Source organism: Dysgonomonas sp. GY617 (assembly GCF_015233815.1).
In the GTDB taxonomy this organism is placed as follows: domain Bacteria; phylum Bacteroidota; class Bacteroidia; order Bacteroidales; family Dysgonomonadaceae; genus Dysgonomonas_A.
The window spans coordinates 316,081-496,184 of record NZ_JADCLR010000001.1; the positions used below are offsets into that span (position 1 = coordinate 316,081).

Here is a 180,104-nt window from a genome sequence, read left to right on the forward strand (position 1 = left end):
CAGAAAGGATATGGAACCGAAATTGTTGATCCGAGACGCATCGTTTACTGCATATCAACAGTACAGCAGATAATAGATGCCGAATTAGAATTTTGGTTTACCAATGGGCATGCTTTCAGTAGATTAAGCAATTTCTATGATAGTACTAGGATTCGCAAGATTAGAGGGTTATTGGATTGGGATGCGATAACAGACAACGGCTGGGGGGGAAGTGAAAACACCGACTTGAGGAGGAGAAAGGAAGCCGAATTTTTGGTCGGTGCAGATATTCCCGCTACTTGTATTACCGAATATGTAGTTTATAGTCCTAGTATTAAGGACAAACTATTTGTATCGGGAATTGACGACAACAAGATACGAGTGGAGCCAGGATATTATTTTTGATATATGATTAAATATGTATACGGAAACATGTTTGAGAGTAAATCTCAAGCGATAGTTAACACTGTCAACACTGTGGGGGTAATGGGGAAAGGGATTGCCTTACAGTTTAAGAAGTACTTTCCGAATAATTTCAAAATTTACAAAAACGCATGTGATAACAAGACTTTAACAATTGGTACACTTTTGGTTTGTGAAGAAGAACATCTTCAAATTGGGCGAAAAATAATCATCAATTTTCCAACGAAAGATCATTGGAGAAATCCTTCCGAGTATAATTATATCCGTTTGGGGCTTATTGAATTGACTAAACTAATAAAGGAACGCAGACTAGAGTCGATAAGTGTTCCTCCCTTAGGTGCAGGCAATGGTGGTTTGCAGTGGAGTAAAGTAAAGGATCTGATAGAAGAATATTTGTCGGATGTAGATTGCGAGGTAGTTGTATATCAACCCAATGAAGAGGTAAAACAAGTTCTTGATAAGGAACGTGCTAAATTGACTCCTGCGAGGGCAATGATGTTAGACGTACTTTTTGATATGGTGAAGGAGGGAGAATTTATCTCTGAATTTGCGGCAGAAAAGATTGTCTATTTCTTGCAACGCTTTGGTGCTTTTGATCAATTTCAACTCGATTTTTGCAACGATTATTATGGTCCGTATTCAGGAAAAGTAAAGCATGTATTTAAGTACCTCAATGGTAGTTATATTGGCGAATATAATTCGTTAATGGACACTCCGTTTCAAGAGTTAAATTTGCACATGTCTACCGAGAAAAACGTGACAGAGTATTTGAACTTAGCAGACAATAAGGTATATAAAGATATAAGTAAGAGAACAAAAGAGTTTTTATCAGGATTCTATTCATCTTTTGCTCTGGAACTTTTATCTACAATAGATTACATAAGACAAACTGAGAAAATTTACACACAAGAGGGTATAATTACCTCTTTAGCAACTAACAAAGCCGAAAAGCGTACTGTTTTTGACAATCCTGAATATATTACACTAACAAATACTCATCTGGATAGCTTCTTTGCATTACCCCAGAATTAATTATACTCTCTAAGGTGTTGATACTCTTTTAGATTGAATGTGTGTTATTTTTGAAAAAATAGCCTACGGATATTGTGATGTTTTGGTCTTTCCAAGAAGGATTACCTCCGTCATATAAACCACTCATAAGATTCAATAGACCAGCCTCATAGTTTATATTCAAAAGGTATTGATTGTATTCTACACCAACACCTCCTATGACTCCGAAGTCAAATTTGTGAAGTCCCGCATCCCTAAAGCCTTTGCTTATAGATTCGGGACGTATTAGTTCTTTGGGGGTTGAGCTATTATGTGTTGTGATGTCTCTTGTCCGATAGATGTTTTCTGATAAGTGTATCACCCATCAAGAGTGCCAAAACTACAAATGGTAGTAATACCGTTAGCGGATTGAGATCCATCTTCGAAAAATGAGGCATACTGAAATCTACCTCCATCGAAGGTAATTGCATCGCAGTATCTCCCATCGTAAAATAAAATACGATAATTGGCAGAGCTACTATGGCGGCTATTCCTCCGGCTATTGAAATGGCTGTATATATTTTGCTTCTAAGTGCATTCTTAGTCTTGGCTTCAGAAGCTACTTGATGTATTTGTTGCATCAAACGGTCTTCGAAACTAGTAGAAGGGTTGCTCAATTCCATATCTTGAAATAAGCTCCTTAGGCGATCTGTTTCTTGCTTTTTCATTTTGATATGAGTTTATTTATTTCTGAATTCATAAATTTTCGTATACGGTGTAACTTTACTTTTACATTGGCTTGGCTCAGGTTGCTTATCGTGCTTATATCTTGTACACTATGGTTGTTAAGATAAAAGAGGGTAATCAATAAAGCATCCTCTGGGTTGAGGCGTTTTAATACCTCGTCTAGATATTGAAGCCTTTCTTCGGTATGCAACTCATCCAGATTATCGGATAGCTCAGCATCGGGAAGTTTTTCTGCCATATCATCAAAAGATATAAATTCTCGTTTGGTTTTCCTCACCTCCGTAATCGCTGTATTGTAGGCTATACGGTAGAGCCACGTTGAAAACTCTGAATCTCCTCTGAATTTACTGAGTGATTGATATATTTTGATAAAGATCTCCTGAGTGATGTCTTCCGCATCCTGTGTATTGGTGACAATTTTGCTGACAATGGTAAATACCATTCTCTGATATCGGCGTACAATATGAACAAAGGCATTTGTATCACCATCCTTGATTAAACGGACATAATATATGTCATCAAAACTTGTCATGCTTGTATGACGTATCAGTGTCACATAGGTTACAAATGTAATCAGAAAATTTTCAGAAAAAATAATTCTACTATTTTTGTAACCTTTCATTATATGCTGCGTCAAAATAAGCAAACAAGAAAATGTTTAACGAATTTAAAAGTATAAGATATGCAACAAGTATTAGTTCCCATTTGTATTATCGGTATTATTACCTTAGGTATATACCGTTTGTTTGAGTTGTTTGTTCGCCGCAACGAAAGAATGGCTATTATCGAAAAGCTGCAAAGCAATGTCGATCCGTCGGTCTTTGCCAATAAGTTTAGCTTACCCATATTAGGCGGACAGCCACAAGTAAAACTGTCTTCCTCTTGGCCTCTTAGAGCCAGTCTGTTATTGGTGGGTGTAGGCTTGGGTTTACTGGTAGCTTTCTTTCTCGAATTGGCTTTGACAAATTCTTTAAGTCCCGAATTTGCAAGCTATGATTATGCCGTAAGAGATAATATCAAAGATTCGGTTGCAATCATTTATTTGGCAAGTGTTTCTCTTTTCGGTGGATTGGGCTTGCTGATAGCTTATTTGGTAGAACAAAAGAAAGAAAAGCTGCATAAGGATTGATATGTGGTTTTCTGTTTTAGAGGTCTTAGACCTATATTCACTGTTACAGGGAGTGTCTCTTTTTAGGGATGCTCCTTTTTTTTGATATGTAATTGCTTAGTGGTTCTATACTACTCTATTTAGTAAGAAAAAGCTGTGACTTTGCCCTTTTTTATCTATCAAATAAAAGATAGAGCATGGCATATTATTCTAATAAAGAGATCGCTTCGGTAGTTGAGCCCAATTCGATAACTCTGGCTAATAATCCGAACTTTGTAGTGTTCAGCAGTAAAGGAAATAAGGACAGAGATCAAAAAATGAGGGCTGTGATCGAAATTAAAGAAACGGCTTTTGGAGCAGACTTTGATGGCTCGCAGACTGCTATTGATAAATTGGAAATTTTAGCGCAAGAATTATTATATCTGGAGATAACGGGAAGTAATGCTTCGATCGATACCTATTCTTTTCAAGGAACTTATGATCGTATTAAAGTAGATAGTAAAACTTTTTATGTTGCACGAGAGGGCGAGATGTTGGATGGAAACGTTTTATCTAAAGATGAGGCATTAGCTATTACAGCATCAAACCTCAAAGAGTGCTTCATGCAAAATCCGTTTTTAAAGAATAATTTTGAGATTACTATATTCGATCTTGAAGTTAATGAGAATGTTGTAAAACCTGGGCATCAGATAGAAATCTTATCTAAAGGAACAGGCAGCCTTTATGACTTTTCTATAGAGCATGGAAAAAGGCACGTTTCAGGCAAGGTTCCAGATCATATAATAAGAGTAGATATTACGGGTTTTACTGATGAGATGATAGAGCTTGATATTGTAAGTTACTTTTATACCCTCCCTATAACAGGAACTATTGTTTCCCCAACTTTGAAAGGTGCTTTTTTTGATGAAAAGGTTGATCAAAAAAAGGTTATAGTGGTATATAGACCGCAAGAAACAGGTTTGTCTTGGGATGAATGCAACAAAAAGACGCTAGCAAGCCTAGCTGTTTTTCTTTCAAATTATTTTCCATTTTTTCAGATCTTCAATGTTGTTCTAAATACTAAAAAGGGGTATATAGAGTTGTCTTATGGAGAATTTGCTGAGGCATTTTTTCCTTATGAAATATCATTTAGCTCAGATTTTGGTTTGTTCAGTAAACTTCCCGAAGATGAGCACTCTTTTATAACATCTTCAGTAAGTGTTTCTTCGTCTTCTGATACTATCGATTATGGAACTGGAGAGTACCAGATTGAATTGGATGTATATACTGATCATGAGGTTCTACCTGGCAGTAAAGATTCTTTAAACTATATGGGAAAATACTTAACTACGCTTTCAAAGTCTTATTTCGGAAAACCATTATGGTTCGACTTAAGTACATTGTTGAGTAAGAAGGTAAACTATTCGCCTACTTTTCTTTCCGAATTGGAACTCGAGCCTGAAGATGAAGAGTTTCAACTTTGGAGCAATGCTGAAACGATGACCAATTATCGGTTTATAGCCAAACGTACTGACGGAAAAATTAATCAGCCATTTTATTACTCCTCTCCTTTGTATATCCTCAATGGGTATGATTATACTCTGAATCCTTCGACATTGGGAGTGGATGATGCCGGTAACTCTTACACCATCGATTTTTCACAAGACTTCTATATGAGGGAGTTTACGAAAATAAAACCGTTGACAAATAGGTTCATTCGTACACATATTAAAGGGCAGAAGCAATATTTCAATTTCATACATAATTATCAGCGAACTACTTTGAGGGTTGGAGGAGCAGACAATTTGGTTCCGTCCTTAGGATTACGTTATAAACTGTATACTCAAATGGGTGGATTTATAGGGGAATATACATCTAAAGGTCAAGAAGAAAGTAATTTTAGCCAAGTGAATACGGGCTTGCTTCAACTCGATCAGTTTTTGCCCATATATAACGGTAAGACAGTGGGGCGTATAGATGTTTATTTATGCAGATGGCACAAAAGTACATTTTTAGGCTTAAACGAATCCGAAGTGATTATATCAACGCCGCTTTCGTTCCGTATTCTACCGGAGGATATCAATGAGGTCAACGACTTTGCTTTTCTCAATCGATTGGGAGGATGGGATACAATGAATTTCGGTGGAGGCTTCTCTTCCGAATTTAAAACCGCAGGATCAACTATCTATAAAACATTACAGCCCGATCCTAATCTTCGAACCGAAATAGAATCGGTAGCTATGAAAAGTGTGCAAGAACAGAAAGTGGTACAAACTTCACCCATTACGAGCGATATTGTAGATTGGCTGCGCGAAATGAGTGCTTCACGTGCTGTATACGAGCTTAAAACGAAACGCTACATAATAGTAGATGATATGACTCTCAAATACAATACAACTGACGATTTGTATCAGGTAGAAATGAAATATCACTATACAGACACATATAATACTCAGATAAAGTAAGGTTGTTGCCAAAAGAAAAACAAATACATTATGACTAATATAGAACTTTACATAGATAAGAAACTTTGCGATATACAAAGTCCCGACAAGTTGGGTGTGCGCCTCAATAGAGTACTTATCAATCCTGCCGAAATTACTACGAAAGATGCACAATACAGTTATTCGATCAGCATTCCTGCTACATCATCTAATGATGCCATCTTTGGATATGCTAATGTAGAAGAGGTTAAGAACAAATTTAATCACAATTATACAGCACAGCTTTATGTTGATAGTATTCGGATATTCGGTGGTCGATTTAAACTCAGTGAAATAGATTCTGATGGAAATTATAAGGGAAATCTGGTAGTTCCTGCCAAGAAAACCATAAAGGAAATTTTTGGAGAAAAGAAAATGAGCGAGATAGAAGGTGTTTGGGAATTGGATGTTAGCGATCCCTCCAATCCCGATAACCCATTAAGTATGGTTGAAATGCTGAATAAGTATAACACTGATAAGGATATTCCCGATTGTATTTTTCCTCTTCCGTTGTATGGCTTATTACCCAAAGTGGAGTCGGATGATAAAGGTACGGTTTCAGGAAAAACGATCTGGGATAAATACGTGCGCTTAGGTATTGAAGATTTTCCTCCATCTATCAATTGTCTTGAAACAATCAAGAGGATATTCAAAAATAATACAAATGATTCTTCTAATATAGGAGGTCGTGCTTTTGAAGATGATCGTCTGAAGAATCTATATATGTCGTATCAAAACCCGACAACTTATCAGCAGGAATGGAATTGGGGGCACTTGGGGAAAATGAAAATAAGTGGGGAATGGACGAATATAAAAAATGACAATAAGGAAGTCTTACGTTCTAGTCTTGAAACTGAATTTTTTGAGACACAAGGTGATTATGAACATGTTGCTGTAAATTTATTCAATGCTAAGAATTCGGTAATAAAAATAGAAAAAGATACGGGGAATAATATTTCACAATCAGAGATTAAGAAGGAAGATAACTCGATTATTAAAAATACTCATATCGTAATTCCTGTAAGTGGTTTGTATAAAATTGTTTTTTCAGCTACAATGAAAGTAGTTGCCTCAGCAGATAGTCAGCATAAGGGAAGTTCAAATAGAGATTTAGGGCTTCGATTTGCATATGAAAATTCGCATAATGCTAATAATAAATTAAATTCATCCAGGTATGAACTAAAATTACTTCGTAATAGAGGAAAAGGTGCTTTTGAAATAGATAAATCGGTGATTGACGGATTGTTTTATAAAGATAATCAAAATCAGATAATGAATAAAACAGGTCAAAAGGATAAAGACTATAATTTTCCTCTTTTTGAAACTTCTCCTAAATATTTTCCTCAAGCCAAACCTGATTCAATTCTATTTGTAGACCCATGCCAAAACCCTAATATTATATCAGGTTTTCGTTGGGGTAAAGCTGATTTTGAGGAGTCAGTTAATCCCGTTGACAAGAATAATTCATATTGTAGTCTCTTGTCAGCGAAGGGAGGATTAAGTTGGGACAAAACAATTGATACACTGACTTATAATGCTATTAAATCGCCGGGGTATTGGAGGTATGGTATTTTGAAGACAGAAGAAGATGAGTCTGAAGAAGAGATAGGAGAGGAAACAATCAAAGAATTTGGGTATGAAATCAGTAACAAATTTAAGATTGAGTTAGATTCGCCTGATAATTATATAAAGAAACAAGATGACTCCAATGGAGATGGTATTATACATTCGGTTATATGGCTTGAGAAAGGCGAACGTATAGCACTTGTTGATGTGACAGATGTAGGTGTATGGCGGCAGGGACCTAGTCATAAAGCAAAAGGAGCTTATATAAAGCATGAAGTGTCGTTTGTTCTTGAGATAGAGCCTTATAAAGCAAATAAAGAATGGGTAACTGTCAATTCTGATGGCATGGGTACATTTTCGATGAAATGGGACGAGTCTTCAGACTTTAAAACAGATATAATAAATCTGGTCAAATTTCTGCCATCAGAACAAAAGATCGATGAGTGGTTAAGTGGTTAGATAATTTTTGTAAAGCCTTTAATTTGGAATTGACGCAGCCCAAAGATGGTAAGTTTGAACTGAATGTAAAACAAACCCGATCGACTGCATCTGCAGCCTCTGTGATTGATTTGGATGGAAAAGCAAGCATTGCACAAAGAACCAATCAACCATTGGGATTGCCTTCTGAATTTCAACTCGGTTTTAAAATAAATAAGGACGAAGAAGGCTACGTTAAATCGGAGGGTAATAAAGATGGAGGAGGAAGTTTTATCACTGGGAATATCGATGGACAAGTGGTTACTCAAACGTCAAACTTTTCCTATAATTGGTTTAAAGATATAACGCGTGTGATTGAAACAAAGGTAAAGAATGCCGAAGGAAATATTGTAACCCGCACTAGTACTGTACCTTTAAAGCTTCCCGTAATCAGCCACAAGGAGATTTGGGCAACAGATGATGGTAAGGATGATAAGGAAATGATGAAGAAACTTTATACTAATTATTCACAACGTTTTTGGTATAAGAACGATACTCCTGATAATGTAGGTATAGTATGGGAGAATACCGATAAGAAAATAGAATTGATGCTGCCCCAGTTAGAGAATACATTAAATAAACAAGATGTTCTGAATCTCGATTATTATGATAATCCCAATTCTATATTAAATACTTACTTTAGTATTATTGCTACCGATGATAGTAACTATACATATGTGGAGTGTTACCTCAATCCCGATGAGTATGAGCAGATGGATGGCACTAAATTAGTAAAACTGAACGGAGACCTATATTACGTAGCTGCTGTTGAAGGCTACGATCCTACGGGTCGAAACAAAACAAAGCTAAAGCTGATCAGAAAAGTATAAGGTTTTAGGATTTTTTATTTGCCTGGTGTCCTGTGCCGATCTGAATTGCTTATTACTTACTAAGTCCTTCAATTAATAATTATGAATACTACAAAAGTGTCTCTTTGGAGGCGCTTTTGTATATCATAAAGTAAATGTCTTATTAATAGGTTTTTAATTTATGAGTAGTGTGTCAATTATCGTTATCGTCATTATCGCATGCTGTAAATAGTGTTGCAATTATTGTAAAGAGGAGTATTCTCTTCATAAGTTTAAGGTTTTAGGTAGTTTAAAAAACAAATGCAACATTTTTTTAAGATGTTAACAGAATGAGATTGAGCTTCTTTTAACATTTTTAGCTATATAATTTACTCGGTTATTATCAGGATGTGTTGCTTTTTCACATATTTTACATAGCTTTGCCGTATCAATTTTTACAAAAATATTGAATTCTTATGAAAAAACTATTATTAGCAGTAGCATTTGTAGCCAGTACATTAGGTGCATTTGCTCAAAGTGAAAAAGGCGAGAAATCTCTTATCGGAAATATCGGTTATCAAAGTAATGCAGAGCGTTTCATGTTGGGTGTTCAAGGTAGATATGTTATCGCCGAAAACATTCGTTTAGCTCCGGACGTTATGTTCTTTTTTCCAAAAGACAAAGTTACAGGACTTGATATTAACGTGAACGTACATTATGTATTTAATGTAGATGAGAAATTATCAGTTTATCCATTAGCGGGTATTGCTATGCAAAACAATCGTTATTCAGGAAATGCAGGTTCAGGAGGCTCTAATGGCTTTACTGATTGGGGTTTCAACTTAGGAGCTGGTGCAGGATATGAATTAGGCGGTAATCGTTTTGCTAACTTAGAGATCAAATATACTTTCGGTGATGCTGATTGTATGGTTGTTGCTCTTGGTTATGGATTCAAATTCTAATCGAAGAAAAAAACTTCAGGTTTTAGAAATAAAAAAATAGCTACTGCAATGCAGTGGCTATTTTTTTGTCTACTTGATAAATAAAAATTATGAGAAATAGACAAAATAAAAACCCTCTAGGATTACTAAAGGGTTTGTCTTTTTGCTTCGCTTTTGAATGACTAAGCAGCGGTTGCTATATTATTTAGCAGCAGCAACTGGAGCAGCTTCAGAGAATTTTTTGCCTAGTTCAGCAAATTTAGCAGCTTGCTCAGGAGTCATAGATGCAAGACCTTTTTGAAGTTCTTGACCTAAAGCAGCTACTTCAGCAGAAACTTTAGCATATTCTTCAGTAGCAGCAGCATCACCTTTTTGTACTTTTTCAGCTAAAGGAAGAGCTTGGTTTACTAATGCTTCGAATTGACCTAGAGCTGTAGTATCAGCAACAACTTCTTCGATAGCAGGAGTTTCTACTTTAATTGAATCAGCGTCAGTACCTTGAGCACCTTCAGTTTTAGTGTTACAAGCAGCAAACGATAGAGTAGCTGCAGCAACAAAAGCGATCATAACAATCTTTTTCATTTTTTTTTCTTTTGTTTTTTGACAAAAATCCGTGAATAATTACCTTTTCGACTGCAAATGTAATATAAAAAACTAAGAAAGATCAACTATTTTGTGAAAAAAATATAACAAATAAATTACCCACTCTGTTTTGTGGGGTAATTTGTTTATAATCAATTAATTTGTTTGTTTTTCAATAGGCTATTTGCAATAAATAATATATATAAGTATATTTGTTTGGCTACATATGCCTAATCTTGGACCTCTAATTTTAAATATTTTTATAAATTAAATGAAAAACAAAATTTTACTCCCTTTTTTATTCTCGTTGTCAGTGCTTTTGCCAGCATCAGCACAAACGTTTGTGCATGGAAAGTCTGAAACTTACACATATCCGCAAGATTCTAAGGTTTTAGAGAAACTCGATAAATGGCAGGATCAGAAGTTTGGTATGCTTATTCATTTTGGTCTTTATTCCGAATTGGGTATTGTAGAGTCGTGGACATTATGTAACGAGGAGTGGATCAATCGCGATTCGACAGTAACTTACGATGAGTACAAACGTCGCTATTGGGCAACTATAGATAAGTTTAATCCAACTAAGTTAGACCCTGCTTCATGGGCGAAGTATGGAAAGCTTGCAGGAATGAAATATGCTATATTTACAACCAAGCATCACGATGGTTTCAATATGTTTGATACGAAGTATAGCGATTTCTCTATTGCTAAAGGTCCTTTTAGAAATGATGAGCGACGTAATGTTGCCAAAGAAGTTTTCGGTGCATTTCGGAACGAGAGCTTTATGATAGGTACATATTATTCTAAACCCGATTGGCATTCACAATATTATTGGTGGGACAGATATTCTACGCCCGATCGTAACCCGAGTTACGACTTAGATGCAAATAAATGGCGTTGGAATAAATTCAAAGAATATACCTACAATCAGATTCAGGAATTGATGAACGGCGATTATGGTAGTATGGATATTTTGTGGCTTGATGGTGGATGGGTTCGTCCATCGAAAAAAGGAGATAAAGGTCTCGAAGGCGATTTTTATAAAGGATCGCAAGATATAGATATGCCTAAGATTGCAGCAATGGCTCGCAGTTATCAGCCCGGGTTGTTGGTGGTTGATAGAACTGTGGCTGGAGAGTACGAAAATTATCAAACACCCGAGAATGGTATTCCTAAAGAGCAATTGAGCAATCCTTGGGAAAGTTGTATCACTTTGGGTGGTGCATGGTGCTTTGTGAAAAATGACAGATACAAGAGTGCTTACAAGGTTATAGCTATTTTGAGTGAGATTGTGGCTAAAGGTGGTAATCTTTTATTAGGAGTAGGACCTGCTCCCGATGGAACTTTGCCCGAAGGTGCTGCTACAAGTTTGAGTAAAATAGGGGAGTGGACTTCTAAAAATGGAGAGGCAATATATAATACGCGAATCACTCCTATATATAATGACGGTACAACATGGTTTACCCAAAGTAAAGATGGTAAAACGATATATGCTATACATTGTTTGGAAGAGGGTAAGGCTTTACCCAAGACAATTGTTTGGAAGGGAAACGAACCGGCAAAGGGTAGCAAGGTTGTATTTGTACAGACCGGAAAACCTGTGAACTGGAAAAAGACTGCTAAAGGTATTGAAGTATCAGTTCCAAGCGGTTTGCCTGCCGATCAGCCGGCATTAGCATTTGCCGTTACTCCTATATAATAGGTATACATAGATGTTGTAAAATAATAATTCTATTTATTTTTGATAAGAGACTGTATATGTTCTAAATACATTGATTGATAATAGTCTGCTTAGGGTTTAGGACTTGTGCTAAAAGATATATATCGTTATTTTTGTTGTATATCCTCTCGAAACTAATAATCACTATATAATAAGTATAATATACTCTATTGATGAAAAACAAAGTATTATCGCTCTTCTTACTGTCGGCACTGACGGTATCAACGGCATCTGCCCAGACGTATGCTCATGGCAGATCGGAGACTTATACGGCTCCTACTGACGAAAAAGTCCTTGAGAAATTGGACAAGTGGCAAGATCAAAAATTTGGTATGCTTATTCATTACGGTTTGTATTCTCAGATGGGAATTGTAGAATCGTGGTCGATATGTGCTGAGGAAGAAGATTGGATTCCTCGTGATAGTACCATTACTTATGATGCTTACAAACGCAAGTACTGGAATACTATAAATGAGTTTAAACCAGATAAACTCGATCCGGCTTCGTGGGCAAAATATGGTAAACAAGCAGGGATGAAGTATGCCGTGTTTACAACTAAGCATCACGATGGGTTCAATATGTTTGATACTAAACAGACCGATTTTTCGATAGCCAATGGTGCTTTCAAGAACGATCCTCGTCGCAATGTAGCAAAAGAAGTATTCAATGCATTTCGTAACGAGGGTTATATGATTGGTGCATATTATTCTAAGCCCGACTGGCATTGCCAATATTATTGGTGGGACAGATATGCTACACCAACCAGAAACGTTAATTACAATATAGAGAATAATAAATGGCGTTGGAATAAGTTTAAAGAGTTCTCGTATAACCAGATTCAGGAATTGATGAATGGCGATTACGGAAATATTGATATTCTTTGGCTCGATGGAGGTTGGGTACGTCCCGCTCGTCCATCGGATGCCGAACGTCAAGGACGTGCATACAAAGGATCGCAGGATATAGATATGCCTAAGATTGCGGCTATGGCTCGCAGTTATCAACCCGGTTTGTTGGTTGTAGATCGTACTGTTCCCGGAGAATTTGAGAATTATCAGACTCCCGAACGTGGTATTCCAGATATGCAGCTCAATAACCCATGGGAAAGTTGTATTACTTTAGGTTGGGATTGGGGTTATACTCCTACCGATCAGTATAAAACACCTGCAAAGGTTATTCATACATTGGTAGAGATTGTTGCCAAAGGCGGAAACCTTTTGCTGGGAATAGGACCCAAACCTGATGGTACGCTTCCTGATGAGGTTTCTCAACGTTTGGTGAAGATAGGTGCTTGGACTACTAAGAATGGCGAAGCTATTTATAATACACGCATAACTCCCAATTATCGTGACGAGTCTACTTGGTTTACGCAAAGTAAAGATGGTAAGACAATATATGCCATTGCTTGCTTAGAAGAAGGCAAACCTCTACCTAAAACAATTGTATGGAGTGCAAATGAGCCTGTAAAGGGATCTAAAGTAATATTTTTAGAAACAGGTAAACCTGTGAGCTGGAAAAAAACAGCTAAGGGTATAGAAGTGTCGGTTCCTAAGGGATTACCTGCCGATCAAGCCGCATTGGCATTTGCTTTTGCTCCATCTGTGAAGTAATCGTTAAAATAAATATTATCTATAAGTTAAATGAGCCTCCGTGTGGAGGCTCATTTTTTTATAATGATTTTCTCTCCTTTTAGAGTTAAATTGTGTAAAATTTGATCAGTTTTGTGAATAATTTATGGAATCTTTCTCTATTTTTACTCTATCTACTAAATAATAAAATGAAAATCAAACACCCTAACTAACTTATTCATAGATATTATTTAACCGTTTACATATTTAATCAAGGAAAATCATGCGTAAAGTATTATTTGTAGCACTCTTTTGTTTATTTGGTTTGAGTGCTTTTTGTCAGGAGAAACATCAGCAAAGTTTAACAGATCTCTTATCGTTGATGAAAGGAAATGCCTATATAGCTGTTGAGGGCTATTATGTGGATAACTCATCATTCATGGTCACTCACTCTTCCGATCCTATGATCGAGATAAATAAAAGATATCCGGTTTATGAATATAGGTATCAAATAAACTTGTATACTGATAGCCGTGACTATATGACCGAAGTTCCTATTCTTGCGAAACAGGAAATGCAAGGCGAAGGACGCCGTAGAATATTATTTCTGAATAAGAAACAAACCACCAAAAGACAGCTCGTTATAAATCAGGATACCATGTTTGGTCTCACAGTTGCGGGCAATCAGGCAAAGTATTATCGATCGTTGTCATGTAGCGTTAGTGATTCCATACCGCTGTCTGCTGTGCGCGAATACCTTTTTTATCAAGGTGCGATGCCACGCTAATAGATAATAACAATGGTGTTTGATGAAGAGCACCCAATTAATATAGATAGTATCATAGTAGGTGTATTGAAGTAAATAGATTGTGTTATGCAGAAAATGCAAGATGGATTTCCCGTCTTGCATTTTTTCTGTATCTGTAGTATTACCGAGTTTTAAGAATTGGCTCTTGCTTTTTCTTCAAACTCACTTAATTCATCCGATAGTTTGCCTGCAATATCACCTGCAGCTTGGCTCAATTTCTTTTTGCCAGTTCTTACCTCTTGTCTTGCACGTACACCCATGCGTAGAGCTTTTCCTCTACCATATCTGACACCATGTCTAACTTTTTCTTTAGCTTCGTCAGTAGCTTTTTCAAACTCGTCGTACAATTCTTTTCTTTTCTCGTCGTCTATTAGTTTAGCTGCAACATATACAGCGCCTGCACCTATAACTAATCCTAATAAAAAATTCCTCATAGTTTTTATTCTTTTATCGTGTTAATACTAATCGGTTTACTAAATTCAAATATACTCATTTCTTATATAAACAACGCATTTGCCGCAATTGTTTACAAAGAATTTTAACAATAGACCGTAAAAAATAAAAGCCTTAAAGGATAATTCCTCGAAGGCTTTTATTCTATCTTGAAGTGTTAGAGAACTTTATTTCAATTTGTTTTCTAATTTAGATGCTTCTTTTTTTACATCTTTCTTAGCATCTTTTACAGCTTCTTTTGTTTTGTCAGCACCGTCTTTAACTGCTTCTTTAGTTTTGTCAACAGCTTTTCCGGTTTCATCTTTAGCTTTGTCTATGATGTTGCCAGCTTTATCTTTAGCTTGCTCAGTGCCTTCTTCTATTTTTTCACCCGCTTTGTTTATCGATGCATCAGTTGCATCTCTCAAACTGTCAGCTTTCGTTTGGATAGTATTTCCTGCCGATTCTAGTGAGTTTTCAACATCAGCGCCTGCTTTGTCAGCATCTTTTTTAGCTCCGTCACAAGCAACGAATGATAATGTTGTTGCCAATGCAATTGCTAATACATAAATCTTTTTCATTTTCTTCAATTCTTTTATTTAAAATATACGATAACTTATTGTTTAAGTTATAAACACAACTCGAAAATAAAAGTTCAGGAAAAAGTTCACTTTTTAGAGAAATAGCTGAGAATAAGAGTTAAATGTGAGAAAAGTGGGCAGTTATGGGGTTATTACCCCATTTTGGAGGTTTAGTGTTTTTACTTATTCTTCCTTAAAATTAGATGGATAGAAGCTTACTACAAACATACCTTCCGAGTAGGATACTATTTCGTTGTAAGTAATGGGTAGAATTTGTTGTCCTTGTTTGTTTATTACTCCCCAATAATTATCTTGTTGAACTGCTACGTATTCCGAATCGGATAGTTGCATGATTGACTTATATGTAAACTCTACTTGAGTTTGTCCCTTTGTATCTATAATACCCCATTTGAGATTTTTGCTTGCAGCGAAAAGAGCATTGTCGATCCTTTTTATTTGTTCGTAGATAAGTGGAATTACTATTTTGCCATCTATACCAATTACCCCGTATTTGTTGTTCTTAGAGACAATGGCGTATCCATTTTCGAAATCTTGAGCCAGATCGAAATTAAAAGAAATAACTGCTTGCCCTTGTCTGTTCAAGAAGCCATATTTTTGATTGAGAAAGGCTACCATTCGGTTTTCCTTCAGTTCGCCTAAGCCATCGTATATACATGGTACGATAATATCTCCTCTGTCGTTTACTATTCCGTATCTATTCAATCCGTATAAGAAGGTAGTATCCTGCTTTACTTTTGCATAACCATCTTTAAAATCGAAGATGCGACTGTATAGGCAAGGTACTCTCAGACGACCTTGTATGTCTATAACTCCTACTTTGCGATCTTCCGATATTCTGGAAAAGCCTCCGTTGAAGAATTGATTTTGTTCTATCGTAAGTGATGGGTTTATTACGTTTCCCTCTATGTCTACTATTTTATAGGTGACGTATGGTGTGGGCGATTTGAGGTTGAGGTATATGGATGCCTGATCGGTTGCTTTTTTCTCCCAGATGCCAAGGTAGCCATCGTTCATATCGCGCACTCTGTGACCTGGAAAGGAGTATATTTCGTTGTTGTGTCGGTCAATAATCTTTTGCTCGCTCTTATCCATACGAGTGGTTATGATATAGCCTTTTCCGCCAGAATAGGGCAAGCCTATGGATTTGGTGAAGGGGACGGTTACTTTTCCGGTAGAGTCTATAACGCCAAAGAGGTAATTGTCGTATACCAAAAAAGTTCCTTTGTAATAATTGGTTACCGATATTTGCTTGATGGGTATAATGGTGTCATTGGCTGTATTTATAACTCCAAAGCGATTTCCTTTCGATACTATTGCCATTTCATCCTCAAAGTCTTTAATCTCATCATACAGACAGGGTACAACTTCTTTACCCGTAGTATTGATGATTCCTACTTTGTCTTTCTTGGTTACTTTGGCGAGTCCGTTTTTGAAAACGTCTATCTTTTCGTAGCCCAGAGGAACTATAACTTCGCCTTTTTTATTTACCACGGCATATTTATAATTGCTTTGAGCGTTAACGCAAGCAACTATAAGGAGTAAATAAAAGAGAGTCAAAGTTTTCTTCATTATACGATATTAGCCCCATTAAGTTTTTTGTGGCGGTATTTCTGATATAACCAATCAGAGAACCATCCGCTGAGCAGTCCGAATAATATTCCGCATACAATATCAATAGGATAATGTTTGCCTATATAGATACGGCTATATGCAACGGTCATTGCCCACGCAAAAATAACGATTCCGTAATACTTATTCTTGAAATATAGGGTCGAAAATAATGCCAGACATATCGAATTGGATGAATGAGCCGAAAAGAAGCTGTAATGATTATCGGGATCGCCCAATTGATGAATGATATCTTGGAGATCTAACTCGTGTGATGGGCGCGGACGCATAATCAGTACCTTAATTATATTGTTGGTAATGCTGTTAATGGCAATTCCCATAAGCATAAACACGGCTGCACGTTGTCCCATTATACGGTCTCGGTATACCATGAATACAATAATAGATATACACACGAGTGCCCATACTGTGTATGTGCTTATTAGATACATAATGGGGTCGAGCCATGGTGTATGTTTACTGTTGAGGTAGAGAAAGAGTTCTCTGTCCCATGCGGGGAATGTTATTTGCAGCATATATCGGGCGAAACTTATTTAAGGTCTGAGACCTTCTTGTTACTTGGTCAAGTCTAACAATAAGAGATTGTTATAGCGGTGAGAAGCAACACTGTTTATATTATTTAATGGCTTAACTCAGAAACGGATTTGATACTTTAGTTGAGTCTTATTTTTGATTGCTCGGAATTAGAACGTCCGTCGGGCGATTTAAATCCGATGTATATCTTGGTAAAACCCATTCCTCTGAGTATAGGTGTAAGTACCTTTATTGTATTCTCGCGACTTTCTTTTTCTATCCCCATGCTTTGTGCTTGCTGATAGATTTGATCTTCGGCTTTTTTGTAGGCGTCTTCTACCAGTTCCGATGTTTCCCACAAACCATACTCCACATTGTATATGCGCGATCGCGAATGGTCTATTTTGTAATGGCATATTTCGGGCATAGGTAACATGAGGCTAACCGAGTCGCCTTTCGTTACAATGTCGTTTTCGTTTATCAGAGTGAGGTCTACACAACCTATCACTTCACCTACAATTTTTAGTGTTGCTCTCGAATTGGGAAGCCATTTGCGAACCTTTTCGTATTCCATCATATCTTGAATGTTGTATTTTACAACTTCCAGTTTACCCATTTCCTCTATTTGCTGCACTACAATTGCATGAGATACAATGGTACGTTCTTCTGCTTTCGTCTCCGATTTAAGAAGATATATAATGAGGGCAATAAGTCCTAATAATATAATAAGTAGTATTAAAGGAATCTGTTTTTTGTTCATAAACAACGTTTAGTTCATATAAGTTATGTGAGATATCTATATTGCTATGTTTCGATTCGCAGGGAGAGACCTATCTGTCTGTCCTCTATGGATGAGCGTATAGGTTCACACTACACCAAATCTATAAAATATCTTAGACCTAAATCGGCTCAAAGATACAAAAAAACGAATCGAGGTTTATCTCCCCAACTATTTCTAGTGAAAATTAATGATTATTCAGTATCTGCCAATCATTTATAGAAACTTTATGGGAAGTATAACAAAAGAGCCTCGTTCAATTTGAACGAGGCTCTTTTGTATTTTGTATATTTTAAATACAAGGTAATATACTAAAGGTATTTATTCCTTTTATTTGTTTAAGCGAGTGTGTTGTTAAAGCTTTGTCGGTTTAATCGTTTGAAGCTTCATGTTTCACAATACTTAAATGAAATGAATGGCTATTTTCTTTTTATTTGCTTGTTTCTTTTTCAAGGCATATACTACAAGTGCAGCCGAACTTGCCGCAACTGCTACCGTAACCAGTAATAGAGCTGTTTTTTTATCCATAATTCGTAATTATTGAAACATCATTGTTGTAAAGATACAAAAAAAGGAATATATATTCTTTGTGTTGAATTGTTTCCTCCCTTTTTTTCTGAATTTATTATAAACAGGGTGTACTTCCTCCGTCTATCGGTAGGTTAATGCCTGTTATATAAGATGCTTCTTTGGATGCCAGAAAGAGAACTCCTGCTGCTACTTCTTCCGGCTTGCCTATGCGTTTCATCGGAATTTGTGCCTCGCGTATAGCTCTCACTTCGGCTTCGCTTTTGCCCGTTTTTTTTGCATCGGCGCTTATAATGGATGCAATACGTCCCGTGTCGGTACTGCCGGGTAGTATATTGTTTACGGTGATGCCGTCGGGTGCAAGCTCTCCTGCCATTGTTTTGCTCCACGATGCCATTGCTCCCCGTATGGTGTTGGATACTCCCAATGACGGTATGGGTGTTTTGATGGAGGTAGATATTATATTTATAATACGTCCCCATTTCTGAGCTTTCATATGAGGCACTATTATCTGAGCAAAAAGCTGTGCAGTTATTATATGCTGATTGAATGTTGCTAATAGCTTTTCGGGTTTCTCATCGAGAAGTGGGGCAGGTGAGGGACCTCCTGAGTTATTGATGAGTATATCGAAATTGCCGTTCTTCTCTATATATTCTGTAATGGTATGTGCCGAAGCAGTTGGGTCTGAAAGATCGGCTACAATATAACTATGTTCCTGAGACGAGTTTTGTTTGGCTAGCTGATTGTAAGCCTGCTCCAACGATTGTTTGTTGCGGGCTAATAATGTTACCGAAGCCCCGGCTTCTGCCAATAGCTTGGCGGATGCAAAGCCTATACCCTCAGAACCTCCGCAAACTAATGCTCTTTTACCTGTCAAATCTATATTCATAATTTGTCTAAAATTAAGTTCATTACGGTCTACTACCTTTTTTTCTGCTTAAAACGGATGATAGAATTACTAAAGATACAGAATAAAATAATACGCCTCTGTATTTTTTTTTAGCTTACTTAGTGAATCTTCCAATAGTATTATTTTAAATGAAATGACCTATATATTGTGTATTTTATACTGTTATTGGTGGTTGGCTTCGCTGCGGATTTAGTATTTTTGTGATTATTCTCTCTATGAAAACAAAAGAATTAGAATCAGTAAAACTAGATACAAGCCACATGGGACTTGTGCTGGAGGGCGGTGCATTGAGAGGTGTTTTTACCTGTGGTGTGCTCGATTGGATGATGGATAATAACATTCGTTTTCCTTATGTAGTAGGTGTGTCGGCAGGTGCATGTAACGGAGCATCGTATGTTTCGGGGCAGCGTGGCAGAGCACGATATAGTAATATCGAATTGTTGGATAAATTTCAATATATAGGTTTCAAGCATTATCTGAAAAAGGGGAACTTGTTGGACTTCGATCTCTTATTTGACGATTTTCCGAACCGAATACTGCCTTTCGATTTCGATGCGTATGCTTCTGCAGGAATCTGTTTCGAGATGATTGTCAGCAGTTGTCTTACGGGCGAGGCTGAGTATCTTGAAGAATATTCGGATCACGACCGACTTTTACAAATTTTGAGAGCATCGAGCAGTATGCCTCTTTTCTCTCCTGTATGCTATGTAGATGGCACTCCCATGTTGGATGGAGGTGTGTGCGATTCGATACCGGTAGATAGATGTTTGGCGAAAGGCTATGATAAGATGTTGGTTATATTGACTCGCAATGCGGGTTATCGTAAAAAGACGGATGGTTTGAAACTACCGTCATTTTTTTATAAAAAATATCCAGAAATGCGTCATGCCATTAATCGCCGAAATGAGATATACAACCACCAATTAGCACGTGTAGAGCAACTAGAAAGAGAGGGTAAGGCTATTGTAGTACGACCCATTGAACCTATGACTATCAACAGGATAGAGAAGGACACAAATGTATTGAATCATTTTTATGATCACGGATACGATTGTGCTAAGTTGCTTTTAGAGCAATATATGTAAAATTTTATGTGTGGGTTATGACATTATAAACCTCATATATAGAGCGAATAATGCTATAAGAACTACCAGCTTAGCCCCCAGTAAGGTTACAACTATGCCTGCAAGTTTCAGGTTTTTGTGCTCTTTGCCATAGCCTATTACGGTTACAACTATACCTGCCAGAGTGATAAGTACGCATGGGATGGTATAAATAAGTAAAATATAATAGATTGAGTTAAATGGGTCTTCCATAATGATGTGTGCTATTGTATGATTATTATTTATCTAATATTTTTTCGAATTTCTTCTGAATGTGGCTATATCCTTGGCGTTCGTAAAAGCGATGAGCGTCGGCACGATGTTCCATGCTAAATACCTCTATGCGGTCGCAACCTTTTTCGAGAGCTATTTTACACGCTGCTTCTTCCAGTTGTTTACCTACACCCTTGCTGCGTACATTCTGATCTACAACAAAGTATCCAATTTCGCAGAAATTATGTTCAAAAGTCAATTGTACAGAAATATGAAGGGTAAGAAAGCCAATAACTTTACCATTGTCCTCATATACACATATTTCGTCGTTCTTACTATCAAGCAAAAGTGTGAGTTTGGCTCTGATAAATTCGTTAGTCAGCGGATAGCCCAATTGTCGGAGCATTTCTCTAATGGCTTCACTGTCTTCTATGTTGGCTCTTCTTATCGGCATAACGGCTTTTCTTATAACTGAGAGTCTGTTTAATGTTTTGCAGGCTGTTTAATCAGCTTCGTCAACTAATATGTTCAGATTACCGAACTTATCGAGAGGACAAAAATAACAAAAATCCAATACTAAGTACTGGATTTTTTGTAAGAACCTTTTCAGGATGTATTTTATTATTTCGATAGATAATTACTTACAACGATCTACCTTTATATACGTTCGAGTCATCTTTACTGTAAACATAACCGGTGAAGGTTATTACTCTGCTATTAAAATTAGGAGTTACACGTGCCGAGCATTGGTTGGTACCTGCAGTTAAGCTAAAGGTAACCATGGCAGAAAGCCCTGTACCCATTACATTCATACTATAAGTAACATTCCCTTTTTTATCGGTTTTCATTTTCACGTTAGAAACTGCTCCCTCCACAGTTATACCTCCCATTCCGTTAGGACCTGCATAGGGCGAGTTAAATGCCAGTTGAATGGTTGCTCTGTCGCCATCCATAGAGATAAAGTTGGTATGAGGAGATACATAAGCATTCTGTCCGTATTTGAAAGTTATACGATCGGCTTCGAGTACAAATTGACGATCGGTTATGGCTTGTACTGCCATGTCGTACCGCATTTGTTGTTCGGCGTCTTTAACAGCTGCTGCTACGGGATCTTTTGTTGTTGAACATCCTGAAAGAAACAATGTAATTGAGGTTAATAAAAATAATATTGTTCTCATAATTGTATAATTTAGATTGTAATTTTATCATTGTGTTATCATCCACTTAAAACAAATAAGAGGATAAAAAGTTTATATATTTTCACTAAAAAAAGTGTGAATATTTCAATTAACATAAGTATGTGTTTAAAGGGTGACTGAATAGGTCGATTTACTTAAAAACAAGGTATTCTTTTGTCTGTTTTGTTTTGATAATTCAAAAGAATTTTATTACTTTGCTTATATCGAAAAGAGAGGAATCATTATTTATAGATCGTATAACTTTATTGAAAACTTAGCTGTTTTCGAGGGTTCGTTGATAAATATTTGCGAGTGAATGAGGTATAGTCTTTGAGTCTTTTTCTGCTATCAACAATATTAGAAATTTAACAAATGATATGCTTTTTTTCTGAACAAATCTCTTTGCAGAACGTTTTATAGGTAACAAATATAAACAAATTAAAATAGTAGAATTATGAGTACTGCAACAGCAAAACAAAAAGCAGCAAAAGGACTTAAAGGTTCTGTTGCTGAAGTAGGTGCATTTTTAGGTAAAATTGTTTCTTTCAACAATAGTCTTAAATTATATCACTGGCATGTAACTGGTGTTGGTAGTTATGCTAAACATATTGCATTAGACCAAGCATTAGAAGGTCTTTACGAAGCTACTGACCGTTTAGTTGAAACTACATATGCTATGGCTGGCGATATCAATATTGTTATTCCAGAAACAAAAATCCCAACTGATATTGTAAACCACGCATGTGGATTTTATGATGTAGTTGAAGAAGCTCGCGAATACTTCTCAGAAGCATTTACACAAGCTATCATTGATGATTATCATGAAGCGCTTCAACAAATGCTTTACAGATTGAAAAGATTACAATAAGAAGAGACTTTAATTAGTTTCGATTATTTAGTTATAAACAGTTGGCTGCCTTTTAGGAGGTGGTCAATTGTTTTTTTTATGCCTGTTGATGAAGTATTTCTTTGCCGTAGATTCGTTTAGTAATGATTGTTTCTGTTTTTGAACGTTTCAACAAAGAAAGATTGAACGTTTCAACAAAATCGTATTCTGTATTCGGTTGTAATTTTGTCATTGAAATAATTGATAATAATATTAAAACAATAAAGCAATGAAACTTATAAACGAAATTTACATCAATGGCGAGTTTGTAAAACCAAACGGAACTGAAACATTCGATTTGATAAACCCATCTAACCAAGAACTATTGGGAAAGGTAACATTGGGCGATGCTACCGATACTCAACGAGCTATTGCAGCGGCTAAAGAGGCTTTTAAAACATTCTCTAAAACATCTAAAGAGGATAGAATTGCGTATCTCGAGAAAATGTATGCGGCTGTATTGAAGCGTAAACAAGAACTTATTGATATTATGGTATTGGAATATGGAGGTGCACTTCAATTTTCTACATTAGCTTTTGAATTTGCTATCTCGTCTATTACGAGCAATATCGAAATCTTGAAAAACTTCGAATTCAATAAAAAGGCAGGCAGCGCCAACGTTATGCTCAATCCCGTAGGCGTTGTAGGTATTATTACTCCTTGGAACTCCAATAATGGTTTTATCTGCACCAAACTATCCACCGCTATTGCAGCAGGATGTACTGCGGTTATCAAACCCAGCGAAATGAGCGCTATGCAAACTCAGTTGATAACCGAGTGTCTGCACGAAGTAGGCTTGCCCAAAGGAGTATTTAATATTGTGAATGGTTTCGGAAATGTAGTGGGAGCCGAAATAACCAAGAGTTCCGATATTGCTAAGATTTCTTTTACGGGTTCTACCATAGTGGGCAAAACCATAGCACGCGATGGAGCCGAAACTATCAAAAGAATCACTTTAGAATTAGGTGGAAAATCTGCTAATATAATTATGGAAGATGCCGATTTGTCGGTTGCCATTCCTCAATCGTTAGGTCTGGCGTACATGAATAGTGGGCAGGCTTGTATAGCAGCTACACGTCTTTTAGTACCCGAGTCTAAGCTGGATGAGGTAAAGGATGTTATCAAAAGTTCTATGGCTCATATCAAAGTGGGTAATCCCTCGGATGCAAGTTCTAATATTGGTCCTATGGTAAGCAAAAAGCAATACGATAGAGTGCAGAACTATATTAAAATAGGAATAGAGGAAGGTGCTGAAGTTCTGGTTGGTGGAGTAGGTCATCCCGAAGGTCTCGAAAGTGGGAATTTTGTGAAACCGACCGTATTTGTAAATGTAAACAACCAGATGCGTATAGCTCGTGAAGAAATATTCGGTCCTGTACTTTCTGTAATTGCCTATAAAACTCTGGACGATGCTATCGAGATAGCCAATGATACTACTTACGGTTTGGCGGCTTATGTACAAGGTACAGATGAGGCGAAAGCATACGAGGTGGCAACTAAGTTGGAAGCCGGAACGGTGGCTGTAAATGGTTTTAAACACGAAGCGTTGGCTCCTTTTGGTGGAGTAAAGCAATCGGGTATCGGACGCGAGTTTGGTGAATATGGTTTAGAAGAATATTTAGAAGTAAAAACTATTCTGAGCTGATTTTAGTTTATATTTGATACTTAATTTTTCTCAATTCAAAATACATTTCTTTATGGACGCATGTAGCCAAAGTAATCCTAAAATTCTTCAAACCTGCTACTTCTCAAGGAGTAGAGAGGGCGAACAGTTTATCCCCGAGCATGTACTTAGTTTTCAGATATCAGGTACCTTAACGGTAGATGACGGTAAGAAAACCTATGTTTTGGAAGAAGGCGATTTGCGTCTGTATCGTAGAAATAAACTTGCCAAGTTTGTAAAAGAACCACCTGTGGATGGCGAGTTTAGGATAATTTCGATATATCTTGATCAGGAAACATTGAGAAAGCTAAGTAAGGAGTTGAATATTAAAGCCACAAAGCCTGCTGATATTTCAGATTCGATAATAACGCTGAGCGATCATTTGCTCTACAAAAGTTATATCGATTCGCTGGGTGTTTATTTGCAATTGCCCGAAGAGGAGCAAAAGGCAATAATGGAAACAAAAGTAAAAGAGGCGGTTCAGTTATTGTTGAAAATAAATCCCGAACTGAAAGATATTCTATTTGATTTTGACGATCCCGGTAAGATTGATATTGAAGCCTTTATGTTGAAGAATTTTCATTTCAATGTACAGTTGAGCCGTTTTGCTTATCTGACGGGTAGAAGCCTCAGTACTTTTAAACGCGATTTCGAAAAGATATTCCACACAACACCAAGTCGATGGCTTATTCAGCAAAGATTGCGTGAAGCCTATTATCTGATTAAAGAAAAAGGAAGGCAACCTTCGGATGTTTATCTGGATGTGGGTTTCGAAGACTTGTCGCATTTTTCCTATGCCTTTAAACAACTCTTTGGACACAATCCCTCGCAGGTAGCCAAGATGGGCGATATTTGATAAATAGCAAAGATTGTAATAATAAGTTAGATACAGTTGGCCTCTTCTTCGGAAGAGGTCAACTTTTTTTTGACATGAAGTATCTGTTTTAGAGTGTTTTTGTAATGTTAAGATTTGTTTAAAAGCAAGTTGCGGTTTATCCATTTTTCGGTGTGAGTTGTTCTATTAAAACATAGCATAAACTTATTAAGGTTACAGACCTTTTTGTTATTGTTTCTAAATGTAATATTATTAGTTAGTTACGATTTAAACAAACTCTAAATATTTCGTATTACTTAAATGTATTGATTATGAAAAATATTGTATTGATAGGAGCTAGCGGTTTTGTAGGATCAGCCCTTTTAAAGGAAGCTTTGGATAGAGGATATGCTGTAAAAGCAATTGTACGTCACCCTGAAAAAGTAAAGGTTGAAAACAAACATCTTCAACTAATTAAGGCAGATGTAACCGATGTGAAAAAGCTGGCAGAGGTTGTCAAAGGAGCTGATGCAGTTATAAGTGCATACAATCCGGGGTGGAGCAATCCTAATATTTACGACGATACGCTTAAAGGATACCGATCGATTATAGATGCCGTAAAGAGTGCCGGAGTATCACGTTTGCAAATTGTAGGTGGGGCAGGCAGTTTGTTCGTTGCACCGGGCAAAACGGTATTGCAATCGGGTATTATTCCCGATGCTATTAAACCGGGAGTAGAATCGTTGGCTAAGGTGTTGACTGATTATTTATTACCCGAGAAACAGTTGGATTGGGTGTTCTTCTCTCCCGCAGGTACAATAGAACCGGGTGAAAGGACGACTAAATATCGCCTCGGAAAGAACGATCTGATTGTAGATGAAAAAGGTAACAGTAAAATATCGGTAGAAGATTATGCTAAAGCCATGTTAGACGAATTGGATGCTCCAAAGCATCATCGCGAACGCTTTACAATAGGATATTAAGATCGTTTATTTTGCTATAGATTAGCTTATTATGGATAATTTAAAGTGTGTATCGGACAGTAATGTTGGTATGCACTTTTTGGTTTTTAATTTTAACTGAAAAGTTTGTTAGTCGAAAATATTCCTTATATTTGCCTCTGTATAATAGCTCTTTACATCAGAAATGAGAATAAATTTAACAAACATATTTTCGCTTAAGAATCTAAATTTTAACTGTTTAGGTTTGGATATGTCTGTCAAAAAATTAGAGAGAGAGAGAGAGAGAGAGAGAGAGAGAGAGAGAGAGAGAGAGAGAGTTAACTAATACCTATCTACATTTACAAAATCCATTCTTTATTGTTTTTTCAGAGGGAAGTCTTTTTCTTCTGAATTTTTTGCGTCTTTTAGACTCGTGGAGCCCGTACTCGAATAATTTCCCCAATAAATATATTTATAGTTTTGTCGATAATGTTTATCGTGTAACAGATTTGTTTTTTTGTTGTCGTTCAAAATCGGCACGAATTGTAAGCTTATCTATGGCACAACTATGTCAGGCAATGGTATGTAGCGATTACATGTCATTGCCTTTTCTCACTTCGATAAATGAAAATAAACTAACTAAAACAGATAAAAAGAAAATAGTAATGAGAAAAATGTTCTTGTTTATATCTTGTTTGCTATTGGTAGGCTTGCTAAATGCTCAAGTAGGCATAAACACCAAAGTGCCGTTGGGAGTGTTTCACCTCGATGGAAAAGGCAATACAAGTGCATCTCCTACTGATGCTGAATTGCGGGACGATGTGATTATGATTGCAAGTAATAACGGTGGTATAAATGTTTCTATTGGTGGAATGCCTAAGTTGGGTGCATCGCTGTCTTTAGATTCTCCCAACAAAGCCTTTTTGCCCAATAGGGTTCCTTTGACAGGGTTGTACGATCAAACGACAGTTGCTAATCCCCGTAAAAGTATGATTGTTTACAATACTGCGGAAGCGGGAACTGTGCCTGCCAACGTTACTCCGGGATATTATATGTATGATGGTGCATCGTGGGTAAGGCTTTCTACTACAGCCTATTCTCGCTTTGTAAAAACATTGGGTCTTAAAGCTAATGTTGCTACCAAAGCGTCATCGGTAATTAATTACGCAACATCTTCGGTGTTAGATTTTGGAGACCTTACCATTTACGAATCGGGTTCGTATGCTTATACATTCCAGCTGAGTGGAACTACAGATACGCATACTCAGTTTTTGATGGGGGCAACCTACCATCTTTATATTATGCGTAAGCGGTTTAATGATGCTGCGTATACAGTAGCCGACTATGCCGAAATAACTTTGCCTGTATATGCTACCGGCGAAAATGTAACTACTTCGATAACATTGGGGTGTATAGCCAAAGTGGGCGATAATATTCAGATTAGGGTAGGGCATGGAGGAACTATACCACGTGTATGGACTTTAGCTAAGGATATGACTACTCTTATGTATTGGAAATTATAGCTGTTGTAAATTTTTTATTGTATTGAGAAGTATAATAGATATAAGCTGTTGTAAATCGGTAGTATACCGTTAAATACTTTTATTTCACTAAGTATGATCAAAAAATGAATAAACTAATAACACGAAAACTAACAACGTATTTTATCTGCACTCTTATGGGCTGTGCATTTTTGCCTGCTCAGGTCGGAATAAATTCTAAAACCCCCTTATCTATATTTTATATTGACGGGCAAGGCAATAACCCATCAACGGATACACCTTCGGCACTTCAACAGCTTGATGACTTTGTTGTTAAATCGGATGACAAGGGCGGTGTAAATGTGGATATAGGTACAATACCCTCGGCTTTGAATAACACTCAACTCGAATTGGGTGCTCCTAACAGAGCATTTGTGTATAACAGAGTTGCTTTGACTTCGGTTTTAGATAAAACAACGGTACTTAATCCTACAGAAGGAATGATGGTTCTTAATACGGCTACCGCTGGAGCTTATCCCGATAATGTGGTTCCGGGGCTATATTATTTTAATGGACAGGCTTGGTTTCGTATCGAAACGAAAGATTATAATGGTATGACTCTTAGTATGCGCGATTTAGAGGAAAATCTGGAGTCTACTTTGATAACCTCTGATCCTGCTTTACCACCTGTGGGAGCATTACCTCTCAATTTTGGAAATGATATTGTGATTGATAGAACAGGCGGCTTTGCATTTTCGTTACGTCTCTATGGGCGTGTATTGTATTTGGCGGCTTCTTCAGAAATGGAAAAAACAGATTTTTATATTTATTTGATCCGTAAAGATGGCATTACTTCTGCCGAAACGGTAGAAAGCTACGTTCGGATAAATGTTCCCACCTATCCCTCCGGTGTTGGTATTGGTGCTGCGGGTTCTAATGCTATGACGTATACCGTAACGCTGGGCTGTAGTGCTAATGTGGGAGATAAAATAATATTTAAATTAGGTTATAGGGCTAACCTCCAATGGGTGTTATACTCTGCACCGCTAAAGGCTGCGAAAACCTCATTAATATATTGGAAAATATAATTGTATAGTAAATGAATAGAGATGAATAAATTGAGATTAATTATATGTTTTTTAGCGTTTTGTGTGTTAGAAATAAATGCTCAGATTGGTATTAATACGGAGAATCCACAATCTCTTTTTCATATTGATGCTTCGGGTAATAACTCGATAACAGGCGTTCCAAGTCTTGTGCAAAACCAGGACGACTTTTTGGTAAGGCTCGATAATGAAGGACAAGCAAATGTGGGCATAGGTGTATTACCTGCCTCTGATACGCGTACTCAATTAGAGTTGGGTGCTAATGATAAGGCTTTTATGACAAACAATGTTGCGCTGAGTGGTACAAATGATCTGGCTACGGTGCCCAATCCGATAGATGGAATGTTTGTATATAATACAGTTTCAGGTGGAAGTATGAATAATCGGGTTGTTCCCGGTTTGTATTATTTTGAAGGAGGAGAATGGCATTTAATATTAATTTCGTCGTTGGGCGAAAGCCTCACTCTTAAAGATTTACAGAGCGATGTTACAACACGACTCAATCTGAACTCTTCGACTCAGGTAGGTGCCGAAGATATGGATTTTGGCAGTATTAATATATATGAATCGGGTTCGTATGCTTTTTCTTTCAGATTGTATGGTTCTACAAGTAACGATAGTCCCGAAGCAGTTAGAGGTATATTTTATATTTGGTTGTATGTGAATGATGTACTAATTGACTTTGCGGAAATGAATACTCCGGCATTTATTAATAAACAGCCCATATCTTATTCTGTAACATTAGGAGCCTCTGTCAATGTTGGAGATGCTATTACGTTTAAACTCTCTAAATATGGTGTGGATACTGGCCCTATTGATTATAGTAAAAGGAGTTGGACGCTGAAGGCGGCTCCTGGTCAGAATATAGCTAAGACTACGATGATTTACTGGAAACTTTAATCTTCTCTTACTGTAAAATCTCTAATTGTTTGGAATTATATTTCGTACAATTCGAGAGGTAAACCATCGGGGTCGGAAAAGAATGTAAACCGTTTGCCCGTAATTTCGTCAGTGCGGATAGGTTCGGTTTCTATGCTAAAGCTGTTGAGGTGATCAATGGCTTTTTCTATATTATCGACACTGAATGCGAGATGCCTCAAACCTTGTGCTTCGGGATAGGACGGACGTTTGGGGGCATCGGGAAATGAGAATAATTCGATTTGCGAATTGTTGTCTATCCTCAAATCTAGTTTGTATGATTGGCGGTCGGCACGATACGTTTCGTGAATGATTTCGAATCCCAGAATACGTGTGTAAAAGTCCTTAGACTGTGGGTAGTCTGAGCAGATAATGGCTACGTGATGTATATGCGAAAATTTCATTTCTCTTTTTCTATTTTAAATTAGTCCCGACGATTTCAGAAACATCAACAGTCCTGAAGAATACGGTCATGTACAATTACAAATGTCATCCATAAGACAACTAGAATTGATAGCAAATTTAGAATTGTGAGGGCTATGTAGTAATTCTTCTGAAAACCAAGAGGTTTACTTGTGATCTTTTTAGCATAAAACTTAGAAGCAATTGGTATCAGAGCAATTAATGATAATATGATAACTCCGGGATAAACTCCCGTCATTGTAATGCCTATAATGCCGAGTACTGCTACCGTAAGGCTTAGTACCATTGCTATTGAAGTAACAATGCCGAATACTTTCTTTCCCATTTTATAAGATGCTGTTTACTGTTTTTATAACGACAACTGTTTGTTTTGAGTCGGGCAAATGAGGTATTATCCCATTCACCATTTTTTCGATGCTAATATAAGAAAGTGTTTTATTAATTAGATGTTTGTCTATTATAAAACTTATTGCTCTTCTGTATTTTTATACCGTTTTATATGAATACGGATAACTTTACGATAAAGATAAGTATAAGTAAAGATATGGTTGTTTATTTAATTTGTTCTTTTCGTGCCCGACAAAAAGCGTTACCTTTGTGCCTTGTTATTCAAAGTTTCAAATCTCAAAGAGAGAGCTATTCTTTTTAAATTATATATTGATTATGAGTTCTACAATTACATTCTATATTGCCCGACATGGTAAAACATTACTAAATACGCTCGATCGTGTACAAGGATGGTGCGATTCGCCTCTTACGCCCGAAGGAATAGAGGTGGCTCAGTTCTTGGGTGCAGGCTTGCGCGATATTCGTTTGGATGCCGTTTATTCGAGCGATTTGCGCCGTACCCGTCAAACTGCAGAGGTAGTATTGGGTCAACAAGGACAAACCGATTTACCTATAAATGAAGTTTACGGATTTCGTGAAGCATGCTTCGGTAGTTTCGAGTCCGATTTTAATACAAAGATGTGGGGTAATGTTGCCCTTTTTCTACAATATGTGAAGATGGAAGATATGTATCGTGATGTATTTCACGGAAAAATATCTAACAAAGAGGCTCTTGATGTGATAAGCAAACTAGATCATATGGGACTTGCCGAAACTTTCGAACAAGTAGAAACACGTTCTCAGTCGGCTTTGCGCGAAGTTGCTGCTAAAGAAACTGCTGATGGTAAAGATAAAAATGTGCTTGTAATAGCTCATGGTATGAGTATTATTTGTATGTTGCAGAGTTTAGGAGGCAAAGAATTACTGAAAGGGCATCTCGAAAATGCTGCTGTATGTAAAGTTACTTATCGTGACGGAAAATTCGACGTACAATCGATGGGTGATATGAGTTATGTACATGCAGGCAGAAGCCTGGAAGTGAAAAAATAAAATATATATAGCGTATGAAAAAATCAATACATGCACTTACTTACATCTGTTGCATAGCTGTTTTGGCATTAGCATCATGTAAAGGTAAACCCGTTCAGGGCGATGGTAACGTAATAAGTCACGAAGTGCCGATCGAAATTTACAGCGAAATAAAAGTAGAGGGAGCCATCGATATCGTATATAATGCAAAACCCGATGAGGCGGCATATTTACGTATCGAAGCCGATGATAATATTATTCCGCTTATAGATGTGAAGGTAAAAGGTCGCTCGCTTACCGTAAAGGCTAAAGAAAGCATTAACCCAAGCCGATTTGTGATATATACCAATTCGCCCAGCTTGAAATATGTGGAGAGCAAGGGAGCATCTAATATTACTCTTCAAGGAGCAGTTGCAGGCGATGAGCTTAAAATCGAAATGAAAGGTACGGGCAATTTTAAAGCAGATAATCTGGTTTATGATAAAGCCGAATTTCAATTGAGAGGTGCAGGCAACATGGATATGTCGGGACAGGTTCATAAAGCAAAGATCGATATTTCGGGAAGTGGAGATGTCAAAGCATCAGATTTGGCGGTTAACGAAATGGAATCGATAATAAGAGGCAGTGGCAATATCGAAATCAATGTTTTAGACAAATTGAGTGCCGAAATAAAAGGAAAAGGTACAATTGCTTACAAAGGAAATCCTCAAATAACCAAGAACAATATAAAAGGTGCAGGTGTGTTGAAAGTGCTTCAATAAACCGATCCGGAAATATTACATATACTATAAAAGAGCGTCTTAGGATGCTCTTTTGTTGTTTGTATAGGTATTCTTTATTAAAAATTATATCTTTGTTAAAACCTTGAATATTTTTTATTTAAAATCGAATACTATGAAAAAGTCTTTATTAATTTTTTCCGTACTAGCATGTATCTTGTTTTCCACAACGTATTGCACTGCTCCCAAAAAGGAGGGCTGGCAATTGGTGTGGGAAGAAAATTTTGATGGAACTACGCTCGATACTTCGCGTTGGAGCCGTATACCGAGAGGTACAGCCGATTGGCAGAACTATATGAGTTTTTCCGACTCGTGTTATGAAATGAAGGATGGTAATTTGGTCTTGAAAGGTATCGTGAATAACGATCTTCAATCGGATACAGTACCTTTTTTAACGGGTGGTGTCTGGACAAAGGACAAAGTAAGTTTCAAAAACGGTCGTATAGAGATTAGAGCCAAGCTGGGCGAAGCCACAGGAGCATGGCCTGCTATATGGATGCTGTCTCAGAATGAAGGATGGCCTATGGGTGGCGAAATAGATATAATGGAACATCTCAATTTTGACAGTATTGTTTATCAAACAGTACATACTCATTATACGTATGATCTCGAAATAAAAGACAATCCTGTAAATGGAGGCACAAACTTACTGAACAGAAACGACTACAATATATATGCGCTTGAAATAAATGCCGATAGTCTGGTGTTTTTTGTGAACGATAGCCGCACTTTTGCCTATCCTCGTATTGAGACAGACAAAGAAGGTCAATATCCGTTTGATGATGATTTCTTCTTGCTGATTGATATGCAGCTTGGCGGAAGTTGGGTAGGGGGTGTAGACCCTAAAGATTTGCCCGTTGATATGAAAATAGATTGGGTGCGTTTCTATCAGAAGCAATAAGCAAGGTCTTAGACCTTTTTAGGTTTGGCTTATCGGATATCTTTTCTAAAGTTTCTATATTTGTATGTATAACAACTAACTTGTATTGAATGGGCTTATTAGAGTTCTTGGGAGATATATTAGGCGACTTGCTGACTCCATCGAGAGATGGAAGTGGCGATAAAAAAGGCAACGATGGTTGTTTTTGGTACGGACTGGTTATCTTCTTCATTTTTATAGGCGTATTTGTTTGGTTGAATATTAATTGATAACTCTCGATGATAAAGCATCATCGACGAACGAATATAGAATGAAACATATTGATACTATCGCATTTGATGCGGATGATACCCTTTGGGTAAATCAAACTTATTTTGACGAAACGGAGTATCGTTTTCGTGAACTTCTGGAAGAGCATTTGCCGTATGAGCAAATTTCGGAAGAACTGCTTAAGATAGAGATAAATAACATGCCAATCTATGGCTTTGGAGTAAAAGCCTTTACCCTATCGATGGTAGAGGCTGCTCTCAAAATATCGGATTACAAAATCAAGCCGGAGGTTATTCAGCAAATATTAGATTTAGGTAAAGAAATATTGTTGAAGCCAATAGAACTACTCGATGGTGTGGATGAGGTTATGAAGATGCTTAGTGGAAGGTACAGACTGGTAGTAGTTACTAAGGGCGATCTGCTGGATCAGGAGCGAAAACTTAGTGCTTCGGGCTTAGAACATTATTTTCATCATATTGAAATAATGAGCGATAAGCAACGGAAAGATTACCGCAAACTATTCAAGAATCTGGATTGTAAACCCGAAAACTTCCTGATGATAGGTAACTCCCTGAAATCGGATATTGTACCCGTTTTAGAATTAGACGGATATGCTGCTTATGTACCTTTTCACAGTACATGGGCACACGAAAAATTGGAGGATAAGGTGATACATCCCAACTTGGTGCGAATAGATAAGATAACCGAAATATTACCATACTTGATACGATGAAACAGAAACTGGATATAGAAAATTGGGTTAGAAAAGGCCATTACTTATTTTTCAAGAACTTTGATGAGCCGTTTTACGGTGTTTGTGTTAATATAGATTGTACAAAGGCGTACCGAAAGGCAAAGGAGCTTAAAACTTCTTTCTTCCTTTACTATCTGCACAAATCTACATGCGCCGTCAATAGCGTAGAAGCTCTTCGCTATCGTATAGAGGGAAACGATGTCTATCTGTATGATAAGGTTGATCCTGAGGCTACGATCGATCGGCCTAACGGTACATTCGGATTCAGCCACATGGAATTTCACGAAGATTACAACCTTTTTGTTGCTGAGGCTTCTAAGGTGGTAGATGAGGTGCGAAATAGCACTTCTATGGATTTTTGTGCAGCAGTGAATGCCATTCATTATTCGGCTGTACCTTGGATTAACTTTACATCGCTATCGCATGCCCGTAATTTTTCGAGAGAAGATAGTTGTCCTAAAATATCATTTGGCAAAATGACGGAGGTTGATGGTAAACTATCTATGCCAGTGTCTATTCATGTGCATCACGCATTGGTGGATGGCGCTCATATCGGACAATATATTGATGAATTTCAGAAACTGATGAACGATTAGTGCCTTTGATATGTTTATTCGTAGTGGTTACGATAATCTTTAGAAATCTTTTGATTAAATAAGCTATAGTAACTATTCTACTGAATTGAGATGAACAAAATATATCACATAATTTATTAATTAGTAGCATGAGCGACTTTAAAGAGCAATATTGGAAATACTCGTTGTTGATTATCATCATCATCTTGGGTGGAATAGTATTTAAGGAAACTCTGCCTTTTTTAAGCGGAGTTTTGGGGGCTTGTACTGTATATGTGCTTGTACGCAGGCAAATGTCGTATCTGTCGGAAACAAAAAAAATGCGTAGAAGTATTGCGGCAACCATTATTTTGGTCGAGGTATCCTTGATCTTTCTGGTGCCTGCTTTTTTTGTTATATGGCTTCTTGTAAACCGATTGCAATCAGTTAATCTAGAGCCTAGTGTACTCATCAAAACCATTCAGCACCTGATAGATCTTATTCAGCAAAAAACAGGTTACGATCTACTGAGTGGTGAGAATCTGACTATGATTACTTCTAATATTACAGGTATTGTACAGATGTTAGTAGGTCAGGTAAGTTCTTTCCTTATCAATTCGTTTGTACTTCTGTTTGTGTTGTATTTTATGCTGTTGGGCGGTAAGCGTATGGAATCGTACGTATATGATATATTGCCTTTCAGGAATAAGAATAAAAAGGACGTGATAAAATCAGCCAAAGTAATGGTTACTTCCAATGCTATTGGAATTCCACTTTTGGCTTTGATACAAGGTTTTATAGCGATGATCGGTTACTTGATTTTTGGAACACCCGATCCCGTTATTTTCGGTTTTCTTACTTGTTTCGCTACCATACTACCACTTATAGGTACTGCTTTAATATGGTTTCCATTGGCAGCCTACCTCGCTTTGACGGGAGATTGGGCGGGTGGAATTGGTCTTGCTATTTATGCACTGGTTGTAATCTCGAATGTAGATAATCTGGTACGTTTTCTTTTACAGAAGAAACTTGCCGATACGCATCCTATGGTGACCATTTTCGGGGTGATACTCGGATTATCTCTGTTTGGCTTCTGGGGTGTGATATTCGGACCCTTGTTGCTATCGTTATTCCTTCTGTGCTTCGATATGTTTAAACGAGATTATATTGATGACCCGAAATAAGGTTAGGGTTGATTCTCGAATTTCTTTAGAACCGATTTCAGCATACTTCGTACGATGATGCAATGAAACGGATATATAATTGAGAAATACGCCCTTCCTAATAAATTATGGAACTTAACCAGAGTAGATACAGTAACATCTTTATCTCTCTCGTTAAGTTCTTTTACTTTAATAGACAGATACATAACCAAATGCTTATCGTTGGCACATAATATGGTTTCTTCGTCCGATTTGTCGGCTATGCTCATAAATTTGTGAGTACCTCCTGTTCGTATGCTCTTCTCCAGTTCGTGTCGGCTGCCCTTGTTCCCTCCTTGTATGCCAAAAGGTTTCACCAATAGATCGCGCAGATCGAAAAGATTGTCTACCCATTTGGGAGGAACTGTCCAAAATGCCACCATAATATCGTCGGCAGATACTTTTTTCTGGCTGCTAAAGTTACATTGAAGACATTCGGTGTAATTGGCTGGCAGGTATTTATAGATAAGATCAGCCTGCTGTATGTGCGATTTCCTTATTTTCATGCTCCTTATTTACTTTTCCTTTAAAGGTATAAAATAGTTAGATGTAAGGCTCTGTTCATGGTCTGAATAATTTTATTTCTCGAAAATTAAACAAGCTCTTATGAATATAAAAAGCCCGAACTTAAAGACACTGGTTCTTGTTCGGACTGTTCTGTGCTTTGTTATCAACACCAAAATACTATTTGCGTTGTTTATAGCGGATTTATGTATGTGGCTTTTTTCTCTTCCTCTTTCTTTAATTCCTCCCTTTCGGCTATGGCAGCGTATATATTGTTTTCGATTATACAATATATTATATATTCGTGGCGATAAGCCGAAATACTAATATCTATTGTTTTCTCTCCGATTTTCCATCTGGCAACAGTTGTGAATCCGTCAGGTCTCAAATCTGTAATGCGGGGAAATGGACGTTCATATACCGGTTTTCCGTATTTTTCGGTAAATGCCTCACTCAGTCTCTCCGTTTTTTCTTTCAATGATCCGTTTAAGTTGCCTGCTGGTGAGGGAAATGTTTTAAGTTGTACTCTATAAAGAGAATCGTTGGCCAGATAACCTTCAAATTGAAATTCATCTCCATTAACTTTAACTGTAACAATGTAGATTGGGTTAAAATAATGTTCTCCGGTTAGTTCACTTTCTATACCTACTTTTGAGTTTTTGACTTCCTCCCATGTCATTCCGAACTTTAGATCACCAAAAGCAATTAAGCTCAGGCTATCGGTTCTTATCTTTTCGAGCCTCAGACTATCGGCTATAAACTTCTCTCTTTCTGCTTTTTCCTGAGGAGATTGGTAGTTACATGAAAAAAGAAAAACAAACAATAAGGCAAGCCCTGCCGTTAATTTGTACATAGTGTTTTTATTAGTGATTAAATTTTTCCAAAAATAGTAATAAATCAAATAATAATCAATTTTTAGTTTTTGTAAAGAATGAAAATGGGTACTATGTTAATGCAATGAACATAAATTAAGAGATGGGTGTTTAACCTACATAAGAACCATAATACTAATATAAATATAAAAGCGACCAATAGATATGGGAAAGTTTGAGATAGTAAAGAGAAAGAACGGAGAGTTCCAGTTTAATCTTAAGGCTGGTAACGGACAAGTGGTTTTAACGAGCGAAGGATATACAACAAAAGCAAATTGCCAGAATGGTATTGACTCTGTAAAGAAAAATGCAACAGAGGATGCTCATTATGATAGAAAAGAGGCTGCCAATAAAAAATATTATTTTAATCTGAAAGCAACAAACGGACAGATTATTGGCTCCAGTCAAATGTACGAAAGTGAGGCAGGTAGAGAAAAAGGAATAGAATCGGTAAAAAAGAATGTTCCCGAAGCAACAATAGCCGATCTTTCTATTGAGATTTAAATACCGACCTAACTAATATATCTAAATTGGGAGAGGGGTAGTCTTGTATAAAGATTGCCTTTTCTTTTTTTTATGCCTTTTGACAATTATCTGTTGTTGAGTGCTGTTTGATAAGCCTCGTAATAGGGTGTCGAAATAAATGGACCTTTAGGAAAAGATGCATCCTGCAACTCTTGCATGGCATACATATCGTCACCAATCATCCACGGATAAAAGCCGATGTAATTTTTCAGAAGAAATAGCAATTGATTATCGGTTTGTTGTTCAACACCGTTTAAGAAGATTTTATTTACATACTTTCCACCAACGCATAGCTGATCTTGCGTTCCATTCTCATAATTGATTATTGCCACCAGTCGGGCATCGATGGGCGATGGCTGAGGTGCAGCGTGTAGCGAATCTATTCTGCTCTTTAGCTTACTTATTCTTATAGAGTCGTTTATGGTGGCATCTAATACCCCTTTACGATCTTTATCGAACTGTGGTATATTTAATTGGATATCATTGGGATTAACGGCTGATTCTGCTTCTACGATGTAATTGTAATACAGAACGGAGATACTACTTATATTGCCTTTAGGTTCTGCCATTTCGGTTTCTGGCTCAACTGTGTTGCTTTTTTTCTGTTTGTTGTTACAACTTGTTACAGCCAATAGAAATAGAGTGATAAATATAAGGTAATGAGTTTTCATTTTATGAAAGATTGAGTTATTTGATAATGTTTTTAGGCAGTATATTTAATATTTTAGGATGGCTGTTGAATCGTTTGACGAAAGTCAATTGTAGAGTTCCCGAGGTGAGCATTGTGCTTGCCTCTTCCGACATTTGTACCGATATCCTGTTTGCCAGAACCGATACTCCAATAGACCAGTCGTGTGCATGGTATCCCGCAGATGCTCTCGGAAATAAATTGGGATATACTTCTAGTTTTTGTTTTCCGAAGCGATCTATTCTTTCAGCACCCACATTTACACCCACCGTCATAGAGCCTGCAACAAAATAGTGCTTCTTGATGACCCACGTATAGCCATAGCCGCCACTAACGCCAACTTGAAAATTGTCGAACTGTTTTTGGTTATTAGGCAAAACAGCAGTCAAAGTACTGTCGGAGCGGATTCGGCTCTGGAAGACACTACCTCCTAAAAGGAAACCTCCTGCCGATTTTATTTGTTTTTCGCTGAGGTTATAAGCTGCTTTGTATGAGAATTTTTTGTTGTTGAATACATACATCCCATGTGCACCGTATTGAGTTATTTGTACATCGGAAGCTCTGATATAATTTTCTTCATCGTCTTCATATACTTTATTATAACCCCGATAGTTTTGCAGAAAGAGATCAATTACAAATTTTCGGGCATAGTAATGGTATTGAAAATCGAACGATTTAGTTCTGCCTTTACTCTTATCTCTCAAAAACTGAAAGCCGTAAGATCCGCTCATACTTAAGTTTTTCCAGGTAAAGCCCAGTCCTATATTCACGGGAGTATTGGGTACCAAAGAAAAATTGCGCATCGATTTGGCCTCGTATTCCTGCGATAGGCTAAGAAACTTACTTGAAACAGATGTTTGTATAGAGAATTTCTGCTCGAAAGGAACAATGTACAGGCTATCTATCTGTGCAATAGATGCGCTTTGATACAAACCAATCAAAAGTAAGAAACTAATGAATCGGGCAGAAAAATTACTAATTAGAGTTTTCATTGGGGAAATAGTATTCCTCATTACATTACCTGCATATTGAATGAGCGCCAAAGATAAACATTTTTAGTGTAGAGGTAATAAATATTAATAAATGAAGAATAAAGAGTTTTATTTAAAACAAAACCTTGATTTTAAACGTTTGATAAATAAAAGATCACAGTATCGCCTCTGTGTAAAATGAATGGGCTGATACTTTTATTGACTAAAAAATACTATTATGGAGAAAGAAAATTATGAGTTGATAGACAATAGCCCCGAAAATAGGTATGAGTTTCGAATCGGTGACGAGATTGCGAAAATAGAATACATAAAATCGAAGAATGGCGAGATATACCTCACTCATACCGAAGTACCCGTTGTTCTCGAAGGAAGGGGAATCGGTTCGCAATTGATCGAAAAAGTACTTCAAAATATAGAATTACAAGAACTTCGCTTAGTGCCCTTATGTCCGTTTGTGGCTGGCTACATTCAAAAACACCCCGATTGGAGACGTATTGTGATGAGGGGAATCAATATTTAAGAATATAATTTTTTTGTAGGCGTAAACTTCTCATCCACATTGGACAGACGGAAAGGTCTGCCCTTATGATATTAAATAGAATCAAATACGTTTGTTTACTTTAAATAAGAACGATATGATGGATATTAATAAAAAAATAGAATATTCGAATGGCGAATTGACCATTATCTGGCAACCTTCTCTTTGTCAGCATGCAGGTATCTGTGTAAAAATGCTGCCAATGGTATATAATCCGCAAGAAAGACCTTGGTTAAAGATAGAGAATGCCACTACAGAACAATTGATGGCTCAGGTAGATGCATGTCCATCGGGAGCTTTATCTTATAGAATCGAAAAGTAACTAAGGGTTTTAGCCTTTTTTATTCATATAAATCAGTGGTTGTTACTAATCACTGATTTTTTTGTGAAAACTAAATTTTTTGAATAGAAAGAGATATACTGTTTGAGCTTTAAATGCCTTGAAAATTAATATTTTAAAGTTGTTTCTTCAAATGTATGATATTTAATATATTACATGTTGATTGGTCTGAACCGCTTTTAGTATTATATTTATGAAAGTAAAGTGGTTTCTTTTAGAATAAACATCGAATATTAATTTTATATATAATACTTATTAGAAAATGGCGTACACAAAAAAAATGCTGGCTGTATTACTTATAAGCGTTTGTGCTTATGGTAGTTTGTCGGCCCAAGAATCTGATTTCGATCTGGCATCTCAAAGATCAGAATCGCAGGATGTATTGAAAGTTCCCGGTCAAAAACTAGATCACAAAGGAATAATAATAAATCCTACTCCCCAAAGTATTAAGATAAATGAAGCTGGTAAGCTCGATATCACTCAAGGAGTTGACTTAAACGATAAGCAGGGTAAGTTTTCAAAAGACCTGGCGTTTCTTCTGCTTGTTAAAAAAGGAGCTAAACTTACCATCGATTATGGTACAAATTTAGCTACTAAACTAGGTGTGAAAAATGTATCAGGAGCATACATCCTGACTATCGACAAAGCCGGAATATCTATTACAGGATACGACGAGAGAGGTGCTTTTTATGGTTTACAGACACTTAGGGAATTAGTAAAAAGTCCGATAGCAAAATCGGGTAAATTACCTTATTTGGTAATTAACGATTATCCCGATCTTAAATATAGAGGTGTTGTTGAAGGATTTTACGGAACACCATGGTCGCATGAGGTTCGTATGTCTTTGATTGACTTTTATGGTAGATTCAAGATGAATAGTTATCTGTATGGACCTAAGGACGATCCTTATCACAGTTCACCAAATTGGCGACTTCCTTATCCAGAGTCAGAAGCAAAAAATATACATGAGCTGGTAGAGGCTTGTAATCGCAATAGAGTTGACTTTGTTTGGGCAATTCACCCCGGAGTAGACATCAAGTGGAATGAAGAGGACTATGTTAACCTAGTCAACAAATTCGAGATGATGTATGATCTTGGAGTACGCTCATTTGCAATTTTCTTTGACGATATTTCGGGAGAGGGAACCAATCCAATCAAACAAACTGAGCTTTTGAACAGACTAAATACCGATTTTGTAAAAGTAAAAGGTGATGTGTCGTCTTTAATCGTTTGTCCTACTGACTATTCTAAACTGTGGGCAAATCCTTCGCCACAAGGAAGCCTTGCCATATACGGCGATACACTTGACCCATCGGTAGAGGTATTTTGGACTGGTGATGCTGTGTGTACGGATTTAACTAGAGAGACTATGGATTGGGTTAATTCTCGTATTAAGAGACCTGCATTATATTGGTGGAACTATCCGGTGACCGACTATGTACGCCACATTATTATGCAAGGACCTGTATATGGATTAGATACTAGTTTGACTCAAGCTGATGTGAGTGGTCTTGTAAGTAACCCAATGGAACATGGCGAGGCTTCGAAACTGGCTCTTTATGGTGTTGCAGATTATACATGGAATATGAGTGCTTATAATCCTATTGATAACTGGGAGAGAGCCTTTGAGGTACTTACACCTGAGGTAAAAGATGCTTATAGAACGTTTGCAATACATTCGAGTGATACCGAAACGGGTTATCGCAGAGATGAATCGTGGGAAACCGAGACTTTTAGAATTGGAAATTATACAGATCAACAATTCAACAATCTATATAAAGAATTTGAGAAAGTAGAGAAAGTGCCTTCTGAACTTCATGCAAATTGTAAGAACAAAGCTTTGGTGAAAGAACTTAGCCCATGGCTTGAAGAATTTGGTAAACTGGGAACTAGAGGTAAAAAAACTCTTGATATTACTCAGTTTTACAAATCGGCAAATAACCCAGATTTTTGGGCGGCTTATGTAAATAATCTGATGAGTGCAGAAGATAGAAAAGCATATGAGGCTCATAAATCGGGAACAATGAAACTTCAGCCGTTCTATGAAAATGCGATGGATGACATGTTGTACGGATTCTTTACCAAACTAACGGGCGAAGTGCCTGCATCATACAGAGGTATAGCATCATACAGTAATATGAAAACGACTCTTAGCAAGCTTATGTTTGATAATGACTCGATAACTCATTATACATCGGGTACAGGACAATCGACTGGTGATTGGATTGGGGCAGACCTAGGTCGTATAAGAGATGTGTCGGAAGTATCTATCTTACAAGGTAGAAATTCGGTTGACGATGTTGACTACTTTGACCATGCAATACTTGAGTATTCGGTAGATGGAAAAGAGTGGAAGCCTATGATCGACAATATGAAGAATCAGTATATTATTAATTGGACTGGTGAGCCGGTACAAGCTAAATACATAAGATTAAGAAAACTAGAATCGTCTAAAAAGAACTGGGCGGCTATTCGTTCGTTTGAAGTGAATCCTGTGAGAGCCGAACATTTAGGCTTTAAGGTTGAAACTGACAATTTAAATGCTGCTCTTTATGCTTTTGACAGTAATCCGAGTACTTCGTTTTTAAACAAAGGTATTCTGGCTTTTGAAGTCCCCAAGAATGTTACAGGATATACTATGTTGCTAAAACTATCGGGCAACGATGCAGATTTGGTAAAGCTGAGACAAATTGCAAAAAATGGAACTTTGATATCTGAAACTACTATCAACACTCCTTTCTTCATTGTGAACCTAGAAAAGGGTGTAGCGAAGGTAGAGATTGAAGGTAATGTCGAAATATTCGAGATTATTCCAAATAAAAAATAAAGTATGATTTGTAGGTGAAGTTTTCACCTCTTACACTATTTCATTCACCCTATAATAAAAAGACCAATCAGATTTTGACTGATTGGTCTTTTTATTGTTTAATATTTTCTTTTTGTTAAAAAATGAATATAATATAATCTTTTGTATTGTTTTTCGTTATTAATCTGACTTTGTGTTTAAGGTGAATTTTAAGTAACATCATTTATTGTATGTGTGGAATTGTAGGTTACATTGGTTTTAGGGAAGCGTACCCTATTTTGATAAAAGGATTACATCGCCTCGAGTATAGAGGCTATGATAGTGCAGGAGTCGCTATAATGAATAGCAATAACGATCTGTCTATCTATAAGGCTAAGGGTAGGGTGCAGGATTTGGAAGAGTTTGCAAAGGATAAAGACCTCTCGGGAACTATCGGTATAGCTCATACCCGTTGGGCAACGCATGGCGAACCGAGTAATGCAAATGCTCACCCTCATTATTCTCAAACCGAATCTCTGGCTTTGATTCACAATGGTATCATTGAGAATTATGCAGTGCTAAAGGCTGAACTGAAAGCTAAGGGATATACATTCCAAAGTAACACCGATACGGAGGTATTGGTACAATTGATTGAATACATAAAGAAACTGAACGATTGCGATTTGTTTACAGCCGTTCAATTGGCATTAAATCAGGTAATAGGTGCTTATGCTATTGCTGTGATTGAGAAGGGAAATCCCGATCAGATTATTGCAGCCCGCAAAAGTAGCCCTTTGGTGGTAGGTGTTGGCGAAGGAGAGTTTTTTCTGGCTTCCGATGCTTCGCCCATTATTGAATTTACGAATAAAGTAATTTATTTGGATGACGAAGAGATTGTAGTTATAAAACGTGACGAAGAGCCAAAGGTGGTGACTATATCGAACGTTCAGAAAACGCATAAGATAGCAGAGCTGGAAATGAATCTGAGCCAACTGGAAAGAGGCGGTTACGATCATTTCATGTTGAAAGAAATTTTTGAGCAACCCGAAACCTTGAGAAGCTGCATGAGTGGGCGTATCAATGTAGAGGGAACTAATGTTACCCTTTCGGGGATAATAGACCATATTGATAAATTTAAGAAAGCAAGACGTATTCTTATCATTGCTTGTGGTACTTCGTGGCACGCAGGTTTGATTGGCGAATATCTTATTGAGGAGTTTTGCCGCATACCGGTAGAGGTTGAATATGCTTCGGAGTTCAGATACCGCAATCCGGTGATTGAGCCTGATGATATTGTTATAGCCATTTCTCAATCGGGGGAAACTGCCGATTCTTTGGCTGCTATCGAACTGGCTCGCAGGGCAGGTGCTTTTGTATATGGAGTGTGTAATGTGGTGGGTGCTTCCATCCCTCGTAATACCGACTCGGGTTCGTACACGCATTGTGGTCCCGAAATTGGGGTGGCTTCAACCAAAGCATTCACGGCTCAGGTGATGGTGCTTACGATGATGGCTCTCACTATCGGCAAAGAAAAGGGAACGGTTACAGACGAACGCTATCTTCACTTGTTGAAAGAGCTGCAAAACATACCCGATAAGATTACTTCTATTCTGGCTCTGAATGATAAAATAAAAGAGCTTTCGTTGATATTTACATATGCTCACAATTTTATTTACTTAGGACGCGGATATAGCTATCCAATAGCTTTGGAAGGGGCTCTTAAGCTGAAAGAGATTTCTTACATTCATGCAGAGGGATATCCTGCTGCCGAAATGAAACATGGTCCAATTGCTCTTATTGATAACGAAATGCCTATTGTAGCCATTGCCACAAACAATGCTATATACGAAAAGGTAGTGAGTAATATTCAGGAAATAAAAGCTCGTAAGGGCAAAGTTATAGCTATCATAAACGAGGGCGATCAATCGATAAAAGCATTGGCAGATTATTCGATCGAAATACCTTCGACCGATGAGTGTCTCGATCCCTTGTTGTCGTGTATTCCTTTGCAATTGCTAGCTTATCATATTGCTGTGAATAAAAACAGAGATGTGGATATGCCTCGTAACTTGGCAAAATCGGTTACGGTAGAGTAATTCATCACATAGTATATAAATGGGGGCGAACTTTATGAGTTTGTCCTCATTTTTTTTGTTGAGAACTGATAATAGAAAAACTATTATTCTAAAGAAAAAACAACTAGTTTTGAGACTGAATAATAAAATACAATTTTCAAAAACATTATCGATATGAGAAAGATAATCCTAGATTTGGCAGTAACCCTTGATGGCTTTATAGAAGGTGCAAACGGAGAGGTTGATTGGTGTATAATGGACGATGATATGGATTTCGATGGTTTTCTTCGGAGTGTTGATGCTATATTTTATGGTAGGGTGAGTTATGATATGTGGGGTAATTTTCAACCCGATTCAAACTCTACCCAGGTAGAAATAGATATATGGTCGAGAGTTCACTCCAAAAAGAAATATGTTTTTTCGAGCAACCCAAGACAAGATAATAATGCTACTTTCATAACTTCTGATTTTGCGAAAAGAGTAGCTCAAATTAAACACGAGCCAGGTAAAGATATATGGCTGTATGGTGGTGCAAAATTGACTGAAACCTTTATGGAACTTGGTTTGATTGATATATACAGAGTCTCTATCCATCCGATACTATTAGGGACAGGTAAACCTTTATTCGAAAATCTGAAAGAGAGGGTAAATCTCGAATTGATGGAAGTAAACAGATTCAAGTCGGGCGTTGTACAACTTATCTATAAGCACAATAAATGAATGGCGAATAGCCGGTATTTAGAGTCCTATAATAGGCAAATTGTAAACATGTTGTTGTAAGTTTATTTCTCTTCCTTCTTTTTCATTTCCCGTATCATCTTATAACGGATGAAGCTGAGGAATAAGCCGACTATAATAATTATCGACCAAAGAAATATAGGCTCTTCAATCCATATTTTATCTCGTTGGTGAGAGTGTTCCTTATCTTCTATCTTTTGAAAATTAGATGTCTTTACGATTTGTAAATCTTCGGGAATCTCTTCTTGAAAGTATTTGATATCGTAATCCGAACTGGGCGAGATGTCCTTATTCCCGATAATAATGGTATAGCATTGTCCCTCTTCGAGGTAAGCACATAAGTAGCGATTCAGGGCATACGCTTTTATAGAATCTATGGTAAGCGGAGGGTTACCTTTATTATCGATAACAATAGTTGCATCGGGCGATATGCGAGCACTATTCAATACAACGGTATTCGCGCCTTTAGACGATAGATCGAATCTTAGTGTATAGTCTTTGCCCTTTATTTCCGACTTGCGATAATATTCAGCCTTACTGTTTATAAAGAAGATGAGCTTGTTGAGGCGATAGTTGTATGGCAGATCGGTAAAACGGATGTATGTCTTTTTATCGGTGCTGTCTTTTCTTGTAAATTTACCCAGATCTATTTCTGTTTGTTGAGCATAGATGTTCGAATTCTTGAATCGTCCCACTTTCAATACTTTGAGTGGGCTGGGTTGATTATTAGAGAGCGTAATCTCATAGTATTTGTAATTGCCCTGAGGAAAATCTACTATCAGTATTTCGTTGTTTCCTTCTTTAAATCCCGAATAGGTAATATTCTCTTGTTTCTTAACAATGTACCAATTCTTAAGGTCGTTGCTACCTCTTAGTCGTGCATACTTATCAACCTCGGCACTTTCTAAAAAGATAGAGAATCTGCTTAGATTTTCACCGTTTTCATTCTTTACAATAATTGTATTGATACTGTCTTTCTCGGTGTTGCTTTCAAGCTCATAACTTACAAATTCGTTGATTGCCCTCACAGGTGTTTGTGCCCTCACAAAGTAAGGCACTTCGTTACCTATGGTATCATTTATTCTTATATCCGAAAAGTCGATATCATTCGATACGGCAATAATTCGCTTATCGAGTTGAATATTATAATAGCCACTTTGCTTTATGGTATCAATATCTGCAACAAACCAAGTTTGTGCCGTTATACACAAACTGATGAGAGATAATACAATTGATAATAAATATTTCATCGTTTATTATTAAAGGTTTTAGGTCTCAGACCTTTTTATAATTTAATCAGGCAGAACAACTACGCTTCGTTATTGTCCTTGAATTTTCTTTGTAATAGTTATTTATAAAACTTGCTGATCGTTTTCGGGTGTGTCTTCTTTTACCAGAGTTTTGATTTTTTGTTGGAGAAACGACACTAAGAGAATAATAACTCCTAACATGATGAACGACACTATGCGTCCCGCTTGCGACATATGCCATACATCGTATGCATAGAATTTAACGATAATAAGGGCGAAGAAGATGAGAGATATTTTACGAAGAATAACCTCTTTGCCTTTCAGTCCCCATATCATAAGTGTCATAGCAATAAGTGCCCATAGAACGGGGAACACAAATGTGCGTACATCGTACAATACATCGCTGTAATTATCGATATTGCTGAATATCATAACGCTTATATTTTCGGTTTCGATACCCAATAAAAGTGTCGATATAATAGTCATTCCCCAATAGAACGGTTTCAATTTAGAGGGAGCTGCCGTTTTAATGTTTCTCACAAGAGTAATTATAACCAGAATAACGGGTATAAGTGCTACAAAGTGCAGTAAGAAGTATGCTCTGGGGTAGGTTGGTAACCAGAATGTATAATCTCTAAGTTCTGTTACATAATACCAATATACCAATGAATATACTACTGTAAATAACGAAAGGAGTGCAAAGATGAATCCTCGTTTTGCAATTTCTTTTCTGTACACAAAGCTAAGTATCGATACATATACCGCAGTATAGGCAGTCATTATCATATAGCGTAAGCTTGTATTGTAATCTAGTTCGAGACGATATTCAACGTGGTAATTGATCTCTAGGAAAGGAACCAGATAAGTAAATGCTATAAGTATAAGCCCGATAGCACGTGTACATTCTTTGATGCTGAATAACTGTACACTGCCGATTCTTATAATGGAGTCGCTATCCTCTTTGCGCAATAGTAATTTACTGGCGAAGAAACCTGCTATAACAACCAGCCCCGTAATACATATAGAGTTGAGAACGATAGGCATTGCTGCTTCGGTAGGCACATAGTTGTGCGCAATATCGAGCAGGTAGGAGAATATTACAAGTCCTGCAACAATAAGGAATCCTATGCGGAATATCTGTATTTGCGATTTTTGCCACAGCCATAGCAGAACAGCCATTTCTACTGCCCAGAACATGGTGATGACGTAGCCATTCATTTGGATGGGTATTGCCAGATTAACAAAGGTCATTACCACCCCTATGATCAAATAGATAAGATTGCGGTCGATCTCGCTTTTGCGGAATAGGGCAATCATAATTACGGCGTTTATAGCTGCAATAACAATGGTGATAAGTCCATTGATATCGTATGTGTAATCGGAGAATATGGTTAAGCAAGCTAGAAAGAACGACAGGTTATTAGTCAGGATAAGTATTGCCTGATAGATCGTTATTTTGTGTTCGCCTCTAAAATGGTCTAGCAATGCTAGTATGTAGAACTGAACAAAAAATAATGTTGCAAATAGGGTTGCTCCTTTAAATTGATTGTCGAACGATGATATCATCCACGACCAGAAGAATATAAGAGTAAGCACATAGGATATGATACCAATTACATGCCATTTTTTGCGGAAGGCAAGAATAAGCATTCCCGTATTCAGAATAAGTATATATGAGAACAGAACGATGTAGTTGCCGCTGCCCGTACTTATCATAAGAGGTGAGGTAAACCCACCTAGTAGCGAGAATATGGCTAGCTCTTTGCGATCGTAATACAATGATAGGATTACCGAGAATATGGTGATGGCAATGAGTAAAGCAAAGGCAATGGGTTGCGAAAATAGTTCGTATTCTCTGAAAGCGAGGGTCACCGTTATGTAGAGTACCGAGATACCGCCACCGACGAGTATGGATGAAAATACCTGATATTTTTCTTTCAGTTTGTGAGCAATACCTATTATGATACCTCCCGTTAGTAGACCTATGCCTACACGTCCGATTTCGTTGATCCACTCTTGATCGATGGCATATTTAACGAAGAAAGCAATACCTAGTACCAGTGTTACGATACCTATTTTTGCTAATAGATTTTCGCTGAATATTTTCTCGATAAAGCCTTTTTCATGTTCCTCGTTTTTAGCTTTGTTCTGAGGATTTTCGGCTATTGTTGGTTGTTGGAATACTTCCGAGAACGATGTTTGCGGTGTATGTCTTGTATTGTTGAAGGCTGCATAAACAGGCGTTTCGCTTACAGATAGCTCTTCTTCCGCTGCTGTTTCTTCTATTGAATTTTCTATTGTCTCGGGTGTTTCAATAACCACTTCCTCTATAAGAGAGGTGGTAGGAGTAACGGGTTTCTCTTCTTCCTGAGGAGGAGTGTTTTCGACCGTTTCTTCTGTTGGTTTAATTGAATCTACAAATTGTGTAACCTGTGCCTTGTCAGCAAGGTTTTGTATTGCATCCCGAATTTCTTGGATGTCTTCCTTCGTTGCGGTTTTGTAGAATAAATCCTTAAGCTTTTTATTGGTATCCAGTAAATTGCTGCTTAGGTAGTTCATGTTATTGCCTTGTGTGTTGATCTTAGTCATTATCACAAACAATAATACGGCTATTATAACAAGGATTACTAATATAAGTCCTTCCATATTTTTGTATTTTAGCGTTAGTTGTTTAGCTTGTTTTTAAGTGCTGATATAGTCTCCTTTAATATCGGGTGATAAATGTCGGGAGCTATTTCAGCCAAAGGGGCAAGAACGAAACTGCGTTCGTGCATATGCGGATGTGGTATTACCAGATGAGGATACTCTAGAATTTGGGTGTCGAACAAAAGTAAATCTATATCAATCGTGCGATCGCTGTAAGTGTGATTAATAGATTTAGACTTACGCCCCAATTCCCGTTCAATAACCTGTGTACATTCCAGCACTTCCAGTGGTTGAAGTGTAGTTGATACACAACAAGCTGCATTCAGAAATGTATTTTCTGAATCGAAGCCTACGGGCTGCGTTTCATATAATGACGATAGGGCTATTATTTTGCCTATGCGAAGTTCTATTTGTTCGATTGCCGCCTGTATATTCTGTATCTTGTCGCCTAAGTTAGTGCCCAAAGCCAGATATACATCGTGCAAATTGTTGTTATCGAGCATTTTGTTGTATTTTATTCCATGCCTTATATACTAAGGTCTGCGATGCAAATATATATATAAATTACTACGTGAGGGTAGAATTGGCTATTTTAGCGATTAGAGTTTTTAAGGATTGGGTTAATTAAGGTTAATCTAAGCCTGCTCCATTAATCCTTTTGATGGTTTCTGCATCTGACTAAATATACGGAACACTGACCGACTGATTGTACCATTTAAAGAACTAGATTATGAAAAAGATTATACTATCAATAGGCTTTCTAATAGCAATGGCTGGTTTCTCAGGAACTGAAGCTGCCAACATAAACGTAAATGTAAATATAGGAGTTCAGCCTGCATGGGGACCCGTAGGATATAACTATGCAGCATTCTATTATTTCCCCGATATTAATGTGTATTACAATGTAAACCAAGGGCTGTTTATGTTTCCACGTCGAGGACGTTGGGTATCGGCTCGTTACCTTCCTGTTATGTATCGCAATTACGATTTGTACGGGCTTTATAAGGTGGTGATTGCCGATAATGATCCTTGGCGTTTTAATACTCGTCATATACACGATTACAGACATTTTAGAGGTAATAGAAATCAAATAGTTATTCGTAATAGTCACGACAATCGTTATAGAGACAGTCGCAGAAACGAAGTAAGATGGTACTACGATAACAGAGGACGAGGCAATAAGGACAAAGGACGTGACAGGGACTATAATAACGAACGCGACAAAGGGCGTGACAACAATGGACGATACACAGCGAGTCAACGTGAGAATGACCGAAATGGACGCAAAAGCGATTCGGATCGCAACAAGAATGGTCATAGACGATCGGATAACAAATCGGACAATAACAAACGTTCGGAACGTTCAAGTAGTAGAACAGATACCAAGTATGTTGAAGTTTCGCGTTCCGAAAAATCTGAAAGATCAAGCGAAAGAGCTTCCGTTGATAGAAGCAATGGACGTTCGTCAGCTGCACAAAGAAGATAGTGAAAAAACGAGTGTCTTTATAATAAAGAGTAAGCACTCATCAGGAATTTCAAAAAGATAAGGTTTAGTTTTGAATGGTTTTTTTAAGTGTAATACAGGTATCTAAATGCAACTATAGATGCCTGTATTCTTATTTATAGGCAGGTATGTAGATATTTATGGGTGCGAGTAATAACATAATTTCACCAATGCAATACCTGTCTAAGCCTTTAAAAGAACTATCTTGCAGTTTGAATGTAGACTAAAATCTCACATCTTTTTATTGCTAAAGTATAGGGCAAAACTTATCTGTTCACCCAAGTAGAGAGGGCAGAACAAGTTACCTCATACGAGCAAGAATATATCTAAAATACTATCATTTACGCGAAGAAGTATGAAAACAGAGAAACAGAAAATGTTGGCAGGCGAACCTTATTTTGCGGGTGATGCCGAATTGACTAAAGAGAGATACAAAGCACGGAAGCTTATTTTTACATATAACAATACCTCACCCGATGAAGAATTGTTGAGGGAAGAGATTTTATCTCAACTCTTTGGCAGGGTAGGAGAGTCTATCTTTATAGAGCCCACTTTCAGATGCGATTATGGATATAATATTCATGTGGGAGAAAATTTCTATGCAAATTTCGATTGCGTATTTCTCGATGTTTGTACAATCACCATTGGCGACAATTGCTTAATTGCTCCCGGTGTGCATATCTATACGGCTACTCATCCACTTGATACAGCCGAACGTATTGCTGCCCTAGAAATGGGAAAACCAGTATCAATAGGTAATAATGTATGGCTTGGTGGCAGATCAGTTATTAATCCGGGAGTTACCATTGGCGACAATGTTGTAGTTGCCTCAGGAGCGGTAGTCACAAAAGATGTACCTTCGAATGTATTGGTAGTGGGAAATCCTGCAAGGATTATAAAAGAGATATTGTAACAGTCTTATTGATTGGTTATGAATAGATTGTAATTTTATAAAGAGTGAAAATTGCTCCTTACTCTTTATGAGATTATAGAAACTCGCTTTCTTAAAAGTCTGATTTCTCGTCTTCTTCTTTTTGAATCCTTATTTTTTCACAGGTATAAGTGAGAGCTATGGTAGGATCTTCCTTTTCAAAATTTAAGCTTAAAAGAATAAAATTCTCCTCCTTAGTAACCCAGAAAAGAGCATTCTCTTCTTTAAGTGACATTGCTGAGCCATACTTTTCGGCTATACCTTTCGCTATTTCAGTAGCTACCGATGCCGCTTTCTCAGCAGGTACTGTTGTTTCGAAGAATCCCGAATATAATTGGTTTTTGTAAAATGTGAGAAGTCCCGAATCGAAATTGATACCGCCAAAAGAAATACCATTTAAATAAAAAGTATTTTCATCTTTTTCTATGCTGGTCGCTTTTATTTGGGCAGTCTCCACTTGTGCTTGCGTCATTCCATACTCTAGCCCCCAAAAACCTTCAGAAGATTGTGCATGTAAATGCATAAGACCAAAGAATAATACAAAAATAAGGGTGCAAAATCTAGACATAAATTAGTTAGTATTAAATTATTAATGTTGCAAAAATAGCAAAATGATTTGATTAAGGATTAGTCGTTGTGACTGATGTATTTAATGAGGGTTTTACTAGATACATTTCGCATAGAGCAGTGTAAGCATGCTTTCTTTTCTCTGGCTACTAAGAAATGCTCCCTTAAGATTTTTGATTTGCAATTATTTAAAATGGGACAACTTTCGTTTCGGTGATAAATATTAGGTATCAAACTACAAACATAAACCTTTGCTTCGCTGGTTTCATATATAGGTGGCTTTTGCTCCAATTGCACAGGACATTCTATTGACCAGATATTTATTTTTGCGTTTCTTGCATTTTCTTCCAATTTGCTGAGGTGTGCAGAGTTGTTATCGATACTTTTCCACGCAAGCCCTTCAATTAAAAGTGCTTCATTTATATTTACTCCATTTACATAGATAATGCCAAAAGTCTGTATGTCGGCATCAGTAGATATTATTTTGACTATTGCTTCAGACCCTTCGCACTTTCTTCGCGTAAATTCAAAAGCTTGTTCTCCATAAGGCATATCTATTCGAGGAGCTACAATACCATCCAGTATTATAGTTCTCTCTATGTTCTCTCTATCTTGAAAGATGACAACATCCGCATCAATAACCTCTACAATCCTTCCCTTTAAGTTTTGTGAATTAGCGGGTAAGGCTATTGTCAGTAATAGTAGCATTAGATATTTCATATAGGTTAAATATATTTTTACCAAAAGTAAACTATTTCTGCTTGATAAATAATTTTAGTGTTAATTGTTTGGGTGTAAATAAGCGATTATGTTGTTTATGCAACTGTTTTTTGTGAACTTTAAAGCTTCCAGTTTTGTCTTTTTATGATCAATATTTGGAATCTTATTTCAGCTTTTTCATTAGATATTTTTAATGGTTTTTCATTTATTTATTGCTTGATATTTTATTTGTTTTGTATATCAGTTGTTTATGATTTTAGGTTATTGTCGTTTCTACACTATTTAGTTAAAAAAGTGTTAGAATTAAAATATGTTAGAATTTTATTTTTTAGTTTGTCAACTTAACACTAACTTAGTTCTCGAATTTATAAAAATGTTAATTTTTTAATTCTAAGACCTATTTCTGCTTTGTATTGATATCATGAAAGTAGTTTCTGCTTTTTTACAATTCGGCATTGATAGATTATACAGTATTTAAAACATACTCTGTAATATCCAAAATTTATTATATAAGCTAATATGAAAATTTTAAAAAGTGCTTTCATTTTGAGTTTGTTTGCTCTGCCAATGTTTGGGCAAAACAAAGCACCAATCTATCTGGACGAAACAAAGCCGGTAGAACAACGAATAGAAGATGCTCTTTCGAGAATGACTTTGGAAGAGAAAGTAAAGATGTGTCATGCACAATCTAAATTCAGTTCACCGGGCGTACCTCGCTTGGGTATACCTGAATTGTGGCATGCTGATGGACCTCACGGTGTACGTGCTGAGGTGTTTTGGGACGAGTGGGATAATGCAGGTTGGACAAACGACTCATGTATTGCTTTTCCGGCATTGACAGCTCTGGCAGCTACTTGGAACCCGGAAATGGGCGCACTTTATGGTAAAGTAATAGGCGAAGAGGCTCGTTACAGAAAGAAAGATGTATTGTTGGGACCGGGTGTAAATATTTACAGAACACCACTTAATGGTCGTAACTTCGAGTACATGGGCGAAGATCCTTTCTTAACATCGCGTATGGCAGTTCCTTATATCAAAGGAGTACAATCTAACGGTGTTGCTGCTTGTGTGAAACACTTTGCATTAAACAATCAAGAGATAGCTCGTGGACATATCAACGTGAATGTAAGCGACAGAGCTTTGCACGAAATTTATCTGCCTGCATTTAAAGCAGCCGTTCAAGAAGCTGGTGTATGGTCTTTGATGGGAGCTTATAACCAATACAAAGGTCAACATTGTTGTCATAACGAATATCTGTTGAATGATATTCTAAAACGTGACTGGAAATTTGACGGTGCTGTAATTGCCGACTGGGGTGGTACTCATAATACTATTGAAGCTGCTAAAAACGGTTTGGATATAGAGATGGGAACTTGGACAGATGGTATGAGATGGAACAAAACAAATGCTTATGATGAGTATTATTTGGCTGTTCCTTTCCTTAATATGTTGAAATCAGGTGAGTTGAGCGAAGATTTGGTAAACGAAAAAGTACGCCGTATACTTCGTCTTATGTTCAGAACAAATATGAATCAACACAGACCTTGGGGTTCGTTTGGTACAGAAGAGCATATGCTTGCTGGACAAAAAATAGCTGAAGAAGGTATCGTATTGCTTCAAAACAATAGCAATGTATTACCTATCGACCTAAGCAAAACAAAGAAAATTGCTGTAATTGGCGAAAATGCTATCAAAGTAATGACAGTAGGAGGAGGAAGTTCTTCTCTTAAAGTTAGATATGAAATATCTCCATTGCAAGGTCTTAAAGATCGTGTAGGATCGGAGTCTGAAGTTGTTTATGCTCGTGGTTATGTAGGTGGAAAATCTACTCAACAAGATGGTCTAAGCACAGGACAAGATCTTACTGAAACACGCTCGGCTGCCGAACTGTTAGCTGAAGCTGTTAAAGTAGCAAAAGAAGCTGATTTCGTGGTATTCATCGGAGGTTTAAATAAAGATGACGGACAAGATTGCGAAGGTAACGACCGTGCTGATCTTGGATTACCTTACGATCAGGATAAATTGATCGGAGAATTGGTTAAAGCAAACAAAAACTTAGCAGTAGTATTAATCTCTGGTAATGCAGTTGCAATGCCTTGGGTAAATCAAGTACCAGCTATCGTTCAAGGATGGTATAATGGTAGTGCTGCCGGAAGAGCTTTGGCTTCGGTATTAGTTGGTGATGTGAATCCATCAGGAAAATTACCATTTACATTCCCAGTAGCATTGAAAGATAACAGCGCTCACGCTTTAGGAGAATATCCTGGCGATAATGTAAACGTAACATACAACGAAGGTATTTTTGTTGGATACCGTTGGGCTGATAAAGAAAAAATCAAACCATTGTTCAGCTTTGGACACGGATTGAGCTACACTAAATATCAATACGGAAAAGTATCTGTAGATAATAAAACAATGTCGGCAGATGGTACTGTAACAGTAACCGTTCCAGTGAAAAACGTAGGTAGCCGTAAAGGTGAAGAGGTTGTACAATTGTACATCAGCGATTTGAAATCGTCATTACCACGTCCAGTAAAAGAATTGAAAGGATTTAGCAAAATAGCTCTTAATCCAGGTGAAGAAAAAACTGTAAGCTTTGTAATTGATGCTGAGAAATTGAAATTCTATGACGATACACGTCAAGAATGGGTTGCTGAGCCAGGTACATTCGAAGCTATAATTGGAGCTTCTTCTACTGATATTCGCGGAAAAGCTGCATTCGATTTAAAATAAGGTTTAGAACCTTATCGAAGATATGTTTTAAAGAGATAATGAGTTTATTGTTATACTTGATAAAACAATAAAGGTCTTAGACCTTCAAATATTCATGGTGGGTTTAGGGTTGTGAACGTGAGTTTACAACCCTAAATATTTTTAGAGACTTTCGTTGTATTGTAAACAGACTAAAAAAAGTCTGTTCCTACTCTTGCGAGTAAGAACAGACAGGTGCAAATCATTATATAAGTAACAACAAATATTAATCTGTGTCTTTTAGGTCATAAGTTCTGAATCGTACTTGTGCTTATTAAAGCGATTAATTAAAGTATTTATTATTTCGTGAATAAAGCTTTTATAGCAAGCTCAATTCACTCTCTATATTCTTTCGGGCTTGCTTTTCGTACTTGTTATAGAAATGTTCAGTCTTGAAAATTCTATCCATAGCAAGAAAATGCTTTAGAATCTTTTTACGTCCCGCCTTGTATTCTGTATCAGTATAGATGAAAAACTCCTTACGTAGATTCTCCGAATATTCTGTATATACTTGAGTCGGTTTGCCCAATATCGCTAAATCAGCATCTATAAATAATTGAGTCGTTATATCATCTCCCGGATTATGTCCCTTTGTCGCTAAAATTTGAAGTACACATTGGGTTGTTTGATCTTTAGGAAAGCCTATTTCGTGCAACCGAAATTGAGCTTTGTCTGCACTCTGCGCCTCATTGTCGCTACGCAAAGCATTATACACAATATCGTGGTAAAAAACCGAGAACATAGCTGTATCCCAATGCGGAATACTGTCTTTTACATCCGATAATTCTCTTATTATAGCCTCTAAGTGATTAAGATTGTGGTAATAACGTCCGGCATCACAATAGTTGATAACTATCTCGTTCCATAGATGTTTGCTTATCGAATCGTCTGCCGTGTATTTTTTTACTAATTCGGTGAATATTGTTTTTAGCATAATGCAAGCCGATTTGGTCTTTTAAGTACAGTTAATATAAATCAGGGATGTAACCCCCTCATTCAGCGATTAAGTAACCCCTCGCTATAAAGCAATAAACAGGTCTGCGACCTTCCAAACATAAATATAGTAAAAAAATGTATATGAAGACTCCTTTAGATCCGATAATAATTAAGATATTTAAGGTTCCAGATCATTTGATGGCTTTGATTAGCGTAATCACTTGAGATAGTTTAGATGCTAAAAGATATCATCTAAGAGTAAACACTACTAATATTTAAAACTAAAAAAGAAATTATATGAACCCCAATGCAGGTAGGCATTTAGTTGCTTTATTATTGATGATCATTTTATTATTCATAGGTTTTGTATCTTGGTTTGTAATTGCACTTACTACCTCTTCAGCCTTGTTAGGTATATCTACACTTATCTTTTTTATTCTATTGATAATAGGTGTTATTCTCTGGAGTCTTAAGCGAGTGAAGATTAAATATCTTCTATTTGCTTTATTGGGAATATCTCTATCTTATGCTGCTGTTTTTGTGGGTTATGAAGTTCACCGAAGTTACATTGCTAATATTCCAACTATTAACGATGGCGAAGTAGATTTGAGAGAGTATCAACCTTTCAGGGAGGGAACAAAAGTTGTTCTTTTGAATGAAGAATCACTTCTAACTTTAACCACTCAAGATAGTCTACCCCGTATAGATGGGGCTACTGCCCTTTATCCGCTATACTCAGCATTTGTACGCGCTACTTATCCCCAAAAAGAATACAATCTCTATAATAGTGAAGTAAATGGAGGTACAACTCCCGAAGCATTCCGCAGGCTCATAGAGGGCGAGGTCGATATTATATTTTGTGCAGCACCTTCTAAGAAGCAAATAGAAGAAGCTAAAGAAATGGGTAAAACATTTAATTTAACTCCTATTGGTAGAGAAGCTTTTGTGTTTTTTGTAAACAAAGAAAATCCAGTACGAGATATAACTTCCGATCAGATAAGGCAAATTTATTCAGGTAAAATAACTAATTGGTGTGATGCTGGTGGAAAGAACGAGGCTGTAAAAGCTTTCCAGCGTCCCGAAGGTAGCGGAAGCCAATCGATGCTTGAACGTATAATGGGAGATACTCCATTAATGAAACCTCTGCAAAATGATAGGGTAGGAGGCATGGGGGGAATAATCGATAGAACTGCCCAATACAAGAATTTCAGCAATGCTATTGGTTATACCTTCTTGTTTTTTGCGACAGGGATGGTGAAGAATGAGCAAATAGCACTTCTGAAAGTAGACGGTGTTTATCCCGATCGTAATACAATTGCAAATAATACCTATCCTTTTGTAGGAGATTTTTATGCCATAACTACCGATACTAAAAATGAAAATGTAGCGAGATTTATCGAATGGATACTTTCTCCACAAGGACAATATCTGGTTGAAAAAACAGGATATACACCGATAAATAATAAATAAATAAAAAGGCTCAAGTGTTACACTTGAGCCTTTTTATTTATATCGAAACGATTTATTGATCAATTTCCTTGTAAAGCCTCATCCATTGCTGCGGCAGCTTTGCGACCGTCACCCATGGCTAGGATAACTGTTGCTCCACCACGTACAATATCGCCACCTGCATAAACGTCCGAAAGATGAGTTTGCATAGTGTCTTGATTGATAACTACTGTTCCCCATTTGGTAACTTCCAAACCTGAGAACGAAGATGGGATAAGTGGGTTAGGAGAAACTCCAACGCTCACAATAACCTCATCAACCTCAACCCATTCTGTTGCATCTTTGATAGGCACAGGTTTGCGACGTCCCGATGGGTCAGGCTCTCCCAGTTCCATCTTTTGAAGAAGCATGCGTTGTACACGTCCCTTATCGTCACCTTCGTAACAAATAGGGTTGTGAAGCGTAAGGAATTCTATACCTTCTTCTTTGGCATGTTTCACTTCTTCGAGACGAGCAGGCATTTCTTCATCCGAACGGCGATATACTACCATAGCACGTTCAGCACCCAATCGGCGAGCGGTACGTACTGCATCCATAGCTGTATTGCCAGCACCGATGATAGCTACCTTTTTACCCATTTGCACGGGGGTATCGCTTTCGGGATTCGAAGCATCCATTAAGTTTACACGTGTAAGAAATTCGTTGGCAGACATTACTCCGATGAGATTCTCTCCGGGGATGTCCATAAAGTTGGGTAATCCTGCACCACTAGCTACAAATATACCTTTGAAGCCATCCTTGCGAAGGTCTTCGTGACTGATGGTTTTTCCAACAATGCAGTTCTTGATGAACTTAACACCTATTTTGCGTAATAAGTCTATTTCTACATCAACTATTTCGTTGGGTAGACGAAACTCTGGGATACCATATTTCAATACACCGCCTATTTCGTGTAATGCTTCAAATACAGTTGTATCGTATCCTCTTTTCGCCATGTCTCCGGCAAAGGATAGGCCTGCGGGACCCGATCCTACTACGGCTATTTTAGTACCGTTGCATACAGGCATTTCGGGTGTAGATACTATTCCGTTCAAGCGTTCGTAGTCAGCAGCAAATCTTTCGAGATAACCGATTCCTACTGCTTCTTTTCCCATTTTCTGAACATAGATACATTGTGCCTCGCATTGTTTTTCCTGAGGGCAAACACGTCCGCATACGGCAGGTAATGCACTTGTTTCTTTTAGAGTTTTGGCAGCTTCTACAAATTCGCCTCTCTCTATATTCTTTATGAATGTGGGTATATTTATTTCAACAGGGCATCCTGTAACACAAGTAGGATTGGCACAATCGAGGCAGCGTCCTGCTTCAAATATGGCTTGCTCTTGCGAAAGACCCTGATTTACTTCTTCTTTTAGTTTGTGGCTGCGGTATTCTGCATCCAGTTCGGGCATGTGAACACGAGGACGGTCGGCACGTTCTTTTGCTTTTACGCTTTTGCGTAACTCGCTGCGCCATGGCTCTCCCCATTTTTGTTTGATATATTCTTGACGTGTCATCTTCGTTTTGATCGTTTTTTGGTTAGCAAAAGTCTTATACCTTTTATTCTTTTGGGTAGGGATAGTCTGCCCCTACAAGTATGGTTGTTTAATTATATGCTTTTAGTCTCATCAACATTTCGTCGAAGTCAACTTTATGAGCATCAAATTCGGGACCGTCGACACATACAAAACGTGTTTTGCCATCTACCGAAATACGACATGCACCGCACATTCCTGTTCCGTCTACCATAATTGTATTTAATGATGCCATAGTAGGTACATTGTATTTTTGGGTAAGTAACGATACAAACTTCATCATTATCGCAGGTCCTATGGTTACACACATATCTACCTTTTCGCGATTGATAACAGATTCTACGCCATTGGTAACCAATCCTTTTTGTCCGTATGAACCGTCGTCAGTCATAACTATCACCTCATCCGAATATTCGGCTACTTGTTCTTCGAGAATTACGAGGTCTTTGGTACGGGCAGCTAGAACCGATATTACACGATTTCCCGCCTTTTTCATGGCTTCGATAATAGGTAACATGGGTGCGATACCGACTCCTCCTCCGGCACAGATAACTGTTCCGAAATTTTCGATATGGGTAGCTCTGCCCAATGGACCTACAAGATCGGTGATGTAATCGCCCTCCTGTAGATTACAGATTTTTTCACTTGATGCTCCTACATTCTGAATGACGAGCGAAATAGTTCCTTTTTCAGTATCAGATTTAGCAATAGTTAGTGGAATACGTTCGCCTTTTTCGCCAACTTTTACCATTACAAAGTGTCCAGCTTTGCGGCTGCGTGCGATAAGTGGAGCTTCTACTACAAACTCTACTACTTGGGGTGAGAAGTATTCTTTACGTACGATTCTATTCATAAGTTATTAGTTTGAATGCAAATATACTAAAATGATAGATATGTATATAGATTTTATCTAATATTGATAGATGAATTGTTTAACTTTTACTAAAAGTCATTGTTATACCGCCTTTAGTGATATTATTTAACACTATAAAAAGGCTTTTTAATGATTTGAAATTAACCTATCAAGCTATAAATAGGGCTAAAATAGCAAACAAAGCTAGTGTTATCATAATTAATATAATATCTATCAAAAGTATAATTGTAGCTTTTGTATGGGCAACCAGCCATTTTTCTTCATAGAAGCGGAGATGTGCTTTAAAGAAATAGAATATTGTATAGCAAAGTATAGCACTTGATATTATTGTAGATACACTCGTATGTAGATTGAGCCAGTCTAAAGCAGTCTCTATGATATTAAGTATTGTAATAATCAGAAGTAAAAAGGAGAAATAGTGTAGAGTGAAAATACCACTGTCGAAGTACAGAAACTTCTTTTTATTATGAAATAGCCACAACCAAAATGCAAAGAGGGGCATATATATAAATAATACTTTAGGCAAATTGTGCAGAATAAATTCGTTGATTCTATTTTGTTTATCTGGGTTTTTACTTTCGTTAGCTTTTAGTGCAAGTTTTACAGTATAATATTCTGTAAGGGGTATCTTGTTTATTTTTACGATAGAATCTAATTGAGTATTGTTATAGACGGGATAATTAGCTATTCTGCCAGTACCTCTTTCTGTGCTGGATATTGTGAATCCCGAATGATCCAAATCTATATCAAAGTCCATATCTACAGTCAAGTGCTGCTTGTTGTCGGGGTTTTCGGGTAGGATATTGGGTATAAAGAATGCGATGAAGCTGATGAATATATATAGCTTTATAGGGTCAACATACGATTTGCGTTTTCCTGCCATATATTCTTTAGATAGGGTGGCTGGCGAAAAGAGTAAAAGTTTGGTGGTAGACCAAAGAGAGCTGTCGTAATGAAACAAGTCTGAGGCAAAATGCTTGAGCAGATAGATAAACGAATGTCTAACTTCGGTATTCTCTTGTCCACAATGCGAACAGAACTGTTCTCCTACAAATCTACCGCAATTCTGGCAGGTTTTATCTTCTCTTATTTTATGTTTACTCATTGGCTGTTGGAGTAGTTAAAGATATTTAGTAAATATAAACAGGTTCTATTTTATATTCGAGATCAAAGATATATAAATGAGATGAATTTAGTTCTAAAAAGGGCTTTCTACGATCAGAAAGATTTTTAGAGGGAAGTATTTTTGATATAATAGTATAAAAAGCCTCTATTATGTTCTTAAGCTTCAATAAAAAGCTGTTATGCTCACCTTATTTTCTTACTTTTGCCGATTATCTATTTTTAAATACCACGAGAGCACATGTTTGAACGTTTATTCAAGAAAAAAGACATTAATGCAATTCTGCGGGAGGCAGAGGGTAAAAACGATGGATTGAGACGAAATCTATCAGCAGCAAATCTGGTAACATTGGGTATCGGAGCCATTGTAGGCACCGGTATATTTGTTATAACAGGAACGGCTGCCGCCAATTATGCAGGACCTGCTTTAACCATATCATTTCTGATCTCGGCACTTTGCTGTGTATTGGCAGGCTTATGCTATGCCGAATTTGCAGCTATGATACCCGTTGCAGGAAGTGTTTACTCGTATAGTTATAGTACTATGGGCGAGTTTTTAGCATGGTTTATCGGTTGGATTCTTATTCTTGAATATTTGTTTGCCTGTTCGAGTGTTGCCGTAGGATGGTCGGGTTATATGATGAGCCTCTGCGAAGGGTGGGGTATACATGTACCGTGGCATCTGGCATATGCTACCTTTGATCATACTTCCGAAGGATGGATAATGACGGGTAGCCTTTTTAATTTCCCTGCTGTATTTATAGTTGCCATCATAACCTCTTTGTTACTTGGTGGAATCAAACAATCGGCTCTTATCAATAATGTAATCGTAGTAATTAAAGTAGGTGTAATCCTTTTATTCATTGGGTTTGGTCTATCTCATATCGATCTTGGTAACTGGAGTCCTTATATTCCAGAGAATACGGGCGAATTTGGAAGCTTCGGCTGGAGTGGTATTCTCCGTGGGGCTGGCGTGGTTTTTTATGCTTATCTCGGCTTTGATGCCTTGTCTACGGCTGCTCAGGAAGCTAAGAATCCTCAAAAAGATATGCCTAAAGGAATACTTATTTCGTTACTCGTATGTGCAGTTCTGTATATCGGGGTAACGGCTGTTTTAACAGGTATTGTTAATTATAAAGAATTAGATGTTGCTGCTCCTATTGCTTTGGCTATCGACCGTACGGGTGAAAGTTTGGCGTGGTTGAGCCCGTTTGTAAAATTGGGTGCTATTGCGGGTTTAAGCTCCGTTATATTGGTTATGATGTTAGGGCAGTCTCGTATTTATTATGCTATATCGAAAGACGGGTTATTGCCTAAGTTCTTTTCGAAAGTTAACCTTAAACATGGCACACCTCAAAATGCAACTATATTTGCGAGTATTGTTACGGGGCTGTTTGCGGGTTTGTTTCCGTTGAATGTTCTGAGCGAATTGGTATCAATAGGTACTCTAATGGCATTTATGGTGGTGTGTATTTCTATTGTTGTATTGAGAAAAACTCAACCTGACCTGAAACGACCTTTCAGAACTCCATTTGTTCCCTTTGTACCCCTTTTGGGTGCTGCTATTTGTTTGATGCAGATGATTGCTCTACCTTTCAGTACATGGGTCAGGCTAATTATATGGACTTTGGTGGGTTTTGTAATCTACTTTGGTTACGGTATCAAACATAGCAAACTGAACAAGAAATAACTTTAAGAAACTAATATAAACTAAACAATTTTATCTACACTTATTATGAGTAAAAGTATATCGGGTCGTGTTGACGTGGTCGATTCTCTGCGTGGCTTTGCCATCTTTGGTATTTTATTGGTGCATTGCCTGGAGCATTATAATTTCTTTGTTTTTCCATCAGTTGATAATAACTTATTAAAGTTGTCGGATACTATTTTGGCGAGTTCGGTATCTTTTATTTATTCGGGCAAAGCATACGCCATATTTGCCTTGTTATTTGGCTTTAGCTTCTTTATACAAGACGATAACCAGACGAAGAGAGGAAACGATTTTCGCTCCCGTTTTTTATGGCGTTTAGTATTACTGGCCATGTGTGGCTTTATCAACTGTATGTTTTATACGGGCGATGTGTTGGTGTTGTTTTCTATTGTCGGCTTATTGCTGGCTGCTACTGCCCGCCTCTCTAATAAAATAGTATTTGGTATAGCTGTTGTTTTATTGTTGCAGCCTATGGAATGGATTGGTATTATTTGTGCGAATATAGATCCTGAATTTACGTTGAGTAAGAAGATGTTCGACGTGTATTATGAGCAAACCGAGCCTGTACTTACCGATGGAAACTTATTGGAAACAATGGTTATGGGTATAAAATCGGGATTCTTATTTAGCTTCCTGTGGTGGTTTGAAGAAGGGCGTATCTTTCAGGTTGGAGCATTATTCCTGTTCGGAATGCTTATCGGGCGTTGTCGCTTATTCTTAAATGAGCCTAAAAATATAAAGTTCTGGCGATATGCACTTATCATAGGTATTGTGTGTTATTTTCCATTGAAGGGCTTATCTGAAATATTACCCAAATTTATAGAGAGTAAAGCTATCATTCATCTATTGGGGGTGATTTTGAGTTGTTATACAAACTTCGCTTTCCTATGTTTTCTGGTTGGTCTGTTTGTTTTGTCCTATTATAAAACGAGTGTACACAAGTTGCAGGCTAAATTTGCTCCTTACGGATGGATGAGTCTTTCTATGTATATCAGTCAATCTATATTGGGAGGCTTTGTATTTTACAGTTGGGGGTTGGGAGCTTCGCATCTTTTATCGCCAACCGCTTCTATTGGTGTTGGGTTAGTCATTTTTGCCATTCAATATACATTCGCTTGCTGGTGGCTAAAATCTCACAAACAAGGGCCATTGGAATATGTTTGGAAGAAACTCACATGGATTGGTGCTAAACGCAGCTAAAATAAAACCTATAATAACCTTTTACTAATACTATGATGAATACTGAAACTTCGGGACGTGTCGATCTGGTTGATTCCCTCAGAGGGTTTGCCATTTTAGGCATTTTGCTTATGCATAGCATCGAGCATTTTAATTTGTATTTATATCCTACTATCGAAAACGAATGGTTGGTTTTGTCGGACACTATATTAAATAGCTCGTTGAGGTTTGCCCTTTCGGGTAAAGTTTATACAATATTTTCGTTGTTGTTTGGTTTCAGCTTTTTTATTCAAGATAACAATCAGTTGAAAAAGGGATACGATTTTCGTCCTCGCTTTCTGTGGCGTCTTGTGTTATTGGCCATATGGGGTTTTATCAATGTGATGTTTTATACGGGCGATGTGTTAGTGTTGTTTGCCTTTGTAGGACTTCTGTTATTGGCTACTGCTAGGCTATCTAATAAGGTGGTGTTGTGCATTGCTGTGGTATTGTTATTACAACCTGTTGAATGGGTAAAGATCATATATACACTCCTGAATCCCGATTTTGTATGGGGCGATTCTATCAGTTGGCAATATTATTTAGAGACTGCACCTGTACTAAAGGATGGTAATTTGTGGGAGACCATGAAGATGGGGTTAACGTCGGGCATCGGCTTTGGTTTCGGTTGGTGGATTGAGGATGGACGTGTATTTCAGATAGCAGGACTTTTTCTTATAGGTATGCTAATGGGGCGTCGTGGTATATTTTTAGATACATCTCAGAATATCAGGTTTTGGAAACGGACTTTGGTTATAGGTGTGCTTTGTTATTTTCCTTTGGCAGGACTTCATACTATTTTGATGGGCTTCATCGAGAATAAAAATATACATCACTTTGCAGATATAATATTGACTTGCTACTCGTGTTTTGCCTTTTTTACTTTCCTTACCTCTTTGTTTGTACTGGCTTATTATAGAACCAATTTTCATAATTTGTTGACTAAATTGGCTCCTTATGGTAAGATGAGTTTAACCATTTATCTCAGTCAGTCTATATTAGGCGGCTTTGCCTTTCACAATTGGGGCTTAGGTTTGTATACGCTATCTACCACAGCTGCGGTAGGGATTGGGTTGCTTATTTTTGCCATTCAATACACGTTTGCTTGTTGGTGGTTAAAATCGCATAAGCAAGGACCTCTTGAGTACGTGTGGGGTAAACTAATGTGGATTGGATCGAAACGTTAAAATGGACGTGAAAATCTGCATAAAATGCCTTTATGTGTCTTTTTTTGTCTCTATTTAATGAAAAAAGAGCGAAAGAAGTTAAAAAAGTATTACTAACTGTAAATAAAAAAGTATCTTTGGTGGCTAAATTTATGACAACTAACATCTTTAACAAAAGCTCAAATCATTTAAAATGGTAAGTAAATCAAAATTCTTTTTGATCGGCATTCTTATTGCCGTTTCTTTCTCTTCGTGCTATACTACTAAGATTACAGTAGGTGATCTTTCTCCAAGACAACCAATGGTTAAAATCAATTCGGAATGGAATCACCATATACTATGGGGACTTGTACCACTAGGAAATGCTAGTATGAGAGGTGATGATTATGTGGGTGATAGAACTAGGTATATGATTAAAACAAACCAATCTTTTGTGAATGGGCTTGTTAGCTCGTTAACTTTTGGAATTTATACTCCTACAACAACATCTTATTACATACCTATTGACGAATATGGCTACGATTATCGTGATCAAAGACCATCACAAAACCGTAGTTCTTACGAACGAGTAAGAAATGAAGAGCCTGTAAGAGGTAGTGAACAAGGACGTTATCTTGTAGAAGAGCCTGCTCCTGTACAAAGAGTTAACAGACAACAAGATACTCGTAATGACGAATATGCTCCTGCTCAACCTGTACAAAGAAATTCTCAATACAGCAAACCAGCAACAGCTCCACGTGAGTATCCAACGGAAGCTCCTGTGAGACAAGTTCAACCACAAGTACAAAAACAATACGAAGCTGCTGCTCCGGTAACTCCTGCAAGAGAAGTAAAACAAGCTCAGTCGGATTCGTACAAAGCAACTGTTTATTATAAAAATGGTGCAAGAATGGATGGTATAGTAACTCATCCTGCTGGTGATGAAAATAAAATAGAGCTTAAATTACCTAGCGGATTAGTAATCGAAAGCAAGGTAAGTGAAGTAGAAAAAATAGTGAAGAGATAATACTTCACTTCATCCATATAAAAAAGTGTCCGAATATTTCTATTCGGGCACTTTTTATTTTTATGATTAAGCTTCTGTTTGTCAGAAATATAATCTGTATTTTTTTTCTTTTTTTTGATTGAAAAATAAGAGTCAGAAAGATAATTTCGTATGTTTACAATGTATAGAAAGCAGGACGAGGTGCTTGTTTTAAGATTCATAAAATTGATTTAAGAATGGCTATTGTAACAATTGAACCTTGGGACGAACTTAAGCATGTGATAAGGCAATTTTGGTATACTAGTTTACAAAGTCCGAGTCATAGTTCTGATACGTTCAGAATTTTGTCAGACGGAGCACCGGGTATTATTTTTCAACATTGCAACGGTCGCTCATCTGTTTTGAGTGCAGGCGGCTTTCCCTTACCCATATCGTTTGTTTATGGGCAGAGTACAAGTCCATGTATAAATCAGATTGCGGACGATTCTTTTATTTTTGGAGTCAATTTTCAGCCTACTGCTTTTAAAAGTCTGTTTTCGATAGATACATCAGAGCTTACCGATTCTATTCTTGATGCGGAATATTTTTTTCCTCGACAATTCGAAGATCAATTACTCAATACTCCTGATCCAAAAGATGTTATTCAGTTATTTAGCGAACGTCTGTTTCAACAAATTGTGAAATATAAGCAGGATAAGGTTATTGACACAAGCATTAGTTTGATAATGCAAAAGACAACGGAAATTGACTCAGAGGTTTTATCTTCTTATTTTAATATTTCGAGAAGACAATTTCAGCGGAGATTCAAAGAGTATGCAGGAGTGAGTCCTGAGAATTATATACGAATTATTAAATTCCAGAAATCTATTCATTTACTGCAAAATAAGCAGTACGATAAGTTGAGTGATATTGGTTACAGGCTTAATTATGCCGATCAATCTCATTTCAGCAGGGAGTTTAAACTCTTTTCGGGCTATAGCCCGAAAGAGTTTTTGAAGTCGATTACTACATCACAACCATTTCTTCAAAAGAGCAACTGTTCATTGATGCCCTTGCGTATAGTGAAGGACTGATTGCAAATGTCGTCACAGTTCTATTTTAAATACTTCTATTAGTTTTACTTTGTTCCGTAAATAATATTAATTTAATATGGTAAAAATACATCACCTAAACTGTGTCGAAATTCAGTCACCTGTGGGTAGAGCTATTGGACATTGCTTGCTGTTGGAAACCGAAAACAGACTTATTCTTATTGATGCAGGTGTTGGACTTATAGACACGCAACAACCCAATGAAAGAATTGGAAATGAGTTAATAGATATGGTAGGTTTTCGCTTCAATGAAGAGTGGACTGCTATAAGGCAAATTGAAGGTCTGGGACTAAATCCGAAAAGTGTAACAGATTGTATTGTTTCTCATTTGGATAATGATCATATTGGAGGACTGGCTGATTTTCCCAATGCTACAATCCATGTCGGAATTGAAGAGTACGATAATTATCAATCGGGTAATCCAAGGTATTTGAAAACTCCTTTATCTCACAATCCACAAATTGAAACATATAAACAATCAGATGACAACTGGTCTGGTTTCGAAGCCAGACGAATTGATCTGCGATTGGATATGGATATCTTTCTTATTCCGCTATTCGGACATACTTATGGACATTGTGGTGTTGCAATAAAGTACATGAATAAATGGTTGTTCTATGTAGGTGACGCCTATTATCTTAGGGTTGAGTTGGAAGATACTGTTCATCCTGTAAACGAATTAGCAAAAATGAGAGCCGATGACAATGAGCTACGAATCGAAACTCTAAATAGAATAAGAAAGTTGGTAACCGAACATCCCGAAATTGATGTGTTTGGTTATCATGATATTGAAGAGTATAATAAATTTAAGGGATACGGAAATAGAGAGGTTTAATTTCCGACTCTCTATTTTGTATCCTCTATAACTTCTTTAGGACTAATAGTATAGTGTAAGTATTCTTTTGTTTATGCAGCTTGGTTATCCTTGTTCTTTTTAGCAATAAAACGAGTGATTGCGGAGTAGTTGGTAATAAGAAAAGCCCCCAAACAAAGTTCAATAATGTTGGTATATAACCTAGTGTTATCGGATTCTTCGAAAACGGGAAAAATAGACTGCCCTTCTGATACCGAACCATAAATTTTTTGACCGATTTCGACAAGAAATGGAGCAAAACTGTGAAGTATAAACATACCTCCAATGATAAGAACAACAACGTTGATTAGTTTCTCTGATTTTAATTGATCTAACTTTATTTGGTCATCATCAAAACCTTTGTCGAGTTTAAAGAAATTGATAATACTATCCGGATAAAAAACAAGCCAAGACGAAAAGGCAAAGGTAAGAGTAAGTACGAGTGCCATATATAGAATCATTTCCCAGCTATCAAGCTCACGAAACATTAAAATCTGTCCAATAAAAAGAGGCAGAGAATTGAGGAGTACTAGGATTCCCATCAATTTGAGAAGCAGTCTTATAAGGTCTTTTTTAGTCATAGTAGTTAGTTGCTTTTATGTGTGTTTGCTGTATTGAGAATCTTTACCCTACCTTCGAAAATCGCTTATCGGTGTTCATCATCAATTTGTCTAATGATGCCGCAATATTACGGACGAAGGGTGTAGCATCGGGCAAAATCTTTATATAATCCGAATTAAACTCTATGATGCCATCTTCAGCAAAAGTTTTCAGATTATCTTCGTTATAATTGAGAGCATTCTTTATTTCTTCAACCGATACATTTAGAAGTGAAGCTAGGTCTGCCCAAACTATTTCGTAATTACACATCAATGAAGTGATTACTTCGCGGGTTATTTGCTCATCATTATTAAGTCTGTAACCTTTCAGTACAGGAAGTTCTCCTTTGTTTACCTGCTCTATGTATTTCTTCAAGTCTTTTGTATTCTGGCTGTATGCAGCGGTCAATTGGCTGATACCCGTTACACCAAAGGCGTATACCTGCCCTGTGGTACGGCGTGTGCAATATCCTTGGAAGTTACGATGCAAGGCTTTTGTTTTTTGAGCGATATATAGTTCGTCATTCGGTTGTACGAAGTGATCGAGACCTACTGTTTTGTATCCCGCGTCGTTCAACAAATGTTTGGCTGTTTCGTATATTTTGTTCTTGTCCTGAGGTGTAGGCAAACCAAGTTTTTCGAGATTCATCATTGCAGGATTTACCCAAGGCACATGAGCATACGAAAAGGTAACCAATCTATCGGGTTGTATTTCTATTGCTTGTTTAATGGTGTCGGCAAAAGAGTCGGCAGTTTGCAAAGGCAATCCATAGATGAAGTCCATATTAACAGCAACACCTTTTGATTTTAGCAAACGTACAATGTCGGCAACAGGCATTTTAGAAGGTTTGCGGTTCGAAGCCTTCAGTACATCTTCATTAAAATCTTGTATGCCAATGCTGATACGGTTGAAGCCTGCATCAATCAAATCGTTCCAATATGCCTCATCTAAATATCCGGGATGGCATTCTATGGCTATTTCGGGACGGTCTATGGTCTCGAATCCTTCGAGTAGCATCTTGTTTATTTCTTTCAACATGGCTACGGGCTGAGATGTTGGACTACCTCCACCGTAATGTATCTGTGATATTTTACGGTTATGATCGAGTAGAGGCAATACCATTTCTATCTCGCGTTTCAAAGCATCCATATAGGCGGCAACTACGGTTTTGTTTTCCAAAAGCATAGCGTTGCATCCGCAATAGTGACACATTTTATAGCAAAACGGTATATGAATGTAAAACGATATATGTTCGGGTTGTTGCGTGTTCGATGCCTCTATTGCCTCTCGGTAATCGGTAACGGCAAAACTGTCGTTAAAGAAATTAGCAGGCGGATAGCTTGTATATCGGGGTACAGCAACGCTGTATTTATCTAATAATTCTTGTTTCATTTTTCTTTTCGTTTTTGAATGTTGCCAGAATGTACAACAATGAGACTACGGCTATACAACTTTCGAATAAAAACAGATTTGCATAACCATACATACCTGCAATTTTACCTGCTCCTGCTGCCATGAGCATTCCACTGAGGTGGGTAATAACGGTTTGCAGGGTGAAGTCTGTACCTTCATATCCTTCGCGTACGCAATACATAGCTGTGGTGTAAACTACAATTGTAGCCATACCATAACTACCCCATAGCATGGTGATTCCGAGGTGAAGAGTTGCTGTATTTACAGTGAACTGTGTAACCAGCAGATAGAAATATATAGTGGTTACCAATATGCAGATGGCGAATACGATACGTGGTATAAAGCATCCTATTTTGCGGACGATGAATCCTCCTGTAAGTGAGCCGACACAACCGATGGACGTTCCGATAACGCCCGACATTACGCCTATTTGTTTCATACTATACCCATAATCAACCAATAAAGGTTTTAGCATGGCAAGTGTTCCAATCAATCCTGCATAGTATAGAAACAAAAATAGTACTTGTTTCCAGATGCCTTTTTGTTTGAAAAAACCAAGTAGGTCATCAGGGTGGGGCGGAGCATATTTCTTTCTTTCGTGAGGTTCTTCTACTTGTGTCTTTTTGAAAAACATGAGGGGAATAAGTGCTACTACTACAAATATTGCCAAATAGGGTAGTAGTTGATTCCATCCCAGTTTGTGATAAAGTAAAAGTAGTACGCCTCCACCAATCATTGCTCCTGCAAAACTACCTACCGATTGCATACTGTTTACCATACCTTTGTCCTTTTTACTGAACGAAAGTACTGCGAGAGCATCGGTTGCAATGTCCTGAGTGGCAGATGCTATAAAGGCAAAAATAATCAGAATAATGATGGTGTATATATTGGTCTCGAGATCGAGAAAGGAGATCGCCAGAATAATGACTGCATAAACCAGTTCTGATGAGAATATCCATCGTTTATAGTCCGTAAGAGTGTGACAACTTCTATCAATGGCTGGTGACCACAGAAATTTAAGAACCCAAGGTAACTTCAGAAACTGAAGCATCCCGATAGTTTCGAGCGAATAATCTTGCTGTCGCATCAATACCGGCAGAATGGTAGAAAAGAAGCTCATTGGTATGCTCTGAGCTATGTATAGGCTCAAAAACGTGAAGAGCTTACCCCCATTTTGCAGGTTCTTATTTATATTCATTTCAAAAGGTCAATTCTAGTGATCATTTCTAAGATTCACAAAAATACAAAATACAATCGGGCTTGCCAATCACTACATGTGGTGAAATGCTGCATTATATGAATTTGTGGGGACTAATTTAGAATTGTTCGCAGAAAAAAGGGGCAGCGTTGGTTTAATAATGGCTAATGAGTAAGTATTCAGCGCCTCCGATGTACAAACAGGGTAGAAGACTAAATACCCCCTCATCTGTCTACAACGAATGAGGGGGTAATATAAAGAGTTATTTTGCGGAAGTAAAAAACTATTTTGTATTAAATTAATTACTTCGAAAAGGTCTGAAGTCCTTAGAATTTCAGTCGAAAATCTACACCGCAAGTAAATGGTTTTCCTGCCTGTGCAAATGATTCTTTTGCTAGTGAATTATAGAAGTAATAGGAAACATACTCTTTACCTCCAATGTTTTTAGACCAGAAGTCGAAAGATACTTTGTTTTTCACAAACGATGCTCGCGCATTAAATATTCCGTAAAAAGGCTGCGAAGCCTTATTGTCTTCATTCCAATAGATTTTACCCAAAGCTGTATATTGTCCGTTAAGAATTACTTTATCTAACAGATCGCTTTTTAATCTGATAGTATAGTTGGCAGCTGTAGAAAAAGTATGTCGGGGAACCATAGGCAGAAAGTTGCCCGAATAGTCGATGTTTTCTTTCGTATTATATATGTATTCCTTGAATGAGGCATGTGTATATCCGTAAGTTATCTGGAAATTCAGATTTTCAAGAGGGTTTATCTGAGTAGTAACCTCTAGTCCTTTACTTGCCGATTTTCCTGCATTACGTAATATGTAACCTGTTCCGGTAGCTTGGTTTTGCGAAACTTGCTGATCTCTCCAATCAATATAAAAGAGGCTGATTTCTGCGTCGAGTAACTTATCAAAGTAGCTACCCTTTGTGCCTATTTCGTAATTCCAGCTCGTTTCCGATTTGTATGTACGATCTGTTTCACTTACGGCGGTTGTATTGAATCCACCTGTTTTGAAACCTTTTGAGACTGAAAAATACACTATTTGATTGTTGCGGAAACTATATTGCAATGCCGCTTTGGGTGTCCATTGCGAATAGCTGTCCTTATCTCTTTTGTTGGTTGTTTCTACGACGGTATTATCCGGTTTGCGACTTTTAGCAATAGTATGCATTCTGGTTTCTTCCCAGTCGTATCTAAGTCCCAGTGTAAGCGATAATCCCTCTGTAAACAGATTGTTAATGATGGATTGGTGATACAGCGCTGCTCCTTTGGTGGGGTTGCTTGCATTTTGCAGGGTATGTGTATTTGTCGATCTGTTATCTACATCATTGTCTGTATTGTAGCTTTGATGAAAACCGAATGTTCCGAACTGCCATTGGTAATTGCTTTTCGTAGTCGATTTGATATTGATTTCTTGCGAATACATACGCTGTCTTTGATAGAAGTCTACAAAATACAAGTCTTTCTCTGTAAAGTCTTGATCTATGCGTTGCTTTCCGTCATAAAATTGAAATGAAGACATCGACCCTAATTTGAATTTTTCGGTAGCATACTCTACATTCAATCCGTTAGTAGACATATTACGTAGGTACGACGATGGTTCGTTGTAATTAACCTGCCCTACTGTATTGTTTTCTGCATTATATATACCGTATGGATATCCTCCCTGATCGGAATACTCGTAAGCTGAAACCAAGTGCATCGATAATTTAGGGGCAAGCTTCCAGCTGAGTCGCATACGACCGTTTGCTGCATCCATCGGATCGGCTTTATCTCCCGTATATTTATTTGTAAAGAATCCTCCTGTGTGAAATACGTTTCCAGAGAGTGAGTATCCGAAGGTATTGTTTATATTACCGTAGTGAGAAGCTCCCAAGTCGTAACTGTTATAGTTTCCTGCACCCAGATGTATGTTTGTTTCTTTGTATTTATAGGGCGATTTGGTGTAAACGTTTATAATACCCCCCATCGTATTTCGTCCGTAGATAGTTCCTTGCGGTCCGCGTAGAACTTCTACACGCTCAATATCAGTCATATCTATATCGAATGTCGATCGGTCGAAGTAGGGTACTCCATCTACATACAATCCTACCGAAGGTGCATTGATACGCGATCCTATACCTCTAATGTATGCGGGCGAAGTCATCTTCGAACCATAATCGGGTATAAATAGATTGGGTACAAAGGCATTGATTTCTTTTATATTGGTGATATTTCGTTCTTTGATAATCTGATCCGACAGCAGGGTTGCCGATATGGGCAATTGCGATAGATTGGTATTACTTTTGAAGGCTTCGATTACAACTTCTTCGCCTGTATAAGACATTACTATGGAATCTTTCGGTATTAAAATTTCTTCGGCGCTTAGATTACTGGTATTGCAGATATAAATTAGCAGCAACATAAGAATGCTGTATTTTTTCATTAATTATAATATTTTGAGTTAAAGGAACCGTTTTTTAGTTGTATGCAAAAGTATTAAAGACTTTGAGGCTAACCAATCACTAAATGTAGTGAAAATGATTTTAAGGTGTAAAACTCTCTTATTTTCTCGGAATATATGAGAGTTTTATTTGATTTTGGTAATAATTGATAGTAATAAAGTGGTTGCAGACGGCTTAAATAGCGAGGTTGTGAAAAAAACACAAAAAACACGATCTATTTATGCAACTTTCTATATTTTTTCCATCTAGTATATAGGAGAGAGAAAAAGTCTTTATTGCCGAGGACCTATTATTAAGATATTAAGATTATATACAAACTTATGAAAACACGTTATTTCTTAGGATTGCTCTTAGCTGCTTTTGTTGTAAGTGCTTCTTCTTGCTTAGAGGGAGAACGTTCGATCGGTAAAATGAACGATTCCATAAAATTATCTACACGTAAAGCCGATTTTTCGGCATCTAACGATTCTATTATTATCACCACAAAAGGTACTTGGTGGTGGGTGAATGATATTTCGGTAAACGGAAATTATCTGGTATTCAATCCGGTTGAGACTGAAAAAGAAAATTTTGCAATCAATGGAGATTGGTTTTCTATTGAAAGATGCGATAATCAAAAACTGATTGTGCGAGTTTCTGAAAACAGATCGAGCAAAGACCGAAATATAAAAATCACATTAGAAGCAGGCGATTACTTTGATTATATTGATGTAAATCAATTGGGCAGATATTAAACCGTTTTAAAACTCTTCTGCCGAATTAAGAGATACCAATACCTTATCTATACGTGCGCCGTCCATATCTACTATTTCGAAAGTAAAATCATTCCATTCTATTATTTCTCCCGTTTGTGGAATATGTTGCAGTAAATCGAGAATAAGTCCACTTATCGTATTATAATCGTTTTGAGTATATAGATACTCTTTTTCGAAAAAGGTGAGAAAGTTATAAAACGGACATTGCCCGTCTACTAACCAGCCTCCGTCTTTTCGCTCAACAATATCGGGTTCTTCATGTATATCGGGAATGTTACCTACGAGTGCTTCCAGAATATCGGTCAATGTAACAATGCCTTGTATACTGCCAAATTCGTCGCAGATCAGCGCATATTGTACATGGTTGGTTTTCATCTGTTCCAGAGCAGTATATACACCTATATTTTCGGGAAAGTAATGGCAGGGTCTTGTAACACTCTCAATGTTAAAGTCTTCTTTCTCTATTTTACCAAACAGATCTTTTAAATATACGACGCCTATAATATTATCGAGGTCTTTGTGTGCAACGGGATATACATCGAACGGTTTTTCCTGTAAAAATTTATATATCTCAGCGGTAGACATTTTGGTATCTATCCATACTATATCGCTGTGGTGAGTCATAATCGATTCGAGATCGCGATCGCCTAACGAAAAAACACGTTCTACAATATCCTGCTCTACTTTGTCTACCACTCCGTCTTTGGTTCCTTCTTGTATGATAGATCTTATTTCCTCTTCGGTAACTTTATTTCCTCTCACATTCAGATTCATAGCTCTTACTACTAGTGAGGTGCTTTTTGATAATAACCAAACAAAAGGCGTTGCTGCTACCGATAGTAGATACATCGGGCGGGCTACGGCTTGTGCAATGCGCTCGGATATGCTTAAGCCTATTCTTTTAGGAACTAACTCCCCGAAGATTAGAGTGAGATAGGTTACGAATAATACAATGAAAATTTGTGAAATATGTGGAATATATGGTCCTGATATGCCCCATTTGTTGAGTAGCATAACCATGTCTTTAGCCAGCACATCGCCCGAATAAATACCTGTAACTATACCAACAAGTGTGATACCTATTTGTACGGTCGATAAAAATTTGTCGGGTTCGTTGGCAAGTTTCAATGCGGCGGCAGCTTTTGGGTTACCTAGTTTAGCATCGCTGTTGAGTTTCGACTTTCGTGCTGAAATTATGGCTATTTCGGACATCGAAAATAACCCGTTTATAAGTATTAGAACAACAATAATAAGAATATCCATTTTTATGACTTAATTATATAGGCTATCATATCCCCTTTGAGTATAACGTCTGAGGAATGATAGTGTTGTAAAAATAGTCTTTTTATCTTGATTTTTTGAAGTGCTATTTGTCCTAATTTGCCGATTCTTGATCATTTAGGTTTAAAAAGCAGGTAGGAAAATCTATAATAAGTCTCAATTTTGGGTCTGTTAAAATAAAAAATAAATAAAATAAAAGAGATATTCAGCACTTCTGATGATGAGTGAAACGAAAAGATTCGTTTAGTGGTGAGATATGTAAGTGTATCTTGATGTTAAACAGAGGTATACGGTCTTGTTTGTCTTGATTTTTTAGTCCAAAATAATTGAGGAGGAATTAAACCAGCTTATCAATAATATCTTAGTCTTTTTAACGAAAAAGGAGTTTTTGCATCCTATAATCAAAATTATTCTTTATATTTGCCTCTGTAAAATAACTCTTTACATAAGTAATGGCTATAAATTTAACACACATATCTCTTTGTAATAATTTAAATTTTAACGGTTTAGGTTTGGCTATGTGCGTTGAAATATTAGAGAGAGAGAGAGAGAGAGAGAGAGAGAGAGAGAGAGAGAGAGAGAGAGAGATAATACCTCTCCCCGCTTAAATAATTATTTATTCTTCAAATTTCCAGACAGAATTTTCTGTCTTTTTTTATCATTGCGTCTTTTTTACGCTTGTTTTTTAGCTTTACAATATTTCCCCAATAAATATATTGATAGTTGTCTCGGTAAACGCTTTCGTGTAACTGATTTGTTTTTTTGTTGTCGTTCAAAATCGACACGAGCTATCCGTTTGCCTATGGCACAGCTATATCTGGCTGTGGCGTGTAGTGATTACATGCCGCTGCCTTTTTTTTATTTAAAATCCTATAAACACATTTCAAAATAATTATGATAATGAGAAAATGTTTTCTATTAATTATTGGTTTATTATCTATCGGGATCTGTCGATCTCAGGTAGGAATAAATACGAAGAATCCTCAAGGTATTTTCCATATCGATGCAAAAGCTAATACTATAGGTACTAGTAATATCTCGGATGATATTCTTGTCGATTCGCAAGGTAATCTGGGAATTGGTACTCTTTCTCCGAAAACAAAAGTGGACGTTGTTGGTAGTTTAAGCATTACAAATTCGAATGAAAATGATAAGTATATTCTGACCTCCAATAATATTGGGGTTGGTACATGGCAAGACAATCCGGTAACGAAGGTCAATCGCATGTCGATATGTAAAGCGTCAGGAGTATTTGAAACCGTGGGTACAGCTTTGCTGCCATGTGAGGCTCCGTTTACGTTTTCGGTAAATGAATTAAATCTGACCGCAACAGATGATGGCAGAATAAAAATAGATTCGGGACTTTATCTGGTGATTGTTGACTTTGATCTTTTGGGTTTGGATGAATACGGACAAGTAATGCTTCATAAGGCGGATGACAGCTATTTTTTATCAAACATATACCGAGGGAAAATGGTTGGTCAATCGGTCTCCTTTCTGGCGGAAACTGCCGAAGAGATAAGAGTGCAAGTGGTAGCTAAAAGATATACTGCCGAAATAACCTATTTTGACTATCCGCCATTCTCTAACGTGAATTATGAGATAGAAATTAAAATCATACAACTACAATAATATTATGCCTCAAATTATGATAAAGAATGCATATTTATCTGTTCTGTTTATTCTCTTTTCGGGAGTAGTCAGTGCTCAGATAGGAATTAACACAGAATCTCCCTTAAGCTCAAGCTTACTACATATTGATGCTAAGAGAAATACCTCAGGAAGCAGTAATACAACGGATGATGTTGTGGTGTCTTCGCAGGGATATTTGGGGGTTGGAACCACTAACCCTGCATCTAACTTATCGATCAATGGAACCTTCAGAATGAATGATGGTACTCAGAGAGACGGCTATGTATTGGTTAGTAATGCTGATGGCATAGCATCTTGGCAAAGAGTGATTGTCAATAGATATGTAGTTTGGAGATTATCGGGGTCACAAGATTTTGAGGATTATGGGGTCAGTAAACCGATCTACGATCCTTTGCAAGCTACCTCAGCTTTGTTGAGAAACGAGATTGTGGGTTGCTCCGAAAGTGCAGGTGTACTCACTTTGCCCGCAGGGAGATACTTGTTTTCGGCTAATGGCGATCAGGCAATGACCGAATATGGAACGGTTGATATACTAATGGATGGTATTATTACACACTCGCTGATGGCTGTAAATTCATTGGGCGGCGGGTCGTTTATCTTTATGTTAGAAGCACCTACTAAGTTGCAACTCAATTTTACTCATATTGATGTTGACACTCCTTCGTACACTAATCTTCCATTTAAAACTGGTTATAGTTATGTAACAACTATTATTCAGCTCGAAAACATTTAAAAATATTTTGTATGGTATTTCCTTTAAATTTACGAATATATATATATTCTTTTCTTATTCTTTTACCTGTTTGCTGTTATGCGCAGGTGGGAGTAAATACAATCAGCCCTCTCGGTGTTTTCCACATAGATGCTCAGGGTAATACGAGTGGTGGCACAAACTTTTCGGATGATATTATCATTGATTCTAACGGTAATGTGGGGTTGGGTACTTTAACTCCTCAGGCTAGTTTTGATATTACAGGCAAGCTGAGGTTTTCCGATAATTCGACTACTGATTTTACCGATTATATTCTGGCTTCGGACCAAAACGGAAAGGCTTCGTGGAAAAACTACTTAATAGCTCTCAGATATAAAACAATAGAATGGAGGCTCGATAATGCTGCTTGGGGAGAGATAAATGCATCCTCTAATGTCTTTACCTTATCGGGTACCCCCACTCTAAAAACCGAGCTTGGGGCTTCTACAACAGCAACGAGTCTTACTGTGCCTAAGGGCAGATATCTTATCTTTATGGCAGGCGACATAGAGAATGTAAGCGAGTATGCCGAAGTGAGACTTCTTAGAAATGGCAACCCGATTATGAGTCCAACTTATATAAGGGCATTGTCGGCAAGTGCAACCTATGTAGAGTTTACCGCACCAGAAACCTTGAGTATAGAGTTTGAAGTGTTTAATATAAATAGAGATGAAAATACGGCAATACCTTTTCTTGATACATTACCTTTTGCTAAACCTAATCATGTTTGGGCAGAACTTGTTTTGTTAGGTCTTGATGTGGGTGGATGAGGATAGTTGTTTAATAAATAGCCAGTTAAAAGGGTGAATTTTTTCTGAATCTTACCCTTTTAACCGTCCTTTATTAATGTCGTTATAGTGTCTCCTTAAAATAATGTGTAAGAGTGTATCGTGTTGTTTATTGTATGTTATTCTTTGTATCATAAAATATTATTCTTTATATTTGCCTCTGTTAAATAACTCTTTACAAGAATAATGACAATAAAATTAACAAACATATCTATTTGTAATAATCTAAATTTTAACTATTTAGGTTTGGATATGTGTGTTGAAATATTAGAGAGAGAGAGAGAGAGAGAGAGAGAGAGAGAGAGAGAGAGAGAGAGAGAGAGAGCTAAGTAATGCCTCCACATATTTAAGAAGCTACTTATTCTTCAAATTTTCAGGTAGAGTTTTCTGTCTTTTCTTATCATTGCGTCTTGTTTACGCACTTATTTTCGTTTTACAATATTTCCCCAATAAATATATTGATAGTTGTCTCGGTAAACGCTTTCGTGTAACCGATTTGTTTTTTTGTTGTCGTTCAAAATCGACACGAGCTATCCGTTTATCTATGACACAACTATGTTTGGCTGTGGTGTGTAGTGATTACATGCCGCTGCCTTTTTTTTATTTACGAACCTATAAACACATCACAAAATAATTATGACAATGAGAAAATGTTTTCTATTAATTATCAGTTTATTATCTATCGGGTTCAGTAGGGCTCAGGTAGGAATAAATACCTTATATCCCCAAGGCATATTTCACCTCGATGCTAAAGGAGATACGGGTAGTACTGGCACAAATTTTTCGGACGATGTAGTAGTTACTGCCAAAGGAAATGTGGGTATTGGTACTTTGTCTCCTTCTACGAAGCTGCAAGTAAACACCTCCGATGGTAAGCCATTTATACGTATACAAGATCCCTCGGAAGAGGTGAGCGATGGTAAGTATCTGGTATCGGACGAGAATGGTGCAGGCTCGTGGGTTACTAAAGCTCAGTTATCGGGTAAGGTGTATCGGATGACGAGTCCGTCTCAGAAGGTAATAACATACAAAGCGGGCGAAGAATCGGCAGTTCTTTTCAATAAAATAAAAGAGGACGATGGTAGCCTCATCGAGAATACCGATGGCGGTTATATAAAAATAAATGCCGATGGTAATTATATATTCACTCTTCGTTGGTTTGGATCGGTTGGTAGCCCTCTCATATCAGTACCCAATCTGAATGGTGTATTTTTTGAAGAGCTTCTGACCGAAGTAAAAATCAAGAAAGTAGTTGCAGGCGTTATTCAACTCGAAGATTCGGATCATGCTTTAGTAGCAGTAAACAGATCGAGAAGTTATGCAATAACGAGTCGTTATGCTTTTGCCGTTTCTCTTTTTGTTCCAGATGTAAAGAAAGGGGAGATTTATGCTCTTGTAGTAAAGCCTAGCCAAAGATTGGGTAAAGATTGGGATATTGCTATGGGGCTGAATGCTACTCAGGGACAGTTCGATAATATTATTTACTTCCCTAGTTTAACCATATACAACATCTAAGGTTATAGCCTTGGTAAGTCTTTAAGGGGAATGGTAATAAACATAAATTGTTATGCCCCAAAGACATGTAATTGAATACTTTTATTTATTTAATGCTGAATGAAGATGAACAGATATTTATATCTCTTACTTTTATTTGTTTCGATAGAGTCTATTGCTCAAATAGGTATAAACACTTCCGATGTGATGGGAGTATTTCACCTCGATGGAAAAAAAGATAATACTGTGGGAGCAATAACTCCCGCACAAGAATCTAACGATATTTTTGTTGACAATGAGGGAAACATGGGAGTGGGTACTTTAACTCCTACTGCTAGACTTCATTTAAAGTCGGACGAGCTTTATGGCGCTTTCAAGCTTAGCGATGGTACTCAAGGTTTGCAACGTGTATTACTGGGCGATGCTGATGGTAATGCCTATTGGGGTCTGATAAAAGGGCAGGGAGGGTCTATCGTAAAGATGGAATCCAAGCCAATAAATTTTCGCTACAATGTAACGGGTGTAATGCCTCTGAATGTGACGGATAATATGATAAAGATTCCCAATGAAGGGTCTTTTGCCTTTATGTTGAGATGGGTTCCCCGTTTGATGAAAGATGGGATAACTTCATGGGATGATCCTACCATGCTTTATTCTCGCTCGGTAATTATACAGTATAATCTGATGCTAAGACGAGCAGGACAGTTAGATACTGTATTGTATTCAATAGAGTCGCGCCCCTTTATGCAGATTTTGAATTATCAGTCGTTGTTTGAGATATTTGTAGCACAAAATTTAAAGAAAGAGGACAGCATTTACCTTACCGTAAAGTTAGCTAGTACGGGTGATATTGATACCAATGTATTTTTATATGTCAATCCCAATGATGTGTCGAGTGTTGAGAGTCAGATGGCAACAGAATCGGGAGCTCTAATCTTTTATAAATTATAATCTCATGAAAAAAACAGTATATTTTATAGCCCTTGCGGGTAGTCTGCTGTGTACAATATCTATATCATCGCAAATAGGCATAAAGACCGATTATCCCCGATCGTTATTTCATATTGATGCCGCTGGCGATAATGCTCAAAATTCGAGTGCTACGCTTACAGAAGCTCAGATATCTAATGATGTTGTAATGTCTTCCGACGGTAAACTTGGCATAGGTGTGTTGAATCCGCAAACAAAACTGGATATTGTAAATAACAAAGCAGTAACAGGAGTAGATAGTGGATTGAGGCTTACTCCCGGTTATGGAAGTCCCTCTATTCTGGCGTTGCAGCCCGATGGTGTAACCAATAAGTGGGAAGCAAACCCATCGTTGGGGCAGATAGGTTATTTTACGGCAACCGTAGGTCAGTCTTTTTCGTACGGAATACCTCAACGCGTGAAGTTGTCGCCTCAAAGTGGCAGCATAATCTTAACGAACGAAACAGAGATAAGAGTGCCTACCGAAGGACGGTATTTATTTACTCTAACCATAACAGGGTTGTCTGATGTTAGATTTCCTGCTCTTTCGGGAATGTCTCTTTTCAGTTTATATGTTTATCTGTCAAGGAATGATACTTTGGGCGACGATCTTATAAATAATGAATATTATCCAGCCATAGGAAATGATCTGATGGATGTAATCGAATTTTATCAGGCCGTTAATCCTCCCGATTTTAGAGCCGTTACTCCAGCTTACATGTCGTTTACAACCTCCTTGTATGCAGGTTATTGTAAGCCTAGTGATTTTTTCACTATCCGATTTTCTCCTACTATTGGTTTCTCTCAGAATCCGATAACGGATGTGTTCAAAATCAATCCCGATTGTAAGATTCTAATAACCATTTATAATATCTAAATAGTATCGTCTATATCTCTGAATTTTATCTATACAGTATAATAACAAGTACGGATAAAATTCAGATTTTTATGATTACACTTTCTTTTGACGACACACAAATCAGTATTCCTCAATCGTGGAGCGACATTCGTTTAGGTGACTATGAGCGTTGGTTTCAGGTAGAGCCTAAAGATCGCTTGGAGCAAATACAATTGATAGCCAATGTATGTGGTATAGATGTAGAGTTGTTGTTGAATAACCCTACTCAGATATTTGATACAATTGTAGATATTGTAAAATTTGTATTTGAAGAGTATCATGGCGAACCTACAAATAAGGTTGATGTTGATGGGGTTGCTTACGGCGTATCATTTACCGAAGAGCTTACACTAGCCGAGTGGGTTGATATAGAGGCAGTATTTGAGTCGGATTCGCAATCGCGCTTGTCGGATATACTATCTATACTCTGCCGACCAGTGGGCGAAAGTTATGATAGTAAAGTTTCGGAAGGTCGTAAAGAATTGTTTTCTAATTTAACGATGAATGAAGCATTGCCGTTGCTCGCTTTTTTTTTGCGACAAAAAGAGAGATTTCAGAGCGTTTCGAACCTTTATTCAGAGGTAAAGCAACAGGCAAACCAATATCTCCTTCTTACTCGCAGTTTTGTAGAAAATGGGGATGGTACAAAATCGTTGCCGATTTGGCAGAGGATAAGATTCTACTTTTTGATGAAATCCTTAAAAAAACAGTTGTCGAAATTTTCGGATTCCTCCTTTATCGAGTAGATAAGGGGCAGGCTGAAGACGAACAAGAAAAGTTTCAGGCACAAATAAGAAGATAGTTGTTGCAATTGTCTACAAGCTAAAAGCATCAGGTTTTTAAAATCGGGTGCTTTTACTGTATTGTACCTAATCGGACAAAATTATAAGCAAAAAGAGCAAGAGTAAAATAAGGGTCTGCATCTATGTTTGTACTTTAAATAAAGTTAATCTTTTACCGAGTACAATAAATATGAAGAAAGTTATAAGTATTACTTTTATGATGTATCAAATTTGTCTCTTCAGATTTGGTGGTTCTATTTATTTTGCTAACACACACACACACACACACACACACACACACACACACACACACACCTCGCGTGTCAAGGTACTAAAAAGATACCATTTAGCCAAATATTTATATGGGAAAGTAGTAGATTCTTTGTCTTGCAAAGATCTCTATTTTATGTCGTTTTTTTCCTCTTTTGTCGGAGGGGAGAAACCCCTTTTTGTTTACCCGAAAATGAAATATATCAACTAAAAAAAATGAAAATATTTGAAGATCCATTCCCAATATGTAAGTAGGTCGGGGGCTATGATAACCGATCGGAGTCGTAAAAAGGTTTTAGACCTTATTTAATAAAATAACACTTTAAATCTATATCTAAAATGAAACATTCATCACACACAAAGCATTTGCGAAAAATATTCTCTCAAAGAGTATTCTTCTTGCTGTTATTGGGGTTTGTGTCTTTGGCTTCGGCTCAAGCTCAGATAACAATAAGCGGAACTGTTACAGATACTCAGAACGAACCTATGATAGGTATTAGCGTCATAGTGAAAAATTCGACCAAAGGTACTGTTACCGATCTCGATGGAAAGTACACAATATCGGTTCCCGATAGTAAATCGGTGTTGGTATTTTCTTTTATCAGCTACAAAACACAAGAAATTACGGTTGGTTCTCAGAAGGTAATAAACGTACGGCTCGAAGATGCTTCAGCGGCGCTCGACGAAGTGGTAGTTGTGGGTTATGGTACTCAGCGTAAAAGCGATTTGACGGGAGGCGTAAGTACAATATCATCCGATAAGATAGATAAAATACCCGCAGTAAGTTTAGGGCAGCGTTTGCAAGGGCAGATTGCAGGTCTTAATGTGACTACCTCCAATAATAAACCGGGTGAGGATGCTACTTTCAGAGTAAGGGGCGAGAAGTCGCTTTCGGGAGGTAATAACCCGTTGATAATTCTGGATGGTATTCCTTTCAATGGAAATATTACTGAAATAGATCAAAATAGTGTCGATAATATATCGGTCTTGAGAGATGCTTCATCTGCTGCTATTTATGGTTCGCGTGCAGCCAATGGAGTTATACTTATCACCACTAAGAAAGGTAAAGTAGGTAAACCCGTTGTTCGCTACAATGGCTATATAGGATTTCAACAAGCAGAATGGTTACCCGACTTAAGAAATGGTAGCGAATATATTCAGCTATTGAAGGACTTTCGTAAAGATACCGGCGATAAAGAATGGAATAATCCAAAAGCTTGGTTACAATCGTCGTTAGTCGATAATTTTGAAAATGGAAGAGAAACCGATTGGAAGAAAGAACTGTTCAGAACAGCCATTCAACAAGAGCATCAGATAAGTTTATCGGGAGCTACCGATGCAACCAATTACTTTGTATCGCTATCGTTATCAGATCAGGATGGTATTGTAAAATATACAGGATATAAAAAATATGCGGTAACATCTAACATTACCCAGAAAATAGGAAGCTGGCTTACTGTTGGAGCCAACATACAGTTGTTGGAAAGAAACAGAGGTGGTAAAGCTCCCAATTTTGCCTATGGTTTCAGAATGTCTCCTTATGGAAATGTAAGAGACGAAAATGGCAGATATGTACGTTATCCGATGAGTCCCGAAACGATGTATTACAGCCCCTTTGCCGATCAGGATGCAATATTGGACGACGTTTCTCGTGCAGCATATACCAATGCTTTTGCAGATATAAAACTACCTGTAAAAGGACTTTCGTACCGAGCTAATTTTGGATACTCATATCGCCATCGTGAGCAGGGCAGTTACTACGGTTCTACTACTATGACGGGCGAACCTGTTGGCGGATCGGCTTCTATAACCAATACAAGTTATGGTGACTGGACTTGGGAAAACATTATTCGTTATGATAACAATTGGGGAAAACATCACCTTGATTTAACGGGATTATATAGTGCTCAGAAAACCAATACAAGTAATCAAGACTCATCGGGCGAAGGCTTCCTATCGGATGCCAATGGTTACCACAATATTGGAATGGCACAAGGCAAGAAAAACATATCTTCTACTAAAGAAGAAACTGCTCTTCTATCGTGGATGGGACGTGCAAACTACTCTTACGACAGACGTTATTTATTGACGCTTACAGCTCGTCGAGATGGATATTCGGCCTTTGGAGATAACAACAAATGGGCACTTTTTCCATCGGTTGCAGGGGCTTGGGTGATAAGTGAAGAATCGTTCTTTCAGAATTGGGATTTAAAGCAATTGGAGTTCCTTAAATTCAGAATGTCGTATGGGTCTAATGGTAATCAGGCAGTAAGTGCTTATCAAACAAAAACAAAGCTGGCTCAACGTGACTATATATATGGTAATGATGCCGAATTTGCAGGAGGTTTGGTGGCAAACTTTACGAAAGGAAACCCCAATTTGAAATGGGAAACATCTTATTCGTTCAATGCAGGAGTCGATTTCAATCTCTTCGACAATCGTTTGAGTGGATCGTTTGACTATTACGATACCAGAACTAAAGATTTGTTGATGAATAGATCGGTACCCGTTATGAATGGATATACTACCATGATGGATAATGTGGGTAAGACTAAAAATACAGGTTTCGACTTAACTCTTAATTCTGTGAATATAAAAAGCGAAGGTTTTCAATGGAATTCAACCTTTGTGCTATCGGGCAACTGGAGCAAAATTGTAGCCTTGAAAGAAGATGGAAAAGACGATATTAGTAATAAATGGTTTATTGGTCAACCCATCCGTGTTTATTATGACTACAAAGTAACAGGCATCTGGCAGGAAGATGAGAGAGAAGAGGCAGCAAAATACAAAGCTATACCCGGTGATGCTAAACTGTACGATAAGGATGGTAACGGACAGATTACTGCCGACGACCGCGTGATTATCGGTTCTAAACTTCCCGTCTGGACGGCAGGTCTTACAAATACATTTATATACAAAAATTGGTCGCTGTCGGTATTCCTTAACGGAGTATTTGATGTAACTAAAGAAAATGAAACCGTAAAATTCGAACGTCAGTTATTCAACAAGAATGTAAACTATATCAATAATATAAATTATTGGACTCCCGAAAACCGATCGAACGAATATACTCGATTGGGCTATAACGAAACCAAGCACACTTTCTATACAAGTGCCTCATTTATTAGAATTCAGGATGTAAATCTGGCTTATCAATTCCCAAAAGAAGCGATTAAAAAGATTGGTCTTGAGGCTCTAACAACTTATGTGAATGGTCGTAACTTGTTTACTTTCTCGGATGCGAAAAAATTCACAACCAACATAGAGCAAGATAAATACAGTTTAGATGCTTCGGGCTATCCTACACAGAGGGTATTTATTATAGGACTGAATGTGACTTTTTAAGACCTAACACCTTTTCTTGCAGGGGCAACGCTAAGTGTTTGTCCGAAAATGGCGACATAGAAGTCAGCCCCTGCAAATAAAAACAAAACAATGAATATTTAAATAGCAGTTTATCATGAAAAAATATATATCAAGTATTCTATTAGCTCTTGTTTTGTGCAGTGCATGCAGCGAAAGTTTTTTGGACGAAACTCCACAGAATTTCGAGAGTGCCGAGCAAACATACAAGACGACCAAAGGCTTTAATGCTGCATTGAATGGATTGCAGGCTTATTCGAGACTCGAATTTGAGACATGGAACGATAACATTGTATCGCAAGGAGCTTGTGCTTACGAGGTGTTGCAGGGTGGGTTAGACATTTGTTATATAAACAATGTGGACGGTACGTTGCAACCATTCCAAAAATATACTTTCGATGCCACCAACAGTTACATATCCAATAGATGGAAGTGGGCGTATGGCTTGATTACCAATGCCAATATGATGATAAATTATGCAGAGAAAGGCGATGTAGTTTGGAGTAAAGACACCGATAAACAATTCTTTCAAGCTAATGCCCGTTTTTTCAGAGCCTATGCCTATCGTTATTTAACCTATCTGTATGGCGATGTGCCTTGGGTAGATAAAGTGGAAGAGGAATATAGAGTAGACTTTCCAAGAACACCCAAAGCTGAGGTATTGGCAAAGATGATTGAAGATTTAGAATTTGCGGCACAATATCTGCCCGAAAATCCGAATAATGTAAAAGACGGAGAGTTAACCAAATGGGCTGCACTGCATATGTTGAGTGAGATAAGTATTTTTGCAGGCGATTATAAAAAAGCAGAAACTACGGCTTTAGAAGTAATCAATTCATCTTACTTTCAATTAATGAATACACGTTTCGGTAAAAACTCATCGCAGCCGGGCGATCCTTTTGCAGATATGTTTCTCGAAAAGAATCAGAATCGTAAAGCTGGCAACATGGAATCTATATGGGTAGTTCAGGCAGAATACAACGTGCAAGGCGGAAGCACTACTTACAATGATTGGACTCGCCGTGCATGGGTAGGAGCTTATTACAGCATCCCCGGATTTATAATATCTCAGGAGTATGGTGGTAGAGGTTTAGGACAAATACGTCCAATTCAACATTGGTTGGATAGTTATGAGGCGAAAGATATGAGAAATTCAATATACAATATTCGCCGCGAGTATGTATATAACGATCCGAAGAATACAGCATTGTTTGGAAAGAAACATACTATTACCGAGGATAATATGGATAGGGGATATGTTTTCCCTACAACTACCAAGTTTGATTATATGCCCGAAAATGACGAGACTTATAATGGAAACCAAAAAGATAAAATGAGATTCCGTTTAGCCGAAACATATCTCTTGTTGGCTGAGGCGTATATTAAAGACAATCAGATAGCCAAAGCTACCGATGCCATAAACAAGGTGAGAGCCAGAGCAGGAGCTACGTTGGCAACACAAGCAGATGTAAACATAGATTATCTGTTGGATGAAAGAGTAAGAGAATTACTGGGCGAAGAAATGCGACGTTTCACATTGGTACGTACCGGAAAACTGATCGAAAGAACTAAGAAATATAACTCGAAATCGGCTTCTACCATAAAAGACCAGCATGTGTTGTGGCCAATACCACAAGGGGTGATCGACTCAAATTCGGGATTGAAATGGGAAAATAATCCGGGGTATAATTAATCAGTGAATATTATTTGATAACTATGCGTGAAAAAGTAGATATTAGGAGAAAATTAATTACTATATTTATTACTTCAAACAAGCTTTAGTTATTACAAGCAAGAATTAGATTAGATCGCTGATCTTAAAAATAGAAAAAATAAGGAGAAGTTTCAGATTTGAATATTCTCCTTATTTTTATCAAACCTTAAATATTCACTATAAGCAATAAAGTCATGTACGGAAAATTTCAAGCATTTTTGCAAAACGAATTAAGCTCGATCGAGGAACAAGGATTATTTAAAAACGAAAGAATTATTACATCTGCTCAAAGTGCGCAGATAAAAGTACAAACAGGGCAAGAGGTTCTGAATTTTTGTGCAAACAATTATCTGGGTTTATCCGATAATCAGGAGTTGATTGATGCAGCCAAAGAGGCGTTAGATAAACGCGGATTTGGGATGTCGTCGGTTCGCTTTATCTGTGGAACTCAAGATATACACAAAGAACTGGAGCAGAAAATATCTAACTTTTTTGGAACCGAAGATTCTATTCTTTACGCAGCTTGTTTTGATGCCAATGGTGGTGTGTTTGAACCTCTGTTAGGCGAAGAGGATGCCATTATCTCCGATGCACTTAATCATGCATCCATTATCGATGGTGTACGTCTTTGCAAAGCAAAAAGATACCGATATGCCAATGCCAATATGACTGAATTGGAAGAGTGTCTTAAACAATCGCAAGCACAACGTTTCCGCATAATAGTTACCGATGGCGTTTTCTCTATGGATGGTAACGTAGCCCCAATGGATAAGATTATGGAGCTAGCCAACAAATACGAAGCTTTGGTAATGATAGACGAAAGCCACTCGGCAGGAGTAGTCGGCAAAACCGGACGTGGAGTAACCGAACTATATAATTGCAAAGGCAAAGCCGATATTATAACCGGTACTTTAGGCAAAGCATTTGGTGGAGCTATTGGTGGTTTTACAACGGGTAAGAAAGAAATAATAAGTATGTTGCGTCAAGGCTCACGCCCTTATTTGTTTTCTAACTCTATCCCTCCAATGATTGCAGGTGCAGGTATACGTATGTTCGAAATGATGGACGAAAGTAACGATCGTCAGGACAAACTTCATGCAAATGTCGACTATTTTGTTTCTAAAATGCAAGCCGCAGGCTTCGATATAAAACCTACACAATCTGCTATTTGCGCAGTAATGTTATACGATGCTAAACTTTCGCAACAAGTAGCTGCTAAGCTTTTGGATGAGGGTATCTATGTTACAGGCTTTTACTATCCCGTAGTACCTAAAGGCGAAGCACGTATACGTGTTCAATTATCGGCAGCACACGAAAGAGAGCATCTCGAAAAGTGTATTGCTGCATTTACTAAAGTGGGTAAAGAACTAGGCGTTATTTAAGTTTTAATACCTTTTTTAGACTTTGGTCAGTGCAGGATTAACTGTTGCTTATTACTGAGTGATACAGAATGAATACTCGACATTACTTTAATAAACTATGAAAAAAATACTTTTTACGGGTTGCGGAGGACAAATTGGTTCTGAGCTGACTCTTGCATTTCGCAAAATATACGGAAACGACAATGTGATTGCTTCCGACTTGTCTACTAAGGTTTGCCCCGATTTGTTAAATAGCGGTCCCTTTGTACAATTAGACGTGTTGGATACAAAAGCTTTGTCCGAAACAATAGATAAATACGAGGTAGATAGCATTGTTCACTTGGCAGCTATACTGTCTGCCGTGGGTGAGAAAAATCCTCAATTGGCTTGGAATGTTAATATCAATGGTACGGTAAATGTGTTTGAAGTGGCACGCGAAAAGAAAATAGAACGGGTACTTGTTCCCAGTTCCATTGCTGCTTTTGGACCCGATACGCCGCGTGTTATGACTCCTCAGAAAACTATCTTGCATCCTACTACCATGTATGGGGTAACCAAAGTTGCTCTCGAACTGCTGGGCAATTATTATAACCTCAAATACGATATGGATATCAGAGGGTTGAGGTATCCGGGCGTAATAAGCCATAAGACACAGCCGGGTGGCGGTACTACCGATTATGCGGTGGCTATTTATTTTGATGCAGTGAAAAAAGGCTCATACGAATGTTTCCTGACAGAGGATACTATGTTGCCAATGATTTATATGCCCGATTGTTTGAAGGCGACTATTGAGTTGTTTCAGGCAGATAAATCGCGTTTGCAGAATGCAACGGGATACAATCTGGCAGCATTCAGTGTAACACCTAAAGAGATGATGGAATCTATACAAAAAGTGATTCCCGATTTTAAAATATCTTATGTACCCGATTATCGTCAGGAGATAGCCGATTCGTGGCCCGATAGTATTGATGATAAGGAGGCTCGAGAGGAATGGGATTGGAAACCCGATTACGATCTGGATGCTATGACTCAGGATATTATAAAAGAAATAAGATTGAAATAAGGGCTAAAAACCTACATGTAGAAGAAAGTACACTTAAATAATAAGGTGTACTTTTCTTTTTTTTAGATTATCTCTTTTATAAGAAATTATGTTAGTATATCTTTGTTCAGATAGAATCAGTGTTGTTTGTTAATTAATCGAAGAAAAGTGAATCTTTTTTTCAGTAGTTTGTGCTTTATCCTTACTTTTTATTCGAAATTTATGAAGAATAATATTTTAAAAGCAATATTTTTTCTAGTGTTATTATTTGTCATGAATAATACATTATTGGGACAGGTTACTATCGGTTCAGACAAGCTTGCCGCATCGGGAGCTTTGTTGCAACTGAAAGAATTTGACACTACTGATGCCCAGTCGGATGGACTTAGTAATACGACAAAGGGGTTGGGAATGCCTCGTGTTGAACTCAAAGCTCTTGATGGAGATTTGGGACTGAGCATGGGTGTGCAAGGAGGATCGTTAGATAAAACCACCCATATAGGTTTGACAGTATATCATGTGGGCGACCTTTGTTCGCCTATCGCTGCGGGTATTTATGTGTGGAGTGGCGACAATTGGCAATATTTAGGAGGAACGGTTCCAAGAAGAGATAGAGCTTCGTTTAATGAAGCAAGCGGAATCCTTACCGATTTTGAAGGAAATCAGTACACCACTAAAGTGTTTGGTACTAAACGTTGGATGACTCAAAACTTGCGCGCCATTCGAAAACCTGATGGTACTTGCATTGACCCTGTAGATGGTGTGCGTTTCAATCCTGCAAAAAATGCAACAGTAATGCCATTGGCTCAGATTAAAGTGTTGGGAGTTATGCCCTCGGGAAATGTAACTTATACCGAGAATGGTATAGTGAAAACTATGACTAATGAGGCTTTTGTTTCTATATTTGGTTTGTTCTATACTTGGAATCAGGCAATGGTAGCTTGCCCCAAAGGGTGGCACGTAGCCTCGGTACAAGATTGGGCAGATTTAACAACAACTTTGGGAGTAACAGATCTTGGTGCCAAATTACGGGGAAATGTAGGAGCTACTTATAAAACAACTGATAGTGGAGTAGGTTACAAATGGGGTTCGGCTGATCTGGCTGTTACCATTTCTGGTTTTAATATTCTTCCTGCTGGATGGGTACGTGAGGATGGACTCAATGCGGTTGCTTTTTCTACTTCTGCTTATTTGTGGACGTCTGCTCCTGCTGGAGGATATCGGTATTTAAGTTTTAGTGGTTCTACGTTATCGTCCTTTGGTAGTGGTAATTTAAATTTCCGTTTTTCGGTACGTTGTGTACAGGATTGATATTGTGTTTTTTTTGTATTAATATATACTGACAAGCAATTAAGTTGTTTGCTGTCAGAGTTTTTTTTCGATAGTTAGCCTAATCTTATTATTATTTGAAGCACATGAGAAAGTATCTATTATTTTCGATATTCTTCTTACATACATTATTTATGATGTGCCCCCTTTCGGCAGGAGGTAAAAACAATTATCGATTCAGGACTTTTTCTCCTGAAGGCGGCTTTTATTATGATGGTGTAAAATCGATACAACAAGATAAAGATGGTTTTATATGGGTAGTTATGGACAACGATCTGTATCGTTTCGATGGCTATCAATATAAGCGCTATTATACCTACTTCAAAGATTTAGACATTTCTAATCGCTGGCTTTTTAATATGATAGCTGCCGATGCTTCGGGCAGATTACTTGTTGCTACCAATAACGGATTGTACCAGTATGACAACTCTTCGGATTCTTTTACGCTATTGCTGGATAAGAATGTGACGAATGTGAGTGTAGACTCTCATAATAATATCTGGGCAAGCCTATCAGGATTGATAACCGTATATGATGATGAGTCTAAAGATTGGAAGACAATAGAATATAATGGTAAACCGCTGGCAGAAATAAGTGCTTACGATGGCGATGATTCATCGTGGTTTTTGGCTTCGGCGAGAGGTAAGATTTATGAATACAATTATGCAAGTAAGAAGATTGAGACCTTGTTTTCGTTCCCGTCCTCATACATACAAACTATCCGTAAGAAAGGCGATAAGATATGGGCGCTGGTTGCCGATCAGGGACTTCTTTGCTTGGATATTCCTACAAGAAGTATAGAAAAACATTTCGATTTCTTTTATCAGCAGGATAATGAACACATTCTGTCGAAGATGTTTCATATAGATAAGAACGACCAGATATGGATAGGTACTCAGAGGGGCTTGTATATACTTGATCCTGAAACCCGAAATTATGAACTTTACTTACATTCTAAATCGGAGCCTTTTAGCTTGCCCGATAATTCGATCTGGACAATTGCAGAAGACAATCAGAGAAATATCTGGATAGGTACTTATTCGGGAGGCTTGTCTTATGTAAATCTCGATGAAAAAGTAAGTTTCAAAAGTTACCTCGTGGGTTTAGGTCAGCTAAATCATAATCTGGTAAGTGGTTTTGCCGAAGACTCTCAATATCTGTGGATAGCTACTGAGGGTGGTGGAGTAAACCGTATGGATAAGCAAACCGAAAAGTTTACTTACTATACGAAAAGCTTGGGCGAGAATAATCTCTCGTATGACAATGTGAAATCGCTGGTGATGGATTCTGATAATAATCTCTGGATTTCGATGTTTCGGGGAGGATTAGATCGTTATGATGTAGAAAGTAAGCGATTTTTTAATTTTAAGAGAGAAAAGGAAAATAAGAAAAGCCTCTTGTCGAACGACCTTCGCAAAATAGTATCCGAACCCGATTCGGGTTTGTGGATTGCCTATCAGTTGAGAAAGTTGGTTGTATCGTTCTATTCGTTCAGTGAGAAAATATTCACCCATTATTATTTCGATGAGTCTGATAGTAACGACTATATCTACGACATGTGTAAAGATTCGGTCGGAAACCTGTGGATAATCACTCATAAGAAAATATATAGGATGGATGTGGCAACTCGTGAGGTAACAATAGTACCCTTCCACGATTCGTTTTACCCCAATGCTCAAACTATCTCAGCCGATAATAACAATAATATTTGGATAGGTACAATAGGAAACGGACTTATAAAATACGATACGCAGACTTCGGTATTTAGTGTCTATGATAATATTCTGAAATTTAATGTATCCTCTATTTACAGTATTTGTGCCGATAACGATAATAACATGTGGATGGGTACCGACAATGGTTTGTTTAGGTACAGCCCCGAGGATGATAAGTTTCTGAGATTTGATAAAAAAGATGGGGTACAAGGGCAGGTGTATTATCCTTTATCATCATTCAGAAGTAAAGATGGCAGTTTGTATTTTGGAGGGTCGAATGGGTTCACTAAAGTGAATCCGAAGGAAATATCATCCAATAAATTTGAACCCAGAGTTATTATTACCGATTTTCTGGTCAACAATATATCTGTAAAGCCAAATCTGGGTGGAGATTCTAGCGAAGGGGACTTTGCTTCGTTTCCCGATGAAATAGTACTCGACTATACTCAGGTTAACTTTGGCTTTAAGTTTTCGTCCGATAATTATCTGATACCCGAAAAAAACCGTTTCAGGTTTCGCCTCAAAGGGTACGACGATCGCTGGATTGAGGTAGATGCTTCGAGTCGCAGTGCCTTCTATTCGAAAGTACCTCCCGGCAATTATACTTTTGAGGTGATGACTGCCAATAATGATGGTGTTTGGAACGAAACTCCCATTGTTATTAAAGTAAAACGATTGTCGGCTCCATGGTTGAGCTGGTGGGCATATGTTTTATACTTTCTGATTTTGGCAGGTATAGCATATGTTGTCTTGAGTTATTATAATCAGCAGAAGAAACTCCGACTGCAAATATATCTTGATGAGGTTGAAAAGAATCAAAAAGAGGAGATTCATCAATCGCAACTTCGTTTCTTTACTAATATTTCGCACGATTTCAGAACGCCGCTTTCTCTCATTCTTGCCGCTTTGGATAAATTGCGTATGGAGGGTTTGAAAGAATATTACTATCATTTGCTGAATAATAACGCACAAAGGTTATTGAATCTGGTAAATGAATTAATGGACTTCAGAACCGTAGAGAACGGGAAGATGAAACTGCATATTCAATCTGTAAACCTTACTGCATTTATCAAAGAGTTGGCTTTTGATTTTGAGGATTATGCCCGACAACGCAATATTAAATTTGATCTTTTTATCGATCCTCAGATTGTGCCAACCGTATATGCGGATAGGCAGGTGATGGAGAAAATAATTATGAATTTGCTCAATAATGCCTTCAAATATACCAAAGATGGGGGTTGTGTACGTCTCGAAGTATATTCAACTCCTGCCAATTTCAAATCAGTATATAAAGACAGCTTTACTATTAGCAATAGTAACGGAGAGGCTAAAAACTTATATACTATTGTAGTTCGCGATTCGGGGATAGGTATTTCTAAAGATTCCATTCAAAGTGTTTTCGAACGGTTTTATAAAGTAAAGACTGTCAATTTCGATTCGCATCTGGGCACAGGCATTGGTTTGGCTTTGGTGAAAAGTTTGGTTCTGCTTCATAAAGGGACGATCAGTATTTATAGTGAACGGGAAAAGGGTACAGATATGGTTGTTAGCTTTCCGTTTGATACCGATAGCTACGAAGAGTGTGAGTTTATAACAAATGAAGTGTATGTTGATGATATACCAGCATCTCTATATATAGAAGCGGATGGAGAGCCAAACTCCGATCAGAATATAGCGAATGAGGAGGATATTCTTCTTCGCGATAAAAAGAGAATACTGGTTGTTGAGGATAATGATGATCTGCGTAAACTTATTGCCGAATCGCTGCTCCCTTACTATGATGTGGTGCAGGCCGCTGACGGGTTAATAGCTTTTAAACTGCTCGATAACATGGAGATAGATATGGTAGTGAGCGATATAATGATGCCTCACATGGATGGTATAACCTTGTGTAAGAAAGTAAAAGAGGATGTAAATATATCTCATATCCCTTTTGTTTTGCTGACAGCCAAAACTGGCTTGGAGAGTAAAATGGAGGGGGCAGACTCAGGTGCAGATATTTATTTCGAAAAGCCTGTCGATTTTAATTTATTGAGGCTTACAATACAGAACATACTTAAGCGTCAGCAGCAACTCAAAGAATATTATGCAAAGAATTATTTTGTGGACAGTACCGAACTGTCAACCAATCAGCAGGATAATAAATTCTTAAAGAAATTTATCGAAATACTCGATCAACATATCGATCAGCCCGAAATGGATGTCAATTATATAGCTTCGGAACTCTCTATGAGCCGTAGCAAGCTTTATACTAAAGTAAAGAGCATGACCGACAAATCGATAGTTGAGTTCATCTTAAGTTACCGTCTTCGCAAAGCAGCCCGCCTTATTGTGGAAGAGGATGTAACGATGCGTGATATTATGGAGCGGATAGGTATAGAAAGCCAATCATATTTTACGCGTGCATTTAAAAAAGAATTTGGCGATACTCCTACTGCTTTCGCAGCCAAACAGAAAAAAGGCAAAAGTGAGTAAATAAAGGCTTCTGAGGGTGCTATAAACCAAATAAAGCAAAAGAAAAACGAGATAGGACAAATCGAAATACGAAAGAAGGGATACTTTTGCTATTGAGTTTTAGCTGTCAATTTATGGATAAGATAAGTTGACAGATGATAATCATTATACCTATTATTTCAGAAATTTACTATGAAAATAAACACTTTTGTCTGTTTTATAATAACCTACTTATTTATTAGCCTTAATTCTGATTGTGAAGCACAGTCAATTACCGAAATTCCGGATAAGCAGACTTTACAAACTACACTTGATAAAGTTGCCGATTGGCAAGTAAATCATTTCACTTATTCCAAAGTAGGTAGCGCCGGTTACCTGCACGATTTTGGGATAGATGCATGGACTAATGCCACGCTCTATCTGGGGTTGGCAGAATGGGCAGCAATGTTGGATGATGGCAAAAAGTATTATACATGGCTTACTCAAATAGGTGATGAGAATGATTGGCAGATACCATCTAATTTTAAAGATATGCCTAAGTACAAACTATATCATGCCGATGAGCTTTGTATAGGTCAGTTCTATTTGAATATGTATAGCGTATTCAAAAAAAAGGAAATGATGGAAGCAACCATAAACAGAGTTAACTGGATTATGAGTAATCCTCCCAATTCTATTTTAACCAATGGCAGTAAGCAGGCGTGGACGTGGTGCGATGCCTTGTTTATGGCGCCGCCCGTATATGCACAATTGGCACAACTGACGGGTAATGACGATTACTTGTTGTTTATGGATAAGCAATTTAAACTCACCTACAATTATTTATACGATAAAGAAAATAAACTGTTTTTCAGGGATGACCGATTCTTCGATCAGAGAGAAAACAATGGTAAGAAGGTGTTCTGGGGAAGAGGTAACGGATGGGTTGCTGCCGGATTGGTGAATATTTTAAAAACTTTGCCTACGGACTCTAAACTAAGACCTTTTTATGAAAATCTGTTTTCTGAATTGGTAGGCTCATTGGTTGCTTTGCAATCCGATAATGGATTTTGGCACGCAAGCTTGCTTGATCCGAAAGAATACCCATCGCCTGAAACCAGTGCTACGGCTCTCATAGCCTATGCTTTGGCATATGGCATCAATGCTGATTTGTTGAATAGAAGCGACTACCTTCCTTCGTTAGAAAAAGCATGGAGTGCTTTAAGCTCGGCGGTTTCAGAAGATGGAAAACTGGGTTGGGTACAACCTATAGGCGCTGATCCTAAGCAGGTAACCGAAGATATGACTGCGGTGTATGGAGTAGGAGCTTTTCTTTTGGCAGGAACAGAAGTTTATAAGCTTGCTCAATAATAATAAGAGATTTTTTAATCTCTTTAATGGTACGTAGATAAACAAAACGATATATACTATGAAACGATTAACCAGTTTACTATTAATCCTATCCATTGTGATGGCTACTTGGGGAAGAGACGTAAAGTCTTTTAACGATGAGTGGTCATTCAAGAAAGGACCTTTCCCGACAGATCCTATACTCTTTCAGTCGGGTTTCGATCAACGATGGCAAGATGTAACCATTCCTCATACGTGGAATGCTACGGATATGCAGAACGATAAAAATAACTATTATGCGGGCGAAGCCTATTATAAGAAAACGTATCGTCCCGATGCTTCATTGAAGGACAAACGTCTTTTCCTTAATTTCGAAGGAGTCTCCACAGTGATGGAGTTATATGTTAATGGCGTGTTTGCAGGCAATCACAAAGGAGGCTACTCGGCTTTCACTATCGAAATATCAAAACTATTGAAGTTTGGTGAAGATAACGAACTATTGGTGAAGGTAGATAATACCTCTCGCCCCGACGTTATACCTATTAACAGTACCTTATTTGCTGTCTATGGAGGTATATATCGCCCTGTGCATCTTATTGTAACCGAGAAGGTAAATATAACTGTAACCGATTATGCATCGCCCGGTATTTATATCACACAAAAAAATGTGACTAGCAAATCGGCAGATGTAGATGTAGAAATAAAGGTAGAGAACAAGAATATTGATGCTAAAGATATCGTCTTGAAGACTACTATCTATGATATGGAGGGTAATCTGAAACTGAAAAAAGAAGCCACTGTAAATGTATTGCCTCAGGGCAGACAGTTCTTTACACAGAACTTCACTGTCATAAAACCTCGTTTGTGGCAAGGACTCGAAGACCCTTATCTGTATAAAGTAGTCACTCAGTTGGTTGCCAACGGATCGGTTATAGACGAAGTAGTGCAGCCTTTGGGATTGAGACATTTTGAGCTGAAAGCTGCTGATGGAATGTATCTCAATGGTAAAAAAGTACCCATGTATGGCGTTTGCCGCCATCAGGATTGGTGGCAGCTGGGCAGTGCATTAACTAACGAGCAGCACGATGCCGACTTGGCTATTATAAAAGAAGTAGGAGCAACTACCATTCGTTTGGCTCATTATCAGCAATCCGAATACTTCTATTCAAAATGCGATAGTATAGGTTTTATGATTTGGGCAGAAATTCCTTTTGTTAATAGAGTTTCTACCAAAGAGGCTGATAATGCCAAACAGCAACTGACCGAGCTCATCCGCCAGAATTACAATCACCCATCAATCTATACTTGGGGGTTGCACAACGAAGTATATACACCTATCAATTACACAGCCTCGTTAACAGCCGAACTTGATGATCTGGCAAAATCGGAAGATCCTTACAGATATACCGTATCGGTAAACGGATACGGAGATCCGGGGCATGGTGTGAATATGAATGCTGATATACAAGGTATCAACCGATATTTTGGGTGGTACGAAAAGAAAATTCAAGACATAGAACCTTGGATAGAGGGAATGGAGAAAAACTATCCCAACTATAAAGTAATGCTGGCCGAATATGGTACAGAAGCAAACATCTATCATCAGCAAGAGGTGGTGGGCGATGTGGGCGACTGCTGCGGATTCGACAAACGTTACAACGAAACATTTGCTACCCGCTTTCATGAGATTCAGTGGGGATATATTGCCAAGCATCCTTATTTGTTGGCTTCCTATCTGTGGAACACGTTCGACTTTGCTACGCCTGCCAGTTCGCAAGGTGGGGTTGAGGCTCGCAATATGAAGGGACTGGTAACCTTTGACCGCAATCTTAAGAAAGACCCTTTTTATTGGTATAAAGCCAATTGGAGCAAAGAGCCCGTTTTGTATATTACTCAACGAAGAGTAACCGAAAGAGAAAACAAGATAACACCCGTTACAGTTTATTCTAATATTGGTATCCCTCAACTGTTTGTAAACGGTGTTGAAGTTAAAAACTACAAGAAGGGAACTACCGATGTACATTATATTTTTGAGAATGTAGAACTCAAAGAAGGGGTGAATAATATAGATGTAAAAGCCTCAAACAAAGGGCAAACTTTCGAAGATAAGATACTATGGAATTATGCTCAAGGCGGAAATAAATCTTTGAATAAAGATAAGCCTCGGGAGAATAAAAATGAACATATAGGGTTGTAAAATATTCATTAGACAATAGTTAACAAGAAAACATTCAAAAAGTTGATTAGTAGCTATTAACTGATAAGTGTTAACAATGAAAGTATTCCTTTTTTTAAGTTAGAAATTATGAAAAAAATAGTATTTTTGGTTATTCTTTTATTGAATATTGCATTTGCACAGAGTTTTGCACAAACTAAAAGGTCGTCAATACCGCTACAACACGGGACTCATCGTTTAGGAAAGCGAACAGATGCAGAAATGCAGAAGTGGAGAGAATATGGCTTAGGTCAGTTTATCCACTGGGGAGTTTATGCTATGGCAGGCGGTCATTGGGATGGCAAGTATTATCCGGGAGCAGCCGAATGGATTCGTTCGTGGAAAGAAATGCCTAAAGATGCCTACGATAACCTTTACAAAGAGTTTAATCCAACCAGCTTCGATGCAAAAGGATGGGCTAAACAAGCTAAGGATATGGGTGCAAAGTACATGATTATTACAACTAAACATCATGATGGATTTTGTATCTGGCCAAGCAAATATACCGACTATACAATAAAAAATACCCCATATAAAAAAGATCTTCTGAGGGAGATTGTAGATGCTTACGATAAAGAAGGTATTGATGTATATCTGTACTTTTCGATTATCGACTGGCATGAAAAAGGATATAGGAGTGCAATACCCGAAACAACTGAGGAGAAGGCTGCTTACGAAGAATTTAAGCAGTTTACACGCAATCAGTTAATCGAATTATTAACCGACTATCCAACAGCAAAAGGACTTTGGTTTGATGGAACATGGGATAAGGCTTGGATAGATCAAGTAGAATTTGCCGACAATCTTGAAAAAGAAATGAGAGCAATGCGTCCCGGACTGATAATAGGAAGCCGTTTCAGAGCGGATGAAAACGGAAAGAGGCACTTCGACTCGAATGGTGATTTGATGGGAGATTATGAGCAGGGTTGGGAACGCGATCTGCCCAATTCTATTGCCGATGTAAATGGTAACGATTGGGATTGTGTGATGACTATACCCGAAAACCAATGGGGCTATCATTCGGAATGGAGAGGATATATAAAGACTTCGTTCGATCTGATTGATATGCTTGTACGATCGGTTTCGATGGATGGTAACTTTGTCTTGAATTTCGGACCCGATGGAAAAGGAAACATAAGACCCGAAGAAACCAAGCTTGCCAAAGAAATAGGGGAGTGGATGAAAGTAAACAGCGAAGCCGTTTATGGATGCTCATATACCGATTTGAAAAAGCAGGGTTGGGGATATTTCACCAAGAAGGATAATAAAATATATCTGACTGTTTTTAATAGACCCATTAATAATATGCTGAATATAGAAATACCAAAAGGCGGGTTAAAACCTATAAAAGCGTATTTTCTATCCGATAAAAAGGCGGTAGATATTATAAACGGAGGTCGTAACAAACAAAACAACAGTTTGTATAATATAGCTATACCTGCCAATTTTGTAGCAGGACAACCTTTTGTTATTGTATTGGAGGTTGAGCAAAATAGCAACGATAAAGATACCTATCAGCAGGCATTAACCTGATTGGATACGTATTTAAGTCTCTGCGATTACAATAGGTGTGAAACATAAAACTTAATTAACTATTATAATATTCAAATGATTATGAAAAACAAACTTTTCGCATTATTGCTGATAACGTGTTTTTTATTGGGTTCGACCACTGTTTCGGCTCAAATGATAAAAACCCCTGCACCCCCTCGTCCGGCTGGACAGAAAGACGTATTAAGTTTAGCAACAGCACCTATTCCTAATGTTCGAGTTGCTTTTATCGGACTAGGTATGCGTGGTCCCGGAGCTGTAAATCGTATGACACATATTCCCGGAGTTGAAGTGGTTGCTCTATGCGATGTATTGGAAAAGAATACAAAGTCGGCAAATGAAATTTTGACAAAACAAGGAAAACCTAAAGCTCTTGAGTTTTATGGTGATACTTCGGTATGGCGTAAAGTAACAGCTTTGCCTAATGTAGATCTTATTTATATTGCAACAGATTGGTTGAGCCACGCTAGGATTGGTGTACAAGCCATGAAAGATGGCAAACACGTAGCTATTGAAGTACCTTCGGCTATGACTATGGATGAGATATGGGCACTGATAAATACTTCGGAGCAAACTCGTAAACATTGTATGCAGTTAGAAAACTGTGTGTATGACTTCTTTGAACTTACATCTTTAAATATGGCTCAACAAGGCTTGTTTGGTGAAGTAATTCATGGTGAAGGAGCTTATATTCATGGTCTTCAACCATATTGGGATCAATACTGGAATAACTGGCGTATGGATTTCAACGAGAAACATCGTGGAGATGTATATCCAACTCACGGCATTGGTCCTGTTTGTCAAGTGATGAACATTCACCGTGGCGATAAAATGAACTTCTTGGTATCGGTAGACACTAAAGCTATTGGTAACCCTGCATTTATTAAAGAAAAAACAGGTAGAGAAGTGAAAGATTTCCGCAATGGTGATCATACGATGACTATGATTCGTACTGAAAACGGAAAATCAATCCAAATTCAACACAACGTAACATCGCCTCGTCCTTACAGCCGTATGTATCAATTGACTGGTACTAAAGGTTTCGCTAATAAATATCCGGTAGAAGGTTTTGCTTTGGATCAAAGCGAAATAAGTCTAGAAGTTGCAGCTAATCACGAAAACTTAAATGCTCATAGCTTTGTACCTGATGCAGTGAAAAAAGCATTGATGGAGAAATACAAACATCCTATTGCTAAAGGTATCGAAGAGCAAGCGAAAAAAGTTGGTGGACATGGTGGTATGGACTTTATCATGGATTACCGTTTGATCTATTGCCTTCAAAAAGGTCTTCCATTAGATATGGATGTGTATGACTTGGCAGAGTGGTGTTCTCTTATACCTTTAACCGAAATTTCTTTGGATAATGGTTCAGTACCCGTTGAAATTCCTGATTTCACTCGTGGTGGATGGAACAAAATCAAAGGTTTGAAATTTGCTGAATAAGGATAAAACAATCTGTTATTCTAACAATAATACAAAAAGAGACGCTAAGTAATTAGCGTCTCTTTTTTGTCTTCCTTTATAAAATGCTTTATTTTATTTCGGTGTATTGTATTATCAACATAGGATAAGGATTATTTTTGATTGATACCTCACCGTTTTTTATAAGTATATTATAATCGCCGTTTTTCCATGTTAGTCCATCTACATTCTCGGATAAACGAGCGTAGCGGTCAGAATTTTTTTCTAATGTTACTGCCTGTGGAGGATTAAGGGAATTTACTTCCTTTAAAAACATCTCATAGTCGTATGATAACACTTTATCAGTGTCATAGCAATTCCATAATGCGATAAGCTTATTACTCTTGAATACAAAAGCTCTAAGCGGATTCTCTTCGGTAGCCCAATTATAAGCAAAGTCATTCGATATCTTAACAGTCGGATTAATTTGCTCTATTGTAGCTCCAAATTTGTATCTGAATAAAGTTCTGGGTACAGTTACCACACATTCATTGCTTACTCCATCTATTGTAACGGTGATAGTAGCCGTACCTACCGATAGAGCTTTAATATCTCCGTTGTTTACGGTTGCTACTTTTTCGTTAGACGATTTCCAAACTGCTTCGGTATTGGTAGTATTCTTCGGCGTGATTTCGTAAGAAAGAGTGTAATGTGCGTCTATTATAATTTCCACCTCTTTTTTGCTCATCTTGATAGATGTAGCTTTGATGGGCAGCACTTTTATCTTTAGCTCCGAATTAAGTTGTAATTCTGCAGATTTAACAGTGATTGTTGTTTCTCCTTCATTTAAAGCCGTTAGTTTTCCTTTACTGTCTACCTCAGCTACATTGGGGGCAGATGACTCCCATGTATAGGCGGGCGCAGTAATATTACTTGGTGTATGAGATACTATTAATTGGTATTCATCTCCTATATAAATGTCTTTATTAGGTTGTTCTAGCTTTAAAGCACTTACTACAGGATATATAGGATCGTCACTGCTACAGCCTATTAAAAAGAAAGGGATAATTAGTAGATAAATCAGTTTCTTCATCGTTTTTTAGGTTATAATTATTTTTGTGGAAATTTTTATCAATACTTTTTTCTAGAGAAAGAAAATTTTCTCTTGGCTACTTGGCTATGTTTTAGAAAAATAAAAGGAGTTATAATCTTATTTATAATCCTCAGGAGATATATCTAGTGTGCATAGATATTCCTTATTCTGATCATAGAATATATATTGATACGAGATATTTGCATCAGGAAATTGATCTGTGAAAATATTATTCTTGATATTTTCAATTCTTGTTACCTTCTCTTGAGCCTTATAAGCAATACTGTCGAAAGAGGATGGTTTCATAAAATTGATTCTTTCCAGATTGTAGACTACTGTTTTTGGAAAAGAAACTTTCATATCCGTAAAATTTTCTCTTTCGTCTATTTGCGGAAGTTGTGGAGTATATGCTTCAACTATTTCTTTAATTCCGTTATATACATATTCATCCGATTGCCTATCGGGTTTGCTGTTATACATTTCAGGAGTAACGGTTATAATCGCAATCTCGTTACCTCTCTTATCGAAATAAGCATATTGAATAATCGTATTTAGATCTGTAAGAGTTTTATAAGTACTTGGGTTTTGTTCTATATCAGAGATTAGTTGTTTTTGCTGAAACAGTGCAAACATAGGTATTTCTTCCTTTGGAAATGATTGTTCGCTAGCTAGGGTATAGTTGTAGCGTAATGTTTTGTTTGGTAGAGCCTGACAACTATCGAAAGTGGTTACTTCATCGAGTTCGATAGGAGCCCCCTTGTTTTCTTCTGTTGCTATTTGCTTAAGGATGAAGTTTACTTTATCTCCGCTACACTGTACGAAAAATAAGCTTACCGCTATTACTATAAGTGGCAAGTGAATCCGATTTAAGGTTGCTTTCATAAAATGATCTAGTATTTAGTCAATAAAAAATATTTGACTATGTATCTTATAATTAATTAGTTAGTTGTTGTGGTGTTTTCTCTTCTAAAATAGTAAATAGCTCTGATGCTTTATTTATAATCGTCAGGCGATATATCTATCGAACAGAGATACTTATTATGTTTATCAAGATATATATTTCGGATAGAAACGCCTTGCTCTGCAAAATGCTTCATATCGGGATTATCTTTTAATGATTGTACTGCTGCCGGTACAGCTGTTGTTTTAAAATAAATACTGTCGAAGCGAGCTACATCTTCATTCAGTAGTTTACACGTATATTCGAGAGTTTTATTGTATGTACTGCAATCGATCATGCTTATACCACTTTCTTCGGTGAAAAGAGGCAATTGCTTCTTGGTCTTCTTCACTATATCCTGCAATACTTTTTGTAGATTGTCGGATGTAATGGTTGTAGGGTCGAATATTCCGGGTTTTTTAGCAGGTTTGGAGTAATCGTGTGGAGTAATTGTAATCTTACCTAATAAGTTTTTATTTTCGTCAACACAATCGTATATAAATGTGGCATGATTCTCTTTGAGAAGTGCCATTTGTGGATTGCATTGTATATTATAGAGAAGTATATCTCTCATTTGAGTTCTGAATTCTAGAGCATCTATTTTAGTAGCATCTATAAACAGAAACGTAAAATCGAATCGGAAGGTATTGTTTGGCAACGATTCGCAGCCATCGAGGCGAGTGGTCTGATCTATTTGAATAGGACAGTGCTCATTTATATCATTTACAGTTTTTTCTAGCTCTTCTTGCATAATTTTTTTACATTCGACGGATCACTTATCTTAAAGACCAAATTGTGATAATCGCCTTAAAATAGGTTTTTTATATCATTAAATTCTAACGAATTGTTTTCTCCAAAACGGAAAGAGCAATACTAAAACATCATACCTGTTGCTGTATGATTGTTCTTGCTATTTTAGCCTTGCTTTTATAATGCGAATATAGATTAAAGTTAGCAATAAATAAAAAAAAACACCCTGATTCATCAGCGTGTTTTTAGTTTAACTTTTCCTATATATTATGTAGTTGGAATTTTCTGTGTTGAGATCTTCTCTTGTTGTTTGACTCTGCCTCCTTTTATCCATGTGCGACGATAATATGCTTCGTCTAAGCTACTTATTATGACGCCATTAGAGGTTGATGCGTGGATGAAACGACGGTCGCCTAAAAATACGCCTACGTGATTAACTCTTTTTCCTTTTCTGGATGATGTTCCGAAAAATACTAAATCGCCAGGTTTAAGATCATCCTTATTTAAATCTTTTACGTCTTGTGCAGATATATCTCTACTGCTACGTTGAAGTTTTATTCCGAATACGTTTTTGTAAATGGTAGTAGTCAATCCAGAGCAGTCCATTCCTTTAGGGCTTGTTCCACCTCTGCGGTAGGGAGTTTTTAGCCATGCAACGGCTTCGCTATAAAGGGATAAGATTGTGCTGTCGTTTGGAAGGGGAAGACCAATTTTCTTTTCTATTGTACTAACTTTAGGGGCTGGCTCTTGTTGTGTCTCGTTTTTCTTATCCTTGGCGGATAGTGTAACGCAGATCAGCATGAAGCTTAATCCGGCGAGTATTGTTTTTATAGAGAAGTTTTTAAACTGCATTCGGTAATTGTTAATTTTTTAGGACAGAAACAAAAGTAAAGAATATGATCTTTTTGTGCAACCCCTAAATAGTTATTTTCTCTTAAATTGTGTCTTATTATATGTCTATTTCCTAATTGCGAGCATTTTGATGTTAAACTAACATCATTGACTATCAATACTCTTAGCTAATGGAGGCTAATGCTTTCATTAAAATATAGGGGTGTGAATTTTATTTTAGCGTTTTTGTTTATAAATATCTATTTTTGTGCCCTATATGAGAAATATTCAAATATAAGACCCGAATATTTCTCACTTATGACTTTAACTAACGATTTACTGATAATGCGTAGACTGCGTATCTGTTTTATATTTATCCTTTTGCTGGCTCTTTGTTTAGATGGGTATGCAGCTCCTAAAAAACGTAGAGCGGCTCCGGCGAAACCCGTTTTTGAATGGGTAAGAGACAATTCGAAGCTATTTACTATTCAGCAAGCAGCAGACTTAAATAAGGTGATAGGGAATCTTAAAGATTCGCTCAAAACTTTGCCGCCAATCTATGTAGTTACTCAAAATGACTATTCTATAAAATCTCCCTTTTTCCGAGCATTCAGATCGTCGGTCACCAATGATAAATGGTATATCTCTGAATCTAAAGATTATGAGGATGGTTTTGTGATTTTAATACGGCCTCGAAGCAAGGTGTTTACAACTCCACAATTGAATATTTTATGTAATAGAAATTCGGCTTTTATGGTACCCTTTATTACTTCTCAAAAGATAGATCGTTTACAAAATGAGTATAATAAATACTTGAGTGATGCCCCAAATTCGGCACAATCGGCCGTTATTGAGAAGTTGGTGTATTCGCTTTGTTCCCGTTTTTTTGATGGATGTGTAAGAGATTACAGAAATGTACTTTCGCCCCAAGATGAAGCAGAAATAAATCTTATGATTCAGAATTTCCAAGACAGCACAACTGTTAAAGTTGCTGTGATAACTACTCCGAATGGTGAGGGTGAAGATTCGGTATTCGGACGTGCTTTGCTACAACAAAAAAACAGCGAGAAGGACAAACAGAAGCAAATGGCGATTGAATATAAGAATTTGGATGCTGATATTGTTTTTGTCTTTTATCCAAAAGGTGTATGGGTATTTAGCAATGTTGATAAAGAAAAATTGTCGGATAAGGCATTGCAGAATCTGATTAATAAGTATGCTTTACCCCGAAATAGGGCAGGGCAATATAAACAAGCGATGCAAGAATCGTTGTCTGCACTTTCTGCCCACTTCAATGGCGATGCACCTTTGGATGGAATGTCGATGTGGGAGAAAATAGGAGCTATGTTATTAGGGGTAGGTATTCCTACTGCTTTTGGTTGGTTTATTTTCAAAGATAGTTTAAAAAAGAAAAATAAGACGGCAAATCATAAACCTGTGTCTGAAAAGAAACCGACACCCTCTGCTCGACAAAATAAGCCTGCTGTAACTCAAGCAGCAACGTCTAAACCTGAAAAGAAGGAGGAAAAGAAAGAAGATAAGATACACGTTAAACCTTCCGTTCCTCCAATAACTGATGTGGTAATGAAGGAAGTGCCTCGTCTGGTATTAACTAAGCCTACGGAAATTGGTACAGATAGAGGGTGGACGCTCGATAATACAGGAAGCTTACCCGTTACTATGACTCGGATAGATGAAGTCTTCAAACCTATTTCTCCCCGAAATGAGCATGAGAAAATGATGCTCGAAATGATTGATTATATGCGTTCTCTCAGAGAATATAGAAACGAAGAGATAGCCCATTCGCTGGGTAGCGAAGGAGCATCTCTTTATCTGGATGAATTATATGGGGTTGTTGATCCTGCTGCGGTGCGTATTGTTTTTAATCGCGGACTCGATTTGCTGATAAAGAATTATGCAGAACGCGATCCGAGAGTTAGTAAATACATAAAATAGAATCAATAGGGTAGTAGCTCGATTTTATTGTTGCTTCTGTCCCGACTTTTCTATTTTAGCAATCCATTTCTTACGTATCTCTTCATTCGAATTTTTGACGACACCTATATAAGTAACCTTCACTTTACGTATTCCACAGAATTGAAGCGTGCATTTTTTGAGCTGATTTACACTTGGGGCATTATATACTAATCCGTAATACCATCCGGGCTGATCGAGTGTGGTGATTATGTGCGCTGTTTTACCTTTCAATAGTTTCTCCCATTTCCAAGAATTGGGAATCGGTCTAAAAGTAAATCCGGGAAGAAAAACCCTATCAATAAATCCTTTTACAATAGCAGGCAAACCTCCCCACCACACGGGATGCACCCAGACTAAATGATCTGCCCATTTGATGGCTTCGAAAGCTTTTTGCAGATCGGGTTCAAGTTCTATCCTTTTCTGATATCCGTATTGTAGATTGGGCGAGAAGTTGAGATCTGCTATTCTTATCTTTTTGACTTCTGCACCGCTATTTTTTGCACCCAGTTCGTATGCATTTGCCAATGCAAAATTGAGGCTCTCGTTGTCGGGATGACCGTCTATAATAAGTATCTTTTTCATCTTTGTTTATCTTTTCTCTATTGTAATATCTTTGTTTTCTTTCAATAATTCATAAAGTTCTCCAGCTTTATATATTTGATGTCCGAAATAGATACCATTGTCTGCTGTGAATAGTTTTTCGGTATGTAAAGCTATAGAAAAGGCTGTTAATTCTGCTTGCCCTTTGGTACATAAAATGCTGATCGTTTGCTTTTTTTGACGTTTATCTGTGATGATTACATCGAAGGCTGTTTTGTCGCCACTGCCACTTGATTGAAATAGCTTCTTTCGAGATTCTAAGGATAGTAGCTTAAATATATTCAACGCCTGAGCTGTTCTTAATAGAAATGATACGAGCTTGGAGTTGTATGTTATCTTGGCTGAAACGGAAGGAATCTTCTCCGTTTTATTAAGAATCAACAGATCGGGTATATTGAAATTATAGACCTTATATCTTCCTAATTGAAAGGGGAACTGATAGCCTTCGCTATTCTCGAAATGCTTTACTGATAAGGGCAAATTGTCTTTGTAGACAGAGAATGTTTTACATACATCTTCTGCCATAAAATCGGCAGCACTCTTACCCGCTTTGTCATTCAAGGAATAGTAAATCATGATTTGAACCTGTTCGATATTACTGAAATCAGGTTCGAGAGCAGATATTAAGCCGGAAACAATTCCTCCCATCCATCCCGATGCAAAGACAATCCTGCTATTGATTGGTTTATTTTTGAGACTCTTCAAGGTGTTTTGTATATCGGGTGTAGGTTTCGTTACATCCAGATAATCTATATGTTTGTTTATACAGTATTGAAGCACATTGTTGTCCGTATCTATGGTCGATAATATAACCAGGTCTATCGAATGTGCCGATATATTGCTAAGGCTACTTATATCCGTAACATCAATGTAAACATGGTGGGGTAGTTTATCACATTCCTTGTTCCTGCTACCAATAAATAATTGGAGGGAAGGGTTTCTATCTTTTAATATACGGTTTACTAATGAGCCTATATGCCCCGTTCCGCCTATGATTAGAATATTCTTTTGCATCTATTTTTTTTATGCAAAAATAGGATGAATATGACTTTCCTATTTAGGACAAATGTCTATAAAAGAGATTTTCGTATACGGGTGAGGTGTCGGGTAGATATGCCCAGATAGGACGCAATGTAGTGTAAAGGAATGTGTTTTACATACTCTGAATTGTTCTTCTCGAGTAGCATATAACGCTTTGTAGCATCGTCATTTTGAAATGAAATGATACGTTCTTCAAGTTTCAGGTATTGCATTTCGGTAAGTATTCGCCCGAATTCCTGCCATTCGGCACTTGTCTGATAAAGATAGTCCAGATCAGTTTTTTGCAGCACTTCTATTTCTGTATCAAGAATAGCTTGGATGTTTTCGTTAGTGGGAACTTGCGTTATAAAACTTGAGAATGCAGACATAAGTTCTCCTTCAAAAGTAATGCAATTTATAAGTTCTTCACCTTCTCCGTCTATAAAATAAGAGCGTAATACGCCCGATCTTATAAATGCTATTTCTTTGCAAATATTACCCGATTGAATAAGAAATTCTCCTTTCTTTATTTTTCTCTGAGAAAGAAAAGGGTCTATTCTATCTAATTCTTCTGGCGATAGTATATTGAGTGAGGCGAAATGTTTTTTCATTTTCTTATGTCATTATATAGAGTAGTATCTTAGCAATCGAACTGATTGTTTGCTTCGTCTATTGCTCTAACTATTTCGTTATCTATTGCGGGAGAAGAGAGGAAGAGTGTAACTCTTCTTTCTTCATAGTCGCGAGATGTGTCGAAAACGAAATCGGGTTTGCCGTCTTCATCCAGATCACCGATAAATAAAATCTGTACAAAGGTATCGTTAAAGGTGGGTATAGACAGTAGTAATTGCTCTCTTCCGTTGGTCGATAAATAGAGTTTGTAATTGATTACAGATTCATTGCTATAACCTATTGAAAAACCAGGAGATAAATATACCTTGTCTTGCTGGGGAATGATGCCTTCGCCTCTAAGGGTGTACTTTTGATTGTTGAGTGTAAAGTCTATTTTCTCTCCCGGTTGAAGAGCATTTACTTCGGGCATGATAGTTTTGGGTTGCTTCTCTTTTTGGGTAAGCCCCTTAACCATTAGTATATTATTGGCCGACGATACATAGGTGATAGAATCCTGTAAACAGTCGTTATAATCTTTGCCAATTGAAATGTCTGATTTTGTAAGAGAAAAGCTATTTGTCTCTTCATCTTTAGAAAAATCGTACCAATCTTCTGAGAGCATGTGTTCGAAGTCCGAAGGTTCGTAGCCACTGTATGCCCAATTGATGAATATACTTACGTCTTGGTTATCAAATTCTTCAGGAAAGAGTGGATCAAGCTCTATGTATACAGTGTCGTTTGTTGCAGGAGTTAGTGCATAGCAAGCTTTTGTATTTGCTACACTTATCAACAGGGTTGCAAACAGTACTATTATATATTTCATCTCTTGTACAAATGATGTTAGTTATTGTTTCTTGATGGTGTGAAAACACACAGTTATTTATTTGGCTAACCCTAAGATAAGACTAGCTTTTTCAAAAGTAATAATAAAGCACGAGAGTTTTAAGTTTGTTATTCAGCCAAAGCCGAATCTTTATAAACGCCCCTTGTGTCTGTACTTATTACAATATCATGATCCTCAAACATATCATCATTACTACATATAATAGTTGTAGTCTTGTCTTGATTAAATGCTATCTCGGTGAGGGTTATCCGTTCCTTAAACTCCTCTAAGGTTAAAGGTGTAGGTTCTGCATCACTCTCATCCTCGGGTTCTTCCAGCCAATAATCGTTTTTCAGTTCGAGCATCGAAGGGTACATACTTCTGATAGCTTTCTCGTAAAATTTCTCAGCCATCAGTTTTTCAGCATGATCTATAATGGGTGACAGGCTTTCTCCTACGGTTACAAAGATTGTAATTCTAACGGGAGTATCATCAATTTTTATAACAGTACCATACTCTTCCTCCTCAAGCTCCAATGTGCCGAATGCCTTGCTATCAATCGATTCTATGCTCGGTATCACATATTGTTGACACGAAAGGGTGTTGAATGCTTCCTCTATCTCGTCTTCTGTAGCTATACCGTAGATAGGTTTCAGCTTCTTTTCGATTTCTGTTATAGTGGTTGTGATTGTCTTTTCGTCCGACAGAATGTCTAGCGTCTGGTGGTCAAGTAGCCTGATTTTGGGGTTTCGCAGGTTGTTAGGTATGCAGTAACTATTGGTAGAGCCTCCTTTAGGGCTCAGTTGTACAATGGTAATACCCCATTGTTGATCGTCGGAAGATTCATTGCTTCCGTTTTTGTTTGGCTCCGAATTGAGGATACACCTCTCGTTGTCCTGATTTTCTACTCTAAACTGTCGTCGTATAATCATTGTACCGTATTCTTTATCTACGGTGCATCCTGATGTATAACTGGCAGTCATGTGATTTAATTCTCTAATATCACCCTCTTGTGCTTTCTTTAGCATGCCAAGAAGATCTTTAATCTCCCATCCAGTCATAGCCCTATTGAGTAAATAAAATATGTAATGAACTATTTAGAGATATAACAAATTTTAGTTGTTATAGTTCCCAAAGTATAATAAAGATCATAGACCTTACTTAATTCTAACATAAGTTTTCCTAAGGTACTGAAAATATTGAATAAAAAGCAATTACGGTTCTCTTTTTCTATGCCGATTATGAAATTTTAAGGGATGTATATAATCCTAGAATAGCTAAATAACCTAAAAAAGAGTTTGTTAGTTGTGGCGATAGAGAACCTTCAATATCTGGTCAATTTTTGAGGAAGTGCATAATATTAACCACAGTGTAACATATGATACAAACCAATGGATATAGTTTCTCTAGTTTTGTGTCATTAAATGATCAACCACTAAAATATATATGACCATGAGTAATATGTTTTGTTTTCAATGCCAAGAGACATCCAAAGGAACAGGATGCGAAATAATGGGTGTTTGTGGAAAAACTCCCGAAGTGTCGGATATTCAAGACCTACTGCTAGCCGTAGCACGTGGTGTTGCTGTATATAATGATGCTTTGAGAAGCGAGAATAATGCTTCGCTCGAAGCCGATAAGTTTGTTGTAGATGCTATGTTTATAAGCATTACCAACGCTAACTTCGATTTCGAAGCGATTAAGAATAAAGTGAAAGAAGGTTTGGCTTTGAAGAAGAGGCTGGCTGCTCAGTTAGTAAATACTCCTGCCAATCTTCCTGACGAATGTCTTTGGGATGGCGACGAGTCTGAGTTTATGACTAAAGCCAAAGAAGTAGGCGTATTGCGTACCAAAGATGAGGACATTCGTTCGTTGAAAGAATTGGTGCATTACGGTTTGAAAGGTATGGCTGCTTATGCTGAGCATGCTTACAATCTTGATAAAGTAGATGCTGAGCTGTCGAGTTTTATGCAACGTGCTTTAGTACAGTTGACTCGCGAAGATATTTCGGTAAACGAGTTAATTGCTCTAACTCTCGAAACCGGTAAATACGGTGTGCAGGCTATGGCATTGCTAGATGCTGCCAATACAGGTAAGTATGGTAACCCCGAAATTACAGAAGTAAATATCGGAGTAAGCACCAATCCCGGTATATTGATCAGCGGACACGACCTTCGTGATATTGAGGATCTTTTGATTCAGACCGAAGGAACTGGCATAGATGTATATACTCACAGCGAAATGTTACCTGCTCACTACTATCCCGAACTGAAAAAATACAAACACTTGGTAGGAAACTACGGCGGTGCATGGTGGCAACAAAAAGAAGATTTCGATTCGTTCAATGGTCCTATTCTCTTTACAACGAACTGTATAGTACCCCCTTCTAAATCGGCATCATATCGCGGTCGTATCTTTACAACGGGAGCAGCGGGTCTTGACGGTGCGAAACATATTGCGGAACGTAAAGACGGACAACCAAAAGATTTCTCTGAAATTATAGCAATGGCTAAAATTTCTCAAGCCCCACGCGAAATTGAAACAGGATCTATTGTTGGAGGTTTTGCTCACAACCAAGTAATTGCTTTGGCAGATAAAGTAGTAGAGGCAGTTAAAAGCGGAGCTATACGTAAATTCTTTGTAATGGCTGGATGCGATGGTCGTATGAAAAGCCGTAACTATTATACCGAATTTGCAGAAGCGTTACCTAAAGATACAGTTATACTTACCGCAGGATGCGCAAAATACAGATATAATAAACTTCCATTGGGCGATATAGGTGGTATACCTCGTGTATTGGATGCCGGACAATGTAACGACAGTTATTCGTTAGCCGTTATAGCTCTGAAATTGAAAGAGGTATTCGGACTAGAGGATATTAACGATCTGCCTATTGTTTACAATATTGCTTGGTACGAGCAAAAAGCTGTGATTGTTTTACTTGCTTTGTTGCACTTAGGTGTGAAAAATATTCACTTAGGACCAACTTTACCCGGATTTTTATCTCCGAATGTAGCTAAAGTGCTTATTGAGAATTTTGGAATAGGTGGAATCACCAACGTAGAAGACGATATGCAAGCATTTCTTGCTAGCTAAGTATTCTTTTTGATTCGGAAGATCAACTGTAATTATCTTAAAAAGCCCTTCATTATACATTATGAAGGGCTTTTTCTATGTGTTAGAAGCTATCTTTCTCTTTAAAAATGTCTCTCTTGATACGGAGTTCCTGTTCCATTTTCGCAATACTCTTTTAAACTGAGAAGAAACATCGCCCAGTTGTAGTTACACCAACGATAATATTCGGTAATCTTTCGCCAGTTTTCGTGACGTAAAACAACCGAAGTAACTCCGTTTTTCTCCGAAAGGTCAAAAGATATGCTTGTGCCTATCCATTCGGGATCAGAAGATGTGCATTCCCATACGATCTTTTTATTTTCGACCAATTCAACTATTTTCATTTTAGTGGCATCTTCGTCGTCAAAATAAAATTCATTCACAAAATTAAGCTTAGGTTTTACAACTAGCTTAGTTGTCCATATTCTGCCCAATCCATTTTGTGTTACAAGTGCCTCATACACTCCTGAGATGGGAGATTTTATGTAGTTAATATGCTCTATTTTTTCCATATATAATAATAGTTTTAAACACGACTAAGATAGTATGTTTAATTCTGAATAACAATCTTTTTATTAGGTAGGGTGTTTTAATGAGATGTGGAGAGAAGACTGTCTTGTAGTTAGATCTTATAGGTGCTTTTGTATAAAACAAAAAAAGATCGGAAAGAAATTCCGACCTTTTTTTCCTTTATACAGATTTTAGTGTTGTTTAGCTACCATAAGTTGTTGTTCAATTTCTGTTGTTTGTAGATAGCCTCGATGCTTATCACTAAGCAATTCTTCATAAATACTGCTCGTTAATGTGCGTTGTTGTATATAAGACGCATTGCTATGCTGTTCGTTGCATTATATTATGCCCTTTTTTGGATTTTTTCTTGTTTATTCTTGTTAACTATCAGTATATAAAGTTTTTATTATTGTGTTATTTTGAAAAAATAATATGCTAAAATAATTCAATTATTTATATTATCGACTATCAATCTTTAATAAAAATGCAATACCAACAAATATTTTCCGTTATATAACATGAGAGAGGTAAACTATTGTATTTATTGTTGTAGTTTAAGAGTATGAGTATAATTATAAAAAGGATATTTTATTTTTTTGTGCTGTTATTAGCTTTTACTTCTTGTAATGACGAAGTTGCAGAGGATAAGGTTATTAATCCTGTATTAGGTGTTTGGAATAATTATTATGAGGACACAGATAGTCTGGTAATGACACGTGTATTTACCGTCGATTTTTACTCCTATTTTACCTATGCAGAGGGAAAGGTTCAGAATGAAATGAATAAACAGCATTATGCTATTGATGCAACAAAACTTATGCTGGATCAATACACACAAACTTATAAAATAGAATTAGATACTCTCTGGATTACTAGTAGAAAGGGAGATCAAACGACTAAATACATACGAGCTGATAAGTAAACTTCATATGCAGGCTATTCTCTTATATATGTGCTGTTTATCAACTATCTAATCATATCCACAATTGTTCTTCGAGAACCAACCAAAGTAATCAAGCCAATCTGAGACCTTGTGATCTTAAAATGATACGAGTTGTACCAATTTGTTTTTGTTCAGTATCTTAACGTGTTTCTTATTGATCTCTATCAAACCATCGTCTTGCATATTAGCCAACTCGCGAGCCAAAGAGGGGCGAGATACACCAAAGTATTCAGATAAAGCCAATTGAGTTCTGTCGAGTTCGGCTTCCATTTTGTCGGGTTTAGTCAGATCGAGAAAATACATTGCTAGTTTCTGACGAATGGTTCGGAACGACATCAGATGCAGTTTTTTTGATAACATTGAGGCATACATTGCTGAAATGTTGAGGAAGTTGAGTAATACCTGTTCATTCTGTTGCAACATTTTCAGTACCGATGTTTTGGGTATAACCAAAGCCGATACCTTTTCTTTTGCAGTTACTTGTACCGGAAATCGGTTGTTCTTCCCGAATAAAAACAATATAGCCAAAGGGTTAGGCGCATATATATCTTCTACCTTTACCACCTTTGCCGAAGCATCAGCCATTTCGGCTTTTACATATCCATCTATCAAAATGATGAGTCTGTTACAGGGTTCGTCTTGCATAGCGAGAATCTCTCCTTTCTCGAAAGACTGTATATCGTAATGTATATCTGATAATAAGACCTTTATATCATCTGCTGTAAGGCCGATAAATATCGGCGAAAGAGTCATTTTTTCGAATACCATATTGCACGGTTTACTTTATATTGTCACGTTTATAAGTAAGGTATACACCCTACATGTATATGTTGCAAATTACACAAAATCTTGTTAAAGCCTGCTATATACTGTCTTAAAAGTATATATTCTCTTTGTTTTAGATCAAAATGAAATTTAATATTGAATTTAACTAATAAAATGATTGGAATAATTTCCATTTAAAAACTATTTGTTTGCTTTTGTCTTATAAATGTGTCTATATGAGTTTGTGTTTGATCTTTTTTATGTAGTTGTGATTGTTTTTAGGTTATGATTATTATGTTGGTTGTTATTAGCTAATCGAAAATTGTTAGAAGTAGTCTTTTCGTTTGATTTAGTTTATTGGTGTGGGTAATAAAATAAAAGAATTTAAGATTTTCTAAATCAGAATTGAATTGGTTTTACAATTTGACAGATAAGTGGAGAAAGGAGTTGTCGGGATGACAATTCCTTTCGTTTTTCTATTTCTACCGTATTTCTATCCTATTTACGACTATTTATCAGTTTATTCTATTTTATGTATATTTGTTACTCAAACGCTAATATTAAATAACAGTAAGTCTACGTACATACTCTTCAGATCTAAATGACGGTTGTGCTAAATACTTGCCAAGATAACAGATAGGTCTGAGACCTTGACTAATACAAATACATATAAAATTATGAGAAAACTTTTAGTTGCCTTCTCTATAGCATGTCTGGCTTTGTCGGGGTGTGGTGTGGAGAAAAAAGATCAACCAGATCTCACGCAGTATGTGAAACCTAATATTGGTACGGCACATAGTCGTTGGTTTTTCTATACACCGGCATCGCTGCCTTTTGGTATGGCAAAATTGGCACCATCAACCGATGGGCATTATGGTAATAAATGGGGATGGGAAGCTGTTGGTTATGACGAACGTCATACATCAATAGAGGGATTTGCCAATTTCCATGAATTCCAGATCGGTGGAGTAGTATTTGCACCTTCGGTAGGTAAATTACAGACTCAACCGGGTATTCTTGAGAACCCCGATGGAGGTTACCGTTCGCGTTTCGATCGTAAGGACGAGTTTGCAACCTCAGGATATTACTCCGTTTTACTGAAAGACTACAATGTAAAGGCTGAACTTACGGCAACCCAAAGAGTTGGTTTTCATAAATATACATTTCCTGAATCGAAAGAATCTAATGTTATTTTTGACATTGGTCACCGTCAGGGAGAGAGTGGGGCAGTAGTAGATGCTCAGGTAAAGTTAACTGATGATGGACGTATTGAGGGTTATGTGACTACAAAACCCGAGTATGTGAAGAAATATCAGGAAGATGCAGTTGTTACCATGTATTTTTCAGCCATTCCCGATAAAGCTCCTGCTAGTTACGGAACGTTTATCGACAGTACTTATACTGCCGATCAGAAAGAGGTTAAAGGAATTGGTGCTGGAATGTATCTTACATACGAAACCGAAGCAAACGAAGCCATTACCATAAAAGTAGGTTTATCTTATACTTCTATTGACAATGCCCGTTTGAATCTTGAAGCTGAGGCAAAAGACCTTACTTTCGATCAGGCAAAAGAAAAAGCATTGGGTACTTGGAACGATTACTTAGGGCGTATTGTAGTGGAAACTACTAACGAAGAAGATAAAATAAAATTCTATACAGGTCTGTATCATGCCCTTCTAGGTCGTGGATTGGCTAATGACGTAAATGGTGCTTATCCTAAAAATGACGGATCGGTAGGGCAGATTGAATTAAATGCTGATGGGAAACCAAAACACAATCATTATAATACCGATGCTATTTGGGGCGGATATTGGAATCTGACTCAACTATGGGCATTGGCTTATCCTGAGTATTATGCTGATTGGGTGCAAAGCCAATTATTGGTATACAAAGATGCTGGATGGTTGGGCGATGGTATTGCCACAAGCAAATATGTATCGGGTGTAGGTACTAACTTTACAGGTCTTGCAATTGCTGCTGCTTATAACATAGGCATCCGCGATTTTGATGCAGAACTAGCTTATCAGGCTGCACGTAAAAACGAACTCGAATACGAAGGTCGTATTGCAGGAGCTGGTAAGATGGACGTTGGTGCATTCGTAAAACGTGGCTATGCACCTTATATGGTGAGTAAACCAGGACAAGAGGAGCTTACAACAGAGGGTTCGCCATTCGGAACATCTCATACACTCGAATATTCGTTCAGTGCCTATGCAGTGGCTCAGTTTGCGAAAGCTATGGGTAAAACGGACGACTACGAGCAGTTGATGAAATTGTCGAAAGGTTGGAAAGAAGTATATGATCCATCCGTAAAATTCATGAGACCTAAGAATGAGAAAGGCGAGTTTATCAAAGACTTCGACCCAACCGCCCCTTGGGTTGGTTTTCAGGAAGGCAATGCATGGCAATATACATTCTATGTACCTCACGATGCTGAGGAATTGGTAGAAACTTTGGGTAAAGACGAGTTCAACAATCGATTGGATAGTATATTCACCATCTCTCAGAAAGATATATTTGGAGGAGGTACTAATATCGATGCATTTGCAGGCTTAAAAGGTTTGTATAATCATGGTAATCAGCCTAACTTACACATTTCGTGGTTGTTTAATTTTGCTGGACGTCCCGACCTTACTCAAAAATGGGTTCGCGCTATTTGTGACGAATTTTATGGTGTAGAAGGTATTCACGGATATGGATACGGACAGGATGAAGACCAAGGACAATTGGGTGCATGGTACGTAATGTCTTCTATCGGCTTGTTCGATGTAAAAGGTCTTACTTCGCCCGATCCTGCATTCCAGATCGGAAGCCCGTTATTTGATAAGGTAACTATAAAACTGCCTGAGAATATTCGCAAAGGAGAGTTTGTAATTGAAACTATAAATAATTCGAAGCAAAATACCTATATCCAAAGTGCTACACTTAATGGCAAAGAAGATAATAGTTTAAGACTGCCTTATGCTACATTGGTAAAAGGTGGATTGTTAAAACTGCAAATGGGAGCAGAACCTAAAAAATAAATACTCCTACAGCAAATTTTGCAAGATATATAAGAGCCTCACAATCCATTCGATTGTGAGGCTCTTTTGTTCGAGAGCTACAAGTGACACACCTCTATCGGATAAGATTGTAAATCTCTCAGCTAGTATTGTAGATTGCGATATTAGAACAAATCGCATGATTAGGAATGATATTCTAAACAATGAACAACTTAATTTAAACAAATAACAGATATAGAGCTTTATATTCCTTACAATAGAATATATTGATATACTATTTACTCTCCTCAATAAACAAAGGGAGTGTAACTTAGAGCTGTTGTTGGTGAAAAAAGCGTTTGTAGAAAACAATTGTACGCTTTAAATCGTTATTTTCGTGTAAAATATACCTATATGAGATTAGATACAAATAACATTCGCGAACGCATCAAAGATACGATGATGGAAACTCTAAAAATGGAGTTTATCGAAACAGACGAACCGACTTTGGAAATGACTATGCCTGTCGGTAAATTTAATAGTCAGACAATGGGAGTATTACATGGTGGAGCTACTATTGCTTTAGCTGAAACAGCAGCCGGAGTGGCTTCGAACTTGATGTGCACTGAAGATGAATCGTGCTACGGAATCCAAATAAGTGCCAATCATATATCTTCAGCTCAACAAGGTGAAACGGTAAAAGCTATTGCAAAACCTATACATATTGGACGGTCTACACACGTTTGGGTAGTAGATATAATTTCTTTGACAAATAATCGATTGATCTCTACGGTATCAGTCACCAACTTTGTTGCTAAAAACAAAAAGTAAGGTCGTAGACTTTTTAACTTGGCTATGATAGCTTATGGATCAATAAGCTGATAATCCTTACATAAAAAATAAGAGAATCAACTGAGTCGAGATAATCCGAAAGAACATAGTAACGGGATATACAGTTGCGTATGCTACGGCAGGTTCATCGCCCTCAACAGTTGTATTTGCATAATTCAGAGCCATTGGGTTTGCCATGCTTCCGCAAAGCATCCCGATGGTTTTTGCATAATCGAACTTCAAAGCTTTTACGGCTATTGTTCCTACAATAAGTACGGGAATTACGGTTAGACCAAAGCCTATTGCTATCCAAAGTAAACCTTCGCCATTCATAAGAGTATCGAAGAATTGTCCACCCGAATCTAAGCCCAAACAAGCCAGATATACAACTATACCCAATTGGCGGAGCATTAAGTTGGCACTCTGTGTTGTGTATGTAGTAATGCGAAAACGAGGGCCGAAAGCTCCCATCAATATTCCTACAATAATAGGACCGCCTGCAATACCCAATTTTATAGGAACACTAATTCCCGGTATAGGAAAAGGTATGGCTCCAAGTAATAAGCCAAGTGTAATACCTATAAAGATGGCTATAAGATTAGGATTTTTAAGCCTTTCAAGTTCATTACCCAATAGTTTGGCAACATTGTCAACAGCTGCTTTTTCGCCTACAATAGTTAGTTTGTCACCTATTTGCAGAGCCAAGTCAGGCGATGCTAGTAGGTCAATACCTGCACGATCGATACGAGTAATGTTTATTCCATATAGATTACGTAGGCGGAGAGCTCCAAGCTTCACACCATTTACTTTGCTGCGTGTTACTATAATTCTGCGAGATACTAAATGGCTGTTGTCTATGTGATTCCAGTCGATATCCTCTTTGTTCCAGTCTACCTCTTCTTGTTCTCCGAATAGAACCTCAACCAATTCTACATCCGATTTTATGGAGATAATCAGCACATGATCGTTAAGTTCTAGAGTTGAATCAGAAGCCGGAATGGTTACTTTACCATCTCTCCAAATACGTGATATGATGAATTTACGAGGCGATAACTTCATGATATCCTTTATGGTACGTCCTATAATTGCAGGATTAGTTACCATAAATTCGCCTACATATGTGCTTTTGTCTTTTTTCTCTTTGTTGTTAGAGGTCGCATCTTGCGGTACAAGACATTTACGCATAAATGCAATAGCTAGAATAACGCCTACTACACCTAATGGATAAGCAACGGCACATGCCAAAGCCATATCTGCCAATTCTTTGGAGGAGTTTGGGGAAATTTGTCTCAAGGTTTGTTGTGCAGCTCCCAATGCAGGAGTGTTGGTGACTGCTCCCGATAGAATACCCATCATATTGGGCATAGATATATCGGTGGTGAAATAAATAAGAAAGGTGAGTGCTATACCCAGAAGTACAACTGCCATGGATAGCATATTGAGGCGAAGCCCTCCTTTTTTGAGGGAAGGGAAGAATCCCGGTCCTACCTGTATTCCTAAAGAATATACAAATATAATAAGCCCAAAGTTTTGAGCGAAATATAGCATGTCGCGATTCACATCGAGTCCGAAGTGACCTATGATTATACCCGTAAAGAAGACGAAGGTAATACCCAATGAAATATTGAATATTTTGAGTTTTCCGAGTTGTAGTCCGATAGCCGAAATTACGGAAATCAAGATTACCGTCTGTATCATCGACGGCTTAAAAATGGCATCTAATAACCAATCCATGTCTATATCTAAGTACTATAAATATTTATTGTTATATTCTTTATCTATAAGCATTCTGAGTTTATAGAATTCATATAACAAACAAAGAGGTCTTAGACCTCTAATGTTCGGAGGACAAAGGTATTACTATTATCCGGATTTTAGCAATATGTAAATGAATCTTTTGTTTGGAGAGGTTTTTTTATGAAAATATTATTTATTAAGGTTTTATTGAGGATTAATAGTGTTAAATTGAAAATGTGCAATTATTTTCTTTAATAATCGTGGGTATTACAATGGTAATGCACATGACAGCTATCCAGCAACAATCTTTCAGTTTGGGTTATCATATGCTATATTCTAATAATAAAGAGTTACTATATATAAAAAGGCTTCCAATCTGATTGGAAGCCTTTTTATATATATGTTTTTTTAGAATAAACTTATCTTCTGCCACCACTCGATGATCTACCCGAAGCCGCTGCACTAGAGCCACTACTTGACGATCGAGAACTACTAGAACTTGAGCTACTGCTTGTAGACTCTACTTTAGGTGTAGAGGTGGTAGTTGTAGATCGCGAAGAATCGCTGGTACGAGTTGAGCTGGAGCTTGACGATGTACGACCGCTACTAGAGCTAGAGGTACTGCTTGCAGGTCTTGTGTAACTGGTTGTTGATGAACTTGAGCTTCCACTTGATACTTTACGGCTACCACTCGTATTGTATGACGATTCGGTTCTTGCAGGTGTAGATGTTGTTGATGTACTACTTGGTCTTGAATAGCTGGCTGATGAACTTGAGCTACCTGTGTTATAGGCTTTGCGGCTACCTGACGATGAACTTGTAGTTTTTGCAGGATCTGAAGGACGTACTGAAACTGCACTGGTTCTGGACGAAGTATTATTCGTAGAACTTCTGTCAGGACGGCTACTGGTACTGCTAGTCTCAGTTCTCTTCTCTGTCGATCTACCATTGGATGATGACGATGAGCCACTACTTGGGCGAGTACTTGTTCCTCTATCTCCCTGTGCAGCTGCAGATGATCCGGGACGACTGCTTCCTGACGTGTTAGGACGGCTTTCGCTAGGTCTGTTACCACTTTCAGGCCTGGTAGATGTGCCACTTCCTGGTCTGCTCGATTCGCCGCTGTTACCCGGTCTGGTAGGTCTATCGTTATTGCCAGGTCTGTTATTCGGTCTCTCGTTATTTCCTGGTCTACTTGGTTTACCGCTATGAGGAGGTCTGCTAGGACGATGTCCAGGTCTGTTTCCGTTTCCACCATCAACAATAATTATAGGACCACCCATAGGAGGTAATATAGCGGGAGGACCCATTGCGGGAACAAATGGAATGTCATCGTATAGAAATTCGTACCCTGTTAAGTAATCGTTCCAAAATTCGAGAGCGTATACTTCATTCTGAAAATTACGGTATTGAAGTACTTCCTGCACTCCGTCGTGTGTATAGTTTACAGCAAGTACTCTTTCGGGATAACCCAATAGATAGGCAACATCCTCTTTGCCCATTCCTACAGTAAGGTCGTTCATCCGATCCACATATTGAGTCGTTCCACAAGCTGTGAGTATTACAGCTAAAGAAAGTATAAATAATATCTTTTTCATATGTGTTACGCGTTAGTTAGAAATTTTTTTCATCTATACCCATTAGAGTGTAAGTTGAACAAAAGGTTTAAAGCGATTAGCAAATTATCACAAAGATATTATTATTCTTATAGATTTTTGGGCATCTGGTGAGAATAAGGTGATATAAATTACAAAAAAAGGTATGGCTCCGGCATTAATTCATGACTAATAGACAAAACTCGGTTTGTATATTACCACTCGTTATGTGCCATTCCGCTTTTCATGGCATAATTGTATTTGTCTTTATCGAATGTAAAGAGTGTAGCTGATTTGCAACCCCATTTTTTAGAAACTTCATCTAGTTTTACGACATAACCCGTAGCTAACATTTTTCGCTGAAAGTTTCTTCTGTCTAATTTTCTATCCAATATAGTTTCGTATATGATTCGTAAATCGGACATGGTAAATTTTTCAGGTAAAAGCTCGTATCCGATCGGAACGGTGGTTATCTGAGAGCGTATCGATTTAATAGCTTTTTCTATTATCTTGTTATGATCGCCGTATAGTTGTGGAATTTCATCTATCTGAAACCACTCTACTTTCTCGTTTTCGTTTGAATAGATTTTAAGCTTAGAGTAGTCGACCAGTGCATAATAGCCAATGCTTACAAACCTGTCGAGCAACCAATGAGGCGTGCTTATGCCAACATTCTCCAAGATATTTTTGTTCTCTTCTGGATTTACTCTTAGGGTATCGCCGAAGAGATAAAATTGTTTCAGATAAATTTCGCTAAGTCCCGTTCTCTCAGAGAGAAGGCGATGGGCTGCACAATTTACATTTTCATCTAATAATACAAATCCACCGGGGAGCATCCAGGTTGAATTAGCCTTGAACTTGTTAAGTAGAATTTTTAGGATTCCGTTATGAAATCCAAATATGGTGCAATCAATAGAGATACTAGGCAAAAAAGGATTTGTTTTTTCTTCCAGACGATATCTGTGATCAAGCGAGTTTTCTGTTCCCATGGTGGTATTCTTATAGATTTAAGTGATCAAATTTAAAGAGTACTTTTTGATTTTCTCTCTGTTTTGAAATATTTAACGATAAATGCAGAGGAATAGATTTGCATAATTATTGTTTTTTTAGATGTATGATGTTTGAGCATAGTGTATTATGTGCTATATTATTTTTTTTGTTAAAAGTGTTTTTAAGACAAGAAGAAGGTGTAAGATGGTTTGTTAAAATCATGCCTATACCTTCGCTTCTCCTTCTATTCTCTATTTTTATTATTTAGAACTTGACATAATGCCCGAATCGTTGTCTGAGTTATTAAGTCTTTTGTCTCCACCTTTGAACTGTCGTCCGAAGTTAACATTAAAAGATGCTTTTATATAAATCAGTTGAGTGAGGTTCTCTGTATATACCTTCGATTGGGTAGGTATCATAGCAGACCAATTCTGATCGTTTCTTTTGTATGTGCCTCCAAAGGGGTTGAATGACCCGAGGATGATGGAGTAGTTTGGTTTATTGTAGCCAAAACTGATAGAGTGTATACGTTCTCCCGACTCGAGTGTTTCGCCATAAAAATAGTCCCAAGGGGTATATATCATAAAGTTGGCAACCCAGTTTTTATAATTACCGTCTATCGACAAACGCATATATTTGTTGGTATAGGTATGTGTGTAATTGCTGCCTTCGCTTATATAGCGGTTTATACCGGGTGTGAATGCTATTGTAAGTCGGTCTTTTATAGGGCGGAAGCGTAGCGTAAGTTCGCCACCCAATTGGTGATGTGCTTTTTGATTTTCGTAGGTACGTATAAATTTACCTTCTTCAAAAAGTATGGTTTCTGCCACCGGATTGCGTTGATAGTTGTATTGAAGAAATAGATCTACCCCAAACATTCCTTTATCATATCCTGCTGTAATGTTGTTGCTATAACCTTGAGACATTCTCAGGTTAGGGTTTCCTCGGCGTATTTGTAGCGAATCTATTATTTGCTCTACGGCATTGAGGTCGCCCAGCGATGGGGTATTTCCCCAGATATTTACTTTGTAACGGACAAATGTTTTGTCGCTAATGTTGTAGGTTACACGTGCCGATGGGCGGAAAGAGTATCTCTCTTCTACGTCTTCGCCTTGGCTGTAATAAGAACGTATTCCTCCTAAGCTTGCTACATAGTTGAATTTACCTTTTTGAAATTGGTATTCAGCATATACATAAGTTTCAGCAAGATTCATGGCTACCTCGGCTATTGTATTGCCTGTATATTCGTTTCGTGTAAATACCTGAGCATGTTTTAAACCCGTTGTAAACTTGCCTTTCTCTGTTTTTTTCTCGTAGATACCTTCTGTTATCAGCGAATATTTATCGCCCGATATGTGCGATTGAATGTCTGTAATAGGTTTTTCGTCTCTCCACTCTTCATAGATACGGTTGTTTTTGGAGTTGATGTAAGTTCCTACCACATTCACTATTATAAGCTGGTCTTTCTTAAGATTTCGTTGATAGTAAACGTCTAATGATGGAATATTAGTTTTCTCGGACGAAAGATCGGAGATAGAAAGCGGTACGCTATTATCTGATGTTGTTATACTACTGTTTCTGTTGGTATATAAGTTGGGTGAATTGTTGTATGAATTTCTGAAAGTTACATTCAGAAAGTATTTGTCAGCTTCCATCAAACTATAATTCAGAGCAAGGTTCAGATTGTTATACTTAAAAAGAGTAGGTTCGCCAATCTCGTTTCTATGTAATGTTCTGTCAGGGAAATTAAAGGTTTCGCTATTTGTGCGTGTCCATTCCAATTTACGATATCCCCAATAAGCATTCATCCCGAATTCCGATTTTCGATGGTTTACTTTTACTGATAGATTGTCTTCTGCAAAACCTGTGGAGCCGATGATATTCATCAAATCGCCATGTATGTTTCCTCCCGACTCTCGGCGGCGTACAATATAATCTAATACGGCTGATGCACTGCCATAACGAGCACCGGGATCGTCGTGATATTCTATACGGATAATATCCGAAGGAGTGATGGCTCTTATCTCTTCGTTGGTAGTCAGTGCACCGTTGATACGTAGCTGTACCTCGCCTCTGCCCGAAGTGGTAATTGCATTATCTATGGGGTTTATGTTGATACGTGGTAGTTGCAACTGTTGCAGCAGATCGAGTCCGTTAGTAGATGTTTTTATCTGGCTTTCGGATGGGAATATCAATTTTCGGTCGGCCTTGTCTATTACCGATTGTGCGGTTACAGTTACAGTATTCAGCGCTACGGATGAGGGCTCTAGTGTAATGTTTCCCAGATTGCTGTCTGTTGCAGGATTCTCTACAGGAACATAAGATGTCTCATATCCCATGTAAGATATTGATACCAAATAGTTGCCCGTAGGATTAACTATATTGAACAATCCGTTTGCATCGGAATTGACTCCTTTTACAAATGTAGAATCGCTTTGGAGCAATGTTACGTTTGCATATTCAATTGGCTGAGCGTTGGTCTTATCAACCACCTTCCCCGATATTTTTATTTGCTGTGCCGACAATGTGCTTGCAATTGTCAGGTAAATTATGATTAAGGGCAATATTCGTTTCATGTTTTTTAATTTTATATGTCTATATGACGAATCAATTGCCTTTTTGGTTACGATGTTTATCATATATTTTTTACCATAATACTAAGTATTAGCCCTTGTTTGTAGATAAATGGTTTATTATTATTTGTTTATCAATTTTAATAAAATGTCATTTGTTTTCTTTTTTATAATCAAATTAGTCAAAACGGCGAGTTATACTTGTTTGGCGGGCTTAACTATAAGTAAGTATGATATATGTCTTTTAGTATTCTTTAAACTTATTGAGATAATTATTGTTCTTCTTATATACATCAATATCTTGTATATGCTGAACTTGTTGTTTTATATGTCTGTGGCTATCATTCTTTTATCAGGAGGTGCGGTTGAGGTAGTCGGTTTACCTAAATTCTGGCTTTTGCAAAACCTGAATGATGCTTTAATTGATATTGGTGTAAGTGCTCAAATCTCAAATGCTATCGTTTTTGTTGTTACCATCTTAGTCCTTGCAGGTATTGGGTGGTTATTGTTTTTAATAATAGGGCGTCTTTCGTTTCTGTTTGTAAAAGATCAAACGCTTAATTCTAAATCAGGTATCTTCAAAATTTTGATGAAGTATAGCTTCTTTAAGCGTCTCTTTGTGCTCATTGCTATTATTGTTGTTGTATTCAGTTCGAGGGTTTTGTTTTCGGGCTTTTCGGCTGATTGGATTCAATTTATTTTGGCATTGTCACGCTCGGTAATGATTATTTGGATATTGCTTGTCTTATATTCGCTTTTAGATGCTTGGAATACTTTCTTCGAACTGCATCCTAAAACTCAGCAAAAATCGCTGAAAGGCTATATTCAGGTGATGAAAATTATATTTGGTGTAATAGCCGTTGTATTTATTATAGCAACCCTTGTCGGCAAAGAGCCTTCTAATCTGCTTGTTGGATTTGGTGCTACGGCAGCTTTTATTTCACTGATTTTTAAAGATACAATTCTGGGCTTTGTGGCTTCCATTCAACTCTCGTTTCAAGATATGGTACGTCCGGGCGATTGGATAGAGATGCCTTCTAAGAATGCCGACGGACTTATTGTTGATATAAATCTTAGTTCGGTAAAGGTGCAAAACTGGGACAATTCGGTGACCATGATTCCTATATATGCTATGGTAAGCGATTCGTTTACCAATTGGCGCCGTATGGAACTGGGGCCGGGGCGCCTCTTTGTCCGCACCTTTAATTTGGATACCAAATCGGTCAAATTTGCAGACGAGTCTCTTTTAGAGTTTTTGTCTAAACATCCTGTTACTAGTGCCAATTATGCCGAATGTCTTACCTTGGCTCATATCAGTTCGCCGGGGGCAATGCTTACCAATCTGGCATTGTTCAGGGCTCAGCTTGAGCTGTTTCTGCGTAAACATCCACAAATTAATGACCAACTTATGCTTTTTGTCCGATATATGAATACCATTTCAGGCGAGGGTATCGGTATCGAAATCTATGCTTTCTCGCGAGAGAAAGGTGCTGCTGGTTATGACGTTATCCATCGTTCGGTGATGGAATATGTTATATCTGCGGCTTCTCTTTTTGAGCTTACATTGTTTCAGTCTCCTTCGGGCGACGATTTCCATCGCATAGCAAAATCAAGAGGCGAAAAGCTTAGTTCGTAAACTCCGTTCTGTACTTTCGCTGTTATTTGAAGCGTCCTAATAAGGTAAGTATAACTTTAAATATCGCTATTGTCTATTTTCTTTTCTGCCGACTTGTATTGTCTTCCAAAATTTATATTGTAGGAGAGCTTAATATAAGGCATCTTACTGATGTCTGAACTGGTTACCTGTGACGATGATGGCACTATTGCGGAGAATGTTTGCGATGCCGATTTCCACTCTTTGGTGAACGGATTTATGACTCCTGCTGATACCGAAAACCGATCGGTTTTATAACCCAAGCTAACATTCTGCCATGCTTCATTCAAATAAAGTGTTTCGCCTTCGAAATAGTGGAAACTATTGGATAGAAAAGCATTGAAAATCCATTTTTTATAATTGGCAGTCACATCCGAGTTATAATAATATCGGGTATGGGTATGTAAATAAGTATTTCCCTTGCTGATATATCGGGCTACACCGGGTGTGAAACTAAGGGTCAGGTGGTCTTTGATGGGTTGTACCTGTATTCTCAATTCACCCATCATACTATGATAGGCTTTCTGATTGTTACTTTGATTGATAAATTTACCATCCTCAAAAAATATATCATTTGCAATATTAGCATCTATATAACGGTATCTCATCCACAGATTGAAATCGAACATTCCTTTCTTATATCCACCCCACAGTGTATTCTGGAAAGTTATAGATGGTTTTAGGTATGGGTTACCACGTCTTAGTTGTAACGAATCTATTTCCTGCTCTACATTATTGAGATCGCCTTCGGAGGGTACTCTATTATAAACTATTCCGTTGTATTTGATATACGTACCCTCGTTTATGGTATAGGTCATGCGAAGCATTGGACGGAAGAGATATTTCTCTGTTTTATTGCCTTGCGAACTATAATACATACGTGTTGCACCGACTCCGAGTGAGGTGTTGAATTTTCCCTTTTTTAATTGATACTCTGCATATAGATATGTTTCGGCTTGATTCATATCTACCTGAGCTTCGGTACTTCCCGAATAGGTGCTTTCTGTATAAGTTTGGGTCTGTTTCAATCCCGTAGATAGTTTACTGCCTGTTCCGAATGTTTTTTCATAAATACCCTCTGCAACCAATGCATATCTGTCGCTTTTGGTAAGATTATTTATATCTGTATAAAATACATCGTTGCGGCTTTCTTGAAACGTATATTCGTTTTTGCTGTAAGTATATTTACCTATAACGTTCACTATTATTAGCTGCTGATTTTTGAGATCTCTTTGATAATAGAGATCAAGCAAAGGAGCATTAGTCTTGTAGGCAGAGTGTATATAGACATCTACAGGTTCGGAGTTTCCCGAAATGTAAGTGCTTTTTTCATCATCAAAGCCATTGGGCGTATCTCTGTAAAATTGACGTAAAGAGACATTGAAGAAGTATTTTCCAGATTCTTGCAAGCTGTAATTGAGGTTGTTATTTATTCCTATTGTCTTGAAGGGGATGGTTCCTCCTATGCGACTGCGGTGAATTTCTTTGTCGGGAAAGATAAACGATTGCTCGCTGTTTCGGGTAAAATCCAGTTCTCTATTCCATTCATTGGTGTTGAATGAGAATTCCGATTTCTTGTGATTCACTTTGGCGTTGAATGAATTATTGCCAAATCCTACGAAAGGATTGTTCATCACTTCGGCATTTAGACTTCCTCCCGAACTTTTTCGTCGGGTAATAAAGTCGAGAACGGCTGCAACATCGCCATATCGTAATCCTGGATTATCGTGGAACTCTACTCTGATAATATCTTGTGGCATAAGTGCCAGAATTTCAGAATAGGACACTATTACTCCATTGATCCGTAATTGTATTTCGCTTCCGTCCGATGTTTTGATTACGTTATTAACCTGATCTATTATTACACGAGGTAGCATCAAGTTTTGTAGTAAACTTATTCCGCTGATTGACGCTTTTAACTGTGCCGTGCTAGGTAGTATAACGTCTCTATCTATTTTATGAATAATAGGACTGGCTGTAACTGTAATGTCGTTCAATGCAATAGATGTAGGATGCAATGCTATATCACTTACGGTTATATCTTTTTCGGGTTTGGTGAGGTCTATTATTTGTGTTTCGTAACCCAAGAAGGATACCGATAGCAGAAGATTCTCTTTTGTGACTTCAGGGATGGAAAAGCGACCATCATCGTTAGAATTTACTCCTTTGATGAAAGTCGAGTCTTGTTTTAGTAACGAAACTGTTGCAAAACCGATGGGAGTTGATTCTACGGCATCTATAATCTTCCCCGATATTTTTATCTGTTGAGCTGACAATGTGCTTGTTATTGTCGCAAGGATAATCAAAATTGATAATGTGTAACGCATAATTTAGGCTTATTGTTTAATAGAATGACTCTAGTAGCCTGCTATTTGTTACACATATGCAAAGATTTTTTTGAGAATAAAGAGAGATTATTCTATTTCTCTGGCTTTAGGTTATGTTCTTTGCTAGAATATTTAAGGTATTTATACAGTATAAAAAGAGATGGAGAATTTTAATTCTCCATCTTCTTTATTTTCCTACATAATAGTCGAAACCACTTTTTTGACTCAGTTTATTTAAAGCTACATAGCGTTGAGCATCAATAGAATGGTTGAACCGATCGATCGGTATATTGCTCGGATTCCCGAATTCATCAGTAGTCCAGCGATAATTTCGATATTCATTGATGAGGTTTGAGCTATTTTGAGTCAAATGCTTTGGATATCTATTCAATACAGCAAGTCCTGTTAAAATACTATCTCTACCTTTGTTAGCAGGCTCTACATTCCACCCGCAATTACGTATTTCACGAATAGATTTCGGTTCGGCACTATCAGCCACAATGGCTATTTGTTGTGTAATGTTACATTCTTCGAGGTGTTTGGCTATCATTAGATTATCGTATCCTCTTGAATAGAGTAATTCTTCTATCCACAATTCGCCTTCCGACAGCCTTATGTCGACTATTGCCGTGGGATCGTTGGTGAAGCCAAAGTCTATGCCCAGCCATCTCTGTTTGTAAGACGAGGGTAGAGAAGGGGTAATATCCCAATTTTGGAGGATGAGTCCAACCTTAGAGCCCGTTAGTCCCAAGCCATATACTTGCCACCATTCTACATCGTTTTTACTCGATTCTATTTCTTTTACCTGCGCTTCCGAAAGATATTCGTTATTTAGATAGGTCGAGTGAATCAGTGTAGCTTCGGGTCGGGGAAGAACTTTTTCATCTACCCAAAATTCATAGCAAGGATTATAATCGAGAAATATGGTTTCTGTAGTACGGATAGCTAATTGGCGATATGTTTCGTAAGGAATATTAATACACTCGTTTATATAAAGAATGTCACGGGCAGGACCATGCACTTTTCCGGGTTGGTCGGCTGAGAAAAATTCTATATATGAATTATTTACCTGATATATTTTGTCCGTAGCATTCCACGATTTTAGATCCCACTTTCCTTCTTGGCGAAGCATATTCTCAAAATCTCTTATACAGCCTTTCTTGAGGTGCGGCATCGATTCGGATACTATGGATATCAGTCGTGGAGTTTTTGATAATTCGGCAACAATATAAAGTAGTTGTAGTATACTCCATGTTTTGGACGAACGTGTCGATCCTTTGTTGACTATTACTCGTCGTCCTTCGTTATAGGCTTCGAGGTTACGGCTAAATACGGAAGTTACTTTCACAGTGGCTTTTGTATATAGATAAAAAAAAGACGAACAGTGTTGTTCGTCTTTTTTTCTATTAATAATTTCTATATAGATCAACTCTTTATCGAGTTTATAGCTAATTGTTCTTTTTGACATGAATGATGGATACCTTTGGTGCAGAGATATTGCAGGTAGATTTGTTTTCTTATAACTTATGGTTCTCGTGGTATTTATCGAGCTTTTACCTTATGTTAAGGACTGAACTATGAAAAGAAGCAATATTTTCCGTATTTTTACCGTTTGATATAATAAGACGAAATGAAATTTTCATTTGTTTGATATCAAAGAATATTATTACTCTTTAGCCAACTAACAATTCTTCTAAAAAGATGAAGCGAAAGAAAAAGAAGATTTATTTTATAATAAATCCTGTATCAGGAACGAAATCGAAAAAAGGATTGCCTGAAAAAACCATGATGCTCGATCCTCATGATTTTGATGTGCATATGTTTATGACGGGTTATGAGGGGCATGCTTCGCAAATAGCAAAAGATGCTGTGGAGAATAATATTGATTATGTTATAGCTGTTGGAGGTGATGGTACTATAAACGAGGTTGCTCGGATGTTGGTAGATACAGATGTTATTTTCGGTATAATACCAAGCGGATCGGGTAATGGATTGGCTCGTGAATTGCATATCCCAATGGATCACGAACAGGCTATTGAGATAATCAGGCAGAATAATGTAAAGAAAATAGATTATGGTATTGCAAACGATAATATATTCTTTTGTACCTGTGGTGTTGGTTTCGATGCAGAGGTTAGCGAAAAGGTGTTGAATCAATCGAGTCGTGGCAAATTGATGTATGCCAAGAGTATGATTGATGTTTTCTATAACTTCAAACCCCAAAAATATAAAGTTACTACGGCTGATGCTACTTTTAATGAGGAAGCATTTCTTGTTACATGTGCCAATGCTTCTCAATATGGTAATGATAGTTTTATAGCTCCTCATGCCGATATTCAGGATGGTATGATGAATATTGCTATTCTTAAACCTCTATCGGTGCTTAATGTTCCTCAGACAGCTATTCAGTTGATGTCGAAAAATATTGAAAATAATTCGAAACTTGTTGAGATTATTACGCCCGAGGTGTTAATAGAAAGGGAGAAAGAAGGTGTAATGCATCTTGATGGAACTGCTATACAAACGGGTAAGGAAATATCTGTTAGAATTGTTAATAGAGGATTAAATGTGTTGGTTCCTAATGAGATACCAAAAACAGGATTTGATGCTCAATCTTTCTTTACAAATATAACTCGTTGGATATAATGCAGCAATCGTTCAGTTTTTAAACTGATTATTATACAGGTGTTTATACTTTTTCTTTTTATTGTCTATAATATTCTAGAGTAGAATACGAGGCTTTAAATGTTTAACAGGCTATAAGATTATTGCTTTTTAATTAGTTAAAAGAATGTTATTGATTTCTAATTGATTCATTAACAAATAGAATCTCATTTATTTTTATTATTTTTGCACTTTGTAATACTTCTATGCTGATTTTAACGATTGGCTTTGATTGATTACCCTTTATTTTTATAAATTTCTGTGTAAAATATAAATAAAAAATAGAATGATTTCAGATAAGAAAGTAGTAGTTGTACTTCCTGCATACAATGCTGCCAAGACTTTACCCCAAACTTATAGTGAGATACCTTTTAATATTGTAGATGAGGTTATCCTTGTAGACGATAATAGTACTGATGATACGGTTGCTGTTGCAAAAAGTATAGGTGTTGCTCATGTTGTGAAACATGATAAGAATAAAGGATACGGAGGTAATCAAAAGACGTGTTACAATAAAGCGCTCGAGTTGGGTGCTGATATTGTGGTAATGCTTCATCCTGACTATCAATATACTCCTAAACTTATAGAGTCGATGTGTTACTTGATAGCCAATGATGTTTATCCCGTTGTTATAGGTTCTCGTATATTGGGTAAAGGAGCTTTAAGAGGAGGTATGCCTTTGTATAAATATGTTGCAAACCGCTTTCTTACTTTCTTTCAAAACTTGCTGATGAGTCAAAAATTATCAGAATATCATACTGGATACAGAACTTATAGTGGTGAGGTATTGAAAAGCATCAACTATAACATAAATTCGGATGACTTTATTTTTGATAATCAGTTTATTGCACAGATTTTCAATAAAGGATATGAGATTGCCGAAATAACTTGTCCTACAAAATACTTCGAAGAGGCATCTTCTATTAACTTTGTCAGAAGTTCTAAATACGGACTAGGTGTGCTAAAAGTTTCTCTTTTGTACTTTTTGCATCGTAATACTTTTTACAAATATCGAATTTTAGATAAATCCTAAGGACTAATATCTTGATTAAGTTATGACTGTGCATACAACTTCGCGAATGAGCAAACAGCGAATATTTCTGATTTTAAGTTTTCTGGTCCTGTTTCTAGGATTTTACAGTAATTTCTGGCAGGCAGCTCGAAGCGAGGCTTTTGGTTGGTTTGATGAATACTCCGAGTGTTTAGCTATTGGTAGAATAGCCCGATCTGAGACCGAAGGTGTGTTTTCGGATGGAGGCTTACCCGGTGTTAATTATGATGCGGCAGTAGTCCCTCCTAACGCTGATATATGGTTTGAGGTTTATTTGGAACAAAGACCCGATTATTTAACCGATAATATTCCTGCTAGTTATGACGTTTATAAAAGTCAAACAGGTGGACAGTTGATCTTCTTCAGTATAGTACAAAAGATATTACCTTTTGATAATAGTGTCAAATTTCAAATTTTACATTGTATAAATGCAATATTATCAGCATTGTGCTTTACCCTATTTTTAGGATGGGTTTTTCGTAATTTTGGTACTATTTCTGCTATTATCGCTTTATTATTAGTTGCTATGTCTAGTTGGATAACTCTTTTCGGACATAGTCTGTGGTGGAGTTTATGGGCAGCTTACATTCCATTTGTAACAATGTTACTTGTGCTAGAATATAGTAATAAAGTAAAAAGGGTGAGCTCAAAGAAGATATTACTATATCTGTTCTTATCGGTGTTTGCGAAGTGTGTTTTCAATGGTTATGAATTTATTTCTACTGCGCTTGTATCTGCGGTGTGTCCTATTATATTTTATTCGTTTTTGGAAGGACAAAAGCTAAAACCTTTCTTGTTGTTTTTTGCAAAAGCAAGTATTACTGCTGTTGTGGCTGTTGCTTTGCAAATAATGATGCTTATTGTGCAAATAAGGTCTGTAACAGGTAGTTTTAGTGTAGCTATTAATTATATAATAACATCATATACGAGGAGATCTTTTAGTGCAGATGATGCTTTTGCTCATTATCCGTATTCCCTTATTTTTAAACGGTATCTAAAAGGCAATGCATTTAATTCGGATTTCTTATCTCAGTATTCTATTGTTATTTACTTTGCATATTTAATTCTAGCTGTAGTGGTATTGGGAGGTGTTGTATATTATTTAAGCAGAGGTTTAGATGAGGCTCGAAAGCGTCTTAATATAACTTTATTGGTTACGGCTGCTGTATCTTCTGTCGCACCATTGTCTTGGTTTATAGTGTTTAAACAACATTCGGCTAATCATTTTCATCTCGACTATATTGTTTGGTATATGCCCTTTCTTTTACTTGGTTTTATTATTATTGGAGAAGGAATATCGTTGATGCTTAATAAGCTTGGTTTATATAACAGAGGGCTTATTAAGTAAAAGCTGGAAATTAAATTTAGTATCTCATACGCAAACTTACAGTGGTTATAATGTAGATGAATGATGAAAAGTCTGAAATTGTAACTGTATATATTACTCGGAAATAATAGTTAATCTTAGGCATATGCGCTATTTTCTTTTTACGATTCTGATCGTTTTGAGTTTTTCTTTAAAGGCTCAAGATACTACTGATTCATCGATGCTTATCAAAATAAATGATATGCTCAATTTCTACGATTTTGAGGAAATGAGGAGTTTTATATTGAAGAATGGCGATCGCAAAACATACTGTCCTAATTATACCGATAATCCTCATTATAAAATGAGCAGCGATAATCTGGAAATATACATGAATCCCTCCAGTGGAGCAGAAGTACAGCCTAAAGACTTAGATTATACTATAATGTACATTGTCTCTAATGCTAATGAAACCCCATTTAACTACTATCTGTATCTGACGAATAAACGTGATGTGTACTTATATGACTACAATAAATATCTGTCAGAAGAATCGGTTCGCAAACATATTCTAGGAGAACTTACCTCTATTTTGATGAAAATGAAAAATGAAATGAAACTTCTTAATTGATTTCTAATCTTATTTTAAATATTCTTTTCGATGTTATGTAACATATGTTAAGAGCATTTTGTCTCGTTTTAGATGCCTGTTGATGATTCCTATCTCTGTTGATCTCACTGTGTTAGACGATGTTTATATAGCATAAGTAAAACTGAATACTTTCGGTTTTTGTTCTTATTTTGTAGTTATACAGGTAGTTGTATTACTCTCATTAGTTTGTTCTTTTAAATTAATATACTATTTTTGTTACTATCTATATGGTATAGATGTAATTTATATGCCATATAAACTAGCAATGATCAATTGTTAACTATGAAGAAGATTTTACAAATACTGCCTATACAATTTATCTTGCCCTTATTTATTATAGGAGGTATTCTGGCTGGACTGGGGGCATATACCATCTATATGTCGCGAGCTCACTCGTATCTTTCTGATAAACCCGAAGCTTGTATTAATTGCCATATTATGACACCCTATTATGCCTCCTGGCAACATAGTGTACATGCTCAGTGGGCTACTTGTAACGATTGCCATGTACCTCATGATAATGTATTGGAAAAATATGCTTTTAAAGCTAAAGATGGATTGTATCATGCTGCCGTATTTACTTTAAGGAAAGAGCCTATTGCTATTCGCCCTCGTGAAGAAAGTTACAAGGTGATTATGGATAACTGTATTAGATGCCACACCGATCTGAATACTGCTATGGTGAAAACCGGCTTGAAGTGTTACAACGATGTATTAGATGGTAATGCAAAAGCTTGTTGGGATTGTCATCGTGATGTGGTTCACGGAACTATAAGCAGTATTGTTTCGGCACCTAATGCTTTGGTTCCCTTACCAAAATCTCCCGTTCCGGAGTGGTTGAAAAAACAAATGCAGAAAAATAACTAAAAAACTATATAAAGCCATGCTACGAAAATTATCAGAAGCCATAAGAAAGAAACCTATAATCGGATGGGGTTTATTCCTTGCCGTGATGGTTGGTGTTTTCTTGTTAGGACTATTGGCAGCATCTATAACGGAACGTCGTGCCGAGATTGCAACTTTATTCAATAATAAGAAAGTAGATATACAAGGAATAGAAGCTCGCAATGAAATATGGGGTGAAAATTACCCTCGTGAATATGAGACTTGGAAAAAGACTCAGAACATGGATTTTAAAAGCAAGCATTTGGGTAATATGCCCGAGGATATATTGGAAAGTCGTCCAGAGATGGTTGTACTTTGGGCAGGATATGCTTTTTCGCAAGATTACTCTGCACCACGAGGTCATATGCATGCCATTGAAGATATAACCAATACTTTGCGTACGGGATGTCCTGAGAATCCGGGTGACGGACCTCAGCCTGCTACCTGCTGGACTTGTAAGAGTCCCGATGTACCTCGTATGATGAATGAAATGGGAATTGAAAATTTCTATAAAGCAAAGTGGGGCGATTTAGGGGCTGAGATTGTAAATCCAATAGGTTGTGCCGATTGTCATGATCCAGTTACTATGAACTTGACGATTACACGTCCTTCACTTATTCAAGCTTTTGAGCGTCAAGGTAAGGATGTGAAAAATGCAACTATGCAGGAGATGCGTTCGTTAGTATGTGCCCAGTGTCATGTTGAATACTATTTCAAAGGAGATGGTAAAGAGCTTACTTTTCCTTGGGATGAAGGTATGACAGTAGAAAAGATGGAAGAGTATTATGATAAAGCCGAATTTTCGGATTGGACTCATGCTTTAAGTAGAGCACCTATGTTGAAGGCTCAACATCCTGACTATGAAACTTTCTTGATGGGACCACACGCTCAACGTGGATTGTCTTGTGCTGATTGCCATATGCCATACAAGGCTGAGGGCGGTATTAAATATTCGGACCATCAGATAATGAGTCCATTAAAGAATATTGCAGGAACTTGTCAGACTTGTCATAAAGACAGCGAAGAACAACTTCGTAACTATGTTTACGAATATCAAGATAAAGCATTAGAGACACGTGATCGTATTGAGACCGAATTGGCTAAAACCCATATTATGGCTAAGGCTGCTTGGGATAAAGGTGCAACTGATGCACAAATGAAAAAATCATTAGATTTAATACGTCAAGCACAATGGCGTTGGGATTTCTCAGTAGCATCTCATGGGGCATCTTTCCATGCACCTGTTGAAACTCAACGAATTTTAGCACATAGCTTAGACAGAACTATGCAGGCTCAAATAGAACTTCAAAAAGTATTGTTTGCACAAGGAGTAGTAGATGTACCAATGCCCGATATATCGAGTAAAGATAAAGCACAAGCTTATATTGGTCTTGATATGAAAACCTTGAAAGATAATAAAAAGAAATGGATAGAAACAGTTGTTCCTAAGTGGATTGAAAAAGCAAAGGAAAATAAACGTTTGATTGCTGAACGATAATTACTATTGATAATAAAACGATATAGTATAAAAGTCTGGTTTTATTCTGAAAAAAGGAGAAAATCAGGCTTTTATTTTGTGTTTGAAGCTTTGTGCTTTAGCAATTAAAGTAAAACGAGAATTGTATAAATATAAGAAGTTTGATAAATAATGGCAGATAATAAGAAACAGATATGGCAATTTCCGTGGAGGTATAGCGAGAGTATTCTCGTTGTATTTGGACTTATGGTTGCGGGATTTGCTTTACAATTGACAATCGGTAAATTTGATTTTTCGCTACTTGCCGATCCCGTAAACGTAAAACTGGGAGGTGCAATTATTGTCTTCCTTGTATTATTTTCCTTTGTGAGGAATACACAGTTTTATCAGTGGTTTTCGGGAGTACCATTTTCCGTTTCACTTATTAGTGCTCTATTGATATTAGGTATTGCGATGGGCTTGATACCACAGATGGTAAAGTTAGACCCTCATGCACATGATTTTTGGACGCTGTTGGGATTAAGACAAGTAACCTCATGTTGGGCATTTGTGCTCATCTATTTTGTAACCTTACTTTCGCTAGGGTCGCTAATTATCCGTAGACTAATCAAATTCAATTGGCGCGATTATGCTTTCTATCTCAATCATATAGGCTTGTGGATACTTTTGTTTGCTTCGGGATTGGGGGCAGCAGATATCAAACGGTACGTGATGCACGTAATGGAGGGCGAAACCGAATGGCGTGTGTATAGCGATAATGACGATGTGCTTGATTTGCCTATTGCCATTCAGTTGAATGATTTTGTGATGGAAGAGTATCCTCCGAAACTGACTATAATAGATAGGGAGTCGGGCGAAGCACAGCCGATAGATAAGCCAGACTATTATCAGATTGACGAGAAAAACCCGATAGGGAAAATCGGAATTTGGGATGTAGCTGTTGAAGAATATATACATGAAGCAGTGCGTAACAGCGATAGTACTTATACGGCTGTTCCTATGCCAGGCTCTACGCCTGCTGCTTTAATAACGGCAAAAAACCGAGAAACAGGAGATGTAAAAAAAGGCTGGGTTTGTGGCGGTAGTCTGGCTCAGTTGTATATGATGCTTCCTTTGACAGATGAGTATGCAATGGTAATGACTCAGACTGAGCCTAAGCGGTTTATGTCCGATATTGATGTATTCACAGAAGAGGGAGAATCAACCCATGCTCAATTGGAAGTGAATAAGCCTTTGAAAATAGGTAATTGGATGATCTACCAATATAGCTACGATAGTACTGCGGGCAAGGCTTCATCTTATAGTAGTTTTGAGTTAGTTTATGATCCGTGGTTATACCCTGTATATTTTGGTATAATACTGTTTGCTTTAGGATCAATCTGTCTGATGTGGTCGGGTAATAAAAAGAAAGGAGTGAAGAATGACGTGGAGTGAATATCTTTGGTTTGCCATACCGGCTATTATTTGTTGGTTGTCGGCCGCAGGAATAGTATATATTTCCAATAAAAAAAATCTGGCTAATGCCTTGATGATATTAGGCACAATTATTTTCGGAGCGTTTATCGTTGGTTTATGGATAGGGCAGGAGCGTCCACCGTTGCGAACCATTGGCGAAACCCGTTTATGGTATTCTTTCTTTTTGGCGACCATCGGTTTTGTTACCTATCGACATTGGAAGTACGATTGGATGCTTTCGTTTTCGGCTGTTGTAGCTACCGTATTTGCTTGTGTGAATATTTTTAAACCCGAAATACATTCAACAAACCTTATGCCTGCTTTACAGAGTTATTGGTTTGTACCTCACGTAACGGTTTATATCCTTTCGTATGCCATGTTTGGAGCTGCGGTAATTGCCGCTTTCATTCAACTATCGCGATTGAATAAGGGCAAAGAAGATGCTCAGCTGTATGCCTTTATCGACAATATTGTATACGTAGGTTTTGGTTTCCTTATACTTGGTATGTTGATGGGCGCTGTGTGGGCAAAAGAGGCTTGGGGGCATTATTGGTCGTGGGATCCTAAGGAAACTTGGGCATTTATAACGGCTGCCGCTTATCTGGTATTCATTCATATGCGTTTACAACAATATCACAAGCGTTTTGTATTGTGGATGATTCCTATTGCTTTTGTTCTTTTGATGATTACATGGATTGGTGTAAACTACCTGCCTGCTGCACAAGGCAGTATTCATGTATATTCTAATTGAAGATTCCAGATCTAGCTATTACTTTAGTTCGTAAAGCAAAAATCACTGCTTATTTACTAAAGTTTTGAAAAGATATTTTATACTATTGAAAAAGATAAGTCAGGCTTTATGCTTGACTTATTCTTTTTAGTATTCTCTTGTAAATGAGATGAAATAGTGATCCTTTTGCTGTGTCTTACACGCATCACCCCCTGTGAAATATCACCCCTTCAATGTATGTTTTGATAGTGTGAGTAGATCTACTTTTTCTCTGATCTAGAGCCATTTTTTATGCTTTTTTGCTCTTTTTTTATATAAAATGATTTTCGAATAAACAATCTTATGCTATTACAGTTATAATAGGCAGAAGTTGTTGTTTGATTATTTATTAGGTTATATGGGTATAAGCTTTTACAGTATAAGTAAGGAGCAAAAAGATGTGATTAAGGGGATTGCTATGGTTTTCATTGTTCTTCATAACTTTCTTCATTGGACAAATGCAGTTGGAGAGAATGAGATGAATTTTGACTCTAATCGGATTTATAATCTTTTTGAATTCATCGGAGGCGATGTTACACGATTGTTTAATGGCTTATTTTCCTATTTTGGTTTCTATTTTCTAGAATTATTTATTTTTATTAGTGGCTATGGATTGGCAAAATACAACATCAATAGTACTACTCCTATGTACAAGAAGTATATTATTCCTCGGGTCATAAAACTTTATGCTTTATTGATATTCGGAATCATAGTATACTTTTTCCTTTTTTACAGAGCTTTTGATATGGAATGGTTTACTGCTTTCGTCACGTCTTCTCTACTGATGTATAACAATTTTTCGTTTTACCGCATCTTTATGTTTATCGGTCCGTGGTGGTATTTCAGCCTTATACTTCAATTATATATTTTATTCCCTCTTCTTTACAAAGCCTTAGATCGCTACAAAGAAAAGGGATTCTTTGTTTTAATAGCACTGAGTTATGTATTGATATTTCTTCTTACGCCCATTGCTAATAAGTGGGATGTTCCTATCTATGGTAACTTCTTAGGGCATTTACCCGAATTTTTATTGGGAATGGGATGTGTAATGTTTGAGCGGCTAAAGTTCACATGGAAAGTGATGATTCCGGCTATGGTAGTTTTTATTTTGTCGAATTTCCTAGAATTCTTCTTTCCTTTCAGCTTTTTATCGGCTACCATTCTGATGCTTTGGTTCTTTCATGCAATAATAAATATGCCGTCTAATCGGATAATGCGTGCTTTTAAATTGCTAGGTGTAATCAGTATGTTTATGTTTCTTATCAATGGTCCTTTACGATTATACACGATGCCTTATTTGGCGAGGGGAGAACCTCTACAAGTTTTATTGGGTTCATTTATTCACTTGACAATCGTAATAATGGTTTCGTATATGCTGTCTTTGTTATATTATAAAACAGTAGAGCCATTAACTCTCAAACTTATAAGTAAATTATAGAGTGTAGGGTTATTTTTCTTCGTATTCCTTTAGTAGTGTTATAAAGTTGGGATCACTATTAATAAGTATCAGACCTTTTTATTGACTGATAAGGTGTTTTATCAGATATTTTGCTGATAATATCAATTGCATTTCTGATATTTTATCAATAGAACTGATAGGTTTTAAAGACGGGGTTTTGTTGTTTTGTGATAGAACAAAACACATCTATTATGACTTTACAAACAGATAAGAATACAAAGCATAACCGCCCGATTGACGATGCTTTTGAAAAAGTGCGGCAGTGGATGACTGATAAAGAGATCGAAAATTTTTCAGTAGATGAAAACCATTTTGGAGTTCTTTTAGGTATGATTCTGGATAGGCACAAAGCTATTCGTAAGCATATTGAATTTTTAAGAGAAAAGGCGAATGCAGAATGGTCGGAATACCTTTTGTGTATGGATGAAAGTATACAAGTTTCCCATTTTTTTTATCAGTCGGCTCTTTGTCAATTTAATGATGATTATACGGCGTATGTGCAAACCCTGAACACGCTGGTTCAAAACCTGAGAGAGTAAGCATCTGTTTTCTTATAGAAAAGAGAAAAGTCAGGACTTTATGCCTGACTTTCTTGATTGTATGTATTTTTAGATCGTTATTTTTTTTCCTTTAATACCTCATGTAATAATGATGAGATTGTTTCTTCTTTTTCTTTTAGCATTCGTTCGTATAAAGCATTCTTTTCATTATATAGCTCTACAATCTTATCAATAGGATTGAAAGTTGGTTGCCAGTTGATTGCAGAAGAATAATTGTCGAATGTATTAGCGACAATATTAATAGAAGCACCATCGTTGAGTTCTGTAATTGCTTCTACGGGAACACCCAGAACTTTAGCGATTTTTTCTAAAACCTCCTGTTCTAGTTTATCCTTTTTTTCGTAACCCGAAAGTGTAGCTTGCGAGACACCTATTTGATCTGCCAAAACATCTTGTTTGATGTTTCTCCATTCTCTCCAGTGTTTTACATTTGCTCCGTGATTATTACCCTTTAATGTGGTTGCTTCCATCTATATATTGTGTATAAGTAAATGATAATTTGAATGCTATATCTTATTGCAAAAATAGGAAAATTAATTTAGTAATGCTCTTCGTAAATAATATTAATGATCCATTACTTCGATTGGTTTTCTTTTTCTTCGTATTCCTTTATTAATGCTATAAAGTCGGGGTCGTTTCGGAGAGAGTCCCACTCTGAGTGCTTATTGAAATTCCTTATTGTCTCTTTATAATCTCTTTCAAGACTAGTTTCTAGATATTTAAGAGCCTTAGTCTTATTTAAGAGCAATGCATGTAAATTAGCTAATCGATAGCTATATGTCCAATAACTGTATAATTTGTCGGCAATGAGAGTCTTTTCTATTGCTTTTTTTATATTCTGCTCGAAGCTCCATTCAAAATATAAATTAGCTAAAGTTGCATTTAATAGTTTGTCATTTATTTCTTCAACCTCTTTTCTTATTTCTTCTATTCTACCAGCATTTTGATCAAAGCTACTTTCCGTTCTGTATTTTATTATTTCTTTTATAAGCAAATCTATGTTGACTTCTTTTGTTGTGTAACTTCTGCGTGAAGCCCCTTCTTCGTAGAGTCTGATTGCATCTTTAATATGCCGTTTTGTGATTTCTAGCTGTCCTTTTGCGTTTTTATGTTCATCGCTTATTTCTACAATCGAATTTATTGTATTCTGTAAAGACGTAAAAGGCTTATAAAGAATGTCTGGAGTTTGTAATCCAACTTCACTATGTAGCCTTAGCATAAATAAATCGGCATCGTAGCCCTTTATCAGGTATGAATTGTTATTCGGCAAATCGAGTAATCTCTCTTGAACCCGTTGAGAGGGTTCATTGTCTTTGTAACCAATCCAATATAAATCGTTGGTAAAAGAGCCTAAATCTGCTATTTCATCTAATATCTTATCTTCGCCACTGTAACCAATAACTATCCATGTACGACGTTCTGCTATTCTGTTAAGAAAAGGAGAGCATATTTTCGATATCTTTTTTAGTTCGTTATCGGTATTCAGCATCCACAAACCACGATGTGTACCGTGCAGATATGTAACCGACTGTGTTTCTATATGAGAAGTAGGAAGTTCTTTAAGTATCGACAAATCGTATATTGGGGGAAACAAGTTGTACATTGCCATTGCCCGTAATATAAGATTATCAAAATTTACAGTCAGCACATAATCAACGTATCCCTCTTTGATGAGGTGAGCCAGATAAATATAACCAACATTTATTTTAGCTTTTTCTATATAATTATTCAGAAGGTCGTTACGCTCAGTAGTGTTGAGGCAAGACATTAGTTTTGCATAAGTGCGATCTTCTTTTTTGAGCCTCTTTATGGCTGGCTTATTCTTAAATTTAGAGAGTATATCATTACTTATATCCTCTGCAAGAGGTATATTGCCTGCAGCAGACATACCAGCACCCAGAAATATTATAGGTTTATTTTTACTGTTTTTGGCATCTTTCAGTAAATATGCAATATCTTCTATATGTCCTTCTGTCATTGTGCGTTTTACGGTATAAAGTTGATTGGTTACCCAAAGTTAAGAAACAATATTTATATTTTTTTATTTCAGCTAATGATATTGTAAGAGACTATATTTGTTGTACTTGCCTGAGCAGTGAGAAGTTGCAGCTATTATTCGGAAAGAGGAGCAAATGTAAAGTCATTTTCCATTAGAAAAGCAGATTTTTCGTCATCGCTCATTCTGTCAACAAAAACACGCATCGTATATGCTCCATAAGTTAGGTTGGAGGAGGTGTCGGTGTACATCCAATCGCTGATCAGATTTTTATCAATCGTAATGGTATCGCCAAATTGAACTTGGGTATCGTATAGAGGTTCATTAGATACTATGCCGAAGAAATTGTTGCCATCGTAAGTAAGTTCGCTTACCCACATGTGTTCTTTGCTGCCGTCTTTAGTGGGAAATCCTTCTTTGACCACAAAATTTGTATATCTATTGGTTTTTTGATTTTCGATAAATGCTTTTTCGAATTGATTGAAAGTTTCTTTTGCTTTATCCATCGCTATGTTAATCTCTTTGTCATCTTCTTTGATGTACGAGATATTTTCGTCCTCAGTGCTTTTACTTTTGTTACTACAACTGATAAGACCCAATGTGATGATGCTTGCGAGAATAAGAAAACCTTTTTTCATGATTTTGAAATTGTTGAAATGATGTTAATAAAGTGCTGTTTGCATGTTAATAACTAGGAAAAACCTGTTAATAACTAAAGACGAAAATACTAAATATTGTTGATAACTGCACCTCCTATTGTTAGGAAGTTGTGCGTAAGGCTCTCTTATCTGTTGATAATGAGCAAAAAAAAGAACCGGATATAAAACCCGGCTCTTTTCAAATTGAAAGAATATTACTATTAATTGAGTAAAAAATAGTCTGTGTTTAGTAACTGATTCTATCGGGCATCATAGCCATTTGCATATCGAACGATTGAATATGTTGTTTAAGTATATTTTTCTCGAAATTGGTTTCGCTCATAAAGAATTTTAATGCCTGCATTTTTGAGTTACTGAAAGAGTCTTCTAACATTTGAGCGAAAAGGGTTTTCTTCTCGGGATATTTTGAGATGCTGTAATCGGTAACTTTAGCTTGTTCGGCAGCAATTTTTATAGCGTCTTCTATTCCTCCGATTTTATCAACAAGACCTAATTTGATGGCTTGCGATCCTGTCCATACACGTCCTTGACCAATAGAGTCTATTTCGGCTTTGGTCTTTGAGCGTCCATCGGCACAACGGGTGATAAATAGGTCGTAACCCGACTCTATGTATTTTTGAAGTATTTGTTTTTCGTCGTCATTGAAGCTTCTCGAGAAACCTGCAAAAAGAAATGGTATGCCAAATGTAGTACCTCCAAATGAGCTGTGTTTGTTGGTATTTATTTCGTCGAAAGAAAATCCGATCTTTTTAGATAGTTCTTCACCTTCGGGAATCAATCCAAAAATACCGATCGATCCGGTCAATGTAGAGGGCTGAGCTACAATTGTATTGGCTGCACAAGAGATGTAATATCCACCCGAAGCTGCATAATCTCCCATCGATACAATAACGGGTTTCTTAGCTTTCAGTTCCACTACTGCATTCCATATCTGCTCCGATGCATAGGCGCTTCCTCCGGGAGAGTTTACGCGAAATACTACGGCTTTTACCTCATCGTTATCTCCTAATTTTTGTAGTTCCTTTACATATTCCTGAGCAGTAATGGTAGAACCTGAACTGAATATATTGCTTTCGCCGCTGTCTACAATTGCACCTTCGGCATACAGTACTGCTATTTTGGTTTTTGTATCTCCTTCTTTTTTGAATTTCACACCTTCCATGTTATCAATACTAGCCAGATTTAGCTTTTTGTCGGCTTCTATATCTACCAAGGTTTTCAGATAAGCTTCTACACCTGGTTTGTACATCAAAGTATCTACTAAGTTGTATTGAACAATAGAGTCGGCAGGCATAAAAGTAAGACATCTGTCGGCATAGGTATTCAGTGCATCCACTGATATGGCACGGCTTTCGGAGATTCCTGCTAATAGATGCGACCAAATATCATTCAAATAAGATGTGCGTTGTAGGCGGTTGGCTTCACTCATTTTGTCTTGAATGAAAGGTTCTACTGCCGATTTGAATGTTCCTACTTTGAATACCTGATAGTTGATACCCAATTTATCGTTCATATTCTTTGTGAAGATAAGGTTAGAGCTTATTCCTCTGAAATCGAACGATCCTTTAGGATTCATGATCACTTTATCTGCTACAGAAGCTATATAATAGGTGTTCTGTAAATAACTGTCGGCATAAGCTACAATAAACTTACCCGTTGTTTTGAAGTCGATCAATGCGTCTCTTATCGGGTCTATATTGCCCAATCCTCCATTTAATGATCCGGCTTTAATATATATCCCTTTGATTTCGTCGTTTTCTTTTGCTTTTTTTATAGCATCAAGTATGCCTTCGAGACCTAGAGTAGCGGGGGTTCCCATTATCTTATTGAGAGGGCTCGATTCGCTTCTTTCGCCTAGATTTCCTTTTAAATCGAGGGTAAGTATTGTTTTGTCTTTGAGGTTATAAGTTTCGGTACTTCCCATGGCAGCAATGACTCCTGCAAAGATCATTATAGAGAAGACCGTCAGTATGACCGATCCGATGATGACTCCTAAAGTAGAGGCTAGTAAAGTTTTGAAAAAGCTTTTCATATTGGTTCTTTTATTTAGTGTTTTTTTTGAAGTTTTAATTCTATCTGTTTTAATCAGGCTTATTAAACCTTTTTTGATTAATGTAAATTATATTATTAGATACTTTGATCTGGTATTAAAATATCTGGCTTTCAAGAAATCTTCCCATGGCAGCAATAACTTTTATGGAGATCGTGATAGACAATACTATAAGGATAGTGGTCTTGATAATGACTCCTAGAGTAAAGGCTGGTAATGTTCTGAAAAAGCTTTTCATATTTGTCTTTGTTTATAAGTATTCTTTAGCCGTTAGTTTTATTTATAAATGCTAAGGTTTTGCACCTTTTGAAATAGTATTATCTAGAATAGATCGTCATCTACAAATTCTAGTATATCGCCCGGTTGACAATCGAGCTCTTTGCAAATAGCTTCGAGTGTACTGAATCGTATGGCTTTTGCTTTTCCCGTTTTCAGAATCGATAGATTGGCAGGCGTAATATCAATCCTTTCCGAAAGCTCGTTGAGGGAGATCTTTCGTTTAGCCATCATTACATCTAAATTTACTATAATCGACATCTTATGTTCTTTATAAGGTCTTAGACCTGTTTTTCTTCTTTAAATAATTTCGACTCTGTATTGCAATATTTCATTACTATAATACTGTTGTCTAGCCTAAGCGGTAAAATACATCGGCTCTAAATTGTGAGATCTTGCTCTTCTTTTAATTGCACTGATACTTTTAATATCTCGGCAAGTAAGAGTGTAACTAAACCTAGAAATAAGAAACTGAAATCGGAAAAATCGAAAATAATACGATACTTTTCGAGAGTTACAATTTGTTTAGCTATTATAAAATCAGACAGATATACTACTGTATTTATAAGATAATATATGATGAGGAGATATCCTACTCGTTGTATCTTTCGTATAGTTTTATGTTCGAGCATCTTTCCTCTTGTGGCAGATTTTACAATGCTGAAGAACAGAAAAGGCAGATAAATAAGTCCTATAAGAACTATTATTGCTAAAACAACAACAACGCCTCTGGATATCTTCATATAAGAAGGAAGGGGAGTATCCGAACTATCGAGTGCTATTCTGCAATCGCTCACCTCCGCTTTAACTTCTTGTCCCGTTAATGTATTTATCATTTTGTCAGGGTATGTATACACTCCCTCTATCGGTTTCACTTTTACGTGGAGTCTTTGGATGTTTGTAGACGAATTCTGGGCTTGCTTCTTTCCATGTCTGTAACCTGCCATCATACCATCTCCGAAATCAAATATGCAATAGATTACAACACCTATATATATTGCTGAGAGTAATAAGCAAAGTATCTTAATTCGTTTATTCATTCTTTCTTGAATTGTAAATAATTATTGCAAAAGAATGTATATTATTCGATATTCACAAATTATTTATCGTTTTTCGATAAATAATTGTTGTTTACTTATTCTTTAAGAGAACAATTGATAGTGGTTATGAGTTATATATAAAGACTATTCTATTTTAAGTTTGAATATTAATTTAAAGAAACCTTATATGAAATCTATTTACAAATTAAGTATCCTTACATTATTATCGTTGATGGGACTTATGGCTTCGGCTCAGGAGTATCCCGTTAAATTTGGAGTGAAAGTCGGAGCCAATCTGATAAACATGGCTGGTGATATTACCGATACTGACACAAAGTTTGCCATACAAGGTGGTGTTACGTTTGATTATGCTATTAATCCGGCTTTTTCATTGATCAGTGGGGTTGAACTTTCTACCAAAGGAGCTAAATACCACGGAACTACGTTTAACGATCATTTTGGTGATAGCTATTATACAGATGTGTTTGTAAACCTTAACCTGATGTATTTGCAAGTACCTGTTTATGCAGCTTACAAAATGAATGTTGGCTCTGATACTAAATTTGTTTTTCAAGCCGGACCTTATGTTGCTTATGGTCTTGGAGGAAAAGCCACTTTTAAAGATGGTGTAGATAAGCAAGAGGTAAATTCTTTCAGTACAGGGTTTATCAAAAACTTTGACTTTGGTTTTGGCGTGGGTGCAGGAGTCGAGTTTGGTCACATTGTAACTAAACTAGGTTATGAGTTTGGAGTTATAAATGTGGTTGATTCTGAAATAGGTAAATTGCAGAACCGCAATGCATATCTGACTCTAGGTTATCAGTTTTGATATTTGAACTTAAACAAAGTTGAACTTTTATGGTTTTAATCACAAAATAAAAATTATATGAAAACTATTTACAAATTAAGTATTGTAGCATTAATCTCATTCATGGGATTGGGTGCATCGGCTCAACAGCTTCCTGTAAGATTTGGAGTAGAAGCAGGTCTCAATCTTTCTAACTCTTCATGGGATGCAGGCTCATTAGATAAGAAAGCAAGAGTTGGCTTTCAGGTAGGTATAACTGCCGACTATGCAATTACCGATGAGTGGTATTTACAATCGGGCTTATCTTTCACTACCAAAGGTGCAAAAGTAGAGGGCGAGTCTAACATCGGTGGTGATGTTATAACACGTGGCAAATTGACTGTAAACCAAATGTATCTTCAATTGCCTGTTTATGCAGCCTACAAAATAGAGGTAATGCCGGGTACAAGAATTGTATTTAATGCTGGTCCATACTTAGCGTATGGTGTAGGTGGAAAGACCAAGCTAAGCGGAAGCACCTTTATTGTAAGTGCTGAAGAGGATATAAATACATTTGGTGGCGAAGGTATCTTGAACCGATTTGATTTTGGTTTAGGAGCCGGAGTAGGTGTTGAGTTTGGACATATAGTAGCAAACATAAGATATGAACTAGGATTAGTTAATATTGGTCAGGATAATTTAGATTACAAAAACCGTAATGCTGCTTTAACAGTGGGTTATAAATTTTAATTTTCAATGTATATCATAGAGCAGCAACGATACATTATCGTTGCTGCTTTAATTAATCGATAAACAATTTGTATCGATTAAGAGTTCTATAGTTTATCTGACACAAGTCTTTTTACTAATCTACTAAACATATTTGATATGAAAAATTTCTACAAATTAAGTATTGTCGCCTTGGTCTCTTTAATGGGATTAAGTGTATCGGCACAAGAACTTCCTAAATTGGGTATAGAAGCAGGTGTAAATATATCTAACTCTTCGATGGATGTAGGACCTTTAGATAAAAAAGCTAGAGTGGGATTTCAAATAGGTATAACTGCCGATTATGCAATTACCGATGCTTGGCATTTGCAATCGGGATTATCTTATACAACTAAGGGTGGCAAAGTCGAAGGTTCGCTTATGCAAGATGCAGCCTCTCATAAATATACAGTGAATCAGTCGTATATTCAATTACCCATCTATGCAGCCTATAAAATAGAAGTAGTACCGGGTACTAAAATTGTATTTAATGTCGGTCCTTATCTGGCTTACGGAGTAGGAGGTTCTGTAAAAGCGGGTAACGGTTATCTGAATATTGATAACGATGAGGGAAATATCGATACCTTTGGAAAGGACGGTGTACTCAACCGATTCGATTTTGGTTTAGGAGCAGGAGTAGGAGCCGAGTTTGGTAACATTATAGCGACCATTCGATACGAACTGGGTTTGGTAAATATTGGTCAGGACAATTTAGATTATAAGAATCGCAATGCTGCTCTTACCTTAGGATATAGATTCTAAAAGTGAGCTGTAATAATATCCAATTCATGAGCCGCAACGATTACATATCGTTGCGGCTTTTTTTGAGAATAACAGAACAATTAGCATCTATTATGAGTTATATATCCAAAGATTAACTTTTATATATTTTAATAAAGAACTTTATATGAAAACTATTTACAAACTGAGTATTGTAGCATTGATGTTAGTTATGGGATTTGGTGCATCAGCTCAGCACGTTCTCCCTGTGAGATTCACCTTAGAAGGAGGTCTCAATATATCTAACTCATCGTGGGATGCGAGCTATTTAGATAAAAAAGCCAGACTGGGTTTTCAGATAGGGATGATGGTAGAATATCCTGTAACAGATGCTTTTTATGTACAATCGGGTTTGTCATATACTCGTAAAGGAGCTAAGGTCGAAGGTTACCGCAAAGAGGCTAATGGTGGAGATCTTAATCGCGAAATAACAATGAATCAGATGTACTTGCAAATACCTCTTTATGCAGCTTATAAAATAGAGGTAGTACCGGGTACTAAAATAGTATTTAATGCAGGGCCTTATATTGCACAAGGTATAGCAGGAACGAGTAAAGTGCCGGGTAAGATTACTTTCTGGAACGATAATTATCTTGCTACCGGAGAGTTTAGCACTTTTGGAGGTCACGATTCGTTAAAGAGATTTGACTTTGGTTTGGGCGGTGGAGCAGGTGTAGAGTTTGCCAGCGTAGTTGTTACCCTAAGATACGAATTAGGTTTGACAGATATTGGCAAGGAGGAACTAAGCTACAAAAACCGTAATGCAGCTATTACTTTGGGATATAAATTCTAAGGCAGTAACAGTTGGTAGGTCTGAGACCTTAAAAAAGATATTGAAAACCGTAACGACGAGAGTTGTTACGGTTTTGTTATTTTACCTAATAAAACTCAAATAATAGAGAAAGAGAGATACCGAATAGTTTTTATATTATATTTGAAATCAAGTTCTGGTCATAATCTTTGGAATAAAAACTATGAAAAATTACTGCCTTTATTTTTTACTCATATCCTTTATGTTGTCAGGGTGTAGGTCGAAGCAATTGCCTATCACTGATTTTGTGCCGATAACATCACCTGCGGTATTCGAAGGTACTTATTCCAATATAGGAGATACATTATCCTCCTTGTTTAATATTGGAGGTTATAAAGGATGGAAGATGCGAGATTCAATCCAATTTATTACTATCCAATTCAATGGAAAAGATACTCTGAAACTCTCTTATCTTACCAATGAAGGTTTACAGGAAAAGTCCTATAAAGGAAAATTGAAAGACAACTTCTTTGAGATTCATTTAGATAAGAAATTTGTAATAATTCCTCCCGTCTATTTATCAGATAAGATGGATCGCTTACGAATAGGTAGTGCTGATAGTCGTGATTTATTGATTCACAAATGGTATCATTTTACAGGTGTTTTTCTTTTAGGTCCAGCTTCGGGCGATGATGGAGGTGATGAATATGCCAAAGGATTCACCAAATTTGATATTGAAAAATCGGAAGAACTAACCCCTTTTCAACAAGATGGTAAATGGGGTTATGTGGATCGGAAACACGATCTTTTAATACCGCCGGAATTTGAGTATGCAGAATTTTTAAAAGAGGGTGTTGCTCGTGTGAAAAAAGATGGCAAGTGGGGTATTATAAAACAAGATGCTACTATGTCTGTCCCCTTTATATATGATAAAATATCGGCATGGGATGAGGTCCTATCAGCCAGAAATGTGCATCGGGATGGAAAAGAAGGATATATAAATAGTGATGGAGAAGAATTTATTCCCGTAATATATGATGAGATTATACGATTTACTCATAACTATGAGGATGGGATAATGGAAACGATCCTTAACGGGAAATATGGTTTTGCATCGCCTAAGGGTGTTATTTGTCCACCTATTTTTGAAGAAGTTTCCTATTTCACACCACATCCTTTTATGAATCAGACAACCGATTTTCCCGTATCAGTAGTTACTTATAAGGGACAGCCTTATCTGTTGGATATGGAAGGGTATGTTTATAAATACACTTACAATGATAATAGATTGAAACTGAAAGGTGCTGAGTTTGTTTTTGATAAAGAATCGAAGTTAAGTTCGTTTAAATTACAATAATAATAAAAGGCTATCCGAATCGGATAGCCTTTTATGTATGAAGTTATTTGTCTCTTAAACTTTACTTGGCGAGCAAATAAGAATAGAGGGCAATTTATCAATCCATTCCTTTTTTAATTGAAGGAGCTTGTCAAAATTCTCAGAGCTGATAATTATTAGATCCTGTTTGTGAAGAAATACTTCGTCTACATACTCTACACTTACCGATCTGATATGGTTGGGTGCGGTATGCTCTATCAAGCGAATACGTTCTTTGATAGAATGGTTTTTGGTTTTGTCCGACTGATCTAATATCGAAATTTGAGAATCTGCGTTATGTATTAGCTTTTGAGCATAAAAAATCAGAAACTCATCATTGTCATTGAATATCGGTATAAATATATTATCGAATTTCTGTAAGTCTTTATCAATCAAGATGCCAACTGGTATTTTAGTCTTAGCTAATATCAAACGGGTATTGTTATCGATGAGAGAGTTTTCGATTAGTTTCTCTTTTCCCGTCATTGTATTTATCAATTTTTCGGGATTGATTATCTGAGTCGTAAAACCGAGTACTCTGCCTAATACCGTTCCGTCGAATATAGACTCTTCGAGATTCATTAATAGTAAATCATAATCGCCCTTGTTGGCTACATCTACTACATCATCACCAAAATCGTTCGAAATTTTAAAGAGGGAGATTATCTTTCTGTTTAAAGACTGTGCCTCGGCAATAACAGGCGCAAAGCTTTCCTTTTCGTAGATATCGGTATCCATTTGATGCAATCCACTGCCTGCTGCCAAATGAATGGCTGTAATGGACGTATTATCGTCTACTTTTTTTGACAGACTATTTGCCAGTTTCACCAATGCTGTGCCTTTTTGTGGGTTGCGGAAAAATAGCAGCAGCTTGTATCTCGCTAAGTCGTACATCTTATCGTTTACCACCTCCTTGTCGGTCTTGAAGATTCGGTGAATCAGATTAAGTGATGGACCTGTCATAAAGGTAGTAACAAGAGCCATAATAACCATCATCGCGAATATCTCGGCATTCAGTACACCCAGATCGTAGCCTATGTTCAGTACAACCAACTCCATCAATCCTCTGGTATTCATTAATGTACCTATGATGAGGCTATCGCGCCAATTCTGACTGACGAATCGTGCAGCTAATGCACTTCCTACGAATTTACCGAATACTGCTACGAAAATAATCAAGGCAGTAATTCTCCAAAGTGCAGGATCGTTCAGAAGCCCGATTTCGGTTCTCAAACCACTAATCACAAAAAATAGAGGAAGTAAAAGAACCAAAGCTATGTCTTCGATCTTTTCGATAAACATACTTCTGAATCGCATATTCGATGGCATAATAGTACCTGCCATAAAAGCACCGAAAAGGGCATGTATGCCTATAACCTCCGTTGTAAACGATGAGAGCAGCAATACCAGAAACAGTAGTGCTACGAGCGATTTACTCAGGCTTTTTTCAGACTGATAGCGTTCGCCTATTTTCTTTAAAAAAGGTCGAACCAATTTTATCATAAAGATTACATAGGCAATTGCCAGAACAATGGTGTATAGCGAACTTACCATCGAACCCGCTTTTACGATGGCAATAACTACGGCTAGTATGCACCATGCCGTAATATCATCGGCAGCGGCGCAGGTGATAACAATGGCTCCGAGTTTGGTTTTATGAATACCTCTTTCCTGAATGATACGTGCTAAAACGGGAAAGGCTGTTATACTCATCGAAATACCGATAAAGAGAGCATAGGATGCAAACTCTACATGTTCGGGCGAATGAGTTTCGTAAATAAAGTACGCCAAGCCTACACCGAGGGCAAAGGGTACTATAATACTTGCGTGACTTATGACGACGGCTTCGTGTGCCTTGTTTCGCAGAACTTTGAGGTTGAGTTCCATACCTACAACAAACATAAAGAGAATCAGTCCTATTTGACTCAATATTTGAAGATTACCGAGCGATTCGGCAGGGAACAGAAAGCTCGATACATCGGGGAAATACAGTCCAAGAAGCGATGGGCCTAAGACTATCCCTGCGAGAATTTCGCCAATAACCATGGGTTGCCCCATTTTCTGGAATATCCATCCAAAAACGCGAGCTACAACTATAATGGTTATGATCTGTAAAAGCAGTAATCCGATAGAATGGTGGAGGTTGCCGGTGAGCGAGTTTATAAATTCTTGAAAAGCACTGTTTTCTGATGTTTTTGATATGATACCTCTGCCATCTTCCAATCCTTTCCCTTTGCAAATGATCCAATACATAAGTGTAGAGAATCCTCCGATGGTAATGATATAGAAGAGGCTATTCGTTATTTTTTTCATATAAGAACTAAATTTTATAGGTAGAATTTGTTATTTCAATGTAAAACTATACATATAAACAACTGAAATTTAGATATGGCAACAAAAACGTGTAAATATGTAATAAGTGGGGAAAATATTGAAACGAAACTCACTCTTTCACTCTATAAAATGGTTTAAAGTCAACAAATTTATCTATTTGTTTTCTTCATAAAGTCGGCTCTATACGTGTCTGTAATGAAAAAACGAACAGGGCTATCTCCTTGAAAAATGGTAGAGATAATTTCGTCATGCGAAAAATATTGAATCACTTTTAATGCTATAATTTCTTTTTTATTGATACGGCAAAACAAATTTTGAGGCAGTACCTCCAATAATTTATCGAATGAGATGTTTTTCAACGTAAGCGTCTTCTTATCTATCAGATGCACTACTTTGTCTCTGCTGTCTGTTTCGGCTATAGTAATATGGCTTATCTGATCGAAGTAAAGTAGTATTTTGCCTTTCTCGCTATTCAGTTGAACGAAGTTCTTCTTTTCTGCCGCTTTTTCTACTCTTCTGATTGCTTTGTCTATGGCTTGCTTCAATCTATCGCGTTGAATGGGTTTGCGTACATAATCCACAGCATTGAGGTCGAACGCTTCTGCTGCATATTCTTTGTATGCTGTTACAAAAATAATAGCTTTATCTTTCAGAATGTTGGCAATCTGCAAACCATTTATTTCACCCATTTCTATATCGAGAATGCAAGCGTCAAACTCTAGAGAACTGCTTTCTTCCAAAAATAGCTTCGGGTCGTTAAATGCTTTGACTATTTCGACTTCGGGAAACTGTTCGCACAACATTTTCAGGTATGCCAAGCCCGGAAGTTCATCGTCTAGAATTAAGCACCTTAGTTTTGTATTCATCTAAATTAATTTTAAAATGCGCAATAAAAGCATCATCGTCAATAATGCGTTCCAATTCATAACAATCCTTGTAAAGTAAATCGAGGCGTTGTTCGAAAGTTACATTTCCGATTCCGCTTTTTTCCTTTTTTAAACTTGCCTTAGGCGATATTTTATTGGACACCGTTAAGCTGAATATATTGTCTTTAAAACCAAATACAATGGCTATATAAGCATCCTTGCTTTGGAGGTCGGCATGCTTAAAAGCGTTCTCTATTAAGTCGATAGTGATTAATGGTGCTAATACTTTTTGAGAGTATAGCGAAGATGTTTCGTCTATCTTGGTTTTCACCGTCAACTCAAATAAAGGGCTTAGTTTTATTTTATTTATTTCGATGAGGTCTTTTGCAAATTCTATTTCTTCTCTAGGAGTAACATATTTGTTTTTGCTTTCGTAGAGAATATAATCGAGTATGTTTGCGAGCTTATCCAACGCAAAATAGGTCTGATAGGCATGCGATTGTACGGAGTTCAATATATTCTTGAAGAGATGAGGGTTTAAAACCGTTTCTATACTCTCCAAGTGAATGTTATCCCTTCGGTTTGCCAGCATGTGGAAACGTCCTTCAAGCTCTTTTTTTCTCTTCTCGGAACTTCTTAAACGTAAGCCCAGATATGCTATTAGAGCAACTAAGGCTATAATAAGAATCGAGAAAAAGAGGGTAGGGTCTATTGTCATGTATTGTTCTTCGTTTTGGATATGGATTTTTATTCCATCAATTATTTAAATACAAAGAAAACAAAGAAGTTTCTATTAAGACCAATATTGAGAGGTTTAAAATAGTTTGTCGGGTTATTTTAAGGTCTCCGAGCTATTTCTCAGATTGATGGCATAGTAAATAAGATGCTCTACTTAGACTACCTATCGTACTAAAAGAGCATTAATAGTGCTTGTTTTTAGCTGTTTTGAGTACTCGTAATCAATTTTTGTGAGAGCAGCGAACAGCACGGACGGACAATGAAAAGCGGAATTGAACGTTTAGATAAAACATAAACTGTTTGACAAGGAAACAAAAAGTAGGAAGAATGAAAAAAGCATTCGTAATAATAAATATTCTAATGAAAGTAAGGCAGTAAAATAATTAGTTTGAATGAACGATTATGACAACAGAGAATAAAATAAAGTATTTTGAAAATCGAGAAGATTGGAGAGAGTGGCTGACAGACAACTTTGAAACCAAAGACGAAATTTGGTTTGTATTTCCTTATAAGTCGTCAGCCAAAAAAAGTGTTACATACAACGATGCTGTTGAAGAAGCCCTTTGTTTCGAGTGGATTGACAGTACGACAAAATCGTTTGATGAAGAACATAAAATTCAGCGTTTCACACCTAGAAAGCCTAAAAGCACATATTCGCAAGCCAACAAAGAAAGACTTAAATGGTTATTGGAGAATAAAATGATACACCCTAAGTTTGAGGATAAAATACGAAATGTTTTGTCTGTCCCTTTTATTTTTCCAAATGATATAATGGACAGATTGAAAGAAGATAAAATAGGATGGAAAAACTATCAACATTTTTCCGATGCATATAAACGTATCCGAATTGCATACATTGAAGCTGCAAGGAAACGACCCGAAGAATTTGAAAAGCGATTAAATAACTTTATCAATAAAATGAAAGAGAATAAAATAATAACAGGGTTTGGTGGGATTGAAAAATATTATTGATTCCAATAAAATACTACCATTATACAACCTAAAATAAAAAAGCAGTCTAAAAAGTATTTCTCTTTTTAGACTGCTTTTAAAGTTAGTAAAGTTATACCTTTTCTATATCGAAGCCTACTTGTTCTACTGCATCTATAATTTGTTGAGCAGTTGCCCCCGATGAGTTCACTGTCAGAATTTTATCCGAGTTATCGGTGTCAACGTTCCAACTATCTATACCGTTTACTTTTTCTAATAAAGGTTTTACTTTTGCCACGCAATTGTTGCAATTGATGGTTGTTTTAAATTTTAATTCTTGTGACATAATGTTCTATTTTTAATTGTAACTACTTATTGTATTTATATTTACGAAAGCTTTAAAGTAGGTCTCAGACCTTATAATGATTTGTATTTAAGTATAATACTATTGCTTACCACGCTTACACTACTCAATGCCATTGCTGCTCCTGCAATCATAGGGTTAAGTAAAAAGCCTGTGAATGGATAAAGCACACCTGCGGCAATAGGAATGGCTATAAGATTGTATATAAATGCCCAGAACAGATTTTCGCGAATAGTACGGTTGGTTTGTTTCGACAATTTGATAGCCTGAGGTATTTTAGTCAGATCATTCGATATAATTGTCATTTTAGCCGTATCTATTGCTATATCGCTACCTTGTCCCATGGCTATACCTACGTTTGCCTGAGCCAGTGCAGCACTGTCGTTTATACCATCGCCTACCATGGCAACAATTTTGCCTTCAGCCTGCATTTGTTTGATAAAGTTGGTCTTGTCGGCAGGTAATAGCCCTGCTTGGTAATGACCTATGTTGGCTTGGCGAGCAATAGATCGGGCTGTTTGCTCGTTGTCTCCCGTAAGCATATATACTTCTATACCTGCTTTTTGAAGCTGATTTATGGCTTCGATAGATGTTTGCTTTATCTTGTCGGCAATGGCTATTGTACTTAAAACCTCATGCTCGTTGCTGAACAGGATAACGGTATTGGCTTCGTTGAGGCGTTTTTCTATCCACTCTTTGGTCGCAGCATCCAGAGAAACATTAGCATTGCTTATCAGTTTTAAATTACCGATATAGAATTTACTACCTTCGTGTGTACCCATAATACCTTGTCCTGTGATGCTTTCTATTTGTATATTGTTGATATACTGAGCATCTTTACTGAAATAGGCACTTACTGCATCTGCCAGAGGGTGTTCCGACGATTTTTCAATACTAAACAATACGTTCTTTAATGCTTCCGTAGGTTCTACATTCCACTTTATATCTACTATCTGTGGTTTACCTTCGGTTATAGTACCCGTTTTGTCGAGTATTACTGTATCTACTTTCTGAATAGTTTCGAGGCTTTCGGCATCTTTTATCAGAATACCGTTTTCGGCTCCTTTACCTATTCCCACCATAATGGCGGTAGGGGTTGCCAAGCCCAATGCACACGGACAGGCTATAACCAATACGGTAACAAACGAGAGTAGGGCATGTGTAAAGGCATTGTCGCCTCCTGCAACCATCCAAACTACAAAACAAAGTATGGCTATACCGATAACGATGGGTACAAATATCCCCGCAATCTTATCGACCAGTTTTTGCATAGGTGCTTTACTTCCTTGTGCTTCTTGCACCATCTGTATGATTTGAGCAAGCAGGGTGCTTCCGCCAACCTTTTCGGCTCTAAACTGAAAGCTTCCTTTTTGGTTAATCGTTCCTGCAAATACTTTATCGTCTGCTTTCTTTTCGGAGGCAATCGGTTCGCCAGTTATCATACTTTCGTCTACAAACGATGTACCTTGTATCACTTTACCGTCTACGGCTATCTTTTCGCCCGGTTTTACCAAAACAATATCACCTATTTGTACTTGTGCAATGGGTATTTCCGATTGATTTCCGTCAGCACCTATTATAACTACTGTTTTGGGTTGTAAGCCTATCAGTTTTTTGATGGATGATGAGGTGTTACCTTTTGCCTTTTCTTCAAGAAGTTTACCTAACATAACAAAGGCTATAACTACGGCTGCCGCTTCGAAATATACATCGGGATGCAATCCTCGTGCATGCCAAAATTGAGGAAACAGGGTATTAAACACACTGTATATATAGGCTGTTCCTGCACTGAGCGATACCAGGGTATCCATGTTGAACGATCGGTTTTTGGCTTGCTTATATGCTCTTATGAAGAAATCTTTACCAAAGTATAATACTACTGGGGTAGATAATAGCCACATTACCCAGTTGCTATATTCCATGTGCATCAAAGCAGGTGTCATACCTATGATAACAAGTGGTATACAAAGGGCTATGGCTCCTGTTACTTTCTTTTTGAGAGCTTTGTAATTCTCTTCGTGTAGGTTTTCGAGCTTTTCGCTGCTTGCTTCCCCTTCCTCTATCTCAAGGTCGTAACCTGCACCTTGCAAAGCAGCTTTTAGCTTCGAGGTGTCGGTTTTCTTCGGGTCGAATTCTATTTGAGCTGTTTCCGTAGCAAAGTTAACCGAGGCAGATGTTACACCTTCCTGACGTGTGAGTATCTTTTGTGCACTTGTAGCACATGCTCCGCACGACATTTTGAGTACGGGCAGGGTTTTCTTTATTGTATCGGTTTCCATCATATTTTATATTTTTTTATTACTGTAAAAGCTATTCTTTAACTAAGAAATCAGGAGTAAATAATATCCCTGTAAAGTCTCATCTTAAATAGATTGCGATTTTACTACAACAAAGTAACGCACTATATGGTTGATATCTGTTACATAATTCTGGATATGATTTATACGCAGAGATTATATATCTTTACCGAACATTCTTAATATCATGATAAAAGAAATACAGCTTATATTCGGTTTTTACCCCAGAAGGATACTCAGAAGTCTCAAATCAATACCTTGGTATCGACAAACCAAACGCCAATTTGTTAGTCAGTGGAAAGAAGATAATCAAAGCTTTGGAGCCATATCGAGCTATCCCTGCTTAAGGGATAGAGACGAAGAGGGAGGTGTGGCATCGGGGCATTATTTTCATCAGGATCTGTTGGTTGCTCAGGAAGTATTCAAAGCCAATCCCATAAAGCACGTCGATGTCGGGTCGAGAATCAATGGGCTGATTGCTCATATTGCGAGTTTCAGACCTGTAACTATTGTCGATATAAGATCGGTTACTCCATCAATTGATAATGTAGAGTTTGTACAGGCCGATTGTATGTCGCCCGATTTTCCTTGGATTGATTATTGCGACTCGGTATCTTCGCTTCATGCCATAGAGCATTTCGGATTGGGTAGATATGGTGATCCTATTGATGTGAATGGACATATAAAGGGACTAAACAACATATCGAGGATGCTGAAATCGGGAGGTACATTGTATTTTTCGGTACCCATAGGACCGCAGCGTATAGAGTTTAATGCTCACCGAATATTCAGTATAAAATATTTATTAGACTACTTTGCTAAGGAGTTCAATTTAGAGTCTTTTTCGTATGTTGATGATAAGGGCGATTTGCATAAATTTATCACCTTAACGGATGATCTAATTAATCGCAACTGCGATTGTAAATATGGTTGTGGTATCTTTATTTTAAGTAAAAAATAACAGTTTTTTAATCCGTTTTCTAAAATATACAGCATCACTTGACGTGTCTTTTTGATACAATAAGTGATGTTTTTGTTTGAAATAGTGTTTCGAATATTGAAAATGTATTTGTTTTTGTTTCGAATTTGGATAAAATGATTGAAAATGCATTTTTTTAGAATATTTTTTTTATTCTCTAAATTACACATAACCAGTACTTAAGGTTTTAATGTAATTTTACTTAACATTTCTTTAATATTGAGTCTGCAACGCACGGTATTTTTTTGAATCTCTTTATAGAAACATCCCGGGATTTTGGCACAGGCGTGTGTCGAAAAGTTTTCATGCAATTGTATAAAATAAGAGTTTTTTGTTTATTAAATCAATCAATCATGAAATTAAAAAAAGTAGTAAATATTTTTCTTTTTGCATTAGTTTTCGGTATCGGTTTTGCGTCATGTAGTAGTGATGACGATGATAATCCAAAGCCAGACATTAATCCTGTTGCAGGAACTTGGAAGTTTACAGAGCTAACTGCTGATGTAGAGGCTGTTGATTCTTTATTAACCGATTCTGTGACCAATTATATTGATAGTATGAAGGTTGCCGTAAAGCGTACCTATGTATTTAAAATGGATGGCACTTATGAAAACAACCCAGGCGATGAGGGTGAAGTAATTAAAGGAAAATACAAAGTAGATGGTGATAAAATCATCTTTGACGATAAAACAGATTCGGCAATAGCGTACACCTTCAAAAGTGATACTCTAAAAGCTTCGGAAGATGTGAAAGCCAAAGTTGCTGAGGCTTTGAAAATAGATCCAGATTCAATAGCTAAGGCTATTAAAGTGGAAATGTTTTCTCGTATTTCCAGGTAATCAAAAAGTAAAAAAGAAGCTGTCCAGATATAAAAATGGACAGCTCTTCTTTTAGTTTATTCAACCTTGTGGTCTAATAATATATGCCCTATTTGATAGAGGTTATTTGCTTTAAATTTATATCAGGTCGTTTGTTTGTTGCAGGTCTTTTAAAAGGCGTATTGTATTCGGTATTTTGATCGAAGAATCCGCAGTTTTGTAGATAGAACCTCTTGTTTACTTCACCTCCTGCATAATCGAGTCTCATTTTAGCCTTTGCAGTAGCATCGTAGGTAAATGTGGCATTGGTTATTTCTATCCACTTACCTTTATTAGTCACAATCCATTGATTTCCGAATTCCACTTTACGGGTAATATATCCTTGGTTTGGGATGAAGTTTTCAAGAAAAGAATAAGCATGAGTGTACCATGTGTTGGTATTTGGACGAAGGAAACTGGCAATTAACCGCCATTCACTTTCGTTACTTGCATAAAAATAGGCAGTATATACTGTATTCCCTTTCCCGTCGGGATAGATACGAGTTAAGAATTTGTAGGTAGTAGCCGCTTTCCACATATATTTGAGATAGCTTTGTCCACCTGAACCCTCGTTTCCGAATTCACCGATGTGCACATCTTTACCTCTTTGCAATGTTTTGATCTGTTGATCGTCGGGTATCTCTTTAGGATCTTGTGTATCAAAAGGACTCCATACTGAGAATAAAACACGACGTTCGGTCTCCGAATTCACCTGTATTCCAAAATAACCTTGTCCGAAACCGTTTGCCATATAGTACGAACCTATTATATCTTCGCCTTGTGGAACGGTAACTTCATTGTAAAAATATTCTACTGATTCTTCTTCTGGAAAAGGATACTTTAAATGTACTGATGGACCTCTGCGTCCGAAGTGGTACGAGAAATCGTGAACATAATTGGGTTCAACTTCAAGAGCTGTACCATCAACTACTAAAGCGGAAAGATCGGCAAAGAACTCTCCGCTTTTGCTCGTTCCTTGTATATCTATCCTGAAATATCCAATCTTGTCTACCTCTATGTTGTTAGCAACGGGTACAATTGTCCATTCTTTACTCGATAAAGTTATGGGATAATTTTTACCGCCCGCTGTTACTTGTATTTTAGTATCGGGTGTAAAAGCTTTAGCTCTTATTGATAGGTTTATTTTACCTTTCTGATTAATTCTGAACCATGATGAAATAACAGTTCCATTGTCTTTCCATTGCGATACTCCTGCATCGTTTATCTTAGCACCTTCGGTATTATGGGTAATGTAAGCATTGGCTCCCAGTGGAATGTTAATGGGTGCGGAGATGGAGTAGATTGTAGAGAATAAAAATAATGTAGCTGCTAAGCATACATTTTTGAGATAGATCATTCTTTGATTTGTGTTCATTATAGTCTTAGTTTTTAGAATTGAAAACCAAAGATACAGGTTTTATAAATAAAGGAGAATAGAATAAGTATCTTCATTATTGAAGTTGTAAATAGACTCGTATTTTTACTTTTTTTTGTAAATGTTTGAAGAGTTAAAATTATTATTCGTTAATTTGTATCCGTAAATTTTTAGGTACCAATTAATTAAAAGAAGTTATGTTGTTAAAAGTAAAAGGGCTGCTCTCAGTCTTTGCGATGGTGTGTCTATTCTCGTCTTGTGGACTGGGTGATAATGAGAAGTTTTATCTGACCAATCCTACTGATAAATCTATTGATGTTGAAATAGCTGATCAAAAATATACAGTTGAACCAAACGGAATTGTAGAGTTGAATTTATCGGAAGGAACTCATACAATGGTATTACCCGATAAGGAGACTGTGAAGTTTAAAGTGTTTACGAATTCTAAAGGAGGAATAATCAATCCTACAAAAAGTCCGCATGTTATTTTCACAATGATATATGTGGTAGATGATAAGGCTGCAAGTAGCTTTATGCCTCCAACAAATAAGGTGCTTATTGATGGCATAGAATATGAAGGTCCTATTCGTATCACCGATGCTATGTTTATTGATAATAATGTCTATAGATGTACATATTCTGTTGGTGAGGCTTTTCCTGAGGTATTAACTACGGGCGATCAGAATTCGAAAGGAAATATGAAAAGTAAGTTTTTTACTAAGAATGAGTTTGTTGATTTTTTCAACAATGCTCTTGGAGATGCAAATTATCATGAAGCCAATAAAATAGCAGGAGGTGAAACTACAATCACCGAGAAACAATCGCTTGTTTTTCCGGTAGCTAATTTTGAGAACAAAGAGCTACAAGAAAATGCTAATAAGTTAATAGCTACTGTAAAAGGATATATGGATGCTGAGACTGGAAGTGAACAAGAAAAATTTCAAAAGCAGTATCACGATAATATGATGGCATTGGTCAATTCTCATAAAGATTATACTAACGCTGTTGAAAGTCAAAAGTACAACGACTTTGTGGCTCAAATAGGGTCATTTGTTGGATTGGGAATTGTTGAATTATAATCAGTTCACTTTCTTAAATAAGAATCTTTTACAAAAGAGATATTGAATAAAAAAGCAAAAGCTGCTCGATAAAGGGCAGCTTTTGCTTTTTTGATATTTAAGAATGGTTAGCTTATTAAATCGCCATTACTGCTGAATTTGAATATTGCATTTGCAACTTCAACAGAATACTCTCCATTGGTCTCTTTGGTGATTTTTTTTGTTTGTTCAATTATCTGTTTATTAGTCAAAACAGTCTTTATACCTGCGGGCAATGTATCGAATACAGATATAGGCATAAGCTTATTCTCTACTTGTAGAGTTTGCCAAGTTCCGTCTATAAAAGCGTCCATCTCAATATAATAGCCAGACACATCTATTTTGCATTTGTATGTACGTGGGCTGCTATATTGATTTCTGCTGAAAGACATGCTTAAAGATGGACTATTAGAAGCAAAATGTGTGTATATAAATTCTTGAATTGCATCTGCTCTAAATGTCTGTGCAGGTTCTGCATCCACAATTACATAGTGAGAACTCTGAGGATTATCTATTTTGAATTGATAAGTTTCCATATCTCTTCTAACCTCAGTTATTGAAGTGTTAGGATAGTCTTTTGCCCATTTCTCTATTATATGTTGAGGGAATGTTGCCCATATATCTTCTGAGATAATGAAATGCTCGTTTGAAATTACGTTCCAATCAGCATTTTTATCAAATTCAATTTTAGCGGAAAATTGTGGTGCTATACTTGTTCTAATACTAGCCTTTTGTAGTAACGAAACTTTATATACTTCGCCATTGCGTTCGGTAGCATGTATTATATATTCAGCATACATGTTACTATAATACCTTTCTATAAAATCTTTTATCTTTTGAGGTACAGACTCAAGATTTTCGGTCAGATCGCTAGCTACAATTATAGTCTTAGAATCTGAATATAGAAACAAGGGAGTATTGTCAGCTAATACAACTTTCCTTCTAAATGAGCTATTGTTATAAATTCCTTTAATTTCCAGATTGGCATATTTGGCTTTTAAAGCAGCTATCTCTTCCTGATCTAGAATCTCTATCAGTGATTCAGGTAATTTGTTCTCACTTTCGATTCCTCTCCAATAACCTTCTGTGTTGAATACAATAGTCAGATCATTAGAGAAAGTTACTTTGTATTTGTCAGGGTCAAGACCTTGGGGTTTCATATCTTCTACCTTTACTGTTTGGTAATCTGGTAAATGAGTGTTTATGAATGATCTGGCTACATCGGGTAATTCATTTACGCTGATTGTATTGCTTTCATCGTCCGAAGAACAAGCCGTAAAGCCTAAAATCAGGACTACAACTAAAAGATATAATAGTTTAGATGTTTTCATAGGTTCTAAAAATGTTAATGTTTTCTTAGTAAGGAGTTCTAAAGATAAATAATTCTTTGTGAAGAATTGCTCTGTTGATTCTTTATTGCTTTATTTATCGCCAACCAAAGCACCTGATATGCACCAGTAACTACGGCTTGTGCCTTCGGGATCTCCCACGGGAATAGCTATTTTTAATTGGTGGCTACCTGCTTTTATATCTCCTATATGCACAAAGACGGGATAACTCACTATACCAGGACACCATCCCGAACGGCTAAGATCGGAAGATGAAAGTCCGTTCGAAAAGTTACCCGATGCAGGATTCAATTCGCGGTAGCTTCCACAGTCCTCGCGCCAAGGAGTATAGGCTATGATGCGATTGTTGTCAAGGAATATTTCGTTCAGCTTGGGATTGAATTCATCACCGCCTCCCCAGCCTCCATGCCCCGTTGATATATATCGGATATAAGCATTCTTTAGATCAGTATCCGTTTTAAAGTTCACAGTCAACGAATCGTTGCGGAACATTCCTTCGGGATATGCTTGACCTGCCATTTCCATGATGTTTACAGTGGTAAATAGTGGATATATTTCCTTAGCTTCCTTCTTCTCGTTTGGATAGTATTTGATCTTCAACGATACATTGTGTCCGTTTTCTGCATAGTTTCCTATCCATGCACCCACCCATACTTCGCCTTTCAAAGCTTTAGCATAATCGGTTACCTCTTGTTTAAATACAACCGAATCGGGCCAGTTATAACTAGCTACTTGTATATGATTAAAACCTTTTACACCAAATGAAGTGTAAAAACGCATCAATTCTAATGGAGGCAGGTAATCATTGGTAACTGTCATGCCCTCATATTTGTCGCCATGCTTATCTGTATATTTAGGTAATGCCTCTTTACCTTGCATCAATCCATCTAAGAAAGATTGTTTGCGATCTGTTGGAACTATAAATACTGACCCCGTACGGTCATAGGCATCGCCTTCGGAGTGTTGAGATAGTTCGGTAAAAATTGAATATTCCGAGTTTTCAGTTGGAAGAGTCACTTTTTTCAGAATGATAGAACCATTTGCAAATTGCAATACTTCGGTGCTGTTCAAGTCTGTTGGTTTTTGTATATCTCTGAAATAGATACTTTGGCGGTTGAATACATCAACTGCTATTACTTTGCTTTGCTGTATCTTATAATTGTATGCAGGTGCTGATAGCTGCGATCCTGTAAGAACGGGCTGCAAAGAGGTTGCTTCTTTCAGAAGTTCTACTTTTACGGCTTTCTCTTCGCGTTGTCCGTTGCGTACTATTTTCAAAACTACGCCTTCAGGTATTGCTGTGGTGGGTTGCATCGACCCCATAACTCCTAACTCGGTAGTGTACCATATTTCGAGTCTGTTCGAATTGATGCTTGCAGTCACTTTTTTACAATTATAGCCTGTAATCTTTTCAGTTTCGGGCTGAGGAGTAAGACCATCATTCAGAACAAAAGTACGAGTCGTGTAAATGGTTTCTCCACCGTTTAATTGTGCCACCTTTGTTTCTTGATTATTGGTATAGTCCAAATAAATGTTCTGAATGGCATCATCTTTTTCTTGACGGGTCGAACTATAACTTATGCGAGCTATATTGTCGGATATCTCCATCACAGTAGTTGATGTAGAATCGGGTTTATTGTTGAAACTTGTTTGATAGGTTATTCGTACGGTTTTAAAATCTTTCTTGCTTTTGGCTTCTGTTTGAAAAACGAGGCTTAAAAGGAGTAAGATTACAAGGCTTTTTTTCATGGATTCAGATTTATATTATACATGGTTCTTTCTTAAATACAAAAGTAGGAAAAATAGACTTTGATACTAAATATTTATTATCTGTTTCTCATTTGTCCTTTATACTTATTGTTTTGTATTGAAATAATTATAACTTTGCCCCTGTAAAATAACTCTTTAGCAAAGAAATGATATTTAAATTAACAAACATATCTATTGATAGTAATCTAAATTTTAACTGTTTAGGTTTGGTTATGTGTGTTGAAATATTAGAGAGAGAGAGAGAGAGAGAGAGAGAGAGAGAGAGAGAGAGAGAGAGAGAGAGAGAATAGCTCTTCGCACTTAAGTTACCACTTATTCCTAAAAGTTACAAGCGAGGTTGTTTCTCTTCGCTTTTTATTACGTCTTTTGAACGTTAGTTTTTCCCTATTACAATATTTCCCCAATAAATATATTAGTGGTTGTTTCGGTAAACGCTTTCGTTTAGCCGGTCTGTTTTTTTGTTGTCGTTCAAAATCGGCACGAATCATCCGTTTACCTATGTCACAACTATGTCTGGCAGCAGTGTGTAGCGATTACATGTTGCTGCTTTTTATTGAACTAACTAACCTGAATATAAATTAAAATTACAAGTAAGATATGAAAAAGTTTGTGTTATTAACAATTTTAAGTCTCTTAGCTGTCTGCCAGATGAAGGCACAAGTAGGGATTAATACAGTCAGCCCGCATCAATCGGCTGCACTTGATATCGAAAGTACGAGCAAAGGGATGCTGATTCCCCGAATGACAACTGTGCAGAAAACAGCCATTGCAAATCCTGCTCCTGGATTGATTATATATGATACCACTCTAAGGTGTATTTCGCAGAATGCGGGTACGGCTACCGATCCGGCATGGGTATGCCTTTCACAAAAAGATGCTCAGAATGGTTTCTTTTATATGCCTACCATAGCTGTGGATGCTTCGAAGGTAGTTACGGGGAAAACTATTGACCTGTATGATGAGTATAAGAAACAGTTTACTGCACCTACAAAAAATCCCTCGGCTCCTGTTAATATTCCGTATTTTACCACTAGAACCGATCTTTATTACTACATCACCAATTATGATGCTGATGTGTTGGATAATATATCGATAAGCAATCAAGGAGTTATGACCTATGATATTAAAGAGGAATCGGATTATGATTCGTTTATGACTGTGGTCTTTGTGCTTAAGTAAACTTTACTCAAATTAAAAATGAAAAAAATAACCTATATATTTTTGTTTGTGCTGTTTTGTCAATTAAGTGTCTATGGGCAAATGGAAACAAGCTGGTGGCACTTCGGTTTTAATAGTGGACTTAATTTTAATTCGTTGAGTGATGCCAAAGCCAATGATGGTACAACTGTAACCAATATGCCCACACCTATAATTGGTCCATTGAATACTTCGGAGGGGTGCTTTACTGTATCAACCTACGATGGTCAATTGCTGTTTTCTTCAGATGGATCGACTGTATATGATAAAAACGGAAATGTTATGGCAAATGGCACAGGCTTGTTGGGAGGAAGTTCTGCTACCCAATCGGGTATTGCAATTCCTAAGCCGGGAAGTTTGACCGAATATTATGTTGTTACAGTTCCACCCGATTATAATAATTTCCCCAATGGTATACGGTATTCGGTGGTTGATCTGTCTAAGAATGGAGGGTTGGGCGAAGTTGTATTAGCTTCTAAAAATTCTCTTATTAAAGCAGGTGCCGTGTATGAAAATATTGCAGCAGTACCCAATGCCAATGGAAAAGATTATTGGTTATTGCATAGGTCATCGGGCGAATTTTATGTATGGGCAATCACTGTAGCGGGCATATCGACAACTCCCCATCAGAAACTTGCAAGCACTCTTATTCCGAGTGTTGCTAACTCGCATGTTGGCGAACTTATACTATCGGATGATCATACCAAACTAGCCGCTGCTACGTATATAGCAAGAGCGGTTGTTACTGCAAAATTTGATTCGTCAACAGGTCTTATTTCCGATCTAAGATCGAATACTTTACCTGCAAGTACTTATCCTGAACCTTATGGAGTTACTTTTTCTCCCAATAGCGACTATCTCTATGTTACAACCGGATACAATGATAATGGATTATTGTACGTTGGTAAATGGGATGCACTGAGAGTAGGTGGGGCTTTTACTTACCTTACTGATAAAATAAGTAATCTAAAGAAAGGTGTAGATAATAGGTTGTATGGTATACATTCATATAGAAGAACGGCTCCTCTTACTGGATTTGCGAGGACACGAAATTTAAGCGTAGTACTTAATCCGGATCAAGGAGGTACAAATATTAAATTCTTTCCAGACTTCCTGATAAATGATGCTTATTTGGGACTGCCAACATTTGCCGCGGGCTTTATTCGTATTATACCCAAAGAGCGACCTTTTGCTTGTACAGCTAATGATCGTACTTACATTGTTGAGGTTGATCTGACGGGAGGGAACGCTCCTGCAAGACTTGAATGGGACTTTGGTGATGGTACTCCCATTGTTAGCCAAGCGGTGATTACTACGCAAAACAAACAGCCTCAGAATCATAAATACAATAAATCGGGAATTTATACTATTACTGTAACTCCTTATAAGGGTGATGGTACGATGCTGGATATTGTTCTAATGCAGGCAAACATTGTAGATTGTACGCTAAAGAGTAATCGTATGACCCGATCAGACTTGTTGAACTCTAAACAGATGATGAAATGAATAAGATATTATCAATAATAGCCGCATGTTTGATGCTTTACACATCAGAAGCATCGGCTCAGATAGCTGTGAATACCGATGCTCCCGACACTTCGGCAGCGTTGGATATAACGGCTAGTAACAATGACAAGGGGTTGCTTATCCCTCAAATGACTACCGCCCAGAAGCTGGCAATAGCCAATCCCGCTCCGGGTTTGTTGGTGTATGATATCGATTATAACTGCATATCGCAATACAAAGACACCCCTTCTAATCCGGGAGTATTTGGGTGGACTTGCCAGACGCTTTACAACCGACACTTTTTGTATATGCCATCTATTAATATACCAACATCTGATGGAACGGGTAATCTATTGACAGGTACTCAGGTTATCGATTTGTATATGATATACAAAACGGGATTCGATACACCTCGCATTAAAAGTGCGGGAGCCCCTGCTTCAATACCTTATTTCAATAAAGAGCAATTACATTATTATGTAACCTATTGCGACCCGTGTATTACGGTCAGAGGCATTAGTGATGCGGGAGTTTTGAGCTATACTGTAAACTCACTTCCCGATTACGATGCTTTTACTAATATCGTGTTTCTAGTAAGATAAATATAGAAGTCTGCATCTGTAGCGGTGTAGGCTTCTATATATTTATATATATTGTTTGGTAATCAGTAATTTTCTGTTGAAAAAATGACAATTTCTGAGGTTTTTATTAATTGATTTTGTATCTTGTAAGAACTTAACCTCTTAAAAATTACCAATATGAAAAAACTAAGTTTATTATTTTGTGTGTTGTTTGCATGTGTATTCTTCAATTTTAATGTACAAGCCGAAGAACCTGCACGAACTGTTGATTTGGGTACACAAGTAACTTTTCAAACCGTATTTTATGTAGATTTTATTAATTCTACATGCATTGGCTATCCTGCTCAATTTGAAAAAGTAACTCCGACTAATACGGGGCGTATTTACTTCAAATTTGCGAGTAGTGAATATATTCATCCCGGGCAGCCTTTTTATTATACAATGGGCGAGAAAATGAATAACAGTACCAGTCCAGCAAGAAGTGTTGCTATAAAAGGAACATTTAAAAAATAGGTCTACAAATATCATATATGAAAGTCCTATACTTAGATGTATAGGGCTTTTTTGTGCTTCTATATAGTCTTTTTTACTTCAAAAAAGGCGGTGTGAGAAAAAAACGTATGTTTTTCTTGTTTATCTTTAATACTATCCGTATCTTTCTAATCGATTAATCCTTAATTGTATATGTTATGAAAAAGTATTTGTTATTCTTTTTTGTTACGGTTACTTTTAGCGCATTTGCTCAGGGGAGAAAAGATATCAAACCCGATCGTGTTATCGATGTAGGAGCAATGGCGGCTAATGATAAGTTTCAGATAGCACTCGATTGCTCTACCGAAAAGCTAAGCAGTTGGGATGGGTTTACTAAGTTAGTTAACGAGGATTGCGGAACTCTTCAATTTGGTTTATCTCCCAATAATTCGGTAACTATTGGAAGTTCGTTCTATTTTGAAATCTTTTATAATGACACTTCCACTTCGCAAGCACATTCTATTGGTGTGAAAGGGACTTATAGATAGCTAATACGCGGTTTCAAGTCTCTTTATATCTGATCTAAACCTCGTCTCAAATCGATACCCTGCTGTTTGAATTGAGTAGGAGTCAATCCTGTTACTTTTTTGAATTGTGCCGATAGATGAGCCACACTACTATACCCCAACTCGTCGGCTATTTCGCTCAGTGTCTGTTGGTCGTAAGTGAGCAGTTCTTTTACCCGTTCTATCTTTTGTAGGATCACAAAATGTTCTATTGTAATACCTTCTGTAGTAGAGAATAACTTGCTGAGGTACGAATAATCGCGATGCAACTCGGATGTAAGTAATTCTGAGAGATTTATATTTTGCTCATTATTGTAATGAACCAATTTTATAGCACTGGCTTTTATCTGCTCTATGAGTTGTTGTTGACTATTGTCTAATAATTCGAAACCTAAATTGCTCAACTCTTTGCGCAGAATATTTAGCTGATCTTTATCTATTTCGTTTGCCAACACAACTTCTCCTAACCTCACATCAAGCGATGTTATATTTAGCTGATTAAGGATGTTCTGCACAGCCATAATACAACGTGGGCAAACCATGTTTTTTATATATAGTTTCATTGCTTTACTTTGAATAAATAGATTTTATACGCAATAGATTTTTATTACCCTAATCTATGAGTTTTTATTATATATGCAAAGATCGCTAAGTTTAAGCACAAAGCATAATCCGAATGCTGAATATGAAGTATATAGTTACCGTTATTTATAATATACTATATAATCATAGCCATTGCTTTTACTAAAGTAATAAAAAGATTCGGGATAGTAGATATCCTATTATTAAAACAAATTTACCGAATTGTTGATAACTAGGGGTAGAGCTGTTAAACAGTTTAGCCCAATTTCCGTTTTATAAAATAGAGACAATGGATTTCCGTTTGAGGGATTCCGATAATTCAGAACAAAGGATAAATGTATCCTTGTCAGAAAAGAGTTCTTTGATAGAATTAGGATTATTTTTCTTAACTTTAAAGTACATGTAATATAAAATAGAGGGCTCGGCTCTCAATCTCTAGGAATATAAATATTTACCAAAACACGTCTTATTATGGCTAAGAGCAAAAAGAAAAATTTCGTGTTAGACACAAATGTTATTCTACACGATTTCAGATGTTTGGATAATTTCGAGGAAAATGATATTTACATTCCTATTGTTGTGTTGGAAGAATTGGATAAGTTTAAAAAGGGCAACGATCAAATTAATTACAATGCCCGCGAATTTCTCCGAAATCTGGATAGCATAACCGATGATGATCTCTTTACCAAAGGAGCAAAATTGGGTACGGGAATGGGTAAAATTTATATCGAAACAAGTATTAAATCGCAGGATCGTATTCATGAGGTGTTTCCCGAAAAAATACCCGATCATCGTATACTTTCGGTATTGTTAGACATTTCCGAACGAGATACCAAAGTAAAAACGATATTAGTTACCAAAGATATAAATCTGCGGATGAAAGCCCGTTCGATAGGGTTGTTTGCCGAAGATTATATAAACGATAAAGTTGCAGATGCATTTCTGTTCGAAGAAGAAGCTAAAACCTTTTCGGGTATCAGTTCTGCACTCATCGACAAATTATATGCAGAAGCAGACGGTGTGAGTTTAGATGAATTTGATTTGGAATCGCCCGTCAATCCAAATGAATGTTTTGTAATGAAAAACGGTAAGAAGAGTGCTTTAGCCCGTTACAACCCATTCACCAAGAAGATAAAAAAAGTAGAGAAGCAAACCTGTTTTGGTATACAGCCACGTAATGCGGAGCAGGCTTTTGCGTTCGAGATATTAAATGATCCCGATATCAGACTGGTTGCTTTGACGGGAAAAGCCGGTACGGGTAAAACTCTTTTGGCGCTGGCTTCGGCTTTGAAGCAAAACGAGAATTATAACCAAATATTATTGGCTCGACCTATTGTTGCGCTAAGTAATAAAGATCTGGGATTTTTGCCCGGTGACGAAAAGCAAAAGATTGCACCTTATATGCAGCCCTTGTTTGATAACTTGACGGTAATTAAAAGTAATCTGTCTTTTAATGGATCAGAAACCCGAAAGATAGAGGAGTTGCAAACAAGTAAAAAACTCGAAGTAGAGGCTTTAGCATATATTAGAGGTAGAAGCTTGCCAGAAACATATTGTATAGTGGATGAGGCTCAGAATTTGACACCTCACGAAATAAAAACAATTATAACCCGAGCCGGAGAGGGTACAAAAATGGTATTTACGGGAGACTTGCAGCAAATAGACTCGCCTTATCTCGATAGTCAGTCAAACGGATTGGCATATATGATCGATAAAATGAAGTCGCAGGATCTTTTCGCACATGTCAACTTAGTGAAGGGCGAGCGTAGCCGCTTGGCAGAACTTGCCAGTCAATTATTATAATCGCAGAGGGCGTATCCACTGATACGCCCTTTGTTTGTTCAATGTGTAGGTATATAATTCAATTATACCTTTTGTTTTATTATTGTATGTAATATGCCCTTACTCGTTTTTTAGGGGCGAAATTCTTCTTTTTTATTTCGAAATATCGCTACTTAATTAGACAATGTGAAAAAAGAAGCCTACTTTTATATATTATATCGAGGAAAAGGTTTATTTTTGCGACTGCAATTTTCGAATAATTAAAAACATACAATAAAAATGGCAAGTAGAAAGGAAAGAGAACTTCAAGAAGAAAAGGACTGGAACAAGATCGATGAGGCTGTAATTGCATCAGAGAGTTTCATTATGAGATATCGTAATCAGCTGATGATTGGCGTCGGAGCTGTTGTGGTACTTGTTGGAGTCTATTTTGCTTACCAAAGCTTTTATCTAGAACCTAAGAATGAAGAAGCGCAAACAGCAATGTTTCGTGGCGAACAATATTTTCAGGCAGGTATGGATTCTCTTGCTTTGTTTGGAGACGGTAATGCTTATATTGGTTTCGAGCAAATTATCAATGAATATGGTTCTACTAAAAGTGGCGATTTAGCTAAAGCATATGCAGGACTTTCTTATGCTCGTATGGGTAAATTTGAAGAAGCTCTTAAATATCTGAAAGATTTTAAAGGTGGAGACGAAATGATTACTCCTGCTGTACATGGTGCTATTGGAGATTGTTTAGTAAACACAGGTAAATTGGAAGATGCAGTTTCGTATTTCGAAAAAGCTGCAAAATCTGCTGATGATGTTTTGTTAAGCCCAATCTTTTATAAGAAAGCAGCTATCGTAAATCGCGAACTGAAGAATTATGATAAAGTAATCGCTTTGTTTACTACTATCAAAAACAATTATATGGCATCGCCCGAAGCTTCGGAGGCTGACAAATATATTATGGAAGCGACCTTGTTGAAAGGAGCGAACTGATCAACTTAGATTATATATATTACTTATAAAGTTTCGCCATTTGTGCGAAACTTTATTTTTTTGAATAATGTAGTTATCTTTGTGGCTCAAACGCGAGGGGGGAGATTCTCCTTATATTAATTTAAGTAACAAATGGGTCTGAGACCTTAAAACAAATAAATAATAAAATTATGGCAACAGCGTATCATAATTTGTCGTCGTACAATCCGGCAACAGTTCCAAGTGGAGAGGATATGAAAATAGGTATAATAGTTTCGGAGTGGAACGAAGATATTACATATGCACTTCGTGACGGAGCTTGCGAAACTCTAGTAAAGCATGGTGTAAAGCCCGAAAATATTTTGGTTGATTACGTACCAGGTAGTTTTGAGTTGATCTACGGGGCTCAGGTATTTGCCGATGTACACGAAGTAGATGCTGTTATAGTATTGGGTTGTGTGGTACGTGGCGATACTCCTCACTTTGATTATGTATGTAGCGGAGTGACTCAGGAAATTGCACGTATGAATGTAATGCATTCTATACCGTTTATTTTCGGACTTTTGACTACTGACGATATGCAACAGGCTATTGACAGAGCGGGTGGCAGACATGGTAACAAAGGTGACGAATGTGCTGTTACTGCACTTAAGATGATCGATTTTTCGAGAAGAAATCAATAAATAACTATTTTTTATAGTTGAAATAAGAAGGGCTCTTGTCCTTCTTATTTTGTTTTATATCGAAATTTCCAGTCCTATTTTAGGCTAAGAATGATAATATATTCTGCGTGTTAACCTATTTTATATAATAAAAGGTTTTGTTTAAAGTCTTTTTGTTTAGATCTTTAAGTTTGTTTTTTTTGATATAGTTTGTTTAAGTAGCTTTTAAAGTCTAAAACTTTGTTGCTTTTTCTAAAAACTTATTTATTTTTGTGGCGGATTAGATTAAAGATCAAGCACTAAATGACAATATTAAGAAGATTTTTTGATTATAGTATTTCTTAATTTGAAATGTGATATTTTACTTCTGTGTTTTTGATAACCTCTCTATTTTAGATACTACTTACTAACTTTCTTTTGAAATCTAAAACGATAGGTATTTTCTTTCTGTATACTTTACCAATTTGAATATAAGTATATTAAAATATTCTGTGAATAGATATTTTGTAGCTTTTTGAAGTAACACCTTTTGTGTTATGACTGCTTTTAGGCACTATATGTTTACGTAACTAAAGAGTCGTTGGTATTGGGCAATTGTTAACAATAGCCTCTGGGGATTATATGCTATTACTCTTTTACTTTTTGTGATGCACACTAACTTTATTTTTTTTATTTATTAAACAAAAAAGACAATGAAGAATCTTTTCTTATTACTTATCTTTTCAGTGTTAATGAGCCCTCTGGCGGCGCAAGTCGGGATCAACACTGAAAACCCTAACATATTGACCGAGCTCGATGTGCGCAACCTTTTGGCCAACGGCACCGACACCATTCCCAAAGGCATAATGATCCCTCGCATGAGCGAACTTCAGCGAGACCAGATCGACGTCTCCAATATCACCACCGCCAACAGTCTCATGATCTATAACATAGACGAAGACTGTTACAACTATTACTCCAAAACCAACCAAGAATGGCAAAGCCTCTGCGGTAAGATGGGCAAAGCCCACTTCGACATGATCTGCGACTCCGTCAAAGTCATGGGACAATACGGCGATGGCGTAGCCCTCACCCCCTCCAACTATTTGCGAGTAACCCTCAATATCACCCGTATCGGCTCCTACAGCATCTCCGCCACCTCCGATCCCGACAACGGCTATT

The 180,104-nt window shown here is 37.1% G+C and carries 161 protein-coding genes (1 of these 161 running past the window's edge); 93 read left to right on the forward strand and 68 right to left on the reverse strand.

What is annotated here, in order from left to right:
* A protein-coding gene (locus tag IR022_RS01220; protein WP_050710213.1) for a DUF4433 domain-containing protein crosses the window boundary here: on the forward strand, window positions 1-384 show its 3' portion. The gene continues 243 nt to the left of window position 1, outside the view; 384 of the gene's 627 nt are visible here — the last part of the coding sequence; its start codon lies beyond the left edge, outside the window; it ends in the stop codon at window positions 382-384.
* A 3-nt stretch (window positions 385-387) separates the two neighbouring features.
* Complete coding sequence (locus IR022_RS01225; protein WP_050710212.1) at window positions 388-1,434, forward strand: macro domain-containing protein; 1,047 nt, start codon at window positions 388-390, stop codon at window positions 1,432-1,434.
* A gap of 28 nt (window positions 1,435-1,462) precedes the next feature.
* Here the strand turns inward: IR022_RS01225 and IR022_RS01230 are convergent, their stop codons facing one another.
* Genes IR022_RS01230 through IR022_RS01240 form a run of 3 tightly spaced genes read right to left on the reverse strand, consistent with a single transcriptional unit; the run spans window position 1,463 to window position 2,761 of the window.
* Window positions 1,463-1,774, reverse strand: coding sequence for a hypothetical protein (locus IR022_RS01230; protein ID WP_194202316.1), 312 nt, complete (start codon window positions 1,772-1,774; stop codon window positions 1,463-1,465).
* Window positions 1,722-2,120 carry a hypothetical protein gene (locus IR022_RS01235; protein ID WP_194202317.1) on the reverse strand — a complete coding sequence of 133 codons (399 nt, stop codon included), beginning with the start codon at window positions 2,118-2,120 and terminating at the stop codon, window positions 1,722-1,724. The genes IR022_RS01230 and IR022_RS01235 overlap by 53 nt, the downstream gene beginning before the upstream one ends.
* The gene (locus IR022_RS01240; protein WP_242047089.1) at window positions 2,117-2,761 is read right to left on the reverse strand and encodes an RNA polymerase sigma factor; all 645 of its coding nucleotides are present in this window, start codon (window positions 2,759-2,761) and stop codon (window positions 2,117-2,119) included. The genes IR022_RS01235 and IR022_RS01240 overlap by 4 nt, the downstream gene beginning before the upstream one ends.
* A 60-nt stretch (window positions 2,762-2,821) precedes the next feature.
* Here IR022_RS01240 and IR022_RS01245 point away from each other — a divergent pair, with 60 nt between their 5' ends.
* From IR022_RS01245 to IR022_RS01265, 5 genes are all read left to right on the forward strand, one after another.
* Complete coding sequence (locus IR022_RS01245) at window positions 2,822-3,268, forward strand: DUF6249 domain-containing protein (RefSeq protein ID WP_050710210.1); 447 nt, start codon at window positions 2,822-2,824, stop codon at window positions 3,266-3,268.
* Between the two features lie 176 nt (window positions 3,269-3,444).
* The gene (locus IR022_RS01250; RefSeq protein WP_194202318.1) at window positions 3,445-5,691 is read left to right on the forward strand and encodes a hypothetical protein; all 2,247 of its coding nucleotides are present in this window, start codon (window positions 3,445-3,447) and stop codon (window positions 5,689-5,691) included.
* A 30-nt stretch (window positions 5,692-5,721) separates the two neighbouring features.
* Window positions 5,722-7,734, forward strand: coding sequence for a hypothetical protein (locus tag IR022_RS01255; protein ID WP_194202319.1), 2,013 nt, complete (start codon window positions 5,722-5,724; stop codon window positions 7,732-7,734).
* A 23-nt stretch (window positions 7,735-7,757) separates the two neighbouring features.
* The gene (locus IR022_RS01260; protein ID WP_194202320.1) at window positions 7,758-8,582 is read left to right on the forward strand and encodes a hypothetical protein; all 825 of its coding nucleotides are present in this window, start codon (window positions 7,758-7,760) and stop codon (window positions 8,580-8,582) included.
* A 434-nt stretch (window positions 8,583-9,016) separates the two neighbouring features.
* On the forward strand, window positions 9,017-9,502 hold the full coding sequence (locus IR022_RS01265) for an outer membrane beta-barrel protein (protein WP_050710207.1): 486 nt from the start codon (window positions 9,017-9,019) through the stop codon (window positions 9,500-9,502).
* Between the two features lie 180 nt (window positions 9,503-9,682).
* Here the strand turns inward: IR022_RS01265 and IR022_RS01270 are convergent, their stop codons facing one another.
* A complete protein-coding gene (locus IR022_RS01270; RefSeq protein WP_050710206.1) occupies window positions 9,683-10,063 on the reverse strand; it encodes a hypothetical protein in 381 nt (126 codons plus the stop codon).
* Between the two features lie 271 nt (window positions 10,064-10,334).
* Between IR022_RS01270 and IR022_RS01275 the strand changes: the two genes are divergently transcribed.
* The 3 genes from IR022_RS01275 (at window position 10,335) to IR022_RS01285 (ending at window position 14,135) form a co-directional block, all read left to right on the forward strand.
* Window positions 10,335-11,759, forward strand: a complete 1,425-nt coding sequence (locus tag IR022_RS01275) for an alpha-L-fucosidase (RefSeq protein ID WP_194202321.1) — start codon at window positions 10,335-10,337, stop codon at window positions 11,757-11,759.
* A gap of 194 nt (window positions 11,760-11,953) precedes the next feature.
* Entirely contained in the window at window positions 11,954-13,390 is a 1,437-nt protein-coding gene (locus IR022_RS01280; RefSeq protein ID WP_194202322.1) for an alpha-L-fucosidase, read from the forward strand.
* 241 nt (window positions 13,391-13,631) lie between these two features.
* Window positions 13,632-14,135 carry a hypothetical protein gene (locus IR022_RS01285; protein ID WP_194202323.1) on the forward strand — a complete coding sequence of 168 codons (504 nt, stop codon included), beginning with the start codon at window positions 13,632-13,634 and terminating at the stop codon, window positions 14,133-14,135.
* Between the two features lie 152 nt (window positions 14,136-14,287).
* Here IR022_RS01285 and IR022_RS01290 read toward each other — a convergent pair whose 3' ends face one another.
* The 7 genes from IR022_RS01290 to IR022_RS01315 all read right to left on the reverse strand — a co-directional run bounded on the left by IR022_RS01290 (window position 14,288) and on the right by IR022_RS01315 (window position 19,527).
* A complete protein-coding gene (locus IR022_RS01290) occupies window positions 14,288-14,590 on the reverse strand; it encodes a hypothetical protein (protein WP_050710202.1) in 303 nt (100 codons plus the stop codon).
* 186 nt (window positions 14,591-14,776) lie between these two features.
* Window positions 14,777-15,169, reverse strand: a complete 393-nt coding sequence (locus IR022_RS01295) for a hypothetical protein (RefSeq protein WP_050710201.1) — start codon at window positions 15,167-15,169, stop codon at window positions 14,777-14,779.
* 183 nt (window positions 15,170-15,352) lie between these two features.
* A complete protein-coding gene (locus IR022_RS01300) occupies window positions 15,353-16,759 on the reverse strand; it encodes a WG repeat-containing protein (RefSeq protein ID WP_194202324.1) in 1,407 nt (468 codons plus the stop codon).
* Window positions 16,759-17,334, reverse strand: coding sequence for a phosphatase PAP2 family protein (locus IR022_RS01305; RefSeq protein WP_082204154.1), 576 nt, complete (start codon window positions 17,332-17,334; stop codon window positions 16,759-16,761). The genes IR022_RS01300 and IR022_RS01305 overlap by 1 nt, the downstream gene beginning before the upstream one ends.
* A 137-nt stretch (window positions 17,335-17,471) precedes the next feature.
* Window positions 17,472-18,092, reverse strand: a complete 621-nt coding sequence (locus IR022_RS01310; protein ID WP_194202325.1) for a DUF4230 domain-containing protein — start codon at window positions 18,090-18,092, stop codon at window positions 17,472-17,474.
* Between the two features lie 420 nt (window positions 18,093-18,512).
* Window positions 18,513-18,638 carry a hypothetical protein gene (locus IR022_RS20150; protein ID WP_255349831.1) on the reverse strand — a complete coding sequence of 42 codons (126 nt, stop codon included), beginning with the start codon at window positions 18,636-18,638 and terminating at the stop codon, window positions 18,513-18,515.
* Between the two features lie 97 nt (window positions 18,639-18,735).
* The gene (locus IR022_RS01315; protein ID WP_194202326.1) at window positions 18,736-19,527 is read right to left on the reverse strand and encodes an SDR family oxidoreductase; all 792 of its coding nucleotides are present in this window, start codon (window positions 19,525-19,527) and stop codon (window positions 18,736-18,738) included.
* Between the two features lie 236 nt (window positions 19,528-19,763).
* Here IR022_RS01315 and IR022_RS01320 point away from each other — a divergent pair, with 236 nt between their 5' ends.
* Window positions 19,764-20,633 (forward strand): patatin family protein, encoded by an 870-nt coding sequence (locus IR022_RS01320; protein ID WP_050710190.1) that lies wholly within the window; start codon window positions 19,764-19,766, stop codon window positions 20,631-20,633.
* A gap of 15 nt (window positions 20,634-20,648) precedes the next feature.
* Here the strand turns inward: IR022_RS01320 and IR022_RS01325 are convergent, their stop codons facing one another.
* The 3 genes from IR022_RS01325 to IR022_RS01335 all read right to left on the reverse strand — a co-directional run bounded on the left by IR022_RS01325 (window position 20,649) and on the right by IR022_RS01335 (window position 22,042).
* A complete protein-coding gene (locus IR022_RS01325; RefSeq protein ID WP_050710189.1) occupies window positions 20,649-20,864 on the reverse strand; it encodes a hypothetical protein in 216 nt (71 codons plus the stop codon).
* A 25-nt stretch (window positions 20,865-20,889) separates the two neighbouring features.
* Window positions 20,890-21,318: a GNAT family N-acetyltransferase gene (locus tag IR022_RS01330; protein WP_194202327.1), complete on the reverse strand. Its 429-nt coding sequence runs from the start codon at window positions 21,316-21,318 to the stop codon at window positions 20,890-20,892.
* Between the two features lie 187 nt (window positions 21,319-21,505).
* Window positions 21,506-22,042, reverse strand: a complete 537-nt coding sequence (locus IR022_RS01335) for a DUF4251 domain-containing protein (RefSeq protein ID WP_050710187.1) — start codon at window positions 22,040-22,042, stop codon at window positions 21,506-21,508.
* Window positions 22,043-22,496: 454 nt separating this feature from the next.
* On the opposite strand from IR022_RS01335, the gene IR022_RS01340 reads away from it, so the two are divergent.
* Window positions 22,497-22,910, forward strand: coding sequence for a DUF5856 family protein (locus IR022_RS01340; RefSeq protein ID WP_050710186.1), 414 nt, complete (start codon window positions 22,497-22,499; stop codon window positions 22,908-22,910).
* Between the two features lie 76 nt (window positions 22,911-22,986).
* Here IR022_RS01340 and IR022_RS20155 read toward each other — a convergent pair whose 3' ends face one another.
* The gene (locus IR022_RS20155) at window positions 22,987-23,121 is read right to left on the reverse strand and encodes a hypothetical protein (protein WP_255349830.1); all 135 of its coding nucleotides are present in this window, start codon (window positions 23,119-23,121) and stop codon (window positions 22,987-22,989) included.
* A 36-nt stretch (window positions 23,122-23,157) separates the two neighbouring features.
* Between IR022_RS20155 and IR022_RS01345 the strand changes: the two genes are divergently transcribed.
* From IR022_RS01345 to IR022_RS01370, 6 genes are all read left to right on the forward strand, one after another.
* Window positions 23,158-24,573: an aldehyde dehydrogenase family protein gene (locus IR022_RS01345; RefSeq protein ID WP_194202328.1), complete on the forward strand. Its 1,416-nt coding sequence runs from the start codon at window positions 23,158-23,160 to the stop codon at window positions 24,571-24,573.
* Window positions 24,574-24,625: 52 nt separating this feature from the next.
* Complete coding sequence (locus IR022_RS01350; protein WP_194202329.1) at window positions 24,626-25,447, forward strand: AraC family transcriptional regulator; 822 nt, start codon at window positions 24,626-24,628, stop codon at window positions 25,445-25,447.
* A gap of 290 nt (window positions 25,448-25,737) precedes the next feature.
* Window positions 25,738-26,388 carry an NAD(P)-dependent oxidoreductase gene (locus tag IR022_RS01355; RefSeq protein ID WP_194202330.1) on the forward strand — a complete coding sequence of 217 codons (651 nt, stop codon included), beginning with the start codon at window positions 25,738-25,740 and terminating at the stop codon, window positions 26,386-26,388.
* A 515-nt stretch (window positions 26,389-26,903) separates the two neighbouring features.
* Window positions 26,904-27,869, forward strand: a complete 966-nt coding sequence (locus IR022_RS01360) for a hypothetical protein (RefSeq protein ID WP_194202331.1) — start codon at window positions 26,904-26,906, stop codon at window positions 27,867-27,869.
* Between the two features lie 104 nt (window positions 27,870-27,973).
* Window positions 27,974-28,915 (forward strand): hypothetical protein, encoded by a 942-nt coding sequence (locus tag IR022_RS01365; RefSeq protein WP_194202332.1) that lies wholly within the window; start codon window positions 27,974-27,976, stop codon window positions 28,913-28,915.
* Window positions 28,916-28,978: 63 nt separating this feature from the next.
* A complete protein-coding gene (locus IR022_RS01370; protein WP_194202333.1) occupies window positions 28,979-29,833 on the forward strand; it encodes a hypothetical protein in 855 nt (284 codons plus the stop codon).
* A gap of 35 nt (window positions 29,834-29,868) precedes the next feature.
* On the opposite strand, the gene IR022_RS01375 is transcribed toward IR022_RS01370, so the two are convergent.
* Together IR022_RS01375 and IR022_RS01380 are read right to left on the reverse strand one after the other, a co-directional pair.
* The gene (locus tag IR022_RS01375) at window positions 29,869-30,255 is read right to left on the reverse strand and encodes a VOC family protein (protein WP_194202334.1); all 387 of its coding nucleotides are present in this window, start codon (window positions 30,253-30,255) and stop codon (window positions 29,869-29,871) included.
* Between the two features lie 44 nt (window positions 30,256-30,299).
* The gene (locus IR022_RS01380; protein WP_050711362.1) at window positions 30,300-30,599 is read right to left on the reverse strand and encodes a hypothetical protein; all 300 of its coding nucleotides are present in this window, start codon (window positions 30,597-30,599) and stop codon (window positions 30,300-30,302) included.
* A 338-nt stretch (window positions 30,600-30,937) separates the two neighbouring features.
* On the opposite strand from IR022_RS01380, the gene IR022_RS01385 reads away from it, so the two are divergent.
* The 7 genes from IR022_RS01385 (at window position 30,938) to IR022_RS01415 (ending at window position 36,051) form a co-directional block, all read left to right on the forward strand.
* On the forward strand, window positions 30,938-31,651 hold the full coding sequence (locus IR022_RS01385) for a histidine phosphatase family protein (protein WP_194202335.1): 714 nt from the start codon (window positions 30,938-30,940) through the stop codon (window positions 31,649-31,651).
* 14 nt (window positions 31,652-31,665) lie between these two features.
* Complete coding sequence (locus tag IR022_RS01390; protein ID WP_050711360.1) at window positions 31,666-32,391, forward strand: head GIN domain-containing protein; 726 nt, start codon at window positions 31,666-31,668, stop codon at window positions 32,389-32,391.
* 133 nt (window positions 32,392-32,524) lie between these two features.
* Entirely contained in the window at window positions 32,525-33,310 is a 786-nt protein-coding gene (locus tag IR022_RS01395) for a glycoside hydrolase family 16 protein (RefSeq protein WP_194202336.1), read from the forward strand.
* 89 nt (window positions 33,311-33,399) lie between these two features.
* Window positions 33,400-33,558 carry a hypothetical protein gene (locus IR022_RS01400; protein ID WP_157258368.1) on the forward strand — a complete coding sequence of 53 codons (159 nt, stop codon included), beginning with the start codon at window positions 33,400-33,402 and terminating at the stop codon, window positions 33,556-33,558.
* 41 nt (window positions 33,559-33,599) lie between these two features.
* On the forward strand, window positions 33,600-34,292 hold the full coding sequence (locus IR022_RS01405; protein WP_050711358.1) for an HAD family hydrolase: 693 nt from the start codon (window positions 33,600-33,602) through the stop codon (window positions 34,290-34,292).
* Window positions 34,289-34,909: a chloramphenicol acetyltransferase gene (locus IR022_RS01410; protein ID WP_050711357.1), complete on the forward strand. Its 621-nt coding sequence runs from the start codon at window positions 34,289-34,291 to the stop codon at window positions 34,907-34,909. Before IR022_RS01405 ends, IR022_RS01410 begins: the two co-directional genes overlap by 4 nt.
* A gap of 128 nt (window positions 34,910-35,037) precedes the next feature.
* Window positions 35,038-36,051: an AI-2E family transporter gene (locus tag IR022_RS01415; RefSeq protein WP_194202337.1), complete on the forward strand. Its 1,014-nt coding sequence runs from the start codon at window positions 35,038-35,040 to the stop codon at window positions 36,049-36,051.
* Window positions 36,052-36,053: 2 nt separating this feature from the next.
* Here IR022_RS01415 and IR022_RS01420 read toward each other — a convergent pair whose 3' ends face one another.
* Both IR022_RS01420 and IR022_RS01425 read right to left on the reverse strand, forming a co-directional pair.
* Entirely contained in the window at window positions 36,054-36,575 is a 522-nt protein-coding gene (locus IR022_RS01420) for a DUF2867 domain-containing protein (RefSeq protein ID WP_194202338.1), read from the reverse strand.
* Window positions 36,576-36,766: 191 nt separating this feature from the next.
* Entirely contained in the window at window positions 36,767-37,426 is a 660-nt protein-coding gene (locus IR022_RS01425; protein WP_194202339.1) for a hypothetical protein, read from the reverse strand.
* Between the two features lie 184 nt (window positions 37,427-37,610).
* Here IR022_RS01425 and IR022_RS01430 point away from each other — a divergent pair, with 184 nt between their 5' ends.
* Window positions 37,611-37,949, forward strand: coding sequence for a YegP family protein (locus IR022_RS01430; RefSeq protein ID WP_194202340.1), 339 nt, complete (start codon window positions 37,611-37,613; stop codon window positions 37,947-37,949).
* Between the two features lie 86 nt (window positions 37,950-38,035).
* Here IR022_RS01430 and IR022_RS01435 read toward each other — a convergent pair whose 3' ends face one another.
* The gene (locus IR022_RS01435; RefSeq protein WP_194202341.1) at window positions 38,036-38,641 is read right to left on the reverse strand and encodes a hypothetical protein; all 606 of its coding nucleotides are present in this window, start codon (window positions 38,639-38,641) and stop codon (window positions 38,036-38,038) included.
* 16 nt (window positions 38,642-38,657) lie between these two features.
* Window positions 38,658-39,701, reverse strand: coding sequence for a DUF4421 domain-containing protein (locus IR022_RS01440; RefSeq protein WP_194202342.1), 1,044 nt, complete (start codon window positions 39,699-39,701; stop codon window positions 38,658-38,660).
* A gap of 166 nt (window positions 39,702-39,867) precedes the next feature.
* Between IR022_RS01440 and IR022_RS01445 the strand changes: the two genes are divergently transcribed.
* From IR022_RS01445 to IR022_RS01465, 5 genes are all read left to right on the forward strand, one after another.
* Window positions 39,868-40,170, forward strand: coding sequence for a GNAT family N-acetyltransferase (locus IR022_RS01445; RefSeq protein WP_050711351.1), 303 nt, complete (start codon window positions 39,868-39,870; stop codon window positions 40,168-40,170).
* Between the two features lie 124 nt (window positions 40,171-40,294).
* The gene (locus IR022_RS01450) at window positions 40,295-40,510 is read left to right on the forward strand and encodes a (4Fe-4S)-binding protein (protein ID WP_194202643.1); all 216 of its coding nucleotides are present in this window, start codon (window positions 40,295-40,297) and stop codon (window positions 40,508-40,510) included.
* A 280-nt stretch (window positions 40,511-40,790) separates the two neighbouring features.
* Window positions 40,791-43,355: a beta-N-acetylglucosaminidase domain-containing protein gene (locus IR022_RS01455; RefSeq protein WP_242053009.1), complete on the forward strand. Its 2,565-nt coding sequence runs from the start codon at window positions 40,791-40,793 to the stop codon at window positions 43,353-43,355.
* Window positions 43,356-43,564: 209 nt separating this feature from the next.
* A complete protein-coding gene (gene glmS / locus IR022_RS01460) occupies window positions 43,565-45,409 on the forward strand; it encodes a glutamine--fructose-6-phosphate transaminase (isomerizing) (protein WP_194202343.1) in 1,845 nt (614 codons plus the stop codon).
* Window positions 45,410-45,562: 153 nt separating this feature from the next.
* Entirely contained in the window at window positions 45,563-46,108 is a 546-nt protein-coding gene (locus IR022_RS01465; RefSeq protein ID WP_194202344.1) for a dihydrofolate reductase family protein, read from the forward strand.
* A 62-nt stretch (window positions 46,109-46,170) separates the two neighbouring features.
* Here the strand turns inward: IR022_RS01465 and IR022_RS01470 are convergent, their stop codons facing one another.
* From IR022_RS01470 to folK, 3 genes are all read right to left on the reverse strand, one after another.
* Window positions 46,171-47,376: a hypothetical protein gene (locus IR022_RS01470; RefSeq protein ID WP_194202345.1), complete on the reverse strand. Its 1,206-nt coding sequence runs from the start codon at window positions 47,374-47,376 to the stop codon at window positions 46,171-46,173.
* Window positions 47,377-47,478: 102 nt separating this feature from the next.
* A complete protein-coding gene (locus IR022_RS01475) occupies window positions 47,479-50,022 on the reverse strand; it encodes a DUF2339 domain-containing protein (RefSeq protein ID WP_194202346.1) in 2,544 nt (847 codons plus the stop codon).
* 17 nt (window positions 50,023-50,039) lie between these two features.
* A complete protein-coding gene (gene folK / locus IR022_RS01480) occupies window positions 50,040-50,525 on the reverse strand; it encodes a 2-amino-4-hydroxy-6-hydroxymethyldihydropteridine diphosphokinase (RefSeq protein WP_050709137.1) in 486 nt (161 codons plus the stop codon).
* Window positions 50,526-50,752: 227 nt separating this feature from the next.
* Here folK and IR022_RS01485 point away from each other — a divergent pair, with 227 nt between their 5' ends.
* The gene (locus IR022_RS01485; protein ID WP_194202347.1) at window positions 50,753-51,508 is read left to right on the forward strand and encodes a hypothetical protein; all 756 of its coding nucleotides are present in this window, start codon (window positions 50,753-50,755) and stop codon (window positions 51,506-51,508) included.
* Window positions 51,509-51,881: 373 nt separating this feature from the next.
* On the forward strand, window positions 51,882-52,439 hold the full coding sequence (locus tag IR022_RS01490; RefSeq protein WP_194202348.1) for a maltose acetyltransferase domain-containing protein: 558 nt from the start codon (window positions 51,882-51,884) through the stop codon (window positions 52,437-52,439).
* Between the two features lie 91 nt (window positions 52,440-52,530).
* Here the strand turns inward: IR022_RS01490 and IR022_RS01495 are convergent, their stop codons facing one another.
* Entirely contained in the window at window positions 52,531-53,025 is a 495-nt protein-coding gene (locus IR022_RS01495; RefSeq protein ID WP_194202349.1) for a hypothetical protein, read from the reverse strand.
* A 59-nt stretch (window positions 53,026-53,084) separates the two neighbouring features.
* Window positions 53,085-53,744: a thermonuclease family protein gene (locus IR022_RS01500; protein ID WP_194202350.1), complete on the reverse strand. Its 660-nt coding sequence runs from the start codon at window positions 53,742-53,744 to the stop codon at window positions 53,085-53,087.
* 519 nt (window positions 53,745-54,263) lie between these two features.
* Here IR022_RS01500 and IR022_RS01505 point away from each other — a divergent pair.
* The gene (locus IR022_RS01505; RefSeq protein WP_194202351.1) at window positions 54,264-56,477 is read left to right on the forward strand and encodes a glycoside hydrolase family 3 C-terminal domain-containing protein; all 2,214 of its coding nucleotides are present in this window, start codon (window positions 54,264-54,266) and stop codon (window positions 56,475-56,477) included.
* A gap of 337 nt (window positions 56,478-56,814) precedes the next feature.
* Here the strand turns inward: IR022_RS01505 and IR022_RS01510 are convergent, their stop codons facing one another.
* Window positions 56,815-57,429 (reverse strand): hypothetical protein, encoded by a 615-nt coding sequence (locus IR022_RS01510; RefSeq protein ID WP_194202352.1) that lies wholly within the window; start codon window positions 57,427-57,429, stop codon window positions 56,815-56,817.
* Window positions 57,430-57,728: 299 nt separating this feature from the next.
* On the opposite strand from IR022_RS01510, the gene IR022_RS01515 reads away from it, so the two are divergent.
* Entirely contained in the window at window positions 57,729-58,901 is a 1,173-nt protein-coding gene (locus tag IR022_RS01515) for a PstS family phosphate ABC transporter substrate-binding protein (RefSeq protein WP_194202353.1), read from the forward strand.
* Window positions 58,902-58,960: 59 nt separating this feature from the next.
* On the opposite strand, the gene gltA is transcribed toward IR022_RS01515, so the two are convergent.
* The 3 genes from gltA to IR022_RS01530 form a co-directional block, all read right to left on the reverse strand.
* A complete protein-coding gene (gene gltA / locus IR022_RS01520; protein WP_194202354.1) occupies window positions 58,961-60,436 on the reverse strand; it encodes an NADPH-dependent glutamate synthase in 1,476 nt (491 codons plus the stop codon).
* Window positions 60,437-60,524: 88 nt separating this feature from the next.
* Complete coding sequence (locus IR022_RS01525) at window positions 60,525-61,307, reverse strand: sulfide/dihydroorotate dehydrogenase-like FAD/NAD-binding protein (RefSeq protein WP_050711456.1); 783 nt, start codon at window positions 61,305-61,307, stop codon at window positions 60,525-60,527.
* A 169-nt stretch (window positions 61,308-61,476) separates the two neighbouring features.
* Window positions 61,477-62,433: a DUF3667 domain-containing protein gene (locus tag IR022_RS01530; protein ID WP_050711338.1), complete on the reverse strand. Its 957-nt coding sequence runs from the start codon at window positions 62,431-62,433 to the stop codon at window positions 61,477-61,479.
* A gap of 258 nt (window positions 62,434-62,691) precedes the next feature.
* Here IR022_RS01530 and IR022_RS01535 point away from each other — a divergent pair, with 258 nt between their 5' ends.
* From IR022_RS01535 to IR022_RS01560, 6 genes are all read left to right on the forward strand, one after another.
* Entirely contained in the window at window positions 62,692-64,140 is a 1,449-nt protein-coding gene (locus IR022_RS01535; protein WP_050711339.1) for an amino acid permease, read from the forward strand.
* Between the two features lie 45 nt (window positions 64,141-64,185).
* Complete coding sequence (locus IR022_RS01540) at window positions 64,186-65,361, forward strand: DUF418 domain-containing protein (protein ID WP_194202355.1); 1,176 nt, start codon at window positions 64,186-64,188, stop codon at window positions 65,359-65,361.
* A 32-nt stretch (window positions 65,362-65,393) separates the two neighbouring features.
* Window positions 65,394-66,566 carry a DUF418 domain-containing protein gene (locus IR022_RS01545; RefSeq protein WP_194202356.1) on the forward strand — a complete coding sequence of 391 codons (1,173 nt, stop codon included), beginning with the start codon at window positions 65,394-65,396 and terminating at the stop codon, window positions 66,564-66,566.
* A 172-nt stretch (window positions 66,567-66,738) separates the two neighbouring features.
* Window positions 66,739-67,551 (forward strand): Bor/Iss family lipoprotein, encoded by an 813-nt coding sequence (locus tag IR022_RS01550; RefSeq protein WP_050711342.1) that lies wholly within the window; start codon window positions 66,739-66,741, stop codon window positions 67,549-67,551.
* Between the two features lie 215 nt (window positions 67,552-67,766).
* Window positions 67,767-68,603, forward strand: a complete 837-nt coding sequence (locus IR022_RS01555) for a helix-turn-helix domain-containing protein (RefSeq protein ID WP_194202357.1) — start codon at window positions 67,767-67,769, stop codon at window positions 68,601-68,603.
* A 76-nt stretch (window positions 68,604-68,679) separates the two neighbouring features.
* The gene (locus tag IR022_RS01560) at window positions 68,680-69,456 is read left to right on the forward strand and encodes an MBL fold metallo-hydrolase (protein WP_194202358.1); all 777 of its coding nucleotides are present in this window, start codon (window positions 68,680-68,682) and stop codon (window positions 69,454-69,456) included.
* A gap of 71 nt (window positions 69,457-69,527) precedes the next feature.
* Here the strand turns inward: IR022_RS01560 and IR022_RS01565 are convergent, their stop codons facing one another.
* From IR022_RS01565 to IR022_RS01580, 4 genes are all read right to left on the reverse strand, one after another.
* The gene (locus IR022_RS01565) at window positions 69,528-70,055 is read right to left on the reverse strand and encodes a hypothetical protein (RefSeq protein ID WP_194202359.1); all 528 of its coding nucleotides are present in this window, start codon (window positions 70,053-70,055) and stop codon (window positions 69,528-69,530) included.
* A 43-nt stretch (window positions 70,056-70,098) separates the two neighbouring features.
* On the reverse strand, window positions 70,099-71,466 hold the full coding sequence (gene hemN / locus IR022_RS01570) for an oxygen-independent coproporphyrinogen III oxidase (RefSeq protein ID WP_194202360.1): 1,368 nt from the start codon (window positions 71,464-71,466) through the stop codon (window positions 70,099-70,101).
* Window positions 71,444-72,685, reverse strand: a complete 1,242-nt coding sequence (locus IR022_RS01575) for an MFS transporter (RefSeq protein WP_194202361.1) — start codon at window positions 72,683-72,685, stop codon at window positions 71,444-71,446. The genes hemN and IR022_RS01575 overlap by 23 nt, the downstream gene beginning before the upstream one ends.
* Window positions 72,686-73,011: 326 nt before the next feature.
* Complete coding sequence (locus IR022_RS01580; protein ID WP_194202362.1) at window positions 73,012-75,117, reverse strand: TonB-dependent receptor; 2,106 nt, start codon at window positions 75,115-75,117, stop codon at window positions 73,012-73,014.
* 339 nt (window positions 75,118-75,456) lie between these two features.
* On the opposite strand from IR022_RS01580, the gene IR022_RS01585 reads away from it, so the two are divergent.
* Window positions 75,457-75,870, forward strand: coding sequence for a BACON domain-containing protein (locus tag IR022_RS01585; protein ID WP_050711349.1), 414 nt, complete (start codon window positions 75,457-75,459; stop codon window positions 75,868-75,870).
* Window positions 75,871-75,876: 6 nt separating this feature from the next.
* Here the strand turns inward: IR022_RS01585 and IR022_RS01590 are convergent, their stop codons facing one another.
* Window positions 75,877-77,154: a hemolysin family protein gene (locus IR022_RS01590; RefSeq protein ID WP_050711350.1), complete on the reverse strand. Its 1,278-nt coding sequence runs from the start codon at window positions 77,152-77,154 to the stop codon at window positions 75,877-75,879.
* Window positions 77,155-78,072: 918 nt separating this feature from the next.
* Here IR022_RS01590 and IR022_RS01595 point away from each other — a divergent pair.
* The 17 genes from IR022_RS01595 (at window position 78,073) to IR022_RS01675 (ending at window position 104,293) form a co-directional block, all read left to right on the forward strand.
* A complete protein-coding gene (locus IR022_RS01595) occupies window positions 78,073-78,804 on the forward strand; it encodes a hypothetical protein (RefSeq protein ID WP_194202363.1) in 732 nt (243 codons plus the stop codon).
* Between the two features lie 16 nt (window positions 78,805-78,820).
* Complete coding sequence (locus tag IR022_RS01600) at window positions 78,821-79,558, forward strand: hypothetical protein (protein WP_157258099.1); 738 nt, start codon at window positions 78,821-78,823, stop codon at window positions 79,556-79,558.
* Between the two features lie 11 nt (window positions 79,559-79,569).
* Complete coding sequence (locus IR022_RS01605; RefSeq protein WP_194202364.1) at window positions 79,570-80,346, forward strand: hypothetical protein; 777 nt, start codon at window positions 79,570-79,572, stop codon at window positions 80,344-80,346.
* Window positions 80,347-81,006: 660 nt separating this feature from the next.
* The gene (locus IR022_RS01610) at window positions 81,007-81,879 is read left to right on the forward strand and encodes a hypothetical protein (RefSeq protein WP_194202365.1); all 873 of its coding nucleotides are present in this window, start codon (window positions 81,007-81,009) and stop codon (window positions 81,877-81,879) included.
* Between the two features lie 105 nt (window positions 81,880-81,984).
* Window positions 81,985-82,809, forward strand: a complete 825-nt coding sequence (locus IR022_RS01615; RefSeq protein ID WP_194202366.1) for a hypothetical protein — start codon at window positions 81,985-81,987, stop codon at window positions 82,807-82,809.
* Window positions 82,810-82,813: 4 nt separating this feature from the next.
* Window positions 82,814-83,704 carry a hypothetical protein gene (locus IR022_RS01620; RefSeq protein WP_194202367.1) on the forward strand — a complete coding sequence of 297 codons (891 nt, stop codon included), beginning with the start codon at window positions 82,814-82,816 and terminating at the stop codon, window positions 83,702-83,704.
* Between the two features lie 71 nt (window positions 83,705-83,775).
* Window positions 83,776-84,471 (forward strand): hypothetical protein, encoded by a 696-nt coding sequence (locus IR022_RS01625; RefSeq protein ID WP_194202368.1) that lies wholly within the window; start codon window positions 83,776-83,778, stop codon window positions 84,469-84,471.
* A 645-nt stretch (window positions 84,472-85,116) separates the two neighbouring features.
* Window positions 85,117-88,122, forward strand: a complete 3,006-nt coding sequence (locus tag IR022_RS01630; RefSeq protein WP_194202369.1) for a SusC/RagA family TonB-linked outer membrane protein — start codon at window positions 85,117-85,119, stop codon at window positions 88,120-88,122.
* 115 nt (window positions 88,123-88,237) lie between these two features.
* Window positions 88,238-89,833 (forward strand): RagB/SusD family nutrient uptake outer membrane protein, encoded by a 1,596-nt coding sequence (locus IR022_RS01635; RefSeq protein WP_194202370.1) that lies wholly within the window; start codon window positions 88,238-88,240, stop codon window positions 89,831-89,833.
* 215 nt (window positions 89,834-90,048) lie between these two features.
* Window positions 90,049-91,236, forward strand: a complete 1,188-nt coding sequence (gene kbl / locus IR022_RS01640) for a glycine C-acetyltransferase (protein WP_194202371.1) — start codon at window positions 90,049-90,051, stop codon at window positions 91,234-91,236.
* 97 nt (window positions 91,237-91,333) lie between these two features.
* Window positions 91,334-92,278, forward strand: a complete 945-nt coding sequence (locus tag IR022_RS01645; protein WP_050708762.1) for an NAD-dependent epimerase/dehydratase family protein — start codon at window positions 91,334-91,336, stop codon at window positions 92,276-92,278.
* 252 nt (window positions 92,279-92,530) lie between these two features.
* A complete protein-coding gene (locus tag IR022_RS01650; protein ID WP_194202372.1) occupies window positions 92,531-93,568 on the forward strand; it encodes a fibrobacter succinogenes major paralogous domain-containing protein in 1,038 nt (345 codons plus the stop codon).
* A 104-nt stretch (window positions 93,569-93,672) separates the two neighbouring features.
* Window positions 93,673-97,776, forward strand: a complete 4,104-nt coding sequence (locus tag IR022_RS01655) for a hybrid sensor histidine kinase/response regulator transcription factor (protein WP_242053012.1) — start codon at window positions 93,673-93,675, stop codon at window positions 97,774-97,776.
* 171 nt (window positions 97,777-97,947) lie between these two features.
* Window positions 97,948-99,105, forward strand: coding sequence for a glycoside hydrolase family 105 protein (locus tag IR022_RS01660; protein WP_194202373.1), 1,158 nt, complete (start codon window positions 97,948-97,950; stop codon window positions 99,103-99,105).
* Window positions 99,106-99,163: 58 nt separating this feature from the next.
* Entirely contained in the window at window positions 99,164-101,281 is a 2,118-nt protein-coding gene (locus tag IR022_RS01665; RefSeq protein WP_194202374.1) for a glycoside hydrolase family 2 protein, read from the forward strand.
* Between the two features lie 108 nt (window positions 101,282-101,389).
* Entirely contained in the window at window positions 101,390-102,832 is a 1,443-nt protein-coding gene (locus IR022_RS01670; RefSeq protein ID WP_194202375.1) for an alpha-L-fucosidase, read from the forward strand.
* A gap of 81 nt (window positions 102,833-102,913) precedes the next feature.
* Window positions 102,914-104,293 (forward strand): Gfo/Idh/MocA family oxidoreductase, encoded by a 1,380-nt coding sequence (locus IR022_RS01675; protein WP_194202376.1) that lies wholly within the window; start codon window positions 102,914-102,916, stop codon window positions 104,291-104,293.
* Window positions 104,294-104,381: 88 nt separating this feature from the next.
* Here IR022_RS01675 and IR022_RS01680 read toward each other — a convergent pair whose 3' ends face one another.
* The 4 genes from IR022_RS01680 to IR022_RS01695 form a co-directional block, all read right to left on the reverse strand.
* Window positions 104,382-105,344 (reverse strand): Ig-like domain-containing protein, encoded by a 963-nt coding sequence (locus IR022_RS01680; RefSeq protein ID WP_194202377.1) that lies wholly within the window; start codon window positions 105,342-105,344, stop codon window positions 104,382-104,384.
* A 117-nt stretch (window positions 105,345-105,461) separates the two neighbouring features.
* Window positions 105,462-106,226 carry a hypothetical protein gene (locus tag IR022_RS01685; RefSeq protein WP_194202378.1) on the reverse strand — a complete coding sequence of 255 codons (765 nt, stop codon included), beginning with the start codon at window positions 106,224-106,226 and terminating at the stop codon, window positions 105,462-105,464.
* Between the two features lie 110 nt (window positions 106,227-106,336).
* Window positions 106,337-107,035 (reverse strand): hypothetical protein, encoded by a 699-nt coding sequence (locus IR022_RS01690; RefSeq protein ID WP_050708769.1) that lies wholly within the window; start codon window positions 107,033-107,035, stop codon window positions 106,337-106,339.
* 266 nt (window positions 107,036-107,301) lie between these two features.
* The gene (locus IR022_RS01695) at window positions 107,302-107,886 is read right to left on the reverse strand and encodes a C40 family peptidase (RefSeq protein WP_050708770.1); all 585 of its coding nucleotides are present in this window, start codon (window positions 107,884-107,886) and stop codon (window positions 107,302-107,304) included.
* Window positions 107,887-108,183: 297 nt separating this feature from the next.
* On the opposite strand from IR022_RS01695, the gene IR022_RS01700 reads away from it, so the two are divergent.
* Window positions 108,184-109,821: a TPM domain-containing protein gene (locus IR022_RS01700; protein WP_194202379.1), complete on the forward strand. Its 1,638-nt coding sequence runs from the start codon at window positions 108,184-108,186 to the stop codon at window positions 109,819-109,821.
* A 24-nt stretch (window positions 109,822-109,845) separates the two neighbouring features.
* On the opposite strand, the gene IR022_RS01705 is transcribed toward IR022_RS01700, so the two are convergent.
* From IR022_RS01705 to IR022_RS01725, 5 genes are all read right to left on the reverse strand, one after another.
* Window positions 109,846-110,424 (reverse strand): NAD(P)H-dependent oxidoreductase, encoded by a 579-nt coding sequence (locus tag IR022_RS01705; protein ID WP_194202380.1) that lies wholly within the window; start codon window positions 110,422-110,424, stop codon window positions 109,846-109,848.
* Between the two features lie 6 nt (window positions 110,425-110,430).
* Window positions 110,431-111,456 carry a saccharopine dehydrogenase NADP-binding domain-containing protein gene (locus IR022_RS01710; protein ID WP_194202381.1) on the reverse strand — a complete coding sequence of 342 codons (1,026 nt, stop codon included), beginning with the start codon at window positions 111,454-111,456 and terminating at the stop codon, window positions 110,431-110,433.
* A 56-nt stretch (window positions 111,457-111,512) separates the two neighbouring features.
* Window positions 111,513-112,073 carry a Crp/Fnr family transcriptional regulator gene (locus IR022_RS01715; protein ID WP_194202382.1) on the reverse strand — a complete coding sequence of 187 codons (561 nt, stop codon included), beginning with the start codon at window positions 112,071-112,073 and terminating at the stop codon, window positions 111,513-111,515.
* A 29-nt stretch (window positions 112,074-112,102) separates the two neighbouring features.
* A complete protein-coding gene (locus IR022_RS01720; protein WP_194202383.1) occupies window positions 112,103-112,897 on the reverse strand; it encodes a hypothetical protein in 795 nt (264 codons plus the stop codon).
* Between the two features lie 128 nt (window positions 112,898-113,025).
* Window positions 113,026-113,925: a DUF2262 domain-containing protein gene (locus IR022_RS01725; RefSeq protein WP_157258110.1), complete on the reverse strand. Its 900-nt coding sequence runs from the start codon at window positions 113,923-113,925 to the stop codon at window positions 113,026-113,028.
* Between the two features lie 433 nt (window positions 113,926-114,358).
* Here IR022_RS01725 and hcp point away from each other — a divergent pair, with 433 nt between their 5' ends.
* Entirely contained in the window at window positions 114,359-115,993 is a 1,635-nt protein-coding gene (gene hcp, locus IR022_RS01730; RefSeq protein ID WP_050708780.1) for a hydroxylamine reductase, read from the forward strand.
* 101 nt (window positions 115,994-116,094) lie between these two features.
* Here hcp and IR022_RS01735 read toward each other — a convergent pair whose 3' ends face one another.
* Window positions 116,095-116,523, reverse strand: a complete 429-nt coding sequence (locus tag IR022_RS01735; RefSeq protein ID WP_194202384.1) for an SRPBCC family protein — start codon at window positions 116,521-116,523, stop codon at window positions 116,095-116,097.
* Window positions 116,524-117,083: 560 nt separating this feature from the next.
* Between IR022_RS01735 and IR022_RS01740 the strand changes: the two genes are divergently transcribed.
* Complete coding sequence (locus IR022_RS01740; protein WP_194202385.1) at window positions 117,084-117,443, forward strand: hypothetical protein; 360 nt, start codon at window positions 117,084-117,086, stop codon at window positions 117,441-117,443.
* 117 nt (window positions 117,444-117,560) lie between these two features.
* On the opposite strand, the gene IR022_RS01745 is transcribed toward IR022_RS01740, so the two are convergent.
* A complete protein-coding gene (locus tag IR022_RS01745; protein ID WP_050710892.1) occupies window positions 117,561-118,232 on the reverse strand; it encodes a Crp/Fnr family transcriptional regulator in 672 nt (223 codons plus the stop codon).
* Window positions 118,233-118,906: 674 nt separating this feature from the next.
* Here IR022_RS01745 and IR022_RS01750 point away from each other — a divergent pair.
* Both IR022_RS01750 and IR022_RS01755 read left to right on the forward strand, forming a co-directional pair.
* Window positions 118,907-121,252 carry a GH92 family glycosyl hydrolase gene (locus IR022_RS01750; protein WP_194202386.1) on the forward strand — a complete coding sequence of 782 codons (2,346 nt, stop codon included), beginning with the start codon at window positions 118,907-118,909 and terminating at the stop codon, window positions 121,250-121,252.
* A 372-nt stretch (window positions 121,253-121,624) separates the two neighbouring features.
* Window positions 121,625-122,041 (forward strand): PaaI family thioesterase, encoded by a 417-nt coding sequence (locus tag IR022_RS01755; RefSeq protein ID WP_050708097.1) that lies wholly within the window; start codon window positions 121,625-121,627, stop codon window positions 122,039-122,041.
* Between the two features lie 57 nt (window positions 122,042-122,098).
* Here IR022_RS01755 and IR022_RS01760 read toward each other — a convergent pair whose 3' ends face one another.
* The 4 genes from IR022_RS01760 to IR022_RS01775 all read right to left on the reverse strand — a co-directional run bounded on the left by IR022_RS01760 (window position 122,099) and on the right by IR022_RS01775 (window position 128,939).
* Window positions 122,099-123,775, reverse strand: a complete 1,677-nt coding sequence (locus IR022_RS01760) for a putative transporter (protein ID WP_050708096.1) — start codon at window positions 123,773-123,775, stop codon at window positions 122,099-122,101.
* Between the two features lie 422 nt (window positions 123,776-124,197).
* On the reverse strand, window positions 124,198-125,376 hold the full coding sequence (locus IR022_RS01765) for a membrane lipoprotein lipid attachment site-containing protein (RefSeq protein WP_194202387.1): 1,179 nt from the start codon (window positions 125,374-125,376) through the stop codon (window positions 124,198-124,200).
* 212 nt (window positions 125,377-125,588) lie between these two features.
* Window positions 125,589-126,362 (reverse strand): NUDIX hydrolase, encoded by a 774-nt coding sequence (locus IR022_RS01770; RefSeq protein WP_050708844.1) that lies wholly within the window; start codon window positions 126,360-126,362, stop codon window positions 125,589-125,591.
* Window positions 126,363-126,623: 261 nt separating this feature from the next.
* Window positions 126,624-128,939: a TonB-dependent receptor gene (locus IR022_RS01775; protein ID WP_194202388.1), complete on the reverse strand. Its 2,316-nt coding sequence runs from the start codon at window positions 128,937-128,939 to the stop codon at window positions 126,624-126,626.
* A 304-nt stretch (window positions 128,940-129,243) separates the two neighbouring features.
* Here IR022_RS01775 and IR022_RS01780 point away from each other — a divergent pair, with 304 nt between their 5' ends.
* The gene (locus tag IR022_RS01780; RefSeq protein WP_194202389.1) at window positions 129,244-130,572 is read left to right on the forward strand and encodes a mechanosensitive ion channel family protein; all 1,329 of its coding nucleotides are present in this window, start codon (window positions 129,244-129,246) and stop codon (window positions 130,570-130,572) included.
* A 56-nt stretch (window positions 130,573-130,628) separates the two neighbouring features.
* Here IR022_RS01780 and IR022_RS01785 read toward each other — a convergent pair whose 3' ends face one another.
* Window positions 130,629-132,917, reverse strand: a complete 2,289-nt coding sequence (locus tag IR022_RS01785; protein WP_194202390.1) for an outer membrane beta-barrel protein — start codon at window positions 132,915-132,917, stop codon at window positions 130,629-130,631.
* A 187-nt stretch (window positions 132,918-133,104) separates the two neighbouring features.
* On the reverse strand, window positions 133,105-134,385 hold the full coding sequence (locus tag IR022_RS01790) for a PBSX family phage terminase large subunit (protein WP_199330240.1): 1,281 nt from the start codon (window positions 134,383-134,385) through the stop codon (window positions 133,105-133,107).
* A 233-nt stretch (window positions 134,386-134,618) separates the two neighbouring features.
* Here IR022_RS01790 and IR022_RS01795 point away from each other — a divergent pair, with 233 nt between their 5' ends.
* The 10 genes from IR022_RS01795 (at window position 134,619) to IR022_RS01840 (ending at window position 145,174) form a co-directional block, all read left to right on the forward strand.
* A complete protein-coding gene (locus IR022_RS01795) occupies window positions 134,619-135,563 on the forward strand; it encodes a diacylglycerol/lipid kinase family protein (protein ID WP_050708918.1) in 945 nt (314 codons plus the stop codon).
* Between the two features lie 304 nt (window positions 135,564-135,867).
* Window positions 135,868-136,614, forward strand: coding sequence for a glycosyltransferase family 2 protein (locus tag IR022_RS01800; protein WP_050708919.1), 747 nt, complete (start codon window positions 135,868-135,870; stop codon window positions 136,612-136,614).
* A 22-nt stretch (window positions 136,615-136,636) separates the two neighbouring features.
* Window positions 136,637-137,980, forward strand: coding sequence for a hypothetical protein (locus IR022_RS01805; RefSeq protein WP_194202391.1), 1,344 nt, complete (start codon window positions 136,637-136,639; stop codon window positions 137,978-137,980).
* Between the two features lie 124 nt (window positions 137,981-138,104).
* A complete protein-coding gene (locus IR022_RS01810; protein WP_194202392.1) occupies window positions 138,105-138,569 on the forward strand; it encodes a hypothetical protein in 465 nt (154 codons plus the stop codon).
* 303 nt (window positions 138,570-138,872) lie between these two features.
* Window positions 138,873-139,457: a cytochrome c nitrite reductase small subunit gene (gene nrfH, locus IR022_RS01815; protein WP_050708922.1), complete on the forward strand. Its 585-nt coding sequence runs from the start codon at window positions 138,873-138,875 to the stop codon at window positions 139,455-139,457.
* A 16-nt stretch (window positions 139,458-139,473) separates the two neighbouring features.
* A complete protein-coding gene (gene nrfA, locus IR022_RS01820; RefSeq protein WP_194202393.1) occupies window positions 139,474-140,973 on the forward strand; it encodes an ammonia-forming cytochrome c nitrite reductase in 1,500 nt (499 codons plus the stop codon).
* A gap of 150 nt (window positions 140,974-141,123) precedes the next feature.
* Entirely contained in the window at window positions 141,124-142,386 is a 1,263-nt protein-coding gene (locus IR022_RS01825; protein ID WP_199330241.1) for a cytochrome c biogenesis protein ResB, read from the forward strand.
* Window positions 142,373-143,158 (forward strand): cytochrome c biogenesis protein CcsA, encoded by a 786-nt coding sequence (gene ccsA, locus IR022_RS01830; protein ID WP_194202394.1) that lies wholly within the window; start codon window positions 142,373-142,375, stop codon window positions 143,156-143,158. The genes IR022_RS01825 and ccsA overlap by 14 nt, the downstream gene beginning before the upstream one ends.
* A gap of 376 nt (window positions 143,159-143,534) precedes the next feature.
* Window positions 143,535-144,614, forward strand: a complete 1,080-nt coding sequence (locus tag IR022_RS01835) for an acyltransferase family protein (protein WP_194202395.1) — start codon at window positions 143,535-143,537, stop codon at window positions 144,612-144,614.
* A gap of 212 nt (window positions 144,615-144,826) precedes the next feature.
* The gene (locus IR022_RS01840) at window positions 144,827-145,174 is read left to right on the forward strand and encodes a hypothetical protein (protein ID WP_194202396.1); all 348 of its coding nucleotides are present in this window, start codon (window positions 144,827-144,829) and stop codon (window positions 145,172-145,174) included.
* Between the two features lie 77 nt (window positions 145,175-145,251).
* Here the strand turns inward: IR022_RS01840 and IR022_RS01845 are convergent, their stop codons facing one another.
* The 7 genes from IR022_RS01845 to IR022_RS01875 all read right to left on the reverse strand — a co-directional run bounded on the left by IR022_RS01845 (window position 145,252) and on the right by IR022_RS01875 (window position 151,216).
* The gene (locus IR022_RS01845) at window positions 145,252-145,665 is read right to left on the reverse strand and encodes a helix-turn-helix domain-containing protein (RefSeq protein ID WP_194202397.1); all 414 of its coding nucleotides are present in this window, start codon (window positions 145,663-145,665) and stop codon (window positions 145,252-145,254) included.
* A gap of 104 nt (window positions 145,666-145,769) precedes the next feature.
* Window positions 145,770-147,173: a TPR end-of-group domain-containing protein gene (locus tag IR022_RS01850; RefSeq protein WP_194202398.1), complete on the reverse strand. Its 1,404-nt coding sequence runs from the start codon at window positions 147,171-147,173 to the stop codon at window positions 145,770-145,772.
* 134 nt (window positions 147,174-147,307) lie between these two features.
* Window positions 147,308-147,829, reverse strand: a complete 522-nt coding sequence (locus IR022_RS01855) for a DUF2314 domain-containing protein (RefSeq protein WP_194202399.1) — start codon at window positions 147,827-147,829, stop codon at window positions 147,308-147,310.
* A gap of 247 nt (window positions 147,830-148,076) precedes the next feature.
* Window positions 148,077-149,882 carry a signal peptide peptidase SppA gene (gene sppA / locus IR022_RS01860; RefSeq protein ID WP_194202400.1) on the reverse strand — a complete coding sequence of 602 codons (1,806 nt, stop codon included), beginning with the start codon at window positions 149,880-149,882 and terminating at the stop codon, window positions 148,077-148,079.
* 115 nt (window positions 149,883-149,997) lie between these two features.
* Window positions 149,998-150,138, reverse strand: a complete 141-nt coding sequence (locus IR022_RS01865; protein WP_157258130.1) for a hypothetical protein — start codon at window positions 150,136-150,138, stop codon at window positions 149,998-150,000.
* An 83-nt stretch (window positions 150,139-150,221) separates the two neighbouring features.
* A complete protein-coding gene (locus IR022_RS01870; RefSeq protein WP_050708931.1) occupies window positions 150,222-150,437 on the reverse strand; it encodes a helix-turn-helix domain-containing protein in 216 nt (71 codons plus the stop codon).
* Window positions 150,438-150,556: 119 nt separating this feature from the next.
* Window positions 150,557-151,216 carry a DUF2975 domain-containing protein gene (locus IR022_RS01875; protein ID WP_194202401.1) on the reverse strand — a complete coding sequence of 220 codons (660 nt, stop codon included), beginning with the start codon at window positions 151,214-151,216 and terminating at the stop codon, window positions 150,557-150,559.
* Window positions 151,217-151,403: 187 nt separating this feature from the next.
* Between IR022_RS01875 and IR022_RS01880 the strand changes: the two genes are divergently transcribed.
* The 5 genes from IR022_RS01880 to IR022_RS01900 all read left to right on the forward strand — a co-directional run bounded on the left by IR022_RS01880 (window position 151,404) and on the right by IR022_RS01900 (window position 155,659).
* The gene (locus IR022_RS01880) at window positions 151,404-152,045 is read left to right on the forward strand and encodes a porin family protein (RefSeq protein WP_194202402.1); all 642 of its coding nucleotides are present in this window, start codon (window positions 151,404-151,406) and stop codon (window positions 152,043-152,045) included.
* 57 nt (window positions 152,046-152,102) lie between these two features.
* Window positions 152,103-152,753: a porin family protein gene (locus tag IR022_RS01885; protein WP_050708934.1), complete on the forward strand. Its 651-nt coding sequence runs from the start codon at window positions 152,103-152,105 to the stop codon at window positions 152,751-152,753.
* A gap of 138 nt (window positions 152,754-152,891) precedes the next feature.
* The gene (locus IR022_RS01890; protein ID WP_050708935.1) at window positions 152,892-153,533 is read left to right on the forward strand and encodes a porin family protein; all 642 of its coding nucleotides are present in this window, start codon (window positions 152,892-152,894) and stop codon (window positions 153,531-153,533) included.
* Window positions 153,534-153,678: 145 nt separating this feature from the next.
* Window positions 153,679-154,344, forward strand: a complete 666-nt coding sequence (locus tag IR022_RS01895; protein WP_050708936.1) for a porin family protein — start codon at window positions 153,679-153,681, stop codon at window positions 154,342-154,344.
* Between the two features lie 181 nt (window positions 154,345-154,525).
* Window positions 154,526-155,659 (forward strand): WG repeat-containing protein, encoded by a 1,134-nt coding sequence (locus tag IR022_RS01900; RefSeq protein WP_194202403.1) that lies wholly within the window; start codon window positions 154,526-154,528, stop codon window positions 155,657-155,659.
* 54 nt (window positions 155,660-155,713) lie between these two features.
* Here the strand turns inward: IR022_RS01900 and IR022_RS01905 are convergent, their stop codons facing one another.
* The 3 genes from IR022_RS01905 to IR022_RS01915 form a co-directional block, all read right to left on the reverse strand.
* The gene (locus tag IR022_RS01905) at window positions 155,714-157,990 is read right to left on the reverse strand and encodes a cation:proton antiporter (protein WP_194202404.1); all 2,277 of its coding nucleotides are present in this window, start codon (window positions 157,988-157,990) and stop codon (window positions 155,714-155,716) included.
* A gap of 170 nt (window positions 157,991-158,160) precedes the next feature.
* Window positions 158,161-158,877, reverse strand: coding sequence for a LytR/AlgR family response regulator transcription factor (locus IR022_RS01910; RefSeq protein WP_050708939.1), 717 nt, complete (start codon window positions 158,875-158,877; stop codon window positions 158,161-158,163).
* Window positions 158,840-159,595 (reverse strand): histidine kinase, encoded by a 756-nt coding sequence (locus tag IR022_RS01915; RefSeq protein ID WP_050708940.1) that lies wholly within the window; start codon window positions 159,593-159,595, stop codon window positions 158,840-158,842. The genes IR022_RS01910 and IR022_RS01915 overlap by 38 nt, the downstream gene beginning before the upstream one ends.
* 422 nt (window positions 159,596-160,017) lie before the next feature.
* On the opposite strand from IR022_RS01915, the gene IR022_RS01920 reads away from it, so the two are divergent.
* Window positions 160,018-160,587 carry a YdeI/OmpD-associated family protein gene (locus IR022_RS01920; RefSeq protein ID WP_194202405.1) on the forward strand — a complete coding sequence of 190 codons (570 nt, stop codon included), beginning with the start codon at window positions 160,018-160,020 and terminating at the stop codon, window positions 160,585-160,587.
* Between the two features lie 91 nt (window positions 160,588-160,678).
* Here IR022_RS01920 and IR022_RS01925 read toward each other — a convergent pair whose 3' ends face one another.
* Complete coding sequence (locus IR022_RS01925; protein ID WP_050708942.1) at window positions 160,679-160,891, reverse strand: heavy-metal-associated domain-containing protein; 213 nt, start codon at window positions 160,889-160,891, stop codon at window positions 160,679-160,681.
* A 71-nt stretch (window positions 160,892-160,962) separates the two neighbouring features.
* Window positions 160,963-163,188 carry a heavy metal translocating P-type ATPase gene (locus IR022_RS01930; protein WP_199330253.1) on the reverse strand — a complete coding sequence of 742 codons (2,226 nt, stop codon included), beginning with the start codon at window positions 163,186-163,188 and terminating at the stop codon, window positions 160,963-160,965.
* A gap of 205 nt (window positions 163,189-163,393) precedes the next feature.
* Between IR022_RS01930 and IR022_RS01935 the strand changes: the two genes are divergently transcribed.
* A complete protein-coding gene (locus IR022_RS01935; protein WP_194202407.1) occupies window positions 163,394-164,167 on the forward strand; it encodes a DUF268 domain-containing protein in 774 nt (257 codons plus the stop codon).
* A 371-nt stretch (window positions 164,168-164,538) separates the two neighbouring features.
* On the forward strand, window positions 164,539-165,024 hold the full coding sequence (locus IR022_RS01940; protein WP_050708944.1) for a lipocalin family protein: 486 nt from the start codon (window positions 164,539-164,541) through the stop codon (window positions 165,022-165,024).
* Window positions 165,025-165,112: 88 nt separating this feature from the next.
* On the opposite strand, the gene IR022_RS01945 is transcribed toward IR022_RS01940, so the two are convergent.
* On the reverse strand, window positions 165,113-166,417 hold the full coding sequence (locus IR022_RS01945; protein ID WP_242053014.1) for a DUF3472 domain-containing protein: 1,305 nt from the start codon (window positions 166,415-166,417) through the stop codon (window positions 165,113-165,115).
* Between the two features lie 197 nt (window positions 166,418-166,614).
* On the opposite strand from IR022_RS01945, the gene IR022_RS01950 reads away from it, so the two are divergent.
* A complete protein-coding gene (locus IR022_RS01950; RefSeq protein WP_194202408.1) occupies window positions 166,615-167,496 on the forward strand; it encodes a hypothetical protein in 882 nt (293 codons plus the stop codon).
* A 107-nt stretch (window positions 167,497-167,603) separates the two neighbouring features.
* On the opposite strand, the gene IR022_RS01955 is transcribed toward IR022_RS01950, so the two are convergent.
* Together IR022_RS01955 and IR022_RS01960 are read right to left on the reverse strand one after the other, a co-directional pair.
* Complete coding sequence (locus IR022_RS01955; RefSeq protein WP_194202409.1) at window positions 167,604-168,845, reverse strand: PepSY-like domain-containing protein; 1,242 nt, start codon at window positions 168,843-168,845, stop codon at window positions 167,604-167,606.
* Between the two features lie 90 nt (window positions 168,846-168,935).
* The gene (locus IR022_RS01960; protein WP_194202410.1) at window positions 168,936-170,612 is read right to left on the reverse strand and encodes a PNGase F N-terminal domain-containing protein; all 1,677 of its coding nucleotides are present in this window, start codon (window positions 170,610-170,612) and stop codon (window positions 168,936-168,938) included.
* Between the two features lie 669 nt (window positions 170,613-171,281).
* On the opposite strand from IR022_RS01960, the gene IR022_RS01965 reads away from it, so the two are divergent.
* The 5 genes from IR022_RS01965 to IR022_RS01985 all read left to right on the forward strand — a co-directional run bounded on the left by IR022_RS01965 (window position 171,282) and on the right by IR022_RS01985 (window position 174,936).
* Window positions 171,282-171,812: a hypothetical protein gene (locus IR022_RS01965; protein ID WP_194202411.1), complete on the forward strand. Its 531-nt coding sequence runs from the start codon at window positions 171,282-171,284 to the stop codon at window positions 171,810-171,812.
* A gap of 18 nt (window positions 171,813-171,830) precedes the next feature.
* On the forward strand, window positions 171,831-173,336 hold the full coding sequence (locus tag IR022_RS01970) for a PKD domain-containing protein (RefSeq protein ID WP_194202412.1): 1,506 nt from the start codon (window positions 171,831-171,833) through the stop codon (window positions 173,334-173,336).
* On the forward strand, window positions 173,333-173,938 hold the full coding sequence (locus tag IR022_RS01975; protein WP_194202413.1) for a hypothetical protein: 606 nt from the start codon (window positions 173,333-173,335) through the stop codon (window positions 173,936-173,938). The genes IR022_RS01970 and IR022_RS01975 overlap by 4 nt, the downstream gene beginning before the upstream one ends.
* A 156-nt stretch (window positions 173,939-174,094) precedes the next feature.
* Window positions 174,095-174,430 (forward strand): hypothetical protein, encoded by a 336-nt coding sequence (locus IR022_RS01980; RefSeq protein ID WP_194202414.1) that lies wholly within the window; start codon window positions 174,095-174,097, stop codon window positions 174,428-174,430.
* A 176-nt stretch (window positions 174,431-174,606) separates the two neighbouring features.
* Window positions 174,607-174,936: a hypothetical protein gene (locus IR022_RS01985; RefSeq protein WP_194202415.1), complete on the forward strand. Its 330-nt coding sequence runs from the start codon at window positions 174,607-174,609 to the stop codon at window positions 174,934-174,936.
* A gap of 23 nt (window positions 174,937-174,959) precedes the next feature.
* On the opposite strand, the gene IR022_RS01990 is transcribed toward IR022_RS01985, so the two are convergent.
* The gene (locus IR022_RS01990; protein ID WP_050710177.1) at window positions 174,960-175,517 is read right to left on the reverse strand and encodes a helix-turn-helix domain-containing protein; all 558 of its coding nucleotides are present in this window, start codon (window positions 175,515-175,517) and stop codon (window positions 174,960-174,962) included.
* A gap of 490 nt (window positions 175,518-176,007) precedes the next feature.
* Here IR022_RS01990 and IR022_RS01995 point away from each other — a divergent pair, with 490 nt between their 5' ends.
* The 4 genes from IR022_RS01995 to IR022_RS02010 form a co-directional block, all read left to right on the forward strand.
* The gene (locus IR022_RS01995) at window positions 176,008-177,339 is read left to right on the forward strand and encodes a PhoH family protein (RefSeq protein ID WP_194202416.1); all 1,332 of its coding nucleotides are present in this window, start codon (window positions 176,008-176,010) and stop codon (window positions 177,337-177,339) included.
* Between the two features lie 258 nt (window positions 177,340-177,597).
* Window positions 177,598-178,302: a tetratricopeptide repeat protein gene (locus tag IR022_RS02000; protein WP_050710175.1), complete on the forward strand. Its 705-nt coding sequence runs from the start codon at window positions 177,598-177,600 to the stop codon at window positions 178,300-178,302.
* A 170-nt stretch (window positions 178,303-178,472) separates the two neighbouring features.
* Complete coding sequence (ribH, locus tag IR022_RS02005) at window positions 178,473-178,964, forward strand: 6,7-dimethyl-8-ribityllumazine synthase (RefSeq protein ID WP_050710174.1); 492 nt, start codon at window positions 178,473-178,475, stop codon at window positions 178,962-178,964.
* A 671-nt stretch (window positions 178,965-179,635) separates the two neighbouring features.
* Window positions 179,636-180,104 (forward strand): hypothetical protein (locus IR022_RS02010; RefSeq protein WP_410492785.1); only part of this gene is annotated, 469 nt, incomplete at its 3' end.

Coding starts and splice junctions, on each gene's coding strand:
- IR022_RS01965 (WP_194202411.1), top strand. CDS start 171,282: ATGAAGGCACAAGTAGGGATTAATACAGTCAGCCCGCATCAATCGGCT.
- IR022_RS01955 (WP_194202409.1), bottom strand. CDS start 168,845: ATGAAAACATCTAAACTATTATATCTTTTAGTTGTAGTCCTGATTTTA.
- IR022_RS01665 (WP_194202374.1), top strand. CDS start 99,164: ATGAAACGATTAACCAGTTTACTATTAATCCTATCCATTGTGATGGCT.
- IR022_RS01670 (WP_194202375.1), top strand. CDS start 101,390: ATGAAAAAAATAGTATTTTTGGTTATTCTTTTATTGAATATTGCATTT.
- IR022_RS01960 (WP_194202410.1), bottom strand. CDS start 170,612: ATGAAAAAAAGCCTTGTAATCTTACTCCTTTTAAGCCTCGTTTTTCAA.
- IR022_RS01365 (WP_194202332.1), top strand. CDS start 27,974: ATGAATAAACTAATAACACGAAAACTAACAACGTATTTTATCTGCACT.
- IR022_RS01740 (WP_194202385.1), top strand. CDS start 117,084: ATGAGTATAATTATAAAAAGGATATTTTATTTTTTTGTGCTGTTATTA.
- IR022_RS01275 (WP_194202321.1), top strand. CDS start 10,335: ATGAAAAACAAAATTTTACTCCCTTTTTTATTCTCGTTGTCAGTGCTT.
- IR022_RS01630 (WP_194202369.1), top strand. CDS start 85,117: ATGAAACATTCATCACACACAAAGCATTTGCGAAAAATATTCTCTCAA.
- IR022_RS01395 (WP_194202336.1), top strand. CDS start 32,525: ATGAAAAAGTCTTTATTAATTTTTTCCGTACTAGCATGTATCTTGTTT.
- IR022_RS01505 (WP_194202351.1), top strand. CDS start 54,264: ATGAAAATTTTAAAAAGTGCTTTCATTTTGAGTTTGTTTGCTCTGCCA.
- IR022_RS01375 (WP_194202334.1), bottom strand. CDS start 30,255: ATGAAATTTTCGCATATACATCACGTAGCCATTATCTGCTCAGACTAC.
- IR022_RS01330 (WP_194202327.1), bottom strand. CDS start 21,318: ATGCCGATAAGAAGAGCCAACATAGAAGACAGTGAAGCCATTAGAGAA.
- IR022_RS01810 (WP_194202392.1), top strand. CDS start 138,105: ATGCGCTATTTTCTTTTTACGATTCTGATCGTTTTGAGTTTTTCTTTA.
- IR022_RS01255 (WP_194202319.1), top strand. CDS start 5,722: ATGACTAATATAGAACTTTACATAGATAAGAAACTTTGCGATATACAA.
- IR022_RS01400 (WP_157258368.1), top strand. CDS start 33,400: ATGGGCTTATTAGAGTTCTTGGGAGATATATTAGGCGACTTGCTGACT.
- IR022_RS01235 (WP_194202317.1), bottom strand. CDS start 2,120: ATGAAAAAGCAAGAAACAGATCGCCTAAGGAGCTTATTTCAAGATATG.
- IR022_RS01470 (WP_194202345.1), bottom strand. CDS start 47,376: ATGAAATATTTATTATCAATTGTATTATCTCTCATCAGTTTGTGTATA.
- IR022_RS01980 (WP_194202414.1), top strand. CDS start 174,095: ATGAAAAAACTAAGTTTATTATTTTGTGTGTTGTTTGCATGTGTATTC.
- IR022_RS01325 (WP_050710189.1), bottom strand. CDS start 20,864: ATGGAAGACCCATTTAACTCAATCTATTATATTTTACTTATTTATACC.
- IR022_RS01910 (WP_050708939.1), bottom strand. CDS start 158,877: ATGAATACAAAACTAAGGTGCTTAATTCTAGACGATGAACTTCCGGGC.
- IR022_RS01355 (WP_194202330.1), top strand. CDS start 25,738: ATGAAAAATATTGTATTGATAGGAGCTAGCGGTTTTGTAGGATCAGCC.
- IR022_RS01695 (WP_050708770.1), bottom strand. CDS start 107,886: ATGCAGTTTAAAAACTTCTCTATAAAAACAATACTCGCCGGATTAAGC.
- IR022_RS01420 (WP_194202338.1), bottom strand. CDS start 36,575: ATGAAAATAAGGAAATCGCACATACAGCAGGCTGATCTTATCTATAAA.
- IR022_RS01455 (WP_242053009.1), top strand. CDS start 40,791: ATGGCGTACACAAAAAAAATGCTGGCTGTATTACTTATAAGCGTTTGT.
- IR022_RS01295 (WP_050710201.1), bottom strand. CDS start 15,169: ATGAAAAAGATTTATGTATTAGCAATTGCATTGGCAACAACATTATCA.
- ribH (WP_050710174.1), top strand. CDS start 178,473: ATGGCAACAGCGTATCATAATTTGTCGTCGTACAATCCGGCAACAGTT.
- IR022_RS01425 (WP_194202339.1), bottom strand. CDS start 37,426: ATGTACAAATTAACGGCAGGGCTTGCCTTATTGTTTGTTTTTCTTTTT.
- nrfA (WP_194202393.1), top strand. CDS start 139,474: ATGCTACGAAAATTATCAGAAGCCATAAGAAAGAAACCTATAATCGGA.
- IR022_RS01485 (WP_194202347.1), top strand. CDS start 50,753: ATGAAAAAGATTATACTATCAATAGGCTTTCTAATAGCAATGGCTGGT.
- IR022_RS01320 (WP_050710190.1), top strand. CDS start 19,764: ATGAAAACAAAAGAATTAGAATCAGTAAAACTAGATACAAGCCACATG.
- IR022_RS01940 (WP_050708944.1), top strand. CDS start 164,539: ATGAAATTAAAAAAAGTAGTAAATATTTTTCTTTTTGCATTAGTTTTC.
- IR022_RS01600 (WP_157258099.1), top strand. CDS start 78,821: ATGATAAAGAATGCATATTTATCTGTTCTGTTTATTCTCTTTTCGGGA.
- IR022_RS01690 (WP_050708769.1), bottom strand. CDS start 107,035: ATGCAAGAAGAGCTAGAAAAAACTGTAAATGATATAAATGAGCACTGT.
- IR022_RS01530 (WP_050711338.1), bottom strand. CDS start 62,433: ATGAGTAAACATAAAATAAGAGAAGATAAAACCTGCCAGAATTGCGGT.
- IR022_RS01930 (WP_199330253.1), bottom strand. CDS start 163,188: ATGGAAACCGATACAATAAAGAAAACCCTGCCCGTACTCAAAATGTCG.
- IR022_RS01950 (WP_194202408.1), top strand. CDS start 166,615: ATGTTGTTAAAAGTAAAAGGGCTGCTCTCAGTCTTTGCGATGGTGTGT.
- IR022_RS01990 (WP_050710177.1), bottom strand. CDS start 175,517: ATGAAACTATATATAAAAAACATGGTTTGCCCACGTTGTATTATGGCT.
- IR022_RS01290 (WP_050710202.1), bottom strand. CDS start 14,590: ATGAGGAATTTTTTATTAGGATTAGTTATAGGTGCAGGCGCTGTATAT.
- IR022_RS01835 (WP_194202395.1), top strand. CDS start 143,535: ATGGGTATAAGCTTTTACAGTATAAGTAAGGAGCAAAAAGATGTGATT.
- IR022_RS01840 (WP_194202396.1), top strand. CDS start 144,827: ATGACTTTACAAACAGATAAGAATACAAAGCATAACCGCCCGATTGAC.
- kbl (WP_194202371.1), top strand. CDS start 90,049: ATGTACGGAAAATTTCAAGCATTTTTGCAAAACGAATTAAGCTCGATC.
- IR022_RS01490 (WP_194202348.1), top strand. CDS start 51,882: ATGAAAACAGAGAAACAGAAAATGTTGGCAGGCGAACCTTATTTTGCG.
- IR022_RS01895 (WP_050708936.1), top strand. CDS start 153,679: ATGAAAACTATTTACAAACTGAGTATTGTAGCATTGATGTTAGTTATG.
- IR022_RS01675 (WP_194202376.1), top strand. CDS start 102,914: ATGAAAAACAAACTTTTCGCATTATTGCTGATAACGTGTTTTTTATTG.
- IR022_RS01715 (WP_194202382.1), bottom strand. CDS start 112,073: ATGAAAAAACATTTCGCCTCACTCAATATACTATCGCCAGAAGAATTA.
- IR022_RS01780 (WP_194202389.1), top strand. CDS start 129,244: ATGCTGAACTTGTTGTTTTATATGTCTGTGGCTATCATTCTTTTATCA.
- IR022_RS01575 (WP_194202361.1), bottom strand. CDS start 72,685: ATGAATATAAATAAGAACCTGCAAAATGGGGGTAAGCTCTTCACGTTT.
- IR022_RS01615 (WP_194202366.1), top strand. CDS start 81,985: ATGAACAGATATTTATATCTCTTACTTTTATTTGTTTCGATAGAGTCT.
- IR022_RS01245 (WP_050710210.1), top strand. CDS start 2,822: ATGCAACAAGTATTAGTTCCCATTTGTATTATCGGTATTATTACCTTA.
- IR022_RS01305 (WP_082204154.1), bottom strand. CDS start 17,334: ATGCTGCAAATAACATTCCCCGCATGGGACAGAGAACTCTTTCTCTAC.
- IR022_RS01790 (WP_199330240.1), bottom strand. CDS start 134,385: ATGTCAAAAAGAACAATTAGCTATAAACTCGATAAAGAGTTGATCTAT.
- IR022_RS01925 (WP_050708942.1), bottom strand. CDS start 160,891: ATGTCACAAGAATTAAAATTTAAAACAACCATCAATTGCAACAATTGC.
- IR022_RS01725 (WP_157258110.1), bottom strand. CDS start 113,925: ATGCTAAAGAAAGCACAAGAGGGTGATATTAGAGAATTAAATCACATG.
- IR022_RS01900 (WP_194202403.1), top strand. CDS start 154,526: ATGAAAAATTACTGCCTTTATTTTTTACTCATATCCTTTATGTTGTCA.
- IR022_RS01795 (WP_050708918.1), top strand. CDS start 134,619: ATGAAGCGAAAGAAAAAGAAGATTTATTTTATAATAAATCCTGTATCA.
- IR022_RS01350 (WP_194202329.1), top strand. CDS start 24,626: ATGGACGCATGTAGCCAAAGTAATCCTAAAATTCTTCAAACCTGCTAC.
- IR022_RS01510 (WP_194202352.1), bottom strand. CDS start 57,429: ATGCTAAAAACAATATTCACCGAATTAGTAAAAAAATACACGGCAGAC.
- IR022_RS01870 (WP_050708931.1), bottom strand. CDS start 150,437: ATGTCGATTATAGTAAATTTAGATGTAATGATGGCTAAACGAAAGATC.
- IR022_RS01760 (WP_050708096.1), bottom strand. CDS start 123,775: ATGGATTGGTTATTAGATGCCATTTTTAAGCCGTCGATGATACAGACG.
- IR022_RS01545 (WP_194202356.1), top strand. CDS start 65,394: ATGATGAATACTGAAACTTCGGGACGTGTCGATCTGGTTGATTCCCTC.
- IR022_RS01750 (WP_194202386.1), top strand. CDS start 118,907: ATGAGAAAACTTTTAGTTGCCTTCTCTATAGCATGTCTGGCTTTGTCG.
- IR022_RS01270 (WP_050710206.1), bottom strand. CDS start 10,063: ATGAAAAAGATTGTTATGATCGCTTTTGTTGCTGCAGCTACTCTATCG.
- IR022_RS01525 (WP_050711456.1), bottom strand. CDS start 61,307: ATGAATAGAATCGTACGTAAAGAATACTTCTCACCCCAAGTAGTAGAG.
- IR022_RS01650 (WP_194202372.1), top strand. CDS start 92,531: ATGAATAATACATTATTGGGACAGGTTACTATCGGTTCAGACAAGCTT.
- IR022_RS01595 (WP_194202363.1), top strand. CDS start 78,073: ATGAGAAAATGTTTTCTATTAATTATTGGTTTATTATCTATCGGGATC.
- IR022_RS01935 (WP_194202407.1), top strand. CDS start 163,394: ATGATAAAAGAAATACAGCTTATATTCGGTTTTTACCCCAGAAGGATA.
- IR022_RS01845 (WP_194202397.1), bottom strand. CDS start 145,665: ATGGAAGCAACCACATTAAAGGGTAATAATCACGGAGCAAATGTAAAA.
- IR022_RS01445 (WP_050711351.1), top strand. CDS start 39,868: ATGGAGAAAGAAAATTATGAGTTGATAGACAATAGCCCCGAAAATAGG.
- IR022_RS01975 (WP_194202413.1), top strand. CDS start 173,333: ATGAATAAGATATTATCAATAATAGCCGCATGTTTGATGCTTTACACA.
- IR022_RS01495 (WP_194202349.1), bottom strand. CDS start 53,025: ATGTCTAGATTTTGCACCCTTATTTTTGTATTATTCTTTGGTCTTATG.
- IR022_RS01770 (WP_050708844.1), bottom strand. CDS start 126,362: ATGGGAACAGAAAACTCGCTTGATCACAGATATCGTCTGGAAGAAAAA.
- nrfH (WP_050708922.1), top strand. CDS start 138,873: ATGAAGAAGATTTTACAAATACTGCCTATACAATTTATCTTGCCCTTA.
- IR022_RS01735 (WP_194202384.1), bottom strand. CDS start 116,523: ATGGAAAAAATAGAGCATATTAACTACATAAAATCTCCCATCTCAGGA.
- IR022_RS01920 (WP_194202405.1), top strand. CDS start 160,018: ATGACAACAGAGAATAAAATAAAGTATTTTGAAAATCGAGAAGATTGG.
- IR022_RS01970 (WP_194202412.1), top strand. CDS start 171,831: ATGAAAAAAATAACCTATATATTTTTGTTTGTGCTGTTTTGTCAATTA.
- IR022_RS01590 (WP_050711350.1), bottom strand. CDS start 77,154: ATGGATATTCTTATTATTGTTGTTCTAATACTTATAAACGGGTTATTT.
- IR022_RS01565 (WP_194202359.1), bottom strand. CDS start 70,055: ATGACTAAAAAAGACCTTATAAGACTGCTTCTCAAATTGATGGGAATC.
- IR022_RS01610 (WP_194202365.1), top strand. CDS start 81,007: ATGAGAAAATGTTTTCTATTAATTATCAGTTTATTATCTATCGGGTTC.
- IR022_RS01250 (WP_194202318.1), top strand. CDS start 3,445: ATGGCATATTATTCTAATAAAGAGATCGCTTCGGTAGTTGAGCCCAAT.
- IR022_RS01310 (WP_194202325.1), bottom strand. CDS start 18,092: ATGAACAAAAAACAGATTCCTTTAATACTACTTATTATATTATTAGGA.
- folK (WP_050709137.1), bottom strand. CDS start 50,525: ATGCTCGATAACAACAATTTGCACGATGTATATCTGGCTTTGGGCACT.
- IR022_RS01875 (WP_194202401.1), bottom strand. CDS start 151,216: ATGAATAAACGAATTAAGATACTTTGCTTATTACTCTCAGCAATATAT.
- IR022_RS01700 (WP_194202379.1), top strand. CDS start 108,184: ATGACTTTAACTAACGATTTACTGATAATGCGTAGACTGCGTATCTGT.
- IR022_RS01885 (WP_050708934.1), top strand. CDS start 152,103: ATGAAAACTATTTACAAATTAAGTATTGTAGCATTAATCTCATTCATG.
- IR022_RS01800 (WP_050708919.1), top strand. CDS start 135,868: ATGATTTCAGATAAGAAAGTAGTAGTTGTACTTCCTGCATACAATGCT.
- IR022_RS01890 (WP_050708935.1), top strand. CDS start 152,892: ATGAAAAATTTCTACAAATTAAGTATTGTCGCCTTGGTCTCTTTAATG.
- IR022_RS01605 (WP_194202364.1), top strand. CDS start 79,570: ATGGTATTTCCTTTAAATTTACGAATATATATATATTCTTTTCTTATT.
- IR022_RS01435 (WP_194202341.1), bottom strand. CDS start 38,641: ATGAAAACTCATTACCTTATATTTATCACTCTATTTCTATTGGCTGTA.
- IR022_RS01635 (WP_194202370.1), top strand. CDS start 88,238: ATGAAAAAATATATATCAAGTATTCTATTAGCTCTTGTTTTGTGCAGT.
- IR022_RS01660 (WP_194202373.1), top strand. CDS start 97,948: ATGAAAATAAACACTTTTGTCTGTTTTATAATAACCTACTTATTTATT.
- IR022_RS01765 (WP_194202387.1), bottom strand. CDS start 125,376: ATGAAAAAGATATTATTTATACTTTCTTTAGCTGTAATACTCACAGCT.
- IR022_RS01540 (WP_194202355.1), top strand. CDS start 64,186: ATGAGTAAAAGTATATCGGGTCGTGTTGACGTGGTCGATTCTCTGCGT.
- IR022_RS01285 (WP_194202323.1), top strand. CDS start 13,632: ATGCGTAAAGTATTATTTGTAGCACTCTTTTGTTTATTTGGTTTGAGT.
- hcp (WP_050708780.1), top strand. CDS start 114,359: ATGTTTTGTTTTCAATGCCAAGAGACATCCAAAGGAACAGGATGCGAA.
- IR022_RS01745 (WP_050710892.1), bottom strand. CDS start 118,232: ATGGTATTCGAAAAAATGACTCTTTCGCCGATATTTATCGGCCTTACA.
- IR022_RS01865 (WP_157258130.1), bottom strand. CDS start 150,138: ATGAAAAGCTTTTTCAGAACATTACCAGCCTTTACTCTAGGAGTCATT.
- IR022_RS01785 (WP_194202390.1), bottom strand. CDS start 132,917: ATGCGTTACACATTATCAATTTTGATTATCCTTGCGACAATAACAAGC.
- IR022_RS01755 (WP_050708097.1), top strand. CDS start 121,625: ATGAGATTAGATACAAATAACATTCGCGAACGCATCAAAGATACGATG.
- IR022_RS01555 (WP_194202357.1), top strand. CDS start 67,767: ATGGCTATTGTAACAATTGAACCTTGGGACGAACTTAAGCATGTGATA.
- IR022_RS01405 (WP_050711358.1), top strand. CDS start 33,600: ATGAAACATATTGATACTATCGCATTTGATGCGGATGATACCCTTTGG.
- IR022_RS01300 (WP_194202324.1), bottom strand. CDS start 16,759: ATGAAGAAAACTTTGACTCTCTTTTATTTACTCCTTATAGTTGCTTGC.
- IR022_RS01550 (WP_050711342.1), top strand. CDS start 66,739: ATGGTAAGTAAATCAAAATTCTTTTTGATCGGCATTCTTATTGCCGTT.
- glmS (WP_194202343.1), top strand. CDS start 43,565: ATGTGTGGAATTGTAGGTTACATTGGTTTTAGGGAAGCGTACCCTATT.
- IR022_RS01620 (WP_194202367.1), top strand. CDS start 82,814: ATGAAAAAAACAGTATATTTTATAGCCCTTGCGGGTAGTCTGCTGTGT.
- IR022_RS01315 (WP_194202326.1), bottom strand. CDS start 19,527: ATGAATATAGATTTGACAGGTAAAAGAGCATTAGTTTGCGGAGGTTCT.
- gltA (WP_194202354.1), bottom strand. CDS start 60,436: ATGACACGTCAAGAATATATCAAACAAAAATGGGGAGAGCCATGGCGC.
- IR022_RS01430 (WP_194202340.1), top strand. CDS start 37,611: ATGGGAAAGTTTGAGATAGTAAAGAGAAAGAACGGAGAGTTCCAGTTT.
- IR022_RS01710 (WP_194202381.1), bottom strand. CDS start 111,456: ATGCAAAAGAATATTCTAATCATAGGCGGAACGGGGCATATAGGCTCA.
- IR022_RS01850 (WP_194202398.1), bottom strand. CDS start 147,173: ATGACAGAAGGACATATAGAAGATATTGCATATTTACTGAAAGATGCC.
- IR022_RS01655 (WP_242053012.1), top strand. CDS start 93,673: ATGAGAAAGTATCTATTATTTTCGATATTCTTCTTACATACATTATTT.
- IR022_RS01625 (WP_194202368.1), top strand. CDS start 83,776: ATGATTACACTTTCTTTTGACGACACACAAATCAGTATTCCTCAATCG.
- sppA (WP_194202400.1), bottom strand. CDS start 149,882: ATGAAAAGCTTTTTCAAAACTTTACTAGCCTCTACTTTAGGAGTCATC.
- IR022_RS01645 (WP_050708762.1), top strand. CDS start 91,334: ATGAAAAAAATACTTTTTACGGGTTGCGGAGGACAAATTGGTTCTGAG.
- IR022_RS01945 (WP_242053014.1), bottom strand. CDS start 166,417: ATGAACACAAATCAAAGAATGATCTATCTCAAAAATGTATGCTTAGCA.
- hemN (WP_194202360.1), bottom strand. CDS start 71,466: ATGAAACAAGAATTATTAGATAAATACAGCGTTGCTGTACCCCGATAT.
- IR022_RS01880 (WP_194202402.1), top strand. CDS start 151,404: ATGAAATCTATTTACAAATTAAGTATCCTTACATTATTATCGTTGATG.
- IR022_RS01915 (WP_050708940.1), bottom strand. CDS start 159,595: ATGACAATAGACCCTACCCTCTTTTTCTCGATTCTTATTATAGCCTTA.
- IR022_RS01380 (WP_050711362.1), bottom strand. CDS start 30,599: ATGGGAAAGAAAGTATTCGGCATTGTTACTTCAATAGCAATGGTACTA.
- IR022_RS01705 (WP_194202380.1), bottom strand. CDS start 110,424: ATGAAAAAGATACTTATTATAGACGGTCATCCCGACAACGAGAGCCTC.
- ccsA (WP_194202394.1), top strand. CDS start 142,373: ATGACGTGGAGTGAATATCTTTGGTTTGCCATACCGGCTATTATTTGT.
- IR022_RS01265 (WP_050710207.1), top strand. CDS start 9,017: ATGAAAAAACTATTATTAGCAGTAGCATTTGTAGCCAGTACATTAGGT.
- IR022_RS01340 (WP_050710186.1), top strand. CDS start 22,497: ATGAGTACTGCAACAGCAAAACAAAAAGCAGCAAAAGGACTTAAAGGT.
- IR022_RS01410 (WP_050711357.1), top strand. CDS start 34,289: ATGAAACAGAAACTGGATATAGAAAATTGGGTTAGAAAAGGCCATTAC.
- IR022_RS01985 (WP_194202415.1), top strand. CDS start 174,607: ATGAAAAAGTATTTGTTATTCTTTTTTGTTACGGTTACTTTTAGCGCA.
- IR022_RS01345 (WP_194202328.1), top strand. CDS start 23,158: ATGAAACTTATAAACGAAATTTACATCAATGGCGAGTTTGTAAAACCA.
- IR022_RS01775 (WP_194202388.1), bottom strand. CDS start 128,939: ATGAAACGAATATTGCCCTTAATCATAATTTACCTGACAATTGCAAGC.
- IR022_RS01390 (WP_050711360.1), top strand. CDS start 31,666: ATGAAAAAATCAATACATGCACTTACTTACATCTGTTGCATAGCTGTT.
- IR022_RS01685 (WP_194202378.1), bottom strand. CDS start 106,226: ATGAAAGCAACCTTAAATCGGATTCACTTGCCACTTATAGTAATAGCG.
- IR022_RS01680 (WP_194202377.1), bottom strand. CDS start 105,344: ATGAAGAAACTGATTTATCTACTAATTATCCCTTTCTTTTTAATAGGC.
- IR022_RS20150 (WP_255349831.1), bottom strand. CDS start 18,638: ATGGATAAAAAAACAGCTCTATTACTGGTTACGGTAGCAGTTGCGGCA.
- IR022_RS20155 (WP_255349830.1), bottom strand. CDS start 23,121: ATGACAAAATTACAACCGAATACAGAATACGATTTTGTTGAAACGTTC.
- IR022_RS01415 (WP_194202337.1), top strand. CDS start 35,038: ATGAGCGACTTTAAAGAGCAATATTGGAAATACTCGTTGTTGATTATC.
- IR022_RS01515 (WP_194202353.1), top strand. CDS start 57,729: ATGAACCCCAATGCAGGTAGGCATTTAGTTGCTTTATTATTGATGATC.
- IR022_RS01855 (WP_194202399.1), bottom strand. CDS start 147,829: ATGAAAAAAGGTTTTCTTATTCTCGCAAGCATCATCACATTGGGTCTT.
- IR022_RS01360 (WP_194202331.1), top strand. CDS start 26,904: ATGGCACAACTATGTCAGGCAATGGTATGTAGCGATTACATGTCATTG.
- IR022_RS01805 (WP_194202391.1), top strand. CDS start 136,637: ATGACTGTGCATACAACTTCGCGAATGAGCAAACAGCGAATATTTCTG.
- IR022_RS01280 (WP_194202322.1), top strand. CDS start 11,954: ATGAAAAACAAAGTATTATCGCTCTTCTTACTGTCGGCACTGACGGTA.
- IR022_RS01995 (WP_194202416.1), top strand. CDS start 176,008: ATGGCTAAGAGCAAAAAGAAAAATTTCGTGTTAGACACAAATGTTATT.
- IR022_RS01335 (WP_050710187.1), bottom strand. CDS start 22,042: ATGAGAACAATATTATTTTTATTAACCTCAATTACATTGTTTCTTTCA.
- IR022_RS01240 (WP_242047089.1), bottom strand. CDS start 2,761: ATGAAAGGTTACAAAAATAGTAGAATTATTTTTTCTGAAAATTTTCTG.
- IR022_RS01825 (WP_199330241.1), top strand. CDS start 141,124: ATGGCAGATAATAAGAAACAGATATGGCAATTTCCGTGGAGGTATAGC.
- IR022_RS01720 (WP_194202383.1), bottom strand. CDS start 112,897: ATGAAATATATAATAGTACTGTTTGCAACCCTGTTGATAAGTGTAGCA.
- IR022_RS01905 (WP_194202404.1), bottom strand. CDS start 157,990: ATGAAAAAAATAACGAATAGCCTCTTCTATATCATTACCATCGGAGGA.
- IR022_RS01580 (WP_194202362.1), bottom strand. CDS start 75,117: ATGAAAAAATACAGCATTCTTATGTTGCTGCTAATTTATATCTGCAAT.
- IR022_RS01225 (WP_050710212.1), top strand. CDS start 388: ATGATTAAATATGTATACGGAAACATGTTTGAGAGTAAATCTCAAGCG.
- IR022_RS01475 (WP_194202346.1), bottom strand. CDS start 50,022: ATGGAAGGACTTATATTAGTAATCCTTGTTATAATAGCCGTATTATTG.
- IR022_RS01535 (WP_050711339.1), top strand. CDS start 62,692: ATGTTTGAACGTTTATTCAAGAAAAAAGACATTAATGCAATTCTGCGG.
- IR022_RS01465 (WP_194202344.1), top strand. CDS start 45,563: ATGAGAAAGATAATCCTAGATTTGGCAGTAACCCTTGATGGCTTTATA.
- IR022_RS01560 (WP_194202358.1), top strand. CDS start 68,680: ATGGTAAAAATACATCACCTAAACTGTGTCGAAATTCAGTCACCTGTG.
- IR022_RS01385 (WP_194202335.1), top strand. CDS start 30,938: ATGAGTTCTACAATTACATTCTATATTGCCCGACATGGTAAAACATTA.
- IR022_RS01500 (WP_194202350.1), bottom strand. CDS start 53,744: ATGAAATATCTAATGCTACTATTACTGACAATAGCCTTACCCGCTAAT.
- IR022_RS02000 (WP_050710175.1), top strand. CDS start 177,598: ATGGCAAGTAGAAAGGAAAGAGAACTTCAAGAAGAAAAGGACTGGAAC.
- IR022_RS01585 (WP_050711349.1), top strand. CDS start 75,457: ATGAAAACACGTTATTTCTTAGGATTGCTCTTAGCTGCTTTTGTTGTA.